Source organism: Paenibacillus sp. 2TAB26 (genome assembly GCF_052115145.1).
Lineage (GTDB): Bacteria > Bacillota > Bacilli > Paenibacillales > Paenibacillaceae > Pristimantibacillus.
In genome coordinates this window covers 173,015-359,587 of sequence record NZ_JBFRGC010000001.1, presented here as the reverse complement: position 1 = coordinate 359,587, position 186,573 = coordinate 173,015, and the positions used below count along the sequence as shown (strand labels likewise).

Sequence of the window (186,573 nt, the reverse complement as noted above, 5' to 3'; positions counted from 1 at the left end):
GGTCCATCTATAAGTGATAGATTGCTCCATCTTTCCCGATTCRRTCATGCGACCAWATCGCGTATCCGGTATTAGCATTCGTTTCCGAATGTTATCCCAGTCTTATAGGCAGGTTACCCACGTGTTACTCACCCGTCCGCCGCTAAGCATCAGAGGTGCAAGCACCYCATCAACTCCGCTCGACTTGCATGTATTAGGCACGCCGCCAGCGTTCGTCCTGAGCCAGGATCAAACTCTCCAAATTGGTGTTTGACTTGCTCAATACTTAACTAGCTATTTTAAAACATTATCGGATCGACGTGATCCATTTGTTCAGTTTTCAAAGAACTTGTTTGTCACATTTTGTCGTGACAAGAAATGATATTATCATCTTCGTCCAACGTTGTCAACCGTTTGTTTCACAAATGTTTGTGAGTCATTCAATTGTTTGTCCATGTCTCAGAAGCGACAAGAAATAATATATCACTTACGCAAACAGAATACAAGTTGAAAAAAATGACAATTACAATTTATTTTAACGCACTCATTATTCTGATTTATGGATAGTAATCCATCATCATTTAACTAAAAACAAAAGGAACTATTCCTCAAGGTCTATAACCTTAAGGGACAGCTCCTTCTTATTAAAGCATTCAAAACAATGCTTTGAATGACGTCTTATTACTATATAACGGTTTCACCCAAAAGGCGCAATAACTCAGCTTCCTCTTCTATAACAGTAATACCAAGCTCACGAGCTTTCGTCAGCTTGCTTCCTGCGCTTTCGCCAGCTACAACAAAATCTGTTTTCTTAGATACGCTGCCCGAGATTTTGGCTCCGCAAGCTTCGAGCAGCTTCGCAGCTTCATCCCTAGACATCGTCGGCAGCGTACCTGTAAGTACGACTGTCTTCCCGCTGAATACACTATCATTTCTCGCAACCAGCTGCTGTTCCGCTTCAGCTTTCACACCTAGCTCGCGCATTCTGGCAATACTCGCAATAATAATGGGATCTTGAAAAAATCCAACGATGCTCTCAGCAACAATACCGCCAACATCCGGAAGCGTAATAAGTTCTGCAGCTTCCGCCTGCATAATAGCATCTAGATTTCCATAATGATCAGCCAGCATTTTCGTTGTTGCTTTGCCCGTGTTCGGAATGCCAAGAGCAAATAAGAATGACGCCAGCTCTCTATCCTTGGATTTTTCAAATGCGGCAAGCAGCTTGAGCGCCTTCTTCTCACCGAATCGTTCGAGTCCAATCAGATCATCGTAAGTAAGTGCGTACAAATCAGCAGGATCACGTACTCCGCAATCTTTGTATAGCTGTTCTGCTGTCATGACGCTGAACGTATCGATATCCATTGCATCCCGAGACGCGAAATGAGTGATCCGGCCGATAATTTGCGGCTGGCAGCCCAGCTTATTATTGCAGAATAGGTGAGCTCCCCGCTGCTCGAGCTCCGTTCCGCATGATGGACATACCGTTGGAAACACAATTTCTTCACCAGGCACATCATCGGCCTTGCCCAATATTTCTGGAATAACATCATTTGAGCGGCGAATCGTAACGAGTGTCCCTAGTGCGAACTTGAGGTTTTTGCGTTCAATATCGCCAATATTATTGAGCGTACAGTTTTGTACAGTAACACCAGCGAGCTCAACAGCCTCGACGCGCGCGACTGGGGTTATTTTGCCGGTACGGCCAACCTCCCAAGACACGGCTTCGAGTACTGTTGCTGCTTCCTCCGCTTCGAACTTAAAGGCAACCGCCCAGCGAGGGAATTTATCCGTATAACCGAGTGCTTCCCGCGTCCGCATATCTACAACCTTGATTACAGCACCATCAATGAGGAAATCCAGCTGCTCCCGTTTTTCTGTTACACGCAGCAGCTCTTCTTGAACCTCTTCGATCGTATTTTGATACGTTACATATGGATTCACCTTAAAGCGGTTGTCGTTCAGAAACTTCTGCATTTCATGATGATCTGCAAAAGAAACTCCGTCAGCGTAGCCGACATTATAGAAAAATGCGTTCAGCTTCCGCTCGGCTGTAACCCGCGGATTAAGATTGCGCAGTGCGCCTGCTGCGGCATTCCGTGCATTTTTGAGCGGTTCAGCTGCCGTTTCATTATATTTGGCGAGCACCGAAAGCTGCATAATGCCTTCTCCCTGCACTTCAACAATACCATCAGCCCATGGAATTGTGAGCGGAACAGAACGTATCGTTCGAACCTGCTGCAATATCCCTTCGCCAATCGCACCGTTTCCGCGCGTAGCTGCTTGAACCAGCTGTCCATCCTCGTAGGTCAGATTCAGGGTCAAGCCGTCAAACTTCAGCTCAACGACATAAGTAGGCTGCGGCAAAGGCTCTTCTTCCGGATGTTTTGCATTATAATCGGCGACTGCTTTAAGCAATCTTGTATTCCACGAAAGCAAGTCTTCCGTATTTTGAGCTTTATCCAAACTCCATAAACGAGCACGGTGTTTGTACGGCTCAAAACCTTTGAGCAAATCGCCGCCTACTCGCTGTGTCGGCGACTCAGGCAAAAGCACGCCCGTTTCCTTCTCCAAAGCGACAAGCTCATCATAGAGCTTGTCATAATCCGTATCATTTATTGTAGGCTGATCAAGCGTGTAGTAGCGATAATTATGCTCTGCAATGATCGCAACAAGCTGCTGCATTCTCTCTAATTGAGCGTTCACGGAAGGCTCCTCCTTCTAATCGTCAAAAATGGCTGATCAACCTTATACTTTTGTTATCGGGGCAAAGCCGGCAAGCAATCGCTTGATACCAACCGGAGCCGGGAATGCGATGTTAAGCTCCATATCCTTGCCCGTCCCTTTGACGGAGACGATAACGCCAATTCCCCATTTGCCATGCGACACGCGGTCGCCTGACGCAAATGTTCCAGGCGCAGCATCGCCCGCCGCGCTGCTCCCCTGAGCCGCCCGAGCGGCTTCCTGCAGCGGCGTGCTGACACGCACGCCGCCTCCTCTGCCGCCCATCGCGGCCGGGCCCGTTCCCCCCATACCTGGGGAACGGCTGCCTGCACCGGGCGCACCGCCAGCTGGCGCGCGACCGGCAAACCCGCGGCTCGCGCCTTGCGCAGCCGCACCAGTACCGCCCGTGACGCTAACGCCGCTGCGAGTGCCCACGCTTCCACGTGAATAACCGCCGCTGCCGCTAGAAGCGCCTTCTCTTACGCTCTCTGGTATTTCCTGCAGGAAACGCGAAGGCATGTTGCTGCTCGTACGGCCAAACAAAGTCCGCATCCTCGCACATGTCAGATAAAGCCGCTTCTCCGCGCGGGTAATCCCTACATATGCAAGGCGCCGCTCCTCTTCAAGMTCTTCATTATCAGCAAGAGCACGGCTATGCGGAAATACGCTCTCTTCCATGCCGATAATGAAAACGACAGGGAACTCAAGTCCCTTAGCACTATGCATGGTCATCAGCGTGATCGCATCTTTATTCTTCTCTRCTTCTTCTTCATCCTTGTTCAAGGAATCGATGTCGGCTATGAGTGCCAAATCAGTTAGGAACGCCACGAGCGTCCGATCCTCATTGCGCTTCTCAAAATCCATCGTCACCGACAGAAACTCATCGATATTCTCAAGACGCGCCTTCGACTCCAGCGTGTTCTCTTGATGCAGCTCCATCCGGTACTGCGACAGCTCCAGCACCTTCTCTGTAAGCTCCGTTACCGATAGATATTCAACCATCCTTGTAAGATTGTCGATAATCTCATAAAACTCGCGCAATAGCGTCCGTGTCCGAGCATTCACCTCAACCTCGCCGAGGTTGTTCAATACACGGTAAATGGAAGTGCCTCTTCTCGCAGCTTCATCCGCAAGCTTGCCAACCGTTGTATCCCCAATCCCCCGCTTCGGCACATTAATGATACGCACCAAGCTTATATCGTCATCCGGGTTGGAAACGAGCTTCAAATATCCGAGCAAGTCCTTAATCTCTTTGCGATCGTAGAACTTAATGCCGCCAACGATTTGATAAGGAATATCCGATTTAATCAAAATTTCCTCTATCACCCGCGACTGAGCATTGGTACGGTATAATATCGCATGATTGGCAAATTTATAGCCGTTATTCACATTTTTGCGAATTTCCCCAGTTACAAAATATCCTTCATCATGTTCAGTATCTGCCTGATAGAGTGCAATGAGATCGCCCGCGCCTTGATCCGTCCATAACTTCTTCGGCTTGCGCCCTGTATTCAGCTTAATAACCGCGTTTGCTGCATCGAGAATATTTGCTGTTGAACGATAGTTTTGCTCCAGCATGATCGTCCGCGCCTCTGGATAATCGCCCTCAAAATTCAAGATGTTCGTAATGTCAGCTCCACGCCAGCGGTAGATGGACTGATCGCTGTCACCTACTACGCATATATTATGATGTTTATCCGCAAGCATGCGGGTCAGCATATATTGTGCTCTGTTCGTATCCTGATACTCATCCACATGAATGTATCTGAACTTGTTCTGATAAAATTCAAGCACCTCTGGTACATCTTTAAACAGCTGAATCGTCATCATAATAAGATCATCAAAATCAAGTGAGTTATTGCTTCTCAGCTTTTTCTGGTATTTCGTAAACACTTGGGCAACGATGCCCTCAAAATAGTCGCCGACCTTTTGCTCGAATTGCTCCGGCGTGATCAGCTCATTTTTCGCTCCGCTTATTGCAGCTTGAACCGCTTTCGGCTCAACCTTCTTCGTATCGATGTTCATGTCCTTCATACAGCCGCGGATAACCGACAACTGGTCCGAAGAGTCCAAAATTGAGAAGCTGGATGTAAAACCGATCCGATCGATATCTCTTCTGAGGATACGCACGCACATGGAGTGGAAGGTAGATACCCAAATGTCCCGCCCTGATGGTCCAACAAGCGCACTGACCCGGTCCTGCATCTCTCGTGATGCTTTATTCGTAAAGGTGATGGCCAAAATACTCCATGGCGCCACACGCTTCTTTTCTATTAAGTAAGCAATTCGATGTGTCAGAACGCGAGTCTTGCCGCTGCCCGCTCCTGCCATAATCAAAAGCGGCCCGTCAGTCGCTTGAACAGCATCACGCTGCGGCGGGTTCAGCTTCTGTACCGCCTGCTCGATACTCATATAATTCAACATGCTCAGACTCCTTTGTTCGCATATGTTCGCCTCTCACCAGTGTAGACAACGGCTACCGCTGTGTCAATTTGAGAATATAGGAATTAGCTTGAATTATGACAGAAAGTATGTCAACGCTATAAACAAATAAAAGCATCTGCCGTTCTGTCCCATTGTCACCTATGTGCAACAGGATCAGATACAGCGAATGCTTTTTTTCATTGAGACCATGGATATAGGCAAAACAGGAACAAATCAGACATTCTTAACAGCTGCCACTGTCGATAACGCTGCTTCAAGATCACTGTATATAATGTTTCCTACAACGACGGTATGAGCAGCTTCAGCCGCTTGACGAGCTTTGTCTGCATTGTCAATTCCGCCGCCATAAAATACCCGTGYTTGCGTGGCTGTCATTCTTGCCCGCTTCACCAGCTGCATATCGCCGAATCGTCCGCTATATTCCAAATAAACAACCGGCAGGCGCATCAACCGATCAGCCATTCGCACATGTGCGGTGAGCTCTGCTTCTGTCAGCTCCGTTTGCGCACCCGTAACTTTTGCAGCAGTAGCCTCTTCATTCAAAATGATATAGCCTTGCGCCGCTGTTTCCTCCCAAGGAACGAAGGAGCCATATTCTATTAGCCCCTCGGTTTGCCGTCCGTTAATCCACTCTGCTCTGCTCGTATTAAGGACAAGCGGTACAAAATAGCCGTCGAAGCCGGGAACCGCTCCCTCTAAAGTAGAAACCTCCAATGCACAGTCCACCGCATACCTGCGAATTCGTGCCATAAGATCCACTGTATTCTCAAAAGTAACGCCGCTGGAGCCTCCGACAATAATCGCATCTGTACCCGAGGTACAAATCGCGTCAAGCTGCTCATCGGAAATTTCTCGATCAGGGTCGAGCTTAAATACATGCCTCCAGCTTGAAAACCAAACCTCATTCATGAATGATCACGCCTCGCTTTGTCATAAATCAATTGTCGCATAATTGCTTTCCTTCTATGCTATGTCAGCGAGAAATCCGTGTCAAACAGTTACTTTTCTTCAAGCTCCTCTTTCATTTGCTTCATCAGGTCCTTGTCGCTAGCATTGGGAACTCTAACCCGCTCTAAATAAGTCAAGGCTTCTGCTGGATCGCCGTCTGCCTTCGTAATGCCGTAATAAATCAGTCTAGCTAGCGGACGCAGTGCGTCATCGTTATCCCCTTCTAACTTGTAAGACGCGATGGCCTCCTCATATTCCCCTTTAATGACCAGCCTGTCTCCAGCAAGCATCCCTTCCTCTGGCATCGTGAAAAACGGGGTTTTCTGGATTAGAGCTGTGTAATAGCCGCTAGAGCTCGATATTTTGCGCCCGCCCGCATCATAAGCATCAACTGACCATATGAAATCCCCCCCAGGATAAACCGCGCCAAGCACTCCAATATTAGACAAAGCAACATTTCCTCCCGAGTCCATGCTTTTGCCAAATCCCAGCGTATTTCCTCTCAATTCCTTCAAGCTGTACTCCGCTGTCGTTCCTTTAAAGCGCTCATCCGAGAGCTGTACCGTATTAGCGCCAACAGTATTCCCATCTTTCATGCGGAAAATGGACGTTATCGAAAGTGTATAGTAATCCGCACCCGGATAGGCATTCYATTCGAATAACAATTTATCCCCGGTCAGCTGTTCTTTATTAACTGGTGATATAACACTTACTTGCGGTACAAATTGAAAATCGTATGTTTCTGTTTTGCCTTCTAGAGCGCTCACATACTCTCGGTCAGACTGCGTTAAGTAATATCCATTTACCTCAGCAGGCGTGACACCGACTCCAACCTCATACTCATTAGCATCCACGTCATAAAAACGATAAACACCATGCTCATCTGTAATGGCTACCGGGTAATGAAGATAAGGCGGCGTACTCCATCCGCTTGCATCCTTGCGGTGCAATATAACAAACACATTCGCAGCCGGTTTTTCGCCAATCTTAACTTTCCCTGTTATAGCAGCCTGCTTATCAGGTATCGCCGTTCTTGTACTCAAAATCGCTTGATAGGTTCGCAGCTCCTCATCCGCATGGAATGTACCGGTATTCACATTTGCGTCAAGCTCTGCAAAAAGCCGTTCTGCTTTATCCCACTCCTTGTTCCACATATAAAGCTTGCCCAAATTAAATTTAACCCCATAAATATATGACGACGTTGAATATTGCTCCACCAAATGTTCGAGCCGGTTTATCTCGCGCATACGTTCCTCAGCCGTTCGTTCTCCTCCGCTGGAGGAGCTGCTGCTCGGGAAAATAAATATATGATCGTCGCCGTTCGAATCCGTAACCAGCTCGGACGCCTCAGACGCTAATAAAAGTGCAGATTCCGCGCTCTCGGTTCTAGGAAACCACTTCCACAAAACATCGTATTTCTCCGTATGAAAAAGGAAAAAGGGAATTAGAAAATAACAAGCTCCCGCTACAATCATAAGAAAAGCGAGTAGCATTGCCATCGTTTTCACTTTCATTCGTATCATTTTTCCTTCGGCCACCCTTCAAGCAGCTCTGATTCATAATAAACGCCGCCTGCAATCATAATTAACCGATCGCTGCTTTCAGGCTGGGGCTTGGCATCCATCGTTTGCGGAGAATATACGGATGAAGTTAAACGCTGCCAGCCGATTACGGGTACAGCGATACACATGCATAGGACTAAAACGACAGCAATCCCAGGTATACGCAGCTCCCGATTCCAAAATGAAGGAGGGCATGCTCGGTCTAAAACAGTCTTTTGAAGCTGTTCAGTGAACTGAACACCCGCCAGCTCTATATCCAAATTTTCACGAATGCTTTTTGTATCATGCTCTTGTTTCATCCTGCCAGTCTCCTTCCTCTAATTGCTGCCTAAGCTGTCGCCGTCCTCGCAGCAGCTTACTCTTAATGGTACTTTCCGGCTCACCGAGCACCTGCGCGATTTCTTTAATGGTCAGCTCTTGATAATAATAAAGAACGATGACCTCACGATATTTGAAAGGCATCACCTCAATGGATTCACGAAGCGATGAGGCCAGCAGCCATTGTTCAACTCCCGCATCGGTCGGCGCTTTAAACATCATGTTATGTACGCTCATTTCTTCTCCTGTTTCCGCTCGAAACAGCAGCCTTTTCCATGAAGCGAGCCGCATCTTGCTGCGGCAGCGATTAATCGTCATTTGCAGCAGCCAGCCGCGCAGGCTTCCATCGCCGCGGTATTGTTTTATTTTTTGAAAAGCAGTTATAAATACCTCCTGGCTCACATCCTCTGCCAAGTGATGATCCTTCAGCAGCAAGGCGGCTGTCCGCAAAATATCGTTGCCATACTGCTCCATCAGCCACTTCAGGGCGGAGCCGTCACCGTCTTTCAGTCGTTCAATCGCTTGTTGCTCCGCACTCATCCATTCACCTGCTCTCTCTATAAGTAAAGATGCGGTTTGAAGCACAAAAGGTTGCAAATCCGCCTTTATAAAATTTCACAGCAAAAAAATACCGTCCTCCCATTCGCAGAGAAGACGGTATCGCTTGAAATTTGTTAGATTTATTTGACCAGTTGACCACGCGTAACGCCAAGCTGGTTAATGGCTTTCAGGCTGCGCCATACTTGCGTGCCGCTAATACGGCCATCAAGCGCATCACGGTAAAGAGACAACACTTCAAGCACTTTCTCCGGCGTTTCTTCTAGAAACTCGACACGGAAATTGGATACGCCCATTCCTACAAAATTGCGAATGTACTCAGCACCCGATTGCTCGATTGCATTGTACACGGTGTTGCGACAGCCTTCGTCTACGCGAACAGGATGCGCCATGCCAATACGATCCTGCAGGGAAGCACGCTTCTCCTCACAAGGACGTCCGCAGTTTGTGAAGTCAGTTCCTTCACTCATAAAAGTGCAATATACGCAATGCTCCGTGTGAAACATCGGCAAATGCTGATGGATAACCATTTCCAGCATCGAAGTATCTGAGCTTTCCAGCAAATCAACCATCTGCTGAATATTCAAATCATACGACGGTGTAATCAGATCAAGACCAACCTCGGTAAACAGCTTCACTGCCTTATGATTGGCTACGTTCAGTGAGAAATCGCCAATCAGCTTAGGAAATGGCTTGTCCGGATTAGCTGCACGGGCGCGCAAGTAGTAATAAAGCGCTCCAGTGTTCCGAACAAGTACGGCATCGGGCTGCAGCTTCAATATATTCGCATGGTAGCCATTTTCGCCAGGCATGTGAATGCGCGGCGTAGCCAGAGCAATCGGTTTGCCTGCTTCACGGGCAGCGGCTACCGCTGCAGGGAATTGTTTAATAAATTCAAAATCAGCGTATACATAAGCGACGTCGGTTTTGACTGCTGCCTGCACCTGCTCCAAGGTGCGGCATAGTGCGATCAAGTTTGCATCTTTTCCGCTCTGAGGAGCCAAAATATCTTTTTTCGCTACATCAGCCAAAACAGCGTCCTCGCTTGCGTAAATTGCATTCTTCACATAAACAGGCGGCTTCGGACGCTCGCCTGCAAGCAGCTCGACCGCTTCACGGCGCAGTCTGTTCAGTTCACGGATCGGTACGATCAAATCGCCTTGCAGCTCTACCTCGAGCTTCTCAAGCTGATAAACCGTGCCGCCCAGACGGCCCAGTTGATCCTCAAGCAGCGCTGCGTCCATCGGACGCTTCTGTGCCTGCTCCAAATCAATCTCTGACGCGACTTCAACCGTCGTCCCCTTCTGCACATCTGTCCACCAGGTACGCATCGGCTGGCCAAGCGCGCCCGTCACTCGAACATGAAGCGGGAATACGCGATATGGCTTTTCTGTTTCAAAAGAAGCTCTGAGGCGTCTGTCCAGCGCCGGATCGTTCGTTTTCCACACACGATCGCCTACATGAACCTTGCGCAAATCAACATCATTGCGTCCAGCTACCAGCTCGATCAATATGCCTTCCTGCGCTTCGCCCTCGATTTTCACGCCTTGACGGCGAATATCGTAAACGCGGCCGCCCTCTTCCTTTTTCGTTGGGTCGCCTGCATCAAACACAATGCCATCTCCGCGCTTAAGCGGCGCTTCGATCTTCAGCGTAACCGCATCGCGCATAATGCGCTCTACTCGGCCGAGGTAGACACCGCGGCTTTTCGGGAACGTACCCTCAACAAGCATCTTGTTGTTTGTTCCCGACAGGAAACCATGCGTGAAGCCGCGCGAGAAGCTTTGCTGCAGCTCACGCACATCCTCCACAGACGGCTTCGACAAATCGCCGTCAAAATATTTATCGATCGCGCGCCGATACTTGCTCACGACATTCGCAACATACTCCGGGCTCTTAAGCCGCCCTTCAATTTTGAACGAGGTTACGCCCGCTTGGATGAGCTCCGGCACAATATCAATCGCCGCCAAATCCTTCGGCGACAGCAAATACGCAATGTCTCCCATCGGCTGTACCTCGCCATCGACCATCAAATCATACGGCAGCCGGCAAGCCTGCGCGCATTCACCGCGATTGGCCGAGCGTCCGCCCCACATCTCGGACGTGAGACACTGGCCCGAATACGATACGCATAGCGCACCGTGCACGAATACCTCCATTGGCAGCTTTGCTTGCTCGCCAATGGTACGAATTTGCTTCAAATTATTTTCGCGGCCTAGCACGACCCGCTCAAGACCAAACGGCTTCGTAAACTCGACAGCCTCTGGCGATGTGATCGTCATTTGTGTAGAGCCGTGAATTGGAAAGTCTGGCGACAGCTCCCGAATCAGCTTCACTAGTCCCAAATCCTGTACGATTACCGCGTCCACGCCTGCATCGATACACATTTCGATTAACTTCTGCGCGTCTCTCAGCTCATCCTCGAATACGAGAATATTAAATGTGAGAAAACCTTTTACCCCGTACGTATGCAAAAATGCCATAATTTCCGGCAGTTCCTCACTGCGGAAATTGTTCGCGCGTGCGCGGGCATTAAATTTCTCCACGCCAAAAAATATCGCATCCGCGCCATTTGCAACAGCCGCTCTCATGCAATCCCAATCGCCAGCCGGAGCCAGCAGCTCTATGTCCGATCTCATTATTGTATCTGTCATTTTAACTATCAATCCCTCTCATTCTTGAAACCTGCTTCCACTATCTTAACAAACCACGGACATCTATACCACTACACAATACTGGCATCGCGCAAGCTTTCACGGTTGACGCCTCATTTAAATGAAAAAAAGACCGATTCCCAAATAAGGGAACCGGCCTTCTACTAATTAAAACGAATCGATTGCACTGCGTCGTTAATGATTTTGAGGTTGCTGTCTGAAGCACGCACATCGTAATAGTTTAAGCTAAATACCATAGTTCCTTGTGCAGAGTCAAAAATATAAAACTCTTCTGTATACGGAATATCATCTTGTGGCTTGGATGTATGGATAACGACATGCTGTGCCGTTTTTCCATTAATCGTAACCGTATTAGATTGCTTCGTCGTACTTCCCTKCGCGCTGCCTTCAGCTGAATTCACATATTGCAAAAGCGAATTCACAACGGTCGCCGCTGCTGTATCCGACTCAAAAATATTTAAGCTGCCTGCACTAAACGTATACAAAACATCATCTTCGTTAAAGTTTTTCTGAATACCATACCAGTAGGTTGGGAGTTCAATAGAATAACCATACGTAGAGCTGCGTTTTGTTGTTTTTGTGCTGCGATCAGCCAAATCATAACTTTCCTCAACATTGCCAAATGTTTTCTCAATTAAAGCAGTATCAATATCGACCGAAGCCAAAACTTGGTTGTACGTAAGCTTGCTCTTCGCGCTATTAGCGGTAGGATACATATAAACTAATGAATAACGGTAATTTCCTGAAAATAAAGCAATCTCATTATAGGTAAACCATGCGTCCTCACCTAACGAAAGCTCATAGCTTAGCGCTACCGCCTTGCCATCAATCAAAGTTACCGGTGTTGTAACGAAATTGCGAACACTGGAGTTAACAAAATCCTCACGAATTCTCGCTTCCCTCTTTTGTGCCCAATTGTCCATCGTAACGCCTGCTGTTAATGAAGTGAGAGAAAAGAAGAAAAGTTCCTTATCGTTTTGGAACGATGGTGTCGTGCTCTCATAATCTTTGTTCCAATCCGTTGGAAGCTTAACCGTTAGCCCATAATCCTCGTCTTTGAAGGTGATTACGCCATCTTTTACCTTCGTAACATCCTTAAGCGATTTATCTGCTGTATTAAAAGAAGGAGTAAAGCTATTTAAGAATGTATCATAGCTAGTCAAAACTGACTTATTCGCACCCTTAGCACCTACAATAACAATGTAATACTTATCGCCTTTTTGAATACCGCGATACTCGTAGTTCATTTTTGTTTGTTTAGCGTAGCTTATCACCTTCTCGAAGGTTAAACCGCCTACAGTGATCGTGCGTTTGTCTACTGTAATCTCATCTTGATCATAATAGGAAATCATAAGCTCTCTCTGCTCTTCGACAGACAGCTTGTCATCGCCTACACGTTCCGTAATCACATTCACTTGCGCAGCAACCTTGGAATCATCGGCAGTATCTGCCCAAGTAATAAATTCGCCGTTATCGCTTTGATCCACTTGAATCAAGCCTGCTGGATAATTTAATGACCAGCCATGGTAGCTGTCACCAATTTTTGTTTTACCAAATTCGGAATCAATAGAAGTGCCGCCCGTACCGGACGATTGTGCACGTACACCAATAATAATGGTTTCTTTAGTCGCATTGTCAGCTGTAATTTTTGCGCCAAAAGCTTCTACAATAACGCGCAGCGGCACCATTGTTGAGCCTTTAACTGCAACTGGAGCAACTGCTACTGCTTTGGCTGCACCGTTCACTTTTACTGTTTTGCTGCCAAAAGTTAAAACAATCTTGCGGTCATTGTAAGTAAGTGTGATCACATTGCCGTTTTCCAATTTAAGTCCTGCACCAAAAGCATTTGTAATGACTTTTAGCGGAACCATCGTTGTTCCGTTGCTTACAAAAGGAGCCTCTACCGTAGTAGCTTTCCCATTAATTTTGACCGTTTTGCTGCCCGCCTTCAAGCGTACTTCAACCTTATTGTCTGCCTCTGCTGCGAATGCAGCTACCGGCAACATCGCTAAAACAAGCAAAACCGGCAAAAGCATGGTTAACATTCTTTTAAACATATTTAATCTCATCATCTATATCCCCTTATAATTAAATAATAACTTTGATCTTAATTTAACTCTGCCGCCTAACCTTCTACTAATGTCAGCTTGCGGGTAACAAGGTCACCGTCGATCTGCAGCATTACCTCCACTTGTTGACCCGGCAAATAACTTTTTAGCAGCTCATTAAGCTCCACCTTTGCGGATACTTGCTTGCCTGCAACTTTATAAAGCAAATCGCCAGCTTGGATACCTGCTTTTTTGGCGGCTGCCGATGTCACCGATTTGACTGTTAACGGGTCGGAGGTCGGGATTCCGATAAGCGCAGACCAGCTTTCCTCAAGTCCAAGGCCAAGCGAGGCGCGTTTCACATGTCCGTATTTGAAAAAATGACTCGTTACGTACTGCACGGTATCCGCAGGAATAGAGAATCCGAGATTATCGACTCCTACCTCTACAAACTTTAAAGAATTAATGYCGATGACCTCGCCTTTCATGTTAACAAGCGGCCCACCGCTGTTGCCTGGATTTATCGATGCATCCGTTTGGAGCAGGTTGTATGCCGAAGAAACACTCCGATTCATGCCGCTCAGGATACCACTTGTTGCCGTATTGCGAAGGGAGAACGATACAGGTGTGCCGATGGCTACTACCGTCTCGCCTACTTGAACCTTAAGCGGTGACGGGGCAAGCTTCGCGATTGGGAGCTTCGATGCCTTAATCTTAACTAATGCCAGATCACTTGCCTCATCGTGATGCGTGCGTTCTGCATCGTATTTCTTTCCGTCTGCTGTAACGACAACCAGATTGGTCATATCCTCAACAACATGCGCATTCGTCACGATCCAGCCATCTGTACGAATAATAACGCCGGTTCCATGCGCCAATGCATACCTTGGATCGGCTGAGCCGATATCCTTCGGCTTACCGATAATCGCGACGACGGAAGGCGATACCTTCTTTACAACCGATGGGATATCGACTGGCGTATACGCATACGTGTTTGTCTTGGAATCAAACGTACCCGTTCCGCCTAGCGAGCTTGTTAATGAGCTTGCTTTGACATAAACCTCGCCATTAATTTTCGCAGCATTTAGCGTATGTGTAGCTGTGTTGCTTGCACCAGCACCCCATACCGTTCCTGCTGCAACAATCGCTCCTAATACAATGAAGCTGCAGACACGTAGCAAGCTGCTTTTCATGAAGCCACTCTCCTAATTTTTGTTCATGCATACCAATCTCTTAATGAAGAAACTATGATGCATGAAATAGTAGTAATCCGTTGTAATATAGCATAATTTCCCATATACAACAATGAAAATCGATAGAATTGTTCTCCCAAAAAAATACTAAATATTAATCTCGATTCCTCGTACTGCGCTTGTTTTGTTTAGTTATTATGCGATTTTGTCAAATATGATTTCGGTTATGTGTTCTGAGAATAGAAGTGTTATACTAGACGGGACTACTAAATCAATCCATATCGATGGATTCGGGAGGTAAATGAATAAATGAAATTAGGAGTATTTAGCGTACTTTTTGCACAAAAGCCGTTCGAGGAAGCACTTGACTACATCGCATCCAAAGGACTTGATGCCATTGAAATCGGAACTGGCGGATACCCTGGAAACGCACACTGCGACCTTGATGGTTTGCTTGCGGATGAAGGAAAACTGAAAGCGTTTAAACATGCGGTAGAATCACGTGGTTTGATGATCAGCGCACTTAGCTGCCACGGTAACCCATTGCACCCTCAGAAAGCCATTTCGTCTGAGCATGATGAAGTTATTCGTAAAACGATTGAACTTGCTAACCGTCTTGAAGTTTCCGTTGTAAATACTTTCTCTGGCTGCCCTGGCGATCACGAGGATGCAAAATATCCGAACTGGCCGGTTGCTCCTTGGCCAAACGATTTCCAAGAAATTTTGAACTGGCAATGGGAAGCAAAAGTTATTCCATATTGGTCTGAGATCGGCAAGCTTGCTACAGCTAGCGGTGTGAAGATGGGCCTTGAGCTGCATGGCGGTTTCTCCGTTCACAGCCCGGCTACTATGCTTCGCCTTCGCGAAGCGGCTGGCAATGCAATCGGCGCCAACCTAGATCCAAGCCACATGTGGTGGCAAGGAATTGACCCTGTTCAAGCGGTACATATCCTTGGACGCGCTGGAGCTATCCATCACTTCCATGCTAAGGATACGACAATCGATCCGATTAACGTAAATCACCACGGCGTAACGGACATGCAATCGTATGCCCTTATGCTTGACCGTGCTTGGCAGTTCCGTACAGTTGGTTATGGCCATGACCTCAAAACATGGGCAGACATCCTTAGCGCGCTTCGTCTAGTCGGCTACGACTATGTTGTGAGCATCGAGCATGAAGACGGCTTAATGTCCGTTGATGAAGGCTTCACAAAAGCTGTTCAAAATCTTCAACAAATTCTTATCCGCGAGCCGCTTGGCGAGATGTGGTGGGTTTAACTTCTAGCAATAAAGAAAAAGGTCTGCCGGACTTGTCCGGCAGACCTTTTTTCTATGTATGCTGTTACGCCATCCAAACCTTTGTGATCATAATGAAATCAATCAACAAAAACAATGCGAGTGAAACGGTTGTAAAACCGATTGCAAAAATGTTTTTCTTCGGACGAGCGGTCAGTAGTCGAACCAGTCCGATTGCGATCAATACGGTAAAGGCCAACATAAACCAATCGAAAGTTCCAATTTTACTTGCTGTTTGAGCTGCTGCTTCTGCCAAAAACATGAAGGGACCTCCTTTTTTTCGCACGTAACCTATTTTACTATATGTTAGCTTTTTGTGGCTCAAGGCGCAAGTCCGAATCTTCATTCGTAACAAGTTTGTCACGATTTCCTAAAAAAAATGAATCTTTAGCTTAGAGCCGGCATTCACTAATAAGCCCTCATCTATAAATTGTCCATCTCTACCAAGATCTATAACAGCATTTTGACGGTGCTGAATGAACCTACGCTCTTGATGAAATAATAAAATAACTAAAAAAAGAATCGGGAAGTATTTCACTCTTCCCGATCCCTAACGAGCTACTTGCTAGTCAGCAATGCTAAAATTAAAGTCACCGCTTCTGCCCTTGTTGCCTGATCCGCAGGAGCGAATATGCCGCCATCTCTGCCTTGAAGTAGTCCCGCTTTGAATGCTGCTGCCACATAAGGTTTTGCCCAATTTGGGATTTGATCAGCATCTTTAAACGATAGCTCGGCATTGTTCTCTAGAGGCAGCTTCTTCGCACGGACGATCATAGCTGCCACCTCTGTGCGCGTAATCGCTTGAGCCGGACGATACGTATTATCCTCGAACCCGCTTGCGATACCTGCGTTCACTACACTCGCAATATAAGGTCTTGCCCATGCAGGAATCATGTCGATATCTGCAAAATCAGCGTCGCCTTTTTCTTCTAGATGCAGAGCTCTTGCCAGCATTGCAGCAAATTCTCCGCGCGTTACACTTGCATTTGGACGGAAGGAATTGTCCGTATAGCCATTAATAAATTTAAGCTTAATCGCTTGCTGTATGGCATCCGATGCCCAGTGTCCTTCGATGTCCGTTAGTACAATGTCCGTTGTCGGTTTCTCAGGATCTTTTCCACCTGGATTCACCGGATCAGGATTGGTTGTTCCGCCTCCAGGTGTACCACCGGGTGATGATGTATCCACGTTCGTTTTCACGATAACGCTTGGGCCATCCTCACTCCACTTGCCGCCTGCGTTGCCCGCTTCAATCTTGAACGTGTAAGACGTATCCGCAGATAGTCCGCTTACTTGGTAGCTATACACACTGCCTGCAACGCTCGCCAGTTTGACGCCATCCTTGTAAATGGCATATTCTGTGATGCTTGGCGCATCGACAGCCGGTGTCCAGTTTAAGGTTACTCCCGTCTGCGTCACATTCGAAGCGGTCACTACTGCGTTTTCCCATGCTGGCGCCTCTGGCTCTGGTTGTTTTACGTGAAGAGTCAGCGCTTTTGTCGGTAATGAAACTAATTCACCCGTCGAAGAATATTTAATATTGTCGAAAGCAAATGTACGTCCATTTGCACTATCCCATAAATAACCGAGTACGATTCTGTCGAAGCTTGCAATCGCTGTCGTTGTTTTCACCAATTGCCCATCGATATACATCTTTAAATCTGTACCTGATGTGTAATCCCACTTCAGTTCATGCCATCCGACGCTTCGTTTCACCGGAGTGGCTTCCCATGAGGTTGAAGATCCGCTTGCCCTTACTGAATAATACTCCAGCGACCCATAGGTGCCGCCGTCATACAATAAGCCCATGCCTGCAAGCAGGCTGCTTCTTGCATTTCCGACATGCGCGACAACCCGAGTCTTCGAGCTTTCGGAGCCGTCATCATAAAGCATCATCGATACGACGCCCTGCTGCTTGCCGCCAAACACCTTTTGTATGGCATTGCTGCCGTTTCCAACAACAAATAGCGCACTTTGATCACCATGATAAGCAACCTTATCCGAAATGCTGCCCGTCGTAATACTCGTACCGGTCTCTGGCAGGAAGTCATTCCAGCCGTTCTCGAAGCTCTCCGAGTAGACCAAGTCCTTGTATTCCTGCACCTTAGCAGAAACCTCAACCTCAGTGACACCTGTTAGATCGCCGATCACCTCAAGCTTGCCTGTCAACGAGTCTACAACGACATTCTCATTATTCGTTGCATATTCTACTTGATGATAATCCGCATATTCAATCRCATTTTGATCCTCTGTCACGCCGTCAATTCTTAGCTGCAGCGTAGTCTTCTCCTCCGATAACTCCGTTCCGTCTGAAGCAACAAGGTAGGATACAACCTTTGAAGGCGCATGAACAATGACTCGCGCTTCAGCTTTCACATTCGGATTAATAGTGCTTTCAGCTGTAATGATCGTTTCACCCTCAAGCAGCGGGGATACAAATCCTTGCGCATTAATGGCGGCCACTGCAGGATTGCTGCTCGACCATTTGATTCCTTTAAACCATGCGTTGTCTGGACCAACCGAAGCCGTCATCTTCTCGCCTCTATGCTTTGCATGAAGCTCCAGCACAGGTTTGTCAATGACAATCGTTTGCGGCATTACCTCTGGTGCCTGCTCGCTTGGCGCATCATCCGAATATTCATGCGCTCCAATATCCACTTTAGCAGCAGATGTGATCGCATTATTAAAGAAGTCTTTTGTTGCAGGAGCCCATACCGATGGCGTCAATGCTGTCATATCCATCCCTGCATCGATTGCCGGTGAGCCTGGCAGCAATTTGTATCCGTTCAATTTCTCTACATCAAATGTGCTTTGGCTCGCATTAATGATATCTTTTGGCTCTTCACCCGCTCTTGCGAATTGCGGACTTGCAAACATGTTTTGATCCAATGATAATCCAGTCAGCTTCAAATCCTTGTACTCGCTGCCCGGATAAAAAATATTATTTTTCACTTCGCCGCCAGCAAAGCGGTCTTGTCCAATCGTTGTATTAGCCTTGGAGTAAAAGATATTATTGTACATTCTTAAGTATTTTCCAGGATCGCTGATCAGCTTCGTCTGCACCTGCGCATCCGTAAAGAAAGTATTGTTATGAATTAATGGAGCATCTCCAAGTGTAGTAGGAAGATAATGGAATATATATCGACCATCTCCATCATTTACACTAATATTATAGCGAACGAGAGAGTTTGTTGAGCCGCTCATAAATAATATGAATCCACCACGGTTGCTGTGGCTGTAGTTATATTGATAGAGAGTTCCTTCGCAAAACATATCTACGTCAAAGGCCTGCCCATCATTGTAGCCATAAATACCGCCATACACTTCATTGTATTGAATGACCATATCCTTCACGCCAATGACCCATAGACCGGCATAATTGACGTTGCCTACATTTTTCGCCGAATGCCTGACGACCGTATTATATTCCATTCTGCCGTTGCTGCCCACGTTGCTCATAACGAAGCCGTCACCCTGCACATCGGCAACATAGTTATTATTGAACACTACATTTCGCAGAACTCTCGGGAAATTGGCTTTCGTATCGCCTTCTCGGTAAAGACCCGCATTTCGAATGCCTTCAATATCGACCCGCTCCACCGTATTTCCTTCAACGAGCACATCCTCAATATTGCCAAGGATCAGAATGCCGCCGCTGCCTACCTTCCAGCCTGTAGGGTTGCCATCGACATCGTGGATATAGTTGTTCTTCACTACGATTCCTCGGTGCGGGTTAGCTTCCCATTCCGTTACATTGGTTGAAGCTGTTCTAATGTTAATGCCTGCCCGCTGCGAGACAACGTCAGGGTTTTTATTCGTTAATTCAAAGTTGTGAAACTGCAGGTAGCTGCCGTCCACAACGTCGATCGTAGCGGATAATGTTTTATCCTTCACGCCAGTATAATTTTGAATAATAGCTGATTTCTCAGTCGTTGTTGTTCCATTGCCGTTAATGATCGGTCTTACTGAAGGATCATCACTGCCATATTTATCGAAGATGATCGGTGCTTCCTTGGTACCTGATATTCCTCTTAGCTTCAATGAGCCATTCCATACATCGCCAGCCTTGAATAAAATGCGATCGCCAGGCTTCCAGCCTACGCTATTAACCTTCTCTAGCGATGCCCAAGCTTGATCCTCCGATTTGCCATCATTATTGTCATTGCCCTCATTGCTGACATAATATGTCGAGCCTGTTACCGACTGCTCTGCTATAGCAAGCGGCTGCAAGTCCTCCAGCGCTACGCCCGTTTCCTGTGCTGAAACAGCGGGAATCGCTATTGTCGTTAAGAGTGCGACTAATAGAACCATGGATACAAGCTTTTGCTGCATATAATGCTTCAAAAAAATCATCCTCCTATTATTTTTGATAGACTTACGACATGAACGTTATTTTAGGAAACACCTCCTTATTAAATTCAATCGTTGTCTGTTTCAAACGCTTGCTCACTTCTTCTTCTAGCCGCTCCTGCACATGCAGTTGAATGACGGCGTTCTTAACATCCTCATACTTTTCCATGCCTTTATCTCGCTTTGCTAGAAGCCTATACCTATACATTCCCTCGCCTGATTGATCGATATCGCTATACTCGCCTTCCGAGAGGCCAAGAAATAGGGTGTAAAGATTTTGCGATAATGTATCCTCTTTGGAGGTTTCCGCCAAATTCAATGTCAGTTGCTCCTTCATACCCGCTTTGCTATCCAAGGAAATTTTCTCGTAATCGAATTCATACCCTTTGTGAAAATACTGCTGCTTCACCTTGTCATAATAAAGTTTAAGCTCTTGATCGGGCAGCGTACGTTGCGCTTCCTTCGTCCATTTATCGAGGAGCTTCTGAACGTTCATGCTTTGATAATAGGAGTAGAACTCTGCTTTCCCATACTTCTTGGGGCCGTAAATAGGCTGATTGTTAGCTGCTTTTTTTGCTCTATCCTTATTTTCTTGATCATAGCTCTTCAAGAACGCTTCGTAAGAAATGTCACTGAGGATACCATTCTCCTTCAAAATGATTTGCTCCATTTTCACCTTCACAAGCTCATCCATAGCTTTTTGCTTCGAATACTCCAGCGGGTTTTCACCGTTGAAAGATGCTGCCCAAAAATCCTTGTCATAATCGGCATTGTAGGTTCGCTTGAAATAACTTGTCGTTAAAGCCTTGTTGCTTTGTAAAAAAGCTTGAAATTCACTTTCCGAAACATCGTAATTATCGATAGTAAACGCAGTCTTATCCGCAGGGTTTAGAGCAGGCATGTTACCCAGCGATAATGCTCCAGCAATAAGTACAATAAGCATGCTGCATACGACGAATAACAGCTTTTTCCCTTTCACGTTGTCCTTGCCTCCTCCTTCTATGTAAGCACTTACAATTAAACTTTGTACTATTATAGACAGAAACCAAACTTCGCTATAATGAACAGATTTGACTGATATCGTATAATTTTTACCTATTGCTAAAAATGCAGCTAAACCGCTTTGCCAAACTAGCGATGCAGATGAATCTTGACTCCCTACACAGAAAAGAGACTGCCGCTAAAGGTTATAAACCTAAAGTGACAGCCTCTTCTTATAGGGACGGACAAGATCATTCAGCTAAGCTTGTTTCTAAGCTTCTACATAGGCTACCAATACCCTTTAATGCCTTTGTTCATGCGAATTAACGCTTCTAAATAATAATAATCGCCCCAAATCATATAATCATCCGGCGCACGATCGCCCCGCACATGATAAGAGCCGTGCTTCAGCAGCCCCTCCGCATTCGGAAGATCTGTTGTTGCATAATGCTGAACTAATGAATTCATGCTGCTATGAATGGCCTTCTCGAATATAGCAAGGTCAGCATCCCCTTCAGCAAGCAGCTCCATCAGCTCCAACATGCCGCAAACGGCAATAGCCGATGCTGAGCTGTCACGAGGCGTATCCCATTCCATCGGTACATCAAAATCCCAATAAGCGACATGATCCTCGGGCAAATGCTCAATAAAGTAATGAGCCAGCCGTTTGGACGTCTCCAAAAAAGCGGCATCCTTTGTATAGCGATATGCGAGTGCAAATCCATAAATGCCCCAGGCTTGCCCTCTTGTCCAAGTCGAGCCATCCTCATAACCTTGATGAGTCCCGCCTCGAAGCGCATGACCTGTCTTAGGATCGAAATAAAACGTATGATACGATGATCGGTCGCCACGAACCAGAAATTTTTGACTGGCACAAGCATGTTTATAGGCAATATCATAATATTTTTGTTCGCCGGTCTGTTCGTAAGCCCAGAACAACAGTGGAAGATTCATTAAACAATCAATGATCATTCGTCCCCCGTTTTCCGGGTCATCCTCTTTGCCCCAGGCTTGAATGATCCCTATCCTCGGCCGCCAGCGTGAATAGAGCCTTTCAGCAGCTTCAAGCGCCACCATCCGGGCCTCTTCGCTTCCTGTCACTCGCCACTCCGCAACGGCTGACAACGAATATAGGAAACCAATATCATGATGATCGAGCGCCACATGGCGATCAAGCCGGTCTTTAAAGTTCGGTAAAAAGGACTTCGCTGCTTCCTTATAGAAAACATCTTCACTAGATTCATAGGCAAGCCACATCATGCCAATATAAAAGCCTTCGATCCAGTCATCATTCTCTCCCCACTCATAACGCTGCCCCTCCGAAATATGCGGCAGCTTGCCTGGATGTTTACCTATATTTTGCTTCACTTTAACTATCGCATCGTCAATTGCTGTTTGCCACATCACTATTTATCACCCCAGAAGAATGTCATTATGAAGTATATTTCCGATTATCATATTCCCTGAGCTATCCCGCTCAACACTAGGAGGGTTTAACCACTCCAGCTCGTTCCCTTTGCTGTTCGTCGCACCAAAGACAGCGGATATGAGTATATGCTCACCTTGTGTCAAACGAGCGGTTAGCGTCGGTATCATCGTTCGAGGCTTAAGCACATTCGTATTCGCCTCTGGATAAACCATCATCGCTTGCTCGAAGCCGGAAATGTTAATCATTCCGCTCATCCCGTCTGGCATTTTTGCCAGCACGCCTCCGGTTGCCGTTAGGACAACCGCTTGATCCTTTGCGTCACCTGCCAACGTCTGAACCGCAAATCCGCCCTCGGCGACATCAAGCTCGCGCTCAGCCTTGATTCGATGAACACGAACATGCCACAAGCCCCCCGGGATAATCCATGTCTGTACCTCCACATTTGCCCAAGGCAGCCAGCGGGAGTAGACCGATTGCTCCTGAATTCGAAACTCCTCACAAAATCGCCGGACACGATAATGCTCATCACATTCACTTAGCGCAAGCGTCGAATCATATGCCCCCTGCGTAAGCCCGTAGTAACCTTTTGGCACACTGAAGCCGAATAAAGTCGAGTAGGCGAATTTCGAATATTTTGCCGCGCTATGCGACATATCGAAGTTAGCCATTTGACCTGAGCCATAGGCAATGACATGCTTATGTCCTTCCGGACGGCTAATGGTCATACGTGCATGCGGCTGAGCGACAAGCGGCTTGAGCTCAGGCAATGCCTCTTCCTCTGCCTGCCAGAAGGGATGCTCATCCGGCAAAGCTAAAATAAGAAATGCTTTATACGACCAATAAGGAGATCCTGGCGCATTATAGCCTTCGCCCATCAGTAAATTCGGATAAGCATATCCGATACTTAGCAAGCCATCAGGCGTAAAGATCGGCTGTGAGAACCACCAACGCAAATGGCGCATAATAATGCCTTTCATCACTCCCATGGAGAAAGGCAGCACATCCGCAAATACTAACGCACTCCAGAAAGAAACTTGTGCAAAACGATACGTGAGGCTGCGCCCGAATGGGATGCTGCTTCCATCCTCAGCAAACCAATGTATGAAATCCTGAGCGAATAGGCTTGCGCGCTCACGGTAACGCGCAGCCCGCTCCGCATCCTCGTGCTCCATCAGCTTGGCATAGAGGAGTCCATAATAATGCATGGCGAACGGAATATAATAGTCCCGCTGATCCGTCTTCCCATCCGAATACCAGCCGTCGCTTAAGTAATAGGAATCAATAGTGCCTAGGTAGTTGTCCATTATGTCTTGATCGTGCGGCAAACCTACTTTTTGGAAGCCCACATTCACTAGTACCGTAAACATCAGCCAGTTATTCGGATTGGATCGATCAACGAGATTTATTTGATTAAGCCAGCGGTATACATTGTCTTTTTGCTTGTCAGTTAGCGGTTCCCATATTTTATGGGGAGCAAGCGCGAGTCCTAAGCCAAGAATAGATTGCTCTACCATTCTCTGATCTTTCGTTCCGAAATGACCCCAATACTCCTCATGATCCGGATCGGTTCCGTGAATGATGCCCTGTACATACATCGGCCACAGATCTGATTCTCCCCCGCCGCAGGCATGCGGAACCAGTCCCCATAATGGACGCGCAAAAGCTTCCATCAAGGCAATAGCCTCACTATGAATCGCTCCTGTCGCACCGAGATCCAAACCAGCGTACCCGGGAGTGAATCGCTCCTTCAACGGTTCAAAGGCCTCGTTAACCGCTTGCTGCAAATCTGTTTTCGATTGTAATCTCACCTGATCTAAAACTCTCGTTGCTGCCATGAAAGCTCTCTCCGTTTCACTCAAAATGACCTTTGCTCCAAACCGAATATTCGCTAGGTCTCATGCCCATCTCACGTTTGAACAACTTAATGAAATAACTTTTGTTGGCATAACCCAAATAATCGGAAATCTCTTCAACACTTTTGCTGGATTGCTGGAGAAGCTCCTTCGCTTTCTGAAGCTTGACCATATTGACGTATTCGATGAAATTTTGATTTGTCTCTTTTTTAAACAAGCGGCTAAAATAACTGGAATTCAAGTTCAAATGGTTAGCCATATCCTCCAGCGTCATTTTCTCCGTTACATGCGATACAACAAATTGCTGTGCCTTGATCACTTCCGTACGTTTAGAGCTAATCGCATATATACTTAACCTTCTGGATAGCTCATTCAAATGCTGGATCATCCATTCTTCCAAATGATCTAATGTTTCAATCGCATTCACCGCATCGTACAGCTTCTCTTCCGATAAGAATGGGTGATACTGCAGTGTAACTTTTGTTTTCATTTGCAGGTCCATAAGCAGCTGCAGCACTAATTCCTTTACGTTGCTCGGATGAAACCTTCTTGCTCGAACCTCATGCGTCCACTCCACAATCGTTTTCCGCAGCTCGTCTGGTTCGTTTAAAGCGATGCTTTGATTGATGCTCGCAAACAATTGAGAATACTCCGTATACATATCATCTTTGGAGAATGACACCACTCCGAAATTGTGTACTGCCGATTCTTTGAGATAAAAGCAATGCTCCGGCTCTTTCAGCATCGGAAGCAGGACCCCTTGCATTTCTTTTGGCCCTCTCGTTTCTCTTCCTTGTATACAGGAAACAGATATTTTTAAATACTTGTAGATCACGGCAATAGCTTCCTGCATCGCATAATAAATCTCTTGCTGCTCTTTGGCTGGATCATTGCTGCCGTACAAAATAACTAACTGCTTATTGCTATAACGAAAGGTCACCCAACGTGAAGCATCCAATAAGTCGTGCAAGACGTTTTCAACGGAGAACGCAATCGTATAATCATTCAACTTCCTGTTGCTTGCAACGGTCGACATGCGATCAATAATAACGACTAGTGGAATATAGCTTTTGGCATCGAGTGAAATACCGTTCGTCCGAGCTTGCTCCAACCATGCTTCCTTTGTCCAATAGGATTGAAACAAGGTGTCTTTCAAAAACTTTTCTTTAAACGCGGATTGATTCTTTTGCTTGTACAAAACCATATCCGTCGCTTTTTTGTTCTCTAATTGCAAATCGGTCACGATATTTTTCAATATGGCTTGTAATTGCTCGACATCCAAGCTTTCTTTCAAAATATAATCTTTCACATTCAATTTCAGCGCTTGCTGTGCATATTTAAATTCATTGTGGCAGGACAGAACAACGGCTCTGCCTTTTGGATTAATTTCACAAAACTTCTCAAGCATCTCAAGCCCGCTCATTTTTGGCATGCCAATATCGGTTAGTATAATATCGGGCGGACTCTGGCATGCTGCCTCCCAAGCCTCGAGACCGTTTGAATAACAGCCGATCAAATGGATATCAAGTTCATGCCACAAAACAGTTTGAGAGAGATAACGTACTACCGGATAATCATCATCCACTAGAATTGCCGTCAACATGCTGCGCACCTGCTCTCTTACACTCGAATGGGAATATTAATGTTATCTTCGTTCCGACACCTGACTCGCTTTCAATTGTGGTTTTGACATACTCTCCATAAACGAGCCGCAGCCTCTGAAACACATTTTTTACGCCGATGCCCGAAAAGCTTTTATTTTCGCTTTCCTGCGGGTCGCGTATATCCTCACTTTTCGCTTGAAGCTCTTTCAGCTTATCTTTAGTCATTCCAATTCCGTTATCTCGCACCACAATTCGAAGCAGCTCACGTCCATCGTCATGCTCTTTGTTCGCATCGATAAATATTTCACCGTCAAATTGTTCGAATCCATGAATGATCGCATTCTCTATTAACGGTTGAATCATGAATCGCGGAACCAATGCTTGCTCGCAGCCAGCCTCAAAGTTATAAGCGACTCTTACTTGATTGGCATGTCGGAAATTCATAAGCTTCACATAATGGAGCACGGTGTCTCCCTCTTCCTCCAAAGGAATAAACTCATTATCCCGATTAATCGTCATTCGCAATAAAGAGGAAAGCGATTTGATTAACTCCGCATTCTCCTGATCCCCTTGAATCAATATATTGAGCCTTATCGAATTGAGCAGATTAAACATAAAATGCGGATTAATTTGAGCCTGAAGCATTTCAAGCTCCGCTTTTCGTTTTTTCGCCTGTTCTAATGTAATTTGCTCGAACATCTCTTGAATGCGATCCAGCATAAAATCTATCGTTTTCGCTAAATGACCGACTTCGTTATGCCCGCGTATATTATTGCGCTCATCGAGCTGACCACGTCCAATTTTCGTAACAAACACGCTTAAATCACGAATAGGCTTCGTTAATGCAGATATTCGGATCGTCAACAGCACAAAAAATAACGAGAAGAACAAGGCTTGAACGATGAAGCTAACGAACAGCACCTGTTTGTTTTTATCAATGGCCGCGGACATTGGAATAAGGCTAACGACCCGCCAATCGTTGCTCTCTAATTTTTGCTCGACATAAACATATTTTTTTCTTTCGATTTCGATCGTACGACCCATCCCCTCTGGCTTCCACCAAAGCAGCTTTTCTCCTATTTTGGATGGGTTCGCTTGCGAGATCACGACGCCGTTTGAGTCTAACAAAAACATTTCCTGATTTTCGTTTGTTGTAAGATAGGGGCGTATTAAGCGCTCATTTATATTAACGATCATATAGCCAATTGGAATACTTGCCGTCTTCTTGATCGGTCTTCCCATCGTTACGTAATTTGTCGTCATCTTTTCTGTTTGAATTTGTTCGCCAAGCCAATAGGTAGAAAATATCGGCAGCTCATTTAATTGATGAAACCATTTTCTCTCATACCACAATCTCGGGTTCAAATCACTGTGTGAATAGTTTGTATAAAAGGGTTCCTTCACCCCTAAAATCGTAACTTGAAAATCATTTTTTTGAATAAAAAGATCATCCAAAATTCGCGACAACTTACTGAAATTAACCGCATATTCCTGCTTTTGCTCCTGCAGCGTTAATTCAGCTTTGTTGACCATTAGCATTTGACGTATTTCAGCGTTCATTAACACAAAATTCGATAAACTCAATGTCTGCTCAAACACGCTGTTAATTTCAGATTTAGCAACCTTGAGCGAATCCTCCGCATTCAAGACCACTTTGTCCAAAATAATATCTTTCGTTAAATAGTTGGTGACGAGGTAAATAACAGCTAGCGGAATGACAAAACAAATCAATGCTGACCAAACTAATTTCATCCGTAATGAATCTTGTCGAATTAACACAAGTGCAGGCCTCATATCTGAATAGAATAGGGACAGAAATGGATGCTCTTTCTGTCCCAAAACATTGTAAGCCCTTTAATACGAAAGATCAATTTCAATAAAACTCGTTATTAATTTCCGTTATTCTTAACAACCTCTGCGATATTTTTATCAATGTTCGCAATTGTTGTATCCACGTCTTGTTTGCCTAAGATATACAATTCTGCTTCAGGAATAACTGTATTTTTCGCTTCATCTGCATATTTGGCAGGTACTGGCGCATTTCCTGGAACCGTAGTGCTCATCGTATATTTCAATGACTCTACATCGATTTTTGAAGGATCTTTTGCAGCCGCCACAATGGTATCTATAAGCTTGCTGGAATCAGACTTCGCCCAGCCGGAGAATACACGGCCGCTGACAGCAAGACCTTCAGAGGTATACCATCTTACAAAGGTATAAGCCGCTTCTTTATTTTTCGATTTCGCTGCTACTCCCATATAAGTCGGTTGTACTGGGGAATAATGTTTGCTTTCGCCATCCAATTTCGGAAGCGGTGCGAATGCAGTTACGAAATTAGCTGGAATGGCATCCGTACCTCCGGACTCAGCTACCATCCAGTCACCCATCGGCAGCATAGCAGCTAGACCGTTGAAATATTGGTTGCGGTAAGCAAGCTTTTGCGAAATAATATCCTCGTACATATTAGCGCTCTTGTCTTCGTACATCATTTTTTTCATCATTTCCAAGTTTGCTTTAAGCACAGGGTCCGTCGCATTGGATGTACCGTCCGCTTTCAGGAATGTATTTTCCGAAGGCTTGCTCATCATTTGCAGTTGGAAGTAATCCGGCCAGTTATGCAAATAAGCTCCATAACGTTTCGTTGTTCCTTCGCCCTTCGTTAGTTTTTGCGCATATTCCATAAACTCTTTCCAAGTCCAGTCCGTTGGAACAGGCAATCCAGCCTCGTCGAGCATTTCTTTATTCAAAAGCACGAACCAACGCTGCATGGAGGAGGGCAAAGCGTAAATTTTATCGTTTACCTTCGTGTCTACAAGGTACTCGTCTTCGTATTTATAGCCATCCTTTTCGATATAGCTATCCAAAGGCTCCAGCAATCCAATATCGGCGCGCTGTGAATAGTTCGTGTAAGGCAATTCGATAATATCAAGCTGATCATTGGATGCTGCCATTAGATCCAGCTTTTGCATGGAAGCAATGGAATCACCTTTTTCATTCAAGAGGTCAAGTTCTACCTTAATATTCGGATGTTTTTCTTCAAAAGCCGAAATAACTTCCGTCCACTTCGCCTTGCCGTCCGTTTGCCACGTGCTTAGCTTCAGTGTTACTTGCTCTGCTGCTGGCTCTTTTGGAGCATTAGTCGCGTTTGTCGCGCTGCCAGCATTTGAATTTCCACCATTATTGCCCCCGGAACAAGCCGATGCGAATACTGCTAACCCCAATAACATCATCGATAATCTCTTTTTCATCGTAACCCTCCTAATATTTATAACACGACTAGTTATGAAAACGTCTACAAACAAATCCTACCACGTTCATTTCTGATTCGAAGTTCCCATATTTTACTGAAGAGAAACTATTTTGACTTTGTTACCCTTTTACACCACCAAGAGAAATGCCTTCGATAACCTGTTTTTGACCAATCGCAAAAATAATGAGCAAAGGAACGATCGCTGATACAGCGCCAGCCATCATAAGGGAGTAAATATCACCATATTGGTCTCCAAAAAGCCTAATGCCCAGCTGAATCGTAAATAAATCCTTCGACTTCAAAAAGATAAGCGGATACTGGTAATCATTCCATGTCCATATAAATCGCAGAATCGCGTAGGTCGCTAGGCCCGGACGAATGAGCGGCAGCGCAATTTGAAAAAAGGAACGGAAATGGCCTGCACCATCCATACGTGCTGATTCCATATATTCATTATTTACGCCCATAAAAAATTGTCTGAGCATAAACGCTCCAATAATACTAAAGCTGTTAATAAGAATAAGACCAATATGCGTATCGATGAGGTTCAACCAGTTAAACAATAAAAATTGCGGTACCAACGACGCTTGTGGCGGCACCATATATAAGGCAAGAACAAGAAGGAACATCGTATCTCTGCCTCGGAAACGCAGTTTTGAGAAGCCGAACGCTGCCAGTGCACATACGAATACATTGATCACGGTTGTCGTTAAAGTAATGTATATGGAGTTCGTGTAATACCGGAGAAACCCTCCTGTCCACACTTGTTTGTAATTTTCGATCAGATGCCACTTCGTTGGAATCCATTCAATTGGAAAGTTGAATACATCAGCTTCCGGTTTGAATGAGGTGGTCAGCATCCACAAGAATGGGAGCAGCGACATCATGCCGAAGGCTGCCATAATAATTGTCCATACAATTTTGGACACATTCACATTTTTCATTGCCAATTCCTCCTTCCTGAATTAATAGTTCACCCATTTTTTTTGTGCGAGCATTTGCAAGCCCGTAATAGCTAGGCAAATGACAAAAAGTACGAGAGCCATACTCGATGCGTAGCCTGTTTTCAATTGATTAAATGCCGTGTCATATAATTCATATACGATAACGGTCGTTGAGTTAGCGGGACCGCCCTGTGTTAACACTTGAATCAAATCGAAAATTTTGAAAGTGCCAATAATACCAGTTACGAGCAGGAAGAACGTAGTTGGCGATATGCAAGGCACCGTAATTTTACGGAATTTAGTCCATGTATTCGCGCCGTCAATGTCAGCTGCTTCATAAAGATCTTTCGGTATGCCCTGCAAGCCAGCTATGAAAATAATAATGTTATAACCGAGTAGAATCCAAATTTGAATCATCATCAACGATGGCATCGCATAGTCGATATCGGCCAGCCACTTCGGTGGATTCTCGAATCCGATCGATATTAAGAAATTGTTTACCGGTCCATACGAAGGATGGAAGAGCACCTGCCATACCATAGCTACAGCCACAACACTTGAAATGTACGGTAAAAAGTAAACGACTTTAAACATATCCTTCAAGTACACATGCTTATCAATAATGATCGACAGCACCAATGCCAGTACGATCGTAATGGGCACCGTAATAATGAAGATGAGATTGTTTACTAAACTTTTCATAAAAACAGAGTCATTAAACAGCCGTTCAAAATTATCAAAACCTACAAATTTTATTGCATCAATTCCCGCAACAAAATTCCAACTCGTAAAGCTAAGCAGCAGTGACCCTAATACAGGAATCAATGTAAGTACAACGAGTCCGATCATTAAAGGAGCAACGAATAAATAGCCTGCAATTTGCTCCCTTGCTCCCATACTGAGCTGGACTAACGTTTTTTTCTGTCTCATGAAGCTCCTCCTTCAAACTTTGTTTATATGCTTCATTTTAGAAAAAAAACGGGAGGCTCATAAGAATTAGATCTTTGTATTTTGGAACATATTTTACTTTTTATCTGTTCACACGTTTTTTGAGCAGAATTACTTTCGTTTATTCTTAATCGTTGTTTCATTTTATTTAGGTTGAAAATATGCAAAAAAAAGAGGGAGCAAACTGAGTGAATACTCAGCTTGCTCCCTCTTTTCACTTCATTATTCGGCTGCCGCAGCAACCTTTAGATTCTCTTTATGACGCGCTGTTGTACGTTCGCGATCACGCTCAAGAATTGGTTTTAAATATTTACCCGTATACGATTGCTCAACTTTGATAACCTGTTCCGGCGTGCCTGTTGCCACAATCATACCGCCACCATTGCCGCCTTCTGGACCTAGATCTATCAAATAATCCGCCGTCTTAATGACGTCCAAGTTATGCTCAATAACGAGTACGGATTCACCTGAATCAACCAAGCGGTGAAGAACGGTCAACAATCTGTCGATGTCATGTACGTGCAAGCCCGTTGTTGGTTCATCCAAAATGTAAAGCGTCTTGCCCGTGGAACGACGATAGAGCTCAGCAGCCAGCTTAACGCGCTGCGCTTCACCACCTGATAATGTGGTAGCTGGTTGCCCCAGCTTCATATAGCCAAGACCAACATCAAGCAGCGTCTGCACTTTTCGATGAATACGAGGAATGTTCTCGAAGAACGAGCAGCCGTCCTCAATGGTCATTTCCAGCACTTCCGCAATATTTTTCCCTTTATATTTCACTTCCAGTGTCTCCCGATTATATCGTTTGCCTTTGCAAATCTCACAAGGCACATACACATCAGGAAGGAAGTGCATCTCGATCTTAATGATTCCATCTCCGCGACACGCTTCGCAGCGTCCGCCCTTCACATTGAAGCTGAATCTACCCTTCTTGTATCCACGTACTTTCGATTCTGTCGTATTCGAATACAAATCACGGATATCATCAAACACGCCCGTATAGGTTGCTGGATTGGATCTTGGTGTTCGGCCGATTGGCGATTGGTCAATATCAATGACCTTCTCCAAATGCTCGATGCCTCGCATTTCCTTATACTGTCCTGGACGAGTCTTCGCCTTGTTCAAATCCCGCGCTAGCGTTTTGTACAGGATTTCATTTACGAAGGTCGATTTTCCAGAACCGGAAACACCGGTCACCGCTGAAAAGACACCAAGTGGGATCTTCACATTTACGTTGCGTAGATTGTTCTCCTTCGCACCGCGAACCTCTAACCATTTATCACTCGTCTTGCGGCGTTCGGCAGGTACTTCAATAAACTTGCGCCCACTCAAATACTGGCCCGTCAATGAGTTTTCATTCGCCATCACTTCCTCTGGCGTACCTTCCGCAATGACCATGCCTCCGTGTATACCCGCTCCAGGCCCGATGTCGATAATATAATCGGCTGCCAGCATCGTATCCTCGTCATGCTCAACGACAATGAGTGTATTTCCAAGGTTGCGCATATGCTCAAGCGTCTCAATCAAACGATCATTATCTCTTTGGTGCAGCCCAATGCTTGGCTCGTCCAATATATAAAGGACGCCCATAAGACTTGAGCCGATTTGCGTTGCCAATCGAATACGCTGTGCTTCTCCGCCCGACAGCGTACCCGCTGCGCGGCTTAATGACAAATACTCTAGTCCCACGTTCACAAGGAAACCTAGCCGGCTGTTAATCTCTTTCAAGATTAAACTCGCGATTGCTATTTCCTTCTGAGACAGTTTTAGCGAATCAAAGTAACTCTGTGCGTCTCCAATAGATAAGGAGGTAACTTGGGAAATATGCTGCGCGTTAATGGTAACCGCTAATGTTTCCTTGCGAAGACGTTGTCCCTTACAGCCTGCGCATGGCTTAGCGCTCATATAGTTCTCAATATGCTCGCGCATCATATCTGATGCGGTATCTCTATAACGCCGCTCAAGGTTATGAACGATGCCTTCGAATGGAACGTAGGCTTCTTTGCGATGACCAAAATCGTTCTCATATAGGAAACGAACACGCTCTCCGCCTGTTCCATATAATATCTTCTTCATCTGCTCCGGCTCAAGCTCGGATACCGGAACATCCTGCGGTATGCCATAATGCACGCAAACCGCACTTAGAAACTGCGGATAATAATTTGACGTACTGCCCGCCCAAGCAAGGAAAGCAGCATCCGCAATCGACTTGCTCATATCAGGTACGAGCAAATCTGGATCAACGATCATTTTCATGCCCAATCCATCACAGTCCGGGCATGCCCCGTAAGGACTATTGAACGAGAACATGCGCGGCTCCAGCTCTTCGATACTAAAACCGCATTCTGGACAAGCCAGATTTGAGCTGAATAGAAGCTCCTCCTGATCGATGATATCAACGAGCACGCGGCCCTCAGATATTTTCAGTGCAGTTTCAATTGAATCCGCAAGCCTCGTTTGAATATCTGATTTCACGACGATACGATCGACAACCACTTCGATGCTGTGCTTTTTATTTTTTTCCAGCTCAATCTTCTCGCTGAGCTCTCGCAATTCGCCATTCACGCGTACACGTACAAAACCTTGCTTCTGAATGTCTGCGAGCAGCTTGGTATGCTCCCCTTTGCGGCCTGAAATAAGCGGAGCCAAAATTTGCAGCTTCGTCTTCTCCGGGTATTCCATAATTCGGTCAACCATTTGCTCAACGGTCTGCGACGTTATTTCGATCCCATGCTCTGGACAATGCGGCTTGCCGATACGGGCAAATAAGAGCCGCAAATAATCATAAATTTCAGTAACCGTTCCGACCGTAGAACGCGGATTGCGGCTAGTTGTCTTCTGATCAATAGATATAGCTGGTGAAAGCCCATCAATAGAATCAACATCCGGCTTTTCCATTTGCCCAAGAAATTGGCGTGCATAAGCGGATAATGATTCAACGTAACGACGCTGTCCCTCTGCATAGATGGTATCGAATGCAAGGGAAGATTTACCGGAGCCGCTTAACCCCGTCAGTACCACAAATTTGTCGCGCGGTATCGTGACGTCAATGTTTTTTAGATTATGGGCGCGCGCGCCCTTCACAACTATTTTATCGCTAGCCAATCGTTTCTCCTCCTACTTCTTAGCCCATCTCGGCACGCAGTTCAAGCAGCGCATCCCGTAGTTCTGCTGCACGTTCGAACTGCAAGTTTTTTGCTGCGTCCTTCATTTCCGCTTCCAGCCTTTGAACAAGCGCCAGACGGTCCTTCTTGGTCATTTTGTCCACGCCAGCTCCGGTTAAGTAATCGGCTTTCTGCTCGGCTACCTTCGTCGCCTCAATAACTTCGTGTACTTTTTTCTTTATCGTTTGCGGCGTAATGCCGTGTTTCTCGTTGTATGCAAGCTGAATGATACGGCGACGCTCTGTTTCTTTCATCGCGCGGTCCATAGAATCCGTTATTTTATCGCCGTACATGATAACGCGGCCTTCACTATTTCTCGCCGCGCGTCCAATCGTTTGAATAAGCGCGCGATCCGAGCGAAGGAAACCTTCTTTGTCCGCATCGAGAATCGTAACGAGCGATACCTCAGGCAAATCGAGGCCCTCTCGAAGCAAGTTGATTCCGATGAGAACGTGGAAAACGCCGAGCCTAAGGTCACGCAATATAGCCAAACGCTCCAGCGTCTTAATATCGGAATGAAGATACCTTACCTTAATGCCTATCTCCTTCATATAATCGGTTAAATCCTCTGACATCTTCTTCGTCAGTGTGGTAACAAGAACCCGTTCGTCCTTCGCAATGCGATCCCGAATCTCGTTCAGCAAGTCATCGATTTGCCCTTTCGTTGGGCGGACATCAATAATCGGATCGATTAGACCTGTAGGACGAATAATTTGTTCGATCATTTTGTCGGTATGCTCAATTTCGTAAGGACCTGGCGTTGCCGATACATAAACGAGCTGCTTGGCCTTCGCCTCGAACTCCTCGAAGCGCAGCGGCCGGTTATCCATCGCTGACGGAAGACGGAAGCCGTGATTAACGAGCATCTCTTTACGCGCGCGGTCACCATTATACATCGCTCGAATCTGTGGCAGCGATACATGCGACTCATCAATAACAATAACCATATCATCAGGGAAATAATCAAGCAGCGTATAAGGCGTTGCCCCTCGCTCTCTAAAAGTGAGCGGACCCGAGTAGTTCTCAATGCCTGAGCAAAAGCCCATCTCCGCCATCATTTCCAAGTCGTAGCGCGTCCGCTGCTCCAGCCGCTGTGCTTCGAGCAGCTTGCCTGCTTCGCGGAGCTCGGTGAGACGTTCCTCCAGCTCCCTCTCAATATTGACGAGTGCTACCTTCATTGTCTCTTCATGCGTTACGAAGTGAGATGCCGGGAAAACAGCGATATGATCACGTTCACCGATGATTTCGCCGGTGAGCACATCAATTTCTGATATTCGCTCGATATCATCACCAAAAAGCTCCACGCGAATGGCCCTCTCATTATTGGCTACTGGGAAAATCTCGACAATATCGCCGCGAACCCGAAACGTTCCGCGCGTGAAGCTGATATCGTTGCGCTGATATTGAATATCTACAAGCTTATGAAGGATCGCATCCCGTGACTTCTCCATCCCTACACGGAGCGAAAGCACAAGTCCTCCGTATTCCGTCGGAGATCCGAGGCCATATATACAGGAAACACTCGCTACGATAATTACATCACGTCGTTCAAACAGAGAACTCGTCGCTGAATGTCGAAGTTTATCAATCTCATCGTTAATGCTGGAGTCCTTCTCAATAAACGTATCGGATGAAGGGATGTAAGCTTCCGGCTGGTAATAATCATAGTAGCTCACGAAATATTCGACTGCATTGTCAGGGAAAAAAGTTTTGAACTCACTGCACAGCTGTGCTGCCAGCGTCTTATTATGGGCAATTACAAGCGTTGGTCGGTTTAGCTCCTCGATCATGTTCGCGATTGTGTACGTCTTGCCTGTACCCGTTGCTCCCAGAAGCGTCTGATGTCTCTTACCTGCATGAATACCTTCTATAAGCTGTTCGATTGCCTTTGGTTGATCGCCTTGCGGCGTATAATCCGATTTTAACTCAAACAGCCTTGTTTCTTTTGCGAGCTCACTCACGCCTATCATCCACCCCCATCATTCCGAAATATATGCTCTTATCATTATAGTCAAATATAGTCATTTCATTTCATCTGATATTTCAAAATAAGAATGTTTGTTCCCATCTATTATAACGTTATCCTTAAAGTCGCGCAACGTCGGAAAACAAAAAAAGAATACGTACAGCATAGTCAGTTGCTCGCCTGCGCTGATGTATTCTCATTTATGCCGTTGTTCCTCTTTCATAAAAGCATTTCCTTGCCGTTTTTCTTCTCCTGCCATTGCTTGTACCACTCCGTCACCTGCAAAGGAACGGTAAGTCCCAGATCATTTTCTATCGTTTGAAGAAGACGCTCATAGTGGAAAGTCACCTTATCGTAACAGCCCAGCTCATCATAAAGTCTCATCACGATCAGCCCCTCCTCCTCCTCGTAAGGGTCCATCGATTGTATTCTTTCATACAATTGCAATGCATCGCTTGTTCGATCGCCGCGCTCCAAATAATAAGCAGCTAACATCCTCGCCAAACTCAGCCATAACTGACGCAAACGCTCTCGCTCATACTCCGCCCATAGATATCCGTAATCCTGTAAATAGTCGCCCTCATATTCACCTAGCAGCCGCAAAGCCTGATCCTGATCCTCAGAAATCGAACCGCTAAGCTTAACCATTCCTTGCTCCCACCGCTCCATATCAAGAACGACTTGTCCCATATCGAGAATATAACCTTCTTGAATACTGGAATTATGAATCGCTATGTTCATGTTCATTTTCTGAAGGCATTGCCTAATTTGATAGATAGCCGTGTACAGCTGTGTCATCGCACGCTTCATATCCATCTCTGGAAAAAATAAATCGAGCAGTATCGACTTGTGTACAATTTGCCCGCGGTGATGCAGCAGATAACAAAAAAGCTCCTGGGCTTTAGCCGTTCGCCATTTCGGCAGCTCCGGAGGCTGTCCATAGGAGGATTGAAAACGCAGCGTTTTAAAACAAAAAACGGTCTGCTCCTGCTTCTCGATTTCTTTCGACAACGGTTTTGTGCTCCTGCGCTTCAATAAACGTTCGATTGTTATCTCAACGCGCGATTTTTGAAGCGGTTTTAACAAATAATCAACTGCATTCAGCTCAAATGCCTTTATCGCGTATTCATCATGCGCCGTGACAAAAACAATATCTGCTTGCGGACATATTTCTTGAATAAGCTCAGCTGCTTGAATGCCAGATAATTCAGGCATATGGATATCTAGAAAAACAACATCAGGCTGCAGCTCACTCGCCTGCTCCACTGCTTGTTTTGGATTTTGAAACACATCAATGCTCGTTATTTCCATCGATTGGCGGAGCACCCGCTCCAGTTGAACGAGAGCCAGTCTTTCATCATCGATTACAAGAACCCTCATTTTTCTACACTCCTATCACATTCACAATCATCCAAATTTGTTTACAATTAGAAATTTTCATTTATCTATTTTCATATCGGCTTTTTTCCCAAAATCATTCATGCTTTTGTAACTATATATGAGTAAAAAGACCTAACTTGTTCAGAAATTGTATAGTACTGTTCTATAGAATAAGAATTATGTTGGAATAGATCGTAATATGCCGAAATCGTGTGCGGTTACCATGCATTTTTAACCAAAAATGCCATCACGTACTCCTACCTCTCTGTCAGGTCGGCGCTTTTCTCGCAAAGCACCCTTATATACATAACTCTCCCAACTAACAACAGGCCGATCACTACATGAAGCTCATTTTAATAAAGAAAGGGATGATGTTTTGCTGCTAGCTCCAAATAACTAGAAATAAATGAATACTCGAGCATTTTAAGATGGAGGATACCAAGAAATGAGAAAAAAGACAACTGCACTCATGATCGCTTTTTTGCTAATTTTTCAATACGTAAACTTTGCCGGTATTTTGAAGCCGGTAGAGGCAGCTGCTATTTCTACCAACCTTATTACCAAAATGCAACTGACTGATAAAGAAAAGCCAAGTACAGTCATCGCATCAGTTTATAATTCAGTATACTATGTTAACCCTGATATTCGTGTAGAGCTTGGTCAGGTACTCACTTTAAATTACGATTGGGAGCTTCCTGCAGGTCATACCTATCAAAAAGATGATGTGTTTGAGTTCGAACTGCCCGCTCAATTTGAAATGTACAGCGGCGATCTTACAGAAAGACCGTTGCAAGGCGCTGATCCTAGCGTAGGAACATATAAGGTAACCGGAAAAACCGTTACGCTTAAGTTTAACGAAGAGATTAACGACGGCACACCTGTTTCTGGTTCCCTAAGCTTTTGGAACTATTTTACGAAACAAAGCGTCGGCAACCAAACGGAAGTACCTATTAAATTTAATATCGGCGATACCATCACCATTCCGATTGCACCTAAAGGTGTAACATCTCCAATTAGCAAAAAGGGAACACCGGATAAGAGTTTTAATGCTGAGAACATTACTTGGACAGTTGATGTGAACAAGGATCTCAAAAAAGTTAATGGAGCCGTTGTCACAGATACGATTCCTGCTGGTCTGACTTTCACGCCGGGCTCGCTCAAGGTTTACAAAATGACTTCAGACACCGATGGTGTCCTGTCTAATCCAATACTACAAAATGAGCCTGCTGACTATCAAGTGACTGCACCCGTTTCACCTGATAATAAATTGCAGCTAGACTTAGGAAATATAAATTCGGTTTATCGCATTGTATTTGATACAGCTGTTACCGACATCACAAAAGCAAATTTCAAAAATACAGCCACATTAAAGGGCAGCAATATCACCGATGTTTCTGCTTCAGACACGATAACGAACAGCCGCGGCAAGCTGCTTGAGAAATCAGGTACATATAATGAAGCTGCTCAAGTCATCGATTGGACCATTAAATACAATTTTGGCGAAGATACGATAGCAAGCGCTGTTTTGACTGATTTGTTCGATAAAGACCATGAGCTTGTACCAGGTTCCATTAAAGTATTCCCTGTGGCCGATCCGGTTGCTGGCACGCCAGGAACTGAAATACCGTCGACCGACTATACTCTGGACTATGATGTAAGCAGTCATCCCAAAAATCAAAACACCAAGAACGGTTTTAAGCTGTCCTTTAATAACCCAATCACTGGCGCTTATAAAATAACCTACCAAACCAAGCCAGTTGGCAATTTGTATGACGATAAAGCAATTAAAAATACGGTTTATTCGGATAGTAAAGAATCCAATACGGTCACCGTAGATGTTAAGCAGCATTTTCTGCATAAAACAAATAGTAATGCTAACTACAAAGATAGAACGATAGACTGGAATGTTGAAATCAATAGAGACAAATATAATTTGTTTGGTCTGAAATTTGAAGATTCTTTTGTCAGCGGCGGCCTAAAGCTTGTACCTGGCACCTTGGTCGTTAAGCAAAATGGTATTGTCGTGAATAGTCCGCTTTATACCATCACGTATGATCCGGCCGGTGCAACTGACACTACAAAAGGCTTCAAAATCGAGTTTCCAGATGGCAATTCTATTTACACTATCTCATATACAACGGAATACGACTATACGGATGGATCCTATTTTTCTAATACAAACTTCTCTTTCAAAAATACGGGCAAACTGATCTGGAAAGAGACTGCTGTAGGATCAGAGAAAAATCAATCCGAAACGTCAACTTTTACGCCTAATAAGAACACACAGGATAACGGCTATAAGAATGGCAGCTATAATGCCACAGACAAAAAAATCACATGGAACATCGGCATTAACTACAATAGCAAAACAATTGCCAATGCCGTCGTAACAGATACGCTGGAATCGGTACAACAGCTCGTGGCTGGATCGATTGAAGTACGCAAGCTGACTGTGAACAGCAATGGTTCTACGACCCCTGGTGCACTCGTTGCTCCAACAGGCAATTACAGCGTTGTACTTCCAACGACTGCCAACAATAACCAATGGCAGATTGCATTTACTAATCCAATTACTGAGCCTTACCTCATCACATTCAAAACGGATGTGGATGGAAAAGTGCTTGGCGCAACGGAAAAAACAATTAACAATCATGCTTATTTAAGCGGCACTGGATATACAACGAAGGATCTTACTGCTTCCGTGACGATACCAAAAGCCGGTGAATATGTATTCAAAGAAGGTCAGCAAAACGATGACTCCGTCAATTGGACGATTTATATTAACCGTGGTCAGTCCACTGTTGACGAAGCAAAAATTTATGATGTGCCTAGCAAAAAACAAACGCTTGTCAAAGAATCATTTAAGCTTTATCTTACAAGCGTAAATAGCAACGGCAATGTAACCAAAACTGGTTCGGCTATTAGCCCTACAGATCCGGTTCATGGCTATAAACTTACTTTCAAGGAAAATACGGATCCAGCTATTTCAAGCGATGAGACATTTGAGCTCAGCTTCAACAATGAAATATCCAAACCTTATATTCTTGAATACCAATCCATTATTGATGCTAAAGACAAAGAAACCATTTCAAATACCGTTACTTTCACTGGTGCTGGAGGTATTTCCAAGCCCGTTGACAATGCCACAGAGGTGAAAATAGCATTATCCGGCGGAGAAGGCACTGGCAGTATCTATAAAGGCGATTTAAAGGTAGTCAAAGTTGACAAAAATGATCCAACGCTCAAGCTGTCCGGCGCTGTTTTTGAACTAACTCGCAATTCGACCGGCGGTGTAATCGCACCATCTAAAAACGCTAATGGCGAGCTTGAATATAACGGCTTGCGTTACGGTAAATACACTTTGAAAGAGAAAAGTGCACCAGCTGGCTACGCAATTGATGGTACAGGCATCTACGAAGTAACGATCAATTCAACGACCGTTCCTGTTGTGAAGGAAATCAAAAACGCGAAGCTTTTAGGCAGCTTGGAAGTAACGAAAGTTGACTCCGCTAATGCAGCAACTGTTCTTGCTGGAGCGACGTTCGAGCTTTTCAATAGCGCTAATGTAAGCCAAGGCACACAAACAACAGCCGCAAACGGCAAAGCAACTTTCACTGGCCTTCCTTATGGCAGCTATGTACTGAAAGAGGTTTCAGCACCTACCGGCTATAGCATCATCGGAAACGGTGAAGTGAATGTTACGATTAATGCTTCTGTTGTTACGAAACAAGTGGGTAATACAAAGCTATTTGGTACTTTGGAAGTCACTAAAGTAGACAGCGTTAATCCTGCAATCGTTCTTTCAGGAGCAACATTCGAGCTGTTCAACAGCGCCAATGTAAGCTTGGGTCAAAAGACGACAGACACTAGCGGCAAAGTATCTTTTACTGGCCTTTCTTACGGCACTTATGTACTAAAAGAAGTTTCAGCACCTGCAGACTACAAAATAATGGGCAGCGGCGAAGTGAATGTGACCATTAATGCAGCTGTAGTATCTGAAAAAGTGAAAAATGAAAAGCTAGAAGGCAGCCTTGAAGTAACCAAGGTAGACAATGATCATACGTCAATCGTTCTTGCCGGAGCTACGTTCGAGCTTTTCAATAGCGCGAATGTAAGCATGGGCAAACAAACGACGGCTGCAAACGGAAAAGCAGTATTCACGGCTCTTCCTTACGGCAGCTACGTGCTGAAGGAAATCTCGGCACCTTATGGCTACAGCATCATCGGCAACGGTGAAGTAAATGTTACGATTAATGCGTCTACTGTATCAAAAGAGGTTAAAAATATTCAGCTGCTCGGAACCTTGGAATTAACGAAAGTAGACAACGATAATACTGCCATTGTTCTTGCTGGAGCTACATTTGAGCTATTCAACAGCGCCAATGTCAGCCTAGGCAAAAAGACAACTGATTCAACCGGCAAACTAACTTTCACTGGTCTTCCTTATGGCAGCTACGTGCTGAAAGAAATCTCAGCACCTGTCAACTACGGCATCATTGGCAGCGGTGAGTTAAGCGTTGTGATTAATGCCTCTACTGTAAGCAAAGAAGTGAAGAATGCTAAGCTGCTCGGCACCTTGGAAGTCACTAAAGTAGATTACGATAATACTACGGTCGTTCTCGCTGGGGCTACGTTTGAGCTATTCAACAGCGCAAATGTAAGCTTAGGCAAACAAACAACATCTTCTAGCGGTAAAATATCTTTCACAGATCTTCCTTACGGCAGCTATGTGCTGAAGGAAATCTCAGCTCCATCCGGCTACAGCATGATTGGCAACGGTGAAGTAAACGTAACGATTAATGCGCCATCTGTATCTAAAGAGATCAAAAATACAAGAGATCCTCTTGGCAGACTGGAAGTAACCAAAGTAGACAGTGCGAATACAACAATCGTTCTTGCTGGCGCTACATTTGAATTGTACAGCACCTCTAATGTGAGCTATGGCAAACAAACGACGGCTGCAAATGGCAAAGTATCCTTCACTGGACTTCCACTTGGCAGCTATGTATTGAAGGAAATCTCAGCGCCTGCTGGTTACAGCATAATCGGCAGCGGCGAAGTAAGTGTCACTATCAACTCTACAGCGGGAAATTCGGTCACAGTTAAAAATAACAAAGTAATTGTGCCAACACCGACGCCAACGATAGTTCCGACACCTACACCAAAACCAACGACAACGCCGAAGCCAACGACAACACCAGTTGCGACGCCTGCGCCGACTACTTCTACAGAAAAGGAAGTTACGGAAGTAGACAAACCAGTTGAAGGTGAAGTGGAAGTCCCTGATGGCAGCGTGCCTGTTGGAGGCGTAAAGCCTGATCATGGTAAAGTTGTCATTACACCAGATGGCAAATGGGTTTACACTCCTGACCCTGGATTTAAAGGAAAAGATACATTCTCTATTATCGTTAAAGATAAAGATGGCAATGAAGAAGAAATCTTCTTCGAAATCGATGTAGAGGATCCGCCTCGCGGCGGAATCACAACACCAGACGTTCCTGTATTGCCTAAAACAGGCGAGAACAGCTACCTGCTTATGCAGCTGCTAGGTCTAGCTATGATCGTTGTTGGTGTTTCGACAATTGTGGTCAAAAGAAGAACAAGACGCTAAGTGACTAAAACGATGCAAAAAAGGTGAATCAGGAATATCCTGATTCACCTTTTTGTTATTTCGAGCCTTTTTATTTCGAGCTATAACTAGCTGTCCATTCTCTCCGCCTGCGCATCGCGCCGATTAGAAGCATGATAGCTGCGCAGCAGCTGCAGCAACGACGCTGGCCCAGCCGATGCATAATAGTTGGCTTGTTCATCGGGAGCTAGAATGACCCCGAGCTGATGGTGCTCACCAGCAAATCGCGCCCGTTGCACAAATTTTAATTCACCTTCAAGATTTAATACTTCCAGCTTGCAAAATGCGGAGTTTTGAACCAGTGCTTCATAAAGGTCTTCTTTTGTCCGCACACGCACACCATTAACCTTATGCAAAATCTCACCTGTCAAAAGCCCCATTAATGCCGCTGGAGTGCCAGGCACGATTCCCAATATTCGCAGCCCGCGTGAGTCATGCACATATAATGGCGATAAAGCTGCTTCTCTCGCCCGGCTTCTCCATATAATGGCCTCATGCAGCAGCAGTGAAACCAGTGCAGCAAGCGGCAGCAGCATAGGCTGCCACCAAGCCAGAATTGCAGCGCCAGCTAAGCATATACTGTACAGCAGCAGCCCTTTCGAGGCATGCTTCGCTTTTTCACTCGGCAATAATGAACGTGTCATTTCCGTAAATCCGATAATCATAGGCAATGCTACGAACGACCAGCCTTGCGACCAATCTGCTCCAAATAATGGTGTCCACGGCAATGCCGTCATAGATGATCCGCTCGCCCCTGTCGGTACCAGCATAAGCAGCGGAACTGGCCAAAAGCCCTGCAGCATATAGCCGCCAACGAGCTTTCCACGTTTACCCTCAAGAAATAATGGCGTCGATAATCGATCACCTTGCCAGCGAACAAGAACGGCTTCTGCAAGATGAAGCAGCGCAACGAGCACAAGCAAACCAACAGCATCAATTCCTGCAAGGGAGACAGCCAATGACCCGAGCCAATCCGTCCGCTCCGTAAGCGTTGTCCACCCGAACAGCCACTGAAGTAGAGTAATGACTCCTGCACTGTACGCAAAACATAAGTATCTAATTCGAATCAGCATTAAGATAGCCGCAACTGCCCAAAGCCAAAGAACAGCTTCTCCTGTCAACGATACGCCAACGAATGCTCCTGCAATGGAAACCGCTACACCAATCAAAAGACCCGTTAACATCGCCTTAAAAACCAAGCTTGGCCAATGATGCAGCTTTACTGCAAACATCTGCCTCTCCACCCGTATTTGCCTTGTATACTGTAAAATGATGAATAACACCGCAATATAATAAAATGGCTGTGCAACTAATTGGACAGCCGCTTGCCCGAGCATTTCCAATAACTCGATCGCCGTTTCCAAAGCTAACACTCCTTCGCTCGTTCCCCATATCCTTATAAACATAAAAAAATAAAAGGCCGACCCTGTTAAACAGAGTCAACCTCTTATTCATTCGACATGCGCGTATTATTTCCTGCCTACAGCCTTAATTGCTTCAAGCAGCTGCTTATCATTCTTTTTATCCTGAATCCATTTAATGACTTCCTTCTCAAGCGTTTCACCCGTTTGCTTATCGACCTGTCCCGTGGCCGTCAAGCTATGCTCGGATTGGAATTTCTTAACGGCTTCTGTCGTCTCCGCTCCGAAGTAACCATCCTCACGCTTTGGTTGGTATCCAAGACCATGCAGCATAATTTGAACGCTCCGTACTTGTTCGCCCAGCATATCCTGCTTTAACGTCTCGGAAAGGGTAAGTCTTGCAACGGTATACAAATCCGGCGGCTGCACTGTAAGATCGGGTTTTATGCCATTTTCATGAATCCAATTTCCCTTAGGCGTTAACCATTTGGCTATGGTCATCTTGAGCAGGCTTCCGTCGCCAAGCGCTTTGTTGTAGCTTACTTGAACAGTGCCTTTGCCAAAGGAGGTTTCGCCAACGAGCTTCGCTCCCGCGCTTTCCTGCAAAGCTCCTGCCAATATTTCCGATGCGCTTGCGCTCCCTTTATTCATAAGAACCGCTATGGGGTACGTTTTTTCTTGTCCCTTCGACAGCGTTTTTTCCCGGTTTCCTTCACGATCCTCTACCTGTACGACTGTCGTACCTTTAGCTAGGAAGGTTTGAGCGATCTCTACAACAACGGGAAGCACGCCTCCAGGATTGTTGCGCACATCAAGAACAAGCCCCTTCATCCCTTGCTCCTCCAGCTTCGCGAGCTCCTGCTTAAACCGCTCTGCCGTATGCAGTGAGAATTGTCTGATTTCAATGACTCCTGTACCATCCGGCTGCAGGCTGCCATATACCGTTTCCACATCGATATCGTCGCGAATGAGCACGAGCTGGATCGGATCAGAAAAACCGACACGCTGTACTTGAATTTTCGCTTTGGTTCCTTTTGGACCACGAATCTTCGCTACCGCATCCTGCAAATTCAGTCCATCGAGCTTCGCACCGTTAACCGAAAGCAAAATATCCTTCGCTAATAGGCCGGAACGTTCTGCCGGCGAGCCTTTAATCGGAGAAACGACGACAACCCGTCCATTTTCAAGCGTAACCTCTGCTCCGATACCTGTAAACGAGCCTTCGATCGATTCCGAAAAGTGCTTAGCTACGTCCTTCTCCATGTAAACGGAATAGGGATCATCCAGCGACGACATCATTCCGCTTACAGCACCATCAAGCAGCTCCATGCGATCGACCTTCTGATAATATTTTGTTTCAATTAATTCCAGCACCGCATTAAGCTTCGTCAGCTCTTCTTTTTTAAGCCTGAAGCGATCACCGTCATCAGCTGCCGCTGCTGAAAGAGCAGGCGCTGCTGGCTTGTCCGGTTTAATCATTTGGTCCGCGATCGTTAGCGTAACGAGTACGGATGCAATCATCGTTAGCATAACGAACGCGAATACTGTCCGTCCTTTGAAATGCACCTGTCTACACCACCTTCTCATCTTACACGGTCTTAGATTTAAGACCACACTAGTATATGACAAGCCGCTTACAATTATTTGCATTATTCGGTAAAAATGATCACTTTATCATTTATTTTATGTTTGATTTTAAACAAGGCAGCCACAGGGGCTGCCTCTTGATGTATTTTATGAAAGATTGCCTATTTTAAATATCCGCCTGGATTAACAGGAGTTTGGTTTTTACGCACTTCAAAATGTAAATGTGGCCCCGTCGAATTGCCTGTACTGCCAACCTCAGCAATTTTCTGGCCTTTCTTGACGGTTTCGCCTTTTTCAACTTTGATTCCACCATTACGAATATGTCCATAAAGAGTCCACAAGCCATTACCATGGTCAATAATGACACAATTTCCGTATGTGCTCCACTTTTGGGCAACGAGTACAACACCGTCTTCCGCTGCGAAAATATCTGTTCCCTGCGGTGCTGCAAAATCCGTTCCTGTATGAGTGTGTGTTTTGCCTGTAATCGGATGAACCCGTGTGCCAAAGCTTGAGCTTACGCGATAGTTATCCCTTATCGGCATACCCAGCTTACCGCCCGTATACGGATTCGATATTTTGTTTTTCTCTGCATTCAACTTCGATACTTTCGCAGCAAGCGCCATAAGCAGCTCCTCTTGCTCTTTGCTGATGCCCTCGAGCTCCTCTAACGTGGAGTCGATTTGTACAAGCTTATTATCCAGTTGTTTGATATTTGTATTGTAGCTGGCAATCATAACTTCTTTCTCTTGCTCTTTCTTCACTAGATGAGCTTCATACTGCTCCAGCTTCTCATAAATCTTTTTCACTTCAGCAAATTGCTTCTCTACTTCTATTTTCTTCTGAGCAACAAGCTCCTTCTCTTCTCTTTGCTCCGCCAAAATATCCCGATCCTGCGACAGAATCGATTGAAGAGCATCGAATCGATCAATAAAATCTGTAAAGCTAGTCGCACTTAGTAGTACGTCCATATAAGATACAAAACCGTTCGTATACATAAGACGCATGCGAGATTGCAGCAGCTCATCGCGTGTCACTACACGCTCTTCAGCCTGCTCCAGCTCAAGGCCGGTTTGCAGCAGTTCTTCTTCCTTCGCATCGCTTTGTGCTTGCATCTTTGTTTTGTTGATGACGACATTATCAATCTCTGCCATCAAATTAGCGATAGAAGCTTCCGCTTCTGTTTTTTTCCCAAGGATAGTTACCTTCTCATTCTCTGCTGTTTTAGCCTGATTATGAGCATTAGCGGCTTGGCGCTCAGCTTTAGCTGCGCGTTGCTCCGCTTCCTTCATTTCCGCCTTAGCGGCAGCTATTTGTTTCTTTATTTCGCTAAGAGAAGCAGCTTCTCCTCCTGTTGGTTGCATAACAAATACCGCAAGCATCATCGTAACTGTGAATAACAGCCATTTCCTCTTCTTCACTTTCGCATCCTCCTACACTTTCAAATACTTGCGTATCGAGATCGTGCTGCCCCAAATGCCGATTAATGTTCCGAGTACGATGAGCAGCGTGGCAGTCAGCATTCCTGACTCCTCTACCGTCACGAGCTTAATCATCATGAGCGATAATTCCATTTGTGTAAATTTCACAAGCTGCGAGTAACCTGCAAGCACAGCTACCGTTGTTATCACCGAGCTAATAATTCCAATCAGTGCACCTTCAATGAAAAACGGCCAGCGAATAAAAGAATTCGTCGCGCCAACCAGCTTCATAATGCCAATTTCTCTGCGTCTTGCGATAATGGTCATTTTGATCGTGTTCGAGATCAAGAACATTGCTGTTACGGATAGACCTACAACAACGACGATACCTATGTAACGCAAAGCATTTGTAATTTTGAAAAGAGTCTCCACCGTGCCTTGTCCATATTTGATTTTGGCAATCGGTATAAGCTCATCTGCTTTATTGATCGCATCGATCTGTTTTGCTGCATCCTCGATCGATTGCGGCTCATAAACCTCTACCGTAAATGAATCCGGCAGCGGATTTTTTTCCTTCTCATAACCATCCAGCAAATCCTTGTTCTCATCACCTAGGTTTTTACGAAGCAGCTCTAGTCCCTCTGCTTTAGACACAAATGTTACTTGCTTTACCTCTGTTAAATTGCCGATTTTGTTCTGAAGCTCTGTTATTTTCGCTTTGTCTACATTTAGCTGTAGGAACACACGAATTTGCACTTGACTCTCGATCTGTGCCGCCATGGAATTGACGTTGAGTGCGAGCAATAAAAACACGCCAAGAATGAACAAGGATATAAATATCGAGCTTACTGAAGCAAACGACATCCAGCCATTTCTAATGATGTTTTTGGCGCCTTCTCGCAGATGACGGAGTATAGTTCTAAGCTTCATAGCCGTACTCCCCTCTAGCCTCGTCACGTACGATATTGCCGTTCTCGATTGCAATGACGCGCTTGCGTATGGAGTTAACGATATCTTTATTGTGGGTAGCCATTACGATGGTTGCACCGCGGAAGTTGATTTCCTCAAGCAAGTTCATGATGCCCAGCGACGTTTCCGGGTCCAAGTTGCCTGTGGGCTCGTCCGCTACGATAACAGATGGATTATTTACAATCGCTCGTGCAATCGATACACGCTGCTGCTCACCGCCCGACAACTGTGCCGGCAGGCTTGCATGCTTATGCTTCAGTCCTACGAGCTCAAGCACCTCCATCGTTCGCCTCTTAATGACGCGGGTTGGGGCTTCTATAACCTCCATGGCAAATGCAACGTTTTCAAATACGGTTAATTTGGGTAATAGTCTAAAGTCCTGAAAAATAACGCCAATATTTCGTCGAACAAATGGAATTTTTCGCGGCTTCAACTTTCCTATATTAAATCCATTAACAGAAATCTGTCCTTTTGTCGGTACTTCCTCACGATAGATCAACTTCATAAATGTTGACTTACCTGCACCAGATGGTCCTACTAGATAAACAAACTCGTTGCGATCTATACGAACAGAGACGCCTTTTAACGCATGCGTTCCGTCGGTGTACGTTTTCCATATGTCTTGCATCTCAATCACATTATCACATCCTGTTTATAGTCAGTACTACTATTTCGACAGTTTGTGCTGAATTCCTTCATAAGGAGCTCGCTTTCCTCATTTTTCACAAATCTCATAATCGAAGCAATTGTCGAATCAACCTCCTAATACGTATTAGACAAAATTGCAGAGTAAGCAGCATATACATATAAGACTGCTTTTTTAACATATAAGCATTTATAAGTTTGTTAGCTTATAAAGGGCTTATATTTCTTCGTCAAAACCGCTTCAGCGCCCTGAGGTCGCCGAAGGCGTTTTTGCTTGACACGTAGAAAGGAGTGTTTCGTATCATAAAACGTATCCATATTGGCATTATCATCGCAGCATCGCTGCTTCTTATTGCAGCAGTAGGTTGGGGCTTTATTTGGAATTATGCACAGCAAAAAACAGTTCCTGATGGGGTTGATGCCGGCGGCATCGCTGTTGGCGGCATGCAAGTAACAGATGCCCTTAAGCTGCTTGAGGAATATGAGAGCTCGCTGCAGCAGCGCACCATTACTATTCATGCAGCTGCTAATGCCGGCGACAGCAAGCAGTGGACCGTAAACGAGCTTGGGTATAAAGCGGAATTCAAAACCATTCGCGAGGCATTATTGAAACTGGACGAAGGTGAAATATGGGATCGTGCCGTTTACCGCTATCAGTTCCCCAAACAATATGAGCTCTCGCAAGCTTGGAATTCAGACGCCTTTGATGCCGCACTTCGCAAGCAGTGGAGCTGGATTGAAAATAGTGCTACCAAAAATGCTGTCCGAAGGATCACAGATACCGACCAAGTCATCTACGAACCGCATGTCGATGCTTTTCGCTTGGATACTGGAAAGCTTACCGATCAGGTAAATGATTGGGTTATCATAAAAAGGGAGAATATCGGAGCACCTGTTGAGAAGGCTTTTGAAGCTGAGCTTCCAATTACCGTCATTCATCCGGAAGTGACGCTTGAGAAATTGAAGGATGAAGGCATTGAACGAAAAATCATATCATTTTCCACTGATTTCAGGACGAGCGCAGAAGGACGTGCCCATAACGTGACTGTAACGGCAGAAACGCTCAATGATTGGGTGCTTGCGCCAGATGAAATATTTGATTATGACAAGCTCATTACGAGAGCAGAGGAATTATATGAGTATCGCGAGGCGCCCGTTATTTTGAACGGCAAGCTTGTTCCAGGTATCGGCGGCGGTATTTGCCAAGTCTCAAGTACACTTTATAACGCTATTCTTCGAGCAGGGCTAGAAATTGTTGAACGGCGCAATCACTCTTTGCCGGTTGCTTATTTGCCTATTGGCCAAGATGCTACTTATGCAGGTGGTGCGATTAACTTTCGTTTCAAAAACACAACGGGCAAATATCTCATCATTCGCACCTCAGTAGATGATCGCAAACTGACGATCAAGCTGTTCGGTAAGATGAAAGAAAACGAAAAATATGATATCGAATCGGTAACGCTCAAAACGATTGCCCCTGCCATTCAGGAGAAAACAAATTCTCGCCTATCGCCAGGCCAGAAGGTTACTGTGGAATCAGGAAAACAAGGTTATGTTGTAGAAACATACCGTACGTTTACGCATGACGGCAAGGTTATCTCCCGTGACCGCTTGTCGCGCGATACGTACAAGGCTCAGCCAACCATCATCGAGGTTGGTCCAATGAAAGGCGGCAAGGGGCCGTCGGCAACGCCGACTCCGCCACAGCAAACGACAGAGCCCCTGCTTGAGGACGGCGTTTTTTAGGAGAACGGTGCAAGCAAAGTGCGGGCTGTTAATGAATATAGCAAAAAAAGCAGTTCAGATCGCTGCCTCCAAGGCAACGCTGAACTGCTTTTTATTTTATAAACCTAATTTCGCTAAAGAGCGAAGTCCATTATCTGCTGCGTTCAAGATACTCGGTCACCCAAGCTGCAGTTTGCTCTAGAGCCACCTCTGCGCGACCAATCGCATCTTGCACTTGTGTTTTTGCTGTGCCGCCGTAAACGTTACGAGCATTAACAACCTGTTCTGGTTGAAGCACGGCATAAATGCGATCATCGAACAACGATGAGAACTTTTTGAACTCTTCCAGCTTCAGGTCTAGCAAGTATTTGTTTTGCTCGATGCAATACAATACCGTTTTGCCGATAACCTCATGCGCTTGGCGGAAAGGCAAGCCTTTACCAACAAGGAAGTCTGCAATATCTGTTGCGTTCGAGAAGTCCTGGTTAACAGCTTGACGCATCCGTTCCTTGTTCACCTTCATCGTTGCGATCATTGGAGCGAACAGCTGAAGTGCGCCTTGCAGCGTCTTCACCGTATCGAACATGCCTTCTTTGTCTTCCTGCATGTCTTTGTTGTAAGCAAGAGGCAGTGACTTAAGAACCGTCAACAAGCCAACAAGGTCTCCGTAAACACGTCCCGTTTTACCGCGAACAAGCTCGGGTACGTCTGGGTTTTTCTTTTGCGGCATAATGCTGCTGCCTGTGCAGAATGCATCGTCCAGCTCAACAAAGTGGAATTCCGTGCTCGACCATAGGATGAGCTCCTCGCTAAGGCGCGAAAGATGCATCATGATGATCGATGCGTCCGCAAGAAACTCAACAATGAAGTCACGGTCGCTTACCGCATCCAAGCTGTTCTCATACACGCGGTCAAACTTAAGCTGGCTCGCCACATAATGGCGATCGATTGGGAAGGTTGTCCCTGCCAATGCGCCTGCTCCAAGTGGAAGCACATTGATGCGCTTGTAGCTATCCTGCAAACGCTCAATATCGCGACCAAACATCGATACGTAAGCCATCAAATGATGTGCAAACAGGATCGGCTGCGCACGCTGCAAATGCGTGTATCCAGGTACAATGGTATCAATGTTAGCTTTTGCTTGCTCGATAAGTGCAGATTGAAGCTTATAAAGCATATCCACGAACTCGACAACGCGCTTGCGAAGCCATAAATGCATATCCGTCGCCACTTGATCGTTCCGGCTGCGTCCTGTATGCAGCTTGCCGCCTACAGAACCAACATCGTCGATTAGTGTCTTTTCGATATTCATATGGATATCTTCGTCTCCGATTGAGAACTCGATATCATCACGTTTGATGCGTTGAAGGACGCGGTGCAGCCCGTCCTTAATCTTCTCAACGTCATCCAGCGGAAGAATACCTTGCTTGCCCAGCATCGTTACATGCGCCAGACTGCCTTGAATATCCTCTTCAGCGAGTTCCTTGTCGAACATGATTGATGCTGTGTATTCCTCTACCAATTGGTCCGTTTTTTTTGTAAAACGACCGCCCCATAATTTACTCACTGGTTCGTAACACTCCCTTGTAAACCTTATTTGTTGCTAACTGCCGACGATACTTTTAGACGCAATGCGTTCAGGCGGATGAAGCCAGTCGCATCCCCTTGATCGTATGCTTGTGAAGGATCAGCTTCCATCGTTGCAATATCAGGATTGTACAAGCTTACTGGGCTTTGTACGCCTGCTCCGATAACATTTCCTTTGTACAGCTTCAAGCGAACAACGCCGCTCACATTTTTTTGCGATTCCGTCACAAGTGCTTGCAAAGCAAGACGCTCAGGTGCGAACCAGAAGCCGTTGTATACGAGCTGGCTATATTTTGCAATCAACGAATCACGAAGATGCATAACCTCGCGGTCCATTGTTAATGATTCCATTTTGCGGTGAGCTGTGAACAAAATTGTGCCGCCTGGTGTTTCGTACACGCCGCGGCTCTTCATGCCGACGAAACGGTTCTCAACCATATCAACGCGTCCGATGCCGTGCTTGCCGCCAAGCTCATTCAGCGTATCCATAACTTCTAGCGGGCTAAGCTCTTTGCCGTTAATAGCTGTGCAATTGCCCTCTGCAAAAGTAAGCTCAACATATTCTGCTTTATCCGGCGCGTTCTCAGGAGATACGCTTAGCACATACATGCTTTCGTTATCTTCAGAGCTAGGATCGAACCAAGGATCTTCCAGCATGCCGCTCTCGAAGCTGATATGCAGCAGGTTGCGGTCTGTCGAATAAGGCTTCGCAGCAGACGCTGTAACTGGAATATTGTGTTTCTCTGCATAAGCGATCATTTCCGCACGACCCGGGAATTCTTCACGGAATGCTTCAAGGCGCCATGGCGCGATAACGCCGATCTCAGGAGCAAGTGCAGCAGCAGTCAGCTCAAAACGAACCTGATCGTTGCCTTTGCCTGTAGCGCCGTGTGCGATATAAGCTGCGCCTTCTGCGCGAGCGATGTCAACCATACGCTTAGCGATAAGCGGACGGGCAATGGAAGTACCGAGCAAATATTGACCTTCATAAAGCGTTCCCGCTTGGAACATCGGGTAGATGAAGTCTTTGGCAAATTCATCGCGAAGATCGTCGATGTATACTTTAGAAGCGCCCGTTGCCAGTGCTTTTGCTTCCAAGCCGTCCAGCTCATCCTTTTGACCGATATCTGCTGTAAATGCGATGATTTCTGCGTCATAAGTTTCTTTCAACCATTTGAGGATAACCGAAGTATCCAAGCCTCCGGAGTAGGCGAGTACGATTTTTTCTTTTGCCATAGTATTGTTTTACTTCCCTTCGAATAAATTCATATATTTATAGCTTTTAAGCTAGGACATAATTGCTGCCATAATCGCTTTTTGTGCATGAAGACGGTTCTCTGCCTGGTCGAAAATAATCGAACGATCGCCGTCGATTACGCCCTCGCTCACTTCTTCGCCGCGGTGTGCAGGCAAGCAGTGCATGAAGAGGTAGTCCTTCTTCGCATATTTTGTAATCGCCTCATTAACCTGATACGCCGCAAAAGCAATCTCGCGTTCCTTCTGCTCTGCTTCTTGCCCCATGCTCGCCCACACATCCGTGTACACGATATCAGCGTCAGCAATAGCTTCCTTCGGATCGCGGCAAATGTGAATTTGCGAGCCTGTCTCAGCAGCATGATCCTTCGTTTGCTGAATAATGTCCGCATCCGGCTCGTAACCCTCAGGAGTCGCAACAGACATATGAAGGCCAAGCTTCGCAGCGCCCATCAACAGGGAATGAGTCATATTGTTGCCATCACCAATATAGGCAATTTTCAAGCCTTCCAAACGACCCTTTTGCTCAAGAATGGTTTGGTAATCCGCAAGCGCTTGGCATGGATGTGAAAGATCCGTCAAACCGTTAATGACCGGGATCGTCGCTCCACGAGCAAGCTCAACCACTTTGCGATGCGCAAATGTACGAATCATAATACCATCTAGATAACGGGACAATGTTTGAGCTGTATCCCAGATCGTTTCGCCGCGACCGATTTGCAGGTCATTTCCACTTAGGAATAGACCTTGACCTCCAAGCTGATACATCCCAACTTCGAACGATACGCGCGTACGTGTAGACGATTTTTCAAAGATCATGCCAAGCGTCTTACCTTTTAGAATATGATGAGTTTCGCCTGCTTTTTGTTTTTGCTTCAAATCAATCGCTAGGTCGATCAAGTAACGAATTTCCTCTGGCTTAAAATCAACCAGCATGAGAAAGTCGCGCCCCTTCAAGCTTTGCGCCAAATCCTCGTTTACTATTCCTTGCATGGTAGAGCCCTCCTTCAGCTTAAAACAATGTTCTAGCATTTATGATTTAACGACTGGTCGCTTCGCTTCCAATAGTTCGACTAATAACGCAACAGCAATATCTATTTCTTCATCCGTAACGAGTAAATTAGGCAATAGGCGGATGACATTTGGTCCTGCCGAAATGGCGATTAGACCACGTGTCTGAGCCACGTTCAAAATATCGGCAATCGGCTCTGCGCATGCAATTCCTACTAGCAGGCCCAGTCCGCGAACCTCATGAACAAATTCATTTCCCGCAAGCTTCTCGCGAAGCTGCGAAATGAGATATTCGCCCTTTTGCGCTGCGCGCTCCGATAAATTCTCGCCAACAATTGTCTCAAGAGTTGCCTTTACAACTGCTGTTGCAATCGGCGTTCCGCCGAATGTTGAGCCATGGCTGCCTGCCGTAAAGCCTTCACGAAGCTTTTCCTTTGCTGCCATCGCGCCAACAGGAAACCCGCTTCCAAGACCTTTCGCCATCGTGAAAATATCAGGCTCTATGCCGTAATGCTCATATGCGAACAGCTTGCCTGTACGTCCCATTCCTGTTTGAATCTCATCCACAATAAGAAGGATGCCTTGCTTCTCGCATAACGCAACAAGCGCCTTCATATAGTCTGGATCAACCGGATAAATACCGCCCTCCGCTTGCACCATTTCCAGCATGACTGCTGCAGTCTGATCAGATACAGCCGCTTCAAGCGCAGCGAAATCGTTCAGCGGGATGGTTTTGAAGCCAGCCGGCAGCGGCGCAAAACCTTCCTTCACCTTATCCTGGCCAGTTGCCGTAAGCGTAGCTAGCGTACGTCCATGAAATGATTGCTCAAAAGTAATGATTTCGAACCGACCATTGTTCAGTACCTTTTGATTGTAACGGCGTGCAAGCTTGATAGCCGCTTCATTCGCTTCAGCGCCCGAGTTGCAGAAAAAAACAGCATCCGCGCAGCTATTGTCGGTAATGAGCTTGCCTGCATCTGCTTGGTTCGGAATATGGAACAGATTTGATACATGCCACAATTCATCGAGCTGCTTAACAAGCGCCGCTTTGATTTGTTTAGGAGCATGCCCTAGATTTGTAACGGCAATACCGCTCATAAAATCAAGATATTTATTTCCTTTATCATCCCATAACCAGCTGCCTTCACCTTTTACCAATGCCATTGGATATCTTGCATAGGTTGGAAAAAGAGATTGGTCAGCTGCAGCTGTTGCATTCGTTTCACTCATCGACCTTACACCCGCCCTTCATGGATTTGAACAATTCGTGTACCGACGCCGCCTTCGCGTACCGCTCTCGTCAGCACCCCTGGCTCCTCGCCGCTTACGATCACAACTTCACGCACACGTCCTTGAATGCACTGAATGGCTGCACGAACTTTTGGAATCATGCCGCCGTAAATCTCACCGCTCGTTATCATCTCTTCGATCTCAGCAACGGAGACAACAGGAAGCACCTGCTTCTGTCCATCTACTGTTTTGAGAATGCCTGGCACATCCGTTACAACGATCATTCGCTCTACTCCGAGATGGGACGCAACAGCGCCTGCAGCCGTATCCGCATTAATGTTGTAACGCTGCCCTTGATCATCAATACCGATAGGTGCAATAACCGGAATGTAACCCATGCCCATAACACCTTCAATAATCTCAGCATTTACATCGGTTACGTCGCCAACAAAACCAATCTCGGCAGCATTCGCAACTGGCTGCGCTTGAATGAGCTTGCCGTCCACCCCGGATAGTCCGAGTGCCTTCGCGCCGTTGATTTGAATTTTCCGCACAATTTCTTTATTGATACGTCCTGCTAGCACCATCTCAACGACGTCAAGTACAGCATCGTTCGTTACACGCAGACCATTAACAAATCCCGTCTCGATTCCCAGCTTGCCAAGCGTTTCCGATATTGCTGGGCCACCGCCGTGTACGATGACCGGAAGAACGCCAGAGAGCTGAAGCTCCCGCAACTCGTCAAAAAAGCTGTTAGGAAGCGCCGCTAGCGTACTGCCTCCGCATTTCATTACAAATCGTTGCTCCGTCACTGTTCCATACCCTCCAAGCATCTACTTTGCTTATGTCCGATATGCCGCATTAATGCGAACATAGTCATAGGTCAAATCGCAGCCCCATGCAGTTGCCGTTCCTTCGCCATTATGTAAGTCAACGCGAATAACAACGGTATCGCCTTTCAAATATTCCAAGGCAACCTCTTCATCAAATACAACAGGACGGGATTGCTCAAGCGTCAAAATATCGCCAAGTCGAATGTCCACTGTCTCCGGATTAACCGGCTGGCCTGCACGGCCTACTGCTGCAATAATACGTCCCCAGTTCGCGTCCGCTCCAAACACGGCCGATTTCACAAGTGACGATCCAATAACCGTCTTTGCAATCGCTTGTGCTGAATCGTCGCTTACTGCACCGTTCACCTGCACCTCAACGAGCTTAGTTGCGCCTTCGCCATCACGGGCGATCGCTTTGGCAAGCACCTCACATACATGACGGATAGCCGCTACAAAAGCTGCCCAGCCTTCGTGAGCTTCTGTCAGCTCCGAGTTGCCAGCAAGTCCACTCGCCATAGCAACCAGCATATCGTTTGTGCTTGTATCTCCATCAACGGTAATCATATTGAAAGTCAGATCCGTCGCAAGGCGCAGCACCTTCTGAAGCGCTTCGCTTCCAATGGCTGCATCTGTCGTTACGAATCCAAGCATCGTCGCCATATTCGGATGAATCATGCCGGATCCTTTGGCTGCACCTGAGACATATACACGTTTGCCGTCTAGTTCAAGCTCGACGCATACCATCTTTTGAACCAAATCTGTCGTTAAAATCGCTTGGCAAAAATCATCCGCGCCTGTACGATTTCCATCCAGCTTAGCAGGCAGGCCATCGATGCCTGCGCGTACTTTGTCCATTTTCAAAAGCTCGCCAATAACGCCTGTAGATGCTACGGCTACCTGTTCAGAAGATACGCCGATTGATTCCGCAAATCTAGAGCGCATTTCGTATGCGTCCGCTTCGCCTTGCTTGCCTGTGCACGCATTCGCATTGCCGCTATTTACAAGCACAGCACGCAGGACGCCGCCAGCGCCGATACTCTCACGAGTTACTTGAAGCGGAGCGGCTTGAAATACATTCGTTGTATATACGCCCGCTGCTGCTGCTGGAACCTCGCATACGATTGCGCCAAGATCGTAACGCGTCGTTTTTTTGAGACCACAGTGCAATCCACCTGCTTTGAAGCCTTGAGGCGTTGTTATCGAGCCGTCAGCGACGACCGAGAACAAGGCTGTTTTATCCTGTCCCATCGTAAAATCGTATCTCCTTCACCTGTATGAGTATGGTTATATGATCAGTAGGAATGTCTTCGTTATTAATTAAGGATAAACGGGAACGAATTGCAAGCCGAGCGTCTCGTCCCATCCCATCATCAGGTTCAAGTTTTGAATCGCTTGACCCGCAGCGCCTTTAACCAGGTTGTCGATAACAGAAACGATAGTTACACGATTCGTACGCTCATCGACGGCAAAGCCGATATCGCAATAGTTGGAGCCCCAAACTTCCTTAGTAGACGGCCATTGTCCTTCTGGACGAATACGTACAAACTTACGTCCTTCATAGTAGGAGCGGTAGAGATCAATAAAATCGCTAGTGCTCCGCTCGCCTTGAACGACAGCATACATCGTAGACATAATGCCGCGCGTCATTGGTACGAGATGTGTTGTAAAGGTAGTCACGACCGGCTTATTAGCCGTATGAGATAAAACCATTTCAATTTCTGGAATATGTTGATGCTGATTTAGCTTATATGCTCTTAAATTTTCATTAAGTTCTGAATAATGAGTGCCTAGCGACGCACCGCGGCCAGCACCAGAAACGCCTGACTTGGCATCAATAATGATGGTAGACGGGTCAATCCAGCCTTCTTTGACAGCTGGGAGAAGCCCTAACAGCGTCGCAGTTGGGTAACAACCTGGATTAGAAATAAATGGAGCATCCTTCACTTGGTCGCCGTATATTTCAGCAAGGCCAAACACGGCTTGCTTCAAGTAAGCCTCATCCGCTGCAGGCTTCTTATACCAATGCTCATATAATGCTGGTGATTTCAAACGGAAATCTCCTGATAGATCAATAATTTTCAAACCAACTTCAAGCAAAGCTGGAACCAGCTTAGCTGCTACGCCAGCAGGTGTAGCTAGAAATACAACATCTGCCTTTGCTTTAATCGCAGCAGGATCGACATCATCAAGAAGCTCTTCGCTAATGCCGATGAGGTGTGGATATCCTTCTGTTATTGACGTACCTGCGCTGGATGACGAAATGACCGATGTCACCTCTGCCAGCGGATGGGATGCGAGCAATCGAATGAGTTCTACACCGCCATAGCCAGTTGAACCGATAATCGCTATTTTCACCTTTATGCTCATGTTAATCTCTCCCCGAAACTAGATGCTGCAAGCTATCTTTTCCCCTGCTATGCAGCTTCATCTATTGCTCTTTCCGCACGCGGAAAGGATGTTTTCTTCCACAACTTATAATTGTACAACATTCGGAAGTTGATGGAAATACGCACATTGTTTCGTATTATTATACATTCGAATTCATATTAATACAACGAACAAATGATGATAATTTTGCTCAATTTATAAATTGTCCGAGAGATGGATTCAATACAACAAGAACAAATGTTCTCATTTCATTTTAGCACAAAAAACTCGTTAATGGTATCGTTTGGATATTATTTTGTTAGCTGTCCAGCTTAAAGCCCTGACCAATTACCTCTGCTGTATTGCTAATTATCACAAAGCTGCCAGGATCAATAGACTTCACAATTTGCTTTAGCTTCGGCACCTCATTCTGACCGACTACTACCATTAATACCGTTCGCCCTACGCCAGTATATCCGCCATGACCATCAAGCCGCGTCAAACCACGATCCAAATCATTAAGAATCGCTTCGGCAACATCATCCGAATGGTCGCTGATTATAAAAGCTACCTTAGATAGCTGCAATCCGCTTTGTACAAAATCAATCGTCTTGCTTGTCACGAATAAACCAATCAAAGCGTATAGCGCAACCTCAGGAGAAATGATTATTCCAGCCGCAATAATGACGCAGCCGTCGAAACAAACGATCGCTAAGCTAAGCGGAAGGCCTGTGTAGCGATGTAAAATTTGAGCAGCTAAATCCAAACCGCCTGTCGAAGCCCCTCCTCGGAAAACAAGGCCAAGCCCCAGACCAACCCCGATACCGCCATAAATAGCCGCAAGCAGCGGATTGTCCGTAGGTGATGGCCAGCCATTTGACAGCAGCACAAATAGAGGCAAAATAATCGATCCTAGCGCTGTTTTTGCGCCAAACCGTTTGCCCAGCAGCCACAAACCCGCGATAAATAGCGGAATATTAATCGCCCATTGCGTGACAGCAGGAGTAATGCCTGCTGCTCTTTGGACGAGAATAGATATACCCGATACGCCTCCAGAAGCAATTCCATTAGGTACCATGAACATATTGAAGCTAATCGCTACGATAGCTGAACCAATCAGAAGCTGAACAATATTCCATACGGATTGGGTTCGCGGACTATAACTGCGTCCACCTTTTCTCCGCTTCGCCGTGCTTTCTTTCATCCCTTTTTATCTCCTCGCAAGCCGATTATCGCAAAAAGAAGAGTTCCACACGTTTACCGTGTTGGAACTCTTCACTGAAGCTATCCATTTGTATATGGTCGCAAATTACTCGTGACGAATCTGATGACGCAAATATCCATCGATAAAAGGGTCGATGTCGCCATCCATAACCGCGCCGACATTACCTGTCTCTACAGAAGTACGGTGATCCTTCACCATGCTATAGGGATGGAAAACATAAGAACGGATTTGGCTTCCCCACGCGATTTCCGATTGATCACCGCGTATATCCGCCAAATGCTTCCTCTGCTCCTCGATCTTCCGATCATAGAGCTTAGAGCGAAGCATCTTCATCGCACGTTCCCGGTTCTGAATTTGTGAACGCTCCTGCTGGCAAGCAACCACAATGCCTGAAGGGATGTGGGTAATACGTATAGCCGACTCCGTCTTATTAACGTGCTGTCCGCCTGCTCCACTCGCGCGGTACGTATCCACCTTCAGATCTTCGGTTCGGATTTCGATCTCAATGCTGTCATCGATTTCTGGGACTACATCACAGGAAGCAAACGACGTGTGACGACGACCCGCAGAATCAAACGGAGAAATGCGAACCAAACGGTGTACGCCTTTCTCTGCCTTCAAATACCCATAAGCATTAAAGCCCTTCACCAAAATGGTGACACTTTTAATACCGGCCTCATCACCGGGCAAATAATCAAGAAGCTCAACCTTGAAGCCGCTCTTCTCCGCCCAGCGCGTGTACATCCTATAAAGCATTAAACCCCAGTCCTGAGACTCCGTACCGCCAGCGCCAGGATGAAGCTCAAGAATCGCATTAAGCTTATCGTAAGGCTGATTTAGCAGCAGTTGAAGCTCAAACTCGCTAATCTTGCGCATGAGCTTCTCCACGCCGCTCACAACGTCTGATGCAAGCGACTCATCGCCTTCATCTTCCGCCAGCTCCAGCATCATCTGAAGATCTTCCTGCTCGCTGTTCATCCCGTCGTAATGATCCACAACTGACTTCACCGCATTAAGCTCAGAAATAACGCTTTGCGCTTTGTCATTATCATCCCAAAAATCAGGGAAAGTCATCTTCTCCTCGAAATTAGCAATCATTTCTTGCTTAAGATCTAAGTCAAAGGGACCCCCTAAGCTCTTGGAGCCGCTTGGCCATTTCACGCAGGTCTTGTTTAACCGTTATGTCTATCATAGCTTTCGCTTCACCTCAAAATAATGGTTCATTCTTTATTTTATGCCATGCTGTTTGATGCCGTTCCTTACTTGCCGTGGCACTGCTTGTATTTCTTGCCGCTGCCGCAAGGACATGCATCATTACGACCTACACGGTCCTCACGTTTAGCAGGGCGCTTCTCCATCGCTTCTCCGCCGCCGCTTGTTGTAGTCGTTTGGCCTTGAGCTACTTCTTGACGCTCCAGGTTGCTCTCTACGCGTGCCTTCATAATGTATCTTGCAACTTCCTCGTGGATGCTCTCGATCATTTCCTTGAACATCTCGAAGCCTTCAAATTGATATTCACGAAGCGGATCCGTACCGCCGTATGCACGCAGGTGGATACCTTGACGGAGCTGATCCATCGCATCGATGTGATCCATCCATTTGCTATCTACCGCACGAAGCACAACGACCTTCTCGAATTCGCGCATCGTTTCTTCCCCAAGCTCTGCTTCACGCTCATCATAGGAAGCAACGACTTCAGCATAAATGTAGTCGATGATTTCTTCCTTCTCTTTGCCCCAAATCTCTTCCTTGGTCAAAGATCCTTCTTGCAGGAAGTTCGCTTGCGCATAATCAACGATTGCTTGAAGATCCCACTCCTCCGGAATGTCCTCCGAACAGTGAGCTTCAACAATACGTTCGATGACAGGCTTAAGCATTTCCATAACTTCTTGGCGGATGTTCTCCGAACCAAGAATATCACGGCGCTGCTTATAGATAACCTCACGCTGCTGGTTCATGACATCATCGTATTGTAGAACAACTTTCCGGATGTCAAAGTTATTGCCCTCAACGCGTTTCTGCGCAGATTCAATCGCTCTAGAAATCATCCGGCTCTCAATCGGTTGATCCTCATCCAGTCCTAGCTTATCCATCATACCCATAATGTTTTCAGAACCGAAGCGGCGCATCAGCTCATCCTCAAGCGATAGATAAAACTGTGATGAACCTGGATCGCCTTGACGTCCAGCACGACCACGCAGTTGGTTATCGATCCGACGGCTTTCATGGCGCTCTGTACCAATGATATGCAAGCCGCCTAGTTCAGCAACCTCATCACCTAGCAAAATATCGGTACCACGACCAGCCATGTTCGTTGCAATCGTTACGGAGCCCGCTTGACCAGCGCGCGAAATAATTTCTGCCTCTTCCGCATGGAACTTCGCGTTGAGCACTTTGTGCGTAACGCCTCTGCGCTTCAGCATATCTGATAATTTCTCCGAGTTCTCGATAGAAATTGTACCTACGAGCACTGGTTGATTTTTACTGTGGCGTTCTACGATCTCTTCTACGACCGCTTTGAATTTACCGAGTTCGGATTTGTAGACAACATCTGCAATATCCTTACGGATCATGGAACGGTTAGTAGGCACTTGAATAACGTCGAGTCCATAAATACGCTTGAACTCTTCTTCCTCTGTCTTCGCAGTACCCGTCATACCAGCAAGTTTGCGATACATACGGAAGTAGTTTTGGAAAGTAATTGTCGCAAGCGTCATGCTCTCGTTCTGAACCTTCAGATCTTCCTTCGCTTCAATCGCTTGGTGAAGACCATCGCTATAACGACGTCCAGACATTAGACGACCAGTAAATTCATCAACGATGACAACTTCTTCTTCTTCCACAACATAATCCACATCGCGCTTCATAATGAAGTTCGCTTTCAGCGCTTGCTGTACGTGGTGGTTGAGCGTTACATTCGCATGATCGAAAAGGTTCTCGATTTGGAATGCCTTCTCCGTCTTCTCAACGCCTGCCTCAGTCAGCATAACGCTGCGAAGCTTAATATCGATCGTGAAATCCTCTTCAGGCTTCAAACGGCCAATAAAGCGGTCTGCGGCGAAGTAGAGCTCTGTTGATTTAGCAGCCTGTCCAGAAATAATAAGCGGAGTCCGCGCTTCATCGACAAGAATGGAATCCACTTCATCGATAATGGAGAAATAAAGAGGACGCTGAACCATTTGTTCTTTGTATAGCACCATGTTGTCACGCAGATAATCAAAACCAAATTCATTATTTGTACCATACGTAATATCGCATGCATATGCTTCTTGCTTCTCGTCATGCGACAAGCCGTGAAGATTACATCCGACAGTCATGCCTAGGAAGCCATAGAGCTGTCCCATAAGCTCGCTATCACGTTGCGCTAGATAATTATTGACCGTGATAACATGTACGCCTTTGCCAAGCAATGCGTTCAAATAAACCGGAAGCGTTGCAACGAGCGTTTTACCTTCACCCGTTCTCATCTCAGCAATTTTACCTTCATGAAGAACGATACCGCCGAGCAGTTGCACATCAAAGTGACGCATGCCAAGCGTACGCTTGGATGCTTCTCTAACTGTTGCAAAAGCTTCAGGCAATATTTTATCTAATGACTCGCCTTTTTCAATTCTTGCTTTGAATTCCTCAGTTTTCGCGCGAAGCGCATCGTCAGATAAAGCAGTGAATTTTGACTCAATCGCATTTATTTCATCTACCGTCCGTTGGATCCGCTTTACCTCGCGCTCGTTATGGTCACCAAATATCTTTTTCACTAATCCGAGCATGGAATTCCCCTTTCGTAGTAACGCCTCTTTGCATTAAATTGTATCAGTTTGTCGACACCGCCGCAACGAGGATGATTGTAAAAGAAAAAGCCTCTCTCCATAAAGGAGAAAAGGCTCTTCAATGTTGTGTATAATGATGGCTAGCCTTGCTCAATTAAACCGTATTTCCCGTCGCTTCGTTTGTACACAACACTGACCTCTTTGTTGTCCACATTCGAGAAGACGAAGAAATTATGTCCGACCATATTCATTTGCAAAATCGCTTCTTCCACATCCATTGGCTTAAGTGCAAAACGCTTAGTACGAACGAGCTCTAGATCATCCTCTTCTTCCAGAACGCCCACCGCGGAGCCTTCTTCTTTAAATAGAGCGCGTACACCGCTGCTTTGACGGAACTTACGATTTACTTTAGTTTTATGTTTACGTATTTGTCGTTCGAGTTTGTCCGCAACCAGATCAATCGATGCGTACATATCCTCGCTTTTCTCCTCGGCTCTTAGCATGACACCGGTGAGCGGTATGGTCACCTCAACTGCATGTTTCCCTTTGGTGACGGATAGTGTTACGTTAATTTCGGAGGTGATTGGTGCTTCAAAATATTTGTCCAATCGGCTGAGTTTCTTTTCGACGTAGTCTCTCAATGCGTCTGTCACTTGAAAGTGTTGACCTCGAATGTTGTAGTTCATGGGGAACTCCTCCTTTACATAGTCTTATTATAGCATATGTAGGCGTTCAAATCAAAATAGTTTTTTATCAATTTAGAATATTCAGACAAATACAACTATAGAACTACTAGACTTGTCACAACTTAGTCACGGACACCTATTTCACTTCAGACAACAAAAAAAAGCCCCGGTTTCCCGGAGCTTGGTGTAAGTTACTTGTTTAATGATCCAAATTATAGGTTGGCTGGATCAGCCGGATAATTACAGTTTAACTACGTTAGCTGCTTGTGGACCACGAGCGCCTTCAACAATATCGAATTCGACGGATTGGCCTTCTTCAAGAGTTTTGAAACCTTCAGTTTGGATAGCGGAGAAATGAACAAATACGTCGCCGCCTTGCTCAGTCTCGATAAATCCATAACCTTTTTCTGCGTTAAACCATTTAACTTTACCTTGCATGTGCAAACATTCCCTTCATCTTCAAATACTGTGAGGCATCGCTTTGTATAACCCACAATTTGACTATAACACCCACTTTATTGAATTGTCAAACAATTTATTGTAAGCGGATACACGAAGATCTAATCGCACTACTCACACTTATCGGATGGTGTCGATTTCTAGTTATTATGCCCTAGAAAGGTGAGCGTCACACGAATCTTAAATCTGCTGCATCTACTCAAACAAATATTTTAAATAGCATTAAGCGTGTAGTCTGTTTTCCTTAGCTAGTTACAAACAAATTAATTAACCTTTGTTTCTTTATTTATGTTGAGGAAACACAAAGAAGACGGGTGATTGTAATGCCCGACTTCTTATGTATATTGTCACTACTAAATTTAGAGAAAAGCGATACGATTTTGTTGAAGGAGCAGGAATTCGTGACTGAATTGTGGGATATGTCCGAATACGTGTTAAGTTGCTCAGATCATGAACACAAAAACATTTGTTATATGGTAGGGCTATATCGACGTTTAATGGGTGATATAGGGTGTGATAATATGGTGCAGTTCTTTCTTCCACGCTAAAAAATAGGGTATAACTTGTTGCGATAACTGGTTATCCAACAAATCCCAGTCTTCTTTGTTGAAATGTACAACAGTCATTGAAAGAGCGTTTTTGAACTGCTCATTAACTGAGCGCAGGTTATTTTCACCTAAGAATCTGGAAAACGTATCTATTTGTAAATTTATAGCTGTGTGTGCATCTAGTATATCCTTCATAACTCCAAAAGTTTCATTATAATCTCTGTCCRCTATCTTGGTAACGATAAAGTTAAAACCTTCATCTATTGACTCGCAAACATCCAATAATTTGCTCATTATCTGATATGAATTTATTAAATTATATTCTGTTTTTATGTTATCTGTTATAGTGACGTTCATTGTAAAGTCGTTTTTGAAATTAAAAACATAATTTTTGATACCGCAATTTAATGAGTTGACTTCATTATTACTAAATTCATTTCCACTCGTTTCTTTCACCAATCCGTATTCCTTGTCTTGTTCAGCCACATGATCAAACAGTTTTCGAAGGGAGGCATCCATTGCGTGTGCATATGTTTTAAAAAGCGCACCATCAAGGTCATTCATTCCGACTCGTTTATAGTAGGTAGAATTATAATTAATCAACAGCGCAGTCACTTTATCTTTGTCTTCCACGGAAGCTATTTGATCCTCTTCGCAATGAAAAATATAATATCGTGTATCCGATTTAACCCTATGCTCTCTAACTAACAGATTACGAATCTGCTTATGAGAATCGCCAAAATAGTAGGGTGATGTCTCATCCATGATCGTCCAAGGATTGTTATATGCGAATGGCACAGTATAAAGTTTGTTACGGAGATTAACAGTAACAGCTAAATCAGTTTCTAATATTTCTCTACCTACAATATATTTCATTTCGGATCGTGAAAATCCAGAGTTGTCAATGATGACTGAAAATGTATGGGGTGCAAATTTGCCACAAAGCATAGCTATATATCCGCCGTATGAAGAACCGTAGGCAATTATTTTTTTCTTATTTACCGCAGGGTAATTTTTGAGAACTTCACCTAGCACAGTTAGGTTATCGAGAGCAGGTAAAAATCCAAAGGACTGATACTCTTGTCGTCCCGTGATCTTTAAAGCTTGACATTGATGATCTAATTTGGATATCCCTTTGCTTTCTAACAGTTCTCCTACCTTCGTATAAAAATCGTTATCAGAAGAAATGTTATGCCAATAAGTACTTGGAACTCCATAGACCGTTTCCATATTATGAATGAAGTGGTCGTCCAATTTCGTCTCGGTTCCTCGGTATATACCAAAATAATTCAAGGAGACCACTATACAATTATATTTTTCAGCAAGGTATGGATTTAATTTTTCTATTTGATAACTTGAATTAGCAAGTCCACCAAACCCTGGGATAGTTAGTATCAATCCAGTTTCTTCAGTTACACCGGCATCCGGTAACGTGACATAATAGTCCAGTTCTTCTCTTTCAAAACCTAATTCAATATCTGCATGAGGTTTAATTTTATAATCTAAAGTTCCCAAAGTCTATTCCTCCGAATCTATGTTGTTAACGTATTCGTTAATTGATAAGAAGAGTTGTAACATTATGATAATTATCGGAAAAGCAATGCTCAATGATTAATTCTTTTAACGCAGGGCTATTCTCAATTCTTCAACCGTAAGAGACTTAAATAAAAAAAAAGCCACCCTCAGGGCGGCAACTCAATCTTTTAATTCGATTAAATGACTGTCGATTGTGTTTGTTTGAACGTGTTTCCACTCGTTTGTGCCGCTAGTTGGTTATATTGTTTAGCTGCCTGAATCCAGGTTTCTTTCAAATCAATCAGATGAGAAAGCACTTCTTCAACCGGTTCTACATCCTTCTTCATATTCGCCTCAATTAATCGCATATTAAAATACTCATATAAGTGTAGCAAGTTTTCTGATATAGGATTAGAACGATCGATTGTAATAACAAACTCACTAACTATATCCTGAACCCGTAGTAGACTTGTATTTGCATCTGAATAACGTTGTTCTCTAATTGCTTCAATTCCTTGACGGCAAAAACGAATAGCGCCATCGTAGAGCATAATAAGTAGTTGTCCTGGAGTTGCCGTTTGAACTGTGTTTTGAAGATACTTATTACGTTGTTGAAGTTGCATTGTTTATCCTCCTAGAACTAAATTAATTTATCATTTATGCGCTGTGTGAGTTCATCATCTTACAATAATGAATTAGCCTTTCTTATCTATAAGTATACCAGCCATTTCCCACATCTTAGCGACAAAATCCAACGTTTTCTCTGGAGGAATCTCACGAATGACTTCACCCGATGCACTGTCTAATACTTTCACTGAAATGATATTGGTCTGTTTATGTACAGAAAACTCTAGGTTTGTGCTTTTTCCCTCGATAGCCTTAATTGCTCTATCGATGGCCTTAACTAGCTGTTCTTCGCTAATTGCGACATGCTCACCGCGGGCCTCTGCTTTTTTCAGTTCCGAAGAACTTGAAAATTTCGAAAGTTGTTGAGAATCACTCACCGTACTTGAACTCTCTTTCACTGCCCCAGTATTACCTAAATCCATACTAGTAGCAACTCTAATCGACGAATTACTCGTCACTGTAGCCGGTATATTAGTGTTCATTACCTATCATTCCTTCCGCATCAATAGTCCTAGTTAATATATCGGTAACTATTCTCTTTTGCATTAGAAGAAAACTTGTATATTTTATTGGGTATTTCACTTGGGTATTTCACAATATGAATAAATAAAAATAGGCCTCTCCTAAGAGAGAGCCTCTGCCCACTATTATTTCTTTTTATCGAAAAATGCACCGTATGGAGAATGTGAGTTACCATAATCCCCATATTGCTGATTAACAGCTTGACTTCTCTTCATGTTCATTATTTCAGATCCCAAATTCTGTTTCTTACGATTCATTATTGGAAAAATTCTTTGATCAACTTCATATGCTGGTTGAAGATAGGTTTGTATCTGAATCTCGGTAAAAGAACATCCGTGTTCCAATGCTTCTGACACAAGATCAATCACMTCTTGTCTCTTATCCAGAAGTTCTACCCATTCTTCAGGCTCACTATTATCTTCTAATATTCTCTGCTCCAACGTATATGTATATGATAAAAAATCGTTAAGCAGAGAATCTAGAGAAGTATTCATAGTCGGTAACCCACTCCTTCTGAAGCTGTTAAAAAATGATTTTTTTAAAAAATCCAGCTAACTTAACCTAGTTGTTGTGATAACCAATTTCCTTGGGCATTCGCTTTACTCATCGCAGTTTCCATTGCGGTGAACTTCTTCCAATAACGACTTTCTATGTCCTCTAATCGTTTTTCCCATCTACTAATATCTGTATTAATTCTAGTTAGACCTTGACCAAGAATACTCTTGTCTGCAAATGATCCGGAACTTCCAGCTTTCTCTGTAAGTTTAGCCATCGTACCGTTAATTTGATCGTATAAACGCTCGATCAAGCCACTCTCGGAAAATTTAGTAGTAGCATCCGTCGAAGTACTCTTTTTAGTAAACAGATCCATTATAGCATTCCCATTTATAGAAATGGCTTCTTTTAGCTTCGTTTCATTAATATAAAGCTTCCCTTTTTCTGAATAATCACCCGTTGTAATTCCAAACTCACTCAGATTATCATATTTTGCATCCATTCCAGCGCCAGTAACATTCGCTGATAAAGCTAGACGCATTTGAGATAACGCATTAGATAACAAAGCATCTTGGCGTAGTAAGCCGCTCTTGGCCTTTTGTTCCCATTGTTCAACTTGCTTATCGGATAATGATTCCTTCTCTTCGTTTAATAAAGGTTTATAATCTCTGTAGGTGCGTTCACTTAACTTACCATTTATCTTATCTATAATTTCGTTATATTTGTCTACATATTCTTTAACCGATTTAAAAACAGCGTCCTCATCAGGTTTGAGACTAATTTCTGCTTTTCCCGGACCTTTAATGTTAAATTCAACACCATCAAATGTGAAGGTATTACTATTGATTACATATGAAACACCGTTAATAAGTACGCTTCCTGATGTACCAGGTGTAGCAGGTTTGTTTTGCGGGGGAACCGCTGGGTCTGGACCCAACTTAGATTGAAATTCAGAACTTATTGCAATAGCTGGATATTTTCCATTCGAAGTGAACGTTATAGATTTATCATCTTTCATAAAGCTTGCTGTGATACCGGTTTGTGATGATAATGCATTAATTTTTGCTACAACGCTGTGTATGGTATCAGTGATGGTTACATCAATACGATCTTTAATAGGGTCTGGACCAATTGTAAAGGAAAAATCTTCYGCAACTAATCCAGTCCCATTTATTAAACTGTCTTTGATCGTAAACTTCRAAGTTTCATTCTGCGCTGCTACGGGGGCTGACTGTAATTCTACATTATATACAGAAGCACTCGGAGTCCCCTTTTGCTTTACAGAAACTATCGAATCATTACTAGATGTTAATACCTTCTTCTGATAATTTGATTGTAGCTTCATATCAAAGGTTTTATTTTTTAAATCGGATAGGAGGGCGTTCATTTCTCGATATTGGTCGCGTCTCCACTCTTCTGTTTGCTTCTTTTGAAGAAGTTTATTTAGCGGTGCGCTCTGAGCTTTCATGAGATTTTTGACGATTGACTCTGTATCCATACCTGAGACTAAGCCACCCATACGAATTGGACTTACCATAGTATTCTTCCACCCTCTTCTCTTAATGTCTTATAAAACTTAAATCTCTTATCAAATCACTATTACTTTCCCGGGCTCTAAATTGATTTTTTATATGTGTTTTACTTTTTCTCAAAAGAGAATTGCCTATCACATTTCGTGATACATAATTTATATATACTATTAGTACTATCGGATCGAAATAGAATATAGTTTAGGAAATTTGATAAATATTGATAAATTAGAATACAACAGGTCAGTTGCTCATCCTCTATTTTCAACTAGACTGTTTTTGGTCTTCTACTCATCAATGACTCACACAAAAACAAATCATCTTCCGTATCAATGTCATGAGAACGATTTTTCGGCATAACAAATGCAACTGTATTATCTTTTAAGAATGACTTGTTCTTTATAAGCCACCTTGTCTCCGCTACATAAACAGCTCCATTAACCATAAAAACATCAGATAAATCCTGACGCCGGGCTGGTATATCATTCTGAGGGATAAGCAGTTGCATATGGTTATTTTCTCCTAAGGTGTACATCCAATATGGTGATTTGTCCACTTTCGCTACGCTCACACAAGCAGGAGCACCGGTTTCTATAATTCTTTCTATACATCCATCAATATCATCTGCTAGTCTCAGTGGAGATGTTGGCTGAAGAAGAACAACGTAATCATAGTCAGGTAATTTTTCTATAGCATGAAGGACAGGGGCAATCCCCGGTGTTGTATCTAGTGAAAGATGTTTGGGACGAATAAATGGAACCTCACAGCCATAGCTTTTTGCAACTTCAATAATTTCAGGATCATCAGAAGATAAAATAAGTCTATCTATATATTTTGATTTAATTGCTTGTTCCATTGTCCAGAAAATCAATGGTTTTTGGGCTAGATTTATTATGTTTTTTCGTGGAAGGCCTTTTGAACCACCCCGGGCTGGAATGACAGCGAGTATTTTTTTCTTATTTATCATACAAAAACCCCCCGAAAGTCACCAATAGCCTTCTCATAATCATCCACTCTTCCAATGTCAAGCCAATACTCTCTCAATGGGAAGGCAGAGACCCCTCTTTGCAATTCAATCATCATCTTAAGCAAGTCAGGCATATCAAAAAACTCATTCTGAGGTATATATCTCAAAACTTCAGGATCCAATACATATATTCCGGCATTTACAAAGTTTTTGTGAACTGGTTTTTCAACGATAGAACGAAGTCGATGATTTTCCGTTTCGATTACGCCATATGGAATCTGATATTCGTATTCTCGTACACATATTGTAGCAGCTGCTTTTGTTTCATAATGGAAATCTAGTAATTGTTCATAATTGATTTTTGTCAGCAAATCGCCATTCATGACGAAAAATGGAGCCTTTGGCCATTCGTCCAAAAGCGATAATGCCCCTGCTGTTCCCAATCTCTTATCCTCTTCGATATACTCAATATTTACTCCCAGATGCCTACCATTTTGAAAGTAGTCTTTAATAATTTCTTTTTTATAATTAACGGATAGAATGAAATTTTTAAATCCAAAGTTTTTAAAGCTTTCAATAATTGTTTCTAAGATTGGCTTATCCCCAACCTTAAGCATTGGTTTGGGAATGTCATCTGTTAACGGACGAAGACGTGTTCCTAGACCACCAACCATTAATACAATTACATTCTCTTTTTGTAATAATTGATTAATATCCTCTGCAAATAGTATACGCTGAATTTGATTAGTATTGCTCACGATTGGAAGTTGTCTTAACTGTCGTTTTCTCATTATTTCTTTGTAATAAAAATCTTTTTTTCCGACTCTTTCATATACAGGAGATCTATTCATTACCTCTTGAATAGGTGATTCAAGCGGTAAACCTTTTAATATTCCTCGGCGAATATCACCATCTGTTACTGTGCCTAGCAGATGACTATCTTTATCAACCACAACAGCAAATTGCAAGGCAGATTGATCAATAATTCTCATCGTGCTAATAACTGATATTTCAGGAGTAATTAAAATATCTTTCCAGTTAATCATCAGTTGCGCTCCCTTTTCATATGTAGTAATACGCCTGATGAAAATATTACATCACTTTATTTTTCACACCTGTAATTAGCCACTCGATAATTCTTTCATTCAAATCATTATAAGTTCTTTCTGCTTTTTCTAATTCTACAATCTCAAAATTAGCTAATAGTTCTTTAATATCCTCTTTTGTTGAAAACCGTGCCACACCTTTATCTTTTAATGGTCCCTCAGAGGGAATCCAAGTATTTTTACCGATGTTCTCGCCTGTTTTATCTCCCCAGCTGCCTGTTGCAAAAGTTTTACTGTATACCTTTCCATTTTCTTTTAAAACTCGATAAATTTCATTGTAAATTACAGTTGAATTTTCATAAGAATTAGCATAAATTGCTTCATTATCGATTACAGCGTCGAATGATGAATTTTCAAAAGGTAATGAGATAATATCTCCTACGAATAATTCTCCTGACCAATCAATAACCTCTTTTTTTAATCTCGTTTCAGCTCTTTTAATTGCAGTTTTTGAACCATCTATCCCATAAACTGAAAATCCTTCTCTCGCTACATACCATAAGTTAGCTCCGGTGCCGCAGCCTACTTCTAAAATTTTTATTTCTTTTCTATTTGGAGATCCATAAAAATTACGTGCGATAAAGCGTATCAAATCTTCAGAAGGATATTTCCCCCACTCTTGACTGTTAAATACTTGCTCCCATGTTTGATCCCAAGCCATTATATACACTCCTTTTCTTATCGATAAAATAAAATAAATTGCTTTTTTTGAGGATTTTCTTTTAAATATACTGATTTTAATTCATCATAAATTCTATGATTATGTTCATAGCTTCCGATTTGAAATGGCAATTCCTTTTTTGAAAATCCTCTCTTAAAAAAAAGAAGTGGGTTTTCATCCGAACTATCTGTTCCTCCACCTAAATATAAGGCTTGTATGTTGCAACGCTTTGCATATTCAGCAAATTCATATATCAGTAAATTTGCAACATTCTTTTTCCTGCCTTCCTCATTTGACGCAGAGAGATGATATTCCGCAATCTGACCACTTGCAAAGAAAATTGAAGCTCCTATAACCTGACCCATCTCATTTTCTGCACTAACTAAATACACTAATTCATTTTGTAATAATTGAACAAAGTATTTATCATTAAAAAAGTAATCTTCCGTTGATTTCTTTTTGATCATCAGTTCAGTATACATGTCAATAAATTGTTGGATGTATGTTCTGGACTTGGAAAAAGTAATCTTAAGATTACTTTTTTGAGCTTTCCTGATCGCAGTCCTAACTCGAGTACTAAATTCGCACAGTAAATTTTGTTTAGTAGTATCGATATAAACAGTCTGTCTATTTTTGGTAATCTGACCATAATAGTTAATTTCATTTTTCATCAATGGGTGGAAACGGATAAATTCAACCAGCACGGATTGATCTAAGCACCATTTTTTGTATTCCTCGATACATCCATCTATAAACAATTTATCTCCAAAGCAAAGCGGCCCGCCATATCCATATGGTGATTGGACATCAAAAAAAGTTGTGTTTGGTACTTTTCCAAAATGAAAGGCATGATAATAGATATTTCCATTATCTTCTTTTGCAAAAAAGATAGTTTGTATATCTTTTTTATTACAAGCATCATTAATGACGTATTCAGGATGAAAATAAAAAGACTGCATTTCTACAGGTAATTTATTAAAAATATGTAATGCTTGTTCTGTAGATACAATCATTTTAAAGTAATCTCCTCATCCATAATGAAATCCTTTACAGACTTTTCCTTTAAAATATTCCAATACTCAAAAGGAGATATACCATTACCGGGTCTTTTAATTGTGATATTATCAACTGTGAAGACTTCACCTTGTTTGATTTCCTTACTTGCAACTATGCTTTTTCTTGCAATTTCAACGTTTTTCATTTCGGATTTAGAAGGAATCTTTATGCCGGTCCCTTTTGCTGATTCTACTTGCCTTATTGCTTCAATCATTTGTATCAATTCTTCCGGTGAAAGTGAAGCCTGATGATCTGGTCCCTCTGCTTGTTTGTCATACGTAATGTGTTTCTCAATAACCGTTGCTCCTAAAGCAACGGCGGCAATTGTTATTGCGATTCCTTCTGTATGATCTGAGTACCCTGACTGCAATCCAAACGCAGTTTTCATCGTATTGATAGCCAATAAATTAACATCTTGAACAGGTGCAGGATACTCTGTAGTGCAATGTAACAATACCACGTGTTCTTTCAAAAGTTGCTGTCCTTCTTGCGAGATATAAGCCTCTTTAAACACATTAATAGATGGAGTTTCTGTTTTCTGTAATAAACCGAATGCTATAACACCAAGTGCTGCTTCTACTTCACTTAATGTTGACATTCCTGTTGATAATATTATTTTCACTCCTTTTCGAGCTATATGATAAATAAGCGGCGCATTTGTAATCTCTCCAGAAGGGATTTTTATTGTTTTTAACATTAGCTCATCAATTAAAAAATTAGCACTCTCTATATCAAATGGCGTCGATAAAAATTCAATTTCACTTGCATCGCAATGTGCTTTTAACTCTTTAAATTGTTCAAAAGAGAGTTCAAGCTTTCTCACCATATCAAATTGCGACTCTTCTCCACCCGTTGTATTAATTTGATACTCCGCTTTAGGGGCGTGCATACTAATAACATTTTCTGTTTTGAATGTCTGAAACTTCACAGCATCCGCTTTACCCTTTACTGCAATATCCACTAACTTCTTTGCCAATTCGATGTCACCATTATGATTAACTCCTGCTTCAGCAATAATAAATGTTCTACTCATTTACTCACCTCTAGGAAAAATTGAGAAATATATCTCACTAAATAATAAACATGATCTTCGTTCATTCTTTGGTCGATCGGTAACGTTAATATATTTAAACTTACATTTAAATCTTCTTTAAACGTACTATCTGAGATATTCCAATGAATAGGACAAAAAATATTATGCCTAATTAAAAACTGTCGTAGATCATTGCGAAAACCACCACTAACTAAAACTGGGAAGCCTAGTGGAACTTCATAACTTGAAATAGTTTCAAAGATCACATTTAAAAAACTACTAATATGAACATCTTGCTCAATAAGCTCCTTTAATAAGAACCAATTCCTTCTCCTTACTGATTTGATTTCTTCAAAATCTATTCTTTCCATTAAAAAGGTTGAAAAATCCGAAATTCCATTCAATGATATTATATTATCTAAGCGTGCTTCCGAATGCTTAAGCAATGGTAGATAATCAGTGTCTTTCATAGAAAGCGAACGTCTTATTTTCCCCTCAATTTGATCTAACAAAAATTCCATATTATCGAAATTCGGGAACAAATTTATTTGTATGTTTTTATTGCTAATCAACAATGCACCGTCTGGTTGTGGAGTGAATTTTCTGTAACTATATATCCTAAAATCAGACCATTCGCTATATATATCAGAAAAGGCCGCCTGTACACAATCTTCAATAACATAAAAGCGCTGTTCTAGCTTTTTAAGTCTCAGCCAATTACTCATTGATTTATTTTCATGCCCAAAGTAATGAACAAATAAAAAAACAACATTGTTTAAATCTTCAGGTAAATTAGCTGGTGTTTTTAAATCAGCGCCCATCGAATAAAAATGAATTGTGTATTTTTTTTTTTTGAAAGGCTGTATAACAGAATCACAAACGTATGCTGGTAAGTAAGCTATTCTTTCTATACCCCTACCCTCTAATTCCTCTAAAGCATGATAAATAGCAGAACGCCCTGTTGCTGTCCATATATAGTGAGAATGCTTTTTCGTTATATCTTTCATGTCTCTCTTTTTACTAGAAAGCAATAATGAAACATCAATCTCCATATCGCCGCCTATTCTAAACATGATTTCCTTCATTCCTATCTAATTTATATCGTAGAACGATTTTTTTATAATGTCTCTTAAATCTATATTCTTTAAGAGATTAATAATATTTTTAGATGTAGTAGTTCCATCATACTTTAAGTTTATATGTGCTAGTGACCGTTGAAACTCTGTCGAAAGAGCCCACTGAATAGATTTTATAATATCATCTTTTATTGGATTACAATTTATTATAGAACTTGCCATCAAACGCCCCTCTTGCCTACTCCCAATATTAATAGTCGGCCTTGACAGAGCTGGTGCTTCCGTAACCCCACTTGAGGAGTTACCAATTACTAATTTACTATATTTCATTGTGCTTAAATATCTTAATTGTCCCAAGGAAAAAAAGGATTTTACACGATCAGGATTTGTTGCAGTATAATCATCAATTAATTGATTTATCCTTCTGCCTTCAGAATCTGCATTCGACTTCGTAAAAATAATCTGATAGTCTGGAAAATCATTTAAAGCCAATAGTAAATTCGCCATTTGTTCCTCTGCCGTTTCAACTTCAAGTGTACAAGGATGAAATGTGACTAAGAAAAACTTCTTAAGATTATAACCATAAAACTCATCTAACTCTTCTTTTGACAAAAAAGACATTTTACGAATATTTTCAACACCCAAGTCACCTACATTAAATACTCGATTAGGTTGCTCTCCAAGCTGGATAACACGCTTTGTATATTCCTCATTGGCAGTAAAATGGATATGACTCATCTTTGTAAGCGAATGTCGAATCGACTCATCAATTGCACCCTCTGTCAATTCCCCACCAGAAATATGTGCAACAGGGATCCTCATCACTAATGCAGTCTGAGCAGCGCTTAATATTTCAAATCGATCTCCTAGTAAAACCAACACATCTGGCTGCAATCGCTGAAATGCATCAGCGAATCCTAATATAGCAATTCCCATTGATTTCGCTATGCCTGGTGGTGTATCAGATGACAATAGCATTTCTATTTTTTCATCTATTTCAAATCCATCTTCTTCAATTTGTTTATACGTTAATCCAAACTCTGGAGATAAGTGCATACCTGTCACAACCAATTGCAAATCCAACTCATCATCGTTTTGGATTTCCCGCATTATTCGGCATAAGAGACCATATTCTGCACGGGTTCCGGTAATAATACATATTTTACGATTAGCCATTATAATCTCCTTGCAACGGAGTTGATGGAATATTAATAACTCGTTTATTCATTTGATTGGTAACGGAAAGATCTGCCTTTGGACAATGTGCGTAAGGCATTAATTCGTTTAGAGGTGTCCAGATTGGACGTGCCATTACACCTTCGCTATTCAATAGATCCAAAACAGAATCACGAGAGTGGCTATTTTCATCAAGTAATAGCGTCTGCAGCCAGTAATTACTTTTTCCAAAAGAAGGCTCATTAAACACTTGCACACCTTCAACTTTTTCGAACAATTGCTGATAATGCTTTGTTAATTCTCTTTTTGATGAGATAAAAACATCTATCTTTTCTAGTTGTGCACATCCAATTGCTGCATTAATATTCGGCATTCGGTAGTTGTACCCGATTTCATCATGACGGTATTCCCAACGATGAGGAAATTTAGCTGTTGTCGTAATATGCTTTGCATAATCAGCAAGTTTTTCATCATTAGTTAAAATAGCACCGCCGCCACCGGTTGTTATAATTTTATTTCCATTAAAGCTAATTGCCCCAACTAGTCCAAGCCCACCAGTATGCTTGCCTTTGTAAAAAGAACCTAATGATTCGGCTGCATCTTCTACAAGAACAAGACCGTAACGGTCACAAATATCGATTATTGGATTAATATCAACTGGATGTCCAAATGTATGCATAGGAACAACCGCGCGAATGACCCTCCCCGTTAGCTTATTGATTAACTGGCCATTTTTAATAATTCCAATTTCTCGAATATGTTCTTCAAGTTTCACAGGATCTATCCCAAGTGTTTGTTCAGATACATCTATAAAATGTGGAATTGCCTGTATATACGAAACTGCATTGGCTGTCGCTATAAACGTTAGCGCTGGAATAAATACCTCATCATTCGATTTCACACCCGCTATTTTAAGCGCTATATGTAAAGCTGCAGTACCATTAACAACAGCAACTGCTCGTTTCACACCTACGTATTCTGCTAGACGATGTTCAAACTCATCGACATATTTCCCAACAGATGATACCCATCCTGTTTGTATACAATCTGTTACATACTCCAGTTCTTTTCCACAGAATGTTGGTTCATGTAATGGAATAAAACCCCTATCTCCGTGAATGGCTTTTATGCTCTGGGCTATGCTTTTCCATTGATTATTCATATGTTATATACATCTGCCTTATATCGAGATAAATTTTCTGGATTCGTGAACCATTCAATGGTTTCCTTTAAACCACGCTTAAACCCATCAATTCCCCCGTAAGCAGGCTCCCAGTCGAGTAGTTCTTTCGCTTTTTGATTATTGGCCCAGAGTCGTTCCACTTCACTTTTCTCAGGACGATGACGAATTTCGTCTGTTTCAATTTCGATTTCCACACCCATAACTTCTGCAATAATAGCAGCTGTTTCACCGATTGAAATTTCATAATTGCTTCCGATATTAATAACTTCGCCAAGCGCTTTATCACTATTTAATATGGAGATGAACCCATTTACCGTGTCTTGTACATAGTTAAAGTCTCTCGTTGGACTGAGGGCTCCAAGCTTGATTTTCCGCCCGCCCGAAGCAAGCTGTGTAATAATAGTCGGTATAACAGCACGTGCGGATTGACGTGGTCCATATGTATTAAAAGGTCGAATAATCGCTATAGGTGTCTCGAATGAACGGTGGAAGGCTAATGCCATTTGGTCTGCACCGATCTTAGACGCTGAATAGGGCGACTGTCCTTGCAGGGGGTGATCCTCATCAATCGGTACATATTTGGCAGTGCCATAAACTTCACTCGTTGATGTATGAACTACTTTAGCTATATTAAGCTCACGTGCAGCCTGCAGCACATTTAGTGTACCTTTGATATTCGTGTCTACATAAGTATCTGGCGAATGATAGGAATAGGGAATTGCGATTAGCGAAGCCAAATGCAGCACTTTATCACAATCTTTCATCGCTTCCTTAACTCCATAGGGGTCTCTTATGTCCCCAGCGAAAACTTCAAAATCTGATTTATAAGTGGAATGATCTAGCCACCCCCAAGAGTTGAATGAGTTATAATAAACAAATGCTTTCACATCGTAACCTAACCCTACCAACTTTTCTGTTACATGTGAGCCTATAAAACCGTCTGCTCCTGTTACAAGAACTTTCCCATATTTACCCAAATACCCTCACCTCCTTATAACACTAATTAAATTCTTTTAAGCTTTCTTCGAGTATAGCAATAATATTGGTGATAACAAAAACACTAATCGTAAAAAATTCAACTTGTATTTCTCTGTTTCTTCTAAAATTTTCTGAGGTTAGAACGTTTTCAATATCATAAAGCTTCCAAAACGCTGTAAGCAACGCGGGTTGCAAAGTGTGCCTTAACAACCAATTCTCCGTTACTATTCCGTATAGTGGATCACTCTTCTGTAATTTTTTTAAGATTTTTTGCATTTCTTTATCTGATGGAGATATTGCAATTTTCAATTTTGAGATTTCAATTTTTTGGTTTTCAAACTTCACTTTTAGCTCAGAGAAGAACTTAACTTGTTCGTGGATTACTGTTATCATTTTATCTTTAGAAAGTGGATATGATTGCTTATTCTTCAGTACATCTTTGACCGATTGTATTTGTTCTGAACAATAATTTTGTAACACATCTTCTAAAGTCATTTGGACCGTATTTGCAATTTTTGCGCCCCCTTCGGTCGCATTAATGACGAATAACTTATTATCAAATATTTGCTTTTCAAACCATAGTCTAAAATTGATCCACATTTCAGTTGTAGTAACCTTGTCGCCATAGTAACCTTCAACTAATAATTTCTCAACATCAGAGAACACTTGAGTTGTGAATTTTTTATTATCATAAATCGTTCCACCAGCATGAGACTGTTCAGTCGAACTTCCAAATGCTAAGTCTTGACCCACTAACACAATCGGTGAAGCACCGATGTGTTCGGCGAAACCAAACGCAACATGCGCACATGATACACCCATTCTAATCGAATTATCTCCTGTTAATCCAAATACATTCTGTATCCAGTTAAACTCACCTACGTTTTCCCTCATTGGAACGATGAAGTCGCCTTTGAAATCTTCAAATACTTTAGGATACAGAACAAGAGGAGCAACAAGCGATATTTCACTCGGGTAATTTTTGTTCTCATAAAAATAAGAATACGTTTCAATTTCCCGTTCTATTGAACAAATAAAATCAGGAATAATCCCTTCATCGCAAAGTCTGCTTGCAATGGTATCTACTGCAATAATAACAGCCTTATTTTTCATTTTCTTTATTTGGTCTATATTCTTATTAAGCGATGGACCCGCGGCTACAATAATTGCTGGTTTATTTGCAAAAGAATTTTTCAAATGCGAGACATCTTTAGAGCGTATTAAACATTTTATATTTTTCATACTTTGAGTAAAGCCAGTTAAACTATCTTCAACAGAATTACCTAACACAAGCGCTTTATATTTCACCGTTTCTGTAACTTTTTTCACTAATGCTACACTTACATCTACTCCATTGTTTCTGTAATACGATGTGAAATAAAATTTAATATTTTTCATATAATAGACAAGTATGGTTGAAAATAAATTATCTAAGAAAAAAGCAAATTTATTCAAATCATCAGCAAAAAGTACTACGCGCGAATTATTAAATAGTCCTAAATCTTGATTATTTAATGCGTGATGAAAAAATGAAAAGTTAGGCTCAACGATTATGAGGTATGACTCTTTGCTCATGGTTCGAATTACAGTTTCAATTTCGTTTATGGAATTAATACCGACGCAAATAATGAGTTCCCGTTTGTTAGGATTAGGTTTATTCGATTCATCAAATTCATGGCCTTGTATGAACAGTTGGTCGTTCATAAACGTATGTTGAATATCATCTTCTTTAGGCTGACCTATCCAATGAGCAGTGTTTACAGATAATAGTTCAATGTTTTTATCCAATAGAGTCTTAACCATGCTGAATGCTCCCTTATCTCACAAAATCAATATCAATAATCTATTACTAAATTTCCACTAAATAACATTTATGATACCAAAAAATCTCCCGAAAAATTCGAGAGATTTTTTGGATTTTTCGTTTAATGCTATTCAATCGTATTAATCGTATAGATTATCTCAACAATTGAAGTACGCCTTGCGGCTGTTGGTTAGCTTGAGCAAGCATCGCTTGTGCAGCTTGTGCAAGGATACTATTTTTCGTTTGTGCCATCATTTCCTTAGCCATGTCTGTATCACGGATACGAGATTCAGCAGCAGTCAAGTTCTCTGATGCAGCGCCTAAGTTGTTAATCGTGTGCTCAAGTCTGTTTTGAATAGCACCCAAGCTTGAACGTTGGGAAGAAACTTTTTGCATAGCGTTTTGTACCGTTTCAATTGCTGTAGCAGCACCGAATTTAGAAGAAATATCAATATCTTTAACTCCCAAAGCAGATGCACGCATGTCACTAACCGAGATGAATGCTGTTTGGCCCGCATTTGCACCGATTTGTGTCATGATCGAACCAGCAAGATCGCTAGAAGCAACTTCAGCTTTACCGAATACAAACGTCATGCTTTCTCCGACTTTCATGTTAGTAGCAGGGTCGGAAATAGCCAAAGTTTGGTCTGCTGTGAAAATGCCACCTGCTGCACTGAAAGTGATAGCTGATGAACTAACTGTGATAGCTGTTGATGAAACTGCTTTACCATCCGGTCCAACAATTGAGAATGTGCTAGTAGTAGAAGTTCCGCCTGTCTTAACAATCATATAAGCGCCATCTTTGCCTGAGCCTGTAGCAGCAGCAGTATTTAAAGCATCTGCAACAGACGTTGCAATTGTAACGCCTGAGTTATTGTTGATTTTAGCAAAACCAGCTACTGCCTCAGTTACACCTTTAGCAGAACCATCAAGCAATTTCTTTGTATTGAACTCCGTTGTGTTACCGATACGGTCAAGTTCAGATACCAATTGCTTAACTTCAGATTGAAGCTCTTTACGGTCAGCATCTGTGTTTGTATCATTCGCAGATTGAACAGAAAGTTCACGCATACGTTGCAAGATGGAGTGAGTTTCGTTCAATGCACCCTCAGCCGTTTGGATCAAGGAAATGCTGTCTTGAGCATTTTTTGAACCCATTTCTAGACCGCGGATTTGACCACGCATTTTTTCGGAAATTGCAAGACCTGCTGCATCGTCGCCAGCACGGTTAATTTTCAAACCTGAAGACAATTTTTCGATGTTTTTGCTTGTTGCTGCTTGGTTAGCACCCAATTGACGGTGCGTGTTCAAAGCTGTAATGTTGTGGTTAATAATCATTAGTATTTCCTCCTTGAAATTTTCGTATTTCCGCATCCTTGCGGAAGCTTACGATAATAGTTCGGCCGCTCTATTATCGCGCTACTATATTTATCGGAATCCTACTTCAATTGTTTATAGCTTATAATTAAATATACGATTATTTTTTAAAAAACTTTGTAACGTCCTCTATGGATACAGAATTAATAGCTGCTGCACGATTTTCAGCTTGTATAGCCATATATATTTCTTTCCGATGAATATCTACTTCCTTCGGGGCTCTTATCCCTAATTTCACATTGTCCCCTTCTACGCCCAGAACAATAATTTCAACGTTTGTTCCAATCATAATGGACTCATTGCTTTTACGTGATAAAACAAGCATAGCTTTTCTACCTCCCTAGGTTTGATTGAGCGGAGCACGCGAGCTGTATGTATTATCATGGAGAATGAGCTGTTTGCCGAGCAGCGTTCTTCGATTCAAAATAATAGGGGCAAGTAAATTGATTGTTGCATTCGCAAAGTCTGTGTTTACGGTCAGCACAGACCAAATCTCGACCTCTTCTTCACTGTTGATTCCCAGTTCTTCTTTAACATGATCGGGGAGCTGCCATTCATACTCTGGATAAAATAAGAACGGGTCTGCAACCAATAAAGATATGGATGGTTCATCACCAGCCTTCATTAGCTTCATCGGCAGATTATCTCCAACCTCTTCAAATATGAATTGAGTCAAGTGCTCAAAGCCTGGAATGCCCTGCTCAAACTTATAGCTAGTTTGTTCTGTATTCACATTATAACCCCCTAATAGGATAACTATTTTATTAAAAATAAAAACTATAGACCCTATGCGTTTTACGCAATTGATCCATAGTTTTAACATTAACGATCTCTAAATAAGTTGGTCAATTTGTGGTGGTATAATCTCCACTTTAGGATATTGACTCATATAAATATCTAGCTTGCCGCGCTCGTATTCAATAATAGGCTTGTTCACTTGCACGTTATAATTCACTCTGCCAGGAGTCGTATCAATGGTCAGTTCACCAGGTATATATTCAATATCAATATTATCATAGGAAGCTTCCCCGACAAAATCAAACTCAGGAAATGTTCTTTGCCACTCCCTGGCCATCTCCGCTATCGGATTCCCTCCCAAATGAATCGATGCCATCTGATCGCCCTTCTGCACAATACGTGCAATGCCCTTTAAAGCGATATCGGAAGCCATTGAATATATTTTGCTCATCGTCTCTAAATTGTTTCCAAGCGCTAAAGCATCATATACGCGATCCTGATTAATTTCGAGCCTTCCTTTTGTCGTCTGAAAATGCTGTTCCGGGCGAATTTGTTCCATCTCTATTGTAGGAGCTGGCTGCTCAATTCGTTGTTTTCCCAAATCAGCATCGATAAAAAGAGCTGCATCCTGCGTACGTATCTGAATCTGAGGAATTTGCATGTTAAGCTCCACCTATCTCAAGAAATCAACCAAGCTTGGACGTATAAGCTGTGCTCCTACAGATAGGGAAGCTTGGTACACGTTTTCCTCTGTCTTCATATTCGTAATCACTTCTGACATATCTGCATCTTCCGTTTTTGCTTGTATCGTTTTTAGATTGATTTCGATATCCGCAAGTCTATTTTGGATAATATCAACTCGATTGACCTTTGCTCCGACTTCAGCTCTCTTCGAAAGCATCGTATTCATACGAGTCTCTACCTGACTAATTAGTGCGGAAATTCCTTTTTGATCACTTGAACCCAACATATCATGTGCACGTTGAAGCAATAAGAACACGTTGTCGCTGCTTTCAATCTCTGCTTGAGTTGCATTTGGAGATATCGCGTTACCAAAAACTTCATTACCCGTTATATTTATTCCTAATTTCATACCCGCGGATAGTTCATATTTAATGGAACCAGTATCTGAGCTAACTTGATATGCTTTTAACAAAGGTGGATCAGCTACTAAATCCACTTTTCCGTCTGCACCCAGCGTCGGATAAGGCTTATCACCCGTCAATTCCCCATTAAATACTTGTTTACCGTTAAATTGACTATTACCAATTTCAACCATTTGATTGTACATCTGTGATATTTCGACTTTTATCGCGTCAAGGCTTGTTTGTTCGAGCGTTCCGTTTGCGCCCTTAACTAACAATTCCCTAAAACGCTGCATAATATCTCCCGCTTGACCTATAGACGTGTCCGTATATTCCATCATCGATAACGCAGAGCTTACATTTTCGGAGTATTGAGTGTTAGAATCTATCTCGCTCCTGTATCTAAGAGCAAAAGTAATACCAACCGGATCGTCGGAGGGCTTATTGATCTTCATGCCCGTGGAAAGCTGGTTTTGTAGGTTGTTCATACGCCCCATATTGTTCGATATATTACGAAGCAACTGTGTATTCATCATCGATTGTGTTACGCGAAATGACATCCCTTACACCTCCATGTTTTACAGACCTACACGGCCCATCCCATTAATAACTTTATCTAAAATTTCATCAATCATCGTCATATTTCGAGCAGCTGCATTGTATGCATGCTGGAACTTAATCATGTTGGACATTTCTTCATCTAGCGAAACTCCGCTAACCGATTGTCTGCGGGATTCAACTTGGTCGACGATAATTTGTTGATTCGCTTGCATCCGAGTCGCTTCCGCAGCTTGTACACCTAACTGGCCCACAACAGAACGGAAATAAGCATCCACCGTGTTTTTATTTTCACCTGTCCCCGCGTCGAAGTCGAAACGAGTATCTCTCATTTGCGAGAAAAGGACAGCCAAGGAGTTGTTGCCGCTAATGACAGACTCTGAACCATCTGCATTCGTAGCTACTCGCATAGATGTCGCAATCAAGTTAGAATTTGCAACAATTGCAGGATTAAGCGTAATGTTGCCGGCATTCAATCCAGCAGTACTGCCGTTTGCATCTGTAAAGAAAGGCAAGCCCGCTTCTTGTCCCGCCAATGAGTAGCCAAGTTGATGCAAACCATTCAACCCTTTTACCGTAACCTTTGTATCTTCGTTCAGTGTACGATTTGTGCCTGTATAGGTTACGTTATTCAATACTGTTCCTTCTGGCAAAACAGATCCTTTAGGCAGCGTAACCTCAAACTCGCCATTCGCCATCGTTTGAACGAGATTATTGAGTTCTCCGATGTACCCCTCAACGTAATGATCTCTTGCATATATCGTTCCATAAATAGCACCGCTATTTAAATCACCATTAGCAACCGCTGTAGTAACTGCTGCTGAATCCAGAGAAGCAGTAGCTGTTCCTTGCACCAACTCCGTACCGCCCATCGTAATGCGGTAGCCGCTCTCTTGGTCTTCTACGCGAATATTGATTAATCCCGAAAGCTGATCTGTAATTAGGTCACGCTGATCCCGCAAATCATTTGCGTTATCTCCTAGGCTTTCAACCCGTCTAATCTCGCCATTTAACTGGGCGATGCTCGTTGTAATCGAATTAACCGTATTTAAGTTAATCTCTACATTTTCCGTCAAATCGGCTTTTAAATCGCTGAGCTGCTTAGCTGTGTAATTAAAAGAATCCACTAATGCCATCGTTTGTTCCATAACGACTTTGCGGCCATCCGCATTCTCAGGGTTTTTGCTGAGGTCTGACCACGAATTCCAAAAATTCGAGATCACCGTTCTAAGGCCCGTGTCGCTTGGTTCATTAACGATACCCTCTAGTTTAGAGAGAGTGTCGAGCTGAACTGAGAAATTACCAAGTGATTTATATTCATTGCGATACTGATTATCCAGAAATTTCTCTCTAATCCGAGTGATAGAAGACGCCTCAACGCCTGTACCCAGCTGACCAGCTGCTGTTGATTTGGAGAAACCAACCGCGTCTATCGGTCTTGAAGCAGTCATGTTCACCACTTGGCGTGAGTAGCCTGCCGTATTCGCATTTGAAATGTTGTGTCCAGTTGTATTCAAAGCAGACTGAGTGGTAAATAAGCTGCGCCTTGCCGTTTCTAAGCCATGAAAAGTGGATGCCATCGTATATTGTCCTCTCTTGTTACGTTTTCATATTAAAGCGGCCATTACGATTTAAGGCCATGCCTTGAACAGCACGATGATAGGTCGCTTCTTCCTCAGTCGGACCAAGCAGCAAATCTTGCGTAAAATGCAAATGCTCCAGAGTCATCCTTACGAGCTGTTGATTGAATTCGTTAATATCTTGAAGTTTCTTAAGTGCTGCCGACAGCTCATTCCATATCGCCTGAAGCTGCTGCTTCTCATTCGCTTGGTATACAGCTTGTATGAGCTTCTCCATTTTGAACGAACGATGGGCAGTCAGCTTCTGATCAAGCATATATTTCCCTATCAAAAAGATACGCTGCTGCTCCAGATCCATGATCCGCTGAAGACTCTTCTTCTCTTTACTGGAAATATACGAGAGCGTCTCTACTTGGTTCACAGTAATAGCCGACGTCTTCGCGTTGCCGTATTCAATAAGCTGCAGGTGCTCGTCTAAAAGCTCTTGCAAAATCACGATGATTTGCTGGATGTACTCATTCATTTAGAGGATTACTCCTTCAGGAAGGGAAGCAGCTTCTCGGCAATCTTGCCCGCTTCCACATGATAGTTGCCTGTTGCTACCGAACGCTTCAGCTGCTCAATATGTTCTGTTCTGTCCGCTCCGCTTGCTTTGCTTGTCGATAGCAATTCCTTAGCTGCAGCAGAGATTTGAACCTCGTCCTTCTGCTTTGCCTTGTCTGCCCCGCCTACTCTGGCCTCCGAATGCTTCTGGTAAGGATTAAGCGCTCCGATACGATTCGTCTCATTTATTTTCATTGTTTACCCACCTCATTATTTACAGGAACTAAAAAAGCCGATTACCTTTACAAGTATTATCGGCTTCAGTCAAGTGAAATTTTATAGTCATCAAAATATTAACTTAAATCATTTATCATTGTATCTTTCTAAGCCTTTATAAACGCCCGTTTGCTTGTAAGCACTTTTTAAATCTTCTTTTCGCGATATGTCTTGGAACATCTGCTTCTTGTCCTTCTCAATTCGATTGCGACAATTGTCGCAAAGATGATTATCACGAATCAAAGTTCCGCAAGATTCACAGGGGTATGACATATTAGGTGCATTCATAATGGAGATGCGTCCCTCGCGTATGAACTTCGTAATTTGTTTAATCGAGACACCCGTAGCATCAGATACCTCAGTAATAATTGAGCCTCTAAATTCACGCAAATAGTTTGCACAAAGCTCATATTCTTTATCAATTTCTCGCATGCATGCCGGACACACGTCTCTAAAGTTTTTTGCAAAAAGCTTACCGCAGCGAGGACAATTATCTAGGTTCATCGCTCTGAGCCCTCCTTTTTTTGTAAAACCATACAAGCTATTAGTTACATTCTAATCGATAGCATTAACTTTTTCACTATCAATCTATTTATTAGATCTATCAGCCTAGCTGAATTATGAACGAGCCCAGGTCAAAATATAGATATCAAGCGGAAGCTCAGTATAACGATGCAGAGCCTTAGAGCAGGCTTCTGCCGTACTTCCAGTTGTGTAGATATCATCGATTAAAAGTATACGAACAGCTCTATCGTTTAGATGCTTTTTGCTATGGGATTCAAAGGCTAATAAACTCAAATTGTTCGTATTCCCTTCAAAAAGAGATTGCGTATCGCGCATTCTTTCGGAGCGTGTTTTGAAGCTTTGCTTCTCTGAATGCCGCGAACGAATGAGCAATTCCATAAGCGGCAGCTGAAAACGCCGTGCAATGTGGCTCGCGAGCTGCTCCGCTTGATTGAACCCCCGATCAACTGCTCGTTCTTCACTTACAGGAACGTAGGTAACAGCATCCCAGCAGTCTGCTATCGATATTTTTGGTTTGCGGCTGCTGCTGCTTGCCGCGATAGATTGTTGAATAATTTCAAAGGTCATCGCCTCGAATGCAGGCAGAAGCATATCCCCGAGCAAAGGAGCAAGCTGCTCATTTCCCCTATATTTATACAAGGCGAGCATGGCTCGCATCGCTTGATTATAATGAACCGCGCTGCGGTTGCATATGAATGCGCCATGCGGACGACGTATGCAGTCTTCGCATGGGATGCCGCGCCCGCATCTACGGCAGGCGATGCGGGTCAGCCATGGTATTGCGGAGAGGCACGCTCCGCAAAGGGAATTGCGAAGCTGGGTCGTCAGCTTCGCGTGGTTGCAGCTGCTCGCGCTGCGAGCCTCGCTTTGCGGTTTGCCGCATAGGAGACATGCGGCAGACGTTGGAGCGAGCAGCTGCGCGGACGTGGTGAAAGCGAATTGCAGACGCTGCAGCCATGCTCTTGGCGAGACGTTCATTTTGGCGAGCCTCCTTTGGGTGTGGGGAGCAAGTAGCCTTGCTTGCGAGCCATGCGGTTCATCGTTTGAATATGGCGTACTGCCTGCAGTTGAGGGCGATTGCGATCATGGCTGCAAAAGAACACACGACCGAATGGATCATCCGCAGAGCGGCCAGCTCTTCCAGCCATTTGAACCAGCGAAGCCTCGTCAAATAACCTTCCGTCCGCGTCGAGAATATAGACATCGCTTTTAGGAATTGTTACGCCCCTCTCTAGAATGGTAGTTGTGACTAGTACTCGTATATCCCGCGAGCGAAAACGCTGCACCTTCTCTGTTCGTTCTTCATCCTGTGAAGAGGTTGCCGCAACAGCAGGATGTGATAGAGCAGCACGTAATAAAGCCGCCATAGGCTCGGTTTGAACAATTTGCTGTACGAATACAAACAGCTGAGCACCTCGATCAAGCGATGACCGCATAGCCGCTAACAGCTTTGACGGCAGCTTGCGGTGCTGGAGCATCTGCTTTACTGTAGTCGTTTGTAGAAGCTTGGGCACTGGAAGCGGATGACGATGATATCGAACAGGTACTCTTGCATGAGGCAGCTTCCCTCGTTTTGCTGCTCTTTGCAGCTCGCTAGGCGGCGTAGCAGACAGCAGCAAACGTGCAGCGCCTGGCGCACAGCTCTTATCTGCTGCAAAATGCAGCAATGGGTCACCCGCAAAAGGAAATGCATCTAGTTCATCAACTACAACGAGATCAAAGCCTTGATAAAATCGCATCAGCTGATGCGTTGTGGCAAGCGTAATATCTCCGCTTTCCCAGCGCTGATCACTACCACCGTATAATGTTACGACTGACGCCTTAGGAAAAGCTTTCCGAATACGCGGGTCAAGCTCGATCACCACATCACGGCGCGGTGTGGCAATAATCGCCTTTCCGCCGCGCAGCAGGACAGACTCAACAAGCGGAAAAATCATCTCCGTTTTGCCAGCTCCTGTTACAGCCCAAAGCAGAAACTCTCTCATCTGGCGCTGCTTGTCCAGCTTTGACAATGCCGCGTCTATCGGCGGCTCTTCCACAAACTGCAGTGCCTTGGCTGCTGCAGCTGTCTGCGCAGGGCTAAGCCCCCATTTACCAAGCCGCTGTTCATACGTCAGCGGCCTCAACCCCTTCCCAGAGCCGCGAACCGTCGTCTCTGTCCAATTCACCCCCGTGCGCTGCCCCGTAATAAGCAGCTCACATTCCCGGCTTCGCCCCATCCCAATGCACGCCATGCAATAGGCGCAGTGCCTCCCGCACGCTGCACATGCCGTGCGGTGCATTTGCGCCTCGCCGCTCCCGCAGCGCAAACAGCTGCGCTCGCGCCTGCGGCGCCCTAAAGCGTCCAATCGCCCGCCACCCACGGCGGCGATCGATCCGCTCAGGCGCACCTGCCCGAGCAGCGAAGCAAGCTGGAGCAATTCTCTCCAGCTTGACGCGGCACCGGGACAGCTTGCGCTAGACAACAGGGCGTGCGCCTCGCTTCGCAAAAGCGCACGTCCCTGCAGCATACCCGCGGCGAGCTTCGCTCCTGCCGCGATCTCTCCCAGCTCTTTAGCGCTATAAACTCGCGCTTCCTCGCCACCCACACGCTTAGCGCTGCTGCGCTTTTCACCATTATTCGCAAGCGCTGCTCCTCCGATTTCCCCAACCACAGCGCCCCTTACCTTCTCCCACCTCTCCACTAAACCAAAAAACCTCTCTATCGCCAACGCTCCTTTCCGCTTCCCTCGACTACCCAAAAAGCGCCAACGACTCCCGAAACTAATCTTGCCATTATGAACTGCTTGCTCTACTCCACCACTGTATTTCCGATAATTTCTCTCTAACTCGCTAGATTTCTGATTACTACTATTCAACCCGCCAGCTGCTGCATCTCCACCCGCCCCATCAGCTTTTGCTTCCTCCGCACATGCCGCCAACAGCTCAATCGCCTCATGATCAGTATTTCGTCCTCCTTCATTCAAGCTTTTACTCGCACCGTTTCTGCCGCCGCTGCCACGTTTTATAGCCGTATCCCAAAGCTCCACTGCAATGCACGCATCCCCGAGCGGCAGTTCTTCTTTTAGCAGCCATCCCTCCTCTGCAATCTCGTAGTTCAAGAATCCCGCTTCACCAAACGCTCCATGCATCCAGAAGTATTTATCCACCATTGCCTTGATAGTCAGTCGAGCCTGCCAGCAGCCTTTCACTTTCACAACATACAATTGAGCTTTCATCTCTATTCGCTCCCTCGACATTTTATAGAACTGACTTCATTATTCATCTGTTAAGTTAAATACAGCCTCTCCCTTCCCAGACAAAACGAGAATGATGTTTGCAAGCACTGTAAACAAAAAAAAAGCACACCCAACAACGCATTTGCGTTATTGAGTGTGCTTCACTCCGACTATTTCTTTACCGTAGAGTATATACTAAAATGGCATTTTCGACAAATCTGTCGGATTTTGCAAATCAATTAGCACCGCGTGATCGGAAAGCGACACAACTCCTTCTGCCTGGAGCAGCCATAGCAGCTGAGTTCCATCCACACCCTCTGTTTGAGAGCGCTTACCGTCTTCGCTTCCAGACAGCGGATTAGATCCATTAAAGTGAATCCTGACCTCATCGCCCCTTCTAGCTAATCGTTCAACAATAGCCAGTGTCTCCTCTGTAACCCCTTGATCTACGATCGTCAAACGAACATTTTTTCCCATTCGCCGAGAGAAAGAAAACAGCGAACGTACATACCATTCCATATTGTTTTGCTGAACGTCAGCTACGAGCACATAATGCTTGCTGGATTGCTGGCGCCCTCGCCAAATTCGATACGCCAGATGCACCGACAATGCAGCCAAAGCATAACAGCCAATAACAAGAAGTAGAAGTTCAAACATGGCGGCCACCTCCTCTTTGTGACACTATATGCCATGAAGAGCCCACTGGTTCCGCAATCAAGGGACAAGGTGACAAAATGTGTGTTATGCCAAAAATATATCCTGTTTTATGATGATTATTAGTCATTTTCTGACAAAGAAACACCCTTGAGCAATTTCCAATACATGTTATCATTTTAATATGAAAGCATGCATATCTAACCGGTGCACGCATATAGAAAGGGAGAGTGGATTTTCACAATCAAAATAACTAGGGAAGCGATGAAGTATAATCTACAATTGGACACTTGGATTATATGGAGCTAGTAGTGTAACCGGCCCTCTTGGAACCCCACTACGTATCTAAGAGGAGAGTGAAAGATGCGTTATTTTAGGAAAAAAATCAGTTTAGCCCTGGCTCTGTTATTAATTTTTTCGTTGTCGCTTAGTTCCCTTGCCATGGCGGAAGGTGATAGCAATCAAGGTACGAATGCTGCGGCTCTCGTAGATGAGAATAGCTGTCCACAGTATTCATCGGATCGCAAGGATGTCATTGCCACGCATTCCAATATCGTAGTCAATAATAACGGAACAGCTACCGCTACGTTCCAGACGCTAAAAGACTGTGTTAGAGTCAGCTTCTCCGGCTATGAAGGCCCTGCTGACTGGGCACCTGGACCCGGCGATACAACCATTCCATACAACAAGCAAACATTTTTTGAGGGGCAGTCTATTATATATCCAAAAGCAGGTACTTACTCCGTTACGATTAACATTCCAAAATGTTTGCCTTATCAATTAGATATCTATAGCGGAGATTTAATTAAGACATTAGGACCCGGCGCTCATGGCGACAAAATTTTAGCATGGAATCTAAAGCTTTCGAACAGCTGTACGGGCAGTATCATCATCAACAAACATTTAAATGATGTCGAAGGGGCTCCTCATGTAGGCATTACCTTCGAGCTTTGGAAAGACGGTAAATTAGTCAAAAGCGGTGTTACCAATAGTGACGGTATTTTGCAATTCAACGAATTGCCTATCGGTACCTATACATTAAAAGAATTAACCTTAGATGGCTTTACCACCGATTTAGTGGCTACCCAGCAGATCGTAGTAACCACAGATAAATCTGTGCAAAAAGCAGTTATTAATACGGCTAAGCTCAAACTTGAAACGGCTTGCTCCGCCGACCCGAGTAAAACAAGAGCTTGGAAAGTAAGCAACGAGAGTGACATTGCGGTTTCTTATTCATGGGAAATCCCGAATTCCACTCAAACAGGAAATGGCGTAATTCCTGGAAAAGGTTCCATAAGCTTTTCAACGAATACGGAGCTTGCCAACCCAACTGATCCACAAGCTGTACCTAATACGCTGAAGATCCATTGGGGCAAGGAGAAAGAGCTTTCGCTTGTGAATGAAGGCGAAACCTGCTCTACGCCTACTCCAACACCGTCATCGACACCTACTGCTACTCCAACTCCTACTCCTACACCTGAGACTACACCTACTGCTACACCAACTCCTACACCTGAGAGCACGCCTACAGCTACACCAACTCCTACACCTGAGAGCACGCCTACAGCTACACCAACTCCTACACCTGAGAGCACGCCTACAGCTACACCAACTCCAACACCTGAGAGCACACCTAACAATACACCACCTTCCACACCTGTGAGCACGCCTAACAACACGCCTACTGCAACAACTACGGTAACGATAACACCTACATCGTCACCTGAAGCAACACCTATCGTTGAAATTGACGATGAAGATCCACCTGTTGGAGGAGTAAATGAAGGCGGGGAGGGCGAGCCGCCAATCGATCCTGTGGTTGCTGTAGATGAAGATCAAGTCCCGCTTGCTACTCTGCCAAAAACAGGCGAAAGCAGCCCGGTTCCCTATTATCTCATCGGGGCATTTGCCCTTTCAGCGGGATTCATTACTCTTCGCAAACAAAAACAAAGAAAATAATTAAGATGATATGTTCCAAAACGCACTCTTAGGCTGTTCTTATACAGCTTAGGAGTGTTTTTCTTTTACACAACAATATTTGCAAACAAAAAAACCCGCATCAACCGATACGGGGATTTGCTCGATATGTAAGTAATGATCAAAAAAGCTCTTATAGTGTAACCCATCCATATTTGATCGATTGGATAACAGCTTGCGTACGGTCATCAACTTCCATCTTTTGCAAAATACTGCTCACATGGTTTTTAACCGTCTTTTCGCTAATGAATAAAAACTCTCCAATGAGCTTATTGCTCTTGCCCTCTGCCATAAGCCTTAACACCTCTGCCTCGCGGCGTGTTAATGGGCTTTCATCGCCAGCAACGAACTTAACTCCCGGTTCCTGAGCAGCTGCAGCTCCTGAGACAATTCCCATCTCATCCAAATACGTCATACGGCGAAGCTGGTTAATAAGCTTGCCTGTCACTTTAGGATGGATATAGGCGTGACCTTGGACAACGGAACGAATGGCGTTAATTAGCGATTCTGCCTCCATATCCTTCAGAAGGTAACCCGTAGCGCCTTTACGTAGGGTTTCGAATACATAGCTCTCATCGTCGTGGATAGATAAAATGATAACCTTAACATCAGGAAACATGCTTTTTAATCGTTCAGTCGTCACGACACCGTTCTCTATAGGCATATTAATATCCATCAGGACAATCTCAGGAATGGTATGATTGCAAAACTCCAAAACTTGAATGCCGTCACCACATTCGCCGATAACTTCAAGATCGTCTTCCATATTTAGAATCCGCTTAAGTCCTTCACGAAACAGCTGGTGGTCATCCGCAAGTAAAATTTTGATTGTATTCACATTGCTTGCAGCTCTTTGGATCATCATCATCTTACTCCTTTCTAGATTCGGCAGTAGTAGGTATATCTATTATAATTTTCGTCCCTCTACCGGGATTTGAGTCTATATCCATCCTTCCCTCTATTAGCTCAATGCGTTCTCTCATCCCTACCAATCCAAAATGTGCGTTTCGAGTAGCATCCTGCTCGATTAAATCGCTGTTAAATCCAACGCCGTTGTCTTGAATTACGAGTGAAATATGCTGTGGCTGATAGTTAATCTCGAGCATTACATGTGAAGCGCTCGCATGTTTTAGTGCATTGGTAAAAGCTTCCTGAACTAAGCGGTATATCGCCGCTTCCATTGCAGAGGGCATCCGAGTTTCTTTACCTATAAGCTCGAATATGGTATGTATTTTTGTTTTCTCTTCAAAATCCTGTGTGAATTTACGAAGAGTCGGCACAAGTCCCAAATCATCCAACGCCATCGGGCGCAAATTAAATATAATTTTGCGAATTTCCTCAAGGCCGGAGCGCACTTGTCCTTTTAAATCTACTAATTCTTCCTGCACCATCACAAATTCCTGCTTGATTAGCATACGTTCTGCAATTTCTGTTCGGAGAACGATATTTGCGAGTGATTGCGCGGGACCATCATGGATTTCTCGAGCGATCCGTTTACGCTCTTCCTCTTGCGCCAAAATAATTTTCAATCCCAGCAGCTGCCTGGTTTTGGCAGACTCAAGAATACGAGTAACCTGATTAAGATCACCCGATAAATATTCAAGTACGACATTTATTTGCGAAGCAATCGTTTCAGCACGCTCGATGGAATTCTCTACATTTCGAACACGTTTTTGCAGATCGTCTCGACGCGCTTTCAAGTAGGATTCCTTCTCGCGGTACACCATCAAATCCAGCTGGATTTGTGTAGCCTTCTCATAGGCAGACTTAATGTCATCTTCCTTGTAGCGTACGAAATCTCGGCTCACTTCTGTCAGCCTTATACGCGCACGGCGATAGTCTTGCTCCAGCTGGTCAACCTTGTCAATTGTCTTCACCGTTTCTTGAAGGACAATTTCAAGCTCCTGCTCGAGTGATTCTAGCTCCGTGCGCGCGGATTCACATATTTCATAAATCTGGTATTTGCTGTCTTCCATCACTTCGATTGCGTTTTTAATGACTCGATTTATATCGACTGTAAGGTGGTCCACTGTAGATCGGCAACCTTTCTATATTAAAGGTTAATCTACTCTATCATACCACAGATTGGATATATTTCGTCCATCGTTAATCGATGGTAATCTTTTTCGCTTTCCCATCATACCCGACCTTTAGGCCTAGTTTCTCTGAAAATAAACGGACCGGAATGAGCGTCCGATTATTACGAACGATAGGCGTAATATCTGACGATTGCAGAGCGCCATTTAAAATTAGATCCTTTTTGCCGAGCGTCATTTCCATCAGCTTATTGCCGCGAAGAACGGTGACTTGTCCCGTTTTTCCGTCAAATAACAGCTTCGCTCCCATGGCATCGGATACGAACCGGACAGGTACAAATGTCGTTCCATTCAAAACGATGGGTGCTGAATCAAGCGTAATCGCTTTTCCATTAACCGTCGCAGCAGATTTGCCTACAGTCATTACGACCTTAGTTTGTGAATCAACCGTTACGGAAGGCGGATATTGAAGCTTCATATTATCTAGTCCAATAGAACCTGTTGCAGAACGCTCATCCTGCCCTTCGGCGATCGTCACAACGTAAATTCTTTTTAGTTTAACAGGAAATTTCATCCCTACAGAGGATAAATTCATCTTCACATTCTTCCAGCCGCTCCAATCAAGCTGTTTTGCAAGATCGACAAGATGCGCTTTGCCATCCGCATCAATGAACTCTGCGCGCACCCAGTTCAGGCTGTTATCGCCATAAAGATCAACCGTCATGGAAGTAGGTGATCCCTCAATCGCACGACCGTTTGTATTAAATACTACATACGATGCTTTAGTTCCGGTGCCGTTTGTGAAATCATAATCCAGCTTTAATGCTTTCGAAGAAGCTTGTCCTTGGAAATCGGATACCAAGCTTACGCTTCCTGTCGTTGTCGCAGGCGTGACCTGTGATGTAATGGGGTAGGTCGATTTTTCAAAATCCTCAAAGGTGCTCACTGCTTCACCTTGTGTGAATGGAATCATTGTCGGAAAACCATCATAACGAGCAATGGCATACCCGGTGCTTGTACCAGCGTTAACCGACTGAACAGTTAGGCTGTCGCCACTTCTAGATGCGGTAAATCCAACAAACTCCCACTTCACGGAGTCAGCGCTAAGCTTATATGAATTTCCGTTTTTCAGCTTTACAGTAAGCGGAACAGAAATCGTTGCTCCTTTTGCCAGCACACCTGCACTCGTATCAATGGAGAGCGATGCAATTTGGTCCTGTCCAATCACTTCAATTTCTTGTTTGGTAGAGATCGCTCCTGATTTCACAGTGAGATTCGTTTTACCCGCCTTTGTGGCAGTGAATTCATTGCCTTTGAACGTGCCAATGGCTTTCTCGGTGCTCCATACGGCAGATGAATTGTCTACTTCAAACGGGTTATAGTACGTGTCATAGCCTTTTAATGAATACGACGATTTTTGACCGATAAACATAACATTAGCGCCGCTCACAGAAATGCCTTTCAACGAACCTGCTGGAGCAGTAGTGAATACGCCTATGCCGTTTGCAACACTTCTTTGGGTGGTGCCGTATTGCGTAGGATGCGACAGCTTCAAATCGCTCGTTCCCAGTGGACGCTCGATCATCGTTGTAGAACCGCCGCCATCTAGATTGACGCCTTTGTATACGCCTAGCTGCAGCATGATTTGCTGAAGCTCCTTCAAGTTTACACCCGTATTCCCGCCGCTGCGCTCACTCGTGATGAGATATACTTTAGTGCCATCCTGAGAATAACCAACCGCTGAACGAGAAGTATAGGAAGAGCCGCTTACTCCTGTAATATCGCGTGAGAATGGAGCCACTGCGCCCGCATTAACTAATAGCGTATGACCGCCTGCCATCATTTCAAATGAGTTCGGATCAACCTTCGCTCCTGTCGTTTGCGAAACGAGCGCATAATCCGCATTGATCGTTTGCCCAACCTGTAAATGCTCCTTCACATAATTAGCAGCAAGGCCATGTGACCGGAGTATGTATCCATCAGCAGGTGCTTGACCTGCGATTGCTTTATCGATTGAAATCTCCTCAATTACGCCATTGCGAACTAATACTTCGGTAGGCGTGGAGCCTGAGTTTTTCGGGCGTTCTGTACCACCCCAAGCACTTGTATAGATATACATCATATTGACATGGCTATAATTAGAGCCCGTTGTCTCCGGAATATAAGCAGATTGGTTAAGCCCTTCCAGCGGGAAGGTAGAGCCATCTGCTGCCGTTACTTGGCCATTGAAGCTATAGTTGTCAATCATCGGTTTGCGGTCTTTAGAAACCGAGAATGCGTACATCCCCTTCAGCTTTGCAGGACTAGACATAAACATGCCGCTTGCGACTTGCCCGCCAAGCGGGGCACCCTCATTGCCCATTACGAATACGTCTGCATTAATGCCAGCTACGGCTCCGTTTTCTTTTGTCATATTAAGTATCGTATTTAATTGACCTATGCTATTATTTTTTCCACTCATTGCATTTATGGATACGTAGGGATTTGTAAGATCGATTTCAATAACATGCACATCGGTTTGCACCTTGGAGCTGCCGCGTGTCGTTTGAAATACATAGTCAAGGCGCTTGGCGCCTGCTGTTATAAATGATTGCTGCGACAGCTTAAGCGTAGGGTCGGCAGCTGCCTCTGCTGATTGAATGACTGCCGTCTGCCAGCTGCTAGGCAAGATTGAAGCTAAAGGCTGTACGAGCAGTGCTCCACCTAATACGACGATTATAACCCGTTTTCCTAAGCCTTCTGACTGCCGATCTATGATTTTTTGAAACTTACTCATTAGATTTACAACTCTCCCATCCATTAATCTATTAGTTATAGACTACAAGAGTAGTAGAAAAGTTACGCATGATAGAAGACTGCTATCGCTTTCTATAGGGTGATAGATATCAGCTATGTACATCATGGAAATGAATTACATAAAAAGAGCAGCTCGCCGTTTGGGCGAGCTGCTCTGCTTTGGTTCAATTATTACGATGAAAGGAATTTCACCTTCTGCAGCAAACGAAGAAGCATAACCGTTCCTTCTGCGCGAGTTGCATTGGTTTGCGGACTTAATGTTGTTGCTGTTTTACCGCTAATCACACCAATGTACACTGATTTCGCCATATCTGTCTGCGCCCAAGCGCCAACCTTGCCTCGATCCGTATACTTCTTGAGATAAGTTGCGGCCGATTCTGGCAGCTGCACCGTTAGACCAGCCACCTTCGCCGCTCTAATCATCATAACGGCCATTTCCTGACGTGTAATCGGATTGTTTGGCTTGAAGGTGCCATCCGTATTGCCAGCGACGACACCAGCCGCTGAGGCGGCTCCAATATACGCCCCCATCGCTGTGTTCGCATTTACATCCTTGAACTTAGCTGCTGCACTCCTGTCGCTGCTGAGGCCAAGCCCTTTGGCGATATAGGTCGCAAATTCACCGCGTGTGATAGCCTTCTCCGGTTCAAACTTCGTTGCCGAGCGCCCTTCCACGATGAATTTGCGCGACATGATATGGATAGCAGAAGCTGCCCAATGCTTCGATAGATCGGAGAAGCTGGATGAATTGCTAACAAGCGCATAAGCGCTGTTTCCTTTTCTTTTAAAAGTTGCTGTCGTCTTCCCGCCGCTTGTCGTAAGCTCGGTCGGAACATAGGAGAGCCCTCCTGTTGTTGGGTCGAACCATACTACGGCAGTTTTACTAGCATCAACAGACTGAGGGGTTTGAATCGTACGAGAAACATAACTATTCAATTCATTGTACGGCTTCTGCTGGGAGCCACTCACTGCTGTGACATCGAAATGATATGGTCCTGATAACAAACTCGTATTAGTACTGTTAATTTTAGAACTGAGTGCACTCGTTAATGAAGATAAACCTTGGTCAATACGAATAAGCATTTGGCCATCCGAGATACTGCCGCCTAACAATGTATTAATTTTTAGAAAATCAGATGCATCTAATTTCAGCTCATAAGTAGCATCACCATATTGAACAGCAAATATCGAGTTTGCATTTAAACGATAGGCTGCATCAAGAGAGCTTATTGGAACAGCTACAATACCTGCACGTTCAGTTGATGGCACCTTAAATGCTACACGAGGAACAGATAAACCTGCTGTTCGAGCTGCTTGGTATGCTGCAAGTACTCTGTCGTATGAAACCGTATATCGGTTGGCTTGTACGCCTGCAGAAGATGTATCATACATCGTTGTGGCTGCCGAGAGTTTTAATCCGATACCACCGCCATCTGCCGCTTCAAAATCACCTGACAAGCCGTCAAGAATAGTCGTCTGATTGGCTGCATTTATATTTGTAAAGCTATTTATTGTAGATCCGTTATTGGTACGAAGTCCAGTAGTAGTAGAGTAATAGGTTACAGTAACCGCTTCGCCCATTAATATAGGTGAAGCTAGCGTTAAGATAACCGAACCTCCGCTAATGTCTACTCTTGAAACCATTCTTAAAGAATTATTCGCTTTTACGAGAAACGAAGCAGTAGAAGGCAGATAACTGCTGTTTAACGTTTCTCCGAAATTAATAGTTAACGTTGAGCCTTTTGCAATCACTCCGTTAATATTGACGTTTTGTCCTCCGCCACTGCTTCCTCCTGAAGTGATATTGTTAAAAGAAGATGCAGCATTGCCCGCTAAATCAGTTATTAGTGAAACAGAAGGCACATAAGAAACAGATACGACTTGCCCAGATGTTACTGATGTCGATAGCGTTAGTATAACGGAGTCTCCTGAAATGTAGACCTGAATTACAGGTCGTGCGACTCCATCCACTAGGACACTAAACTGCCCTGCGGAAGGTACACTTTGTGGATTCAAGCTTTTATTATATTTTAAGGTCACATAATTAGTGCTGTAGCTTACATATTGCAAAGTAGGTGTTGCTGTATCAGGCGTGCTATACAAACTATAATTATTAAATCCAGCCAAATAGTTACCAGCTGTATCCCTTACTGGATAAGTGCCCTGAGCGTAAGACACTACGACGTTTTGATAATTCTGAATCGAGCCATTTATCGTAAGCAAAATAGTGTTAGCCTTGCTTGAGATTGATGTCGTACTGTAGTTAACGCCACCCACACTAACAGTAAATTGTAAATAAGCGTAGCTGTTTACTGACATTAAGTCTTTGTCAAAGGACAAGGTGATCGCGCTGCCAGATGCGTTTCCGCTAACGATAGTTGGTGCTTTGATATCCTTCGCACCGGATACATCCTGATTGGATATGCTTATCGCTTCATTCCCCGAAGTATCTTGAATGAGTCCTATTGCCGCTTTCGTGTACGATAGTTTTACTAACTGGCCAGCAACAATCGGGCTCGATAGAGTAAGATAAACAGCTTCCCCTCGAACTTGTACGCTTATCACAGACCGAGGAGCGCCACTTACAGTCACATAAAAGCTCCCCGCCGAAGGTACCGCATACACATTCAATTCTTCGTTATAGGTCATCGTAATCGTTGATCCGCTCCACTCAAGCTTGTTTAATACTGGAGCAGTCGTATCCGATCCGAAAGTGCGAAACGTCCATTGATATTCATTCAATATTCCAGCAAAACTGTTGCCTGCTAAATCGGTTACTGCACTTGCATCAATCGTTACATAATAAACTGTATTCGCAGTTAATGCTTCCGAAGGCGTAATGACTAATAGGCTATTATTATTACCATGAACATAATAGTTTGCAGGAATAGCTTTAAGTGCACTATTTCCTACAGGATTAAACGTAATCGTACCTGTAGCACCTTTCATAATTGGTTCACTAAAAGTTGCAGTAATATCTTGCTTTAAACCAACTGAAACGGCATTGTTAACAGGATTCAATAAGGTTAGTGTTGGTCTTACCGTATCTTGAGAAACCGTAAAAGACCAATACGTCGACGAGGATATTCCTGCAAAATGATTTCCTGCTGCATCACGAATAGCGCGGTTTCCAATCGTTATATAGTATTTCGTATTGTTGACAAAAGCTTTCTCAGACTCTCCGTTTATCGCTTTATTGGGGTCTATCGTTATCTGATAGGTACCGCCGCCAGTCACGCGTTCCGAAGTAATTGGAATAGTACGGAACAAAGATCCTGTTGCAGCTTCTCTTATTTCAATGACTCCGCTACTTGGGAAGACCGGCTCATTAAAATTAATTTTGAGTACAGAATTTAAGCTGGTGATAGATCCATTCGCAACCGGCAGTAATTCTGTTGCAAGAGGCGGAGTGGTTTCATAGCCAGGATCTGTACTGAAATTCCAAACGGATGCTCCAGCAATACCGTGATACCATTGAGACCCATTTGGGTCTGTCTGGGTGAAGGCTCCAGCATCAATTAATACATAATAAGCTGTATTCGGCTCAAAGTTAGAGCTTGGCGTTATCTTTACTTGATTTTTGGTTACTGTAATTCTCGAAGAAAGAGCACTAAAACGCTCAAAAGTAGTATTATTGCTAACTCTGCGTATTTCAATATATTTGTCCGCACGTGCCTGTATAGCTTTATCAAAAGTGATAAACAGCTCTGAGTTTACTGGTACGGAAGTAGCATTATCTGCCGGAACAAATGGTGCAGCTACGTTTACCGGTGCTGCGTCCGTTGTAAAAGCCCATGATGTGCCGTAATATAGGTTCCCCGCCGCATCTTGAAATGCAGTATCTGGAATTGTAACGGTGTATGCTGTATTAGGCTGCAGTGCTGCAGGAGGTTGAATGACGATTAAGTTCGTCCCGCTGCCTCTTACCGCATTGGATGTAACAGCAATAGTACGGCTGTCCTCAACCGAACTAATTTGTATGTTGCCACTTGCAACATAAACAGGCTCATTAAATGAAATGGTAATCGGTGTAGTCACCGCAATTGGAGCGACTGTTGGCGACAACCCCGTATGAGAAGGTCTGGTCACATCAACTTCAGCAACGGTTCGGAAATTCCAGCTGCTTGCACTTTTTATACCGGCATAACCAACACCATTGGATTGGTTAACAAAAGCACCGGCATCTACCAATATGTAATAATTCGTGTTCAAAGCAAAGTTATTAGACGGATCTATTGTTACGACACGCTGCGATGAATCAATAGTAATTCGATTTGACGATAGAGGTATACTCTCTACCAAATTGCTTGTTGCATAATCATAAATATAAATAGACGTAGAACTTGAGCCTTTGCTTACATTTTCATCAAAGGTCATCTTTAAATCAGCGGAGATCGATACGTTAATTAGATCGTCGGCTGGGCTCAAACTAAGTACGACAGGACCAGAAGCCGCCGCTGCCGTTTGCTGCGGAGCCGATGACCAGCCTGCTAGGCTTAATTGGAGCAACAGCATAACAGCGATAAACGAAGATAGCTTGCTCGTTCGATTCATTTCAATTCACTCCTCAAAAAATTACACTCGTACCTTATTTGTCGGTTTCTAAGCATGAAAAATTTAGGTTAAACTACTTTTTTGTACCGATTGAATAACAAAAAAGCCGTCCATGAAGTAGTCATACTACTTTGTGGACAGCTTTTTTAGCCTATAAAGGCTCTTATATTGTATATCGAATCTTAAACTCCGCTTTGAACGCCAGCGTCTGCTTTAAGCTTCTCCGCTTTGTCAACGCGTTCCCAAGGAAGATCAACATCTGTACGGCCGAAGTGACCATAAGCAGCTGTTTGTCTGTAAATTGGGCGACGTAGATCAAGCATTTTGATAATGCCTGCAGGACGAAGGTCAAAGTTGCTAGTGATGATATCAACAAGTTTATCTTCACCAATTTTGCCTGTTCCATACGTATCTACGTTAATTGATACCGGTTGAGCAACACCAATTGCGTAAGCCAGTTGGATTTCGCATTTGTCTGCAAGTCCTGCAGCTACGATGTTCTTAGCTACATAACGGGCAGCATAAGCTGCTGAACGGTCAACTTTTGTAGGATCCTTGCCGGAGAATGCGCCACCGCCATGACGAGCGTAGCCGCCATACGTGTCAACGATAATTTTACGGCCAGTTAGACCAGCATCACCTTGAGGTCCGCCAATTACGAAGCGGCCAGTTGGGTTAATGAAGTATTTTGTATCAGCATCAAGCCATTCCACTGGAACAACTGGCTTAATAACATGCTCAAGAATATCTTTTTGGATTTGCTCAAGCGTGATTTCTTCCGCATGTTGTGTAGAAACGACAATAGTATCTACGCGAACGGGTTTACCGTCTGCATATTCAATTGTAACTTGCGTTTTACCATCTGGACGAAGGTAAGCAAGCGTCTCGTTTTTACGTACTTCCGACAAGCGACGAGCGATACGGTGAGATAGCGCAATTGGAAGCGGCATAAGCTCAGGTGTTTCGTTTGTAGCAAAACCAAACATTAGACCTTGGTCGCCTGCACCGATATCTTCGTTTTCTTGCTTCATATCTTTGCCATCACGAGTTTCAAGCGCAGCGTTAACGCCTTGCGCAATGTCAGCGGACTGCTCATTGAGCGAAGTCAATACTGCACATGTACTGGAGTCAAAGCCGTATTTGGCACGTGTATAACCGATTTCTTTAATCGTACGGCGTGCAATTGAAGAAATATCAATAAAATCAGCACGGCTGCTAATTTCACCAATAACAAGTACAAGACCTGTTGCTACAGAAACCTCACAAGCTACACGCGCGTATGGATCTGCTTCTAGAAATGCATCTAAGACAGCATCGGATATTTGATCACAAATCTTATCCGGATGGCCTTCAGTAACTGATTCTGATGTAAACAAATGGCGTCCTTTAACCGACATCCGTATCAACCTCCTACAACCTTAATATTAATAAGTGCGGACATTCTACACAAAAAATGAACCTTTTCCCGTAGGAAAAGGTTGTTTTACAACTCTTCTAAAACAGTATGATACCGAAAATGTCGCTTTGTGTCAATGGACGCCGGAATTTCCAATAATTATTGATAACCGCCAAGCACTGATTCTGCTTGAGCTATCAGCCTTCTGGTGATCTCTCCGCCCACTGAACCAGCTTGCCTCGTCGATAATGCTGACCAGTGTACGCTGTGGCCTCCGGCTCCAGAGGATGCCCCTAATTCGCCAGCAAACTCAGTGTCCGCTCCTTCGCTTGCATAGCCGCCTGAGGTTAAACCAAATTCTGCAGCAATTTCATATTTCAAATGATTTAATGCTGCTTTGCTTGTTGGTACTACTACTTTATTCGAACGACTCATAAATGACACCTCCAAAGAATGTAGGAACACAATTGTATTGTGCTTCCTTTCATCTTCTTTAAAGCGTATAATCTATTGTCATTTCGGGTAAAATGTTGAACATCCATCCATATTATTGCAAGCTGTATTTCCCTTTAACCAATACCGTCAAGCCATTCTTTTGATTAGGATCTGGCAATATGCCGCGGCCCTCACGTGGGAAAAGCAATAAATGGTTGGTTGGAACAGCTTTCCCTTTAGTTAAATCCGTACCGCCAGTTAGATCAGCTATACCGCTTGCGTCAGAGCTGTAAGCAATCGCCTTGCCTACACGTACTATGACCTCTGTGCCTTGGCCAGCCATTAGCGTCTTGCCAACTGGCACTGTGACAACTTCTAGCGCGGTGTCCGCGACAGGCGTCGTCGTACCGCCTCCAGGAGTGCCTCCGCCTAGCTTGGCGAGTTGTTCATCCACATAGCTTTTGGTGACAACAGGGTCTTCGACAGAGCCCGGAGTCAGCGCATTTGATTCCGCTTCAAGCGGTGATGCAAAGTTTACGCCGACCCACACACCTACTCCTACTAAAACAACTGCAACTAAACCGCGTATTACCTTTTTCTTCACTTTTGGAAGTCTCCTCTCTATCTCTCATCTCCTATAAAGATACTAGATTTAAGTAGGAGAAACCAGTTTTTTTATAAGTTTAGTGATTACCGTCTAGCCAGTTTGTTGTTGATGAGAATTGTACGTCCTTGGCAAATAGCTTTTTCTTATTACCGTTTAAAGTTTCGTATACATTTAAAGTATAAGTGCTCCAATATTGATTACGAGTCATAGCTTTACTGATAGAATTATAATTTTCTCCGGTTTTCCATTGAATACTTCCTTCTGATTTACCACCGACATCTACAATTTGCGACCAAATCACATCATTTGTAGGCTCATACTCCAATTCAAATAGTAGTTTAGATTGGCTGAATCCATCGTAGCTATAATCCCTACTTACAATTCCCCCTAAATCTACTTCTAACGAATCTTCAAAAGCAAACACATTAAAGTAGTTCAAACCAATTTGGTAAGGGCCAACCTTCAATTTATCGTAGCTTGTAATTATTTTATTTTCTTCTGGCAATGCAAATGTTACTGCTCGAATATAGCCTTTTGGCGTTGCTGTCGACACTTTTAACAATCCTGTGTCATCAAAAGCTTCTCCAAGTAATAATTGAAGACCTTCACCATTCACATTTGGTGGAAGTTCCGTATAGACAATAATTTGATCCTTATTCGTTGGGTTAATAGCTGAAGATGATTTCACAACTTTCGCTTCATAATAATTACCGCTTGTAGACTTAAAATAACCTGTAAAGTATGGCAATAGATTGCTTCTAGTTTGGTTATTAGTCACATCCATATATACGGCGTATATATCATTCGCAGCACCCGAATATGTTTTCACATCAGTAACTTTCACACTCATTTGTGAACCAGTTGAAGTTTGTGTATAAACATTACCAAATGGAACAGAATAAATTGGTGTGACAACAGATTTTGTTACTTCTGCTACAAGAACCTTATCCTCTTTAACACTTTTGTTAAGTTCTAGTTCGAATTTCTTCCATTCATATTCGTATGGAAGCTTTCCAACAAAGGTCATTGTAGTCGAGGCTCCAGGAGCAAGCCCGATATCACCGGTATTCTTTATATTCTGACTTGCTATATTGATTTTATCATCAATGACCATTGTGCCGCTTAAATCAGGCAATGGCAAATATACGGATTCCTTATTTTTTACAATTAGCTTTGCAATCACGTTATCATCATTGTTCCATGGGAATCGTTGAACGGATTGAAGCTCTACCTCATAATTCCCATTTTCATCTGTAAACGATTTTTTAGAAGATGTTGTCGTACTGAATTTTACGGGTACTTCAAAAGATGCGACAGGTAACTCAAGTTGTTCAGTCTCAGCTGCGCCAATTTTTTGTGAAATAATCAATTGCCAACCTGTTGTAGGCACTGTGATTGGAACAGTACCATACAACTGAATAGAATTTAACACAGTAGGCTCTAATGGTTTATTCTGATCCGTTGTATTTTTAAGCTTTAATTGAAACAAGCCTTTTGAAGTCTTTAAGTAATATACATAATCCGGTAGCGCAACTCCAAGCTTGCTTGTATTACGTGCTAGATATGTAAGGTTAACCGCATAATTTTCTGCAGTTTTATTCACAATTGTTTGTTCTACTCGTGTATTAATAATTGTATTTTTAATTTGAATCCCTTTAAAACCTCCAGCTTTAACTACATTGGAATAATTAGCAGGAAAAGTGAATTGTCCAATTAGTTTCTCATATCCTGAAACAGAAAAATCGAATTTTATAAAATTAAGAATAAGCTTATCTAGTGTAACACTAGCAGGTACTTCACTATAATAAGTTAAACTTATTGTTGATTTAGGACTTACCTTCTTCTTGCTGTCTTTATCAAGCAACGTCAATATATAATTAGTACCACTCTTTGTTTTTAAGCGAGCCCAATAATCAATTAAATTAATTGAAGTGCTATCCCCGTTATACACAGTAAGAGTAAAGCTTGCTGTTGCTCCCTTTGAGGATGGAATAAGATTCGCATCTGTAAGTTGAACATATGAAGCACTTGATAAATTAATTTTTTTATTTACCGCCGCTGCAGCAGTAGCACGCGAGATAGGAACCGTACTTAGCAATAATGATAGCACTACTAATAGAGAGATAATGAAAGAAGGTTTTCTAACGTTCATTAGCATGTTTGATGTTTCACTCCATATCTTAGAATTTAACATATTAGACGTATCCACCAGCGATTAAGTTTCGCATAGTTAAAAGTTTATTTTGCGTTTGCGGACCAAGTCTATATAAACAACTATAACTCTTTTATATGAACAGTATATGAACAATAAATCTTATGTACAAAAAAAAGAAAGCTGAGAGTAAACTCTCAGCTTTCTAATTTAGTGCTAGTCGTTAATATTACTTAACTTTAACAACGACAACGCCAGCTTCGTCGTAGCCATTGTACTTAAGACCACTACCTTGAACAACTACTGTATACTTGGTGTTGTAGTTGTTGCCATCAACAGCTTCACGAAGATCAGCGAACGAACCAACGGAAACTGTATCACCTTTTTTGTAGAAGATTTGTGTTTCAGGAGATACTACAAAAGTAGCATTTCCAGCAACGATTACTCTTGTGCTGTTATCAACTGTCAAAGAATTAGCATCAGTAGCTACAGCAAGAGCATCAGCATATTCATAAAGAGCGTTACCGGAATCTGCTTTGTCTGTCAATTTAACTAGATCAGATTTTTTCAAATCTTTAACCTTGTTATAAGCATCAACGCCAGTTTCATTGGTTAGTGCAAAAGTTTTCTCTTCACCCTTAACATTTAGTGTTACGGAGTAAGTAGAACCAGTTGCAGAAATATTTTCACTTGCTTTAACGAATAGACCTTGTACTGTTGGAAGATTAGCAGATGTACCAGCTGTAGTAACTACTACGTACTTAGCTGCACCGCTAGCATCTGTTTTAACTGCAACTTTAGCGCCTTTAGTTACATCAGCAGCAGTTCCAACAGTGATTGTTGTTTTAGTGCTATCTGATTTATTAACTGAAGCTTTCAAGTAAATTGTGTTGCTGTTAAGACCGTAGCTATTATTTTCAATTGTCAATTTAGAAGCTGTTACTTCAGAAACTACTTGTTCAGCAGCCAAGGAAACAGCACCATGAGCTGCAGGCAAGTTGATAAGACCATCAGTATACTTCAGTTCTACCAAAGTATTTTTCAATGCTTCTGTAACATCTACATCTTTCGTGTACTCAGTTACAGACTTAGCATCTTTCAACGAATAGTAAACTACTTTTGTGTAGCCATTCAAGACTTCGCCATCTTTAATGAAGGATTTATTAAATTCAACATTTAGAATTACAGCGAATTGACTGTTATCTACACCAGCAACAGAAGATCTGTAAGCAATTTTACCATCTTTGTTCAGGTGGTAAGTGTACTCAGTTCCAATTGTTCCACCTAGGCCATTAGCAACAACAGCATAAGTTTTGCCACCTACAGTGTAAGTAACGTCATTACCAGACTTACCAATGGAATCAAGTTTGCCAGAAACAGTGTTGCGAGTCGCAACTACGTTAAGAGCATCACCATCAGCATTTTTGATTACGTTAACTACGTCATTTGCTTTCAAATCAGCAAGTGCAGCAGTTTTGCCGTCAAGGGAAATTGCAGTGTTGCTGTTCACTTTGTAAGAAGCGCCACTTTCCTTGCTTGTTACACGGCTGTAATCTTTGTAAGCTGTAACTTCTTCAAATACCAAGTTCGAATCCCAGTTGTTAACCAATAGAGCTTGAACTTTGTCATCGCTGTTCAAAAGAATTACTACTTCTTTATCATTAGCAAGACTGTAGTTGGAAACTTGCTTATCAGTGTTTACATAAGTAACAACACCTGGAGCTGAATTTTTTACTGAACCATCGTTGTAATAAACAGCGTTAGCTACAGTAGTACCAGCAGGGTTTGCATCAGATGTAGTCGTGATAATGTTACCAGCTGCTTGTGCATCTGTTATAGCAAGAATTTGGTTGCTTCCGTTCTTTTTAAGAACGCTAACTGAGTGACCAAGAAGTTCACCTAGTTTTTTGCCGCCAGTTACAAAGAAGTTGTCAGCAGTAACTTCGTTAGCACCGTTAAGGCTAACTTCTTTTTTGCTAGTCAAAGAAGTACCAGTAAGAACTTTATCTTCAGTAGTTCCAAGTTTGTTGATCAATGGAACAAGGTTTGCGTTTGCTGCAAGTTTTTTACCTTTTGTATCAACATCAAGTTGGTTGCCGTCTGCATCGTAGCCAACAAGTGTTGCACCCAAAGTGTTGGATGTCAATTCAGCAACGATACCGCGGTTAGCTTTAGTGCCAGTCGCGATTTCAAGACCATCAAAGATGTTAAGGTTATCAGCTTGAAGTATTACGTTATAAGGCCATGAACCTGAAAGGTGCTTATCTTGGTAACCAAGTGCACGTACCAAAATAGCTACTACCTCTTCAAACTTAACGCTGTCAGAAGGACGGTAGTTACCGTTGAAGCCTTGGATAAAGCCTTTAGCAGAAGCTACGTTGATGTAGCCAGTGTACCAAGCATTAGCTTTAACGTCTTTGAACGATGGTTTAACATCATTCATCAACTTCGCTGCGCTTTCGTTACCAGTAGCGATAACAACTACTTTCGCAAGTTCTGCACGAGTAATTGAGTTCTCTGGTTTAAATGTACCATCTTCATAACCTGAAATGATTCCTAGTGCAGTTAGTTCTTCAACTGCTGATTGTACCGGTTTGCCAACAACATCAGATGGTGTTGCTGCAAAAGCTGGAACGGATAATGGTAGTACTAGCGCAGTAGCTAGCACAAATGCTGCTATTTTTTTCTTCATAACCTTTATTTCTCCTCCTCTAAATACGTGCGGTTGTTGAGAGTTTTGTTTAAATAGTGAATTGCTCTTTTCCCTCATAGCCGATTCACCCCCTTTCCAGAGTTGAGCACAGATTTGATATAAATGATGTCTACAATCATGATAAACCCATTTGTAAAATCATGTCGTAGAAACTTGTAAAAAATGCGAGAACATTGCTAGAGTCACGGCACCACTTTAACATTATACAATGGGCAGGTCGTACCGTAAAGAGGAAGTTGAGAATTCATTCCAATTTGTTTCCAGCATGAGTAGGTCTCGCGCATCAAATCATGTGTTTGTTACAACGTCATGTATTTAAACGCACGTGACAATGAAAAGTTGCGATGTTCTTAAAAAAACTTTAAAAGTTTTTTCTTTTTCCGTTTTTTCTTAATTATGTACATCTAACTGTAATCTACTCCCTGCTTTGTTTAGTATAGCTTGTTTTCATAGAGCTCGTCGATGCTAAACATTTTCCATGGATAAAGTTTCTCCTCTTGCTAAGAAATAAAAAGGTCGACACAGCGGTCGACCCTTTCGCTTCTTGTTATTTGCTATAAATTTTAGGAAGCTTACCTAAATCCGCCATTACTCTAGCCATGATTATTGCAGCATCACTCCGCAATAGCTTAGCTTTTGGTTCGAATACTGAACCAGACTTTGGATTCTTGACATCAATTAACGAACCTTGAATGAATCCTTTTTTCTGGATAGCCATAACAGCCGGAATTGAGTAATAGTCAAAGTTCCCAGAATCTTTGAAAGCCTTATCCAGGGCCGACTTTGCTTTTTGAGCGTTCGTCTCCAGCTTCAGGTTTAATGCCCTTGCCAGCACAACTGAAGCATCTTGACGAGATAAATCTACATCTTCATCGAAAAACCCCGGTCTAGTGCCACGAACAAATCCTGCACGCGCTGCCGTTTCGATATATCGGTAGTCATAAATTGCATTAGCGTTATTAGCATTGGTAATCGTCTCTGGATAATAAGAGAAATGCAGATCTCCACCATAGTTCAATGGAATATCGAGCGCACGAATAATCATCCGCGTGAATTCTCCCCTTGTTACGTAACGATCGGCGCCAAAAATACCAATTGGATCTACAGCATTCATAACACCTTTAGCATAGATGGCTTCCATAGCCTCTCTCGCATAAGGGTGATCGTTAATGTCGTTATATCCACGAGTAAGCTTAACCGCTACATAATATCCGAATTTGGTAAACGGAACGGTTATCGTATGTTTTTTCTCGTCAACAACTCCACCAATGTTTTCCCATGTACTATTGTAAGGATCAAATCGGAAAACGGTAATCGTCGTACCTGCACTTTGCGACACGTTAGAATCATAAGACAATGTAAGCTTGCCGGGTGCTGTAGGCGCAAGTTCAAGACCGAACTTATTCCATCGTTTCGCAAAGCTATCCGTTGCTTTGCCTACTATGTTCGGGAACGGGAATGGATCCGTTCCTGTTGTTACAGGATCAAACAATGGCGATGATGGATCTGGATTATCCGCTTGACCACCATCAATCCAAAATAATGGGCTTGCTTTAATGAACTGTCTAGCTTGGTCTTGGAACCGATATCCAATATGCAAGTTGCCTTCTGCCAAACTGTTAGCAGAATAGTTCGGCGGCTGACCTTCAAATTCATGACGATCTACAATTCCATCATTTGGACTTGCTATCGCAAATAAAATATCATTATCGCTGTATACTTGTCCTGAATAGTTTGTAGATGCATTGTAAGTTGGTCGGACAAGCTTACTCTTACTTGCGAATGAGAGAACTAGACTATTATTGAAAACCTTATGTGAGCTTTGCATCTTTTGCAAAAATTGAGCCCCGGGAATGTTTGCAGGCTGATACATAACTTCAAAGGAGTCTTTAATTTTGTCCTTCCCACGTGTAATCGTAAATTCTATTTTGCTTGCTTTATTCGCCTTTACATCTTTAACCGTCAGACTAAAGGCATCAACAAATTGTGGCGTACTTTGGCTGTAATCAATAAATTTCACTTTTTTAGCTGTTTCTTTGCCAATTACGATTGATTCCGCACCTGGTGAGGCAATAATGACTTTAACATAGTTTTGATTTATAGTCCGCTTCTCTTTAAGTGGTGCCAAAATTGAATATGGAATAGAAGTAGCATCAATTTCCATACGGTAAGTTGCTCGTGGACCTGCCTCTCCACTGTTAAATACGGTCATACCATATACCTGAGAGCTGCCATCTTCAGGCATCTTTTGATTAACAATGATGAAGTAGAAGTATTGACCGTCTACGTCATAAAAGAAATCGATTTTTGCATCATCTGTTGACACGTTATTGTCTTTGTTATTTAAACCTGAATTATAAGGTTTTGTTGCATATGCCGGCAATGGAACTCCGTTTCTAGTCGGCGTAAATTCCTTCGTTAAATCCCATTTTATATCTGACTTCCAATTGGGCGATGAAATGCGTATTATATATTGTCCTTGAGTTGAGCCTAAATTTTTATGCCCTGTTTCAAAGTAACCCTCACCGCCAAGATCGATGAAGTCAAATGTGCCGTATACATTCAAACGAGCTTCCTTTGTTGTATATACACTGCCTTGCTTAGGGAAATTGGTATCATTCGGAAGCGGTTTTGACAGACTTGCGCTATACGGATAAACACCATCGGTATTAGGCGCAGGTATAACTGGCAAATTAGTTGGAACAACACTAAATTTAAAGGCATTCTCATAATTATTTTTGTCCGTGCGGAATACGAACTTCACATTATTTTCTCCAGCTTTATTTAAGATGTTGAATATAAAAGTTGCTGCTTTAACTTTATCAGCTCCAGTCCCGAGAGGCTGGAACTTTGTTGTTGATCCGTTACTTTCTAGTGGAATCTCAACATTGTTAATATATAGGAACACCGTTTGTTTTTTGGTGCCATTGCTTGCATAGATAACTTCCGCTTCATTGGCTACATTAAATAATTGTCCGCTAAACATACCCAGCTTGTTCAACAAGATTGTTGGGTCAGTTTCTCTTACTGAATCGTAATCAACCTTCATTCCTTCAACTAATGTGTTGAACTTCACGTAAGGTCCATACAACAGTTTGGCAACAATTATTTTTTCTTCGCTAGTACCTTTTGAGTCATTTAGTTTGAACGAAATTGAATTAGTCCCAAAATTAGGTAATTTATTGATTTCAATAAACAACCGCAAAAACGGTGTTGATTGGTTATTTACGGTACGATAGACAATCTCGGAATGCTTGATTTGCGTAAATCCTGAACCAACAGCAGTTTGTATCAAATCATTAATCTTAAATAAGTTTTCGTAAGGAGCAGTTAGACCTCCATAATTACCCACCAATACCTCCACTCCCATAGGCATGGAGTAAACATTAACACCCTCGCTTGGAATATCTGTTCCTTGCAACCCTTGAAGACGGCCTGCATTAACTGGATCCGTATTCATAGTTTGATCATAGCCTGATAGATAATTGATATCGTAAATATAGGCTAGGCTGTTGTTACGTACAGTAAAAGGTATCCAATTTGAGCCTTGAAGAATGTTGCCATTAGGCGCTATAAAGCGAAGCTGATTGGATTGATCGAACGTAATTGTTGGCAAATCATACTTATATTCTACTGTTATAAATTTAGTTGTATTATCAATAATTGCTGGTGCTGGAGTGATTATTATTGAATTCGTAATCGGTTTTATAGAGGTAGCTGATGCCCCACCTTGTTTCAGTTCTAAGCTTAGCATTTCTGCAAGATTAGCTGCAGTTACATCAACTGTTTCTGCTTTATTTCCATCTTTATCAATATCCGTGACGTCATATAGTGGAAGCGGTATTATGGCTTTTCCAGATACTTGAATAGCTTTTGCTCCATTAGAGTCCGTCGAAAAGTTTAAATTGGGTTCTAACACAGAAGACTGTGTTCCCGATGTCATTTTCAGATCATAAAATGTCACTTCACCGTTATAGAAAGCYACCTCGCGAGTCGTTTCCACAACTTGTCCATTATTATGCACCTTTAAAACAATTGTATTGATACCCTTCTGAATGCTCAGCAAAGATGTACTGAAACGGCTGTCGCTGGTCGAATTCGAAACGTTGAACTCGTAGCTTCTGCCATTAATGACTACCGTTATTTTTTGAGCATTTGGTGCTTTACCAGAAATAACGATTTCACCGTTTTGCTGTACGATAGGCGCTGTTGAATAGAGCATCGTCGGTTGGTTTTCCGGCATTGCATAATCTTTATTCTCAAATGTAGCTTTTAGATCGTAAAGCATTGGGCTATTACGATATTCAATATAAATGGATTCACTGACAGTTGATGTGCCCGCTATTCCTTTAAACGTAATTTTGTTTAGACCAGGGAAAAGCGTAAGGTTAGAAATGACAATGCTATTATCCCCGCTAGAGGTAGATATGCCTGTTGTAATTTCCTCTGTCGTGTTTACTTCATTTTCTTTAGATCCGTCCATTGTAATTTGTTTTACATTGTAGCTAATTGAATTACCTACTACCCCGTTTATTGTACCTTCTAGCTTTACAGATTGACTTGATACAATTCTTGCACTTCCAGGTGATGCATTTTCATTTGAAAACAAGAAATAGGAGCCTGCAGCTGTTACCGTTTGTGAAGCTCCGAACGGCGGCAACAATGTAATCAACAGTGCCAGCGTTAGCGCTAATGATAGTAATCTTTTCAAAACAATGTTCCTCCTTTATGTATATGGCGAGCATGGGTATTTGAATGATAAATGGCCTGACGACTATGCGGCTTACCTTTGAATAAATCTTCCTCCCTTTTCCTCTTTAGTCAGCTTTGATGCAATTGCAGTTAAGAGATCTGACCGCAGAAAAGTTCTGTACAGTTGTTATCGGCTTTTGGCTCCCAATTTTTTAGCTATTTGGTCGATTTTCAACAAAAAAAGAGCCCTGATTCCGTTAAAGGATTCAGAGCTCTTATTTATTTGGAACGGGATTCAGCATCCAGCTTGAGTCGAAGTCTCATTCGAGCTAGAAAATTAATAAGCGGCCGGCGTGTTTTGTCCACGATACCGGTTATTTCTGCCCCGATCTGTAAGAAAAACATTAGCATACATATGACGGCAAAAGTGATCCAGTTCGCCGCGCTCGACTGTACGACAGCCGATTGCACGATTGCGAGTCCGCCGAATATGGCAGCTACTCCCCAAATGATAAGTACGGTACGACGGTGGCTGAAGCCAAGGTCGCGCAGACGATGGTGCAAATGCCCTTTGTCTGGTGCAAATATCGGTTTCTTGTTTACCCAGCGGCGAACGATTGCGAAGAAGGTATCCGAAAGCGGAACGCCGATAATGAGCAGCGGTGTTACAAACGATACCATCGTTACCTGCTTGAAGCCAAGCATCGAAAGCGTTGCTAGACTGAAGCCGAGAAACAGCGAGCCCGAGTCGCCCATAAATATTTTTGCGGGATGAAAGTTGAAAACGAGAAAGCCGACAATTCCGCCCAGCAGCAATGTGCTCAATAAGATAACTGGTTGGAAGCCCATCAGTGATGCCATCACAACAATCGTTGCAATCGCGATGCCTGACACGCCGGCAGCAAGCCCGTCCAAGCCGTCGATCAGATTAATGGCATTCGTTACACCGACGATCCAGAGAATCGTAAGTGGAATGCTGATCCATCCAGCAATTGGCTGCATCGTTTCGCCGAACGGAATGTTCAGCAAGTCGATCTTAACGTCGAAGACGAAAACGACTACGCATGCCGCCGCGATTTGACCGAGCAGCTTCACTTTAGCTGAAAGCTCGAAGCGGTCATCGAAAGCACCTAAAATAATAATCATCGTACCGCCGACTAGCAGCGCGTTGATCATATTGGAATCTTGCGGACGGAGCAAGCCGTCTGGTATAAATGGCGATAAAATAAAGAATGCGCCAACGAATGCAATATAAATAGCTAGACCGCCAAGACGCGGCATAATGCGCGTGTGTACCTTGCGGTGATTTGGTTTGTCTATTGCGCCTACTTTGAAAGCAAATTTCTTAACAAGCGGCGTCATCGCAATGGCTAGAACAAGAGCGATTATGAACCCAATTGAATACAGCAAGCCTACCGGCATGTGTGCAACTCCCCTTTTCTTTCTACCGAAGTGAATTATACTCCGATTGGAAAGGAAACTCCAACCCCGTTTTCAACCAATTTTGATGGTTTTAACGAGAATTTCACGGTGTAGGTCGAGGTTTTGTAACGTTTTCTTTGTCGCGAACCACTTTCACTACGAATTTCGGCAAAACAAGCATTCTTTTGTAGCGTTTAGGCTCTTGCAGCAAGCGATAAAACCATTCAAGCCGAAGTTTTTGGAAAATATTCGGAGCTCGCTTTAGTTTACCCGAAACAACGTCGAAGCTTCCGCCAACGCCCATAATCAATGGCACGCCCAGCCTTTGCTTGTATTTCACAATCCACGGCTCCTGCGTATCCGCACCTCGTGCCACAAACAATAAATCAGGAGCAGCCGCACGGATTTCTTCGATGACTTCCTCATCTTGATCAGGGCCAAAAAATCCGTTCCGATAGCCTACAATTTTCACTTGAGGATATTGCAGCTGCAGCTTCTCTGCCGCGGCTTCAATAATCTCCTGTGAGGTGCCAAGCAGGTAGGCCTTCCATCTACGCTTTTCACCCTCATGCAGCAAGCGGTGAAGGAGATCAAACCCCGTCACACGTTCTGCAACAGGCTGTCCTACGTATTTGGCCGCCCATACCACTCCTGCACCATCAGGCACAATAAGATCTGCGCGCCGCATCATCGCACTATACTTGGGGTCCTCGACGGCAGACATAATCATGATCGGATTAGCGGTAATCACATGGGTTACGCGTCTTTCTTCGATCGCTTCTATTAAGTAATTGACTGTGTCATCCATGCCCACTTTGGAGAATGGTATGCCGTATAACGGCACAGTTGGTAGTTGTTTCGACAAGAGGAACTCACCTCGATAATGTATGACGCAGCAAATGTACAATTTGTTGCGCCGGTCTTTGCGATTGTTGTTTTAAAAGATCGATTGCTGGCTTGTGCTTTGCCTGCCAGCCCTCTTTATCAGACAGCAGCAAACCCGCTGCTTCTGCGAATTTTTCGGCATCGAGCTGCTCCGTCGTGCCGACGGCTTTGATGCCAAGTCGACCCAGAAATTGGTCGATCTTCGGGTCGTACGAGAGGCCAAGCATGGGAACCCTTTGGCCTGCGGCATAAATAAGCGCATGGAGGCGCATGCCGAACAAAGCGTCGCACCGGCTGACCTCAAGCAGCATTTGCTGGGGGTCGTCGCCGGGCGCGGCCAGCTCGGCGGTGGAACCGTCGCCGAGCCTGCCGCGCAGCCGTTCCAGCACCTGCTCCGACGCTACAGTGTCGGAGGGTGTGTGGAACGGCAGGAAGCGCAGCCGGACAGGCATGCGCTTCGACAGCGCGACTAGCGCATCGGCGGCGCGTTCGAGATCGGCGCCGTCGCTGCGCCAGGGGCGCAGCGATACACCGACCAGCGGCGCAGCAGCAGGGTCGGAAGCTTGTCCAGCCGCTGATGAACCCGCAGGGAGCGGCAAGCCCATGACCGGATCGGGAACAACATCGATCCGATCACTAGGCACGCCGATTCGTCCAAGCAAAGCAGCGGATTCCTCATCTCTAACGGATACATATGCGCTTTGCTTCATTACTCCGCGAATCATAGGGTCCATCCAGCGCCGAATCACAGGGCCAATCCCTTGCGAATAAGCGAATGTTGGCTTACCCAGCAATTGGGCCAGCTTCATGACGCCAGTATAATAAGGAATCGTTTTGGCGCCTGTAACGTCCTGCAGGAGGCTTCCGCCTCCGCTTATTAGACCGTCGCTGCCTTTCAATGCTTTCCATAGATCTCCTGGATGCATGCGGCGGACAGCTTCAACGCCGTACATACGGCTTGTCCAATCTGGATCACCTGATAAAACGATCGGCTGAATTTGTACGCCCTGCGCCTTGCCTTCTTCTTCTAGTGCTAGCAATATCGATTTGAGTACCGCTTCATCACCGCTGTTGTAGAAGCCATAATAGCCTGAAATTACTATTCGACGAACTTGCGGATGATGGCTGGTGCCCATTTACGAATTGCTCCTTCCACGATCTGCCATGCCAATATCAAGATACATCCGATTATGATACCTGTACCCAAGCCGAGCGCTACACGAATCATCGAAATGTGAAGTGGTGTATGAAGATGTGCAAACGTATCAACCATCGTCAATTGACCGATCGAACCAATGATAACAAGCAGCCATGCCGCACGATAACGAAGTGCAAGGAACAAGCCAAGCAGCAGCGGCGGATGACCAAGCATGAACTCTTTAAAGCGCGGTCGTACACCGAATGTATTTTCCAGCCAACCGCGAATAAGCAGCTCAATAGCAGGTGCTTGTCCACCATTCCCTGTACGAGACAAGTAATAGAAGCCGATAACGCCAATAACTCCAGCTACTATAATCCATGTTAATGTAATAGGTTGAGAAAGCAGCTTGCGCAGCTTTCCGATTGATGTTTGACCGTTATAGAAAAACACATAAATGGCCACAAGGATAATCGGAGCCAAATGCAGCACACTTACGCCGCGGAATTGTTCCAATACAAGATTGTACGTAATATTGTTCAACAATCCGAATATCATCGGCGCTCCCATAAGAGAGATGAGCGTCGCCACAATAAACCAATTCAGAGCAAGACCAAAACGTCTTCCCGTAGATATGGCAGGGAATATCCATTTCATACGATTGCCGTTCTCATATACAGCACCTGGCTGCTGAGGAGTCTGCCCTTGCTGGCTTCTTCCTACTGACCATTTCGTTCCGCCAATAACACGACGCTCGCCAACGGTACGGGAATAAATCCGATTCATTACCCATATAAGAGCCAGCGTAGGGGCTGCAATTGAAGCACCTAATGCAAGTCCTTGCTCCATAAGCGAGCTGTTTAGCTTGTACAAGCCTGCGCTTCCAACTAAGCCAATCGCATAAACTGGAATATAAACGCCTGGAATAAATGCGCCGATTAACAAAGTAATCAGTGCTACTGCAGCCGCAGCAACGATTGCACGCAGCGGTTTATTCCAAGAAGGCTGCTCATGATCAAACGGTTTTGGCTTGCCTGGCGTAAAGCCGGCGTCCGAGAGCTTATCTACGATTCCGCCCTCGTCACTCATTGCCTCAGCAATGCGGTCCAAGGAGTGAACTACCTTTGCTTTATCCGTATTGGACTGAGCTGTCCCGTTCAAGAAAAACATCCGGATATTACGATCCTTCGCCGCTAAAAGAAAACGATCAGCAATAGCTTCCGGCGTCATCGTCATACCGTCGTTCTCCGACAATGAATATAATCTCACTACATTATAATTTGTAATATAAGCTAATTTATTTATGCCTTGTTGCGGTTTTTTCAAATTCTCTATGGTCGCTACGCCCATATCGTATTTTTTGAGTAGTTCTCCGAACTGATAAAGGCTGTTATCCATCGCTTGATCGGATGCACCCTTTACTTTGTCACCGTCGAACAATACGCGGTCTACATCGTATTCCTTCAATTTCGCAAGCATAGCATCTGTTGCCTGCTGATCATAAGGCTTAATACGGTCAGATAAGCGAGGCAATATTTGAAGTCCGGCATTATGAATCGTTTCAAGTGAAATCGGATCAAAATCCATCGTCTTCATAACTGCCTCTGCAATAGGCATCTCAACGACTAAGCCATTTCGGCCACCGTACGACCAATTGCTATACACAGCCTCGGAACGATCAAGCGCTTCGCGAACAATCGGTCCAATCATTTCTTCTTCTTTGGGCCCATTGAACAAAATATAAGTAAAGTTTTGGCCTACCGGCTCAAATTTACTTTGAAGCAATGCAGCATCTCTGGAGCTGTAAAAAGTAAGTCTGCCGGAAATTTGCAGATCCTTCAGAGAGCTCTCATAAACAGCCATTGTAGTGACGCCAGCTTCCTTGAGCATCTCCAGCTTTTCCGTTAAAAATTGCTGCGGACGAGCCTGACGCTCCGCCACCTCAATAATATCCCGATAATCAAATACATATTCTACTTGCTTCGACGATTTTTCCATTTCCATCCGAACGGCACCGAGCGGCAATGCTGCCGCCACCCCGATAATTGCAATGATCCATAATGCGAATCTTGCGCGCCGATTCCATTGCTGCCAACGTAAAAACACACAATTCCTCCGTTCTAAACAGGTTAATTATTGTACTATTCGGTAGAGTCTACCCGTTCCATAACGGAGGCTTGCAATGTTTGCAGTGCCTCAACAGCAGCATCCTTCGACTCACTTTTAACCGCAAAATAAACTTTGATTTTTGGCTCCGTGCCAGATGGACGAAGGCAGAACCATGAGCCATCTGCGCGCAAATATTTCAATACATTTTCCGGACGCAAGCCATCTTGGCCTTTGCCGTAATCAAGCACACGCTCCACTTTGACGCCGCCGATTTCTGCAGGCGGGTTTTGACGCCAGTCATCCATAATAGCGCCAATTTTTTGCACGCCATCAAGTCCCTTAAGTGTACGCGACTCCAAGCCTTCCAAATAGAAGCCATGCTCAGCGTATAACTCTAAAAGAACATCATATAGCGTTTTTCCTTGACTGCTATAATAAGCTGCAGCTTCAGCAATTAATAGCGCAGCAACGATCGCATCTTTATCACGCGCATAAGTTCCAGTTAAATAACCGTAGCTTTCCTCGTAGCCAAATAGGAAGGTATGCTCTCCTGTTTGCTCATAACGAGTCATTTTCTCACCAATATATTTGAAGCCGGTCAACGTGTTCTCAACCGCTACACCATAGGAACGGGCAATATCTGCGCCTAGTTCACTAGTTACGATCGTTTTGATCACTACGCCATTGTCTGGCAGCTGTCCACGTTCCTTCAACTGGCTTAGCACATAATGAACCATTAGCGCACCCGATTGGTTGCCAGTGAGTACCACGTACTCGCCCTCATTGTTTTTCACAACCGCACCCATACGGTCTGCGTCAGGATCAGTACCGATAATGATATCAGCATTCACCTGCTGCGCCAGTTTAATCGCAAGCGTGAACGCTTCGCGCTCTTCCGGGTTAGGAGACTTTACCGTGCTAAAATATCCATCCGGCTGCTCTTGCTCCGGTACGATGTGTACATTTTTAAAACCAACCTTTTTCAACACTTCGCGAACAGGCATGTTGCCAGTGCCATGTAGAGGTGTGAAGACAACACTAATTTTTTCTCCAACTTCACCTTTAATAAGGTCAGCATTCAAGCTCTGAGCAACTACCGTATCAATAAATTGTTGATCGGCGTCATCTCCAAGCCAGCGCAGCAAGCCTTTTCCTTCAGCTTCTTCACGGCAAACCCGTTTTACTTCATCGAAACCCGCGATTTGGCTGATAGCAGAAATAACTTGTTCAGCTTCCTCAGGAATAAGCTGGCAGCCGTCAGCGCCATATGCTTTGTAACCATTATATTCAGGTGGATTGTGGCTTGCCGTAATGACAATTCCACTTGCTGCATTCAGCGCACGTACCGCAAAAGAAAGCTGTGGTGTTGGACGAAGCGCTGTGAACAAATAAGTAGTGATGCCGTTGCCCGCAAGCACAAGCGCTGCATCGAGTGCAAACTCAGGTGAGTTATTGCGGGAATCGTGAGCGATAACAACAGAAGGAGCCGCTCCATCCGCCGACTTGCCAGCAAGCAGCCAATTTGCGAGTCCCTGTGTTGCTTTACCAACCGTATACGTATTCAAACGATTCGTTCCTGCACCCATTACGCCGCGCAAGCCGCCCGTACCAAATTCAAGGTCGCGATAAAAGCGATCCGTAATTTCTTTTTCTTGTCCTTCAATACTGCGAAGCTCGTCCTTTGTTCCTGCATCAATCAACGGATCATTTAGCCACGCTTCATATTTAGCAATAACATTAGCATTCGTTTCGTTCGTCATATTTAGCAGCCTCTTTCATTCATGAATTTTAATTTATGAAGGATTAGATAAAGCAAACATAAGCTCGCCTTCGGCAACGATTTGATCGCCAACCCGTGCTGTTCCTTGTCCTTTTCCAATAGAGCCCTTCAGCCTTGTAATCTGGACCTCAAGCGTCAACGTATCGCCAGGCTTAACTTGACCGCGAAAGCGGAAGCCATCGATGCCAGCAAAAAAGCCAAGCTTGCCACGATTGGCTTCAATCATCAGCATCGCTACAGTACCTACTTGTGCAAGCGCTTCTACTATAAGCACGCCTGGCATAACCGGATAACCCGGAAAATGACCAACAAAGTAAGGTTCATTCATCGTAACATTTTTAAGACCGACTGCGCGTACGCCTGGCTCAACCTCCAAAATACGGTCGATTAGCAGAAACGGCGGGCGGTGCGGAATGATTTCTTGAATTTGGTTAATATCCAACATGAAAAAAAAGCCCCTCTCAATAGTTAAGTTAGGTAGTATAAAAAGTGTCATTCTGTACGACACTATACATATCCCTCATAAACTGCAGTTTATGAAGGTTAAGATAAGAGGCTTGGCTGCTTGGACCCGAAGTGTCCTCCGCCAAGCCTCTTTGTTCATATGTAGTGACTTGATGATCACGAATGTCCAGTAGGTGTTTCTGTTATGTGTTTATTCAGCGCTTTAAACATGACGATATACATCATTGAAGTAATGAATGAAAAGCCAATAACGCCCCACAAATAAATATAAGCATTCGGCGCTTCAAAGAAAATGAGCATTATCGCTGCATAAAAGAGCACAGTTGTCAGCTTTCCCATCCAGTTGGCAGGCACCGTCTTTTTCCCTCGGAAGTGAAAATAGAATCCCCCCGCTATCATGCCCAAATCGCGCAAAAACATCGCTGCAGCCGCAGCCCAGGAAATATGGCCGGATACGAGCAGCGATACAATAACAGTGATCAGCATCATCTTGTCCGCAAGCGGATCAAGCATCATTCCAGCCGTTGTAATCTGACCGGTTCTGCGCGCGATATAACCATCAAGAACATCGGTTATTCCGGCTGCTACCATAATCAAAAAGGCAGGAATCATATGTCCTTCCGCAAAAATCACGATGTAGACAGGGATTAATAAAAAACGCAATGATGTTAATAGATTCGGCAGATTCAACTATTCACGCTCCTCTACCTATAACTGACGGTCCACCATGGTTCCCAACTATTATACAACTACCTCCCGTAAAAATAAAACTATCCGCTGTTCCTAATAAGCGGAACAAATTGCAGAAGTTAGTTCTAACTGACTATTTGCAATTTTTTTATGTATACATTTTGTGATCGTTATTCATTTTCACCATCTACTTACCGTTATAAATAGAATACCAATTACTTTAAACAAGAAAGGACAGGGATGTAGTGAATTTTAGTTTACGCTTGAATAAGTCGTTGAAAATAACTCGCAGGTGGCTTGCAGCTACAATTGCAATCGTAATGGTTATGACTTCCATGACCGGCATTGTCAACGCCGCAGAAGATACGGTTACCGGCCTTGATTTCACCTATGACCCATCGGATTACAACAGCAACACATCATCACTGGAAACATTTGTTGAAGATGATAAGGTTAATCTAGCCGTTTTCGCAACAGGCTCAGGCACTAGAAAAGAAGTTACTGCCGATGCGACATGGAAATCATCGAATACCGCTTTCGTCAAAGTGGAAAAAGGCGTCTTAACGGGTGTAGGCAAGGGAACCGCAACGATAAGCGCTACTTATAAAGGCTTCACCATTTCTATCAAGGCTTCATCTGACTATATCTATGATTCCGTAAGCCTCATGCAGAACGGAGTAACCGCTCCAACAACGCTGGATATCGAGATTGGTCAAAATCTGGCCTTCACGCTAAACGGCTTGAAAGCAAACAAAGAGCCGCAAAATGTAACAGGTGACGCTGTCTGGACAACATCGAACGCAGCGATCGCAACCGTGGATGAAGGTGTTATTAAACTGTTAGGTGTTGGAGCTGTTACAATTACCTCCAAGCTTAAAGGTAAATCCGATGCGATTACATTAAATGTAACCTCCCCTTACAAATCAATTACGATTGATTCAGGTACTTCTGGCAAGCTAGTCGAAATCGACATCGGCAATGATGATAAAGTATTAACGGCATCCGTCAATCCAAAGATCGGTTCGATCCTTGATGTAACAAAAGATGCAAAATGGGTTAGTGCTAATGAAAAAGTTGCTACAGTTAAACAAGGCGTAGTATCTGCAGTAAGCGCCGGAAAAACGACGATCACCGTATCTCATAAAGGGGTTAGTACAACGATCGATGTGGTCATACGTACGCCTTACCAATCAATCAGGCTCTCTCCAGAGAAGGAATATCATCTGCAGCTTCAGGACGCAAATCTTCAAGTAACAGCAGATGTGCTCGACAATAAAAATTTCTCTTCTCCAGTAACCACCTTAGCCGATTGGACGTCTTCAAACGTTGTAGTCGCTACTGTATCAAATGGATTGGTTAGCCCTAAATCCGTCGGTACAGCTAGAATTACAGCCAGCTACAAAGGTGTAAGCCGCAGCATCGAGATTACAGTGTATCCGAGCATAACTGAACTTAGTATTGAAACGGAAACGATAGATGGTTATACCGATATTAGTGAGGATCTTCCTAGAGTCATGGCAACAACATTTGATGGCTCGAAGGTAGATGTATCCAAAATCGTAAAATGGACGTCCGCAGATGAGAAGATTGCTACGATTAAAGATGGTCAATGGACAGCTAAAACACTCGGAGAGTCCGTTCTTACAGCATCTCTTCAAAACTATAAAGCGGATGTAAAATTAGTCGTTCACATGAAGCCGTTAAAGCTGATTGCCGACGTTAAGGAACTTAGCATTATTTTAGGAAAAGAAACGCCTTTCCCTTCCGTAACCGTTATTAATGAAGACGGAGAAGAAGAGAATATTTCGAGCAGAGTGAAATGGAAGGCTTCATCAGATGATATCGTATTGAAAGAAACGACGATGAAGGGCTTAGATGTGACAAGCATCACGCTCACTGCTACTTACCTGACTAAGAGCGTAACGGTACGTGTAAGAATAGAGGAAGAAATCGTCAAGCTTGTTGTTGACCCTATCTCTCTAGATCTTTACCCTGGAAAATCCAAATCCGTTAAGGTTACAGGTTACTACAAGAGCGGCAAGCAGGTTTCACTAGGTTCAAAAATGAACTGGGAGTCTGGCAATCCTAATATCGCAACCGTTAGCAGTACCACTGTTAAAGGAATTGCCGTAGGAACAACTAAGATTACTGGTTCATACCAAGGCAAAACGGTCACCGTTCCTATCGTGATTTCACCTAAACTGAAATCACTTGTACTATCCAGCAAATCGGTTCAGCTCAGTCCGGGAGGAAGCTATTCGGCTAAGCTGCAAGCTAACTTTACGACTGGAAACCCGGCTGACGTTACCGACAATGCCGTTTGGACATCCTCCAAAGCGAGTGTCGCAACCGTGGTTAATGGTAAAATCATTGCAGTTAGCAAAGGTTCTGCATCCATTAAAGCAACCTATGCAGGTAAAAGCGTTACGATTAGAGTAAGTGTAAAATAGTTCAAAAATGCAGCAAGTGAGAAGCTCGTTACCTCATTACACGACGAGTTTTTCACTTGCACAAATAAAGTATTGATCATCAAAAAAAGGGATGCCCGCTGCGCAGCATACACTGCAAAGCGGGCATCCCTTCTTCTATTTAATTGATTACGATTCAGCAAACACTAAGTCATAGAGATGCTGCCATGTTGCCCAGCTAAAAACCTCATCCTCAGGCTGCTTGCCTATTACAGCGTAACCAATGTACAAGCCTGCCACAAGCATAATGATCATTATGAGCGGTACGATGCTTTTGCGCAAAAGCCACAGCAGCATGCTTACCCCTTTGGGCCGTTGCTTCTTATTGGAGCTCTTCTCTTCAGCCTTCACGCGACTGGCGCGCTTCTGCCTCCCTGAGCTTTTCTCTTCCGCTTTACTCCCGGATCCGCTTGCTTCGTGGTCCATTCGCTCATCGGCCATACTCATTCACATCATCCTATCCTTATGCGCGCAGCCCGTTGGTAAGACTCATCATCGTATCACTTGACGATAACGCTCTAGCTGCCAATTGATAAGCGCGCTGCACATTAATAAGCTCGGTGATCTCGTCCGTCAGCTCGACATTTGACTGCTCCAAGTAACCTTGACGCAGCACAATGTTATTTTCCGAGTTCGGCACGGTCTGCTGCACGACATCACCAGCATTAATTCCGTTTGCAACGACAAACAGGTTATCAGAAACAGCAGTTAGTGCCGCAGGACGCGAAGCTTGGAGCAGCTTAATACTGCCAAGCGGAATTGTGCGCTCTGAAGATACTCCTAGCACCGTTCCATCTGGATTAACCCGCAAACTGTACCCTTGTGGTACTACGATATTGCCCTCAACCACGTTTCCTGTCACAGCATTTCTTACATTAGCTACGACTGGATATCCGTCTTCCGTTGCCAAAATCGTATCACCGTTTGCGCCGACCGTCAACTGAAACGCTCCATTGCGTGTATAAGCACGGTTGCCAGCGTTGTCCACTTCCACCTCGAACAATGCATTTCCCTCGATCGCAATATCCGTGTCCTTATCGGTTCCCTGCATTGGACCTTGGGACAAATTGGGCTGAACCATTGTCATTCTTGAGCCCCAGCCTTGTGTGAAATCCATCGGCGTTTTACGGCCAGGCTGATTGAAAGCTTCCGGCTGAGTTCTTAAGTTCGTAAGAAGATCCTCAAAGGTAGCTTCCTTCTTTTTGTAACCAACCGTATTCACATTAGCAATGTTATCCGCAAGAAGATCCAGCTTTTGTTGAAGACCATTCATGGATACCATCGCGTTAATCATTGAACTGTTCATGTTTCGTGCACCTCCGCTACTTCAACCTGTTGTTACACGCGACCGACTTCGTTGACGGCTTTGCTCAAGCTTTGATCATAAAATTGGATAACCTTCTGGTTAGCTTCATAAGCACGCAGCGCCGACATAAGGTCAATAGCTGCTTGCGCAGTATCAACATTAGAACGTTCTATGTAGCCTTGTCTCACTTCCACGCGTTCATTCGGAGCGATAGCGACAGCTTCGCCGCCTTCTCCCGAGAATCGGAAGCTTCCGTTCCCTTCGCGCACAAGCATATTCGGATTATCAACACGGCTAATTAGCAATTGAACGCCGATATCTTGCCCATTGGCATCAACGAAGCGTTGATTATCAGTCAGTACGAGTCTGTCTAGACCTACACCGGCAGGCATCCGAATCGGCTGACCATTCGTTCCAAGCACGCTCGATCCGTCACTTCCCATAAGAAAGCCATCCTCGGTTAGCGTAAACTTCCCGCCCCGCGTATACCGAACCTCGCCATTTTGATCCTGTAGTGTAAAAAAGGCTTGAGGCTGAAAAGTAATCTCTCCGTCCGGGCTTATATTTTTACCGGAAGCGTCAAAGGACAACCCGTCTACTTCAATGTTGGAGATCAAAGCAAAGTCAGACGAGTTGTTCGTCTGTGTTAGATCGCCCTGCAAATGAATAGACAAGCTTTCTTCCGCAAATACACCGTTAGTCAGTTTACCGATCTTGGTGAAATTCTCCGGACCCGCGCCTGTCAATGACAGCATCATTTCCGGAAACGAACGAGTTACAGCGTTTGTCTGCTTATAACCAGGCGTATTAATATTCGAAATATTGTTCGTCACCGTATCATGTCTGCGCTGCTGAGAAATCATGCCTGACGCCGCGGTGTACAATCCTCTTAACATCCGTTGTTACCCCCTTAGTGCTTCCAATCGATCCTAGCTATATATGTTATCGGTTGAAAGCAAGGCTGCCTGAATAGCTTGTCCATGCGACCTATGACTCATTTACGCCTCGGCTACGCCCCCCTAAGGCTCCCTACCCGCGCAAATCATCTATTATATAGGCCGCATACGGTCTTTACTTCTTCCCAAGCTTGTCCAAGTTATCTAGAAGGATTCCCGTTCCCTTAACGACGCAGTGCATCGGATCTTCCGCAATAAGCACAGGCACTTTAAGCTCTTCTGCTAGTAGCGAATCTAGTCCGCCAAGCAAAGCGCCTCCACCTGTCAAAATAACACCACGGTCAATAATGTCCGCTGACAGCTCAGGCGGCGTGCGTTCCAGCACAGCCTTAGCAGCCGATACGATGGACATTACGGAATCCCATAGCGCCTCACGAACTTCTCCTGAACGAATCGTTAATGTGAGAGGAAGGCCTGAAACCATGTCGCGACCACGAATATCAATCTCTTCCTGTTTTCCGCCCTCTAGCACAGTACCAATTTTAATTTTAATATCCTCGCTTGTTCTTTCACCGATTAGAAGCTTGTATTTGTTCTTGATAAACTTCATAATCGCATCGTCAAACTTGTCCCCTGCGACTTTAATGGAGGAGGCAGTGACAACGTCGCCCATAGAAAGAACGGCTACATCTGTCGTGCCTCCGCCAATGTCAACGACCATATTGCCGCTAGGCTGGAAGATATCCATTCCAGCCCCTATCGCAGCGGCTTTTGGTTCATCCTCAAGAAATACTTCTTTTGCTCCGCTGCGTTCTGCAGCTTCACGAATAGCCTTCTGCTCTACAGAAGTAATGTTGGTTGGAGCACAGATAAGAATACGGGGACGGCTAAACCATTTCCGTCCCTCCACGCGATCAATAAATGCTTTAAGCATAATTTCCGTAATTTCAAAATCCGCAATAACACCATCACGCAGCGGACGAATCGCAATAATATTGCCCGGCGTTCTGCCTACCATGCGATGCGCTTCCTCGCCAACTGCCAGCACGCGTTTTGAATCACTCTCAATGGCAACTACAGAAGGCTCATCGAGAACAACGCCTCTTCCTTTTACATGTATGGATACATTAGCAGTACCAAGATCAATCCCAATATCCTTGCTCAACATAAGGCTTAAGTCCCCCAACGAATAATAATTACAAAACGTACATTTGGTTCCCTTGACACAGAAACCGCTAACGTTTATTATTCGCCAAAAAAGACAAAATTCCTCTATAATTCGTGAAAAAACTTCAATGCTTGCCTGCTGCGAGTACTTCACGCTTTTTTGTACTCGTTTTTTTATATTTAATTTTGGTCGCTTCTCCTCCCCTCAGATGCCTAATCGATTTGTGGTACTCGAGAATGTGCTTTACCTGATCGGCCAAATCGGGGTTTATTTCAGGAAGCCGCTCAGTTAAATCCTTGTGCACAGTGCTTTTAGACACACCAAACTCCTTGGCGATCGTCCGCACCGTATGCTTCGTTTCCACGATGCAGCGGCCTATTTTAATGGTTCGCTCCTTAATGTAATCGTGCACGTTCCCGCCTCCCTACTCGAGATAGTTTGGTACATTATATGAGTAGGCACCGTATATATTCGTTGTGGCCAAGCTTGACAGGCAGGAATGTGAATAAATTTTCATAAAAACGTAAAACAGGCAGGGAATTGCTCCCCGCCTGTACGACTAAAGTCCTATTTTTTTACTAACCTGACGTTATGGTTTAACTTGTGTTACTCTTGCACTAACGAGCTTGGGTTTATCGCCTTGCCATTGCTTCTTGTTTCATAATGAAGGTGGATGCCCAAATCGCGTTCCAAATCATTGCGACCGGCTTTTGCGATTATTGTTCCTTGCGTAACATCATCGCCTTCTTTAACTGTTACATCCGCTAAGCTTTGGTAAACAGTCACTAGACCGCCCTCATGTGTGATTTCGACGGAGTTGCCGTTAGTTGGATGCTGCTCCACATAAGTAACCTTGCCTGATAATGCTGCAAGCACATCAAATGTTTTTCCATTTGGGTCAACAAAGTCGATACCCATATGAGGAGAGAACTTGTCACCCGTTTGGACCAATGCAGCTTCGCGTTCTGCGTCACTTGCTTTTGCATCGTAGAATGGAAGCTCTTCTTTAAGCACTGTTTTGTCAGTTAGCGGCCAATGGATCGATTCGTTGGCAGCAATAACTTCTTGCACTTCTTCATCCTTGCCTTGCGTTCCTGACGCTTCCCCTTGTGTAACTTCAGAAGGCTCGGTTTTTCCTGTTGTCGCTGTCGGTTTTGTATCCGCCCCCTGATAGATCCACATTAAGGTTACGATAATTGCTGCCGCGGCCATGAAGATTGCTGGAGATACCCATCGCTTTGCAAAAAGGTTCTTCCATCCACTGCTAGATTTGGCGGCAGACGTTCCTCCCAGAACAGTTTTGGGAGTTTCTTCTGGTCTTTGCTTCGGTTTACTTTGATTTTGATCATTCATTTTCTATCACCTCACTAGCCATTGTTACCAGATCTGCTAGGTTTATACGTGAGGTGAATACGAAATATTGAAAGAGTTCAAATTACGAGCGAGCTCTCAGCTCTTCCGATAGCTTCGAAGCTTGTTCCACTTGAACGCTAGAATAATAATGAGCCAGAATAGCTTCGGCTTTTGCCCCTGATTGCGCCATTCCATTGGCTCCCCACTGGCTCATGCCGACGCCATGCCCATAACCAAAAGTCGTTATGGATATCGATTTATCTTTTATATTCCAAATAAATTGAGAGGAAGCAAGTCCTAGCAGCTCTCTCACTTCTCGGCCTGTGAACGTTTTGTCTCCGATAATCATCTTGCTGATTCGATTTCCTTCCGTCTTCTCTATTACACGAATGGAAGGTTTGGCAGAGTTCTTCTTTGATACTCCTAGCTTACTGTAAAACTCGTTAAGCGACAGCTTGACCGTTTCTTTATATTTCGGAGACAGCTCTTTGTCCCATGGGCTTGCCACGCTGCGCAAATATGGAATTTCTTGCGTCCAATAGTCCTCCGAGTTTTCGGTGAATCCATTGCTGGTAGAGAAGAAAGCGGCATCTATCGGTTCGCCTTTATAAGTGATAACCTTGCCCTTCGTCTGAAGGATCGCTTCATTAAGCTTGCTCATATTGTTTTTCTGCTCATTCTTTGGCCATTTGGCTGCGAGCTCTGCAACTGAAATATACACTTGATGATCGGTCGTGTCCGTCACATCGGCTCCTTTTACCGGTACTCCGCTGTCATTGCCAAGAACAATTCTACGAATCATATACGTACGAGCCGCAATGGCCTGCGCCTTTAACGCCTCAAGCTCGAATCCGATTGGCATTTCCGCAGCTACTACACCGCGAACATACGCTTCAAGCGGAACTCGCTCTATCCGCTTTTCCTTCGTCAAATAAACACGAATAACGAGACGATCAATCGCATCAAGCGTTTCCCCATGCTTCCCATCACCAGCCGTTGGCCGATTTAAAAGATCATTTTCAGAAGATGGAATGAGCGCATCCGCATCATCCAATATGCCCGTTTTCGGCATCGTTTGATTACCCGCTTTAGTAGATGCGTTGTCTGTTAAAGACCTAGCAGCCTTCGCATCGTGAAGTTCGTCAACTGAAAGCCTTACTAGAATGACAGATGCGCCAAGCATCGCTCCGATTGCAAACAAGGCCATCGGTCTGCTTGTCCGTATACGATCGATCATCGAAACTATTGAAAACGTCCCTCTTCTTCGCCTCATGAGCTCTCCTTCCATCTTGGCCGGAAAAAGGAAGCAGGAAGCAGCCACTGCCGCCCCCTCTCTCTTAATCCGATCCTGATGGTTCATTCTATGAGCACAAATAATAGGGTAGAACCTTAAAGTCTAATCATGGCGAAGCGCGTCAACCGGCCGCAGACCGGCCGCTTTATTTGCAGGCAAATAGCCAAATATAACGCCTACGAGGGCAGAAAAGACAAAAGCTAACCATACAGTATCTAAAGGTACTTCCGTTTCCGTCTTCATAATCATTCCAATAGTAAAAGAGGCAATATATCCAAGTCCAATTCCTAGTGCGCCTCCCAAACCGCTGATGCACACAGCCTCTACTAGAAATTGAAACATAATATCCCGCTTTTTTGCTCCCAATGATTTACGAATGCCAATCTCTCGCGTTCGCTCTGTTACAGACACTAGCATAATATTCATGATGCCGATTCCACCTACGATAAGAGAAATGATCGCTACATAAATGAGCTGCCTGTTCATCGTTTCATTAACGGAATTTAATGTTTTCATCGCTTCCTCTTGATTAAACACCCTGTAGGCATTCTCATTGCCTCGGAATTTCTCATAGAGAACAGCTTCAACGGCAGTAACCGTCACAGCCATACGATCTATATCCGAGACAATTAAGTTAATAGTAGAAACACCGTTTGTTTGAAATATTTTCTGAGCTGTCGTTATCGGAATTAATATTTTCTCGTCATTTGAGCCGGTGAGTGAGCTTCCTTGCGATTCCAGCAGCCCAACAATTGTGAAATTATAACCGTTGATAGTTATCTTTTTCCCTACTGCCGCCGCAGGGTCCACTCTCTCATCCTCAAATAAATCCTTCGCGGTCTCCACGCCAATAAGCGCAGCCTTTGTGTTGTTTGTTATATCTGGAGAGGCGATATACCTGCCATCCTGTACGGGAAAGCTTTTCACTTCCTCATAAGCGGCGGTTATTCCTTCTACGGTAACGGATACCTGCGTCTTGCCGTATTTCGCATATCCTGTTGTGCTCGTCACAGGCGCAACACCCGCGATATTCATAACATCGCCAAGCTCATTCGCTTCATCGACTGACAGCGTCGTAACTGTCCCACGTCCAAGAATATTAACGGAGAGCGAGTTAGGGCTGCCAAGGGAAGATACCTGCTTAGCCACTTCATTCGAGGAAGCCTTACCCATAGCTACAAGCGCAATGACCGTTGCAACACCAATCAATATACCGAGCATCGATAATATTGTTCTAAGCTTGTTGGATAAGACGCTCTTGACTGCCATCCTGAGACCTTGCGTAAGCTTCATCGCTGTCCCTCCTCTCTTGCTCCCGCTCCGTCAACACCCCATCCCGAATAATGACCGTACGGCTTGCTCGTTTGGCTACTTCCATATCATGTGTAATCAAAACGATAGTCTGACCTGCGCGGTGCAGCTCATCCATCATATTGAGCACTTCCATGCCTGTCTTAGAATCAAGCGCGCCTGTTGGTTCATCGGCAAGAAGTATAGGCGGATTAGTCGCCAGAGCGCGCGCAATGCCAACACGCTGCTGCTGCCCGCCCGACAGCTCGTTTTGGCGATGGTTCATTCGATCACCGAGCCCTACTCTATCCAGCGCTTCCATCGCGCGCATACGTCGCTCCTTGCCCGGCAGCCCCCGATAAATAAGCGGAAGCTCGCAGTTCTCAAGTGCTGTGAGCTTCGGAAGCAAATGATACCCTTGAAAAATAAATCCAATTTTTTTATTTCGTATTTCTGTCAGTTTATTATCGCTTTGTCCAGTCACCTCAAGCCCCTCAAGCTTGTAGCTTCCTTCGCTCGGCAAATCAAGACAGCCAATAATATTCATAAGCGTCGATTTTCCAGAGCCGGATGGACCCACGATAGCTAGAAAGTCACCGCGTGCAACCGTGAGTGAGACCTCATGGAGCACTGTCATTTTTTCACGCGCCATCGTATAAAACTTCGTGATCTTGTTCATTTCTATTAAAGGAGCATTCAGCGTTAAACTCATCGTGGACCACCTGTTCCTGTCCGCATTCCTCCGCCCATGCCTCCTGGGAAAACCATGACGTCGCCAGCAAAGCCGCCCTGCCGCATTGTCATCTCCGCAGAGCTGCTGCCCATGCCAGCCGTTCCTTGGGCAATCGGAACAAGCACACTGTCCCCTTCTTTTAGCCCGGAGACAATTTCCACAAAGTTTTCATTGCWGAGTCCTGTGGTCACCTCAACCAGCTGACCGCCAAGCGCATCCGGCATGCGGCCGCCACGACCGCCAGCTGCAAATCCGCCACCAGCAGTTGCACGACCTGCTCCCGATTGTCCTGCTGAAGCCGAGCCATCAGCTGCAATGGATTGACCTGTGCCTGCTCTTGCACCATTACCTTGCGCACCCTGAGCACCTTGCCTCACAGCTCCTGTTCCCGTTCCCCCCGTCGGAGCTTTCTGTGCTCCGCTTGTTGTAGTGCCTTGTCCGGTCGCCGTTCCTTGTTTCCCGTCTACAGCTCCACCAGGAGCAGCTGCCCCTTCTTGCTGCTGCCCAGCCTGTCCAGCGCCTGCCGATGTACCCGCTCCGCCATTTTCAGACGGAATACGAACGAAAGACCTTGTGCCCATTTCGACGACAGCATTTACTGGTACAAGAATGATGTTTTCCTTAGACGCAATTGTAATGGCTGCCTCACCAGACATCCCCGCCTTCACGCCTTCGATGTTATTTAGCAATAAATTCACTTCAAATGAAGATGAACCGTTATTGGAAGTACCCTCCATCGCTATATCCGATACGGTTGCATTGATCTTCTTGTCAGTCAGCGCGCTTAAGGACAAATCTGCCGATTGATTAACTTTTAATGCAGATATATCAAGCTCATCCACAGATGTAACAAATTCCAGCTTCGTATAATCTACAATTGTAGCTATTGCCGTATTGGCATTCACCTCATCGCCTACTTCAATAGACATTTCGGTAACTTCACCATCTATGGAGGCTGTCACTACTTTTTCCTCTTTTGCTTGTGCTTCATAGATATCTTGTAGTTGATCTTGGTAGTCTGCGATCTCATCGTTTGCATTTTTAATATTTTTTTGAAGCGATGCCTTCGTGGCCTCTTCATTTTCAGTGCCCGTTGCTTCCTTATAGCTTTGTTGGTATTCAGTAATCGTTTCTTGTAGTTTTGTGATACTTTTATTGATCGATTTTATTTTGTCATCATTGTCGTCCGCAGACTCAAAGGTAACAAGAATTTGTCCCGCTTTAATCTTATCTCCTTTTTTGACATTCACAGTAGCTATGGTGCCACTTTTACCAGCAGTCACCGATTCCCTCGAATTAGCTGCTACCGAACCTGTCCCGCTAATTTGTTTTACGATTGACCCTTTTGTCGCCTGCACTGTCAGAGACGTAGGCATTACACCTGCTGCTTCCTTATCCTTAGCAAAATAAAAATAATAGGCACCTGCTCCAGCCGCGGCTAAAATAATTAAAATGCCGAGCCCTATCGTCCACTTCTTCATCTGCTTTAATCCACCTTCCATTGGTCTTAGTGAGATCGACTATAGCATTCAAAAATGAACGGAAGATGAACAAGCTTGACGACAAAAAGCCCCCATCTAGTGTTCATTTGGGAGCAGGCGTATGATGTAAAAGATTACGTAAAGCGGCAAAAGTTCAGTAATAATAGGATTCCTACTGAATAACGATATAAATGGACTAAAAAAAGAGCGGAGATCCCTCTCCGCCCTCATTCTTTATATTCTAGTGAATTGGTGGTAAGTCTTACGGTCGATGAAGTTACTCATGACAGCCTTAATTTCGTCCTCCGTCAATCCAACGGGCTCGCCATCTTCATCCGTTCCAGTGAAAATAGCATTTCCAATAACGGATACTTTAGGCTCGTATTCATCTTGGTTTCTAATTCGTGATTTCTCGGTCAGATGGAAATTGAATGCTGACCCATCGGACTGCAAATCCATGTCAAACCATAAAACAACGTCATTCCATATCGTGATAGATTCTACGTTGCCTTCAGCTATTTCATCTAATGCGTCATAGATGTTTCCCATTATCTCTATTTCTTTTACTTCTAATTCTTTTTCGATTTCTGCAACAATGACTTTCATCGTAGCCAATGGACAACACACCCTTCGTTCTGCCAAAACCATTATTTTAATTCATTCTATGACAAGTGCTTACCCAATTACAAACTTTCACTTGCATATACATTTATCAACGTTTGCGAGGACTTATAGCCATTGAGTCATCCATTTAAAAAAAAGAGTATGTTTCATTCTCCCGAATTGGCGAGAAAAAACATACTCTCTAAATAGATACAGCGTTGATTACAAAGGAGGAAGCTCCTGCAAAACAGGCAGCGACGAAATCGCGCCTGCTCTTGTTGTCGTAAGAGCAGCGGCGGCGTTCGCAAACGAAACCAAACGTTTGGCCGTATCGGCATTCATTTCGCTTAACGCCTCTTCACTTCGCTGCATCTGGTACAGCAGCGCTCCGATAAAAGCATCGCCAGCCCCAGTCGTATCCACAACGGCTACTTTCTGGCCAGGAGTAGATACTTCGTAGGAAGACGTATACCACACCGCACCATCCGCTCCCTTTGTGTATACAACAGCTTGAACGTCTCCGACAAACAAAGAAGCAATAGCCTCTTTCTCGTCTTCAATTCCCGTCACAAAAGCAAGCTCATCCGAGCTTATTTTGACAAGATGGCTCAAAGGAATGAATTGCAGTATCGTTTGTCTGCACTGCTCGTGATCTTCCCATAGCGGCAGGCGCACATTAGGATCAAAGCTGATGAGTCCTCCTGCTGCTTTCATCCCAGCAATCGCTTTAAGATGCGCATATTTCACAGGAGCTTCAATAAGATCTACTGAGCAATAGTGCAAAATATCTCCTTTAGCGAACCACTCTTCGTTAATCTCATCCTCTGAAAGCAGCATATCGGCACTTGGATTTCGGTAGAAAGAAAAATCGCGGTCCCCGTCGGCTTTTAAACTTACAAACGCAAGAGCAGTATTTGCTTCATTCGTTTGGAGCACATGCTGAGTATCAACACCTGACGCTTTCATCGTTTCCAAGAGAAAGTCACCGAAAGCATCTTTACCCAGCTTACCTATGAAGGCACTGCTGCCGCCTAGCTTCGCAACCGCACAAGCAACATTAGCTGGAGCGCCGCCTGCTTCCTTCGTGAAACCAACGACATCTTTGAGCTCAATGCCGCGAGTATCCGGAATAAAATCAATTAACGCTTCACCAATCGTATATAGTTTAGACAGATTAAGCCCTCCTAGCTGATGTCCCATTTTTTAAAGGATACCATAGTACAAGCACCTTCTGCGTAGGCGAATATGCCGAGAGATTCAGTACCTGGGTAAATACGGCCTGTCATCACCTTCTCGCCGCCTTGAATGAACACCTCGACGGAGGATTTATCGACGAAGATGCGCAAAGCCAGCAAACCATCCTTCAGTTCAACACTCGTCCTGCGCTCACCGCCAAGACCAATTCCTGACTTATCGCGATTAAATCGGAATTTACCTTCCGCTTGCTGATAAGACAATACGGTTTCTTCTTCGCCATGCACCCTCAGCTTCAAACCAAATTCCTTGGCTTGATCTGCCTGGAACACGACCTCCAGCTCATAACAATCACCGCTAACTCCCATATCTTTAACAACATCTGATAAGTTAATATCGCTTGCCTCATAAGCATTTTTCCGGTAATTTTTCATTTCCTCAAGCGGCTTGAACAATAACGACTCACCCTGCAAAATAACTTCGCGCGGCAAAGTCATAGCGCCGGCCCAGTAATGCCCAAGCTGCGTCGGAATTTCTTGTTCCCATGCCTCCATCCAGCCGATGATAATGCGTCTGCCTTTTTCATCAACTGTTGTTTGCGGAGCATAAAAATCAAAGCCGCAGTCAACCGGCTCATACCGATCATACTGAAAGCTGCTTTGCTTAATATCCAAGCGTCCAATCATATAGGTAGTGGAATGCAGATTACGATAGTCATCTCCTTGCGCTGGCATACGCTGCGGCGACATTACCAGCACATCGTGTCCTCCGAGCTCAAACAGATCAGGACACTCCCAGTTGTCGCCAAGCTTCCCATCACTGCGCGCGATTTCCCCGCTAAAACTCCAACTCACAAGGTCCGTTGAACGATATAGCAAAATAAGTCCGCGTCCCTGTCCATCATTTGACCCTAAAACTGCATAATAAATACCGTCGCGCTCGAATACCTTCGGATCTCGGAAATCCTTCTGGCTGAATCCTGACGGTATTTGGTCTGAACCAATGACAGGATTGCTAGCCAGCTTCTCAAAATGGATACCATCGTCGGAAACAGCGATATTTTGATTTTGACTATAATCAAGCTCTCTATTAGGCCCCGTTATCAAATGTCCCGTGTACATTAAATACAACTTACCATCCCGCTCAACAGCACTGCCAGAGAAACAGCCGTCACGGTCATAATCCTGATCGGGCGCAAGAGCAACCGGGAGGTACTTCCACTTGATGAGATCATGGCTAACCGCATGTCCCCAGTGCATAGGCCCCCATACGGGCTGATATGGATAATGCTGATAGAACATATGGTATTCACCGTTATAATAAACAAAACCATTCGGATCATTCATCCAGCCAAACTCGCTCATTAAATGATAAGCAAGGCGGTATTCCTCTTTCAACAAATACTTGCGTTCTGCAATAAATGTGTCGGCATTTTCTCTTGTATACAAAATAAAGCATCCAACCCTTACTTATTATTTAATTGAGCCTTGCATGACTCCTTGGATAATATATTTCTGCGCAAACAAGTAGACAACAAGCACAGGCAATATGGTCAGCATAAGCCCTGCCATTAATGGTCCATAATCAACCGAATACGTACCGAAGAAATAGAAAGTAGACAACGGCAATGTCCGCTCATTCGGCGAAATTAACACGAGGGAAGGCAATAAGAAGTCATTCCAAATCCATAATACATTTAAAATGGCAATCGTAACCGTCGTCGGAGCAAGCACCGGAAATACGATACGGAAGAAAGTTTGCGTCCGCGTGCAGCCATCGATAAGCGCCGCTTCTTCCAGCTCAGCTGGTATGCTTTTTACAAACCCATGATAAATAAAGACGGCCAGCGGACTGCCAAATCCGACATACATATAAATAAGGGCCCATTTGCTATTAAGAAGACCAATGGTTCCGTATATTTTGACGAGAGGGATCATAATGGCCTGGAAAGGTATGATCATAGCCGCAACCATAAGGAAAAACATGTATTGGTTCGTTTTTGTTTGATTTCGCACAAAATAATGAGCCGTCATTGCAGCTAAAATAGAGATAAGCACCACGCTAAGCACAGTTATGACTACAGAGTTCATAAATGCCGATATGAAGTTCATTTTTTCAAATGCATTTGTATAGTTCGTGAAGCTTAGGCTATCCGGCAAGGAAAGCGGACTTGATGTGATTGCCTTGTTTTCCTTAAATGAGTTGATGAGCAGCATAAAGAAAGGAACGACGAACAGAACTAAAATAACGAAGAGGGCGATGAACTTCGTCCATGCGAGCCATTGGTTCTTTTTCTCCATCACGCCTCAACCTCCAGCTTCTTGCTAAAATAAACCTGTGCTATGGTAATCGTCGCCACCAGCAGGAACAGGACAAATGCTTCTGCTTGGCCTACGCCATAATCCCGCGATAAAAATGCCTTCTCGTATACATGCATCGATACCATTTCCGTACTTTTGAACGGTCCGCCTTTTGTGAGTGAAACGTTCAGGTCATAAACCATAAAGCATCTTTGCAGTGATAGGAAAATACAGACGATAAACGATGGAACCATCAGCGGCAAAATCATTTTGCGCATTTTCGTCCATAGGCTCGCACCATCAATACTTGCTGCCTCTAAAATATCCTTAGGCACATTCATAAGCCCAGCTACATAAATAACCATCATATAACCGGCATATTGCCATACCGTGACGATAATCATCGACCAGAAGGCTTTGTCCGGGTCAGCCAGCCATGAGGAGCTGAATAACGGAATACCCCATTCTTTGCCTAGATACACGAGTACATTCGAGAAAATAAATTGCCATACAAAGCCGAGTACAATGCCGCCTACCAAGTTGGGAATAAAGAAGCCAGCTCTAAAAATACTTTGCCCCTTCAATCCTCTCGTTAATACGTAGGCCAGCAAAAACGCAACTACGTTAATAAGAGCAACTGAAATAAAAACATATTTTAACGTAAGCAAAAATGATTTCCAAAAAACAGCATCCTTGAATACCGCTACGTAATTCTCAAATCCAACCAAACTGCTTGTCGTCGATATGCCATCCCAATTCGTAAAGGTCAAATAAATCCCATACAAGAATGGAATAATCATTACAGCAAGAAAAGCAAACAAAGTCGGTCCGGTAAACAGCAGCCGCAATCGCAATCGATTCCACAGCCCTTTTTCCGTTATCATCATGATCCCTCACATTCAAGCATGGTTTTGTAATTCAAAAAACGATAAAGAGTAAACAGCTTACCCCGTCGGTTGGCGGGGTAAGCCTTCTATTAGCTATTAAGGATTACTTAACCGTCTTCCAATACTCTTGAATGTCTTTCGTCAACTCCACACGATCCGAAGCACCTGCTAAATATTTCTGCATCGATGCGCCAAGCTTAGCCCAGTGGTCAGCTGGCAGCGTGCTGATGGAATCCTCTGTTTTGCCGTTTGCGATATGTTCAGAAATAGACTTTGCAAGCGGATCTTTCGCTTCAAGTGTAATGTTCTTGAACGCTGGAATAATATTCGCTTTGTTCACGAGGAAGTCTTGCCCCTTCTCGCTGTATACCATCCACTCCAAAAACGTTTTGGCAGCAGCCTGCTGCTCCGCCGTATTTTTTTCCTTGTCGATGACCAAACGCTTCGAAACCGCAGAAGATACTTGTGTATTGCCAAAATCATCTGGATTGTTGCTTATAGGGACAGGTAGAAAGCCGTATTGTCCGCTTGCCGTATCAAAGCTGCTAATTTGCGGCCAAGCCCAGTTCCCTTGGAACCAGATGCCTACCTCGCCTTTACCTAGCACCTCTGGACCGCGCTCATAGGTACCGGACAATGGGGAAGCTTTGTCTATATTGTATTTAGTCATGATGTCGAACGTATCCATTAGTCCATTGAAAACCGTATTGCCAGCTAAATCGATTGTTCCAGCCTTCAAATCGTCTATGAACTTTGCAACTGCAGCCGTATCAGCTGATTGACCCGCGTAAGCCAGCGGCAAATAATGTGCTCCCAGCGACCAATCCATCGGTGAGATAATAAGCGGAGCTTTACCTGAAGCTTCGATTTTCTTGAACAGCTCTTCAAGTGCGCTTGTTGTGTTAATCGTTGCTGGATCAAATGTTCCGCCTACCGCTTGATCTACAACCGCTTTGTTATAAATAAAGCCATAACCTTCAACTGCAAGCGGGAAAGCGTAGTTTTTACCATCAAATGTCGTTAGCGCCGTGCTGCGGTCAACGGCATCCGCCATCCACTTCTCACCACTAAGATCAAGAACACGATCCTTGAATTTCTCAACATCTCCTGTATCGAGCATCGTAATGGTAGCCGGGTTTCCTGATGCATATAGCGCAGACGCTTTCTCAAAAGGGGACTGTCCAGCCGGTACCGGTATAATTTCAAGCGTAATGTTAGGATTATCCTCTTTAAATACTTTCGCAGCCTCTTCGAGCTGGGCTTGAATCTCGCCCTTCGAGTTAAGCAACGATATCTTTACTGCAGAACCTCCATTAGACGATCCCGCATTATTCGAATTGCCACATGCCGTTACAACCATAACTACCATTAGCGATAATGCTATCGCTTGCATCCATTTCAATGATTTCATTTGATTGCCCCCAATTTTTTGAGATTGAAAAAGATTGAAAGACGATTTACCGATCGTGTAAACCGCTTACAAAACGTATTATATAATTGTGAATAAGAGTATGTCAATCGTTTGACATGTTAAACGATTGACATAACTTTTAAAAAAATAAAAAACCCTTGCTGCACTTGGGTTTTTCACGTTTTTTTAATCTATGTAGAAGCTCGTTTAATCAGTTCAACCGGTAAAATATTTTCGAATTCGAAAGCTTCCTCGTTCATCTGCTTCATAATCAAATCAATCGCCATTTTCCCAATTTCTGCAATCGGCTGTTTCACCGTTGTCAGCTCCGGCGTGAGCCATCTGGCTGCGCTAATATCGTCGTAACCGATAATTTTCACATCCTCCGGGATTCGTTTGCCGGCGATCACACACTCTTTAACTGCAAAAGCAGCAATAATATCACTCGTTGCGAAAATGCCATCCAGATCGGGATGATCCTGAAACAGCTGATGTATAATTTGCTCGTACTGGAGTTGATCAAACACATTCATATCAGTCTGAATGATGACATGCTCGACCCTCTTCTCCTTCATCACGGCTTGAAACGCTTCTGTACGCTGATTTGCGAGCAAATGAAGCTCCAAATTACCGCATATATGCGCAATTTTTTTGCAGCCTTCACTAACCAGCAATTGTGCCGCAAGGCTCCCGCCTGCATAATTATCGGAAGAAATATATGGAATTTCACTGCTGATCTGACGATCAATCGTGACAATTGGCGAGTTCAAATGTTTGTACTCATCGACCTGAAGCGTATGGCTGCCCATAATAATGCCATCCACACGATTGCGCTTCAGCATTTCGATATAATCCTTTTCTTTCTGCGGGTCAAGCTGGGAATTGCAAAGCAGCATTTTGAAGCCGAGCTCATAAGCATAGTTTTCTATGTGATTCGCGAGCTCGCTAAAAAAAGGATGAGCTACACTAGGTATAATAAGACCAATGACGTTAGATTGTTTTCTTAGTAAAGAGCGGGCAATCTCATTCGGCTGGTAATTTAATTGCTCCATCGTTTGATAAACCTTCGTTCTCGTTGCTTCACTAATATAACCCCGATTGTTTAAAACGCGGGAAACCGTCGTCACGGATACGTTCGCTATTTTTGCCACATCGTGTATCGTTGCCATGGCCGCCCCTTTGCTTATTGCAGTAGTAGTAACCATTATAGCTAAATGGTTAGCCTTATTATACTTAATAAATAATTCAAAAGTATAGATTGTCCAAACAAAAAGAAGCTGTTTCAGATAAGCCCTTTGCGACTTATTTGAAACAGCTTCTTTATCTTGTTCTTAACGGAAAATTAAGCCCACGTCGGCTGAACTTTGAGAACCGCAACTTCTTTCTCACGCTTAAAGGAAGCAGCTGTATCCACATCAGAAGACGTTGAAGAGATCGCCACTACAGCAGCGGTATCACGCACTGCCGATGTAACTTGGACCGAAACGGATGGCTTGCTTGCCGCCGTGTCTTCCTCGCTAATCAGCTCAATACGATGAATATCAGCCCCAAGAGCTGCAAGCTTGCCTGTAATGTTAACATAACCGCGATCCACATGATGCAGACCTGTTACTTCAGTCTCGCCTTCCGCCCGCAAAGCCGCACAAATAAGTGCTGCTCCCGCTCTTAAATCGGTAGCACATACCTTTGCACCCGTTAGCGGCATACCGCCATTAACGATAGCTGTACGTCCATCGACTTTAATTTGAGCGTTCATCTTCTGGAATTCCTCGACATGCATAAAACGATTTTCGAAGACCGTTTCCGTCACAACGCTTGTTCCCTCAGATACGAGGAGAAGAGCCATCATTTGAGATTGCATATCTGTTGGGAAACCTGGATGCGGCAATGTTTTTACATCAACCGATTTCAATTGCTTGCTCGATTGTACACGAATTCCGTTATCGCTCTCCGTAATTTCTACGCCCATTTCCTGCAGCTTAGAGATTACCGGCGTTAAATGATCAGAAATTGCACCTTCAACGAAAACGTCACCGCCTGTAATAGCGGCCGCAATCATGTACGTGCCTGCTTCAACACGGTCAGGAATTACATTATGGGCTGCGCCATACATCCGGTCCACGCCTTCAATACGAATAACTCCTGTACCAGCGCCACGAACTTTGCCGCCCATAGCATTGATATAGTTGGCCAAATCCACGATTTCCGGTTCTTTGGCTGCATTCTCAAGAATCGTTGTGCCATCTGCTAAAGCAGCTGCCATCATAATATTTTCCGTTGCGCCTACGCTGGCTACGTCAAGGTAAATTTTCGCACCCTTAAGACGCGTCTTTGTGCTGGCTTCGATAAAGCCCTGCCCAAGCGTAATTTCAGCGCCCATCGCTTCAAAGCCCTTCAAATGCTGATCAATCGGACGAGTGCCGATCGCACAGCCGCCAGGCAATGAAATTCTTACCTTGCCTATCCGACCAAGAAGAGGACCCATAACTAAGAAGGATGCCCGCATTTTTCGAATAAGCTCATAAGGAGCTTCATAAGTCGTAATGGACTGCGCTGTAATGCGCATCGTTTCATTATTATAGGATAATTGTGCGCCTAAAGAGGCAAGCACCTTCTGAATCGTCATAACGTCGTCGAGGAGGGGTACGTCATAGATGACGCTGTCTCCTTCTGTCGCCAATAATGAGGCCGCTAAAATGGGGAGTACTGCATTTTTTGCTCCGCTAACACGGACCGTTCCCTTCAAACGCTGGCCTCCGCGGACGATAATTTTGGTCATCTTTTGGTTCCCTCCGCGAACTGCATTTTCTATTTCCTATTTGTGAAAAAAAAGGTTTATCTCACTTTACCCAACCTTCATCTTATCACTCAATTACACCAATCGACAAGCGTTATATTATTACCATTTTTTACATGTCATTCCCAGCGCATTTTATGACTTTTTTCTCCAAAAATGTCTCTTTTTCACGAAAAAACTACGTTCCCGGTACGATTACGGTTCCTGATTTATACCTATTCGCAAGCCATCGGCTTTTTGAGACCGTCATGTATTACCCATTGTTGACATGTTTCGCTTTTGTTATTCGACAAACGATTTGAGAAGAACGGTGTAGCCCCAATATTCCAAGATGAATTTTGCTAACAAATGACCCATAATAATAGCCACAAATACTTGAAACAAACGGGCCTTTGGACTCTTTGGAAAACGAAAAAAAGCTTCCCATTTCACCTCTTGCAGTACAAACCACACCAGAATAATGCTGAGAATAACAATGATTATAGAAAACAACCCGGTCATTCCGGTGTAGTTTTGCAAACCATTTATAAGACCGTAATTAACGTCCATGATGCCTCCTGAGCTTTTTCATGTTTTAAGCTTCAAACTCAAGCAGCTTTACAAACAGCATTTATCTTGCTTCATATTATTAACGTAACTGGAAGCCATTTTGTTTGATGAAAATATTAGGCGATAAATCGGTGGAGCAGCACCGTGTAGTCTGCACGGCTAGCCTGCAGGCTTGGTTTGAACAGATTTGATTCTATCCCTTCAATTTGTTTGTTCAACTTCATGGCATACAGCATGGGTGCTGACCAATGAGACTTTGGTACATCGGCGAACGGATCAATAACAGGCAGCTTAGGCCGTACACCTTCCGCATAACCGATAATCATTGCCATTTCCGCCCTTGTAATCGGCTGATCCGGCTTGAACTCACCATTCGGGAATCCTTTTACCCAGCCTTGCTCTACAGCCCTTGTAATCGCATCATTCGCCCAATGTTTTAATGGGACGTCTTTGAATCGCTTCCCTTGCACGCGACTAGATGAAGCTGGCTTATATGCCTTCACAACCATGGAAACGGCCTCAGCTCGCGTTATGGAGCGTCTAGGCTCAAAGCGATTTTGTCCTGTTCCGTTAATAATGCCTTTTTTGTTTAAGGCGACGATTTCATTTTGAGCCCAATGACCTTTAATATCACGGAATCCAGCAATCAACTCCTCTGATTTCACCTTTRAGCGATAATACTGCTTGTCAAAAGGAGCATCTGCTTCCAGCTTCACGTAATACACACCAGGCTGCAGCAGCTTTTCTTCGGTTTGGAGCTTCCCGCTTGCTTTTGTTTTGGATGCCGTAAGCTGCTTCATCCGTTTATCATAGAGCAAGAGGCTCAAATCAACGTCAAGCGGCACACCGTTTACCGTCATGCTGATGATGCTGGCGTTTGAAACCCGGATTTGAAACCAATCTACGTCGGAGTAGCTGCTAATTACACCAAGGTACTCCGTACCTGGATTAATCATAAACGCCTCGTACGATTTATCGTTTGGTTCATTCGGATCATCATATTTTGGCATATAATCCATCTTCAATATGTAGGTGCCTATGGTCGGACTAGCTTCTGAGGAGATCGCATTGTGAACACGAATATAATATTTACCAGGAGTCACAGTTATGACTGGTGACTGCTCAGTCTCCCCTTCACCCTCATCATCGTACACCATTAATTGCTGACCTGCCTTCTGTATAGCAAGCCCAGGATCAATACGTGCCGTATTCGTACTAAGCGTAAGACTTAGCTTTCCGCTCTGCGTAAAGGTTACCGTAAACCAGTCGCGATCGGCGGTTTGATGAAAGTTGCCCGTAATCGACTGCGTACGAGGCTGCAATGTATAGGCTTCAAACGATTTATCATTTTTCTCGTAATCGTCCGGCTTCATCGTAAAAGTAGACGTCAGCAGATAAGGCAATTCATCGTCGCTGCTCTGATTGATGAGCTCCAGATGAATGAGCTGCCGCCCTTTTTTAACCTCAAGATCAATGGACCTGCTTGCAAGCTTCGTATCGCTCGTACTTTGCTTCACGCCATTCATGTAATGGGTGAGCCTAACAGGCGGAACAATCTTTCCGTTAGGAACAAGCCCTTCGTATTGTATGGTCAGCGTGCCATCATACGGCGCATCGATTTGATACCAATCATGGTCGGATACGCCCTGCAGCAAAGCCGAAATTTGGCTGTTCAGCTGAAACCTTGCAGCAGTTGATTGGGTTTCATTCGGTTCGAAGCCGTCTGGCTTCAAGGTTGAACGTACCGCTTGGTCGATCTGCAGCACACCGTAGCCTGACGTGCTGTCCGCACCTGGCGGCCCAATATCCTTAGCTGTTTGGCGCAGCAGCTCGCGTATCTGGTAAGGCTTCATGTCCTTGTAGCGAGCCCATATGAGCGCTGCAGCAGCTGCGGCTTGCGGAGCCGCCATTGAAGTTCCTTCTTCTTTCTTATAGAGTCCACCAATGGCTGTTGTATATACATTCCAAGGTGCGACAAGGTCAAGCTCAGTGCCTCGATTCGATCGACTATCGACCGTATTATTCGACTTGACACCACCGACTGCGAGTACCGTCGGATAAGCTGCCGGGTATTTTACCGCAGCTTTCTCTCCAAAGGTGACTCCGTCATTGCCTGCCGCTGCTACGAGCAGTACGTTTTTGCTTTCCGCATATTGTACAATGTCGAGCATGTACGGAGAATATCGATGAAGGCCAACCGACAGTACAACGATGCTTGCTCCGCTGCGAACGGCGTACAATATGGCTTCGCCGAGCTCCTGCTCTGTTCCGTCACCTCGGTGATCCAGCGCTTTTATCGGCATGATTTTGGCTTTCCACAGTATGCCTGATACGCCAATGCCGTTATTTCCTACAGCTGCGATAACACCTGCTACACTTGTACCGTGCCCATTGTCATCATCGGGCGAATCACCAGGACTCACTAGATTAGCGCCTGGAACAAGATTAGGCTTCAAATCCGGATGTTCCAAATCAACACCTGTATCCACGATCGCTATCGTAAGCTGCTGCTGCTCGCGAACGGTTTCCCACGCCTTTTGCGCGCCGATCTGACTGAGATAAAGCTGCTTAGACAACTCAGGATCATTTGCTTTCAGTGCTGTAGCTGCTGCTGCAATCTTCGCTGTGGAAGCTGCCTCAGACTCCTGCGGCGCCGCTGGCGGTGTCGATGGAGTCTCTGCGGGCGATACTTCGTTAGGTACAGAAGCTGCCGGTGATACATTGGATGGAGAAGAGCCTGTAGGCCGCGCATTGCTGCGCGCGGCCTCTGAGCCTGCCGAGGCTGCGTCCTCCGACTCGCCGGCAGGCAGAGCAAGCATATGCACCCTATTATTCGGGTGCACGTACTCTACGCCCGGCAGGCTTCGCAGCCGGTCGAGCCATTCCTGTACGTCCGCGCCTTCAGCGGCCGGACGTACGAGCATGACCGCCGCCTCATTCTGGCGGCGGAGCACCTCTGTCCCGCGCAGCTCATGCGCTAGCGCGGGGTCACGCCATTTGAGCAGCCAGCTTTGCGGCTGCTCTGCATCGGCGCCTTCGGCGCCCTCAGCCGCAGGGGATGCTGCGGCCAGCGCCGTAGGCGCCGCTACGGGAACGAACCCTGCGGGGGCTATGCCCCCGAGGGTGATGCTCCCGATCAGCAGCGCGGGCAGCGCGCGACGAAGGAGCTTGCGCGCGGCGAGCGTGGCAATGGCGATTGCTTGCATAGACAAGCGAGCTTTATGCTTTTTGAGCGCAGAATCCTGTCGATCATTAAATGGGCTCTGACTAATCATTTGTGAATTTCGTAATTGCTTTGGTTCTTTTTGAGTGCTCATCATTTTCTGCCTTTTCGTATGAAACGGGTTATGGTTTGTTCCCACTTTCAATTGGATATTCCTTAACTACAATTTCTCTTCACAGGTATCATTTCCCTTGTTTCTATAAGACAAAAAGGACAAAAGTCCTACAACTATCCCGCTCCATAGCTCGGAACGTCAGTATTCGGCACAAACTATTATTTCCCGGTAAATATGACGAGCAGCAACACTGGTTCACATAGATAGAATAGTACTTCATGTCTACTATACTATGAACCTATACTCCCCCTGCTGCACATTACCCGCAACATTCTCCGCTGAAACACTGTAATTATATTTCTGCTCATAATCCCTGTTTAAAATAGCGTCAGACCGCTTCCTCTCTTCTTGCTATATGCTAGAAATGACTATAATCTAGCCATTACTATCATCATATCTAAAACTGCTGCTGCAGTCTGTGTCCTTAACAGTAACTTTAACTATAATGCTGCTTTTTAGCTTATAAACTACTTTCTATTTCCCCTGTGCCGCCTCGAAAATCCCCTTCATCGATTAAACAAAAAATAGATCGTTTAAATAGACATCAGCTCATCATCTACTTAAACGACCTATTATTTTCACACCTCTAGAATACGAATGCTTCGCATCACTCTTCTACAATCTGCTTATCCCATTATCATTAAATCGCCCTTAATCGAGAATATCGCATCAATCCATTGCATTAACGGTCCTGGGAAAATACCTAGTGCAATCGTTGCTGCTGCACACAGCCAGATCACAACTCCCGTTGCTGCCGATATTCGCACTTCATTATTTTCTTCTCCGCTGCGCATGAACATTTGACGAACAATGCCAAAGTAGAAATAGTAAGAAATGACGCTGCTCACGACGATAACAGCTACGAGCCAATAAGCTTTCGCATTCGCTGCTCCGAGCAAGATAAACAGCTTCCCAAAAAATCCGCCGGAAATCGGCAAGCCCGATAAAGACAAGATAAATACCACCATAGCCGCTGCCGTCCAAGGCGCTCGGTAGTACATGCCCGCGAAGCTTTTCAGCTCCTTATGCCCCGATGCGCGGCTAACTACCGTAAAGACAGCAAACGCTCCTATCGTCATAAACAAGTACGCAACCAAATAATAAACAAATTCAGAGAAGTTGCTGCTATGAACCATCGTTATTGAAATACCGATAGGCACCAGCATGTAACCCGCATTGGCTACTCCTGACAGGGCCAGCAATCGCTTTACGTTCCTTTGTTTAAGCGCAGCTGTCGTTCCGACGAGCATCGCTGCAGCAGCCAGAACCAGCAGGACCAGGAAGAGATCATTTGATATTTTTGCCGCTTCTCCCGCTGCGCTGAATAAACTAGTGCTAAACATAACTCTAAATATAGCAGCCAGCGCAGCACCTTTAGCAATGACCGCTAGAAAAGCCGACACAGGCGTTGGAGCCCCTTGATATACATCTGGCGCCCATGCGTGAAACGGAGCCGCTGCAATCTTAATACCGAATCCCGCAATCATAAACAGGAAGCCCACATAAGCAAGCGCTTTGAAATCCTGCATCGCCCGCGGTAAAGCATCCCCAATTACACCCAAATCGACTGATCCGGTTATGCCGTAAATGTACGACATGCCGAACAACACCATCGCCGAGGAAATCCCGCCCGTAATGACATACTTGAATGCCGCTTCAGCAGACAAAGTTGATTTGCGTCTAATGCCAACCAATACATAACTTGTAATACTAAGAAGCTCTAATCCGATATACAACGTAACCAGGTTTCCTGATGAAGCCATCATCATCGCTCCCATAAGCGCGGGAAGCACCAAATAGAAATACTCTGATTTGTCTGTTATCTCCTCTTCATCCCGATCCGATCCAATTGCGAGCAGGATGATAAGCGCAGTACCAGTTAGAAATACAATTTTCAGCAGGCTGGCGAAATCATCAATGCGGTAGCTGTTGCTTAACAGATGGATAGAGTCAGCAGATGCTCCGCCCTGATTCATATCCAACATTCGGAGCACGACTAGCAGCAGTGATGCAAGAATGCCCGCTAACGTCAGCCACCCTGTGAATTTTCTGTTCACGCGCTTCGGCAAGAACAAATCCAATACAACAAGAAACAAAAACATGGCGGCCAGCATAAACTCAGGGGCAAGGTAGAGCATATCCGTCCATGTCAGTGGTATAAATGAAACGCCTTCGTACATGGTTTATCCCCCCGCCCTTGATGCAAGTAATTGTCCGAACAGCTTATCCATGCCATGCTGCACAGTATCCGTAAGGACGGAAGGAAAACAGCCGAGAAGCACAATGAATGCAAGCAGCACAATCATGGGAGCCGCCTCAATTAGCCTTGCGTCCTTAAATGCTCCAAACGCCTCACGCTGTGGACCAAATGTAATCTTAAGTACAGCGCGAAGCATATAGACAGCGGTCAAAATAATGCCAAGCGCCGCAGCCGCAGTCAACCAGCGATGCGACTCGAATAGGCCGAGCAGCGATAGAAACTCCCCAATAAAACCGGATAAGCCCGGCAAACCGAGTGAAGCGAGCCCCGCAGTCAGCAGTACGCCGCTTATAAATGGCATAGAGCGCGCTAACCCACCCAGCTCTTGCAGCTCGGTCGTTCCCGTTCGTTCATAGATGCTGCCAACGATCAGAAATAACAAGGCAGATATAAGTCCGTGCGATACGAGCTGGTATACAGCTCCCTGCAAGCCAATCTCATTTATTGCTGCTATCCCTAGCAATACGATACCCATATGGCTGATGGAGGAATAAGCAAGCACTAGTTTAAACTCACGCTGCCTGAAGGCTAGCAGCGCTCCATACAATATATTTATGACGCCAAGCACAGCGAGCACTGTCGCAAATTGTCGCGCTTGATCAGGGAAGAGCATAATCCCAAATCGCAGTAATCCGTAAGCGCCCATTTTCAGTAATATCCCGGAGTGAATCATGACAATCGAGGTCGGAGCTTCCGTGTGCACCTTAAGCATCCAAGTATGGAATGGAAATATCGGAAGCTTGATGCCGAAAGCAACCAGCAGCATAATAAACAGCACCCATTGCATCGTATCCGTCAACTGGAATGGATTAATTGAACCAAGCTGCTCATTAGTCAGGTTAACCCAAGCGGATGCGTCCGCCATGTTGCGGAAGATGTCTGTATAGCTGCCGCTGTAAATAAAGCTAACTTGTTCGCCTGCTTGATCCACGCGGAAGCCAGCTGTGTTCACGAGAATAACGAACGCAATCAGCATAATGGCTGAACCAATTCCGTTATAGATTAAAAACTGATTGGCTGCACGCTCGCGATTGAAGTAACCCCAAATTCCGATTAAGAAATACATCGCAACAAGCGTAATCTCGAAAAATACAAAAAATAAAAATAAGTCACGAGCTAGAAAAACGCCAAGCATTCCGAGCTCCAGCAGCAGAAACCATATGAAAAAAGATTTCCATCTTTTCTTGATATGAACTGCTGCAAGTGCAGCCATTGCTGATACGAGCGTTGCTAGAAGCAGAAGCGGAAGCGACAGGCCATCTATGCCGAGCTCATATTGAAACGTAAACTTAAATTCAGATACGCCCGATGGAACCTCTTTATTTAGCGGCACTTCCACCCAGCTATATTGCTCGTCATATGCCGCCCCGCCCTGCTGCTTATTATAATCAGCATAAAGCCACAAAGAGAGCAGCAAAGGAACTAATGTGGTTATGACAACCGTTGTTTTCATCCAGCTGCTGCGCTGCTTCGGAAGCAGCAGCAGAACGATGATACCAAGCAGCGGTGCCAGTAATATAAGTGATAATATCGGAATGTCACTCAGGATGCTCATGGCAGGAACCTCCTTCCAACGATAGCAGCCACAAGAATGACGAACCCGATAACAGCTGCCAAACCGTAGGTTTGTACTTGACCGTTCTGCAGACGAGCAGCCACTCTTCCAGCCGAGGTAACAGCCGTGCCTGTCAACCGCACAATTCCGCCTATGACATAAGAATCAAACGCCATAAGCGTAGAGCCAATCAGCTTCAGCGGCTTCACTATGATAACGGCATAAAGCTCATCGATGTAATAACTATTTTCCAGCAGCTTGACTAGCTTAGGCATTTTTTCTTGCAGTACATCTTTGTTTACACTGTTTTTCCCATAAATGAGCCAGCCAATATAGATACCTAGAAGGCCAACCGCAATGGATGCAACAATGGCGATGCCACTTTTATGCAAGGACTCTCCCCCATCAGTGATCCATGAGCCAAATGCACCGTTCCATGGCGTCTCAATAAACCCAACAACAATGGCGAGAGCAGCAAGCACGATCATCGGCAGCGTCATCGAAACTGGTGATTCTTTCGCATGAGAAGAGGCCTCGTTTGATTTTCCCATAAATACAAGGAAGAACAACCGAGACATATAAAGCGCCGTACAGAAAGCGGCTGCCAAACCTACAATAAATAATAGTGGATTCGTCTCCCAAGCAACCGTCAAAATTAAATCCTTCGACCAAAAGCCGGATAATGGCGGAATGCCAGCAAGCGCTAAAGCGCCAATTGCGAACGTCCATGTCGTCACTTTCATTTTCGAGGCAAGTCCGCCCATCTCATGAATGTTCTGTGTATGTACCGCATGAATGATGCTGCCAGCACCAAGGAAGAGCAGCGCTTTGAAGAAAGCGTGCGTGAACAGGTGGAAGATGCCGCCTGTTAAGGAACCCAGACCAAGCGCCATCATCATATAACCCAATTGGCTGACCGTGGAATAGGCTAATATCCGTTTAATATCCTTTTGTACGAGCGCAATCGTCGCAGCGAATATAGCTGTAAAACCGCCTACATATGCGATGGTCTCCATAGCAGCTGCAGAATCTTGAAAAATATCATACGTTCGTGCAATAAGGAATACGCCTGCCGCAACCATAGTAGCAGCATGAATCAGTGCACTGATCGGTGTCGGGCCCTCCATTGCATCAGGAAGCCACACATGAAGCGGAAACTGGCCTGATTTGCCGATCGCACCTACAAAAATAAGCAAAGCAATCAACGTCGTAATCCCGTTCGTAATCGCACCCGATTGCCCATCAAATACGCTTTGAATCGTAGTGAAATCAAGGGCATGATCCGGCATATACCAGAAAAGGAGCATAATAGCGATCAGCAAGCCAACATCGCCGATTCTTGTCACAATAAATGCCTTCTTGGCCGCCGCTCGCGCTTTGGGCAGTGTAAACCAGAAGCCAATGAGCAAGAACGAGCATACGCCAACTAGTTCCCAGAAAATATAAAGCGATAATAAATTATCGGATAATACAAGTCCCAGCATAGAGAATGTGAACAAGGCAACATAACCAAAAAACACGGTTATTCGCTCATCATTTTTCATATAGCCGACCGAGTATACATTCACGAGAAAGCTGACGAGTGTCACGACAACAAGCATAAGCGCTGTCAGGTTGGTCACCTCGAAACCAATCTTCAACGTATAATCTCCGATAGCAATCCAATCAAAGGAATAATTATAATCCACTTCATTGGTACCAAGTCGATCAATCATAATAAGCAAAGATAGAACGAAGGCGCCAAATGATCCAAGCGAACCGATGATAACGCCCGCTCGTCGATAGCTGCGACCGAGCGCCGTCAAAACGAGGAATGCTGCCAGCGGAAACAGCGGAATTAACCAAGCCGTCTGTGAGTACATATTCATACGCCGCGCTACCTCCTCATTTTGTCAAACTCATCGACATTAACTGTCCCGCGCAATCTGAACAATGCTATTAATATAGCTACCCCAATCGCTGCTTCTGCCGCTGCGACTGTAATTGTAAATAATGAAAAAATTTGTCCCGTCAATGACGGAACAACACCATATTTGGAGAAGGCAATAAGATTCAAGTTGACCGCATTCAGCATTAGCTCAAGCGAGAGCAGTACGACGACTGCATTTCTTTTCACTAATGCACCATATAGCCCAATGCAAAACAAAATAGCCGCCATCGTTAAATAGGAAGGAAGCATGTAATTATTCCTCCTCCTTTTTGGCAAGTACGATTGCTCCAATAAATGCTACCGTCAGCAGCACCGAGAGCAGCTCAAACGGTATCACATACCCTGTGTATAAGAGCTCGCCAATTGCCATCGTATTGTCTTCTCCAGCTTGAAAAGACTGCGGCTCTGGAAAAGTTGTTGAACGGATCGCATAAAACAATAGGCCAAACAAGCTGAGCGCGCTTACAGCGGCAAGCGTTTCATGGAGCGGCTTCACCGGCTCACGCTCTCCTGGCTGATGTTTCGTCATCATAATACCGAATATCATCAGAATCGAGACTGCTCCAGCATAGATAAGCACCTGAACAAATGCGACAAACTCAGCTTCCAGAAGCACGAACATTCCGGCTAAGCCTAGAAATACAGCAGCCATAGAGATGACCATATGTACGACCTTCTCTAAGCTGATCATTAGGACAGCGCCGCATATCATGATGGCTGAGAAGATAAAAAAAGCGACAAATTCGCCTGTAAAATCAATATTGAACAACTATTTTGCGCCCCCTTTGGCCGGCGCTCCGATATTGTTATTGTCCTGCCGAGTAAGTGTATTATTGTCTGTCAGCCATTCTGCATCCTTGAACAAATCATCGCGGCTGAAGGTTGCCAGCTCGAAATGATTGGACATAACGATCGCTTCGGTCGGACAAACCTCGGTGCACAGATCACATAAGATGCATATTTCAAAATTAATATCAAAAGTATCAATTACCTTGCCCTTTTTATCAGGGTCCGGGTTCGGTTTGCCGGTCAGCGTAATGCAGTCGGTTGGACAAATGCGTGCGCATTGGTTGCAAACGATACATAAATCCGGGATAAAGTGCTGAATACCACGGAAGCGATCCGGCATGACAAAGGGCACATCAGGATAGGAGGTGGTCACTTTTGGAGCCGTCATTGATTTGAGCGTTACACCCAGTCCTTGCAGCATTCCTTTCATTTCCTTCTCCCCTTTGCTAGTTCTTGATAAACAGCTCTAAATATACAGCCGTTAGAAACACATTAAGCAGCGACACCGGCAGCAGCACCTTCCAGCCAAGACCCATAAGCTGATCTACTCGTATGCGCGGCAGTGTAGCACGAATCCAAAATAAGAAAAACACAATAAACGCAAACTTGAGCAAAAACCATATAATGCCCGGTACAAAATCAAGAAATGGCGCCGGTGCGTGCCAGCCGCCCAGAAACAATACTGTTGTTAATGCAGCAATGGCATAAACGTATACGTATTCCGAGAGCATAAAAAATGCAAACCGAAAGCCGCTATATTCAACGTGATAACCTGCAACAAGCTCAGATTCCGCCTCCGGCAAATCGAAGGGCGTACGATTGAGCTCGGATACAGCTGCAATAATAAAGACAATGAAACCGATAATTTGAGGAATAAAGTTCCAATTCCAAAACCAGCCGCCATCCTGCGCCGCTACAATATCACGCAGATTCAAGCTTCCACTAAGTAAAATAACGCCTACTACCGAAATAACAAGCGGTACCTCATAGCTTATCATTTGTGCCGCCGAGCGCATACCCCCAAGGAGCGCATACTTATTATTGGAAGCCCAGCCGCCAAGCACGATGGCAAGCGTCGAGATGCCTGACAGGGCTACATAATAGAGCAAACCAACATTCAGATCTGCGAAATATAAGTTTTGTGTATAGGGAAGTACAGCGAGTACGGAGAATGCCGGTATGTATGCTAGGGCAGGCGCAAGAATGAACAATGCCCGATCTGCCTTGCGCGGAATCGTGTCCTCTTTAATGAGCAGCTTAAAAATATCCGCTACCGTCTGCAGCAAGCCAAAGGGCCCTACGCGATTGGGACCGATGCGAAGCTGCATCCACCCGATTACTTTACGCTCGAAATAAATGGCGTACGTGACGAAACCAAGCACAATGAATAGAAATACGACAGCCCAAAGGAACAGCACAAGTGCATTTCCCCAAGTTAGCGATTGGTTAAGCCATGACTGCATTAGCAATCGACCTCCCCGACGACAATATCAATGCCGCCTAGTATCGTAATGAGGTTTGTCATCGTTTCGCCTACAAGCAGCTTCGGCAGTATTTGCAAATTAACGAATGACGGTCTTCTGAATTTGAGCCTATAGGGTTCTGCTTTGCCTTTGGATACGATATGGCAGCCAATTTCGCCGCGCGGCGATTCGATCCGCACATACACCTCGCCAGCAGGGGGCCTTATTGCGCGCGGAACCTTCCCCATTGTCTCCCCGCCAGAAGGAAATTGCTCCAGCGCCTGCTTCAAAATACGCAAGCTTTGGCGGATTTCTTCCAGCCGAATCCGATAGCGATCATAACAATCTCCCACTTTTCCAAGCGGCACATCAAATTCAAATTGGCTGTACAAGCTGTAGGGCTCCGCCTTGCGAATATCAAAGTCTACACCTGTACAACGCAAGTTGGCTCCAGATAAGCCATAATCAATCGCTGTTGCCGCATCATATTTTCCTATCCCTTTAATGCGGGCAAGGAAAATTTCGTTGCCGCTGACGAGCTTATCATACTCTTGCAGCTTATTCTCCATATAAGGAATAAAGTCGCGCACTTTGTCCAGCCAGCCCGGAGGCGCATCCCACTTCACTCCGCCAACTCGCATGTAATTGTAAGTTAATCTTGCGCCGCACAGCTCATTAAATAAATCGATAATGATTTCCCGGTCACGGAATGCGTAAAGAAACGGACTCATTGCCCCAATATCAAGTAGATAAGTTCCCCACCATACTAGATGGCTAGCTATACGCTGCAGTTCCATAACGAGAAGCCTGAGATACTCCGCCCGCTGCGGTACTTCAAGCCCCATCATCGTTTCCACTGCATGTACGAGAACATAATTATTAGTCATTGCAGAGACGTAATCCATTCGATCGGTGTAGGGGATGATTTGCGTGAAATTTAAGTTTTCCGCGATCTTCTCGGTGCCTCGGTGCAAATAACCCATGACAGGTGTCGCTTCGGTTATGACTTCACCATCGAGCTTAACGATAATCCGGAATACGCCATGCGTGCTTGGATGCTGAGGACCTACATTTAGTAGCAGTTCTTCTGTACGAATCAAGGGCTGCCTACACCTCCGAATCTATCGACTCATAATCTTTGCGCAGCGGATGGCCCACCCAGTCATCAGGCATCATGATCCGCCGCATATCGGGGTGTCCAGGAAAATCAACTCCCAGTAAATCGTAAATTTCACGTTCGTTCCAATTCGCTGTTGCCCAGACTGGTGTTGCCGAATAGACGGCTGACGCTTCCCGCTCCGTCTTTATCTTAATTCCGACCTCTTTTTTGGTTCCAAGCGAGATCATATGATATACCACTTCTATGTGGGTCTCGTAATCGACACCTGACACATTACGCAAATAATTAAATTGAAGCTGCTCGTGCTCCTTAAGCATCTTTGCAGCTTCACGCCAGTGTTCATTGCGTAAGATAATCATCGGCATATCGCCATTCAGTTCATTTACATAGGCATCCTCAACCGATGCCTCTGCGACTTCCTGCTTCAGAAGCGCGACTATGGCATCAAGCTCAGGCTGCCTTGGCGAAGGCACTTTCGGCTGCTCCGGCTCTGCTTCACTCGCTTCTGCTTCGGCCTTTGCTTTTGCTGCCGCTCTCGCTGCGCGTGCTTCCGCAGCTGCCTTCAGCTTGGCTTCCTTCTCCGGGTCTACGGGAGGCGTGTCTGCGACCGGTTTATCCTCTTCACTCATCGACTGGTCACCCGCTTCCCAGTCTTCGCTTCATAGCGAATTTTCTCCTGCAGTTTATTGATGCCATAGATCAGCGCGGCCGGATTAGGCGGACAGCCCGGAATATACACATCAACAGGCACGATCTGATCAACGCCTTTGATGACTGAATAGGACTTAATATAAGGTCCGCCAGCCGTTGCGCAGGATCCCATTGCGATAACCCACTTCGGCTCTGGCATTTGATCATAAAGCCTGCGTAAAAGGGGACCCATCTTCTTCGTCACTGTACCGGCCACAATCATCACATCAGACTGTCGCGGCGAGGTTCGGAACATCACTCCAAAACGATCCAGATCATAATGCGATGCGCCCGTTCCCATCATTTCAATCGCACAGCAAGCAAGGCCGAATGTGAGCGGCCATAACGAGTTGCTTCTTGCCCAAGCCTTCAATTGCTCCAAGGTGCCCATAAATACGTTGCGTTCCAGCTCTTTGCGTTCCTCTAACGAAATTGATTCTAAACTGAATTCCATTTCAGCACCTTCTTTTTCCAGGCATATAGAAGACCAATAAGCAGCATTCCCGCAAAAATCAACATTTCGACTAGCACAAATAAGCCGAGCTTATTATATGCGACGGCCCAAGGATATAAGAAAACGGTTTCTACATCAAAGATGACAAACATTAGTGCAAACAAGTAATAGCGGATGTTAAAACGGACCTGTCCCTCACCTACCGGCTCATTTCCGCTTTCATAGGTGGTTTGTTTGAGCTCACTTGGCTTATTCGGCCTTAGCAGTCTTCCTACAGTTAATGCAACGACGGGAAGCATAATGCCAAGCACGATAAAAATAGCCACGACGACATAATTATTGGAGTAGTGTTCCACACGATCGCCTCCGTAAATTTGAGTAGGTAGCCGCTTGGTCAATTTTCCTCACAATTATAACAAATGCTTCCACTGCCGTCTATGATGGAGTTGTGCCTAAGACAGGTTCCTTGTTCGTTATATCGGAATTCCCTTCTGCTGCTTCATTCCCTTTTTGCCTGCGGCTGCTGGACTTCTGCTCATCTTGAAACCGACCGTCGCTCGTATCTTTTTTTCCCCTAATAACAGCAACCACGAGCAGCAATAATGGTACAACACAACCATGCAGCAAGCTGTAAACCGTCCATACTCCTATGCCAAATTCATGCGCATGAGCCGCATTTCGATATACCATGAGCGAGATAGGCACAATGACAAAAGCATAAGGAATGACCAATGGACGATAGGTAGAAAGCTTAAGCATTTGAGCCGTTAAGACCGTCAGTACATAAACGCAAAGCGCAAGCTTCATAAAGACCGTCCCAATCCAAACCATCGCAACTAATATTTCAACACGCACCAATATCTCTTCGATATTAATATTTTTAGCCATATCATAGACCGCAAACGGACTTCTGCTCGCTTCTTGCACACCCATAACAGCAACTAAAAAAATTGTAATCAGCGTGCTTACAAAAGCAATGGCAAAAACAGAGAGCTTCAGTTTTTTTCTTAATTTTTTACGATCCTCCTGACGCACAAGCGGGAAAATCGTCGTTATAAACACGAATTCCGCAATAGGGAACCCGAGAATCGGATAGACCCCCTTAATCGGCCTTATCCAGCCGTCGTACAAGAAAGGCTCAAAGTTTTGAAAATTAAATTGATTGAACAAAGCAAGGAGAACAATACCAATAACTAAGGCCGCCCATCCAAATAAAATCTCACCCGTTCTCGAAATCGTCTCAATGCCTAAGAGAACGCCATATACAACAACAATCATAAAGGTGAGGTTAATGAACCACTCTGGTGTCTCTGGCAATACGGATAAATTCAAAAAATCGGATATATTGCGCAGTACCAATGCGCTTAACAACAAAAAATAAAAAATATACAGTAAAGTTACTACCTTACCGAGCCAAACCCCCAGCAGTTTTTCTGAGTATTGCGCCAAAGTCAACTTAGGAAAACGATCAGCAAGCGCTAGATAAATGAGCAGTATGAAATAATTAAACGGTCCTGCGAGCACCATTGAAATCCATCCATCCTGCTTGGCAATCGACGTCACCATTGTTGGCAATATGAGCGCTGCACTTCCTAGTGCAAATAAAAACAATATTTTGGCGCATTGCCCCGATGTAATCTCGGCATTGTTAATTCCCGCAAATTTGCTCAACTATGTTATGCCCCCTTTTCAATCCACTTTAATATAGGTTTATATACAGGTGAGAATATAGCTGTAATCCAATCTGCCGGATTGGGTATCGGTAGATGCATATGCTTTGCTGCCATAATTCCAACCCCTATGATTAAAATGACCAAAGCCCAGCCACCTTCACGCTGACGATTATTTTTGCTATTCCTTCTCCATATTGCCGTTCCAACCATAACGGAAGATAAGAGGAGGACAATGAGAGCCATCATGCTAATCACTCACTTCGATATAGATTCGCCCCGTACACCTGAGCCTGTTATTTGAGTTGTACAGATGACTTCGCTTTTCACTTGAGGGAAAATATCTTCCCAGTCCGCTTCGATTTTCCTCCAAATATTAGGTTCTTGAAAATAAACCTCTTTTCCCCACCCTAATACATCCGTGTGGAATTTCTTCTGTACGCTATTGATCGTGCCCGCTACCTCTTCCTCAATCGCTTTATCTGTCATTTTGCCGACCTTGATCAGTACACTTTCCTCCGTGATGTTGACGCCGTGGCACATGATTTCTTGAATTCCACCCACTACACTAATATGGACCTGTATAATTGGATGACCATTCGGATCTTGTTTAACCTTATACACGGTCGCCGTATCCTGCACCTCAACAATGAGCTCCCCTTCTGACTCCGGGCATCCAAGCTTTACGACAGTGCTCTCCACTTTATTTTGAAGCCAAGATAGACCTCTTGAATCCTTGGACTTCAAATAACCAACAAGCTTGCCATCGCGAAAAACAGCCATAGTCGACAGCACTGGAATCGCTTTTGCAGGAATGCTGTTTAAATTGTCATTTGAATGTCCCACCTCCTCATTTCCCTCTATCAGAATAGAAGGCAATACAGCTTGCTGCTTCCCTCTTCCCAATAGTCTCGTTAAATCTTTGACTAATACGACATAACTCGACGCATACGCAGACTGATTGACTTCAACTATTTCCCGAAGCTGATTAACAGGAATAGATTCTGTTTGCGTCGTTAATCGAAGCAAATTCTCCGCTCTCATGCCTCGTGTAATAAGCACTGAAATATCAGTGCGTATATCTGGATTTCTCTCAATTAAATCAACTAAGGGATAGATGCCTTTTCTAGCCATACTTTCACTGACGATCAGCATTTGTGTGTGGGAGAAAAAAAGCCGTCTAGATGTTTTAGTCGACATTTTTCGAATCGCCTCAAACAATGTATCCCCTTTTTCCGTAAACGTCGTCACTGCAGTGCCGCCAATGGCCCCTTTGGTTTCCGCTGCAACGTTTTGGGGCAATACGACCTGTACCGTCAACTGTAGCTTGTTTTTTCCTGTTGGGTCATCGTCAACTCCTATGGCGTATACGACGCCAAGCTTGTCCAAATAACGTAAATCCCAACAGCCGTTTAATAGCGCCAGCATACATACTGTCCATACAAGAATGAGCTTCCGTCCTATTTTCCTGAATGAAAATATCCGTTTCCTTGCATTGACGCTGCCATCGCTCATTGCTGCGGCTCCTTCCTATGCTCCGTTTCAATGTCTTGTCTAACTCTATTACTCGAAGCAAGCTTCTCTGGCCGTTCCCGCATCATCCAAAGTGGCGCCCTAACCAGCGTATCCTTCATATCCTTTAAATACATCGGGGCGAATGGTTTGATATAGGGCATGCCAAACGATCTTAAATTGCTCAAATGCAGCAGAAGCAGCAGCACAACTAATCCAATTCCATAAAATCCGAGTGTCGACGCTGCTAGAAGCAGCAGAAAGCGCAGCAGCCTAGCTGCAATTCCAAGACTATAGTTAGGAGATACGAAGCTGGCAATCGCTGTGAAGGAAACGACGATAACGACGGCTGGCGAGACGATTCCTGCCTCTACGACCGACTGTCCGATAACAAGACCTCCAACGATCGATATCGTGTTACCCGCAGCACTAGGCATTCGTACAACGGCTTCCCGTAATATTTCAAATACAAATTCCATAATAAAAGCTTCCAAATAGGCGGGAAAAGGCACGCCCTCCCGCTGTGCTGCAAGCTTAAGCAGCAGCTGAGTCGGTATCATTTCCTGATGATATCCAACGATTGCGACATAAATCGACGGCATAAGCAGTGCGATTAAAAAGGATACAAAACGAAGCAGCCGCAGAAACGTCGCGATATCAAACCGCTGATAATAATCTTCTGAAGCCTGAAAAAACATATTTAAAATCGTGGGTACGATCAGAACAAATGGCGTCCCATCAACAAAAATCGCTATTCGGCCTTCAAGCAAATTGCCTGCTACAGCATCCGGCCGCTCTACACTCATGATGGTAGGAAACGGCGACCACTTCTGATCCGTAATTAATTCCTCGATATAACCGGATTCAAGTATGCCGTCAATTTGTATTTCTTCCAGACGTTCTCTTAAATCCGTAAGCACATTCTCATCCGCCAAATCTTTGACATACATGATGCATACGGGAGTTTGTGAAATTTCTCCGATCGTCCATTGCTCCATCCACAGCTTCGGGCTTCGTATCTTCCTGCGAATCAGCGATGTATTTGTTCTAATCGACTCCGTAAACCCTTCTCTAGGACCACGTATGGCCATCTCGGTTTTCGGTTCTTCTACACTTCTTCTTGCTCCCCCTACTACATTGGTTCCTATTGCCTGAGTTGCACCCTCTATCATGATGACGCAATAGCCCATAAACAATTTTTGAAACAATAGCTTCCAATCGCATAAATCATTAATAATACCAGTTGAGAGCAAATTGTTTTTCATAAATGTAAGCAGCTCAGCAGGCTCTAAATTAGCCTCCTCCGGGAATTTGCCTCCATGCATCGGTTGAATGACAAAATGGTCAAGACGTTCATCGTCAATCATCCCTTGTACATAAACAATTAGCGCCTTCGTGTGGCCTCTATCCGTTAACGTCAGTTCACGATAAATAATATCCTGACTCTCACCCAGCTCACGCTTCATGGTCTCCATATTTTGCTCCAGAGAAGTGAAAAGGGCCTTCTCCGCAAAAGGCTGAAGCTGCTCCTTTTCATGCATCTCTGCTTTGGTTATACGCTTATCAGCCTTTTTTCCAGCGCTGCCATTGCCCTGCTTATAGGTTCGGAACATTTACCCATCTCCTTTCTGTTGCACAATCGGATTGATGCTTAGGATAACTCTTCCATGGCATAATTATGTATTGAGTCTTAGTTGATTAAAGAATGCATCGCATAAAAAAAAGAGCCGCAGCTCCGTTTACACGGTCTTCTGCAACCCTATCTCGTTCACTTATCTTATTCGTGATTCTGTCAGCTTAAACTGGCCAACAAGCTGTTGAAGCAGCGTCGTTATAGACTCCACACTCTGAGATGTTTGTCTCACATTCGTCATTTCGCCAATGAGCTCTTGCACTTTGCTCTCTACATCGGAAGAAATCTTCCGATTTTCTCTGCTTACCAGCGCGATTTTCTCCATTAGCTGTACGACCTCATCAACGACCTGCGTCTTGCGATGATCCTCGGCATGTGCGGAAGCAAGCGTACTGGCAGCGGCTGCTACAAGCTGATTGCCCTCCTCAACCACGCGAGTACCTTCATCCATAGAGGCGTACGCTTGTTTCGCTTCATCATAAATGTGACGAGTAATTTCATGTACTTCCTCGGTCGACTTTTTGGTCATATCGGCAAGCTTGCGAATTTCCGACGCCACAACGGCAAAACCTCTGCCTTGCTCACCAACCCTTGCTGCCTCGATTGATGCATTAAGCGCTAATAAATTCGTTTGTGCCGATATTTCTTCAATGACATGCAAGACCCCTTGTATTTCTTGCACCGTATCCATAAATTTATGGATTGTTCCGTTGGTTTCGCCTACCTTGGCAGAAATGTGGAGCATCTTGTCCCCGATGCGATCAACCTCGGCTTTGGCTACCTCAATCTGCCCAGCTGCCTGCTCTTCGATCTGTTTCAGCGTTGCCTGCATATCGCCTGCAGCATCCTTCGCCATATCAATATCCTTCAATTGCAATCTAATGCTTCCAATCATATCAGATACTTTTCCGCTGACTCGCTCCGTTGAAGCTGAAGTGACAGCCGCTGATTCGTTTAGGACAAACTGGCTGGATAGAACATCAGAGGAGGCAAGCTTAACCTGCAGCATAATGCCTTCCAAGGAATCTATCATATTATTAATCCATTTTGCTAATTCTTTCGATTCATCATTATCAAAACGATTAAGCTGCAAGCGCTGCGTCAGATCGCCCTTTCCTTCTGCATTTATGCGAATAAAACGATTAATTTGGCGCAGATGCGATACAACACGCTTCGACTCCCTATTTTGAAAGGCAGTAATGAATAACAATCCAAATACAAGATTGAATAAACCTGCAGCTGTTGCAGTCACCCAAACCGGAGCATGAACGGCAATAAATAACATAAGCAATGCCAACAAAATACTAACACTCGTAATCGATATAAGCTGCAGCTTGCGTTGTCTCCAGCCTATACTGCGAATGCGGTATACTTCCTCCAAGTCTCCCTCGCACATCATCCCCCATTTGTCCGGACAATGCGGCAGCTGAAAGGTCACTCCCTTACCAATAACCGATATATGCCTATAATCCGAATAACCTGGATATTCAACGAATAGATTGCTGTCGTTTGCAATGGTATTCGCAACCCCAGGATGAAGCTGCCCAGTTGCCGGATCATTAAAGACAATTTCAAGCTCTGTATGCTCTTTGATCGAAACTTTGCCCCAATCAGTTGTTACGCCATCCTTGAGATTTTCACCATGTGTGAATGTTCGATCCTCGAACCTGCTTCGAGATAAAGCCGTCCCTGGCGCTATATGAGTATTCAAGCCTGCCTTCGCCATAAATATATAATTATCACCCGAATCTGGATAGACGTGGCCCGATTCACGCTGAATTAAATCTCCTAGTACATCATTCGGCACACGCGCGCATAACGTCCCTGCAAAGCTGCCATTTACCGTAATTGGAAGCATAAATAATAGAGTCATTTTGTCATGAAAAGAGGAAGAACGTGCTCCTAGCTTTAAAGTGAGAGAATCACTATAAGGCCCAAACAAGCATCGACGAGGGCTGCTCAACTGCTTAGTGTAGCTCAGTCCAAGCTGCAAGCTGCTATCTTCTTGATAGATTGTCCCAATATGCGGACTATGTGTGGAGCTGATAACGGTTTGCTTCACATCGAGTAAAAACAGCTCGGTTATATCGATCGCTCGAGCATATGTTCTTTCAAATAATCGTTCTATTTGTGACTGTTCAGTAGAAATAGAAAAATCTTTGTTTTGAGCGAGGAGCTCTGTCAGTTGGCCACCCAATTGATCGATGTAATTCCAATACTCCATTGCCCACGCAGTTAGCAATTCCTTACGTGTCTCCGCAATCCCCTCAAAGCTTTGCTCGACATCTGTTTTCATATCTTTATTCAATTGCCATGAAACCCAGAGCGGAAACCCTACTTTCATACCTAGCCAGTCAAACATATGATTCTCCCCCCGCTATTTTCATTGTCTATGATGTTAACTATATTAACATATATTAGGGAGAATTATATACAAATAATTAGTTTTTTTGTCGAAAATACGCATATTTCAGAATACATAACACCGAATAGGAGGTGAAACACGAATATTCGAATCAACCTGACATTGGAATTCAGCACTGACTTTCAATCACACTATAATATGTTACATATTAGCTATCTTTACATCTAACCTCTCTTTTCCTATAAAAAAAAGCACCGCCAGCGCCTTAAAGGCGCTGACAGTGCTTTGGTGGTTGTTGCTTATTTGTGTTTAATATGCAGACGATTCATCGCACGCTGCAAAGCAAGCTCTGCACGGCGGAAATCAACTTGGTCTTGCTTCGCAGCAAGACGCTGCTGAGCACGCTGTTTAGCGGCTTCTGCACGTTCAACGTTAATATCAGTTGCAAGCTCAGCGCTCTCAGCAAGGATAACGATCTTATCCTTGCGTACTTCGATGAAGCCTCCATTAACTGCTACTACATCTACTTGATTACCGCGTTTGATAACGACAGGTGCAATACGAAGCGGTGTGACAAGTGGAATGTGATTTGGCAATATGCCAAGCTCACCTTCAACGCCTGTTACACTAACCATATTAGCAGTCTCTGCGTATACTTTACGCTCAGGTGTTACAATCTCTACTAAAAAAGAACTCATGTGGATTCCTCCCGCCTTTCGCTATTAAAGCGTTTTGGCTTTCTCCACGGCTTCTTCAATCACACCAACATATCGGAAAGCTTCTTCCGGAAGGTCGTCATGTTTGCCCTCGAGAATTTCTTTAAAGCTGCGAACCGATTCTTTTACAGGTACATATTTACCTTTAGTTCCTGTGAACGGCTCAGCAACGTGGAACGGTTGAGAAAGGAATAGTTGAATTTTACGTGCGCGAGACACGGTCAATTTATCTTCTTCACTTAGCTCATCCATACCAAGGATTGCGATAATATCTTGAAGCTCTTTGTAGCGCTGAAGAATTTTCTTAACGCCTTGAGCTACGTTATAGTGTTCTGCACCCAAAACAGATGGGCTTAGGATACGTGAAGATGACGCGAGTGGATCAACCGCTGGGAAGATACCCATCTCGGAAATTTTACGCTCCAAGTTCGTTGTAGCATCCAAGTGGGCAAATGTCGTTGCTGGAGCTGGATCCGTATAGTCATCGGCAGGTACATAGATCGCTTGGATCGAAGTAACCGAACCTTTTTTCGTAGACGTAATACGCTCTTGCAATTGACCCATTTCAGTTGCCAATGTTGGCTGGTAACCTACCGCGGAAGGCATACGGCCTAGAAGGGCCGAAACCTCGGAGCCTGCTTGTGTGAAACGGAAGATGTTATCGACGAACAATAGTACGTCTTTTCCTTCTTCGTCACGGAAATACTCAGCCATTGTCAGACCAGTCAAAGCAACGCGTTGACGTGCGCCTGGCGGCTCATTCATTTGTCCGAATACCATCGCTGTTTTGCTTAGTACGCCGGAATCTTTCATCTCGTGGTAAAGGTCATTACCTTCACGAGTACGCTCACCAACACCCGCGAATACGGAGATACCGCCGTGCTCTTGTGCGATGTTGTTGATAAGCTCTTGAATCGTAACCGTTTTACCTACGCCCGCGCCGCCGAAGAGGCCGATTTTACCGCCTTTTGCGTATGGAGCGAGAAGATCGATTACTTTAATTCCTGTTTCAAGAATTTCCGCTTGCGTGGACAATTCATCGAAAGCAGGTGCTGCGCGGTGAATCGGAAGGTTTACTGTCGATGAAGCATCGCCAGCTTCGTCAATCGGTTGGCCTAGCACGTTAAATACGCGACCAAGCGTAGAAGCACCAACCGGAATAGTAATAGGTGCGCCTGTATCTACGGCAATCATACCGCGTACAAGACCGTCTGTCGTACTCATAGCTACGGCACGTACCTTATTGTCACCGAGGTGAACGGCTACTTCAAGCGTCAAGTTAATATCAATGCCGCCTGCTTCGCCCTTTTGCTCGATTTTGACAGCGTTCAAAATTTCCGGCAAATTGCCGCGTTCGAACTCTAAGTCTACGACCGGACCCATGACGGATACAACATGTCCTTTTTTCATGGTTTTCCCTCCTGGTTCCTTCTTGTAACTGCACGCCGGTCAGCTTATCGCAAGCGCCTGGCCCTTGCAGTGTATATATTAAGATTGAGCATTTGCCCCAGCAACGATCTCGGAAATTTCTTGTGTAATCGCTGCTTGACGCGCCCTATTGTAAGTGAGCGTCAATTGGTTGATGATTTTCGTCGCGTTTTTCGTGGCGCTTCCCATGGCAGTCATACGTGCCCCGAACTCACTTGCTTTTCCGTCTAGAACTGCGCTGTAAATGAGCGTTTCCGCATATTTAGGCAGCAGCACTTCAAGCACGCCCTCCGGTGATGGCTCGTATTCATACGATGTGACAGCCGTGTTCCCGCCTACTTCTGCAAGTGGCAGCAAACGTACGTCTGTCGGCACTTGAGTAATCGCATTAACGAATTCGTTATAGTACAAGTACAACTCATCATAAGCACCTTCTGAGAACATATTAACGGCTGAATAAGCAACCGATTTAATGTCTGCGAATGTAGGAGCATCCGGCAAGCCGATAACTTCCTCAACGATTGTCATGTTGCGGCGGCGGAAATAGTCGCGACCTTTCCGTCCGATAACGAACAATACATATTCATCCGTCGACTTATGATTCTCTCGAATCGTTTGCGTTACTTTACGAAGAATATTCGCATTGTAGCCGCCCGCTAGTCCACGGTCCGATGTAATAACGAGATAACCCGTTTTTTTCACTGGACGCTTCTCTAGCATCGGATGCTTCACATCTTTAGTGCCAGCTGCGATGCTTGCTACAACTTCCTTCAGCTTCTCAGCATATGGGCGTGATGCTTGCGCTGCTTCTTGTGCCTTTCTTAGGCGGGAAGCGGCAACCATCTCCATTGCTTTCGTAATCTGCTTCGTATTTTGTTTACTCTTGATTTCGCGTTTAATATCGCGCATACCTTTTGCCATTTGGTTTCACCCGCCTTTGTTGCTTTGGACCTGCTCCAAAGCCTGGTGTTGGTGGAGAAAGTTATCTAGGCCCGAACATAAAGAACGGGCTTCGATTTATATTGGATTATAAGAAGGTATAAGTTTCACCCGTATATGCTTAATTATGCCGATACAGAGAAGCTTTTCTTAAATTTATTGATAGCTTCAACGAGAGCTTTCTCGTTGTCAGCAACAAGATCCTTAGTATCGCGGATCGATTGGCCAATTTCAGGGCTGTTCGAATCGAGGTACGCGTGGAACTCTTCCTCAAAGCGAAGGATATCGCCAACTGGAATCTCATCCAAATGACCTTTAACAGCAGAGAAGATTGAGATAACTTGTTTCTCAACAGGCATCGGCTTGTTAACGTCTTGTTTAAGAATTTCCATCGTGCGCGCACCGCGGTTAAGGCGAGCTAGCGTCGATTTGTCAAGGTCGGAACCGAACTGCGAGAACGCTTGAAGCTCACGGTAAGCCGCAAGATCCAGACGAAGCGTACCAGCAACCTTTTTCATTGCTTTGATTTGAGCGGAACCACCTACACGGGATACAGAGATACCAACGTTAACCGCTGGACGCTGACCGGAGTAGAACAGATCTGCTTCTAGGAAGATTTGACCGTCTGTAATCGAGATAACATTCGTAGGAATGTATGCCGATACGTCTGATGCTTGTGTCTCAATGAATGGCAATGCCGTCATTGAGCCGCCGCCTCTAGCGTCGCTTAGTTTAGCCGCACGCTCTAGCAAACGGGAGTGAAGGTAGAATACATCACCTGGGTATGCTTCACGACCCGGTGGACGACGAAGCAATAGGGAAAGCTCACGGTAAGCAGCAGCTTGTTTCGATAGATCATCGTAGATAACAAGAACGTGCTCGCCTTTGTACATGAAGTACTCACCCATTGTACAACCAGCATAAGGAGCTAGGAAGAGCAATGGAGCCGGCTCAGATGCACCAGCAGTTACTACGATCGTGTATTCAAGAGCACCGTGGCGACGAAGTGTTTCCACTACGTTTGCAACAGTGGATTGCTTTTGACCAACAGCTACGTAAATACATTTTACGCCGTTGCCTTTTTGGTTGATGATTGCATCGATTGCAATGGATGTTTTACCCGTTTGACGGTCACCGATGATAAGCTCACGTTGTCCGCGGCCTACTGGTACCATTGCGTCGATAGCTTTCATACCTGTTTGCATAGGCTCATGAACCGATTTACGGTCAATTACGCCTGGTGCTGGAGATTCAATCGCACGGAATTGAGTCGTGTTGATTGGACCTTTACCATCTAGTGGCTGTCCAAGTGGATTTACTACGCGGCCAAGAAGCTCTTCGCCGACAGGTACTTCCATGATACGGCCTGTACGTTTAACTTGATCGCCTTCGCGAATATCCGTGTATGGTCCAAGGATAACGACACCGACGTTGCTTTCTTCGAGGTTCAAAGCCATACCGACTACACCGTTTGAGAATTCGAGCAATTCACCCTGCATCGCATTTTCCAAACCGTGTACGCGGGCGATACCGTCACCGACATTGATTACGGTGCCGACGTCCACGACTTGAATTTCGGATTTAAAATTTTCGATCTGTTGTTTAATCAGCGTGCTGATTTCATCAGGTCTGATACTCAATTCGTTCACCCCTATCTACAGTGCATTAGATTTTAAACGATTTTTGTAAACGTTCCAACTTGCCGGACAAGCTTCCATCATAAAGACGGTCGCCGATGCGTACTTGTACGCCACCTAGCAATGAAGGTTCTACTATTTGCTCAGCAATAATAGCTTTGCCAGTCAATTGTCCGAACTGCGCCGCTACGTTAGCAAGCTCAGCATCAGACAAAGCTTGTGCGGAATAAACCGTAGCATGTGCTTGACCGAGCGAATCTCCCGCAACCTTCGTATATGCTGCATAAACCTCAGCAATAATATCTTGGCGTCTGCGAGTAATAAGAATTTGTACGGTGTTGAATACCAGTGAAGATACACGATCACCGAATGCTGCTTTTAGAACGGCAATCTTTTGTTCTGGAGCAATACTTGGAACAGACAGGAACTTTTCAATGTCAGCGTCCTGCTCAAGAGCTTGCACGATCAGCTTAAGCTGCTCCTGAACCTCTGAAACAACCTTTTGCTGCTGTGCAACCTCGAACAGTGCTTTAGCGTAGCGCTTCGCTACGACTGCATCGCGGCTCATTTATTTCCAACTTCTTTCAAATATTGACCAACAAGCTGTTCTTGTGATTTCTCATCCACTTGCTTCTCAATAATTTTCGATGCGATTTTTACGGAGATGCCGCCAACTTCAGTACGAAGCGCTGCAATTGCTTTGTTTTTCTCGCTTTCGATATCTTTGAGAGCATCGTCTTTCAGACGGGATGCTTCTGTTTTTGCTGTTTGAACGATCTCGTCTGCTTGCTTCGAGCTCGTTGTTCTGGATTGTTCAATAATTTCGTAAGCTTCTTTGCGAGCTTGTTGGAGTGCAGCCTTCTGCTCTTCCATTTGCTGCTCAGCCGCTTTACGACTGTTCTCAGCTGTATTCATTTGTTCAAGCACAAGCTGTCTGCGCTTCTCCATTACTTCGAATAATGGACCAAATGCGTACTTATTGAGTAACCAGTACAAAACACCAAACGCAACCATTGCGATTACTGTAGATTCCCAAACCCATGACATAGATGCCGCTCCTTTCTCACCACAATATTGTCTTAATCATAACGAAGGCGAAGAGGGCTAAGGCCTTCCCCGCCAATTTCAGTTATTAAGCTTGGAAGAAAGCCAAGAAGCCGATAACTACGCCGATGATAGGCACAACTTCGACGATACCTACACCGATGAACATTGTTGTTTGCAATTTACCTTGAAGTTCAGGCTGACGAGCGATACCTTCAACTGTTTTACTAACGATCATACCGTTACCTACACCCGCGCCAACTGCACCCAAACCTACTGCCAAAGCTGCTGCTAATAATTCCATTTTTAAAATCCTCCTCGAAAATTGTTGTTTTTTGTATAACCAACCTCAATGTTGAATTAAGGCATAAAGCGAAAATTAATGTGCTTCCTCTTCATCGTGAATGGCAGCTTGTGAAATATATACCATCGTAAGAATCGTGAACAAGAAAGCTTGAATACCGCCTACAAAAAGACTGAAGCCCTGCCATGCAACCAGGAACGGCGTACCAATCCAGCCCATCATCAGGATTGTTGCAATCAGTACTTCACCTGCGAAGATGTTAGCGAACAACCGAAGCGCAAGTGTTACTGGCTTAGCGATTGTCTCAATAAGGTTAACTGGGAAGAATATTGGGTAAGGATGGAAATAATGTTTCAAGTAGTGCTTTCTATTCTGTTTCAGACCAAGGAAATGGACGATTACGAATACGATAAGCGCTAACCCTGCCGTTACTGAAATATCAGCAGTTGGCGATTTCCACCAAGCAAGTTCAATATGACCATGCTTCTCATCCAATAATTCCTGCGTAACACCGATACTTTCATTAACAGTACTAGTTTCGGTTACGATACCGAAAGGCAAACCGAGCAGGTTGGAGATGAAAATGAACATAATCAGCGTCATTCCTAAAGAAATGAACGGTCTGACTCGTTTTGCAGGCATTGTGCTTGAAATAAAGTTTTGAACGAAATCAACTACCCATTCCAAAAAGTTCTGCATCTTCGAAGGGTTGTCCACCGAAAGGTTGCGAACAGCCAGCTTAGCGATCAAGAACGTCACAATGACTGAAACCACAAGTGCTACCAAGGTCGAAATGTCAATATTAAACGGCCCCAGTGGCATCACCGGAAATTCATGCATCTAAAATTTTCACCCCTTTCCGCTAAGATTGTCGTTTATTGTGAATATATGCTGCTACCAAAAGAATAAACGGCATGACCATACAGCCAGCTAACGCGGCCGGCATGCTGAGATCCTCCGGAAAACGATAGGCGATCATGGCAACCAGCAACACTGTTGCGATGCGGTTTCCTAGACCAAGACCTCTCTTGCGTGGTCCAACCCCCGCTGCTCCTAGGGTGACCATTTCTACTCTGCGTCTTAGTAAAAACGCATTCATGGAACTTGCTGCCAATCCCACAAGAAGACCGAGAGACACCGTACGCCAGTCCGGCAAGAAAGCCCATACAATTAGGCATACCGCCATTGCATAAATAAGCGTACGTAATGCTGTCTTCATTATTTTATCCATCGGCGTCCTCCATAACCTTCTTAACAAGCAGAATGGCTGAGAGTAGTCCGACAGCCAGACCGACCAGTATGCCACCGAGCGTCCATCCCTTCGCGTCCCCAAAACGGTTCCCGAGAGAAGAGCCGATCCAATAGCCTAAAAAGATACATACAGCGACTTGCAATCCGAGTGCGCCGACTAGTCCGGCTGCGAGCAGTGGATTGTCCCTTCTGTCCTTTTTATTCATGGTTCATACCCCTGTCAATCCTCATTTATTTTATCCAAGCCACAACACGTTTGTCAATTGAAATCACTGCAAACTTTTGGTGAATTGATCGACCAAAACCCTTGATACATAAGGTGTTGTGCGTCCCGGAAACCGTACAGTACTACTGTATGCTGTACATTCGCCTCTCAGCTCATCACTCCTGTGTAATCTATGAACGTTCTGTGAACGAAACAGGACGATCCTTTAGTCTGCCAAAATGATGCAAGATCGCATCTACAATACGCTCGGAAGCGGTGCCATCCCCATAAGGGTTAGCAGCTTGACTCATGCGAGAATACAGCTGAGAATCGGTTAGCAGTGCATGAGCTCTGCTGTACACCAGCTCCTCATTTGTACCTACCAACTCTAGCGTTCCTGCTTCGATGCCCTCTGGACGCTCTGTCGTATCGCGAAGCACAAGTGTCGGCACGCCAAACGATGGAGCCTCTTCTTGCAAACCGCCGGAATCCGTCATAATCATAAAGGCATGCGGGTAGAAATTGTGGAACTCGAATACATCCAGCGGATCAATCAAGCGAATACGCGGAYGATCGCCCAAAATTTCATTCGCAGGCTCTCTGACCGCAGGATTCGGGTGGACTGCATACACGACTACCACATCTTCGTGCTCGTCAGCGATTCGTTTCACCGCTCTGAAAATATTGCGATGCGGTTCTCCTAACGCTTCACGACGATGTGCTGTCATGAGAATCATCCGTTTCCCTTTAGCCCAGTCGATTACCGGATGCGAGAAAGACTCATCTACCGTATATTGGAATACATCAGTCGCGGTGTTCCCAGTCACATAAATGGCAGCATCCGACTTGTTCTCTTTGCGTAAATTGTTCGCCGACCATTCTGTCGGAGCAAAATGCACATCTGAGAGCACGCCGGCAAGCTGCCGATTCATTTCTTCCGGATAAGGAGAAAGCTTATTCCAAGTACGAAGCCCCGCCTCAACGTGGCCCACTTTTATTTGCTTAAGAAACGCTGCATAGCTTGCTAGAAACGTTGTCTGTGTATCGCCATGTACTAGCACGATATCAGGCTTCGCTTGCGTTAGAACAGGATCAAGCCCTTCTAGCACGCGAACAGTCGTCTCCGTTAACGTTTGACGATCCTTCATCACATTCAAATCGTAATTTGGATGAATTTCAAAAAAATCGAGTACCTGATCAAGCATCTGGCGATGCTGCGCAGTTACACAAACGATCGATTCGATTTCATCCTCTCGCTTCTGGAGCTCGAGTACGAGCGGCGCCATCTTGACTGCCTCCGGACGTGTTCCAAAAATAGTCATTACCTTCAGTTTAGACAAAAGATTCCACTCCTATTATCATTTCATACGACACTGTGCTAATTTGTTCCGAACATGCGGTCTCCAGCATCGCCTAGACCAGGGATGATGTAGCCTCTTTCATCCAGACGCTCATCGAGTGCGGCGATATAAATATCGACATCAGGATGCGCTTCTTGAACAGCCTTCACGCCCTCAGGAGCAGCAATAAGACACATTAATTTAATTTGATCGCAATTATGATTTTTCAGTGAATTGATCGCTGCGATAGCAGAGCCGCCCGTAGCAAGCATCGGATCGATAACAATAAGCAGACGATTCGGTGCATCTGTAGGCAAATTAATGTAATACTCTTTAGGCTGAAGCGTTTCATGATCTCTCGCTAGACCGATATGCCCTACCTTTGCCGATGGAATCAGCTTCAATATACCGTCAACCATCCCAAGACCAGCGCGCAAAATAGGCACAAGCCCAAGCATTCTTCCGGATACAACCTTCGAATCCGTCTCGGCTACAGGCGTCTGCACCTTAATCGTATCAAGCGGTATTTCTCTCGTAATTTCGTAAGACATCAATGTTGCAACTTCATCAACCAATTCCCGAAAATCTTTTGTATTCGTTTCTTTATTCCGAATAAAAGTCAGCTTATGCTGAATTAACGGATGGTCGCAAATAATTACTTTGCTCATGGAGCCGTATTCCTCCCGTTTGTTGTTGTTATTGTATAGTAGTCTTCACACAATCCCGTATATTATAGCATTGTAAACAAGCCCTTGCATCTTGAGTTTTATGTTTTCGCAAATAAAGGCCAGTGATTCCAAAATTAGGAGTCACAGGCCGCTGTAAGTATATTCCTTTTAACTGCTGCAGCCTCCGCCGCCGCAGGATGATCCGCCGCCGTCTCCACCGCTTCCGCAGGAGGAATCCCCGCCTGATCCGCTATCTCCGCCGTCACTTCCACACGAATGGTCATCTCTTCCATCGTCGGATGAGCCGCTGCAAGCATAAGTGGTATCGCCGCTTCCATTCGCTTTACGTTCCTCTTCATTTTGAGCTTGATCCATCTGCTGGGCAAAATCATTCGGGTGCGATATAGAATTGTAAATGAGAAGACCTGATAATAGGCCGGTTGCTCCTAAAACAGGATCATACCCATAGCTGCTCGCGGAGCTAGGCTCTTTCCCGTAAGGCGCTTTGCCCTTTCCAGCAGCCAAAAGCTGAGATTTGGCCCTATCTATCATATAGTTAGCTGTCGCTTTCAAATCAGAGTGTCTCTCTGTCGTACTCACGTTAAACCATTGCTTGCGCAGTTCTTCTGTACTCCAGCCAGCAAGCTCCTCCAGCCGTTGCTCCGACATTTGCGTTCGGTAAAAGGCTCCCCATATTCTGCCGCTAACCGGAGCCTGCCCAAACAGTTCGCCATAAGCCCAGTCGAACATCGCTCTTTCTCCCGGGAGCGGCTGCGCACCTGGCGCATGAGGTGCATGATGAATCATTGCGCCGGAGAATTTCATGCAAAACTGTTCATACTCCCTCGTGAACATAAGCATTTCATGCCATACCGCATCAACCTGCTTGCTATACATAGGAACACTGCGCATGATGCCACACATAAGAAAATATCGTTTCAGCTCAAACCAGGTCCAATTCCATTCTTTATCTGATATTTTTGGGAATTCCTTTAACACCCTGTCCTTCACTCGGCTCTCAAAATCGATACCTAGCGCGGACTCCAAGCGTTCCGCCGCAGTTCTCGCAGGGTGCCCGTACGGCACGCCAAGTGCAGTCGGTAGCTCGGCATTTGGCCAAGGTGTAAACGCATTGGTACGACCAGCATATTCTCGGCCTCTGCCGCCCGATTTAGCATTGCTGTTTGAACTATTCGATTTTGATAGTGCACTTATTACAACAATAACCAAAACTACAATAATCAATATCGTTACCACTTGATCCATCCTAACCCTCCACGTCGGTTCGTCTTACCCATATATTAACACATCTCCTAATCGCACGGGTCATCAGGATAATGAAGGTCACACATATAATCGAGGCTCTCTTCTGAATAGAAGCCTTTAAACAGCGCTGTATTGCCCTGTATGCCTACTTCATTATACGGAAGGGTTTCCCTCAGTTAACCCCGTAGTGTCCAGTACAACCGCTCTACGATCCTGCTCCTTGCACTTACACACGGCGAAGCCGCTCTCCTCAAGCTTATATAGTGGGCCTTGAAGTCATCATGTAAACTTCTATCCACAATCAGTATAAAAATAATAAATTATTTATTGAAAAAACGTTTAAATGATAAACTATCCACATTTTTGGCATGAGTTATCCACAATTGTCCACATGTTATCAACATTTTTGTGCACAACCTACTAAAAACAAAAAAAGATGAAGCAGGAATCATCCTTGCTCCATCTTTTTTCAAAAACTTATTCACAACTAGCTTTATGCTAGATAATTGATAATGATTAAACTGACGCGTAGTGACAAGCAGCAAAATGCCCTTTTCTCACTTCAAGCAGAGCTGGCTCATCCACCTTGCATTTGTTTGTCGCAATCGGACAACGCGTATGGAACTGGCAGCCTGTAGGCGGATTGATTGGGCTAGGCAAATCGCCAGTCAATACAATACGCTCACGAGTCGCTTCAATCTCCGGGTCTGGAATCGGAATAGCCGAAAGCAGAGCCCTTGTATAAGGGTGAGCAGGACTCGCGTACAACTCGCTGCTCTCTGCGAGCTCAACGATTTTACCAAGATACATAACCGCTACACGATCGCTTATATGCTTAACCATGGATAAATCATGCGCGATAAACAAGTAAGTCAAACCCATCTTGCGCTGTAGATCCATCATCAAGTTAACAACTTGCGCTTGGATAGATACGTCGAGCGCTGAGATCGGCTCATCTGCAATGATGAAGCGCGGATCAACAGCAAGCGCGCGTGCAATACCAATACGCTGTCTTTGACCGCCAGAGAATTCATGCGGATACCTTGTAGCGTGGTCTGGATTAAGACCTACGACATCCAGCAGGTTCTCAACTCTGTGCTTGCGTTCTTTCTTGCTTGCAACAAGCTTGTGAATATCAAGCGCTTCTCCAATGATGTCCATAACCGTCATACGCGGGTTTAATGATGCGTAAGGATCTTGGAATATCATTTGCATATCACGGCGAAGCTCTTTTAGCTTAGGACCCTTCAACTTATAAATATCTTGCCCGTCGAAGTTAACACCGCCGCTAGTTGGTTCATACAGCCGCATAATAGTACGACCAGCTGTTGATTTTCCGCAACCGGACTCACCAACTACGCCGACCGTTTCTCCTTTTTTGATGGAGAAAGATATATCATTAACAGCGTGGAGCGTCGCTCCTCCGCCTAAATTAAACGATTTACGCAAATTATTAATTTCAATTAATGGCGCACTCATACTGACACCTCCCGTTTTGCATAAGGATGTGCTAGCCAGCATGCCGACTCATGATTCTCATTGCCATCCACTGGGAGCAATTCGGGATCATTGTCCACGCAAACCCGCATGGCTTCATCACAGCGAGCACAGAAGCTGCAGCCCGTCGGCGGCTTAATCAAATCCGGCGGCATACCGTAAATCGGTACCAACGGCTCTTCCTTCTTCTGGTCAAGACGAGGAAGGGAGCGCAGCAAGCCTCTTGTATAAGGATGCTTAGGGTTTTTGAAAATCTCCCATTTCGTACCGGTTTCCACAACCTTGCCTGCATACATAACGATAACGCGGTCACACATATCTGCTACAACGCCTAAATCATGCGTAATAAGAATAATAGAAGTGCCAAGCTTTTGCTGCAAGTCCTTCATGACTCGCATAATTTGCGCTTGAATTGTAACGTCTAGCGCCGTTGTTGGCTCATCCGCAATAAGAAGCGATGGATTGCATGCAAGCGCGATAGCAATCATCGCCCGTTGACGCATGCCCCCAGAGAACTGATGCGGATATTGATTAACTCGTGAAGCAGGGTTCGGAATACCTACAAGATCAAGCATCTCAATCGCGCGTGCTGTCGCTTTTGCACCGCTTATTCCTTGATGCTTGATTAGTCCCTCTGTAATTTGACGGCCAATCGTTAGCGTAGGGTTAAGAGAGGTCATTGGATCCTGAAAGATCATCCCCATCTCTTTACCACGAATGTCCTCCATTTGATTATTGGACATTTTCAAAATTTCTTGGCCTTTAAACATAATCGATCCTTTAGTATCGGCCGGAGGCGATGGAATCAAACGCATGAGCGATTGTGCAGTTACACTTTTGCCGCAACCGGACTCCCCAACGATGGCTACTGCCTCGCCTTTGTTGACGTGAAAATTCACACCGCGAACCGCTTTAACGATACCGCCTCGAACTTTGAAATTAACACGAAGGTCTTTTACTTCAAGTAATTTCTCCATCATTGACCACCTCCTACTTCTTCATTTTCGGATCAAGCGCATCTCTCAGACCATCGCCAAAAATATTAAAGCAAAGCATCGTAACGCTTATAACTGCTGCTGGGAAAATCATTCTCCACGGATACAGTGTCCATGCTTTAATTGCATCATTTATCATCGTACCCAAAGACGCAGCTGGGGATTGAACACCTAGTCCCAAGAAGCTGAGGAATGCCTCTGCGAAGATCGCACTTGGAACAGTAAGCGTCAACGTTACGATAATCGGACCCATTGCGTTAGGAATAAGATGTCTGAATAGAATACGTGGAGTGCTTGCGCCGAGCGCTTGAGCAGCCATAACGTATTCTTGATTTTTGAGCTGCATGATCTGACCGCGCACAATCCAAGCCATACTGATCCAACCGGTTATACTAAGCGCAAGCACGATCGTGAACATGCTCGGCTCTAATATGACAATCAAAAGAATGATAATAAGCATGCTTGGAATGGAGTATAGAACTTCACAAAAACGGTTCAATATCTCATCGACACGACCGCCGAAGTAACCCATAATTCCACCGATAATTACACCAAGAACCAAGTCTGCGAGTGCAGCATATATACCAACCTGCAGAGATATCCCTGCCCCCATCCAAGTACGGGTGAAGAGATCCCGCCCGAGATCGTCTGTACCAAACCAATAGGTAGCGTTAGGATTTAAGTTCTTTTCCTTCAAGTGATTCGTTTGAAAATCCTGCTCTGATATGATCGGGCCAAAAATCGCCATAAGGGTGACGATAAGCAGCACAATTAAGCTGAACATCGCTATTTTGTTGGAACGCAGACGCAGCCAAGCATCTTTCCATGCCGAGATGCTCTCACGAACAACTACTTCCGTGTGCTTCTCATCTTTGTTCAGCTTCGCGAATTGATCCGGCGTAAAGGTCTTATCCTTCATCCTTTTCCGCCTCCTCTTGTTAGCTTGATACGCGGATCGACAAAGCCATAAGCTACGTCAGTCAAGAAACGCGCAACCATCAGGATAATTCCATAAAATAAAGTAAGCCCCATTATGAGCGTATAGTCGCGGTTAGTAATACTTTGTACAAAATATTTCCCAATTCCACCTATACCAAAAATTTGTTCGACAACGACAGAACCGGTAATAATGTTAGCGGTCATCGGTCCGATATAAGTTACTACTGGCAAAATAGCATTGCGTAGAGCATGACGAACCAAAATAATGCGGCCGCTGAGACCTTTAGCACGAGCGGTCTTAATGTAATCAGCGGATAGTACTTCTAGCATCGTTGAGCGCGTCAGACGCGCGATAAATGCAGCTGGAAGAAACGAAAGCGCAAGAACAGGCATAATAAAATCTGTAGGATCGTTAAGTCCCGATACATTGAGCCAACGCAGCTTGCTGCCTAGGACGAACTGTAAAATTGATGCTGCCAAAAAGTTGGGAATCGATACCCCAAGCACTGCAATAACAATCGTGAAGCTATCCAAAAATTTACGATGATTAAGAGCTGCAACGATGCCCAGAATCAAACCTAATGCTAGCGACACAATAACAGCAAAAAGGCCGATTTGCGCAGAGTAAATAAAGCTTTCTTTAATAATACGAGTAACGGACATATATTGCTGCTTCATTGACATCCCTAAGTCGCCATGAAGCAAATTGTTCAAATACATCAAGTATTGTTTCCATACCGGCTGATCAAGGCCGTACATTTGCAAGAGGTGCTCCCTTATTTTCTCGGGAATAGCCTTCTCCCTAATGAAGGGATCGCCCGGGATAATTTTCATAAGAAAGAACGTAGCGGACGCAAGAACAAACAACGAGACAAACATGGACAGAAACTTCTTGGATACATATTTTATCAACGCAATGGACACCTCCTTACAGAATATAAACAAGAAGTAATGCTAAAAAGTGATAAAGCCTGAATCTGTCAACAAGAAAGGGATATATGCGGACACCCCGCATATATCCCTAGCTTCAGGTGCTGGAAGGACGACTATTTCGCTTCGTAGAAACCTCTTGTGTAGTCGATGTCCCCTTTGTAGTCCAAGAAGATGTTCTTGAATCCAGGTTTAAGCATGTAAACGTTGCTGTAGTAGTAAATTGGCATGATCGGCATGTATTCCATAAGAATTTTTTCTGCCTCAGTCATAGCCGCAATACGTTCAGCTTGATCTCCGCTTGCATTCGCTTTTTTGATCAAAGCGTCGTATTCAGGTGAAGCAAAACCTGTATTATTTTGACCGCCGCCAGTTACGAACATATCCAAGTAAGTCATTGGATCGTTGTAGTCAGCTCCCCAACCTGCGCGAGCGATTTGATAGTTCATTGCAGTACGGTTTTTCAATAGAACAGCAAACTCTTGGTTCTCGATACCAACTTCGATACCAAGGTTTTGACGCCACATTTCAACGATTGCTTCAGCAATTTTCTTGTGGCCGTCGCTTGTGTTGAACGTCAATGTTACTTTAGGGAACTTAGCAAGCTTAAGCTCAGCTAGACCTTCAGCAAGCAATGTTTTTGCTTCGTCAACATTTTCAGTGAAGAAATCATCTTTCACTTCGTTACGGTAATCTTCTTTCAAACCGATGATGCCTGGTGGTACAAAACCAAACGAAGGAACTTCGCCGGCCATTGTTACGCTCTCAACGATTGCTTGACGATCAATCGCCATTGCAAGTGCTTTACGTACTTTTACGTTGTTGAAAGGAACTTCTTCTGTGTTGAATTGGTAGTAGTACGAGCTTGCGATACCTTTAGTAACGATCTCGTCTTTTTTAGATTCTTTTAGAACCGGAATTTGCTCAGCCGGGATTTCACCAGTTGGTTTACCAGTGTAATCAAGTTTACCTGTCTCGTAGTTAGCAAGTTCAGTTGCAGATTCAGCGATCATTGTGAAGTCAACGCCTGCAAATTTCACTTGTGCTTTATCGTAGTAGTTTTCGTTAGGAACAAGCTTAATGGAAGTATTGTGCTGCCATTCGCTCATTTTGAAAGGACCGTTACCGATGATTGTTTTAGCATCAGCAGCCCAAGCCTCGTTGTCCTTCACAGAAGGATGAACAGGGTTGTAAACATAGAATGATGTAAGGCTCAAGAAGTATGGTGTAGGTGAAACGAGTTTAACTTCAAGCGTTTGAGCATCAAGAGCTTTGATACCCACAGCGTCTGTGTTTGTCGTTTTGCCTTCGTTATAATCTTGTGCGCCAACGATGTAGTAGAATTGGTACGCGTAAGTTGAACCTACAGCTGGATCAAGCGCGCGCTTCCAAGAGAATTCGTAGTCATTTGCAGTAACAGGGTCGCCGTTACTCCATTTTGCGTCTTTGCGGATTTTAAATGTGTAGGTTTTGCCGTCTTCTGATTTTACCCAGCTTTCAGCTGTTGCAGGAATGGATTCACCATTCTCGTTTTTACGAGTTAGACCCTCGTAGATACCAGTTGCAAGTGTACCTGATACGTTGTCTTCCATAAGTGCCGGGTCAAGTGTCGAAGGCTCAGAGTGAATGTTCATTCTGAAAACTTTCGATTCGGATGCTCCTCCATTTGTAGCGCCGTTTGTTGCGCCGTTCGTAGCACCGTTGTTGCCTGTTTCTTCTTTAGGCGTACAACCAACAGCGACAATAGCAAGAATGAGTAAAGCAGCAATAAATGATAAAGCAGACTTTCTTGTTCTCATTGTAATCCTCCCGTTTTTTTTCTGCTCAGTTCAACATGGCAAAATCGTCCAACTTACTCGCTTTGTACACAAACGTTTGCATCTTCTTCTAGCTTGTCCAATGCAAATATACGTATCCTCTTGAGCAATGCTAAACATTTTCCCCATTTAAACAATGAGTTTAAATATAATAATAAATTTCACTATACAACCATGTTAATTATTTATCAAGAATATGTAAGCTGTAAATTTTTGTTTATAATTACTTTTATACACTGTTCTTTAACACATTAACGCGTTTATTCAATTAATTATTCTGTTGCGTTAATGCTGTACAGCGTTTATTCGGTTAATTATTTTAATAATATTTCACTTTAATATTTTTACAGTCATTTATTTACAAAAATAGCACTAATGATTAAAAATACAGATTAAATTGAAAATCCTTTATATTTCCATTTTGTTTTAAATTACATATATATTCCACAAATATATAATGTGTTTTTTCGGTATTTATACTATAACATAAATAATAACGACCATTATATTTAATTATTATTTTTCGGTTGTGCAAAATGAACGTTTTTTCATTTCAACATTGACGTTTGATCATTTATTCTAAGCAGCTTCTAACTGTATTATTTTTTTAGATATATTATTTATGCACGGCATATAATCAAAAAAAGACCTATTCATGCATATGCACAAATAGGTCTTTTTTTATTAATAATATATTTATGATTAGTAAGTCATGCCAGGGTAAAGTGGGTATTGTGCCGTAAGATCACGAACCATGCCGCGCGCTTTGGAGAGCACCTCTTGATCTTGAGGGCTGTTAAGCACAAGTGCAATAACCTCAGCAATAACCTTCATTGCGTTCTCTTCCATGCCGCGAGCTGTCGCTGCAGGTGTACCAATACGAATACCGGATGTTACAAACGGGCTTGTTGGATCAAACGGAATGGCATTTTTGTTTACCGTAATGCCTACTTCATCAAGCACATGTTCTGCTACTTTTCCTGTAATGTTCAGATTACGTGTGTCGAGCAGCATCAAGTGATTGTCTGTTCCGCCAGATACGATATTAAAGCCTTTTGCAACAAGCTCTTCCGAAAGAACTTTAGCGTTCTTAACAACTTGGGTTGCGTATTGCTTGAATTCAGGTTGAAGCGCCTCGCCGAAAGCTACTGCTTTAGCAGCGATAATATGCATCAAAGGACCGCCTTGCGAGCCTGGGAAAACTGCTTTATCAATCGCAGCAGCCCAAGGTTGACGACAAAGGATCATACCGCCGCGAGGTCCGCGAAGGGTTTTGTGTGTTGTAGTTGTTACAAAATGCGCATGAGGCACTGGGCTCGGGTGAAGGCCTGCAGCAACCAAACCAGCGATGTGAGCCATATCAACCATAAACAATGCGCCTACATCATTAGCAATTTTGCCAAGCTTCTCGAAATCGATTGTGCGCGGATATGCACTAGCGCCTGCAACGATCAAACGAGGACGGTGCTTGAAAGCAAGCTTGCGAACTTCTTCATAATCAATAGTGAAGGAATCTTCTTGTACACCATATGCAACAAAGTTATAAAGCAATCCAGATGCATTAACAGGGCTGCCGTGTGTCAAATGTCCGCCATGTGCTAGATTCATACCAAGCACAGTGTCGCCAGGCTGCAAAGCTGCAAGGTAAACAGCCATGTTCGCTTGTGCGCCGGAGTGTGGTTGCACGTTCGCGTGCTCAGCGCCAAAAAGCTCTTTTGCACGGTTGCGGGCAATATCCTCAACGATGTCAACATGCTCACAACCGCCATAGAAACGTTTGCTTGGGTAACCTTCTGCATATTTGTTCGTCAAAACGCTTCCCATAGCTTCCAATACCGCTTCGCTAACGATGTTCTCGGATGCGATTAGCTCGATATTGTCACGTTGACGAGTAAGTTCTAGTCCTAGAGCTTTCAATACTTCTGGGTCTTGTTTGCGCAAATTTTCCATGATTAAATTCCTCCTCAAATTAGATACACTTTATCAAGCAAAAACGTCTTCGGTGTCCTTTAGACGCTGAAAATCAAAATATTATAGCTATTAATCAACTATTCGCAAGTTCCAGCAGATTGCTCCGCCGTTAGATTCTCGCTAAGCTCGTATACTGCTCGGGAGCCGCCTATTAACTTTGGCCTAGTGATAGCCATCGTGACATGAGCTCCGCCAATTTCACGAATCGTCGGACGAACGGGAACAGCCACCCGCTTCAAATGCATACCGATAAACGTATCACCAATATCGATGCCCGCATGCGCCTGCACCGTTTCCACCAAACAAGGTTCCTTCAGCTGGCGATAGGCATAAGCTGCCATGGATCCGCCCGCTTTAGGCACTGGCACTGCACCTACAATATCAAGCCCCAATCGTTCTGCGGAAGCTTGATCGATGACAAGCGCGCGATTCAGATGCTCACAGCATTGATAAACGGGAATAAAGCCAACTTCGCTGCGAACCGCTTCAACGCCTGCGTAAATTTGTGCAGCCGTTTCAATGGTGCCCGAAGTCCCGATGCGATGACCAAGAACCTCACTAGTACTTACACCGATTACTAGCAGCTGACTCATACCAAGCTTGCCTGCCGCTGCCAGTTCCCGAACAATTTGCTTAACCTGTTCTGCAATGCTTCCTAGCTGTACGTTTTCGTCTACGTTCATTGCGAATGCCCCCTAATTAGGACTGGCTGCTGTACTGTTCTTCAATTTGTTTCACTTTACTAACACGACCGACATGACGTTCTCCATTTGAGAACGGCGTTTCAAGCCATATGCGAATAATTTCGAGTGCCACTCCAGGACCGATCACTCGTTCCCCAAGCGCCAAAACATTAGTATCATTATGCTCCCGAGTTGCTTTGGCTGAGAACATATCATTCACAAGCGCACAGCGGATGCCGCGTACTTTATTAGCCGCAATCGACATGCCGATACCTGTTCCACAAATGAGTATACCTCGCTCTGCTTTGCCGCTCGTAACAAGGTCGCATACGGGCAATGCATAGTCCGGATAATCGACGGATTGGTCACAGTTGCAACCAAGATCT

145 protein-coding genes, 1 rRNA gene and 1 riboswitch (1 of these 147 running past the window's edge) are annotated in these 186,573 nt (G+C 44.4%); of the genes, 5 read left to right on the top strand and 141 right to left on the bottom strand.

Annotated elements, in window-relative coordinates; translation table 11 throughout:
- The 10 genes from AB4Z50_RS01490 to AB4Z50_RS01445 all read right to left on the bottom strand — a co-directional run.
- A 16S ribosomal RNA gene (locus tag AB4Z50_RS01490) occupies nucleotides 1-244 on the bottom strand; the annotation flags it as partial.
- A gap of 419 nt (nucleotides 245-663) precedes the next feature.
- Nucleotides 664-2,664, bottom strand: a complete 2,001-nt coding sequence (ligA, locus tag AB4Z50_RS01485; protein WP_441874854.1) for an NAD-dependent DNA ligase LigA — start codon at nucleotides 2,662-2,664, stop codon at nucleotides 664-666.
- Nucleotides 2,665-2,727: 63 nt separating this feature from the next.
- Nucleotides 2,728-5,127 (bottom strand): DNA helicase PcrA, encoded by a 2,400-nt coding sequence (pcrA, locus tag AB4Z50_RS01480; RefSeq protein WP_441874829.1) that lies wholly within the window; start codon nucleotides 5,125-5,127, stop codon nucleotides 2,728-2,730.
- A 234-nt stretch (nucleotides 5,128-5,361) separates the two neighbouring features.
- Nucleotides 5,362-6,057, bottom strand: coding sequence for a heptaprenylglyceryl phosphate synthase (locus tag AB4Z50_RS01475; protein ID WP_441874827.1), 696 nt, complete (start codon nucleotides 6,055-6,057; stop codon nucleotides 5,362-5,364).
- Between the two features lie 89 nt (nucleotides 6,058-6,146).
- The gene (locus AB4Z50_RS01470) at nucleotides 6,147-7,619 is read right to left on the bottom strand and encodes a hypothetical protein (RefSeq protein WP_441874825.1); all 1,473 of its coding nucleotides are present in this window, start codon (nucleotides 7,617-7,619) and stop codon (nucleotides 6,147-6,149) included.
- Nucleotides 7,616-7,957: a hypothetical protein gene (locus tag AB4Z50_RS01465; protein ID WP_339205311.1), complete on the bottom strand. Its 342-nt coding sequence runs from the start codon at nucleotides 7,955-7,957 to the stop codon at nucleotides 7,616-7,618. Before AB4Z50_RS01465 ends, AB4Z50_RS01470 begins: the two co-directional genes overlap by 4 nt.
- Nucleotides 7,941-8,516, bottom strand: a complete 576-nt coding sequence (locus AB4Z50_RS01460; protein WP_441874823.1) for an RNA polymerase sigma factor — start codon at nucleotides 8,514-8,516, stop codon at nucleotides 7,941-7,943. The genes AB4Z50_RS01465 and AB4Z50_RS01460 overlap by 17 nt, the downstream gene beginning before the upstream one ends.
- Nucleotides 8,517-8,656: 140 nt before the next feature.
- Nucleotides 8,657-11,188: a U32 family peptidase gene (locus tag AB4Z50_RS01455; RefSeq protein ID WP_339205313.1), complete on the bottom strand. Its 2,532-nt coding sequence runs from the start codon at nucleotides 11,186-11,188 to the stop codon at nucleotides 8,657-8,659.
- 164 nt (nucleotides 11,189-11,352) lie between these two features.
- Nucleotides 11,353-13,278 (bottom strand): stalk domain-containing protein, encoded by a 1,926-nt coding sequence (locus AB4Z50_RS01450; RefSeq protein ID WP_441874822.1) that lies wholly within the window; start codon nucleotides 13,276-13,278, stop codon nucleotides 11,353-11,355.
- Nucleotides 13,279-13,334: 56 nt separating this feature from the next.
- On the bottom strand, nucleotides 13,335-14,450 hold the full coding sequence (locus AB4Z50_RS01445) for a S1C family serine protease (protein ID WP_441874821.1): 1,116 nt from the start codon (nucleotides 14,448-14,450) through the stop codon (nucleotides 13,335-13,337).
- A 309-nt stretch (nucleotides 14,451-14,759) separates the two neighbouring features.
- On the opposite strand from AB4Z50_RS01445, the gene AB4Z50_RS01440 reads away from it, so the two are divergent.
- Nucleotides 14,760-15,728, top strand: coding sequence for a sugar phosphate isomerase/epimerase family protein (locus AB4Z50_RS01440; protein ID WP_076266150.1), 969 nt, complete (start codon nucleotides 14,760-14,762; stop codon nucleotides 15,726-15,728).
- Between the two features lie 64 nt (nucleotides 15,729-15,792).
- Here the strand turns inward: AB4Z50_RS01440 and AB4Z50_RS01435 are convergent, their stop codons facing one another.
- The 13 genes from AB4Z50_RS01435 to AB4Z50_RS01375 form a co-directional block, all read right to left on the bottom strand.
- Nucleotides 15,793-16,008 carry a hypothetical protein gene (locus tag AB4Z50_RS01435; RefSeq protein ID WP_076266151.1) on the bottom strand — a complete coding sequence of 72 codons (216 nt, stop codon included), beginning with the start codon at nucleotides 16,006-16,008 and terminating at the stop codon, nucleotides 15,793-15,795.
- Nucleotides 16,009-16,304: 296 nt separating this feature from the next.
- The gene (locus AB4Z50_RS01430; RefSeq protein ID WP_441874820.1) at nucleotides 16,305-20,090 is read right to left on the bottom strand and encodes an S-layer homology domain-containing protein; all 3,786 of its coding nucleotides are present in this window, start codon (nucleotides 20,088-20,090) and stop codon (nucleotides 16,305-16,307) included.
- A 31-nt stretch (nucleotides 20,091-20,121) separates the two neighbouring features.
- Complete coding sequence (locus AB4Z50_RS01425; protein WP_441874819.1) at nucleotides 20,122-21,075, bottom strand: hypothetical protein; 954 nt, start codon at nucleotides 21,073-21,075, stop codon at nucleotides 20,122-20,124.
- Between the two features lie 290 nt (nucleotides 21,076-21,365).
- Nucleotides 21,366-22,481, bottom strand: coding sequence for a glycoside hydrolase family 88 protein (locus tag AB4Z50_RS01420; protein WP_441874852.1), 1,116 nt, complete (start codon nucleotides 22,479-22,481; stop codon nucleotides 21,366-21,368).
- 9 nt (nucleotides 22,482-22,490) lie between these two features.
- Nucleotides 22,491-24,341, bottom strand: a complete 1,851-nt coding sequence (locus AB4Z50_RS01415) for a DUF2264 domain-containing protein (protein ID WP_441874817.1) — start codon at nucleotides 24,339-24,341, stop codon at nucleotides 22,491-22,493.
- A 16-nt stretch (nucleotides 24,342-24,357) separates the two neighbouring features.
- Entirely contained in the window at nucleotides 24,358-25,962 is a 1,605-nt protein-coding gene (locus AB4Z50_RS01410; RefSeq protein ID WP_441874815.1) for a response regulator transcription factor, read from the bottom strand.
- A complete protein-coding gene (locus AB4Z50_RS01405; RefSeq protein WP_441874813.1) occupies nucleotides 25,937-27,715 on the bottom strand; it encodes a cache domain-containing sensor histidine kinase in 1,779 nt (592 codons plus the stop codon). The genes AB4Z50_RS01410 and AB4Z50_RS01405 overlap by 26 nt, the downstream gene beginning before the upstream one ends.
- Before the next feature lie 137 nt (nucleotides 27,716-27,852).
- Nucleotides 27,853-29,211 (bottom strand): ABC transporter substrate-binding protein, encoded by a 1,359-nt coding sequence (locus AB4Z50_RS01400; protein ID WP_430057022.1) that lies wholly within the window; start codon nucleotides 29,209-29,211, stop codon nucleotides 27,853-27,855.
- Between the two features lie 121 nt (nucleotides 29,212-29,332).
- Nucleotides 29,333-30,157 carry a carbohydrate ABC transporter permease gene (locus AB4Z50_RS01395; RefSeq protein WP_339205323.1) on the bottom strand — a complete coding sequence of 275 codons (825 nt, stop codon included), beginning with the start codon at nucleotides 30,155-30,157 and terminating at the stop codon, nucleotides 29,333-29,335.
- Between the two features lie 21 nt (nucleotides 30,158-30,178).
- The gene (locus AB4Z50_RS01390) at nucleotides 30,179-31,087 is read right to left on the bottom strand and encodes a carbohydrate ABC transporter permease (RefSeq protein ID WP_076266160.1); all 909 of its coding nucleotides are present in this window, start codon (nucleotides 31,085-31,087) and stop codon (nucleotides 30,179-30,181) included.
- Nucleotides 31,088-31,327: 240 nt separating this feature from the next.
- Entirely contained in the window at nucleotides 31,328-34,210 is a 2,883-nt protein-coding gene (gene uvrA / locus AB4Z50_RS01385) for an excinuclease ABC subunit UvrA (RefSeq protein WP_441874810.1), read from the bottom strand.
- Between the two features lie 19 nt (nucleotides 34,211-34,229).
- Nucleotides 34,230-36,230: an excinuclease ABC subunit UvrB gene (gene uvrB / locus AB4Z50_RS01380; RefSeq protein ID WP_441874808.1), complete on the bottom strand. Its 2,001-nt coding sequence runs from the start codon at nucleotides 36,228-36,230 to the stop codon at nucleotides 34,230-34,232.
- A 224-nt stretch (nucleotides 36,231-36,454) separates the two neighbouring features.
- Complete coding sequence (locus AB4Z50_RS01375) at nucleotides 36,455-37,615, bottom strand: response regulator (RefSeq protein ID WP_441874806.1); 1,161 nt, start codon at nucleotides 37,613-37,615, stop codon at nucleotides 36,455-36,457.
- A 445-nt stretch (nucleotides 37,616-38,060) separates the two neighbouring features.
- Here AB4Z50_RS01375 and AB4Z50_RS01370 point away from each other — a divergent pair, with 445 nt between their 5' ends.
- Nucleotides 38,061-43,226, top strand: coding sequence for a SpaA isopeptide-forming pilin-related protein (locus AB4Z50_RS01370; RefSeq protein WP_441874804.1), 5,166 nt, complete (start codon nucleotides 38,061-38,063; stop codon nucleotides 43,224-43,226).
- 86 nt (nucleotides 43,227-43,312) lie between these two features.
- Here the strand turns inward: AB4Z50_RS01370 and AB4Z50_RS01365 are convergent, their stop codons facing one another.
- From AB4Z50_RS01365 to ftsE, 5 genes are all read right to left on the bottom strand, one after another.
- On the bottom strand, nucleotides 43,313-44,608 hold the full coding sequence (locus tag AB4Z50_RS01365) for a PDZ domain-containing protein (RefSeq protein WP_441874802.1): 1,296 nt from the start codon (nucleotides 44,606-44,608) through the stop codon (nucleotides 43,313-43,315).
- Between the two features lie 105 nt (nucleotides 44,609-44,713).
- A complete protein-coding gene (locus tag AB4Z50_RS01360) occupies nucleotides 44,714-46,171 on the bottom strand; it encodes a S41 family peptidase (RefSeq protein ID WP_441874800.1) in 1,458 nt (485 codons plus the stop codon).
- A 182-nt stretch (nucleotides 46,172-46,353) separates the two neighbouring features.
- A complete protein-coding gene (locus tag AB4Z50_RS01355) occupies nucleotides 46,354-47,613 on the bottom strand; it encodes a murein hydrolase activator EnvC family protein (RefSeq protein ID WP_256710788.1) in 1,260 nt (419 codons plus the stop codon).
- Between the two features lie 12 nt (nucleotides 47,614-47,625).
- Nucleotides 47,626-48,543, bottom strand: coding sequence for a permease-like cell division protein FtsX (gene ftsX / locus AB4Z50_RS01350; protein WP_076266166.1), 918 nt, complete (start codon nucleotides 48,541-48,543; stop codon nucleotides 47,626-47,628).
- Nucleotides 48,533-49,219, bottom strand: a complete 687-nt coding sequence (ftsE, locus tag AB4Z50_RS01345; protein ID WP_076266167.1) for a cell division ATP-binding protein FtsE — start codon at nucleotides 49,217-49,219, stop codon at nucleotides 48,533-48,535. Before ftsE ends, ftsX begins: the two co-directional genes overlap by 11 nt.
- A 299-nt stretch (nucleotides 49,220-49,518) precedes the next feature.
- On the opposite strand from ftsE, the gene AB4Z50_RS01340 reads away from it, so the two are divergent.
- Nucleotides 49,519-50,973 carry a VanW family protein gene (locus tag AB4Z50_RS01340; protein ID WP_441874797.1) on the top strand — a complete coding sequence of 485 codons (1,455 nt, stop codon included), beginning with the start codon at nucleotides 49,519-49,521 and terminating at the stop codon, nucleotides 50,971-50,973.
- A 130-nt stretch (nucleotides 50,974-51,103) separates the two neighbouring features.
- On the opposite strand, the gene argH is transcribed toward AB4Z50_RS01340, so the two are convergent.
- The 39 genes from argH to AB4Z50_RS01145 all read right to left on the bottom strand — a co-directional run bounded on the left by argH (nucleotide 51,104) and on the right by AB4Z50_RS01145 (nucleotide 92,204).
- Nucleotides 51,104-52,519: an argininosuccinate lyase gene (argH, locus tag AB4Z50_RS01335; RefSeq protein ID WP_441874795.1), complete on the bottom strand. Its 1,416-nt coding sequence runs from the start codon at nucleotides 52,517-52,519 to the stop codon at nucleotides 51,104-51,106.
- 26 nt (nucleotides 52,520-52,545) lie between these two features.
- On the bottom strand, nucleotides 52,546-53,775 hold the full coding sequence (locus AB4Z50_RS01330; protein ID WP_441874793.1) for an argininosuccinate synthase: 1,230 nt from the start codon (nucleotides 53,773-53,775) through the stop codon (nucleotides 52,546-52,548).
- A gap of 51 nt (nucleotides 53,776-53,826) precedes the next feature.
- Nucleotides 53,827-54,786: an ornithine carbamoyltransferase gene (argF, locus tag AB4Z50_RS01325; protein WP_339205333.1), complete on the bottom strand. Its 960-nt coding sequence runs from the start codon at nucleotides 54,784-54,786 to the stop codon at nucleotides 53,827-53,829.
- Nucleotides 54,787-54,825: 39 nt separating this feature from the next.
- The gene (locus AB4Z50_RS01320) at nucleotides 54,826-56,034 is read right to left on the bottom strand and encodes an acetylornithine transaminase (protein WP_441874791.1); all 1,209 of its coding nucleotides are present in this window, start codon (nucleotides 56,032-56,034) and stop codon (nucleotides 54,826-54,828) included.
- 5 nt (nucleotides 56,035-56,039) lie between these two features.
- Nucleotides 56,040-56,867 carry an acetylglutamate kinase gene (gene argB / locus AB4Z50_RS01315; RefSeq protein WP_076266172.1) on the bottom strand — a complete coding sequence of 276 codons (828 nt, stop codon included), beginning with the start codon at nucleotides 56,865-56,867 and terminating at the stop codon, nucleotides 56,040-56,042.
- A gap of 9 nt (nucleotides 56,868-56,876) precedes the next feature.
- Nucleotides 56,877-58,115 carry a bifunctional ornithine acetyltransferase/N-acetylglutamate synthase gene (gene argJ, locus AB4Z50_RS01310; RefSeq protein WP_441874788.1) on the bottom strand — a complete coding sequence of 413 codons (1,239 nt, stop codon included), beginning with the start codon at nucleotides 58,113-58,115 and terminating at the stop codon, nucleotides 56,877-56,879.
- Between the two features lie 69 nt (nucleotides 58,116-58,184).
- Nucleotides 58,185-59,234, bottom strand: coding sequence for an N-acetyl-gamma-glutamyl-phosphate reductase (gene argC / locus AB4Z50_RS01305; protein WP_441874786.1), 1,050 nt, complete (start codon nucleotides 59,232-59,234; stop codon nucleotides 58,185-58,187).
- Nucleotides 59,235-59,553: 319 nt separating this feature from the next.
- Complete coding sequence (locus AB4Z50_RS01300) at nucleotides 59,554-60,438, bottom strand: YitT family protein (RefSeq protein ID WP_076266175.1); 885 nt, start codon at nucleotides 60,436-60,438, stop codon at nucleotides 59,554-59,556.
- Between the two features lie 105 nt (nucleotides 60,439-60,543).
- Nucleotides 60,544-61,651, bottom strand: a protein-coding gene (gene prfB, locus AB4Z50_RS01295; RefSeq protein WP_441874784.1) for a peptide chain release factor 2 whose coding sequence is annotated in 2 segments (ribosomal slippage) — nucleotides 60,544-61,578 and nucleotides 61,580-61,651 — 1,107 coding nt in all. Because the reading frame shifts where the segments join, the coding sequence is not laid out codon by codon here.
- 67 nt (nucleotides 61,652-61,718) lie between these two features.
- Nucleotides 61,719-64,226, bottom strand: coding sequence for a preprotein translocase subunit SecA (secA, locus tag AB4Z50_RS01290; RefSeq protein WP_076266177.1), 2,508 nt, complete (start codon nucleotides 64,224-64,226; stop codon nucleotides 61,719-61,721).
- A gap of 140 nt (nucleotides 64,227-64,366) precedes the next feature.
- Nucleotides 64,367-64,912: a ribosome hibernation-promoting factor, HPF/YfiA family gene (gene hpf / locus AB4Z50_RS01285; RefSeq protein ID WP_441874782.1), complete on the bottom strand. Its 546-nt coding sequence runs from the start codon at nucleotides 64,910-64,912 to the stop codon at nucleotides 64,367-64,369.
- Nucleotides 64,913-65,152: 240 nt separating this feature from the next.
- Nucleotides 65,153-65,350, bottom strand: a complete 198-nt coding sequence (locus AB4Z50_RS01280; RefSeq protein ID WP_028608231.1) for a cold-shock protein — start codon at nucleotides 65,348-65,350, stop codon at nucleotides 65,153-65,155.
- Nucleotides 65,351-65,865: 515 nt separating this feature from the next.
- Entirely contained in the window at nucleotides 65,866-67,434 is a 1,569-nt protein-coding gene (locus AB4Z50_RS01275) for a DUF2920 family protein (protein ID WP_441874779.1), read from the bottom strand.
- Between the two features lie 197 nt (nucleotides 67,435-67,631).
- A complete protein-coding gene (gene fliS / locus AB4Z50_RS01270; RefSeq protein ID WP_076266182.1) occupies nucleotides 67,632-68,057 on the bottom strand; it encodes a flagellar export chaperone FliS in 426 nt (141 codons plus the stop codon).
- 72 nt (nucleotides 68,058-68,129) lie between these two features.
- On the bottom strand, nucleotides 68,130-68,483 hold the full coding sequence (locus AB4Z50_RS01265; RefSeq protein ID WP_441874777.1) for a flagellar protein FlaG: 354 nt from the start codon (nucleotides 68,481-68,483) through the stop codon (nucleotides 68,130-68,132).
- Nucleotides 68,484-68,708: 225 nt separating this feature from the next.
- Complete coding sequence (locus AB4Z50_RS01260) at nucleotides 68,709-69,077, bottom strand: hypothetical protein (protein WP_441874775.1); 369 nt, start codon at nucleotides 69,075-69,077, stop codon at nucleotides 68,709-68,711.
- 62 nt (nucleotides 69,078-69,139) lie between these two features.
- On the bottom strand, nucleotides 69,140-70,615 hold the full coding sequence (gene fliD / locus AB4Z50_RS01255) for a flagellar filament capping protein FliD (protein ID WP_441874773.1): 1,476 nt from the start codon (nucleotides 70,613-70,615) through the stop codon (nucleotides 69,140-69,142).
- Nucleotides 70,616-70,875: 260 nt separating this feature from the next.
- On the bottom strand, nucleotides 70,876-71,574 hold the full coding sequence (locus AB4Z50_RS01250) for an acylneuraminate cytidylyltransferase family protein (protein WP_441874771.1): 699 nt from the start codon (nucleotides 71,572-71,574) through the stop codon (nucleotides 70,876-70,878).
- A complete protein-coding gene (locus AB4Z50_RS01245) occupies nucleotides 71,571-72,620 on the bottom strand; it encodes a nucleotidyltransferase family protein (protein WP_441874769.1) in 1,050 nt (349 codons plus the stop codon). Before AB4Z50_RS01245 ends, AB4Z50_RS01250 begins: the two co-directional genes overlap by 4 nt.
- Nucleotides 72,621-72,666: 46 nt before the next feature.
- Nucleotides 72,667-73,341, bottom strand: coding sequence for a class I SAM-dependent methyltransferase (locus tag AB4Z50_RS01240; RefSeq protein WP_441874767.1), 675 nt, complete (start codon nucleotides 73,339-73,341; stop codon nucleotides 72,667-72,669).
- Between the two features lie 17 nt (nucleotides 73,342-73,358).
- The gene (locus AB4Z50_RS01235; protein WP_441874765.1) at nucleotides 73,359-74,354 is read right to left on the bottom strand and encodes a GNAT family N-acetyltransferase; all 996 of its coding nucleotides are present in this window, start codon (nucleotides 74,352-74,354) and stop codon (nucleotides 73,359-73,361) included.
- Nucleotides 74,351-75,430 carry an N-acetylneuraminate synthase gene (gene neuB, locus AB4Z50_RS01230; protein ID WP_441874763.1) on the bottom strand — a complete coding sequence of 360 codons (1,080 nt, stop codon included), beginning with the start codon at nucleotides 75,428-75,430 and terminating at the stop codon, nucleotides 74,351-74,353. The genes AB4Z50_RS01235 and neuB overlap by 4 nt, the downstream gene beginning before the upstream one ends.
- Complete coding sequence (locus tag AB4Z50_RS01225; protein ID WP_441874761.1) at nucleotides 75,427-76,482, bottom strand: hypothetical protein; 1,056 nt, start codon at nucleotides 76,480-76,482, stop codon at nucleotides 75,427-75,429. Before AB4Z50_RS01225 ends, neuB begins: the two co-directional genes overlap by 4 nt.
- A 39-nt stretch (nucleotides 76,483-76,521) precedes the next feature.
- Entirely contained in the window at nucleotides 76,522-77,682 is a 1,161-nt protein-coding gene (gene neuC, locus AB4Z50_RS01220) for a UDP-N-acetylglucosamine 2-epimerase (RefSeq protein WP_441874759.1), read from the bottom strand.
- On the bottom strand, nucleotides 77,675-78,844 hold the full coding sequence (locus AB4Z50_RS01215; protein WP_441874757.1) for a LegC family aminotransferase: 1,170 nt from the start codon (nucleotides 78,842-78,844) through the stop codon (nucleotides 77,675-77,677). Before AB4Z50_RS01215 ends, neuC begins: the two co-directional genes overlap by 8 nt.
- Nucleotides 78,841-79,842, bottom strand: coding sequence for an NAD-dependent 4,6-dehydratase LegB (locus AB4Z50_RS01210; RefSeq protein WP_441874755.1), 1,002 nt, complete (start codon nucleotides 79,840-79,842; stop codon nucleotides 78,841-78,843). Before AB4Z50_RS01210 ends, AB4Z50_RS01215 begins: the two co-directional genes overlap by 4 nt.
- A gap of 22 nt (nucleotides 79,843-79,864) precedes the next feature.
- Nucleotides 79,865-81,646, bottom strand: coding sequence for a motility associated factor glycosyltransferase family protein (locus tag AB4Z50_RS01205; protein WP_441874753.1), 1,782 nt, complete (start codon nucleotides 81,644-81,646; stop codon nucleotides 79,865-79,867).
- Between the two features lie 154 nt (nucleotides 81,647-81,800).
- A complete protein-coding gene (locus AB4Z50_RS01200; RefSeq protein ID WP_441874751.1) occupies nucleotides 81,801-82,985 on the bottom strand; it encodes a flagellin N-terminal helical domain-containing protein in 1,185 nt (394 codons plus the stop codon).
- 139 nt (nucleotides 82,986-83,124) lie between these two features.
- Nucleotides 83,125-83,349, bottom strand: a complete 225-nt coding sequence (gene csrA / locus AB4Z50_RS01195; RefSeq protein ID WP_339205358.1) for a carbon storage regulator CsrA — start codon at nucleotides 83,347-83,349, stop codon at nucleotides 83,125-83,127.
- A gap of 15 nt (nucleotides 83,350-83,364) precedes the next feature.
- Nucleotides 83,365-83,757 carry a flagellar assembly protein FliW gene (locus tag AB4Z50_RS01190; RefSeq protein ID WP_441874749.1) on the bottom strand — a complete coding sequence of 131 codons (393 nt, stop codon included), beginning with the start codon at nucleotides 83,755-83,757 and terminating at the stop codon, nucleotides 83,365-83,367.
- A gap of 99 nt (nucleotides 83,758-83,856) precedes the next feature.
- On the bottom strand, nucleotides 83,857-84,423 hold the full coding sequence (locus AB4Z50_RS01185; RefSeq protein ID WP_441874747.1) for a DUF6470 family protein: 567 nt from the start codon (nucleotides 84,421-84,423) through the stop codon (nucleotides 83,857-83,859).
- A 12-nt stretch (nucleotides 84,424-84,435) separates the two neighbouring features.
- A complete protein-coding gene (gene flgL, locus AB4Z50_RS01180; protein WP_441874745.1) occupies nucleotides 84,436-85,407 on the bottom strand; it encodes a flagellar hook-associated protein FlgL in 972 nt (323 codons plus the stop codon).
- An 18-nt stretch (nucleotides 85,408-85,425) separates the two neighbouring features.
- Complete coding sequence (gene flgK / locus AB4Z50_RS01175; RefSeq protein ID WP_076266197.1) at nucleotides 85,426-86,985, bottom strand: flagellar hook-associated protein FlgK; 1,560 nt, start codon at nucleotides 86,983-86,985, stop codon at nucleotides 85,426-85,428.
- 19 nt (nucleotides 86,986-87,004) lie between these two features.
- On the bottom strand, nucleotides 87,005-87,508 hold the full coding sequence (locus AB4Z50_RS01170) for a flagellar protein FlgN (RefSeq protein WP_076266198.1): 504 nt from the start codon (nucleotides 87,506-87,508) through the stop codon (nucleotides 87,005-87,007).
- An 8-nt stretch (nucleotides 87,509-87,516) separates the two neighbouring features.
- Nucleotides 87,517-87,783, bottom strand: a complete 267-nt coding sequence (flgM, locus tag AB4Z50_RS01165; protein ID WP_076266199.1) for a flagellar biosynthesis anti-sigma factor FlgM — start codon at nucleotides 87,781-87,783, stop codon at nucleotides 87,517-87,519.
- Nucleotides 87,784-87,891: 108 nt separating this feature from the next.
- Entirely contained in the window at nucleotides 87,892-88,308 is a 417-nt protein-coding gene (locus tag AB4Z50_RS01160; protein WP_076266200.1) for a TIGR03826 family flagellar region protein, read from the bottom strand.
- A 114-nt stretch (nucleotides 88,309-88,422) separates the two neighbouring features.
- On the bottom strand, nucleotides 88,423-89,307 hold the full coding sequence (locus tag AB4Z50_RS01155) for a ComF family protein (protein WP_441874742.1): 885 nt from the start codon (nucleotides 89,305-89,307) through the stop codon (nucleotides 88,423-88,425).
- A complete protein-coding gene (locus tag AB4Z50_RS01150) occupies nucleotides 89,304-91,547 on the bottom strand; it encodes a DEAD/DEAH box helicase (RefSeq protein ID WP_441874740.1) in 2,244 nt (747 codons plus the stop codon). The genes AB4Z50_RS01155 and AB4Z50_RS01150 overlap by 4 nt, the downstream gene beginning before the upstream one ends.
- Nucleotides 91,548-91,742: 195 nt before the next feature.
- Nucleotides 91,743-92,204: a hypothetical protein gene (locus tag AB4Z50_RS01145; RefSeq protein WP_441874738.1), complete on the bottom strand. Its 462-nt coding sequence runs from the start codon at nucleotides 92,202-92,204 to the stop codon at nucleotides 91,743-91,745.
- A gap of 245 nt (nucleotides 92,205-92,449) precedes the next feature.
- Nucleotides 92,450-92,533, top strand: a riboswitch (cyclic di-GMP riboswitch).
- 31 nt (nucleotides 92,534-92,564) lie between these two features.
- Between AB4Z50_RS01145 and AB4Z50_RS01140 the strand changes: the two genes are divergently transcribed.
- A complete protein-coding gene (locus AB4Z50_RS01140; RefSeq protein ID WP_441874736.1) occupies nucleotides 92,565-94,160 on the top strand; it encodes a SpaA isopeptide-forming pilin-related protein in 1,596 nt (531 codons plus the stop codon).
- Nucleotides 94,161-94,311: 151 nt separating this feature from the next.
- Here the strand turns inward: AB4Z50_RS01140 and AB4Z50_RS01135 are convergent, their stop codons facing one another.
- The 17 genes from AB4Z50_RS01135 to AB4Z50_RS01055 all read right to left on the bottom strand — a co-directional run bounded on the left by AB4Z50_RS01135 (nucleotide 94,312) and on the right by AB4Z50_RS01055 (nucleotide 124,048).
- A complete protein-coding gene (locus AB4Z50_RS01135; protein WP_076266609.1) occupies nucleotides 94,312-95,040 on the bottom strand; it encodes a response regulator in 729 nt (242 codons plus the stop codon).
- Nucleotides 95,041-95,047: 7 nt separating this feature from the next.
- Nucleotides 95,048-96,208, bottom strand: a complete 1,161-nt coding sequence (locus tag AB4Z50_RS01130) for a sensor histidine kinase (protein ID WP_076266205.1) — start codon at nucleotides 96,206-96,208, stop codon at nucleotides 95,048-95,050.
- 76 nt (nucleotides 96,209-96,284) lie between these two features.
- The gene (locus AB4Z50_RS01125) at nucleotides 96,285-98,990 is read right to left on the bottom strand and encodes a stalk domain-containing protein (protein WP_441874733.1); all 2,706 of its coding nucleotides are present in this window, start codon (nucleotides 98,988-98,990) and stop codon (nucleotides 96,285-96,287) included.
- A gap of 191 nt (nucleotides 98,991-99,181) precedes the next feature.
- Nucleotides 99,182-103,564 carry an Ig-like domain-containing protein gene (locus AB4Z50_RS01120; protein ID WP_441874731.1) on the bottom strand — a complete coding sequence of 1,461 codons (4,383 nt, stop codon included), beginning with the start codon at nucleotides 103,562-103,564 and terminating at the stop codon, nucleotides 99,182-99,184.
- A gap of 182 nt (nucleotides 103,565-103,746) precedes the next feature.
- Nucleotides 103,747-104,961 (bottom strand): methionine adenosyltransferase, encoded by a 1,215-nt coding sequence (gene metK, locus AB4Z50_RS01115; protein ID WP_430056938.1) that lies wholly within the window; start codon nucleotides 104,959-104,961, stop codon nucleotides 103,747-103,749.
- 158 nt (nucleotides 104,962-105,119) lie between these two features.
- The gene (locus AB4Z50_RS01110; RefSeq protein ID WP_441874729.1) at nucleotides 105,120-105,395 is read right to left on the bottom strand and encodes a small, acid-soluble spore protein, alpha/beta type; all 276 of its coding nucleotides are present in this window, start codon (nucleotides 105,393-105,395) and stop codon (nucleotides 105,120-105,122) included.
- Between the two features lie 112 nt (nucleotides 105,396-105,507).
- Entirely contained in the window at nucleotides 105,508-105,999 is a 492-nt protein-coding gene (locus tag AB4Z50_RS01105) for a hypothetical protein (protein ID WP_441874727.1), read from the bottom strand.
- 79 nt (nucleotides 106,000-106,078) lie between these two features.
- Nucleotides 106,079-108,196 carry a hypothetical protein gene (locus AB4Z50_RS01100; protein ID WP_441874725.1) on the bottom strand — a complete coding sequence of 706 codons (2,118 nt, stop codon included), beginning with the start codon at nucleotides 108,194-108,196 and terminating at the stop codon, nucleotides 106,079-106,081.
- Nucleotides 108,197-108,383: 187 nt separating this feature from the next.
- Entirely contained in the window at nucleotides 108,384-110,924 is a 2,541-nt protein-coding gene (locus tag AB4Z50_RS01095) for an S-layer homology domain-containing protein (RefSeq protein ID WP_441874723.1), read from the bottom strand.
- A gap of 490 nt (nucleotides 110,925-111,414) precedes the next feature.
- Complete coding sequence (locus tag AB4Z50_RS01090) at nucleotides 111,415-115,578, bottom strand: S-layer homology domain-containing protein (RefSeq protein ID WP_441874721.1); 4,164 nt, start codon at nucleotides 115,576-115,578, stop codon at nucleotides 111,415-111,417.
- Between the two features lie 260 nt (nucleotides 115,579-115,838).
- Entirely contained in the window at nucleotides 115,839-116,981 is a 1,143-nt protein-coding gene (locus tag AB4Z50_RS01085; protein WP_054025418.1) for a glycosyltransferase family 4 protein, read from the bottom strand.
- A gap of 103 nt (nucleotides 116,982-117,084) precedes the next feature.
- Complete coding sequence (locus AB4Z50_RS01080; RefSeq protein WP_441874850.1) at nucleotides 117,085-117,789, bottom strand: WecB/TagA/CpsF family glycosyltransferase; 705 nt, start codon at nucleotides 117,787-117,789, stop codon at nucleotides 117,085-117,087.
- Nucleotides 117,790-117,853: 64 nt separating this feature from the next.
- Nucleotides 117,854-119,002 (bottom strand): polysaccharide pyruvyl transferase CsaB, encoded by a 1,149-nt coding sequence (gene csaB, locus AB4Z50_RS01075; protein ID WP_441874718.1) that lies wholly within the window; start codon nucleotides 119,000-119,002, stop codon nucleotides 117,854-117,856.
- Nucleotides 118,966-121,110, bottom strand: coding sequence for a DUF5693 family protein (locus AB4Z50_RS01070; protein ID WP_076266216.1), 2,145 nt, complete (start codon nucleotides 121,108-121,110; stop codon nucleotides 118,966-118,968). The genes csaB and AB4Z50_RS01070 overlap by 37 nt, the downstream gene beginning before the upstream one ends.
- A 35-nt stretch (nucleotides 121,111-121,145) precedes the next feature.
- On the bottom strand, nucleotides 121,146-122,873 hold the full coding sequence (locus tag AB4Z50_RS01065; RefSeq protein ID WP_441874716.1) for a phospho-sugar mutase: 1,728 nt from the start codon (nucleotides 122,871-122,873) through the stop codon (nucleotides 121,146-121,148).
- Between the two features lie 33 nt (nucleotides 122,874-122,906).
- On the bottom strand, nucleotides 122,907-123,338 hold the full coding sequence (gene fabZ / locus AB4Z50_RS01060; protein WP_056631018.1) for a 3-hydroxyacyl-ACP dehydratase FabZ: 432 nt from the start codon (nucleotides 123,336-123,338) through the stop codon (nucleotides 122,907-122,909).
- A gap of 176 nt (nucleotides 123,339-123,514) precedes the next feature.
- Nucleotides 123,515-124,048, bottom strand: a complete 534-nt coding sequence (locus tag AB4Z50_RS01055) for a CDP-alcohol phosphatidyltransferase family protein (RefSeq protein WP_441874714.1) — start codon at nucleotides 124,046-124,048, stop codon at nucleotides 123,515-123,517.
- A 245-nt stretch (nucleotides 124,049-124,293) separates the two neighbouring features.
- On the opposite strand from AB4Z50_RS01055, the gene AB4Z50_RS01050 reads away from it, so the two are divergent.
- Nucleotides 124,294-126,498 (top strand): Ig-like domain-containing protein, encoded by a 2,205-nt coding sequence (locus tag AB4Z50_RS01050; RefSeq protein WP_441874712.1) that lies wholly within the window; start codon nucleotides 124,294-124,296, stop codon nucleotides 126,496-126,498.
- A 147-nt stretch (nucleotides 126,499-126,645) separates the two neighbouring features.
- Here AB4Z50_RS01050 and AB4Z50_RS01045 read toward each other — a convergent pair whose 3' ends face one another.
- From AB4Z50_RS01045 to rpiB, 57 genes are all read right to left on the bottom strand, one after another.
- Nucleotides 126,646-126,963, bottom strand: a complete 318-nt coding sequence (locus tag AB4Z50_RS01045) for a DNA-directed RNA polymerase subunit beta (protein WP_083681610.1) — start codon at nucleotides 126,961-126,963, stop codon at nucleotides 126,646-126,648.
- Between the two features lie 16 nt (nucleotides 126,964-126,979).
- Nucleotides 126,980-127,822, bottom strand: a complete 843-nt coding sequence (locus AB4Z50_RS01040; RefSeq protein ID WP_076266220.1) for a flagellar hook-basal body protein — start codon at nucleotides 127,820-127,822, stop codon at nucleotides 126,980-126,982.
- A gap of 32 nt (nucleotides 127,823-127,854) precedes the next feature.
- Nucleotides 127,855-128,718 carry a flagellar hook-basal body protein gene (locus AB4Z50_RS01035; RefSeq protein ID WP_076266221.1) on the bottom strand — a complete coding sequence of 288 codons (864 nt, stop codon included), beginning with the start codon at nucleotides 128,716-128,718 and terminating at the stop codon, nucleotides 127,855-127,857.
- Nucleotides 128,719-128,893: 175 nt separating this feature from the next.
- The gene (gene mreB / locus AB4Z50_RS01030) at nucleotides 128,894-129,886 is read right to left on the bottom strand and encodes a rod shape-determining protein MreB (protein WP_076266222.1); all 993 of its coding nucleotides are present in this window, start codon (nucleotides 129,884-129,886) and stop codon (nucleotides 128,894-128,896) included.
- 124 nt (nucleotides 129,887-130,010) lie between these two features.
- Nucleotides 130,011-130,298 (bottom strand): sporulation transcriptional regulator SpoIIID, encoded by a 288-nt coding sequence (gene spoIIID, locus AB4Z50_RS01025; RefSeq protein ID WP_054025430.1) that lies wholly within the window; start codon nucleotides 130,296-130,298, stop codon nucleotides 130,011-130,013.
- A 194-nt stretch (nucleotides 130,299-130,492) separates the two neighbouring features.
- Nucleotides 130,493-131,239: a peptidoglycan DD-metalloendopeptidase family protein gene (locus tag AB4Z50_RS01020; protein WP_441874709.1), complete on the bottom strand. Its 747-nt coding sequence runs from the start codon at nucleotides 131,237-131,239 to the stop codon at nucleotides 130,493-130,495.
- Nucleotides 131,240-131,321: 82 nt separating this feature from the next.
- On the bottom strand, nucleotides 131,322-132,476 hold the full coding sequence (gene spoIID, locus AB4Z50_RS01015; RefSeq protein ID WP_441874708.1) for a stage II sporulation protein D: 1,155 nt from the start codon (nucleotides 132,474-132,476) through the stop codon (nucleotides 131,322-131,324).
- 159 nt (nucleotides 132,477-132,635) lie between these two features.
- Nucleotides 132,636-133,826: an ABC transporter permease gene (locus AB4Z50_RS01010; protein WP_441874707.1), complete on the bottom strand. Its 1,191-nt coding sequence runs from the start codon at nucleotides 133,824-133,826 to the stop codon at nucleotides 132,636-132,638.
- Complete coding sequence (locus AB4Z50_RS01005; protein WP_441874706.1) at nucleotides 133,768-134,535, bottom strand: ABC transporter ATP-binding protein; 768 nt, start codon at nucleotides 134,533-134,535, stop codon at nucleotides 133,768-133,770. The genes AB4Z50_RS01010 and AB4Z50_RS01005 overlap by 59 nt, the downstream gene beginning before the upstream one ends.
- Nucleotides 134,532-136,037 (bottom strand): efflux RND transporter periplasmic adaptor subunit, encoded by a 1,506-nt coding sequence (locus AB4Z50_RS01000; protein WP_441874705.1) that lies wholly within the window; start codon nucleotides 136,035-136,037, stop codon nucleotides 134,532-134,534. Before AB4Z50_RS01000 ends, AB4Z50_RS01005 begins: the two co-directional genes overlap by 4 nt.
- 234 nt (nucleotides 136,038-136,271) lie before the next feature.
- The gene (locus AB4Z50_RS00995; RefSeq protein ID WP_441874848.1) at nucleotides 136,272-136,643 is read right to left on the bottom strand and encodes a DUF3846 domain-containing protein; all 372 of its coding nucleotides are present in this window, start codon (nucleotides 136,641-136,643) and stop codon (nucleotides 136,272-136,274) included.
- Between the two features lie 219 nt (nucleotides 136,644-136,862).
- Nucleotides 136,863-137,813 carry a carbohydrate kinase family protein gene (locus AB4Z50_RS00990; RefSeq protein ID WP_441874846.1) on the bottom strand — a complete coding sequence of 317 codons (951 nt, stop codon included), beginning with the start codon at nucleotides 137,811-137,813 and terminating at the stop codon, nucleotides 136,863-136,865.
- A gap of 11 nt (nucleotides 137,814-137,824) precedes the next feature.
- Nucleotides 137,825-139,282 carry a glycoside hydrolase family 32 protein gene (locus AB4Z50_RS00985; RefSeq protein WP_441874704.1) on the bottom strand — a complete coding sequence of 486 codons (1,458 nt, stop codon included), beginning with the start codon at nucleotides 139,280-139,282 and terminating at the stop codon, nucleotides 137,825-137,827.
- A 24-nt stretch (nucleotides 139,283-139,306) separates the two neighbouring features.
- Nucleotides 139,307-140,134 (bottom strand): carbohydrate ABC transporter permease, encoded by an 828-nt coding sequence (locus AB4Z50_RS00980; RefSeq protein ID WP_441874844.1) that lies wholly within the window; start codon nucleotides 140,132-140,134, stop codon nucleotides 139,307-139,309.
- The gene (locus AB4Z50_RS00975) at nucleotides 140,134-141,018 is read right to left on the bottom strand and encodes a carbohydrate ABC transporter permease (RefSeq protein WP_441874703.1); all 885 of its coding nucleotides are present in this window, start codon (nucleotides 141,016-141,018) and stop codon (nucleotides 140,134-140,136) included. Before AB4Z50_RS00975 ends, AB4Z50_RS00980 begins: the two co-directional genes overlap by 1 nt.
- A 106-nt stretch (nucleotides 141,019-141,124) precedes the next feature.
- Nucleotides 141,125-142,432, bottom strand: coding sequence for an ABC transporter substrate-binding protein (locus tag AB4Z50_RS00970; protein ID WP_441874702.1), 1,308 nt, complete (start codon nucleotides 142,430-142,432; stop codon nucleotides 141,125-141,127).
- A 191-nt stretch (nucleotides 142,433-142,623) separates the two neighbouring features.
- Nucleotides 142,624-143,601: a LacI family DNA-binding transcriptional regulator gene (locus AB4Z50_RS00965; protein ID WP_441874701.1), complete on the bottom strand. Its 978-nt coding sequence runs from the start codon at nucleotides 143,599-143,601 to the stop codon at nucleotides 142,624-142,626.
- A 173-nt stretch (nucleotides 143,602-143,774) separates the two neighbouring features.
- Nucleotides 143,775-145,211, bottom strand: a complete 1,437-nt coding sequence (gene murA / locus AB4Z50_RS00960; RefSeq protein ID WP_441874700.1) for a UDP-N-acetylglucosamine 1-carboxyvinyltransferase — start codon at nucleotides 145,209-145,211, stop codon at nucleotides 143,775-143,777.
- 300 nt (nucleotides 145,212-145,511) lie between these two features.
- Complete coding sequence (locus AB4Z50_RS00955; protein ID WP_076266234.1) at nucleotides 145,512-145,778, bottom strand: DUF1146 domain-containing protein; 267 nt, start codon at nucleotides 145,776-145,778, stop codon at nucleotides 145,512-145,514.
- A 116-nt stretch (nucleotides 145,779-145,894) separates the two neighbouring features.
- A complete protein-coding gene (locus tag AB4Z50_RS00950) occupies nucleotides 145,895-149,053 on the bottom strand; it encodes a S8 family peptidase (RefSeq protein ID WP_441874699.1) in 3,159 nt (1,052 codons plus the stop codon).
- Nucleotides 149,054-149,742: 689 nt separating this feature from the next.
- Nucleotides 149,743-151,296 (bottom strand): NADH-quinone oxidoreductase subunit N, encoded by a 1,554-nt coding sequence (locus AB4Z50_RS00945; protein WP_441874698.1) that lies wholly within the window; start codon nucleotides 151,294-151,296, stop codon nucleotides 149,743-149,745.
- Nucleotides 151,297-151,299: 3 nt separating this feature from the next.
- The gene (locus AB4Z50_RS00940; RefSeq protein WP_441874697.1) at nucleotides 151,300-152,931 is read right to left on the bottom strand and encodes a complex I subunit 4 family protein; all 1,632 of its coding nucleotides are present in this window, start codon (nucleotides 152,929-152,931) and stop codon (nucleotides 151,300-151,302) included.
- Nucleotides 152,928-154,799 (bottom strand): NADH-quinone oxidoreductase subunit L, encoded by a 1,872-nt coding sequence (gene nuoL / locus AB4Z50_RS00935; RefSeq protein ID WP_441874696.1) that lies wholly within the window; start codon nucleotides 154,797-154,799, stop codon nucleotides 152,928-152,930. Before nuoL ends, AB4Z50_RS00940 begins: the two co-directional genes overlap by 4 nt.
- A gap of 8 nt (nucleotides 154,800-154,807) precedes the next feature.
- Nucleotides 154,808-155,110, bottom strand: a complete 303-nt coding sequence (gene nuoK / locus AB4Z50_RS00930; protein WP_339205398.1) for an NADH-quinone oxidoreductase subunit NuoK — start codon at nucleotides 155,108-155,110, stop codon at nucleotides 154,808-154,810.
- Nucleotides 155,111-155,114: 4 nt separating this feature from the next.
- A complete protein-coding gene (locus tag AB4Z50_RS00925) occupies nucleotides 155,115-155,630 on the bottom strand; it encodes an NADH-quinone oxidoreductase subunit J (RefSeq protein WP_441874695.1) in 516 nt (171 codons plus the stop codon).
- The gene (gene nuoI, locus AB4Z50_RS00920; protein ID WP_054025448.1) at nucleotides 155,631-156,080 is read right to left on the bottom strand and encodes an NADH-quinone oxidoreductase subunit NuoI; all 450 of its coding nucleotides are present in this window, start codon (nucleotides 156,078-156,080) and stop codon (nucleotides 155,631-155,633) included.
- A gap of 16 nt (nucleotides 156,081-156,096) precedes the next feature.
- Entirely contained in the window at nucleotides 156,097-157,113 is a 1,017-nt protein-coding gene (gene nuoH / locus AB4Z50_RS00915; protein ID WP_441874694.1) for an NADH-quinone oxidoreductase subunit NuoH, read from the bottom strand.
- Nucleotides 157,113-158,213: an NADH-quinone oxidoreductase subunit D gene (locus AB4Z50_RS00910; RefSeq protein ID WP_076266242.1), complete on the bottom strand. Its 1,101-nt coding sequence runs from the start codon at nucleotides 158,211-158,213 to the stop codon at nucleotides 157,113-157,115. Before AB4Z50_RS00910 ends, nuoH begins: the two co-directional genes overlap by 1 nt.
- 7 nt (nucleotides 158,214-158,220) lie before the next feature.
- Complete coding sequence (locus AB4Z50_RS00905; protein WP_441874693.1) at nucleotides 158,221-158,862, bottom strand: NADH-quinone oxidoreductase subunit C; 642 nt, start codon at nucleotides 158,860-158,862, stop codon at nucleotides 158,221-158,223.
- Nucleotides 158,859-159,377, bottom strand: coding sequence for a NuoB/complex I 20 kDa subunit family protein (locus AB4Z50_RS00900; RefSeq protein ID WP_076266244.1), 519 nt, complete (start codon nucleotides 159,375-159,377; stop codon nucleotides 158,859-158,861). The genes AB4Z50_RS00905 and AB4Z50_RS00900 overlap by 4 nt, the downstream gene beginning before the upstream one ends.
- On the bottom strand, nucleotides 159,362-159,676 hold the full coding sequence (locus tag AB4Z50_RS00895) for an NADH-quinone oxidoreductase subunit A (protein ID WP_256710814.1): 315 nt from the start codon (nucleotides 159,674-159,676) through the stop codon (nucleotides 159,362-159,364). The genes AB4Z50_RS00900 and AB4Z50_RS00895 overlap by 16 nt, the downstream gene beginning before the upstream one ends.
- A 136-nt stretch (nucleotides 159,677-159,812) precedes the next feature.
- Nucleotides 159,813-161,048, bottom strand: a complete 1,236-nt coding sequence (locus tag AB4Z50_RS00890) for a GerAB/ArcD/ProY family transporter (RefSeq protein ID WP_441874692.1) — start codon at nucleotides 161,046-161,048, stop codon at nucleotides 159,813-159,815.
- Between the two features lie 5 nt (nucleotides 161,049-161,053).
- Nucleotides 161,054-161,296 (bottom strand): hypothetical protein, encoded by a 243-nt coding sequence (locus tag AB4Z50_RS00885; protein WP_441874691.1) that lies wholly within the window; start codon nucleotides 161,294-161,296, stop codon nucleotides 161,054-161,056.
- A gap of 9 nt (nucleotides 161,297-161,305) precedes the next feature.
- Nucleotides 161,306-162,562, bottom strand: a complete 1,257-nt coding sequence (locus AB4Z50_RS00880; protein ID WP_441874690.1) for a Ger(x)C family spore germination protein — start codon at nucleotides 162,560-162,562, stop codon at nucleotides 161,306-161,308.
- On the bottom strand, nucleotides 162,559-164,172 hold the full coding sequence (locus tag AB4Z50_RS00875) for a spore germination protein (RefSeq protein WP_441874689.1): 1,614 nt from the start codon (nucleotides 164,170-164,172) through the stop codon (nucleotides 162,559-162,561). The genes AB4Z50_RS00880 and AB4Z50_RS00875 overlap by 4 nt, the downstream gene beginning before the upstream one ends.
- Before the next feature lie 159 nt (nucleotides 164,173-164,331).
- Nucleotides 164,332-166,554 (bottom strand): methyl-accepting chemotaxis protein, encoded by a 2,223-nt coding sequence (locus AB4Z50_RS00870; protein ID WP_441874688.1) that lies wholly within the window; start codon nucleotides 166,552-166,554, stop codon nucleotides 164,332-164,334.
- A gap of 302 nt (nucleotides 166,555-166,856) precedes the next feature.
- Complete coding sequence (locus AB4Z50_RS00865; protein ID WP_076266251.1) at nucleotides 166,857-167,255, bottom strand: F0F1 ATP synthase subunit epsilon; 399 nt, start codon at nucleotides 167,253-167,255, stop codon at nucleotides 166,857-166,859.
- A 24-nt stretch (nucleotides 167,256-167,279) separates the two neighbouring features.
- Nucleotides 167,280-168,683, bottom strand: a complete 1,404-nt coding sequence (atpD, locus tag AB4Z50_RS00860) for a F0F1 ATP synthase subunit beta (RefSeq protein ID WP_441874687.1) — start codon at nucleotides 168,681-168,683, stop codon at nucleotides 167,280-167,282.
- Between the two features lie 78 nt (nucleotides 168,684-168,761).
- Nucleotides 168,762-169,622, bottom strand: a complete 861-nt coding sequence (gene atpG / locus AB4Z50_RS00855; RefSeq protein WP_054025458.1) for an ATP synthase F1 subunit gamma — start codon at nucleotides 169,620-169,622, stop codon at nucleotides 168,762-168,764.
- 143 nt (nucleotides 169,623-169,765) lie between these two features.
- Entirely contained in the window at nucleotides 169,766-171,280 is a 1,515-nt protein-coding gene (gene atpA / locus AB4Z50_RS00850; RefSeq protein WP_076266254.1) for a F0F1 ATP synthase subunit alpha, read from the bottom strand.
- Nucleotides 171,281-171,305: 25 nt separating this feature from the next.
- On the bottom strand, nucleotides 171,306-171,845 hold the full coding sequence (locus AB4Z50_RS00845; RefSeq protein WP_339205408.1) for a F0F1 ATP synthase subunit delta: 540 nt from the start codon (nucleotides 171,843-171,845) through the stop codon (nucleotides 171,306-171,308).
- Nucleotides 171,842-172,324, bottom strand: a complete 483-nt coding sequence (gene atpF / locus AB4Z50_RS00840) for a F0F1 ATP synthase subunit B (RefSeq protein ID WP_339205409.1) — start codon at nucleotides 172,322-172,324, stop codon at nucleotides 171,842-171,844. Before atpF ends, AB4Z50_RS00845 begins: the two co-directional genes overlap by 4 nt.
- Before the next feature lie 85 nt (nucleotides 172,325-172,409).
- Nucleotides 172,410-172,625 (bottom strand): F0F1 ATP synthase subunit C, encoded by a 216-nt coding sequence (gene atpE / locus AB4Z50_RS00835; RefSeq protein WP_053373757.1) that lies wholly within the window; start codon nucleotides 172,623-172,625, stop codon nucleotides 172,410-172,412.
- A gap of 75 nt (nucleotides 172,626-172,700) precedes the next feature.
- Nucleotides 172,701-173,465: a F0F1 ATP synthase subunit A gene (atpB, locus tag AB4Z50_RS00830; RefSeq protein WP_441874686.1), complete on the bottom strand. Its 765-nt coding sequence runs from the start codon at nucleotides 173,463-173,465 to the stop codon at nucleotides 172,701-172,703.
- A gap of 22 nt (nucleotides 173,466-173,487) precedes the next feature.
- Nucleotides 173,488-173,856: an ATP synthase subunit I gene (locus AB4Z50_RS00825; RefSeq protein ID WP_076266258.1), complete on the bottom strand. Its 369-nt coding sequence runs from the start codon at nucleotides 173,854-173,856 to the stop codon at nucleotides 173,488-173,490.
- Nucleotides 173,849-174,082: an AtpZ/AtpI family protein gene (locus tag AB4Z50_RS00820; RefSeq protein WP_076266259.1), complete on the bottom strand. Its 234-nt coding sequence runs from the start codon at nucleotides 174,080-174,082 to the stop codon at nucleotides 173,849-173,851. Before AB4Z50_RS00820 ends, AB4Z50_RS00825 begins: the two co-directional genes overlap by 8 nt.
- A 190-nt stretch (nucleotides 174,083-174,272) precedes the next feature.
- Complete coding sequence (wecB, locus tag AB4Z50_RS00815; protein WP_441874685.1) at nucleotides 174,273-175,421, bottom strand: non-hydrolyzing UDP-N-acetylglucosamine 2-epimerase; 1,149 nt, start codon at nucleotides 175,419-175,421, stop codon at nucleotides 174,273-174,275.
- Between the two features lie 38 nt (nucleotides 175,422-175,459).
- Nucleotides 175,460-176,089, bottom strand: a complete 630-nt coding sequence (gene upp, locus AB4Z50_RS00810; RefSeq protein WP_076266260.1) for a uracil phosphoribosyltransferase — start codon at nucleotides 176,087-176,089, stop codon at nucleotides 175,460-175,462.
- Between the two features lie 168 nt (nucleotides 176,090-176,257).
- The gene (locus AB4Z50_RS00805) at nucleotides 176,258-177,355 is read right to left on the bottom strand and encodes a hypothetical protein (RefSeq protein ID WP_441874684.1); all 1,098 of its coding nucleotides are present in this window, start codon (nucleotides 177,353-177,355) and stop codon (nucleotides 176,258-176,260) included.
- Between the two features lie 516 nt (nucleotides 177,356-177,871).
- On the bottom strand, nucleotides 177,872-178,834 hold the full coding sequence (locus tag AB4Z50_RS00800) for an ABC transporter ATP-binding protein (protein ID WP_076266262.1): 963 nt from the start codon (nucleotides 178,832-178,834) through the stop codon (nucleotides 177,872-177,874).
- Nucleotides 178,831-179,829 (bottom strand): ABC transporter ATP-binding protein, encoded by a 999-nt coding sequence (locus AB4Z50_RS00795; RefSeq protein WP_441874842.1) that lies wholly within the window; start codon nucleotides 179,827-179,829, stop codon nucleotides 178,831-178,833. The genes AB4Z50_RS00800 and AB4Z50_RS00795 overlap by 4 nt, the downstream gene beginning before the upstream one ends.
- A gap of 13 nt (nucleotides 179,830-179,842) precedes the next feature.
- Entirely contained in the window at nucleotides 179,843-180,766 is a 924-nt protein-coding gene (locus AB4Z50_RS00790) for an ABC transporter permease (RefSeq protein WP_339205414.1), read from the bottom strand.
- Nucleotides 180,763-181,698, bottom strand: coding sequence for an ABC transporter permease (locus tag AB4Z50_RS00785; protein ID WP_076266265.1), 936 nt, complete (start codon nucleotides 181,696-181,698; stop codon nucleotides 180,763-180,765). The genes AB4Z50_RS00790 and AB4Z50_RS00785 overlap by 4 nt, the downstream gene beginning before the upstream one ends.
- 134 nt (nucleotides 181,699-181,832) lie before the next feature.
- Complete coding sequence (locus tag AB4Z50_RS00780; RefSeq protein WP_441874683.1) at nucleotides 181,833-183,515, bottom strand: peptide ABC transporter substrate-binding protein; 1,683 nt, start codon at nucleotides 183,513-183,515, stop codon at nucleotides 181,833-181,835.
- 720 nt (nucleotides 183,516-184,235) lie between these two features.
- Entirely contained in the window at nucleotides 184,236-185,483 is a 1,248-nt protein-coding gene (gene glyA, locus AB4Z50_RS00775; protein ID WP_339205415.1) for a serine hydroxymethyltransferase, read from the bottom strand.
- A gap of 98 nt (nucleotides 185,484-185,581) precedes the next feature.
- The gene (locus AB4Z50_RS00770; RefSeq protein ID WP_441874682.1) at nucleotides 185,582-186,187 is read right to left on the bottom strand and encodes a TIGR01440 family protein; all 606 of its coding nucleotides are present in this window, start codon (nucleotides 186,185-186,187) and stop codon (nucleotides 185,582-185,584) included.
- Between the two features lie 16 nt (nucleotides 186,188-186,203).
- Nucleotides 186,204-186,573, bottom strand: partial view of a ribose 5-phosphate isomerase B gene (gene rpiB / locus AB4Z50_RS00765; RefSeq protein WP_076266268.1) — the 3' portion only. It continues 89 nt past the right edge of the window; 370 of the gene's 459 nt are visible here — the last part of the coding sequence; its start codon lies off the right edge, out of view; the stop codon is at nucleotides 186,204-186,206.

Coding starts and splice junctions, on each gene's coding strand:
- ligA (WP_441874854.1), bottom strand. CDS start 2,664: ATGCAGCAGCTTGTTGCGATCATTGCAGAGCATAATTATCGCTACTAC.
- AB4Z50_RS01465 (WP_339205311.1), bottom strand. CDS start 7,957: ATGAAACAAGAGCATGATACAAAAAGCATTCGTGAAAATTTGGATATA.
- AB4Z50_RS01460 (WP_441874823.1), bottom strand. CDS start 8,516: ATGAGTGCGGAGCAACAAGCGATTGAACGACTGAAAGACGGTGACGGC.
- AB4Z50_RS01455 (WP_339205313.1), bottom strand. CDS start 11,188: ATGACAGATACAATAATGAGATCGGACATAGAGCTGCTGGCTCCGGCT.
- AB4Z50_RS01440 (WP_076266150.1), top strand. CDS start 14,760: ATGAAATTAGGAGTATTTAGCGTACTTTTTGCACAAAAGCCGTTCGAG.
- AB4Z50_RS01435 (WP_076266151.1), bottom strand. CDS start 16,008: ATGTTTTTGGCAGAAGCAGCAGCTCAAACAGCAAGTAAAATTGGAACT.
- AB4Z50_RS01420 (WP_441874852.1), bottom strand. CDS start 22,481: ATGTGGCAAACAGCAATTGACGATGCGATAGTTAAAGTGAAGCAAAAT.
- AB4Z50_RS01415 (WP_441874817.1), bottom strand. CDS start 24,341: ATGGCAGCAACGAGAGTTTTAGATCAGGTGAGATTACAATCGAAAACA.
- AB4Z50_RS01410 (WP_441874815.1), bottom strand. CDS start 25,962: ATGTTGACGGCAATTCTAGTGGATGATGATTATCCGGTAGTACGTTAT.
- AB4Z50_RS01405 (WP_441874813.1), bottom strand. CDS start 27,715: ATGAAATTAGTTTGGTCAGCATTGATTTGTTTTGTCATTCCGCTAGCT.
- AB4Z50_RS01400 (WP_430057022.1), bottom strand. CDS start 29,211: ATGAAAAAGAGATTATCGATGATGTTATTGGGGTTAGCAGTATTCGCA.
- AB4Z50_RS01395 (WP_339205323.1), bottom strand. CDS start 30,157: ATGAAAAATGTGAATGTGTCCAAAATTGTATGGACAATTATTATGGCA.
- AB4Z50_RS01390 (WP_076266160.1), bottom strand. CDS start 31,087: ATGAGACAGAAAAAAACGTTAGTCCAGCTCAGTATGGGAGCAAGGGAG.
- AB4Z50_RS01375 (WP_441874806.1), bottom strand. CDS start 37,615: ATGAGGGTTCTTGTAATCGATGATGAAAGACTGGCTCTCGTTCAACTG.
- AB4Z50_RS01370 (WP_441874804.1), top strand. CDS start 38,061: ATGAGAAAAAAGACAACTGCACTCATGATCGCTTTTTTGCTAATTTTT.
- ftsX (WP_076266166.1), bottom strand. CDS start 48,543: ATGAAGCTTAGAACTATACTCCGTCATCTGCGAGAAGGCGCCAAAAAC.
- AB4Z50_RS01330 (WP_441874793.1), bottom strand. CDS start 53,775: ATGGCAAAAGAAAAAATCGTACTCGCCTACTCCGGAGGCTTGGATACT.
- argF (WP_339205333.1), bottom strand. CDS start 54,786: ATGCAAGGAATAGTAAACGAGGATTTGGCGCAAAGCTTGAAGGGGCGC.
- AB4Z50_RS01320 (WP_441874791.1), bottom strand. CDS start 56,034: ATGAGTGAAACGAATGCAACAGCTGCAGCTGACCAATCTCTTTTTCCA.
- argB (WP_076266172.1), bottom strand. CDS start 56,867: ATGCTTGGAGGGTATGGAACAGTGACGGAGCAACGATTTGTAATGAAA.
- argJ (WP_441874788.1), bottom strand. CDS start 58,115: ATGGGACAGGATAAAACAGCCTTGTTCTCGGTCGTCGCTGACGGCTCG.
- argC (WP_441874786.1), bottom strand. CDS start 59,234: ATGAGCATAAAGGTGAAAATAGCGATTATCGGTTCAACTGGCTATGGC.
- AB4Z50_RS01300 (WP_076266175.1), bottom strand. CDS start 60,438: ATGAAAGAAAGCACGGCGAAGCGGAGAAAAGGTGGACGCAGTTATAGT.
- secA (WP_076266177.1), bottom strand. CDS start 64,226: ATGCTCGGATTAGTGAAAAAGATATTTGGTGACCATAACGAGCGCGAG.
- hpf (WP_441874782.1), bottom strand. CDS start 64,912: ATGAACTACAACATTCGAGGTCAACACTTTCAAGTGACAGACGCATTG.
- AB4Z50_RS01280 (WP_028608231.1), bottom strand. CDS start 65,350: ATGCAAGGTAAAGTTAAATGGTTTAACGCAGAAAAAGGTTATGGATTT.
- fliS (WP_076266182.1), bottom strand. CDS start 68,057: ATGCAACTTCAACAACGTAATAAGTATCTTCAAAACACAGTTCAAACG.
- AB4Z50_RS01265 (WP_441874777.1), bottom strand. CDS start 68,483: ATGGATTTAGGTAATACTGGGGCAGTGAAAGAGAGTTCAAGTACGGTG.
- AB4Z50_RS01250 (WP_441874771.1), bottom strand. CDS start 71,574: ATGATAAATAAGAAAAAAATACTCGCTGTCATTCCAGCCCGGGGTGGT.
- AB4Z50_RS01245 (WP_441874769.1), bottom strand. CDS start 72,620: ATGATTAACTGGAAAGATATTTTAATTACTCCTGAAATATCAGTTATT.
- AB4Z50_RS01240 (WP_441874767.1), bottom strand. CDS start 73,341: ATGGCTTGGGATCAAACATGGGAGCAAGTATTTAACAGTCAAGAGTGG.
- AB4Z50_RS01235 (WP_441874765.1), bottom strand. CDS start 74,354: ATGATTGTATCTACAGAACAAGCATTACATATTTTTAATAAATTACCT.
- neuB (WP_441874763.1), bottom strand. CDS start 75,430: ATGAGTAGAACATTTATTATTGCTGAAGCAGGAGTTAATCATAATGGT.
- AB4Z50_RS01225 (WP_441874761.1), bottom strand. CDS start 76,482: ATGGAGATTGATGTTTCATTATTGCTTTCTAGTAAAAAGAGAGACATG.
- neuC (WP_441874759.1), bottom strand. CDS start 77,682: ATGGCTAATCGTAAAATATGTATTATTACCGGAACCCGTGCAGAATAT.
- AB4Z50_RS01215 (WP_441874757.1), bottom strand. CDS start 78,844: ATGAATAATCAATGGAAAAGCATAGCCCAGAGCATAAAAGCCATTCAC.
- AB4Z50_RS01205 (WP_441874753.1), bottom strand. CDS start 81,646: ATGGTTAAGACTCTATTGGATAAAAACATTGAACTATTATCTGTAAAC.
- AB4Z50_RS01200 (WP_441874751.1), bottom strand. CDS start 82,985: ATGATTATTAACCACAACATTACAGCTTTGAACACGCACCGTCAATTG.
- csrA (WP_339205358.1), bottom strand. CDS start 83,349: ATGCTTGTTTTATCACGTAAAAGCAATGAGTCCATTATGATTGGAACA.
- AB4Z50_RS01185 (WP_441874747.1), bottom strand. CDS start 84,423: ATGCAAATTCCTCAGATTCAGATACGTACGCAGGATGCAGCTCTTTTT.
- flgL (WP_441874745.1), bottom strand. CDS start 85,407: ATGTCATTTCGCGTAACACAATCGATGATGAATACACAGTTGCTTCGT.
- flgK (WP_076266197.1), bottom strand. CDS start 86,985: ATGGCATCCACTTTTCATGGCTTAGAAACGGCAAGGCGCAGCTTATTT.
- AB4Z50_RS01170 (WP_076266198.1), bottom strand. CDS start 87,508: ATGAATGAGTACATCCAGCAAATCATCGTGATTTTGCAAGAGCTTTTA.
- flgM (WP_076266199.1), bottom strand. CDS start 87,783: ATGAAAATAAATGAGACGAATCGTATCGGAGCGCTTAATCCTTACCAG.
- AB4Z50_RS01160 (WP_076266200.1), bottom strand. CDS start 88,308: ATGAACCTAGATAATTGTCCTCGCTGCGGTAAGCTTTTTGCAAAAAAC.
- AB4Z50_RS01155 (WP_441874742.1), bottom strand. CDS start 89,307: ATGAACGTCTCGCCAAGAGCATGGCTGCAGCGTCTGCAATTCGCTTTC.
- AB4Z50_RS01150 (WP_441874740.1), bottom strand. CDS start 91,547: ATGAAAGCTCAATTGTATGTTGTGAAAGTGAAAGGCTGCTGGCAGGCT.
- AB4Z50_RS01145 (WP_441874738.1), bottom strand. CDS start 92,204: ATGTTTGAACTTCTACTTCTTGTTATTGGCTGTTATGCTTTGGCTGCA.
- AB4Z50_RS01140 (WP_441874736.1), top strand. CDS start 92,565: ATGCGTTATTTTAGGAAAAAAATCAGTTTAGCCCTGGCTCTGTTATTA.
- AB4Z50_RS01135 (WP_076266609.1), bottom strand. CDS start 95,040: ATGATCCAAAGAGCTGCAAGCAATGTGAATACAATCAAAATTTTACTT.
- AB4Z50_RS01125 (WP_441874733.1), bottom strand. CDS start 98,990: ATGAGTAAGTTTCAAAAAATCATAGATCGGCAGTCAGAAGGCTTAGGA.
- AB4Z50_RS01120 (WP_441874731.1), bottom strand. CDS start 103,564: ATGAATCGAACGAGCAAGCTATCTTCGTTTATCGCTGTTATGCTGTTG.
- metK (WP_430056938.1), bottom strand. CDS start 104,961: ATGTCGGTTAAAGGACGCCATTTGTTTACATCAGAATCAGTTACTGAA.
- AB4Z50_RS01110 (WP_441874729.1), bottom strand. CDS start 105,395: ATGAGTCGTTCGAATAAAGTAGTAGTACCAACAAGCAAAGCAGCATTA.
- AB4Z50_RS01100 (WP_441874725.1), bottom strand. CDS start 108,196: ATGTTAAATTCTAAGATATGGAGTGAAACATCAAACATGCTAATGAAC.
- AB4Z50_RS01095 (WP_441874723.1), bottom strand. CDS start 110,924: ATGAGGGAAAAGAGCAATTCACTATTTAAACAAAACTCTCAACAACCG.
- AB4Z50_RS01085 (WP_054025418.1), bottom strand. CDS start 116,981: ATGCCGGTAGGCTTGCTGTATTCAATTGGGTTCATAATCGCTCTTGTT.
- AB4Z50_RS01080 (WP_441874850.1), bottom strand. CDS start 117,789: ATGGATGACACAGTCAATTACTTAATAGAAGCGATCGAAGAAAGACGC.
- csaB (WP_441874718.1), bottom strand. CDS start 119,002: ATGGGCACCAGCCATCATCCGCAAGTTCGTCGAATAGTAATTTCAGGC.
- AB4Z50_RS01065 (WP_441874716.1), bottom strand. CDS start 122,873: ATGACGAACGAAACGAATGCTAATGTTATTGCTAAATATGAAGCGTGG.
- fabZ (WP_056631018.1), bottom strand. CDS start 123,338: ATGTTGGATATTAACCAAATTCAAGAAATCATTCCGCACCGCCCGCCG.
- AB4Z50_RS01045 (WP_083681610.1), bottom strand. CDS start 126,963: ATGAGTATGGCCGATGAGCGAATGGACCACGAAGCAAGCGGATCCGGG.
- AB4Z50_RS01040 (WP_076266220.1), bottom strand. CDS start 127,822: ATGAACAGTTCAATGATTAACGCGATGGTATCCATGAATGGTCTTCAA.
- AB4Z50_RS01035 (WP_076266221.1), bottom strand. CDS start 128,718: ATGTTAAGAGGATTGTACACCGCGGCGTCAGGCATGATTTCTCAGCAG.
- mreB (WP_076266222.1), bottom strand. CDS start 129,886: ATGTTGAGCAAGGATATTGGGATTGATCTTGGTACTGCTAATGTATCC.
- AB4Z50_RS01020 (WP_441874709.1), bottom strand. CDS start 131,239: ATGAATGATCAAAATCAAAGTAAACCGAAGCAAAGACCAGAAGAAACT.
- spoIID (WP_441874708.1), bottom strand. CDS start 132,476: ATGATCGATCGTATACGGACAAGCAGACCGATGGCCTTGTTTGCAATC.
- AB4Z50_RS01010 (WP_441874707.1), bottom strand. CDS start 133,826: ATGAAGCTTACGCAAGGTCTCAGGATGGCAGTCAAGAGCGTCTTATCC.
- AB4Z50_RS01005 (WP_441874706.1), bottom strand. CDS start 134,535: ATGAGTTTAACGCTGAATGCTCCTTTAATAGAAATGAACAAGATCACG.
- AB4Z50_RS00995 (WP_441874848.1), bottom strand. CDS start 136,643: ATGAAAGTCATTGTTGCAGAAATCGAAAAAGAATTAGAAGTAAAAGAA.
- AB4Z50_RS00980 (WP_441874844.1), bottom strand. CDS start 140,134: ATGGAGAAAAAGAACCAATGGCTCGCATGGACGAAGTTCATCGCCCTC.
- AB4Z50_RS00975 (WP_441874703.1), bottom strand. CDS start 141,018: ATGATAACGGAAAAAGGGCTGTGGAATCGATTGCGATTGCGGCTGCTG.
- AB4Z50_RS00970 (WP_441874702.1), bottom strand. CDS start 142,432: ATGAAATCATTGAAATGGATGCAAGCGATAGCATTATCGCTAATGGTA.
- AB4Z50_RS00965 (WP_441874701.1), bottom strand. CDS start 143,601: ATGGCAACGATACACGATGTGGCAAAAATAGCGAACGTATCCGTGACG.
- murA (WP_441874700.1), bottom strand. CDS start 145,211: ATGACCAAAATTATCGTCCGCGGAGGCCAGCGTTTGAAGGGAACGGTC.
- AB4Z50_RS00955 (WP_076266234.1), bottom strand. CDS start 145,778: ATGGACGTTAATTACGGTCTTATAAATGGTTTGCAAAACTACACCGGA.
- AB4Z50_RS00945 (WP_441874698.1), bottom strand. CDS start 151,296: ATGTACGAAGGCGTTTCATTTATACCACTGACATGGACGGATATGCTC.
- AB4Z50_RS00940 (WP_441874697.1), bottom strand. CDS start 152,931: ATGAGCATCCTGAGTGACATTCCGATATTATCACTTATATTACTGGCA.
- nuoL (WP_441874696.1), bottom strand. CDS start 154,799: ATGAATATGTACTCACAGACGGCTTGGTTAATTCCGCTGTTTCCGCTG.
- nuoK (WP_339205398.1), bottom strand. CDS start 155,110: ATGCTTCCTTCCTATTTAACGATGGCGGCTATTTTGTTTTGCATTGGG.
- nuoI (WP_054025448.1), bottom strand. CDS start 156,080: ATGAAAGGAATGCTGCAAGGACTGGGTGTAACGCTCAAATCAATGACG.
- nuoH (WP_441874694.1), bottom strand. CDS start 157,113: ATGCAGTCATGGCTTAACCAATCGCTAACTTGGGGAAATGCACTTGTG.
- AB4Z50_RS00905 (WP_441874693.1), bottom strand. CDS start 158,862: ATGAGTGAAGAGGATAAACCGGTCGCAGACACGCCTCCCGTAGACCCG.
- AB4Z50_RS00900 (WP_076266244.1), bottom strand. CDS start 159,377: ATGGAATTCAGTTTAGAATCAATTTCGTTAGAGGAACGCAAAGAGCTG.
- AB4Z50_RS00895 (WP_256710814.1), bottom strand. CDS start 159,676: ATGCTTCCCGTCGTTGCATTAACTGTAGGAAGACTGCTAAGGCCGAAT.
- AB4Z50_RS00885 (WP_441874691.1), bottom strand. CDS start 161,296: ATGATGGCTCTCATTGTCCTCCTCTTATCTTCCGTTATGGTTGGAACG.
- AB4Z50_RS00880 (WP_441874690.1), bottom strand. CDS start 162,562: ATGAGCGATGGCAGCGTCAATGCAAGGAAACGGATATTTTCATTCAGG.
- AB4Z50_RS00875 (WP_441874689.1), bottom strand. CDS start 164,172: ATGTTCCGAACCTATAAGCAGGGCAATGGCAGCGCTGGAAAAAAGGCT.
- AB4Z50_RS00870 (WP_441874688.1), bottom strand. CDS start 166,554: ATGTTTGACTGGCTAGGTATGAAAGTAGGGTTTCCGCTCTGGGTTTCA.
- AB4Z50_RS00865 (WP_076266251.1), bottom strand. CDS start 167,255: ATGAGTTCTTTTTTAGTAGAGATTGTAACACCTGAGCGTAAAGTATAC.
- atpD (WP_441874687.1), bottom strand. CDS start 168,683: ATGAAAAAAGGACATGTTGTATCCGTCATGGGTCCGGTCGTAGACTTA.
- atpG (WP_054025458.1), bottom strand. CDS start 169,622: ATGGCAAAAGGTATGCGCGATATTAAACGCGAAATCAAGAGTAAACAA.
- AB4Z50_RS00845 (WP_339205408.1), bottom strand. CDS start 171,845: ATGAGCCGCGATGCAGTCGTAGCGAAGCGCTACGCTAAAGCACTGTTC.
- atpF (WP_339205409.1), bottom strand. CDS start 172,324: ATGTCATGGGTTTGGGAATCTACAGTAATCGCAATGGTTGCGTTTGGT.
- atpE (WP_053373757.1), bottom strand. CDS start 172,625: ATGGAATTATTAGCAGCAGCTTTGGCAGTAGGTTTGGGTGCAGTTGGC.
- atpB (WP_441874686.1), bottom strand. CDS start 173,465: ATGCATGAATTTCCGGTGATGCCACTGGGGCCGTTTAATATTGACATT.
- AB4Z50_RS00825 (WP_076266258.1), bottom strand. CDS start 173,856: ATGGATAAAATAATGAAGACAGCATTACGTACGCTTATTTATGCAATG.
- AB4Z50_RS00820 (WP_076266259.1), bottom strand. CDS start 174,082: ATGAATAAAAAGGACAGAAGGGACAATCCACTGCTCGCAGCCGGACTA.
- upp (WP_076266260.1), bottom strand. CDS start 176,089: ATGAGCAAAGTAATTATTTGCGACCATCCGTTAATTCAGCATAAGCTG.
- AB4Z50_RS00805 (WP_441874684.1), bottom strand. CDS start 177,355: ATGGATCAAGTGGTAACGATATTGATTATTGTAGTTTTGGTTATTGTT.
- AB4Z50_RS00800 (WP_076266262.1), bottom strand. CDS start 178,834: ATGAGTGCGCCATTAATTGAAATTAATAATTTGCGTAAATCGTTTAAT.
- AB4Z50_RS00795 (WP_441874842.1), bottom strand. CDS start 179,829: ATGGAGAAATTACTTGAAGTAAAAGACCTTCGTGTTAATTTCAAAGTT.
- AB4Z50_RS00790 (WP_339205414.1), bottom strand. CDS start 180,766: ATGAAGGATAAGACCTTTACGCCGGATCAATTCGCGAAGCTGAACAAA.
- AB4Z50_RS00780 (WP_441874683.1), bottom strand. CDS start 183,515: ATGAGAACAAGAAAGTCTGCTTTATCATTTATTGCTGCTTTACTCATT.
- glyA (WP_339205415.1), bottom strand. CDS start 185,483: ATGGAAAATTTGCGCAAACAAGACCCAGAAGTATTGAAAGCTCTAGGA.
- AB4Z50_RS00770 (WP_441874682.1), bottom strand. CDS start 186,187: ATGAACGTAGACGAAAACGTACAGCTAGGAAGCATTGCAGAACAGGTT.